Annotated in this window: 212 protein-coding genes, 2 tRNA genes, 2 other RNA genes and 1 riboswitch (2 of these 217 cut by a window edge); of the genes, 102 read left to right on the top strand and 114 right to left on the bottom strand. The window is 67.8% G+C overall.

What is annotated here, in order from left to right; genetic code table 11:
* The 5 genes from sucC to lpdA form a co-directional block, all read left to right on the top strand.
* Positions 1 to 277 carry the 3' portion of an ADP-forming succinate--CoA ligase subunit beta gene (sucC, locus tag Y958_RS10825; protein WP_004274387.1) on the top strand. Its footprint begins 920 nt before the window's first position, so only the last 277 of its 1197 coding nucleotides appear in the window; its start codon lies off the left edge, out of view; the stop codon is at positions 275 to 277.
* A gap of 2 nt (positions 278 to 279) precedes the next feature.
* The gene (gene sucD, locus Y958_RS10820) at positions 280 to 1155 is read left to right on the top strand and encodes a succinate--CoA ligase subunit alpha (protein ID WP_004274388.1); all 876 of its coding nucleotides are present in this window, start codon (positions 280 to 282) and stop codon (positions 1153 to 1155) included.
* A 467-nt stretch (positions 1156 to 1622) separates the two neighbouring features.
* Positions 1623 to 4562 (top strand): 2-oxoglutarate dehydrogenase E1 component, encoded by a 2940-nt coding sequence (locus Y958_RS10815; protein WP_088871984.1) that lies wholly within the window; start codon positions 1623 to 1625, stop codon positions 4560 to 4562.
* A gap of 86 nt (positions 4563 to 4648) precedes the next feature.
* A complete protein-coding gene (gene odhB / locus Y958_RS10810; protein ID WP_088871983.1) occupies positions 4649 to 5884 on the top strand; it encodes a 2-oxoglutarate dehydrogenase complex dihydrolipoyllysine-residue succinyltransferase in 1236 nt (411 codons plus the stop codon).
* Positions 5885 to 6121: 237 nt separating this feature from the next.
* Positions 6122 to 7534, top strand: a complete 1413-nt coding sequence (gene lpdA, locus Y958_RS10805) for a dihydrolipoyl dehydrogenase (protein ID WP_088871982.1) — start codon at positions 6122 to 6124, stop codon at positions 7532 to 7534.
* A gap of 73 nt (positions 7535 to 7607) precedes the next feature.
* Here lpdA and Y958_RS10800 read toward each other — a convergent pair whose 3' ends face one another.
* From Y958_RS10800 to fsa, 4 genes are all read right to left on the bottom strand, one after another.
* Positions 7608 to 8501, bottom strand: coding sequence for a DUF2167 domain-containing protein (locus Y958_RS10800; protein ID WP_088871981.1), 894 nt, complete (start codon positions 8499 to 8501; stop codon positions 7608 to 7610).
* A gap of 11 nt (positions 8502 to 8512) precedes the next feature.
* The gene (locus tag Y958_RS10795; protein WP_088871980.1) at positions 8513 to 9475 is read right to left on the bottom strand and encodes a tyrosine recombinase XerC; all 963 of its coding nucleotides are present in this window, start codon (positions 9473 to 9475) and stop codon (positions 8513 to 8515) included.
* 124 nt (positions 9476 to 9599) lie between these two features.
* Complete coding sequence (locus tag Y958_RS10790) at positions 9600 to 10310, bottom strand: DUF484 family protein (RefSeq protein ID WP_088871979.1); 711 nt, start codon at positions 10308 to 10310, stop codon at positions 9600 to 9602.
* 114 nt (positions 10311 to 10424) lie between these two features.
* Entirely contained in the window at positions 10425 to 11105 is a 681-nt protein-coding gene (gene fsa / locus Y958_RS10785) for a fructose-6-phosphate aldolase (protein WP_088871978.1), read from the bottom strand.
* 203 nt (positions 11106 to 11308) lie between these two features.
* Between fsa and Y958_RS10780 the strand changes: the two genes are divergently transcribed.
* A complete protein-coding gene (locus tag Y958_RS10780) occupies positions 11309 to 13549 on the top strand; it encodes a primosomal protein N' (RefSeq protein WP_088871977.1) in 2241 nt (746 codons plus the stop codon).
* Positions 13550 to 13719: 170 nt separating this feature from the next.
* Entirely contained in the window at positions 13720 to 14445 is a 726-nt protein-coding gene (locus Y958_RS32780; RefSeq protein WP_088871976.1) for an RT0821/Lpp0805 family surface protein, read from the top strand.
* 67 nt (positions 14446 to 14512) lie between these two features.
* Here the strand turns inward: Y958_RS32780 and Y958_RS10770 are convergent, their stop codons facing one another.
* Entirely contained in the window at positions 14513 to 15520 is a 1008-nt protein-coding gene (locus Y958_RS10770; RefSeq protein ID WP_088871975.1) for an alpha/beta hydrolase, read from the bottom strand.
* 79 nt (positions 15521 to 15599) lie between these two features.
* Entirely contained in the window at positions 15600 to 16952 is a 1353-nt protein-coding gene (locus tag Y958_RS10765; RefSeq protein WP_088871974.1) for a TldD/PmbA family protein, read from the bottom strand.
* 528 nt (positions 16953 to 17480) lie between these two features.
* On the opposite strand from Y958_RS10765, the gene Y958_RS10760 reads away from it, so the two are divergent.
* The 5 genes from Y958_RS10760 to Y958_RS10740 all read left to right on the top strand — a co-directional run bounded on the left by Y958_RS10760 (position 17481) and on the right by Y958_RS10740 (position 21492).
* On the top strand, positions 17481 to 18188 hold the full coding sequence (locus Y958_RS10760; protein WP_088871973.1) for an amino acid ABC transporter permease: 708 nt from the start codon (positions 17481 to 17483) through the stop codon (positions 18186 to 18188).
* Positions 18188 to 18859, top strand: coding sequence for an amino acid ABC transporter permease (locus tag Y958_RS10755; protein WP_088871972.1), 672 nt, complete (start codon positions 18188 to 18190; stop codon positions 18857 to 18859). Before Y958_RS10760 ends, Y958_RS10755 begins: the two co-directional genes overlap by 1 nt.
* Before the next feature lie 18 nt (positions 18860 to 18877).
* A complete protein-coding gene (locus Y958_RS10750; RefSeq protein ID WP_088871971.1) occupies positions 18878 to 19651 on the top strand; it encodes an amino acid ABC transporter ATP-binding protein in 774 nt (257 codons plus the stop codon).
* The gene (locus Y958_RS10745) at positions 19648 to 20565 is read left to right on the top strand and encodes a glycosylasparaginase (RefSeq protein WP_088871970.1); all 918 of its coding nucleotides are present in this window, start codon (positions 19648 to 19650) and stop codon (positions 20563 to 20565) included. The genes Y958_RS10750 and Y958_RS10745 overlap by 4 nt, the downstream gene beginning before the upstream one ends.
* Before the next feature lie 147 nt (positions 20566 to 20712).
* Positions 20713 to 21492 (top strand): transporter substrate-binding domain-containing protein, encoded by a 780-nt coding sequence (locus Y958_RS10740; protein ID WP_186291157.1) that lies wholly within the window; start codon positions 20713 to 20715, stop codon positions 21490 to 21492.
* On the opposite strand, the gene Y958_RS10735 is transcribed toward Y958_RS10740, so the two are convergent.
* Positions 21481 to 22491: a LacI family DNA-binding transcriptional regulator gene (locus Y958_RS10735; protein ID WP_088871969.1), complete on the bottom strand. Its 1011-nt coding sequence runs from the start codon at positions 22489 to 22491 to the stop codon at positions 21481 to 21483. The genes Y958_RS10740 and Y958_RS10735 overlap by 12 nt on opposite strands.
* Before the next feature lie 89 nt (positions 22492 to 22580).
* Here Y958_RS10735 and Y958_RS10730 point away from each other — a divergent pair, with 89 nt between their 5' ends.
* Entirely contained in the window at positions 22581 to 23501 is a 921-nt protein-coding gene (locus Y958_RS10730) for an ROK family protein (protein WP_088871968.1), read from the top strand.
* A gap of 29 nt (positions 23502 to 23530) precedes the next feature.
* Positions 23531 to 24289 (top strand): copper homeostasis protein CutC, encoded by a 759-nt coding sequence (locus Y958_RS10725; RefSeq protein WP_088871967.1) that lies wholly within the window; start codon positions 23531 to 23533, stop codon positions 24287 to 24289.
* A gap of 13 nt (positions 24290 to 24302) precedes the next feature.
* Here the strand turns inward: Y958_RS10725 and Y958_RS10720 are convergent, their stop codons facing one another.
* From Y958_RS10720 to ubiA, 3 genes are read right to left on the bottom strand one after another with little or no spacing between them, the layout of a single operon-like run.
* On the bottom strand, positions 24303 to 25832 hold the full coding sequence (locus Y958_RS10720) for a UbiD family decarboxylase (protein WP_088871966.1): 1530 nt from the start codon (positions 25830 to 25832) through the stop codon (positions 24303 to 24305).
* A 57-nt stretch (positions 25833 to 25889) separates the two neighbouring features.
* Entirely contained in the window at positions 25890 to 26543 is a 654-nt protein-coding gene (locus Y958_RS10715; protein ID WP_088871965.1) for a class I SAM-dependent methyltransferase, read from the bottom strand.
* Positions 26540 to 27472, bottom strand: coding sequence for a 4-hydroxybenzoate octaprenyltransferase (ubiA, locus tag Y958_RS10710; RefSeq protein WP_088871964.1), 933 nt, complete (start codon positions 27470 to 27472; stop codon positions 26540 to 26542). Before ubiA ends, Y958_RS10715 begins: the two co-directional genes overlap by 4 nt.
* Positions 27473 to 27669: 197 nt before the next feature.
* On the opposite strand from ubiA, the gene Y958_RS10705 reads away from it, so the two are divergent.
* Positions 27670 to 28461: a 16S rRNA (uracil(1498)-N(3))-methyltransferase gene (locus Y958_RS10705; protein ID WP_088871963.1), complete on the top strand. Its 792-nt coding sequence runs from the start codon at positions 27670 to 27672 to the stop codon at positions 28459 to 28461.
* A gap of 93 nt (positions 28462 to 28554) precedes the next feature.
* Positions 28555 to 29922, top strand: a complete 1368-nt coding sequence (locus Y958_RS10700) for a glutamate--cysteine ligase (protein WP_088871962.1) — start codon at positions 28555 to 28557, stop codon at positions 29920 to 29922.
* A 156-nt stretch (positions 29923 to 30078) separates the two neighbouring features.
* Here the strand turns inward: Y958_RS10700 and Y958_RS10695 are convergent, their stop codons facing one another.
* From Y958_RS10695 to tldD, 3 genes are all read right to left on the bottom strand, one after another.
* A complete protein-coding gene (locus Y958_RS10695) occupies positions 30079 to 30270 on the bottom strand; it encodes a hypothetical protein (protein ID WP_040849078.1) in 192 nt (63 codons plus the stop codon).
* Positions 30271 to 30636: 366 nt separating this feature from the next.
* A complete protein-coding gene (locus tag Y958_RS10690; RefSeq protein ID WP_088871961.1) occupies positions 30637 to 31221 on the bottom strand; it encodes a DUF5655 domain-containing protein in 585 nt (194 codons plus the stop codon).
* Between the two features lie 37 nt (positions 31222 to 31258).
* Positions 31259 to 32692 (bottom strand): metalloprotease TldD, encoded by a 1434-nt coding sequence (gene tldD, locus Y958_RS10685; RefSeq protein ID WP_088871960.1) that lies wholly within the window; start codon positions 32690 to 32692, stop codon positions 31259 to 31261.
* A 584-nt stretch (positions 32693 to 33276) separates the two neighbouring features.
* Between tldD and coxB the strand changes: the two genes are divergently transcribed.
* The 9 genes from coxB to Y958_RS31345 all read left to right on the top strand — a co-directional run bounded on the left by coxB (position 33277) and on the right by Y958_RS31345 (position 40538).
* Complete coding sequence (gene coxB, locus Y958_RS10680) at positions 33277 to 34182, top strand: cytochrome c oxidase subunit II (protein WP_004272471.1); 906 nt, start codon at positions 33277 to 33279, stop codon at positions 34180 to 34182.
* Between the two features lie 56 nt (positions 34183 to 34238).
* Positions 34239 to 35852, top strand: a complete 1614-nt coding sequence (gene ctaD, locus Y958_RS10675) for a cytochrome c oxidase subunit I (RefSeq protein WP_004272470.1) — start codon at positions 34239 to 34241, stop codon at positions 35850 to 35852.
* A 134-nt stretch (positions 35853 to 35986) separates the two neighbouring features.
* Entirely contained in the window at positions 35987 to 36898 is a 912-nt protein-coding gene (gene cyoE, locus Y958_RS10670; RefSeq protein ID WP_088871959.1) for a heme o synthase, read from the top strand.
* A gap of 44 nt (positions 36899 to 36942) precedes the next feature.
* Entirely contained in the window at positions 36943 to 37137 is a 195-nt protein-coding gene (locus tag Y958_RS10665; protein ID WP_088871958.1) for a hypothetical protein, read from the top strand.
* 99 nt (positions 37138 to 37236) lie between these two features.
* Positions 37237 to 37866, top strand: a complete 630-nt coding sequence (locus Y958_RS10660) for a cytochrome c oxidase assembly protein (protein WP_281288826.1) — start codon at positions 37237 to 37239, stop codon at positions 37864 to 37866.
* Positions 37867 to 38052: 186 nt separating this feature from the next.
* Positions 38053 to 38922 carry a cytochrome c oxidase subunit 3 gene (locus tag Y958_RS10655; protein ID WP_040845183.1) on the top strand — a complete coding sequence of 290 codons (870 nt, stop codon included), beginning with the start codon at positions 38053 to 38055 and terminating at the stop codon, positions 38920 to 38922.
* A gap of 122 nt (positions 38923 to 39044) precedes the next feature.
* A complete protein-coding gene (locus Y958_RS10650; protein WP_338038977.1) occupies positions 39045 to 39395 on the top strand; it encodes a DUF983 domain-containing protein in 351 nt (116 codons plus the stop codon).
* Positions 39392 to 40171, top strand: coding sequence for an SURF1 family protein (locus tag Y958_RS10645; protein ID WP_088871957.1), 780 nt, complete (start codon positions 39392 to 39394; stop codon positions 40169 to 40171). Before Y958_RS10650 ends, Y958_RS10645 begins: the two co-directional genes overlap by 4 nt.
* Positions 40172 to 40223: 52 nt before the next feature.
* Complete coding sequence (locus Y958_RS31345; RefSeq protein ID WP_145727903.1) at positions 40224 to 40538, top strand: hypothetical protein; 315 nt, start codon at positions 40224 to 40226, stop codon at positions 40536 to 40538.
* A gap of 4 nt (positions 40539 to 40542) precedes the next feature.
* Here Y958_RS31345 and Y958_RS10640 read toward each other — a convergent pair whose 3' ends face one another.
* Both Y958_RS10640 and Y958_RS10635 read right to left on the bottom strand, forming a co-directional pair.
* On the bottom strand, positions 40543 to 41118 hold the full coding sequence (locus Y958_RS10640) for a hypothetical protein (RefSeq protein WP_088871956.1): 576 nt from the start codon (positions 41116 to 41118) through the stop codon (positions 40543 to 40545).
* A complete protein-coding gene (locus Y958_RS10635; RefSeq protein WP_145727902.1) occupies positions 41115 to 41678 on the bottom strand; it encodes a hypothetical protein in 564 nt (187 codons plus the stop codon). The genes Y958_RS10640 and Y958_RS10635 overlap by 4 nt, the downstream gene beginning before the upstream one ends.
* A gap of 333 nt (positions 41679 to 42011) precedes the next feature.
* Here Y958_RS10635 and thrC point away from each other — a divergent pair, with 333 nt between their 5' ends.
* From thrC to Y958_RS10620, 3 genes are all read left to right on the top strand, one after another.
* The gene (gene thrC / locus Y958_RS10630) at positions 42012 to 43433 is read left to right on the top strand and encodes a threonine synthase (protein ID WP_088871954.1); all 1422 of its coding nucleotides are present in this window, start codon (positions 42012 to 42014) and stop codon (positions 43431 to 43433) included.
* The gene (locus Y958_RS10625; RefSeq protein WP_040845151.1) at positions 43430 to 44701 is read left to right on the top strand and encodes a M16 family metallopeptidase; all 1272 of its coding nucleotides are present in this window, start codon (positions 43430 to 43432) and stop codon (positions 44699 to 44701) included. Before thrC ends, Y958_RS10625 begins: the two co-directional genes overlap by 4 nt.
* A gap of 66 nt (positions 44702 to 44767) precedes the next feature.
* Positions 44768 to 45358, top strand: a complete 591-nt coding sequence (locus Y958_RS10620; RefSeq protein ID WP_004272455.1) for a GNAT family N-acetyltransferase — start codon at positions 44768 to 44770, stop codon at positions 45356 to 45358.
* A gap of 10 nt (positions 45359 to 45368) precedes the next feature.
* On the opposite strand, the gene Y958_RS10615 is transcribed toward Y958_RS10620, so the two are convergent.
* The 5 genes from Y958_RS10615 to Y958_RS10590 all read right to left on the bottom strand — a co-directional run bounded on the left by Y958_RS10615 (position 45369) and on the right by Y958_RS10590 (position 54843).
* Positions 45369 to 45869 (bottom strand): DUF2199 domain-containing protein, encoded by a 501-nt coding sequence (locus Y958_RS10615; RefSeq protein WP_088871953.1) that lies wholly within the window; start codon positions 45867 to 45869, stop codon positions 45369 to 45371.
* A gap of 92 nt (positions 45870 to 45961) precedes the next feature.
* A complete protein-coding gene (locus Y958_RS10610; RefSeq protein ID WP_145727901.1) occupies positions 45962 to 52135 on the bottom strand; it encodes an autotransporter domain-containing protein in 6174 nt (2057 codons plus the stop codon).
* 415 nt (positions 52136 to 52550) lie between these two features.
* Positions 52551 to 53063, bottom strand: coding sequence for an NUDIX hydrolase (locus Y958_RS10600; RefSeq protein WP_244909260.1), 513 nt, complete (start codon positions 53061 to 53063; stop codon positions 52551 to 52553).
* Between the two features lie 291 nt (positions 53064 to 53354).
* Positions 53355 to 54212 (bottom strand): DUF3108 domain-containing protein, encoded by an 858-nt coding sequence (locus tag Y958_RS10595; RefSeq protein WP_186291156.1) that lies wholly within the window; start codon positions 54210 to 54212, stop codon positions 53355 to 53357.
* 58 nt (positions 54213 to 54270) lie between these two features.
* Positions 54271 to 54843: a YqgE/AlgH family protein gene (locus Y958_RS10590; protein ID WP_088871949.1), complete on the bottom strand. Its 573-nt coding sequence runs from the start codon at positions 54841 to 54843 to the stop codon at positions 54271 to 54273.
* A gap of 313 nt (positions 54844 to 55156) precedes the next feature.
* Between Y958_RS10590 and Y958_RS10585 the strand changes: the two genes are divergently transcribed.
* Positions 55157 to 55639 carry a peroxiredoxin gene (locus Y958_RS10585; RefSeq protein ID WP_088871948.1) on the top strand — a complete coding sequence of 161 codons (483 nt, stop codon included), beginning with the start codon at positions 55157 to 55159 and terminating at the stop codon, positions 55637 to 55639.
* A 116-nt stretch (positions 55640 to 55755) separates the two neighbouring features.
* On the opposite strand, the gene rnhA is transcribed toward Y958_RS10585, so the two are convergent.
* Positions 55756 to 56229 carry a ribonuclease HI gene (gene rnhA / locus Y958_RS10580; RefSeq protein ID WP_211098484.1) on the bottom strand — a complete coding sequence of 158 codons (474 nt, stop codon included), beginning with the start codon at positions 56227 to 56229 and terminating at the stop codon, positions 55756 to 55758.
* Complete coding sequence (locus tag Y958_RS10575; RefSeq protein WP_088871947.1) at positions 56226 to 57218, bottom strand: homoserine kinase; 993 nt, start codon at positions 57216 to 57218, stop codon at positions 56226 to 56228. Before Y958_RS10575 ends, rnhA begins: the two co-directional genes overlap by 4 nt.
* A gap of 298 nt (positions 57219 to 57516) precedes the next feature.
* Between Y958_RS10575 and Y958_RS31940 the strand changes: the two genes are divergently transcribed.
* The 3 genes from Y958_RS31940 to Y958_RS10565 all read left to right on the top strand — a co-directional run bounded on the left by Y958_RS31940 (position 57517) and on the right by Y958_RS10565 (position 58800).
* Entirely contained in the window at positions 57517 to 57663 is a 147-nt protein-coding gene (locus Y958_RS31940; protein WP_186291155.1) for a hypothetical protein, read from the top strand.
* 72 nt (positions 57664 to 57735) lie between these two features.
* A complete protein-coding gene (locus tag Y958_RS10570; RefSeq protein WP_088871946.1) occupies positions 57736 to 58413 on the top strand; it encodes a PspA/IM30 family protein in 678 nt (225 codons plus the stop codon).
* Positions 58414 to 58527: 114 nt separating this feature from the next.
* Positions 58528 to 58800, top strand: a complete 273-nt coding sequence (locus tag Y958_RS10565) for a PspC domain-containing protein (RefSeq protein WP_186291154.1) — start codon at positions 58528 to 58530, stop codon at positions 58798 to 58800.
* A 127-nt stretch (positions 58801 to 58927) separates the two neighbouring features.
* On the opposite strand, the gene Y958_RS32340 is transcribed toward Y958_RS10565, so the two are convergent.
* Together Y958_RS32340 and ispH are read right to left on the bottom strand one after the other, a co-directional pair.
* Positions 58928 to 59530 (bottom strand): methylated-DNA--[protein]-cysteine S-methyltransferase, encoded by a 603-nt coding sequence (locus tag Y958_RS32340; protein WP_088871944.1) that lies wholly within the window; start codon positions 59528 to 59530, stop codon positions 58928 to 58930.
* A 130-nt stretch (positions 59531 to 59660) separates the two neighbouring features.
* Entirely contained in the window at positions 59661 to 60608 is a 948-nt protein-coding gene (ispH, locus tag Y958_RS10555) for a 4-hydroxy-3-methylbut-2-enyl diphosphate reductase (protein WP_004272219.1), read from the bottom strand.
* 312 nt (positions 60609 to 60920) lie between these two features.
* Here ispH and Y958_RS10550 point away from each other — a divergent pair, with 312 nt between their 5' ends.
* The 7 genes from Y958_RS10550 to Y958_RS10520 all read left to right on the top strand — a co-directional run bounded on the left by Y958_RS10550 (position 60921) and on the right by Y958_RS10520 (position 68329).
* Positions 60921 to 61418 (top strand): hypothetical protein, encoded by a 498-nt coding sequence (locus Y958_RS10550; protein ID WP_088871943.1) that lies wholly within the window; start codon positions 60921 to 60923, stop codon positions 61416 to 61418.
* A gap of 143 nt (positions 61419 to 61561) precedes the next feature.
* Positions 61562 to 61668: riboswitch (glycine riboswitch) on the top strand.
* A gap of 224 nt (positions 61669 to 61892) precedes the next feature.
* A complete protein-coding gene (gene gcvT, locus Y958_RS10545) occupies positions 61893 to 63008 on the top strand; it encodes a glycine cleavage system aminomethyltransferase GcvT (protein WP_088871942.1) in 1116 nt (371 codons plus the stop codon).
* 71 nt (positions 63009 to 63079) lie between these two features.
* Positions 63080 to 63454, top strand: coding sequence for a glycine cleavage system protein GcvH (gene gcvH / locus Y958_RS10540; RefSeq protein ID WP_040843429.1), 375 nt, complete (start codon positions 63080 to 63082; stop codon positions 63452 to 63454).
* Entirely contained in the window at positions 63454 to 64797 is a 1344-nt protein-coding gene (gene gcvPA / locus Y958_RS10535; RefSeq protein ID WP_088871941.1) for an aminomethyl-transferring glycine dehydrogenase subunit GcvPA, read from the top strand. The genes gcvH and gcvPA overlap by 1 nt, the downstream gene beginning before the upstream one ends.
* Positions 64797 to 66350, top strand: a complete 1554-nt coding sequence (gene gcvPB / locus Y958_RS10530; RefSeq protein ID WP_088871940.1) for an aminomethyl-transferring glycine dehydrogenase subunit GcvPB — start codon at positions 64797 to 64799, stop codon at positions 66348 to 66350. The genes gcvPA and gcvPB overlap by 1 nt, the downstream gene beginning before the upstream one ends.
* A 257-nt stretch (positions 66351 to 66607) precedes the next feature.
* Positions 66608 to 66979, top strand: coding sequence for a hypothetical protein (locus Y958_RS10525; protein WP_088871939.1), 372 nt, complete (start codon positions 66608 to 66610; stop codon positions 66977 to 66979).
* 180 nt (positions 66980 to 67159) lie between these two features.
* On the top strand, positions 67160 to 68329 hold the full coding sequence (locus Y958_RS10520; protein ID WP_088871938.1) for an aminotransferase: 1170 nt from the start codon (positions 67160 to 67162) through the stop codon (positions 68327 to 68329).
* Positions 68330 to 68338: 9 nt separating this feature from the next.
* Here the strand turns inward: Y958_RS10520 and Y958_RS10515 are convergent, their stop codons facing one another.
* The 5 genes from Y958_RS10515 to trxB form a co-directional block, all read right to left on the bottom strand.
* On the bottom strand, positions 68339 to 68581 hold the full coding sequence (locus Y958_RS10515) for a YlcI/YnfO family protein (RefSeq protein WP_088871937.1): 243 nt from the start codon (positions 68579 to 68581) through the stop codon (positions 68339 to 68341).
* Positions 68578 to 68997: a putative toxin-antitoxin system toxin component, PIN family gene (locus Y958_RS10510; protein ID WP_088871936.1), complete on the bottom strand. Its 420-nt coding sequence runs from the start codon at positions 68995 to 68997 to the stop codon at positions 68578 to 68580. The genes Y958_RS10515 and Y958_RS10510 overlap by 4 nt, the downstream gene beginning before the upstream one ends.
* Before the next feature lie 141 nt (positions 68998 to 69138).
* Positions 69139 to 69573 (bottom strand): PAS domain-containing protein, encoded by a 435-nt coding sequence (locus Y958_RS10505; protein WP_088871935.1) that lies wholly within the window; start codon positions 69571 to 69573, stop codon positions 69139 to 69141.
* Positions 69574 to 70054: 481 nt separating this feature from the next.
* Positions 70055 to 70969 carry a LysR family transcriptional regulator gene (locus tag Y958_RS10500; protein WP_088871934.1) on the bottom strand — a complete coding sequence of 305 codons (915 nt, stop codon included), beginning with the start codon at positions 70967 to 70969 and terminating at the stop codon, positions 70055 to 70057.
* Positions 70970 to 71272: 303 nt separating this feature from the next.
* Complete coding sequence (gene trxB / locus Y958_RS10495; protein WP_088871933.1) at positions 71273 to 72241, bottom strand: thioredoxin-disulfide reductase; 969 nt, start codon at positions 72239 to 72241, stop codon at positions 71273 to 71275.
* Between the two features lie 311 nt (positions 72242 to 72552).
* On the opposite strand from trxB, the gene Y958_RS10490 reads away from it, so the two are divergent.
* Positions 72553 to 74664, top strand: a complete 2112-nt coding sequence (locus Y958_RS10490) for a protein-disulfide reductase DsbD family protein (protein ID WP_211098483.1) — start codon at positions 72553 to 72555, stop codon at positions 74662 to 74664.
* Positions 74665 to 74737: 73 nt separating this feature from the next.
* Here Y958_RS10490 and Y958_RS10485 read toward each other — a convergent pair whose 3' ends face one another.
* The 5 genes from Y958_RS10485 to Y958_RS10465 all read right to left on the bottom strand — a co-directional run bounded on the left by Y958_RS10485 (position 74738) and on the right by Y958_RS10465 (position 79235).
* Complete coding sequence (locus Y958_RS10485; RefSeq protein ID WP_088871931.1) at positions 74738 to 75028, bottom strand: type II toxin-antitoxin system RelE/ParE family toxin; 291 nt, start codon at positions 75026 to 75028, stop codon at positions 74738 to 74740.
* Positions 75028 to 75237 carry an addiction module protein gene (locus tag Y958_RS10480; protein WP_088871930.1) on the bottom strand — a complete coding sequence of 70 codons (210 nt, stop codon included), beginning with the start codon at positions 75235 to 75237 and terminating at the stop codon, positions 75028 to 75030. Before Y958_RS10480 ends, Y958_RS10485 begins: the two co-directional genes overlap by 1 nt.
* Before the next feature lie 107 nt (positions 75238 to 75344).
* Positions 75345 to 77288 carry a hypothetical protein gene (locus Y958_RS10475; RefSeq protein WP_088871929.1) on the bottom strand — a complete coding sequence of 648 codons (1944 nt, stop codon included), beginning with the start codon at positions 77286 to 77288 and terminating at the stop codon, positions 75345 to 75347.
* A gap of 96 nt (positions 77289 to 77384) precedes the next feature.
* Entirely contained in the window at positions 77385 to 78098 is a 714-nt protein-coding gene (locus Y958_RS10470) for a 2OG-Fe(II) oxygenase family protein (RefSeq protein WP_088871928.1), read from the bottom strand.
* A 210-nt stretch (positions 78099 to 78308) separates the two neighbouring features.
* A complete protein-coding gene (locus Y958_RS10465) occupies positions 78309 to 79235 on the bottom strand; it encodes a mitochondrial fission ELM1 family protein (protein WP_088871927.1) in 927 nt (308 codons plus the stop codon).
* Positions 79236 to 79466: 231 nt separating this feature from the next.
* Between Y958_RS10465 and Y958_RS10460 the strand changes: the two genes are divergently transcribed.
* Positions 79467 to 79982 (top strand): Lrp/AsnC family transcriptional regulator, encoded by a 516-nt coding sequence (locus Y958_RS10460; RefSeq protein ID WP_040849174.1) that lies wholly within the window; start codon positions 79467 to 79469, stop codon positions 79980 to 79982.
* A 97-nt stretch (positions 79983 to 80079) separates the two neighbouring features.
* Here Y958_RS10460 and greA read toward each other — a convergent pair whose 3' ends face one another.
* From greA to carA, 5 genes are all read right to left on the bottom strand, one after another.
* Entirely contained in the window at positions 80080 to 80553 is a 474-nt protein-coding gene (gene greA, locus Y958_RS10455) for a transcription elongation factor GreA (RefSeq protein WP_040849173.1), read from the bottom strand.
* A gap of 158 nt (positions 80554 to 80711) precedes the next feature.
* Entirely contained in the window at positions 80712 to 84005 is a 3294-nt protein-coding gene (gene carB, locus Y958_RS10450) for a carbamoyl-phosphate synthase large subunit (RefSeq protein WP_088871926.1), read from the bottom strand.
* Positions 84006 to 84251: 246 nt separating this feature from the next.
* Complete coding sequence (locus tag Y958_RS10445; protein ID WP_145727898.1) at positions 84252 to 84872, bottom strand: hypothetical protein; 621 nt, start codon at positions 84870 to 84872, stop codon at positions 84252 to 84254.
* A gap of 117 nt (positions 84873 to 84989) precedes the next feature.
* Entirely contained in the window at positions 84990 to 85322 is a 333-nt protein-coding gene (locus Y958_RS10440; RefSeq protein ID WP_040849171.1) for a hypothetical protein, read from the bottom strand.
* Between the two features lie 151 nt (positions 85323 to 85473).
* Positions 85474 to 86643 (bottom strand): glutamine-hydrolyzing carbamoyl-phosphate synthase small subunit, encoded by a 1170-nt coding sequence (gene carA, locus Y958_RS10435; RefSeq protein WP_040849170.1) that lies wholly within the window; start codon positions 86641 to 86643, stop codon positions 85474 to 85476.
* 396 nt (positions 86644 to 87039) lie between these two features.
* On the opposite strand from carA, the gene Y958_RS10430 reads away from it, so the two are divergent.
* From Y958_RS10430 to rpoD, 3 genes are all read left to right on the top strand, one after another.
* On the top strand, positions 87040 to 87498 hold the full coding sequence (locus Y958_RS10430) for a GatB/YqeY domain-containing protein (protein ID WP_088871924.1): 459 nt from the start codon (positions 87040 to 87042) through the stop codon (positions 87496 to 87498).
* A gap of 77 nt (positions 87499 to 87575) precedes the next feature.
* Complete coding sequence (dnaG, locus tag Y958_RS10425; protein WP_088871923.1) at positions 87576 to 89453, top strand: DNA primase; 1878 nt, start codon at positions 87576 to 87578, stop codon at positions 89451 to 89453.
* A gap of 481 nt (positions 89454 to 89934) precedes the next feature.
* A complete protein-coding gene (rpoD, locus tag Y958_RS10420; protein WP_004271646.1) occupies positions 89935 to 91926 on the top strand; it encodes an RNA polymerase sigma factor RpoD in 1992 nt (663 codons plus the stop codon).
* Positions 91927 to 92444: 518 nt separating this feature from the next.
* Here rpoD and Y958_RS10415 read toward each other — a convergent pair.
* The 3 genes from Y958_RS10415 to ssrA all read right to left on the bottom strand — a co-directional run bounded on the left by Y958_RS10415 (position 92445) and on the right by ssrA (position 93851).
* Positions 92445 to 92864, bottom strand: coding sequence for a TfoX/Sxy family protein (locus tag Y958_RS10415; RefSeq protein WP_088871922.1), 420 nt, complete (start codon positions 92862 to 92864; stop codon positions 92445 to 92447).
* A gap of 27 nt (positions 92865 to 92891) precedes the next feature.
* Positions 92892 to 93377, bottom strand: coding sequence for an SspB family protein (locus Y958_RS10410; protein WP_088871921.1), 486 nt, complete (start codon positions 93375 to 93377; stop codon positions 92892 to 92894).
* Between the two features lie 150 nt (positions 93378 to 93527).
* Positions 93528 to 93851, bottom strand: a transfer-messenger RNA (tmRNA) gene (gene ssrA, locus Y958_RS10405).
* A gap of 181 nt (positions 93852 to 94032) precedes the next feature.
* Here ssrA and thyA point away from each other — a divergent pair.
* The 3 genes from thyA (at position 94033) to Y958_RS10390 (ending at position 96936) form a co-directional block, all read left to right on the top strand.
* Positions 94033 to 94923 carry a thymidylate synthase gene (gene thyA, locus Y958_RS10400; protein ID WP_088871920.1) on the top strand — a complete coding sequence of 297 codons (891 nt, stop codon included), beginning with the start codon at positions 94033 to 94035 and terminating at the stop codon, positions 94921 to 94923.
* Between the two features lie 107 nt (positions 94924 to 95030).
* On the top strand, positions 95031 to 96545 hold the full coding sequence (locus Y958_RS10395) for a serine hydrolase domain-containing protein (RefSeq protein ID WP_244909259.1): 1515 nt from the start codon (positions 95031 to 95033) through the stop codon (positions 96543 to 96545).
* A 67-nt stretch (positions 96546 to 96612) separates the two neighbouring features.
* A complete protein-coding gene (locus tag Y958_RS10390) occupies positions 96613 to 96936 on the top strand; it encodes a nucleotidyltransferase family protein (protein WP_088871919.1) in 324 nt (107 codons plus the stop codon).
* On the opposite strand, the gene Y958_RS31340 is transcribed toward Y958_RS10390, so the two are convergent.
* Positions 96924 to 97382: a PIN domain-containing protein gene (locus Y958_RS31340; protein ID WP_145727897.1), complete on the bottom strand. Its 459-nt coding sequence runs from the start codon at positions 97380 to 97382 to the stop codon at positions 96924 to 96926. The two genes, Y958_RS10390 and Y958_RS31340, sit on opposite strands and share 13 nt — an antisense overlap.
* On the bottom strand, positions 97383 to 97712 hold the full coding sequence (locus Y958_RS31335; protein ID WP_145727896.1) for a hypothetical protein: 330 nt from the start codon (positions 97710 to 97712) through the stop codon (positions 97383 to 97385).
* A gap of 174 nt (positions 97713 to 97886) precedes the next feature.
* Here Y958_RS31335 and Y958_RS10385 point away from each other — a divergent pair, with 174 nt between their 5' ends.
* The 5 genes from Y958_RS10385 (at position 97887) to Y958_RS10365 (ending at position 102217) form a co-directional block, all read left to right on the top strand.
* Complete coding sequence (locus Y958_RS10385) at positions 97887 to 98420, top strand: dihydrofolate reductase (protein WP_088871918.1); 534 nt, start codon at positions 97887 to 97889, stop codon at positions 98418 to 98420.
* Complete coding sequence (locus Y958_RS10380; protein ID WP_088871917.1) at positions 98417 to 99064, top strand: elongation factor P hydroxylase; 648 nt, start codon at positions 98417 to 98419, stop codon at positions 99062 to 99064. Before Y958_RS10385 ends, Y958_RS10380 begins: the two co-directional genes overlap by 4 nt.
* Positions 99065 to 99210: 146 nt before the next feature.
* Positions 99211 to 100644, top strand: coding sequence for a pyridoxal-phosphate dependent enzyme (locus Y958_RS10375; protein WP_244909258.1), 1434 nt, complete (start codon positions 99211 to 99213; stop codon positions 100642 to 100644).
* 47 nt (positions 100645 to 100691) lie between these two features.
* On the top strand, positions 100692 to 101885 hold the full coding sequence (locus Y958_RS10370) for a cystathionine gamma-synthase (RefSeq protein WP_088871916.1): 1194 nt from the start codon (positions 100692 to 100694) through the stop codon (positions 101883 to 101885).
* Positions 101886 to 102010: 125 nt separating this feature from the next.
* A complete protein-coding gene (locus Y958_RS10365) occupies positions 102011 to 102217 on the top strand; it encodes a hypothetical protein (protein ID WP_145727895.1) in 207 nt (68 codons plus the stop codon).
* A 151-nt stretch (positions 102218 to 102368) separates the two neighbouring features.
* Here the strand turns inward: Y958_RS10365 and Y958_RS10360 are convergent, their stop codons facing one another.
* Both Y958_RS10360 and Y958_RS10355 read right to left on the bottom strand, forming a co-directional pair.
* The gene (locus Y958_RS10360; protein WP_088871914.1) at positions 102369 to 103055 is read right to left on the bottom strand and encodes an MT-A70 family methyltransferase; all 687 of its coding nucleotides are present in this window, start codon (positions 103053 to 103055) and stop codon (positions 102369 to 102371) included.
* Positions 103056 to 103177: 122 nt separating this feature from the next.
* Positions 103178 to 104080, bottom strand: coding sequence for a uracil-DNA glycosylase (locus tag Y958_RS10355; RefSeq protein ID WP_088871913.1), 903 nt, complete (start codon positions 104078 to 104080; stop codon positions 103178 to 103180).
* A gap of 155 nt (positions 104081 to 104235) precedes the next feature.
* On the opposite strand from Y958_RS10355, the gene Y958_RS10350 reads away from it, so the two are divergent.
* The 3 genes from Y958_RS10350 (at position 104236) to Y958_RS10340 (ending at position 108714) form a co-directional block, all read left to right on the top strand.
* Complete coding sequence (locus tag Y958_RS10350) at positions 104236 to 105897, top strand: electron transfer flavoprotein-ubiquinone oxidoreductase (RefSeq protein WP_040845795.1); 1662 nt, start codon at positions 104236 to 104238, stop codon at positions 105895 to 105897.
* Between the two features lie 177 nt (positions 105898 to 106074).
* Positions 106075 to 107772 carry a tetratricopeptide repeat protein gene (locus tag Y958_RS31330; protein ID WP_145727894.1) on the top strand — a complete coding sequence of 566 codons (1698 nt, stop codon included), beginning with the start codon at positions 106075 to 106077 and terminating at the stop codon, positions 107770 to 107772.
* Positions 107773 to 107808: 36 nt separating this feature from the next.
* Positions 107809 to 108714 (top strand): 4-(cytidine 5'-diphospho)-2-C-methyl-D-erythritol kinase, encoded by a 906-nt coding sequence (locus tag Y958_RS10340; RefSeq protein ID WP_088871912.1) that lies wholly within the window; start codon positions 107809 to 107811, stop codon positions 108712 to 108714.
* A 3-nt stretch (positions 108715 to 108717) separates the two neighbouring features.
* On the opposite strand, the gene Y958_RS10335 is transcribed toward Y958_RS10340, so the two are convergent.
* The gene (locus Y958_RS10335; RefSeq protein WP_088871911.1) at positions 108718 to 109686 is read right to left on the bottom strand and encodes an SEL1-like repeat protein; all 969 of its coding nucleotides are present in this window, start codon (positions 109684 to 109686) and stop codon (positions 108718 to 108720) included.
* Between the two features lie 120 nt (positions 109687 to 109806).
* Between Y958_RS10335 and Y958_RS10330 the strand changes: the two genes are divergently transcribed.
* From Y958_RS10330 to Y958_RS10320, 3 genes are all read left to right on the top strand, one after another.
* Positions 109807 to 109881, top strand: a tRNA-Gln gene (locus Y958_RS10330).
* A gap of 467 nt (positions 109882 to 110348) precedes the next feature.
* The gene (locus Y958_RS10325; protein WP_040844628.1) at positions 110349 to 111629 is read left to right on the top strand and encodes a hypothetical protein; all 1281 of its coding nucleotides are present in this window, start codon (positions 110349 to 110351) and stop codon (positions 111627 to 111629) included.
* 214 nt (positions 111630 to 111843) lie between these two features.
* The gene (locus Y958_RS10320) at positions 111844 to 112875 is read left to right on the top strand and encodes a hypothetical protein (protein WP_088871910.1); all 1032 of its coding nucleotides are present in this window, start codon (positions 111844 to 111846) and stop codon (positions 112873 to 112875) included.
* A 73-nt stretch (positions 112876 to 112948) separates the two neighbouring features.
* Here the strand turns inward: Y958_RS10320 and Y958_RS10315 are convergent, their stop codons facing one another.
* From Y958_RS10315 to Y958_RS10300, 4 genes are read right to left on the bottom strand one after another with little or no spacing between them, the layout of a single operon-like run.
* Complete coding sequence (locus Y958_RS10315; protein ID WP_186291153.1) at positions 112949 to 115069, bottom strand: hypothetical protein; 2121 nt, start codon at positions 115067 to 115069, stop codon at positions 112949 to 112951.
* A complete protein-coding gene (locus tag Y958_RS10310; RefSeq protein WP_088871909.1) occupies positions 115066 to 117837 on the bottom strand; it encodes a DUF4159 domain-containing protein in 2772 nt (923 codons plus the stop codon). Before Y958_RS10310 ends, Y958_RS10315 begins: the two co-directional genes overlap by 4 nt.
* Positions 117837 to 118835 (bottom strand): DUF58 domain-containing protein, encoded by a 999-nt coding sequence (locus Y958_RS10305; protein WP_088872586.1) that lies wholly within the window; start codon positions 118833 to 118835, stop codon positions 117837 to 117839. The genes Y958_RS10310 and Y958_RS10305 overlap by 1 nt, the downstream gene beginning before the upstream one ends.
* Complete coding sequence (locus Y958_RS10300) at positions 118835 to 119752, bottom strand: AAA family ATPase (protein ID WP_088872585.1); 918 nt, start codon at positions 119750 to 119752, stop codon at positions 118835 to 118837. The genes Y958_RS10305 and Y958_RS10300 overlap by 1 nt, the downstream gene beginning before the upstream one ends.
* Positions 119753 to 120027: 275 nt before the next feature.
* Between Y958_RS10300 and Y958_RS10295 the strand changes: the two genes are divergently transcribed.
* The 3 genes from Y958_RS10295 (at position 120028) to Y958_RS10285 (ending at position 122679) form a co-directional block, all read left to right on the top strand.
* Positions 120028 to 120678: a DUF1285 domain-containing protein gene (locus tag Y958_RS10295; RefSeq protein ID WP_088871908.1), complete on the top strand. Its 651-nt coding sequence runs from the start codon at positions 120028 to 120030 to the stop codon at positions 120676 to 120678.
* Positions 120675 to 121328 (top strand): CoA pyrophosphatase, encoded by a 654-nt coding sequence (locus tag Y958_RS10290; protein WP_088871907.1) that lies wholly within the window; start codon positions 120675 to 120677, stop codon positions 121326 to 121328. Before Y958_RS10295 ends, Y958_RS10290 begins: the two co-directional genes overlap by 4 nt.
* A 91-nt stretch (positions 121329 to 121419) precedes the next feature.
* Positions 121420 to 122679 (top strand): CCA tRNA nucleotidyltransferase, encoded by a 1260-nt coding sequence (locus tag Y958_RS10285; protein WP_088871906.1) that lies wholly within the window; start codon positions 121420 to 121422, stop codon positions 122677 to 122679.
* A gap of 59 nt (positions 122680 to 122738) precedes the next feature.
* Here the strand turns inward: Y958_RS10285 and Y958_RS10280 are convergent, their stop codons facing one another.
* Positions 122739 to 123179: a c-type cytochrome gene (locus tag Y958_RS10280; protein WP_088871905.1), complete on the bottom strand. Its 441-nt coding sequence runs from the start codon at positions 123177 to 123179 to the stop codon at positions 122739 to 122741.
* 25 nt (positions 123180 to 123204) lie between these two features.
* Positions 123205 to 124776 (bottom strand): NAD(P)/FAD-dependent oxidoreductase, encoded by a 1572-nt coding sequence (locus Y958_RS10275; RefSeq protein ID WP_088871904.1) that lies wholly within the window; start codon positions 124774 to 124776, stop codon positions 123205 to 123207.
* 414 nt (positions 124777 to 125190) lie between these two features.
* Here Y958_RS10275 and Y958_RS10270 point away from each other — a divergent pair, with 414 nt between their 5' ends.
* On the top strand, positions 125191 to 126303 hold the full coding sequence (locus tag Y958_RS10270) for an ISAs1 family transposase (RefSeq protein WP_088870575.1): 1113 nt from the start codon (positions 125191 to 125193) through the stop codon (positions 126301 to 126303).
* 57 nt (positions 126304 to 126360) lie between these two features.
* Here the strand turns inward: Y958_RS10270 and Y958_RS10265 are convergent, their stop codons facing one another.
* Entirely contained in the window at positions 126361 to 127344 is a 984-nt protein-coding gene (locus tag Y958_RS10265; protein ID WP_088871903.1) for a hypothetical protein, read from the bottom strand.
* 257 nt (positions 127345 to 127601) lie between these two features.
* On the opposite strand from Y958_RS10265, the gene Y958_RS10260 reads away from it, so the two are divergent.
* Positions 127602 to 128135: an EF-hand domain-containing protein gene (locus Y958_RS10260; RefSeq protein WP_145727973.1), complete on the top strand. Its 534-nt coding sequence runs from the start codon at positions 127602 to 127604 to the stop codon at positions 128133 to 128135.
* Positions 128136 to 128351: 216 nt separating this feature from the next.
* Here Y958_RS10260 and Y958_RS10255 read toward each other — a convergent pair whose 3' ends face one another.
* The 3 genes from Y958_RS10255 to Y958_RS10245 are packed head-to-tail and all read right to left on the bottom strand — an operon-like array spanning position 128352 to position 130264.
* A complete protein-coding gene (locus tag Y958_RS10255) occupies positions 128352 to 128756 on the bottom strand; it encodes a hypothetical protein (RefSeq protein WP_145727972.1) in 405 nt (134 codons plus the stop codon).
* 25 nt (positions 128757 to 128781) lie between these two features.
* Positions 128782 to 129723: an oxygen-dependent coproporphyrinogen oxidase gene (gene hemF, locus Y958_RS10250; protein WP_211098480.1), complete on the bottom strand. Its 942-nt coding sequence runs from the start codon at positions 129721 to 129723 to the stop codon at positions 128782 to 128784.
* Between the two features lie 31 nt (positions 129724 to 129754).
* The gene (locus Y958_RS10245; protein WP_088871901.1) at positions 129755 to 130264 is read right to left on the bottom strand and encodes a tRNA (cytidine(34)-2'-O)-methyltransferase; all 510 of its coding nucleotides are present in this window, start codon (positions 130262 to 130264) and stop codon (positions 129755 to 129757) included.
* Between the two features lie 288 nt (positions 130265 to 130552).
* Between Y958_RS10245 and petA the strand changes: the two genes are divergently transcribed.
* From petA to Y958_RS10230, 3 genes are read left to right on the top strand one after another with little or no spacing between them, the layout of a single operon-like run.
* Positions 130553 to 131125, top strand: coding sequence for a ubiquinol-cytochrome c reductase iron-sulfur subunit (petA, locus tag Y958_RS10240; protein ID WP_040843154.1), 573 nt, complete (start codon positions 130553 to 130555; stop codon positions 131123 to 131125).
* A 23-nt stretch (positions 131126 to 131148) separates the two neighbouring features.
* Positions 131149 to 132480, top strand: coding sequence for a cytochrome b (locus Y958_RS10235; RefSeq protein WP_004271672.1), 1332 nt, complete (start codon positions 131149 to 131151; stop codon positions 132478 to 132480).
* Positions 132480 to 133262 (top strand): cytochrome c1, encoded by a 783-nt coding sequence (locus Y958_RS10230; RefSeq protein WP_186291152.1) that lies wholly within the window; start codon positions 132480 to 132482, stop codon positions 133260 to 133262. The genes Y958_RS10235 and Y958_RS10230 overlap by 1 nt, the downstream gene beginning before the upstream one ends.
* A gap of 77 nt (positions 133263 to 133339) precedes the next feature.
* Here the strand turns inward: Y958_RS10230 and Y958_RS10225 are convergent, their stop codons facing one another.
* Together Y958_RS10225 and Y958_RS10220 are read right to left on the bottom strand one after the other, a co-directional pair.
* Positions 133340 to 134407, bottom strand: a complete 1068-nt coding sequence (locus Y958_RS10225; RefSeq protein WP_088871900.1) for a M48 family metallopeptidase — start codon at positions 134405 to 134407, stop codon at positions 133340 to 133342.
* Positions 134404 to 135489, bottom strand: a complete 1086-nt coding sequence (locus Y958_RS10220) for a YjgN family protein (RefSeq protein ID WP_088871899.1) — start codon at positions 135487 to 135489, stop codon at positions 134404 to 134406. The genes Y958_RS10225 and Y958_RS10220 overlap by 4 nt, the downstream gene beginning before the upstream one ends.
* 130 nt (positions 135490 to 135619) lie before the next feature.
* Between Y958_RS10220 and Y958_RS10215 the strand changes: the two genes are divergently transcribed.
* The 3 genes from Y958_RS10215 (at position 135620) to Y958_RS10205 (ending at position 138005) form a co-directional block, all read left to right on the top strand.
* Complete coding sequence (locus Y958_RS10215) at positions 135620 to 136171, top strand: DUF924 family protein (RefSeq protein ID WP_088872583.1); 552 nt, start codon at positions 135620 to 135622, stop codon at positions 136169 to 136171.
* A gap of 140 nt (positions 136172 to 136311) precedes the next feature.
* On the top strand, positions 136312 to 137025 hold the full coding sequence (locus Y958_RS10210; RefSeq protein ID WP_145727971.1) for a tetratricopeptide repeat protein: 714 nt from the start codon (positions 136312 to 136314) through the stop codon (positions 137023 to 137025).
* Between the two features lie 134 nt (positions 137026 to 137159).
* Positions 137160 to 138005: a tetratricopeptide repeat protein gene (locus Y958_RS10205; RefSeq protein ID WP_186291151.1), complete on the top strand. Its 846-nt coding sequence runs from the start codon at positions 137160 to 137162 to the stop codon at positions 138003 to 138005.
* A gap of 25 nt (positions 138006 to 138030) precedes the next feature.
* Here the strand turns inward: Y958_RS10205 and Y958_RS10200 are convergent, their stop codons facing one another.
* Complete coding sequence (locus Y958_RS10200) at positions 138031 to 138426, bottom strand: VOC family protein (RefSeq protein WP_088872582.1); 396 nt, start codon at positions 138424 to 138426, stop codon at positions 138031 to 138033.
* A gap of 106 nt (positions 138427 to 138532) precedes the next feature.
* On the opposite strand from Y958_RS10200, the gene Y958_RS10195 reads away from it, so the two are divergent.
* Positions 138533 to 139294 (top strand): AraC family transcriptional regulator, encoded by a 762-nt coding sequence (locus Y958_RS10195; protein ID WP_088871896.1) that lies wholly within the window; start codon positions 138533 to 138535, stop codon positions 139292 to 139294.
* On the opposite strand, the gene Y958_RS10190 is transcribed toward Y958_RS10195, so the two are convergent.
* Entirely contained in the window at positions 139267 to 140178 is a 912-nt protein-coding gene (locus Y958_RS10190) for a LysR family transcriptional regulator (protein ID WP_088871895.1), read from the bottom strand. The two genes, Y958_RS10195 and Y958_RS10190, sit on opposite strands and share 28 nt — an antisense overlap.
* A gap of 136 nt (positions 140179 to 140314) precedes the next feature.
* Here Y958_RS10190 and Y958_RS10185 point away from each other — a divergent pair, with 136 nt between their 5' ends.
* Complete coding sequence (locus Y958_RS10185) at positions 140315 to 141325, top strand: aldo/keto reductase (RefSeq protein ID WP_088871894.1); 1011 nt, start codon at positions 140315 to 140317, stop codon at positions 141323 to 141325.
* 154 nt (positions 141326 to 141479) lie between these two features.
* Here Y958_RS10185 and ychF read toward each other — a convergent pair whose 3' ends face one another.
* The 4 genes from ychF to gloB all read right to left on the bottom strand — a co-directional run bounded on the left by ychF (position 141480) and on the right by gloB (position 144572).
* A complete protein-coding gene (ychF, locus tag Y958_RS10180) occupies positions 141480 to 142577 on the bottom strand; it encodes a redox-regulated ATPase YchF (protein ID WP_088871893.1) in 1098 nt (365 codons plus the stop codon).
* 103 nt (positions 142578 to 142680) lie between these two features.
* On the bottom strand, positions 142681 to 143118 hold the full coding sequence (locus Y958_RS10175; RefSeq protein ID WP_088871892.1) for a cupin domain-containing protein: 438 nt from the start codon (positions 143116 to 143118) through the stop codon (positions 142681 to 142683).
* 3 nt (positions 143119 to 143121) lie between these two features.
* A complete protein-coding gene (locus tag Y958_RS10170; protein WP_088871891.1) occupies positions 143122 to 143727 on the bottom strand; it encodes a glutathione S-transferase N-terminal domain-containing protein in 606 nt (201 codons plus the stop codon).
* 44 nt (positions 143728 to 143771) lie between these two features.
* Positions 143772 to 144572 carry a hydroxyacylglutathione hydrolase gene (gene gloB / locus Y958_RS10165; protein WP_186291150.1) on the bottom strand — a complete coding sequence of 267 codons (801 nt, stop codon included), beginning with the start codon at positions 144570 to 144572 and terminating at the stop codon, positions 143772 to 143774.
* Between the two features lie 132 nt (positions 144573 to 144704).
* Between gloB and Y958_RS10160 the strand changes: the two genes are divergently transcribed.
* The 6 genes from Y958_RS10160 to Y958_RS10135 all read left to right on the top strand — a co-directional run bounded on the left by Y958_RS10160 (position 144705) and on the right by Y958_RS10135 (position 150078).
* Positions 144705 to 145340 carry a hypothetical protein gene (locus tag Y958_RS10160; protein WP_088871890.1) on the top strand — a complete coding sequence of 212 codons (636 nt, stop codon included), beginning with the start codon at positions 144705 to 144707 and terminating at the stop codon, positions 145338 to 145340.
* Positions 145341 to 145345: 5 nt separating this feature from the next.
* Positions 145346 to 145882 carry a hypothetical protein gene (locus Y958_RS10155; protein ID WP_088871889.1) on the top strand — a complete coding sequence of 179 codons (537 nt, stop codon included), beginning with the start codon at positions 145346 to 145348 and terminating at the stop codon, positions 145880 to 145882.
* Positions 145883 to 146117: 235 nt separating this feature from the next.
* Positions 146118 to 146639: a hypothetical protein gene (locus Y958_RS10150; RefSeq protein ID WP_088871888.1), complete on the top strand. Its 522-nt coding sequence runs from the start codon at positions 146118 to 146120 to the stop codon at positions 146637 to 146639.
* Between the two features lie 198 nt (positions 146640 to 146837).
* A complete protein-coding gene (locus tag Y958_RS10145) occupies positions 146838 to 147212 on the top strand; it encodes a c-type cytochrome (protein ID WP_088871887.1) in 375 nt (124 codons plus the stop codon).
* A gap of 207 nt (positions 147213 to 147419) precedes the next feature.
* Positions 147420 to 149279 carry an autotransporter domain-containing protein gene (locus Y958_RS10140; RefSeq protein ID WP_088871886.1) on the top strand — a complete coding sequence of 620 codons (1860 nt, stop codon included), beginning with the start codon at positions 147420 to 147422 and terminating at the stop codon, positions 149277 to 149279.
* A 274-nt stretch (positions 149280 to 149553) separates the two neighbouring features.
* Positions 149554 to 150078: a hypothetical protein gene (locus Y958_RS10135; RefSeq protein ID WP_088871885.1), complete on the top strand. Its 525-nt coding sequence runs from the start codon at positions 149554 to 149556 to the stop codon at positions 150076 to 150078.
* Between the two features lie 15 nt (positions 150079 to 150093).
* Here the strand turns inward: Y958_RS10135 and Y958_RS10130 are convergent, their stop codons facing one another.
* The 13 genes from Y958_RS10130 to Y958_RS10070 form a co-directional block, all read right to left on the bottom strand.
* Complete coding sequence (locus Y958_RS10130) at positions 150094 to 150591, bottom strand: GNAT family N-acetyltransferase (RefSeq protein ID WP_088871884.1); 498 nt, start codon at positions 150589 to 150591, stop codon at positions 150094 to 150096.
* Positions 150588 to 150878 (bottom strand): type II toxin-antitoxin system TacA family antitoxin, encoded by a 291-nt coding sequence (locus tag Y958_RS10125; RefSeq protein WP_088871883.1) that lies wholly within the window; start codon positions 150876 to 150878, stop codon positions 150588 to 150590. The genes Y958_RS10130 and Y958_RS10125 overlap by 4 nt, the downstream gene beginning before the upstream one ends.
* 74 nt (positions 150879 to 150952) lie before the next feature.
* Positions 150953 to 153331, bottom strand: coding sequence for an efflux RND transporter permease subunit (locus tag Y958_RS10120; protein ID WP_088871882.1), 2379 nt, complete (start codon positions 153329 to 153331; stop codon positions 150953 to 150955).
* Between the two features lie 58 nt (positions 153332 to 153389).
* Positions 153390 to 154442, bottom strand: a complete 1053-nt coding sequence (locus tag Y958_RS10115; RefSeq protein ID WP_088871881.1) for a WD40/YVTN/BNR-like repeat-containing protein — start codon at positions 154440 to 154442, stop codon at positions 153390 to 153392.
* Positions 154443 to 154555: 113 nt separating this feature from the next.
* Positions 154556 to 156781 (bottom strand): DUF1302 domain-containing protein, encoded by a 2226-nt coding sequence (locus tag Y958_RS10110; protein ID WP_088871880.1) that lies wholly within the window; start codon positions 156779 to 156781, stop codon positions 154556 to 154558.
* A 238-nt stretch (positions 156782 to 157019) separates the two neighbouring features.
* Positions 157020 to 160013: an EAL domain-containing protein gene (locus Y958_RS10105; protein ID WP_088871879.1), complete on the bottom strand. Its 2994-nt coding sequence runs from the start codon at positions 160011 to 160013 to the stop codon at positions 157020 to 157022.
* Positions 160014 to 160133: 120 nt separating this feature from the next.
* Positions 160134 to 160535, bottom strand: coding sequence for a hypothetical protein (locus tag Y958_RS10100; protein ID WP_088871878.1), 402 nt, complete (start codon positions 160533 to 160535; stop codon positions 160134 to 160136).
* A 69-nt stretch (positions 160536 to 160604) separates the two neighbouring features.
* A complete protein-coding gene (locus Y958_RS10095; protein WP_088871877.1) occupies positions 160605 to 161024 on the bottom strand; it encodes a VOC family protein in 420 nt (139 codons plus the stop codon).
* A gap of 83 nt (positions 161025 to 161107) precedes the next feature.
* Positions 161108 to 161341, bottom strand: coding sequence for a type II toxin-antitoxin system RelE/ParE family toxin (locus Y958_RS33005; RefSeq protein ID WP_425600675.1), 234 nt, complete (start codon positions 161339 to 161341; stop codon positions 161108 to 161110).
* A gap of 326 nt (positions 161342 to 161667) precedes the next feature.
* Positions 161668 to 162480 carry a GIN domain-containing protein gene (locus Y958_RS10085; protein ID WP_088871875.1) on the bottom strand — a complete coding sequence of 271 codons (813 nt, stop codon included), beginning with the start codon at positions 162478 to 162480 and terminating at the stop codon, positions 161668 to 161670.
* A 225-nt stretch (positions 162481 to 162705) separates the two neighbouring features.
* Positions 162706 to 164979, bottom strand: a complete 2274-nt coding sequence (gene ligA, locus Y958_RS10080; RefSeq protein WP_088871874.1) for an NAD-dependent DNA ligase LigA — start codon at positions 164977 to 164979, stop codon at positions 162706 to 162708.
* A 41-nt stretch (positions 164980 to 165020) separates the two neighbouring features.
* On the bottom strand, positions 165021 to 166706 hold the full coding sequence (recN, locus tag Y958_RS10075) for a DNA repair protein RecN (protein ID WP_088871873.1): 1686 nt from the start codon (positions 166704 to 166706) through the stop codon (positions 165021 to 165023).
* Between the two features lie 129 nt (positions 166707 to 166835).
* Positions 166836 to 167873, bottom strand: a complete 1038-nt coding sequence (locus Y958_RS10070) for an outer membrane protein assembly factor BamD (RefSeq protein WP_338038956.1) — start codon at positions 167871 to 167873, stop codon at positions 166836 to 166838.
* Positions 167874 to 168163: 290 nt separating this feature from the next.
* Between Y958_RS10070 and Y958_RS10065 the strand changes: the two genes are divergently transcribed.
* From Y958_RS10065 to Y958_RS31930, 3 genes are all read left to right on the top strand, one after another.
* Positions 168164 to 169087 carry a hypothetical protein gene (locus Y958_RS10065; RefSeq protein WP_040846606.1) on the top strand — a complete coding sequence of 308 codons (924 nt, stop codon included), beginning with the start codon at positions 168164 to 168166 and terminating at the stop codon, positions 169085 to 169087.
* Between the two features lie 253 nt (positions 169088 to 169340).
* Positions 169341 to 169478: a hypothetical protein gene (locus Y958_RS31935; RefSeq protein ID WP_157999494.1), complete on the top strand. Its 138-nt coding sequence runs from the start codon at positions 169341 to 169343 to the stop codon at positions 169476 to 169478.
* Between the two features lie 33 nt (positions 169479 to 169511).
* Positions 169512 to 169670, top strand: coding sequence for a hypothetical protein (locus Y958_RS31930; protein WP_157999495.1), 159 nt, complete (start codon positions 169512 to 169514; stop codon positions 169668 to 169670).
* On the opposite strand, the gene Y958_RS31320 is transcribed toward Y958_RS31930, so the two are convergent.
* Positions 169654 to 169950, bottom strand: coding sequence for a hypothetical protein (locus Y958_RS31320; protein WP_145727968.1), 297 nt, complete (start codon positions 169948 to 169950; stop codon positions 169654 to 169656). The two genes, Y958_RS31930 and Y958_RS31320, sit on opposite strands and share 17 nt — an antisense overlap.
* A gap of 73 nt (positions 169951 to 170023) precedes the next feature.
* On the opposite strand from Y958_RS31320, the gene Y958_RS31925 reads away from it, so the two are divergent.
* From Y958_RS31925 to Y958_RS31910, 4 genes are all read left to right on the top strand, one after another.
* Entirely contained in the window at positions 170024 to 170161 is a 138-nt protein-coding gene (locus Y958_RS31925) for a hypothetical protein (protein WP_186291148.1), read from the top strand.
* A 64-nt stretch (positions 170162 to 170225) separates the two neighbouring features.
* Positions 170226 to 170369, top strand: a complete 144-nt coding sequence (locus tag Y958_RS31920; protein WP_186291147.1) for a hypothetical protein — start codon at positions 170226 to 170228, stop codon at positions 170367 to 170369.
* Positions 170370 to 171463: 1094 nt separating this feature from the next.
* Positions 171464 to 171601 (top strand): hypothetical protein, encoded by a 138-nt coding sequence (locus Y958_RS31915; protein ID WP_186291146.1) that lies wholly within the window; start codon positions 171464 to 171466, stop codon positions 171599 to 171601.
* Between the two features lie 79 nt (positions 171602 to 171680).
* Entirely contained in the window at positions 171681 to 171818 is a 138-nt protein-coding gene (locus Y958_RS31910; protein WP_186291145.1) for a hypothetical protein, read from the top strand.
* A 109-nt stretch (positions 171819 to 171927) separates the two neighbouring features.
* Here Y958_RS31910 and Y958_RS10055 read toward each other — a convergent pair whose 3' ends face one another.
* Positions 171928 to 172386, bottom strand: a complete 459-nt coding sequence (locus tag Y958_RS10055) for a DUF4265 domain-containing protein (RefSeq protein ID WP_088871871.1) — start codon at positions 172384 to 172386, stop codon at positions 171928 to 171930.
* 305 nt (positions 172387 to 172691) lie between these two features.
* On the opposite strand from Y958_RS10055, the gene Y958_RS31905 reads away from it, so the two are divergent.
* On the top strand, positions 172692 to 172829 hold the full coding sequence (locus Y958_RS31905) for a hypothetical protein (RefSeq protein WP_186291144.1): 138 nt from the start codon (positions 172692 to 172694) through the stop codon (positions 172827 to 172829).
* 77 nt (positions 172830 to 172906) lie between these two features.
* Entirely contained in the window at positions 172907 to 173038 is a 132-nt protein-coding gene (locus Y958_RS32775; RefSeq protein WP_276328575.1) for a hypothetical protein, read from the top strand.
* Between the two features lie 192 nt (positions 173039 to 173230).
* Here Y958_RS32775 and lpxC read toward each other — a convergent pair whose 3' ends face one another.
* The 18 genes from lpxC to rnpB all read right to left on the bottom strand — a co-directional run bounded on the left by lpxC (position 173231) and on the right by rnpB (position 195324).
* Entirely contained in the window at positions 173231 to 174184 is a 954-nt protein-coding gene (gene lpxC / locus Y958_RS10050; RefSeq protein WP_088871870.1) for a UDP-3-O-acyl-N-acetylglucosamine deacetylase, read from the bottom strand.
* A gap of 496 nt (positions 174185 to 174680) precedes the next feature.
* Entirely contained in the window at positions 174681 to 176444 is a 1764-nt protein-coding gene (gene ftsZ / locus Y958_RS10045) for a cell division protein FtsZ (RefSeq protein WP_088871869.1), read from the bottom strand.
* Positions 176445 to 176574: 130 nt separating this feature from the next.
* On the bottom strand, positions 176575 to 177852 hold the full coding sequence (gene ftsA, locus Y958_RS10040; protein WP_088871868.1) for a cell division protein FtsA: 1278 nt from the start codon (positions 177850 to 177852) through the stop codon (positions 176575 to 176577).
* A gap of 13 nt (positions 177853 to 177865) precedes the next feature.
* Positions 177866 to 178816, bottom strand: a complete 951-nt coding sequence (locus Y958_RS10035; RefSeq protein WP_088871867.1) for a cell division protein FtsQ/DivIB — start codon at positions 178814 to 178816, stop codon at positions 177866 to 177868.
* Entirely contained in the window at positions 178804 to 179736 is a 933-nt protein-coding gene (locus tag Y958_RS10030; RefSeq protein ID WP_088871866.1) for a D-alanine--D-alanine ligase, read from the bottom strand. Before Y958_RS10030 ends, Y958_RS10035 begins: the two co-directional genes overlap by 13 nt.
* 270 nt (positions 179737 to 180006) lie before the next feature.
* Positions 180007 to 180957: a UDP-N-acetylmuramate dehydrogenase gene (gene murB, locus Y958_RS10025; protein ID WP_244909257.1), complete on the bottom strand. Its 951-nt coding sequence runs from the start codon at positions 180955 to 180957 to the stop codon at positions 180007 to 180009.
* Position 180958: 1 nt separating this feature from the next.
* The gene (gene murC / locus Y958_RS10020; protein ID WP_088871864.1) at positions 180959 to 182389 is read right to left on the bottom strand and encodes a UDP-N-acetylmuramate--L-alanine ligase; all 1431 of its coding nucleotides are present in this window, start codon (positions 182387 to 182389) and stop codon (positions 180959 to 180961) included.
* 106 nt (positions 182390 to 182495) lie between these two features.
* Positions 182496 to 183587 carry an undecaprenyldiphospho-muramoylpentapeptide beta-N-acetylglucosaminyltransferase gene (murG, locus tag Y958_RS10015; protein ID WP_088871863.1) on the bottom strand — a complete coding sequence of 364 codons (1092 nt, stop codon included), beginning with the start codon at positions 183585 to 183587 and terminating at the stop codon, positions 182496 to 182498.
* A gap of 11 nt (positions 183588 to 183598) precedes the next feature.
* Positions 183599 to 184723, bottom strand: coding sequence for an FtsW/RodA/SpoVE family cell cycle protein (locus Y958_RS10010; protein WP_040847427.1), 1125 nt, complete (start codon positions 184721 to 184723; stop codon positions 183599 to 183601).
* Complete coding sequence (murD, locus tag Y958_RS10005) at positions 184720 to 186159, bottom strand: UDP-N-acetylmuramoyl-L-alanine--D-glutamate ligase (RefSeq protein WP_088871862.1); 1440 nt, start codon at positions 186157 to 186159, stop codon at positions 184720 to 184722. The genes Y958_RS10010 and murD overlap by 4 nt, the downstream gene beginning before the upstream one ends.
* A 9-nt stretch (positions 186160 to 186168) precedes the next feature.
* Complete coding sequence (gene mraY / locus Y958_RS10000) at positions 186169 to 187251, bottom strand: phospho-N-acetylmuramoyl-pentapeptide-transferase (RefSeq protein WP_411861186.1); 1083 nt, start codon at positions 187249 to 187251, stop codon at positions 186169 to 186171.
* A 13-nt stretch (positions 187252 to 187264) separates the two neighbouring features.
* The gene (locus Y958_RS09995) at positions 187265 to 188725 is read right to left on the bottom strand and encodes a UDP-N-acetylmuramoylalanyl-D-glutamyl-2,6-diaminopimelate--D-alanyl-D-alanine ligase (RefSeq protein WP_088871861.1); all 1461 of its coding nucleotides are present in this window, start codon (positions 188723 to 188725) and stop codon (positions 187265 to 187267) included.
* Positions 188722 to 190203 (bottom strand): UDP-N-acetylmuramoyl-L-alanyl-D-glutamate--2,6-diaminopimelate ligase, encoded by a 1482-nt coding sequence (locus Y958_RS09990; RefSeq protein ID WP_244909256.1) that lies wholly within the window; start codon positions 190201 to 190203, stop codon positions 188722 to 188724. Before Y958_RS09990 ends, Y958_RS09995 begins: the two co-directional genes overlap by 4 nt.
* A gap of 106 nt (positions 190204 to 190309) precedes the next feature.
* The gene (locus Y958_RS09985; RefSeq protein ID WP_088871860.1) at positions 190310 to 192061 is read right to left on the bottom strand and encodes a peptidoglycan D,D-transpeptidase FtsI family protein; all 1752 of its coding nucleotides are present in this window, start codon (positions 192059 to 192061) and stop codon (positions 190310 to 190312) included.
* Positions 192058 to 192750 carry a cell division protein FtsL gene (gene ftsL, locus Y958_RS09980; protein WP_088871859.1) on the bottom strand — a complete coding sequence of 231 codons (693 nt, stop codon included), beginning with the start codon at positions 192748 to 192750 and terminating at the stop codon, positions 192058 to 192060. Before ftsL ends, Y958_RS09985 begins: the two co-directional genes overlap by 4 nt.
* Positions 192747 to 193730, bottom strand: a complete 984-nt coding sequence (gene rsmH, locus Y958_RS09975; RefSeq protein WP_088871858.1) for a 16S rRNA (cytosine(1402)-N(4))-methyltransferase RsmH — start codon at positions 193728 to 193730, stop codon at positions 192747 to 192749. Before rsmH ends, ftsL begins: the two co-directional genes overlap by 4 nt.
* On the bottom strand, positions 193727 to 194221 hold the full coding sequence (locus Y958_RS09970; protein ID WP_088871857.1) for a division/cell wall cluster transcriptional repressor MraZ: 495 nt from the start codon (positions 194219 to 194221) through the stop codon (positions 193727 to 193729). Before Y958_RS09970 ends, rsmH begins: the two co-directional genes overlap by 4 nt.
* A gap of 673 nt (positions 194222 to 194894) precedes the next feature.
* Positions 194895 to 195324, bottom strand: an RNA gene (gene rnpB / locus Y958_RS09965) — RNase P RNA component class A.
* Positions 195325 to 195475: 151 nt separating this feature from the next.
* Between rnpB and Y958_RS09960 the strand changes: the two genes are divergently transcribed.
* On the top strand, positions 195476 to 196588 hold the full coding sequence (locus Y958_RS09960) for an ISAs1 family transposase (RefSeq protein WP_088870575.1): 1113 nt from the start codon (positions 195476 to 195478) through the stop codon (positions 196586 to 196588).
* Positions 196589 to 196619: 31 nt separating this feature from the next.
* Here the strand turns inward: Y958_RS09960 and Y958_RS09955 are convergent, their stop codons facing one another.
* From Y958_RS09955 to Y958_RS09930, 6 genes are read right to left on the bottom strand one after another with little or no spacing between them, the layout of a single operon-like run.
* Positions 196620 to 197315: an N-acetylmuramoyl-L-alanine amidase gene (locus Y958_RS09955; RefSeq protein ID WP_244909255.1), complete on the bottom strand. Its 696-nt coding sequence runs from the start codon at positions 197313 to 197315 to the stop codon at positions 196620 to 196622.
* A 5-nt stretch (positions 197316 to 197320) separates the two neighbouring features.
* On the bottom strand, positions 197321 to 198193 hold the full coding sequence (locus tag Y958_RS09950) for a DMT family transporter (RefSeq protein ID WP_088871855.1): 873 nt from the start codon (positions 198191 to 198193) through the stop codon (positions 197321 to 197323).
* The gene (locus Y958_RS09945; RefSeq protein WP_088871854.1) at positions 198190 to 198720 is read right to left on the bottom strand and encodes a GNAT family N-acetyltransferase; all 531 of its coding nucleotides are present in this window, start codon (positions 198718 to 198720) and stop codon (positions 198190 to 198192) included. The genes Y958_RS09950 and Y958_RS09945 overlap by 4 nt, the downstream gene beginning before the upstream one ends.
* Before the next feature lie 8 nt (positions 198721 to 198728).
* Positions 198729 to 199073, bottom strand: coding sequence for a type II toxin-antitoxin system TacA family antitoxin (locus Y958_RS09940; protein ID WP_211098319.1), 345 nt, complete (start codon positions 199071 to 199073; stop codon positions 198729 to 198731).
* Positions 199074 to 199086: 13 nt separating this feature from the next.
* Positions 199087 to 200904, bottom strand: a complete 1818-nt coding sequence (locus Y958_RS09935) for an ABC-F family ATP-binding cassette domain-containing protein (RefSeq protein WP_088871853.1) — start codon at positions 200902 to 200904, stop codon at positions 199087 to 199089.
* Between the two features lie 42 nt (positions 200905 to 200946).
* Positions 200947 to 201834: a TerB family tellurite resistance protein gene (locus Y958_RS09930; RefSeq protein WP_338038951.1), complete on the bottom strand. Its 888-nt coding sequence runs from the start codon at positions 201832 to 201834 to the stop codon at positions 200947 to 200949.
* 249 nt (positions 201835 to 202083) lie between these two features.
* Between Y958_RS09930 and Y958_RS09925 the strand changes: the two genes are divergently transcribed.
* The 5 genes from Y958_RS09925 to Y958_RS09905 all read left to right on the top strand — a co-directional run bounded on the left by Y958_RS09925 (position 202084) and on the right by Y958_RS09905 (position 205599).
* Entirely contained in the window at positions 202084 to 203124 is a 1041-nt protein-coding gene (locus Y958_RS09925) for an AIM24 family protein (protein ID WP_088871851.1), read from the top strand.
* 62 nt (positions 203125 to 203186) lie between these two features.
* A complete protein-coding gene (gene fumC / locus Y958_RS09920; protein WP_088871850.1) occupies positions 203187 to 204593 on the top strand; it encodes a class II fumarate hydratase in 1407 nt (468 codons plus the stop codon).
* A 111-nt stretch (positions 204594 to 204704) separates the two neighbouring features.
* Complete coding sequence (locus Y958_RS09915; RefSeq protein WP_040847285.1) at positions 204705 to 204935, top strand: hypothetical protein; 231 nt, start codon at positions 204705 to 204707, stop codon at positions 204933 to 204935.
* 55 nt (positions 204936 to 204990) lie between these two features.
* Entirely contained in the window at positions 204991 to 205170 is a 180-nt protein-coding gene (locus Y958_RS09910; RefSeq protein ID WP_088871849.1) for a type II toxin-antitoxin system HicA family toxin, read from the top strand.
* A 21-nt stretch (positions 205171 to 205191) separates the two neighbouring features.
* The gene (locus Y958_RS09905; protein WP_088871848.1) at positions 205192 to 205599 is read left to right on the top strand and encodes a type II toxin-antitoxin system HicB family antitoxin; all 408 of its coding nucleotides are present in this window, start codon (positions 205192 to 205194) and stop codon (positions 205597 to 205599) included.
* Between the two features lie 2 nt (positions 205600 to 205601).
* Here Y958_RS09905 and bioD read toward each other — a convergent pair whose 3' ends face one another.
* Together bioD and Y958_RS09895 are read right to left on the bottom strand one after the other, a co-directional pair.
* Positions 205602 to 206300 (bottom strand): dethiobiotin synthase, encoded by a 699-nt coding sequence (bioD, locus tag Y958_RS09900; RefSeq protein ID WP_088871847.1) that lies wholly within the window; start codon positions 206298 to 206300, stop codon positions 205602 to 205604.
* Positions 206297 to 207478, bottom strand: coding sequence for an aminotransferase class I/II-fold pyridoxal phosphate-dependent enzyme (locus Y958_RS09895; RefSeq protein ID WP_088871846.1), 1182 nt, complete (start codon positions 207476 to 207478; stop codon positions 206297 to 206299). The genes bioD and Y958_RS09895 overlap by 4 nt, the downstream gene beginning before the upstream one ends.
* Positions 207479 to 207726: 248 nt before the next feature.
* Here Y958_RS09895 and bioB point away from each other — a divergent pair, with 248 nt between their 5' ends.
* From bioB to Y958_RS09880, 3 genes are read left to right on the top strand one after another with little or no spacing between them, the layout of a single operon-like run.
* Positions 207727 to 208803 (top strand): biotin synthase BioB, encoded by a 1077-nt coding sequence (gene bioB, locus Y958_RS09890; RefSeq protein WP_425600661.1) that lies wholly within the window; start codon positions 207727 to 207729, stop codon positions 208801 to 208803.
* A 2-nt stretch (positions 208804 to 208805) separates the two neighbouring features.
* Positions 208806 to 210104, top strand: a complete 1299-nt coding sequence (locus tag Y958_RS09885) for an adenosylmethionine--8-amino-7-oxononanoate transaminase (protein WP_088871845.1) — start codon at positions 208806 to 208808, stop codon at positions 210102 to 210104.
* Positions 210101 to 210316 (top strand): ribbon-helix-helix domain-containing protein, encoded by a 216-nt coding sequence (locus tag Y958_RS09880; protein WP_088871844.1) that lies wholly within the window; start codon positions 210101 to 210103, stop codon positions 210314 to 210316. The genes Y958_RS09885 and Y958_RS09880 overlap by 4 nt, the downstream gene beginning before the upstream one ends.
* Here Y958_RS09880 and Y958_RS09875 read toward each other — a convergent pair whose 3' ends face one another.
* Entirely contained in the window at positions 210317 to 211144 is an 828-nt protein-coding gene (locus Y958_RS09875; protein WP_088871843.1) for a helix-turn-helix transcriptional regulator, read from the bottom strand. It abuts the gene before it with no gap.
* 137 nt (positions 211145 to 211281) lie between these two features.
* Here Y958_RS09875 and Y958_RS09870 point away from each other — a divergent pair, with 137 nt between their 5' ends.
* Complete coding sequence (locus tag Y958_RS09870; protein ID WP_088871842.1) at positions 211282 to 212076, top strand: class I SAM-dependent methyltransferase; 795 nt, start codon at positions 211282 to 211284, stop codon at positions 212074 to 212076.
* A gap of 142 nt (positions 212077 to 212218) precedes the next feature.
* Here the strand turns inward: Y958_RS09870 and Y958_RS09865 are convergent, their stop codons facing one another.
* Positions 212219 to 212404, bottom strand: a complete 186-nt coding sequence (locus Y958_RS09865; RefSeq protein ID WP_040847295.1) for a DUF1192 domain-containing protein — start codon at positions 212402 to 212404, stop codon at positions 212219 to 212221.
* Between the two features lie 140 nt (positions 212405 to 212544).
* On the opposite strand from Y958_RS09865, the gene Y958_RS09860 reads away from it, so the two are divergent.
* Positions 212545 to 213522 (top strand): NAD(P)H-quinone oxidoreductase, encoded by a 978-nt coding sequence (locus Y958_RS09860; protein ID WP_088871841.1) that lies wholly within the window; start codon positions 212545 to 212547, stop codon positions 213520 to 213522.
* A gap of 216 nt (positions 213523 to 213738) precedes the next feature.
* Positions 213739 to 214374 (top strand): DUF1013 domain-containing protein, encoded by a 636-nt coding sequence (locus Y958_RS09855; RefSeq protein WP_088871840.1) that lies wholly within the window; start codon positions 213739 to 213741, stop codon positions 214372 to 214374.
* Positions 214375 to 214591: 217 nt separating this feature from the next.
* Here Y958_RS09855 and Y958_RS09850 read toward each other — a convergent pair whose 3' ends face one another.
* Positions 214592 to 215680 carry an alkene reductase gene (locus tag Y958_RS09850; protein ID WP_088871839.1) on the bottom strand — a complete coding sequence of 363 codons (1089 nt, stop codon included), beginning with the start codon at positions 215678 to 215680 and terminating at the stop codon, positions 214592 to 214594.
* Positions 215681 to 215894: 214 nt separating this feature from the next.
* On the opposite strand from Y958_RS09850, the gene Y958_RS09845 reads away from it, so the two are divergent.
* Both Y958_RS09845 and Y958_RS09840 read left to right on the top strand, forming a co-directional pair.
* On the top strand, positions 215895 to 216491 hold the full coding sequence (locus tag Y958_RS09845) for a UbiX family flavin prenyltransferase (protein WP_088872578.1): 597 nt from the start codon (positions 215895 to 215897) through the stop codon (positions 216489 to 216491).
* 105 nt (positions 216492 to 216596) lie between these two features.
* The gene (locus tag Y958_RS09840; protein ID WP_088871838.1) at positions 216597 to 218054 is read left to right on the top strand and encodes an IS1182 family transposase; all 1458 of its coding nucleotides are present in this window, start codon (positions 216597 to 216599) and stop codon (positions 218052 to 218054) included.
* A gap of 87 nt (positions 218055 to 218141) precedes the next feature.
* Here Y958_RS09840 and Y958_RS09835 read toward each other — a convergent pair whose 3' ends face one another.
* On the bottom strand, positions 218142 to 219137 hold the full coding sequence (locus Y958_RS09835; RefSeq protein ID WP_088871837.1) for a glucokinase: 996 nt from the start codon (positions 219135 to 219137) through the stop codon (positions 218142 to 218144).
* A gap of 823 nt (positions 219138 to 219960) precedes the next feature.
* Between Y958_RS09835 and Y958_RS09830 the strand changes: the two genes are divergently transcribed.
* A tRNA-Val gene (locus tag Y958_RS09830) sits at positions 219961 to 220035 on the top strand.
* Between the two features lie 173 nt (positions 220036 to 220208).
* On the opposite strand, the gene Y958_RS09825 is transcribed toward Y958_RS09830, so the two are convergent.
* Positions 220209 to 220958 (bottom strand): enoyl-CoA hydratase-related protein, encoded by a 750-nt coding sequence (locus Y958_RS09825; protein ID WP_088871836.1) that lies wholly within the window; start codon positions 220956 to 220958, stop codon positions 220209 to 220211.
* Between the two features lie 368 nt (positions 220959 to 221326).
* Here Y958_RS09825 and Y958_RS09820 point away from each other — a divergent pair, with 368 nt between their 5' ends.
* Positions 221327 to 222292 (top strand): RNA polymerase factor sigma-32, encoded by a 966-nt coding sequence (locus tag Y958_RS09820; protein WP_004272212.1) that lies wholly within the window; start codon positions 221327 to 221329, stop codon positions 222290 to 222292.
* 134 nt (positions 222293 to 222426) lie between these two features.
* On the opposite strand, the gene ggt is transcribed toward Y958_RS09820, so the two are convergent.
* The 3 genes from ggt to Y958_RS09805 form a co-directional block, all read right to left on the bottom strand.
* Entirely contained in the window at positions 222427 to 224259 is a 1833-nt protein-coding gene (gene ggt, locus Y958_RS09815) for a gamma-glutamyltransferase (RefSeq protein ID WP_244909254.1), read from the bottom strand.
* 307 nt (positions 224260 to 224566) lie between these two features.
* Positions 224567 to 225151, bottom strand: a complete 585-nt coding sequence (locus Y958_RS09810) for a cold-shock protein (RefSeq protein WP_088871835.1) — start codon at positions 225149 to 225151, stop codon at positions 224567 to 224569.
* Between the two features lie 293 nt (positions 225152 to 225444).
* A protein-coding gene (locus tag Y958_RS09805; RefSeq protein WP_088871834.1) for a sigma-54-dependent transcriptional regulator crosses the window boundary here: on the bottom strand, positions 225445 to 226189 show its 3' portion. 701 nt of this gene lie beyond the right edge of the window; only the last 745 of its 1446 coding nucleotides appear in the window; the start codon falls outside the window, past its right edge; its stop codon occupies positions 225445 to 225447.

Genomic DNA, 226189 nt, shown 5'->3' with positions numbered 1-226189 from the left:
GACCACCGCGTTCAAGCTCATCCTGTCCGATCCGAATGTCGAAGGCATTCTGGTCAACATCTTCGGCGGCATCATGCGCTGCGACGTCATCGCCGAGGGCGTGGTGGCGGCGGCCCGTGAGGTCAGCCTGCACGTTCCGCTGGTCGTCCGCCTGGAAGGCACCAACGTCGAGCTGGGCAAGAAGATCCTGGCCGAGTCCGGCCTGCCGATCCTGTCCGCCGACAACCTGGCCGACGCCGCTGAAAAGATCGTCAAGGCCGTGAAGGAGGCCGCGTAATCATGGCCGTGTTGGTTGACAAGAACACCAAGGTGATCTGCCAGGGCTTCACCGGCGCGCAGGGCACCTTCCACTCCGAACAGGCCATCGCCTACGGCACCAAGATGGTCGGCGGCGTGACCCCCGGCAAGGGCGGCACCACCCACCTCGACCTGCCGGTGTTCGACACCGTGGCCGAGGCCGTGCACACCACCGGCGCCAACGCCTCGGTGATCTACGTGCCGCCGCCCTTCGCCGCGGACGCCATCCTGGAAGCCATCGACGCCCAGATCCCGCTGGTGGTCTGCATCACCGAAGGCATCCCGGTGCTGGACATGGTGACGGTGAAGCGCGCCCTGGCCGGGTCCAAGACCCGCCTGATCGGCCCGAACTGCCCCGGCGTCATCACTCCGGACGAGTGCAAGATCGGCATCATGCCGGGCCACATCCACAAGCGTGGCAAGATCGGCATCGTCAGCCGCTCCGGCACCCTGACCTATGAGGCCGTGGCGCAGACCACCGCGGCCGGCCTGGGCCAGACCACCTGCATCGGCATCGGCGGCGACCCGGTCAACGGCACCAACTTCGTGGACAGCCTGCAGCTGTTCCTCGACGATCCGGAGACCGAGGGCATCATCATGATCGGTGAGATCGGCGGTTCGGCGGAAGTCGACGGTGCCGAGTTCATCCGCGACAGCAAGACGAAGAAGCCGGTCGTCGGTTTCATCGCCGGCCGCACGGCCCCCCCGGGCCGCCGCATGGGCCACGCGGGCGCCGTGATCTCCGGCGGCAACGACACGGCCGACTTCAAGGTCGAGGCCCTGCGCGCCGCCGGCATCCATGTCGCCGACAGCCCCGCCAGCCTGGGTTCCACCATGCTGAAGGCGCTGAAGGGCTGATACCGGCCTTTCGGTTGAAATGACGGGTCGGCCCGGATCACCGGGCCGGCCCGAGGAGGAACGGCGGCACCCGCCCCAGCACATGTCTGGTACCCGGGGCCGCCGTTTTTCCATGGCTGGCATGAGGCATCGCCTCCCCTGCGTCGCTTGACCCGGTGGGATGCTGGTGCCACCTCATTGTTAGCGTGCACATTTACAATTTTGATGGGCACGCGCCGACGCCGTGATGATCACCTCGTCCAGCTTGCGCAACAAAGAGGTCGGGTTCCTTTCGGTCTTGATGATTTTGTTGCGGAAACTGGGCGTTTCTCATGCGTGGTAGGCGTTTTCGTGGCAACGGCCCCACCGCCGTCGCATATTGAAGGCGCAGGTATCATGGCGTAAAAGAACGCGAATTTCGGTCCCATCGGGACGCCTGCCACGTAGACGCGGGCGCCCTATCCCTCCCAGATCAAGCGCAGAGCGCCATGGTAACCGATCAAAGCTCCCTGTTTTTCGCCGGCAACGCGACCTTCGTCGCCGAGCTTTACGCCCGCTACCTGCAGGATCCGGCCTCCGTCGATCCTTCGTGGAGCAGCTTCTTCGCCGGGCTGGATGACGATGCCCGCGTCGTGCTGGGCGAAATCAAGGGGGCGAGCTGGGCGCCCAACAAGGCCGCCGTCATCGGCGTGCCCGATCCCGATGCCAAGCCGGCCGCTCCCGCCAAGGGTGCGAAGGGTGCCAATGGCGCCGCTGCCCCGGCCGCCAATGGCTCCGTGGTGGGTGGCATCACGCCCGAGCAGCTGCGCCAGGCGCAGCTGGACAGCATCCGTGCCCTGATGCTCATCCGCGCCTACCGCGTCCGTGGCCACCTGATGGCCAAGCTGGACCCGCTGGGTCTGGAAAAGCGCAGCGAGCATCCGGAGCTGGACCCCAAGACCTACGGCTTCACCGACGCCGACCTGGACCGCCCGATCTTCATCAACAACGTGCTGGGGATGGAGACCGCCACCCTGCGCCAGATCGTGGACGCGGTGCAGCGCACCTATTGCGGCCACATCGGCGTGGAGTTCATGCACATCCAGGATCCCGAGCAGAAGGCCTGGATCCAGGAGCGTATCGAGGGCATCCGCAATCAGACCGACTTCACGGTCCAGGGCAAGAAGGCCATCCTGCAGCGCCTGACGGCCGCCGAGGGCTTCGAGCGCTTCCTGCAGCTGAAGTACACCGGCACCAAGCGCTTCGGCCTGGAGGGCGGCGAGGTCTGGGTCCCGGCCATCGAGCAGATCCTGAAGCGCGGCGGTCAGCTGGGCCTGAAGGAACTGGTCATCGGCATGGCGCACCGCGGCCGCCTGAACGTGCTGGCCAACGTGATGAACAAGCCGTACAAGGCCATCTTCTCCGAGTTCCAGGGCAACGCCGCCAATCCCGAGGACGTGCAGGGCTCGGGCGACGTGAAGTATCACCTGGGCACCTCGGCCGACCGCGAGTTCGACGGCAACTCCATCCATCTGTCGCTGACGGCCAACCCGTCGCACCTGGAAGTGGTGAACCCGGTCGTGTGCGGCAAGGTTCGCGCCAAGCAGGTGCAGCGCTCCACCATGCCGCCGACGGATGAGGCGCGCGCCGAGGTCATCGGCCTGCTGCTGCACGGCGACGCCGCCTTTGCCGGCCAGGGCCTGGTGCCCGAGACGCTGCTGCTGTCCGAGCTGAAGGGCTACCGCACCGGCGGCATCATCCACATCATCACCAACAACCAGATCGGCTTCACCACCGCGCCGCAGTACGCCCGTTCCGGCCCGTACCCGACGGAAGTGGCCAAGGCCATCCAGGCGCCGATCTTCCACGTCAACGGCGACGATCCCGAGGCCGTGATCCACGTGACGCGCATCGCCGTGGAGTTCCGTCAGAAGTTCCTGAAGGACGTGGTGCTGGACATCGTCTGCTATCGCCGCCAGGGCCACAACGAAGGCGACGAGCCGGCGTTCACCCAGCCGCTGATGTACAAGGCGATCCGCAACCACCCGACCACGCGCGAGCTGTACGCCAAGCAGCTGATCGCCGAGGGCGTGATCACCGCCGAGGAAGCCGACGGCTTCGTCAAGGACTTCCATAAGGCCATGGAAGCGGAGTTCGAGGCGTCGACCACCTACAAGCCGAACAAGGCCGACTGGCTGGAAGGCAAGTGGCAGGGCCTGAGCGCCGCCAAGAACGACGACCGCAAGGGCAAGACCGCCGCCCCCATGGATCTGCTGCAGGAAGTGGGCAAGGCCATCTCCGCCGTGCCGGAAGGCGTGGACGTGAACGCCAAGGTGGTGCGTCAGCTCAAGGCCAAGCAGGAGATGTTCGCCACCGGCAAGGACCTGGACTGGGCCACGGCCGAGGCGCTGGCCTTCGGCACCCTGCTGGTGGAAGGCGTGCCCGTGCGCCTGTCCGGCCAGGACGTGGGCCGCGGCACCTTCTCGCACCGCCATTGCGTGCTGGTCGACCAGACCACCGAGGCCAAGTACGTGCCGCTGGACCACATCCGTGCCCCGGACCACAAAGAGGGCCAGGCCCGGTTCGAGGTGCACGACAGCCCGCTGTCCGAAGCGGCCGTGCTGGGCTTCGAATACGGTTTCACCCTGGCCGAGCCGCATGCCCTGGTCCTGTGGGAAGCCCAGTTCGGTGATTTCGCCAACGGCGCCCAGTCCATCATCGACCAGTTCATCAGCTCGGGCGAGAGCAAGTGGCTGCGCATGTCCGGCCTGACCATGCTGCTGCCGCACGGCTATGAGGGCCAGGGGCCGGAGCACAGCTCCGCCCGTCTGGAGCGCTTCCTGCAGCTGTCCGGCGAGGACAACTGGCAAATCGTGAACTGCACCACCCCGGCCAATTACTTCCACGTGTTGCGCCGCCAGGTGAACCGCGAGTTCCGCAAGCCGCTGGTGGTCTTCAGCCCCAAGTCGCTGCTGCGCCACAAGCTGTGCGTCAGCGAGCTGTCCATGTTCACCGGCAACGAGTCGTTCCACCGCGTCCTGTATGAAACCGGCGTGGACCTGGTCGAGCCGGCGAAGATCCGCCGCGTCGTCCTCTGCTCGGGCAAGGTCTACTATGACCTGTTCCAGGAGCGTGAGAACCGGGGTGTGAAGGACGTGGCCTTCCTGCGCCTTGAGCAGCTGTACCCCTTCCCGGGCGATGCCCTGAAGGTAGAGCTGGCCAAGTATCCCAACGCCGACGTGGTGTGGTGCCAGGAAGAGCCGGCCAACATGGGCGCCTGGAGCTTCGTCGACCGCCGCATCGAGGGCGTGCTCAAGGAACTGAACCACAAGGCGGGCCGTCCGTCCTACGTTGGCCGCGCCGAGGCCGCCTCGCCGGCCGCCGGCCAGCTGAAGCGCCACAACCAGGAACTGGCCAAGTTCCTGGACGAGGCGCTGACCATCGCTTGATCCGATGACGTTCCGGGGCCCGTTGCGGCCCCGGAATGATTTTATTCTGAAACCCTTTGTTAGAAACGAACCAAGGTCCCAAAAACATGGCGACGGAAATCCTGGTGCCCACCCTCGGCGAGTCCGTGTCGGAAGCGACGGTCGCGCGGTGGCTGAAGAAGGTTGGCGACAGCGTCAAGGCGGATGAAACGCTGGTGGAGCTGGAGACCGACAAGGTCACCTTGGAAGTCAACGCCCCGGCTGCCGGCACGCTGGGCGAAATCCGCGCCGCCGAGGGCGCCAACGTGGGCGTGAGCGCCGTCCTGGGCGTGATCACCGAGGGTGGCGCCGCCGCTGCGGCCGCCCCCGCTGCCGCTGCTCCGGCCCCGGCCAAGACCGCCGCGCCGGCGCCGGCCCCCGCCGCCGCCCCGGCCGCCAACGGTTCCGCCGGCGTGATGCCCGCCGCCGCCAAGATCGCCGCCGACGCCGGCGTCAACCCGGCCGCCATCGCCGGCACCGGCAAGGACGGCCGCGTCACCAAGGGCGACGTGATCGACCACCTGGCCGCGCCGAAGGCCGCCCCGGCCCCCGTCGCCGCTCCGGCCCCGGTGGCGAAGGCCCCGGCCGGCCCGCGTGCCCGCGCCGACCTGGAAGAGCGGGTGCGCATGACCCGCCTGCGGCAGACCGTCGCCGCCCGCCTGAAGGACGCCCAGAACACCGCGGCCATGCTGACCACCTACAATGAGGTGGACATGACCAATGTGATGAAGCTGCGCAACGAACTGAAGGACCAGTTCGAGAAGAAGCACGGCGTGAAGCTGGGCTTCATGTCCTTCTTCGTGAAGGCCTGCCTGGTCGCCCTGAAGGAAATCCCGGCCGTCAACGCCGAGATCGAGGGCACCGACATCATCTACAAGAACTACTACGACATCGGCGTCGCCGTTGGCACGCCCACGGGTCTGGTGGTTCCGGTGGTGCGCGACGCCGACCAGATGGGCTTCGCCAAGATCGAGCAGAGCATCAATGAGCTGGGCAAGAAGGCCCGCGACGGCAAGCTGTCCATCGCCGACATGACCGGCGGCACCTTCACCATCTCCAACGGTGGCGTGTACGGCTCGCTGATGAGCTCGCCCATCCTGAACGCCCCGCAGTCGGGCATCCTGGGCATGCACAAGATCCAGGAGCGTCCGATGGTCGTCGGTGGCCAGATCGTCATCCGCCCGATGATGTACCTGGCCCTGTCCTATGACCATCGCATCATCGACGGCCGCGAGGCCGTGACCTTCCTGGTGCGGGTCAAGGAATGCCTGGAGAACCCGGAACGCATCCTGCTGGATGTCTGATCCGACGGACGGGGGGCCCCACGGCCCCCCGTTTGCTGACTGCCTGATCGCTTAATCCAACAATGAGCGCCGACGCCTCAAGCGCCCATATATTCCGGAGCGCAGCGACTAGGCCGCGACCGCGGCCGCCGCAGCGAGCACCGGAAGGGCGCAGCGAGGATAAGCCAAGGGCCGGATAGCCCGCCGGCGTTTGAGGCCAACCAAGACCTCCGCCCGGCGCTTGAGGGAACAGAAGACATGACCACCGAAACCCAATTCGACCTCGTCGTCATCGGCAGCGGCCCCGGCGGCTATGTCGCGGCCATCCGCGCGGCCCAGCTGGGCATGAAGGTCGCCTGCGTCGAGATGCGCAAGACCCTGGGCGGCACCTGCCTGAACGTGGGCTGCATCCCCTCCAAGGCCCTGCTGGTGGCCAGCGAGAAGTTCGAGGAAGCGTCCCACTCCCTGGGCAACTTCGGCGTGAAGGTCTCGGGCGTCGAGCTCGACCTGCCCACGATGATGAAGCACAAGGAAAAGACGGTCGAATCCAACGTCACCGGCGTGGAATTCCTGTTCAAGAAGAACAAGATCACCCGCTTTACCGGCAAGGGCAGCATCGCCGCCCCGGGCCAGGTGACGGTGACCAAGGAGGACGGCTCCACCGAGACCGTCACCGCCAAGAACATCCTGATCGCCACCGGCTCCGACGTCATGCCCCTGCCGGGCGTGACCATCGACGAGAAGCGCATCGTCTCCTCCACCGGCGCCCTGGACCTGACCGAAGTGCCGAAGCGCCTGGTGGTCATCGGCGGTGGCGTCATCGGGCTGGAGCTGGGCTCCGTCTGGCAGCGCCTGGGCGCGCAGGTCACGGTTGTGGAGTTCCTGGACCGCATCCTGCCCGGCATGGATGGTGAGGTCTCCAAGCAGTCCCAGCGCATCCTGGGCAAGCAGGGCCTGACCTTCAAGCTGTCGACCAAGGTCACCTCGGCCGTGGCCGCCGACACCGGCGTCACCCTGACGGTGGAGCCCGCCGCCGGCGGCACGGCCGAGACCATCGAGGCCGACGTGGTGCTGGTGGCCATCGGCCGCCGCCCCTACACCGAGGGCCTGGGCCTGGACAAGGTCGGCGTCGAGCTGGATGAGCGCAAGCGCGTCAAAACCGACCACCACTTCCGCACCAACGTGCCCGGCATCTGGGCCATCGGCGACGTGATCGCCGGCGCCATGCTGGCCCACAAGGCCGAGGAAGAGGGTGTGGTCTGCGCCGAGGTGATGGCGGGCCAGTCCGGCCACATCAACTACGACGCCATCCCGGGCGTGGTCTACACCTGGCCGGAAATCGCCGCCGTCGGCAAGACGGAGGAGCAGCTGAAGGCCGAGGGCGTTGCTTACAAGGTCGGCAAGTTCCCCTTCACCGCCAACGGCCGCGCCCGCTCCATGCAGGCCACCGAGGGCTTCGTGAAGCTGCTGGCCGACGCCCACTCCGACAAGCTGCTGGGCGCCCACATCATCGGCGCCTCGGCCGGTGAGATGATCGAGGAGCTGGCCCTGGCCCTGGAATTCGGCGCCTCGTCCGAAGACATCGCCCGCACCAGCCACGCCCACCCCACGCTGACCGAGGCCATCAAGGAAGCGGCCCTGGGCGTGCTGGGCCGCACCATCCACATGTAAGCCTTCCCGTCCGGGAATGCGGAAACGGCGCCGGGTCACCCTGGCGCCGTTTTGCATTCTGGGCCCTCTTTGTTCACGACCAGGGCCCCTTGGGGCCGGCATGATCCTCGCGCTTGGGCGGTGGGGGCGGGACGGGCGGCTCCTGATCCCGCGTCGGCGGCGGCTTCGGCCCCCAATAGCGGCGCAGGCGCGGTGCCCCCAGCATCATGATCAGCACGGCAACCAGATAGATGAAGTTCTGGCTGCGGATGCCATTCCACAGATGGTCCAGCAGGCCGCCCTTCACCAGGGCGTCGCCGGCGACCAGGCCGCTGAGGCCCAGGGTGACGGATTGGTCGGCCACGGGCACATAGTCGCGATAGCCGTTGCCGGGGGTGAAGCGCACCATGGACAGCAGCGCCGGCATCTGGCCCTCGATGGCCGGCAGGTCGCTCATGCGGGCGGCGATGTCCAGGCCCAGCACGCCGCGCCGGCCCAGCAGGCGGGCGTGGTAATCGAGTCCATCGACGGCCCCGCCGTCGGCTTGGCGCCGCGTGGCCCAGATCAGCGTGTGGCTGGCGCTGTCGTAGACGGGGGGCTGGGCCCAGCCCGTCAGGCGCGGTCCGCCACTGTCGGCGGATTTCAACGCCGACAGCAGGGCGTCGGCGTCCAGCCGGCCGGCATCCAGGTCGCTGACGTGGCCGCTGCCGTCATAGCTCAGGGCCACCAGCCAGGCGGGGTCGGGGGCTGAGCCCACCGGCACCAGCAGGCCCAGCCCGGCACCGCCGGCCAGGGGGCGTCCCTGCCAGTGCCGGCTGAGGAAATCCTGGGTGTCGGCACCGGCCACGTATTGGAAGGCGGGGCTGGGGGTTAGGGTGATGGCCTTGTCCGCCAGCGAGATCGGGGTCTCATCCGTGGCGGCGGCCGGCGGGGCGACGCTCAAAAGAGCGGCGCACAGCAGCGGGGCCAGCAATCTCATCAGCCGCATGGGGCCAGTCCTCAAGAGCGGTTGCCGCGTCGGGCCCGGGGGTGCGCCGTCTCATAGACCGACAGCAGCTGCTCGGCGTCCACGTCGGTGTAGCGCTGGGTGGTGGATAGGCTGGCATGGCCCAGCAGATCCTGGATGGCGCGCAAATCGGCGCCGCCGCCCAGCAGATGGGTGGCGAAGCTGTGGCGCAGGGCGTGCGGGGTGGCGGTGTCGGGCAGGCCCAACAGCTGCCGCAGGGTCTGCATGGCCAGGCGCGCCACCCGGTCGTTCAGCCGGTCGCCGCGCACGCCCACGAACAGCGGCCCGCTGGCGGGCAGGGGATGGGGGCAGGCCTCGATATAGGCGGCCAACGCTTGGCGCACGGCCGGGAGGACGGGCACGTCGCGCTGTTTCGATCCCTTGCCGGTGACCCGCAGGGTGTCGCTGTCCAGCGGCGCCTCCCCCCGCGTCAGGCGCAAGGCCTCGTCCATGCGCAGACCGCAGCCGTACAGCAGGGTGAACAGGGCGCGGTCGCGCAGGCCGACCCAAGGTGCCAGGGGGATGTCGGACGATTCCTCCAGCAGGATGCCGGCGTCGTCCACCGTCAGGGGGCGTGGGATGGGGCGCCTCACCTTGGGCGCGTTCAACAGGCCGATGGCGGGGTTGTGCAGCCGGCCCGACCGGTCCAGCCAGCGGAACAGGTTGCGCACGCCGGAAACGGCGCGGGCCCGGCTGGCGGCGATGGCGCCCTCACCCGCGCGGGCGGCCAGCCAGGCGCGGAAGTCGCCCAGCTTCGCCCCGCCCAGGTCGTTCAGGCTGGGCGCCCGGCCCAGATGCTCCGTCAGGAAGGACAGGAAGGCGGCGACATCACCCTGATAAGCGCGCAGCGTATGGGGCGAGGCCGTCTTCTCCGACGTCAGCCAGCGCCGCCAATCCTCCAGCGCCGCGGCCACATCCGGTGCGCAGGAATATCCCAGGGCGGGGGGCTTGGTCATGATGATCTCTAGCGCACCTTATATAGGCCCCGACTGGGGCCGCCGGAGCTTTCCGGGGAGCGTCAGCGCACTGGAAAGCGAGGAAAAGCAAAGGGGCGGATGCCCCGCCGGCGCTTGAGGCAACTCAAAGAGCCAACCAACCCTTGATACACCGCTCCACCACCCGAGCCAGGAAGCTCAGCAGTTCGGTACCCTGGCCGGGGTGGAACAGGTCGGCGTCGCGCGAGGCGAAGGCCAGCAGGCCCGCGGGCGCGTCGGGGGCGATCTGCAGGCGCACCAGCGCTTCCGATCGCACGATGGGGGCGGCGGGGCCGTAGATTTCGGCCATGCCCTGGATGTTGCCGCGCAGGATGATGTCGCGCTTGCTCATCCATTGGCTGATGGCGCCGGTCTCGGCCAGCTGCAGGCCGTTGCGCTCGGCATGCAGGACCAGGCGGTTGTCCTCCGGCTGTTCCATGACCAGGCAGGCCAGGTCCAGGTCCAGAAGGACCGCCAGGTCGGTGGTGATGGTCTGGATCAGGTGCTCGAAGCTCTGCGCGTCCATCAGGTAGAGGGCCGCGGCGTGCACCCGGTTTTGATTGTTGATGTTGGCGCGGGCGGTGGCGATCAGCTCTTCCTGCTGGGCCGTCAGCTCGGCCACCTCGCGCCGCAGCTTCAGCAGCATGAAGTGCTGCAGGTCGGCGACCCCGTTGCCCCGGTTCTCGGGCGGTGGGATCAGGTGGTGAACCACGTCGGGGTGCTGCTGCAGGAAATCCGGGGTCTCGCGCAGGTATGTCGCCACATCCTCCGCGGTCAGGGCATCGCCCAAGGCGCTGTGCGGTGTCTTGCCGCCCATATGCTGGTTCTTCCCTTCAGGCCGGCTCGCCCGGCGGTCCCATAGGTTCAAACGCAAACCGGCCCGCCCATCGCTGGGCGGACCGGTCAGGCATCCGCTGGAACGCGACAGGGATCAGCGGGTCGGCAGCGGCTGATCCAGGATAGTCTGCCCGGTCTTGGCCCAGTCCGCAACGAACTGCGCCAGGCCCTTGTCGGTCAGCACATGGTTGAACAGCTGACGGATGACCGAGGGCGGCATGGTGGCCACGTGGGCGCCCATCTTGGCCGATTGGGTGACGTGGATGGGGTTGCGGATGGAGGCGACCAGGACCTCGGTGGTGAAGTCCGGATAGTTGTCATAGATGGTGACGATCTCTTCGATCAGGCTCAGGCCGTCCTGGCCCATGTCGTCCAGGCGGCCGACGAAGGGCGACACGAAGGTGGCGCCGGCCTTGGCGGCCAGGATGGCCTGTGCTGCGGAGAAGCACAGGGTCACGTTGACCATGGTGCCTTCCTGCGACAGGTGGTGGCAGACCTTCAGGCCGGCCGGGGTCAGGGGCACCTTCACCGCCACGTTGGGGGCGATCTTGGCCAGGTGCTTGCCTTCCTTCAGCATGGTCTCGAAATCGGTCGAGGCGACTTCGGCGCTGACGGGGCCCTTCACCACGTCGCAGATCTCGGCGATCAGGTCGATGAAGCTGCTGTGACCGGACTTGGCGACCAGCGACGGGTTGGTGGTGACGCCGTCCAGCAAGCCGGTGGAGGCCAGCTCGCGAATGTCGTTGATGTCGGCGGTATCGACGAAGAACTTCATGGGGGAATGCCCTCAAGATCTGGATCAAGGACCGGGGCCCGCCCCCGGGTTGGCCGGCACTCTAGCGGAGGCCGCACCGGGGTGCACGGGCTGAAATGGTGGGCCAGGGGATGGGGGGCATGCGCGCTTGGAGGCGCGTTCGCTATATAAGACCATATAGGGAACGGTGGCGCCCCAGGGCCACCTGGTGGTAACAGCAGGCCATGGATTTGTTGACGGCAAGCGGGATGGAGACGGCGGCCCCACCGGTGCGGCGGGTGCGCGTCCTGCTGCCCCTGCCCCTGGCCAGCCCCTATGACTATCGCGTCCCCGACGACATGGAGCTGGAGGCCGGCGCCTATGTCGAGGTGCCGCTGGGCCCGCGCCATGTCTTCGGCGTTGTCTGGGCCGTGGGCGGTCCAGGGGACAATTGGGAGGCGGGCGTGGCGGCCAGCCGCCTGAAGCCCGTCATCCGCCGCTTCGACCTGCCGCCCATGCCCGAGGTGTCGCGGCGCTTCGTCGATTGGGTGGCGGCCTACACCCTGTCGGCACCCGGATCGGTACTGCGCATGGCGGTCAGCGTGTCGGCGGCGCTGGAGGATCCCAAGCAGCTGCTGGCTTATCTGCCGTCGGGCGAATCGCCACCGCCGGGCTTCAAGATGACGGATGCGCGCCGCCGGGTGCTGGCGCTGATGGAGGAGGACGGGCCGCCCCGGACCCCGGCCGACCTGGCGCGCGACGCCGCCTGCGGTATCGGCGTGATCCGGGGCCTGGCCGAATCGGGCCTGCTGACACCCGTTGCCCTGCGTGCCCAGCCGCGCCCGCCCATCCCCGACGCCAATAGGGCGGGGCCGGAGCTGTCACCCGACCAGGCGGCGGCGGCCGGCGCGCTGCGCGCCGCCGTGGATGCCCGCGCCTATTCCGCCACCCTGGTGGACGGGGTCACCGGCTCCGGCAAGACCGAGGTGTATTTCGAGGCCATCGCCGCCTGCCTGCGCCAGGGACGCCAGGCCCTGGTGCTGCTGCCGGAAATCGCCCTGTCCAGCCAGTGGCTGGACCGCTTCGCCCGGCGATTCGGGGTGCGGCCGGTGGAATGGCATTCGGATCTGGCCGGCGCCCATCGCCGCGCTGCCTGGCGCTCCATCGCCAACGGCGAGGCGCCGGTGGTGGTGGGCGCCCGCTCCGCCCTGTTCCTGCCCTATCCCGACCTGGGCCTGATCGTGGTGGATGAGGAGCATGAGGCCGCCTTCAAGCAGGAGGATGGCGTCATCTATCATGCCCGCGACATGGCGGTGGCGCGCGCCTTCCTCGGCGGCATCCCGGTGGCCCTGGTTTCCGCCACGCCGTCCCTGGAAACGCTGACCAACGCGGAGACGGGGCGCTACGGCCGCATCGACCTGCCGGCCCGCCACGGCGGCGCCAGCCTGCCCGAGGTCACGCTGATTGACCTGCGCCGGCCCGACAGCCGGCCGCCGGCACGCCATTGGCTGTCCCCCATCCTGACGCAGGCGATGGCCGAGACGCTGGCGGCGGGGGAGCAGGCGATGTTGTTCCTGAACCGCCGGGGTTACGCGCCGCTGACCCTGTGCCGCAGCTGTGGCTTCCGCCTGCAATGTCCCAACTGCACCGCCTGGCTGGTGGAACATCGTCTCAGCCGCCGGCTGCAATGCCACCACTGCGGCTACACCGACCGCCTGCCCGAAACCTGCCCGTCGTGCGAGGCGGAGCATTCCTTCGTCGCCTGCGGCCCGGGGGTGGAGCGGGTGGCGGAGGAGGTGGCGCAGCTGTTCCCGGATGCGCGGGTGGCGCTGATGACCAGCGACACGCTGATCGGCCCCCAGGCCATCCAGACGGTGATCGAGGAAGTGCGGGCCCACAAGGTCGACATCCTGATCGGCACCCAGGTCATGGCCAAGGGCCACCATTTCCCCATGCTGACCCTGGTGGGGGTGGTGGACGGCGACCTGGGCCTGGGCGGCGGCGACCTGCGCGCGGCGGAGCGCACCTTCCAGATGCTGCACCAGGTCGCGGGCCGCGCGGGCCGCGAGAGCCGGCCGGGCCGTGTATTCCTGCAAACCCACATGCCGGAACATCCGGTGATGCAGGCGCTGGCCGCCCATGACCGCGACGCCTTCCTGGCGGCGGAGGCGGACCAGCGCCGGGCCATGGATCTGCCGCCCTACGGCCGGCTGGCGGCCCTGATCATCTCCGGCGAGGATGAGCGCCAGGTGGACAAGCTGGCCCGCGACCTGGCCCGCGCGGCGCCGCAGGGCGACGACCTGCAGGTGCTGGGTCCGGCACCCGCCCCCTTGGCCCTGCTGCGCGGCCGCCACCGCCGGCGCCTGCTGCTCAAGACGGCGCGCGGGGTGGCGGTGCAGCCGCTGCTGCAGTCCTGGCTGGGGTCCGTGCCCATCCCCGCGGCCGTGCGGGTGCAGGTGGATGTCGACCCGTATAGCTTCATGTAAGGCGCGGCGTCTCGGGCGGCTTACCTGGCTTTTCCGCGTAATCCGGAAAGCCAGATGGCGGGGCGGTCGTCGGTGCCCCATGGTCGCCACGATCGGCGTCATAATGTCGCTGGTACGACCACTATCGGTGACTTGCCGTCACCCAAGCATCGGAAGAAACGAAGGCCATCATGAAGCGCTCTTCCCGTCTCATCGCCGCCGCCGCGACCGCCGTCGTGGCCCTGGGCGCTACCCTGCCGGCCTGGGCCGACCCGCCGCCCTGGGCCGAGGCGTCCGGCTATCGCTACCGGGACCGGGATTGGCATGACGACCACCGTGGGGATGACCACCGTGGCGACGACCGGCGGGATGACGACCGCTGGCGGGACGATCACCGCGGCGATGATCATTGGCGCGATGACCGCCGGGGCCCGCCGCCCCGCTATGTCGACCACCGCTCCCCCCACTACCGGGAGTTCTACGCCGCCGACGTGGGCATCGATGAAGGCCGCTGCGATCGTGGCGCCGTTGGCCTGAACGTGGGCACGGTGGTGGGCGCGCTGCTGGGCGGCCTGGCCGGTTCGCAGTTCGGCCACGGCGGCGGGAAGGCCGCCATGACCGGTGCCGGCGTGCTGCTGGGCGCCCTGGCCGGCAACGCCGCCTTCAACAGCATGGACCAGAGTGACGAGGGCTGCTTCGCCCAGGCCATGGAAAAGGCGCCGGACGGCCAGCAGATCGTCTGGAACAACCCCGACAATGGCGCGCGCTACCAGATGACCCCGGTCAAGACCTGGCAGGAATCGGCTGACAACTACTGCCGCGAATACCAGAGCGTGGCCACCGTGGGCGGCCGCAAGCAGACAGTCACCGGCACCGCCTGCCGCCAGCCCGATGGCCAGTGGAAGATTGTGAATTAAACACCATCAGCGTAACCGGCCAGCGTAACCGGCGGCAGGACTTCTCCTGCCGCCGTGGCCGCGAACCTCACACAAACCCATGCCGGCTCAACCAACGGCGGTACAGATCCGGCCAGGGTTCGGCGGGACGGCCCGGCGTGTCGCGGATGGCGAAGCCGTGGCCGCCGGATTCGAAGATGTGCATTTCCGTCGCCACGTTCTGGCGGCGCAGGGCCTGGAACATGGCCAGGCTGTTGCCCACCGGGACGGCGTCGTCATCGGCGGCGTGGAACAGGAAGGTGGGGCAGGCGCCCGTCCGCACGATCTGGTCCGGCGAATAGGCCCTCACCTGCTCGGCCGACGGGCTGTTGCCCAGCAGATGCTGGCGCGAGCCGGGATGAGTCAGCGACTCGTCCATCGAGATGACGGGGTAGGCCAGGCAGGCCAGCTGGGGGCCGGCCGGCAGCTTGTCGGCCTCGTCCACCGCCGTGTACACGGCGGCGTCATGGCGGGTGAGCAGGCTGGCGGCCAGGTGACCGCCGGCGGAGAAGCCGATGATGCCGATGCGGCCGCCATCCACCGCCCAGGCCTTGGCCTTGGCGCGCAGCAGGCGCATGGCGCGCTGCGCATCCTGCAGCGGCACGTCCGCCCCGTTCTTCCAGCCTTCCGCCGGCAGGCGGTAGGTCAGGACGGCGGCGTGCAAACCGGTGGTGTTCAGCCAGCGGGCGATCTCATCGCCCTCCTTGTCGAACCACACGCTGGAATAGCCGCCGCCCGGGATGACCAGGATGGTGGCGCGGGGGCCGGGGCTGGCGCTGCGGAAAAAGGCCAGGGTGGGGGTGGACACGCCATCCGCCGAGCGGTCGGGCGGGCCGCCCACGGGGCCATGGTCGGTGACGACGTCCTTGACGGCCACGCCCTCGCCGCCCGGTGGGGTGCCGGGCCACAGCGGCAGCACCCCGTCCGGGTCGCGGCGCTGACGCGAAAGCTGCACCAGGTCGGTGGCGGGTGAGCCATCGGCTTTCGCGGACCGCGCCAGGACGGTGCCGGCCACGGCGGCCAGGGCCAGGCCGCGGCGGTTCAGGGTGAAGGTCATGGGGGCTGCCTCCCTCAAGGCTGTTCCGTTTCTGTTACCGGTAACTTAGCCGAGAGCGTGACGGAAATGCCAGCCCGCGTCAGGTGCCGGCCACGGTCATGCCTTCCAGCCGCAGGGTGGGGCTGTCCACGCCATGGCGGAATTCCAGGTCGTTGGCCGGCCGCAGGGTCAGGTACATGTCCTTCAGGTTGCCGGCGATGGTGACCTCGGCCACCGGGAAGGCGATCTTGCCGTCCTCGATCCAGAAGCCCGAGGCGCCCCGGCTGTAGTCGCCGGTAATGCCGTTGACGCCGCTGCCCATCAGCGAGGTGACGTAGAAGCCCTGTCTGATGTCGGCCAGCAGCTGCTCCGGCGTTTCCTCGCCCGGCGCCAGATAGACGTTGGTGGCGCTGGGGCCGGGCGGGCCGCCGGTGCCGCGCGATGCGTGGCCGGTGGAGGCCAGGCCCAGCTGGCGGGCGGAGCGGCAATCCAGCAGCCAGGTGGTCAGCACGCCGCCGTCGATCAGGTTGCGACGGCTGTTGGCCTGCCCCTCGGCGTCGAAGGGTTTGGAGCGCAGGCCACGGCGGATGTGCGGGTCGTCCACGATGGTGATGCCGGGCGCGAACACCGCCTGGCCCATCTTGTCCTTCAGGAAGCTGGTGCCGCGCGCGATGGCGGCGCCGGAGATGGCGCCCGTCAGATGACTGACCAAGCCGCCGGCCACACGCGGGTCGAACACCACGGGTACGGCCTGGGTCGCCACCTTGCGCGGGTTCAGGCGGGCCACCACCCGCTCACCGGCGCGGCGGCCGATGGTGACGGGCGACTCCAGATCACCGGCATAAATGGCCGAATGATAGTCGTAGTCCCGTTCCATGCCTGTGCCGCTGCCCGCCAGGACAGAGACGGACAGGCTGCGGCGGCTGACGCTGTAGCCGCCGGAAAAGCCGTTGCTGGCCGCCAGCGTGACGGTGGAGCGCGACCAGCCGGCGTCGGCCCCTTCGGAATTGCTGACACCGGGCACGGCCAGCGCCGTCTCCTCCAGCTCCGCGATCTGGGCCAGCAGGTCCTCGGCCACCGGCTCGGATGGGTCGCACAGGTCCAGGTCCGGCCAATCGCGGGCCAAGCTGTCGGGATCGGCCAGGCCGCAGAAATCATCCTCCGGCACCAGGCGGGCCATGGCCACCGCCCGCTCCGCCAATTCCTTCAGCAGCGCCGGGCTACGGTCGGTGGAGGAAACGATGGCCTGCCGCTTGCCGACGAACACCCGCAAGCCCAGGTCGCCCGATTCGGCGCGCTGCACCTCCTCCGGCTTGCCCAGGCGCTGGCTCATGGACATGGCGGCGCTATCCACCAGCAAGGCGTCGGCGGCATCCGCGCCGGCCTTGCGCGCCAGGGTCAGCAGGTCGTCCAGGATGCCGGCGGCGGTGGCGTCGGGGGGCAGGGGGGGCATGGGTGCGCAAGCTCCAGGCTTAGATCACGGTCCCCCAGGGCGAACCGAAGGGGCAAGGCCACATGTGGGCATTCGGCGCCAGCTTGCCAGGTAGCGGGGCCCCGGGGGAAGCCTGACCTTGGGTGAAGGCGTTGGCGCGATAAGGAAAGGGCACCGGTTGCCGGAAATGTTTCTGAAGGGTAACTGAAAGCACAATTGCAACGATTTGTTTCTTAGCCTATCAACAAGTGACATCCGTTTGTTACCGACTGGGGCTAGGTTCCCCTGGCCAATGCGCGAAGGCTGCCCCGCCTGACGCATTCGGTCGGTCGAATGGACCACTACGGGGATCTGCCGCCCCGGTTCGTTCGGTCAACCTTTCGGGTTTCTTCCCGGAAGTAGTCCATCAACCTTACAGGGCCCGGGCGCCAACCCCGCGGCCCTGTTTTCTTTTCTGGCATCGGCGACGTGGATTCCCCATGGTGCTGAGGACGGTGCGGGTGATACGCTCCCGAAATTGAAACCGATTTCACCAAACAGGGATCGCCCTTGCCCTTCGACCTCACGGTGCTGACGCCCCATCTGGACACGCTGTTGGCGGGTGCCCTGCTGACGGCGGAGGTGTGCGCGCTGGGCATCGTCGGCGCGTTCACGCTGGCCACGGCGCTGGGGCTGCTGGCGGTTGGCAGGGGCTGGGCGGGCCGACTGGCGCGGCTGTATGTCGACGTCTTCCGCAATGTGCCCTTCGTGGTGCAGGTCTTCTTCCTGTTCTACGGCCTGCCCGAGGTGGGCGTGTATATCGACGCCTTCTGGACCGGCGTGCTGGCGCTCGGCCTGGTGGGTGGCGCCTATGGCAGCGATGTGGTGCGCAGCGGCATCCTGGCGATCGAGCCCGGCGTGGTCGAGGCCGCGAAGGTCAGCGGCCTGTCCCGGCTCGCCATCATCCGCCGCGTCGTCCTGCCCATCGCCCTGCGCACCGCCATCCGGCCCCTGGGTTCCGTTTTCGTGAACCTGGTGCTCAGCTCCTCCATCCTGTCCATGATCACGCTGGACGAGGTGACGGGGACGGCCCGGGGCGTGGCGTCGGAAACCTACCGCCCGTTCGAGGTCTACGCCTTCCTGCTGGCCGCCTACGCCGGCCTGACCTATGCCGTGTCACTGGGAATCGACGCCCTGCACCGGCGCCTGAACCGGCACATGGCGGAGAACGGGGCGGCCCCTGGGGCAACTCATGGGGTGATGGGGAGGACGGCCTGATGCGGCACGCCGGCTTCACATGGCATGACGGCGCTTTGCTGGCCCAGGGCTTGGCCGTCAGCCTGGGCCTGTTCGCCGGCACCTTCCTCATCGGGCTGGTCCTGGGATCGGGCGCGGCCGTGGTGCGCCACTTCCGTGTGCCGGCACTGGGCACCCTGCTGCACACCGGCCTGGAACTGCTGCGCAATTCCCCCGTGCTGGTGCAGCTGTTCCTGGTCTTCTTCGGGGTGCCGGCCTTGATCCACCAGCCGCTGACGCCCGTCTTCGCCGCGGGCCTGACCCTGTCGGCCAACACGGCGGCCTTCGTCTATTTCATCGCCGTTGCCGGCCTGGACGCGGTGGGGCGGGACCAGGTGGAGGCGGCGCGCGCCTTCGGCCTCAGCCGGGTCCAGCTGGTGCGCCACATTCTGGGGCCCCAGGCGCTCGCCTTCGCGGTGGCGCCGCTGGTGGGCCTGGCGGTCAACCAGTTGCAGGTGACCTCCCTGGTCTCCGTCATCGGGGTGGTGGACCTGACCAAGGCCGGTGACATCCTGAACCTGCGCACCCTGCGTCCCTTCGCCGTGTGGGCCATGGTGGGCGTGCTGTATTTCGCGGCGGCCAAGACGTTGACGCTGCTGGGCAATCGATGGGAGCGGCGGCTGCGCGCCCATGCCGCTCCGCTGGGGCTTTAGGGGGCTGGAGATGACGGCATGATGGCGGTGGAGGGCGTGGTCAAGCGCTTTGGCGCCCACACGGTGCTGGACGGGGTCAGCCTGACGGTGGCGCCGGGGGAGGTGGTGACCATCCTGGGGTCCAGCGGCTCGGGCAAAAGCACGCTGATCCGTTGCATCAACGGGCTGGAGGCGCTGGACGGCGGCCGCATCACCGTGGATGGGCTGGACGTGTCCGACCCGCGCCAGCTGGCCCGGGCGCGCCGCCTGTCGGCCACCGTGTTCCAGATGTTCAACCTCTACCCCCACATGACGGTGCTGCGAAACATCACCCTGGCGCCGGAACTGGTGCTGAGGCGCCCCAGGGATGAGGTGGAGGCGCAGGCCCACGCCCTGCTGGCCAGCGTGGGGCTGGCGGGCAAGGCCGACTCCTATCCCGGCCAGCTGTCGGGCGGGCAGCGCCAGCGCGTGGGCATCTGCCGGGCACTGGCCATGAATCCGCGCTACCTGCTGCTGGATGAGGTGACCAGCGCGCTGGATCCCGAGATGACGGCGGAGGTGTTGGCCATCCTGGGTAAACTGGCGGCCCGTCAATCCGGAGGGGGCGGCACCACCATGCTGTTCGTGACGCATGAGGTGGAATTCGCCCGGCGCATCTCCACCCGCATCGTCTTCCTGGACCAGGGGCGCCTGATCGTCGACCTGCCCACGGACCAGTTCTTCGCCGCGGATGGTGGTTTGGCCCATCCGCGCATTCGTCAATTCCTGTCCAAGATGGCGCCCGCCGCCCCCCTTGCCGAGATCCCCGCATGATTTTGATCGCAAATTCCGAGGCTTGGCCCGGGTTCCAGACCACCATTGATCGCCTGAGGGCGGGGGAGCGGGGACCCGACCCCCTGGTGGCCGGCATCGCGCGGGTGGAGCGTGAGGCGACGGTGCGCAGCGTCGGCTACGGCGGCTGGCCCAACATGCTGGGGGAGATGGAGTTCGACGCCGGCGTCATGGACGGCGGCACCCGCCAGGTGGGGGCGGTCGGGGCGTTGCGCGACGTCATCCCGGCCAGTGCGGTGGCCCTGCAGGTCATGCGCCGCCTGCCGCACACCCTGCTGACCGGTGACGGGGCCCGCCGCTTCGCCTTGGAGTGCGGGTTCGACGTGGAACCGACGCTGCTGGAGGATTCGCGCCGGGTGTGGTGGGAGCGGCTGCAGAAGGAGCTGCCGCCCGCTGACCTTGCCGCCTTCCCCAACATCCCGCTGGCGCCGCTCAGCCGCGCCATCACCGATCCCGAGCGGGTGCGCGACACCACGGTGTTCCTGGGACAGGACGCCGGAGGCGACCTGCACGCGGCCACCAGCACCTCCGGCTGGGCGTGGAAGTACCCCGGTCGTCTGGGCGACTCGCCCATCGCCGGCGCCGGCTTCTACGCCGACAGCCGTTTCGGTGCCGCCGCCTGCACCCATACGGGGGAGATGACGGTGCGCTGCGGCACCGCCCGCGCCATCGTCCTGGCCTTGCAGCTGGGCAAATCCCTGCGCGAGGCGGTGGACCTGGCGGTGGCGGACCTGGCGGAGTTGCGCGAGGGCTTCCTGGCCGGCGTGGTCATCCACGCGCTGGACGCCCACGGCAACCATGAGGTGGTCAGCTTCCGCTGTGGCCCTGCCATTCGCTATTGGTATTGGGATCCGTTGCTGTCCGCCCCTGAGGAACGCATCGCCCGTACGGTTTAGCCCAGCGGCATGAGACGCGGCTCATGCCGCTGTCGGACACGACTGTGTCCGCCGGAGGTTTTCGGGGAACGCAGTGGACTGGAAACTGAGAAAGCCAAGCCGCCGGATGGCGGTGTCCGGCGTCTGAGGGTCGCATAAGGAATTCCCATGCTGCGCAAGCTGTTGCCCATGCTCGCCGCCCTCCTGCTCGTGACGCCCGCCTGGGCCGGCAAGCTGGAGGATATCCGCCAGCGCGGCGTGCTGCGCGTGGGGGTGTCGCTGGGTGGGGAACCGGTGGGCTTCCGCGACGACCGCAACGCGCCCGCCGGCTATGACGTCGACGTGGCCAAGCGTCTGGCGGACAAGCTGGGGGTGCGGGTGGAATACACCGACGTCTCCGGCGACGCCCGGGTCAGCATGCTGGTGTCGGGCCAGATCGACGTGGCGGTGGCCAACCTGACGGCCACGGCGGAACGCGCCAAGACCATCGCCTTCACCATCCCCTACAACCGCGCGGGCCTGCGCGTCATCGTCCAGAAAAGCGCCGGTATCGACCAGCTGTCGGATCTGGCGGGCAAGAGGGTGGTGGTGGGCCGCAGCACGACGGGGGAGGCCTTCCTGCGCCAGGCGGTGCCGGGGGCGAAGCTGGTCCACACCGATACCTTCGCGCCCGATGGCGTGCTGCTGCTGGTGCAGCGGCGGGTGGATGCCGGCATCGAGGATTCATCCATGATGGACTATCTGGCCAGCGTCTATCCCACCCTGAAGATCCTGCCCGACCTTTATTCCAATGCACCCATCGCCATCGGCCTGGCCCAGGGCGATCCGGAATTCCTGCACTGGCTGAACGGCTTCGTCGCTGACTACATCAAGTCCGGGGCGTATGAGGCGAACTACCGCAAATGGTGGGGCCGGGACGCGGCCGTTCCGGCGCTGTCAGCCGGTTAGCCGGGGATGGAAGCGCGTGGGCAGGGTCAGGGGCCAGGGGCCGGTGGCCGCACCGGTCAGCACGGCGATGACCGCCGCCACATAGGCCTGCTTGTCATAGCCGATGGAGGAAATGGGATAGGCGTCGAAATCCGTCAGCGACAGGTTGTCGAAGCCGTACAGGCGCGTGGTGGTGGCGCGGCCCTGGGGGAAGTCCGCCCGCAGGCGGTCGAGCACGCCCATGGCCATGGCGTCGGAGGTGCAGAAGATGGCGTCCGGCCGGGGCGTGAGCGCCAGCTCCTCTCCCGCCTTGTGGCCGCTGGCGTAGGAATAGTCGCCCTGCAGGCTGGCCGTCAGCCGGATGCCCTGGGCTGCCAGGGCATCCTGGTACAAACGAATGCGCGCCTGCTCCAGGACGGACGTGAGGCGGCCTGTGACCAGGGCGGCGCTTTTCACCCCCTGGCGCGCCGCGTGGGTCACGGCCTCGGTGATGCCCACCCGCTCATCCGGGATGACGGCGGGGGAGTCGTCATCGTGCCGGCCATTCAGCATCAGCACCTGGTCGCTGCGGAACAGCGTGCGGGCGGTGGCGGCGTCGGCGAAATCGGAAAAGACGATGGCGGCGTCGACGTGATAGGCGACGCCGGTGCGCAGGAAGGACTCCACCCGGTCGCTGGAGCCCACCCGGATGAAAATCACCTGCTTGCCCATGTTCTGCACGGCGGCCAGCAGGGGATCGAACAGATCCAGGTCGCTCAGGTCATGGATGTGGTTGACGACGACGGCCACCAAGTTGACGCTTTTGGTGGTCAGGCTGCGGGCCAGCAGGTTGGGGCGGAATCCCAGCTCCTGCGCCGCCTGCAGCACGCGCGCCTTTTTCTCCGCCGAGACGGGCCGCTGTTCGTCGGACAGCGCCCGGGACGCCACCGCCCGCGACACGCCGGCCCGTTCGGCCACGTCGCTTATGGTGGGGTTGGCCGGAAGGGGTGCGCACAGCTTGTCGGTTCCGTTCCCGTCCATCCCAGCCATTCCCTATTCTTTCCCAACGCCGATAAGGTGCCGGCGGTTTCCTATAAAACCGGGCACATTAACGAAAGAAGATTTCAATCTTGATATACTGTTTCGATATCGGCGGGTCATACATTTCCCTGGGGACAGCCAGTACAGATGTCGCGGTGACAGGGGCGCTGACCCGTGTCGGGCGGGTGCCGACGCCGGCCCGCGACCGCGCCGCCTTCGTCCAGGCGCTGGCCGGTCTGATCGATCAGGCGCCAGGGCCCGAGGACGCGCCGGTGGCCCTGGCGCTGGCCGGCGACATCGATCCCGCGACGGGGCTGGCCAGCTGCGCCAACATCCCCTGCCTGACGGGCACGCCCCTGGTGGCCGACCTGACGGCGGCGCTCGGCCGCCCCGTGGTGGTGGGCAACGACGCCGCCTGCTTCGTCCTGGCGGAGGCGACGGTGGGGGCGGCGCGCGGCCAGGACACGGTTTTCGGCATCATCCTGGGCACGGGCGTGGGCGGCGGCCTGGTGGTGGACGGCCGCCTGGTGCCGGGGGCCGGGGAATGGGGCCACGGGCCGGTGGTGAAGCAGGTGGCGGGCGATCCCAGCGTCACCCTGGCCCGCCTGCCTTGCGGCTGCGGCCAGGCGGGCTGCGTCGACACCATTGGTGGCGCCCGGGGGCTGGAGCGCCTGCATCACGCCCTGTACGGCGTGCGGCTGGACAGCCAGGCGCTGACGGCAGCGTGGCATGCCGGCGACCGCGACGCCGCCCGCACGATGGACATCTATGTCGACCTCGTGGCCGATCCCCTGGCGGTGGTGGTGAACGCCGTGGGTGCCGGCCTGGTGCCGGTGGGGGGCGGCCTGTCATCCGACGCCGCCCTCGTTTCGGCATTGGACCAGGCGGTGCGGACCCGTATCCTGCGCCGAACCCGGGGGGCGCTGCTGGTGCCCACGGCGCTGGGCGGGGCGGCCGGCATGCTGGGGGCTGCCATCCTGGGCGCCCGGTGGCTGGAACGGAACCGGTAACGGAACAAGGCTTGAGGGGGAGTGCGGGCATGACCCGGGCGGAAACGAATCGCGTGCGGCTTGAGGTGTGCGTGGACAGCCCGGCGGGGGTGGCCGCCGCCATCAAGGGGGGGGCCGACCGGCTGGAGCTGTGCGCCGCCCTGGTGGTGGGCGGCCTGACGCCGTCGCGCGGCCTGATGGCGCTGGCGGCGGCCAGCGGACGGCCCGCCTACGCCATGATCCGCCCTCGCCCGGGCGACTTCGTCTATGGCCCCGCCGACCTGGACGTCATGGGCGACGATATCGACACGGTGCGGGCCTTGGGCCTGCCCGGCGTGGTGCTGGGCGCCAGCCTGCCCAGCGGCGAACTGGACGCGGCCGCCCTGTCCATCCTGGTGGACCGTGCCGGCGGCCTGGGCCTGACCCTGCACCGGGCCATCGACCTGACCCCCGACCCCATCGAGGCGCTGGACATCGCCATCGAGCTGGGCTTCGAACGCGTGTTGACCTCCGGCTGCGCCCGCACGGCGGTCGAGGGGGCGGAGACCATCGCCGAGCTGGTGGACCATGCCCAGGGCCGCATCAGCATCATGGCCGGCAGCGGCGTCACCCCCGACAACGCCGTCGACCTCATCCGCCAGACCGGCGTGACCGAGGTCCACGCCTCCTGCGGCATGGCCCCGGCGGTGGTGGACCAGCACCTGCTGCACTTCGGCTTCGTCCAGCCCGGCGCCCGGGAGACGGACGCGGCGACGGTCATGTGGCTGGCGGCAGCGATCCGGGACATCGAGGCCGATCAGTGGCCCTGAGCTTGGCGGAGCCTCATTTCCGCCAGATCGGCTTGCCACTGCCCGGCAGGCCGTAGCTGGCCCATTTGCGGCTGACCTCGTCCACCACGCCCTGGTCCATGGCGATCTTCTCGCCCCATTCGCGGTGGGTTTCGGGGGGCAGCTTGTTGGTGGCGTCCAGGCCGACCTTGCCGCCCAGGCCCGATTCGGGGCTGGCGAAGTCCAGGTAATCGATGGGCGTGCCCTCGATGACGGTGATGTCGCGCGCGGGGTCCATGCGGGTCGACACCGCCCACATCACGTCCTTCCAGTCCCGGGCGTTGATGTCGTCGTCCACGACGATGACCCACTTGGTGTACATGAACTGCCGCAGGAAGGACCAGACGCCCATCATCACCCGCTTGGCGTGGCCCGGGTAGGCCTTGCGCATCGAGACGACGGCGATGCGGTAGGAACAGCCCTCCGGCGGCAGCCAGAAATCGATAATCTCCGGAAACTGCTGGCGCAGCAGGGGAATGAAGACCTCGTTCAGGGATTCGCCCAGGACCGAGGGTTCGTCCGGCGGCCGGCCGGTGAAGGTGGAGAGGTAGATGGGGTCGCGGCGCATGGTGATGGCGGTGACCTGGAAGACGGGGAACTTCTCCACCGAATTGTAATAGCCGGTGTGGTCGCCATAGGGGCCCTCGTCCGCGTACTCGTCCAGCGAGACGTAGCCTTCCAGGACGATCTCCGCCTGGGCCGGCACCTTCAGCGGCACGGTCTTGCAGTCGACCAGGTCCACCTTCTTGCCGCGCAGCATGCCGGCGAACTGGTATTCCGACAGCGTCTCGGGTACCGGGGTCACGGCGGCCAGGATGGTGCCGGGATCGGCGCCCAGCACCACGGCGGCGGGCAGGGGCTCGCGCTTGCCCGCGGCTTTCCAGCGATGATGGTGCTGGGCCCCGCCGCGGTGCTTCAGCCAGCGCATGATGGTGCGGTCGCGCCCCAGCACCTGCATGCGGTAGATACCCAGGTTGAAGCGGTCCTCCGCCATGCCATCCCTGTCGTTGGCCGTGGGACCTTGCGTCACCACCAGGGGCCAGGTGATCAGGGGCGCTGGCTCACCCGGCCAGCAGCTCTGGATGGGCAGGCGGCCAAGGTCGATCTGGTCGCCGGTCAGCACCACCTCCTGGCACGGGGCGCTGCCCACCGTGCGTGGGCGCATCGCCATGACGGTCTTCACCAGGGGCAGCATCTCCCATGCGTCGCGCAGGCCGCGCGGCGGCTCCGGCTGCTTCAGGAAGGCCAGCGTCTCCCCCACGTCGCGCAGCTCATGCGGCTCCCGGTCCATGCCCCAGGCCACCCGTTCCACCGTGCCGAACAGGTTGATCAGTACCGGCATTTCCGACCGGGTGCCGTCGGCCTTGATGACGTTCTCGAAAATGACGGCGGGGCCGCCCTCGGCCAGCAGGCGGGTCTGGATCTCGGTCATCTCCAGCACAGTGGACACCGGGGTCTTGACCCGCACCAGGCGGCCCGACTGTTCCAGCCGGTCGATGAACTCACGCAAGGAGGCGTAGGGCATGGGAAATATCCAGGGTAGGGAATCAGGCGGTAAAGGAGCGGATGGGGCCCCGCCAGGTCAAGCCTCCACCCGCCAGACGACGCTGTCGCGGTGAGTGCGGTCCTCCAGCTCCAGCGTCGTCGGCACGCGGTAGGTGGCCAGGGGAACCAGCCCGTCCTTTGGCAGGTATGTACGGCCGGGATCCCCCATCAGGATCACCAGTCCGTCACCGGCCAGGGCGCGCAGCCAGGCCATGACCCGCTCCGCCATCGGCTTCTCGTAGCAGACGTCGCCCACCAGCACGACGTCGATGTCCGTCAGGGGCTGGCCCACCACGTCGCGCTCCACCGCCGTCACGGCCACGCCGTTCAGCCGGGCGTTGAGGCCTATGGCGGCGATGGCGTAGGCGTCGATCTCCACCGCCATGACGGCGGCCGCGCCCGCCTTGGCGGCGGCGATGGCGATCAGGCCGCTTCCAGCGGCGAAGTCCAGCACGCGGGCGCCCCGCACCAGCTCCGGATGGTCCAGCACGTGGCGGGCGACAGCCTGGCCGCCGGCCCAGGGGAAGGCCCAGAAGGGGGGTGGCAGATCCTTGGCCGCCAGCGTCGCCTCCGTCGCCTGCCACAGGGGCGTGATCTCGCTGGCGGTCAGCAGCGTCAGTTCCGGCACCAGGGCCGGCGCCTCGGGGGCGGTGTTGGCGCGGATGAAGGCGGCGCGATCGATGTCGCTCAAGACGCGGCCGCCATGCCCAGGATGATGCTGGCCAGGAACACCCAGCCGGCGACGCGGGCGGCGCGGAAGGCGGCCAGGCTGTCGGCCGGATCCTCGGGGCGCCACTGCCAGGCCTGGCGCAGCAGCATGCCGCCGGTCAGGGCCACGCCCAGGTAGGCCAGCGGGTGGATACCGGCGGCCATCAGAGCCAGCGTCCACAGCGCCGTGGCGCCGGCGTAGAAGCCGAGGATCCAACGCTTGGAGGCGGCGCCCAAGCGCAGGGCGGTGGACTTCACGCCCACCTTCACGTCGTCCTCGCGATCCTGGTGGGCATAGATGGTGTCGTAGCCCAGGGTCCACAGGATGCCGCCGGCGTAGAGCAGCACCGGCGGCCAGGCAAGGTCGCCCCGCACCGCCACCCAGCCCAGCAGGGCGCCCCAATTGAACGTCAGGCCCAGGAAGGCCTGGGGCCACCAGGTGATGCGCTTCATCAAGGGATATGCGGCCACCAGCACCAGGCTGGTGGCGCCCATGACGATGGTGGGCCGGTTCATCTGCACCAGCACGGCCAGGCCCACCAGGCACTGGGCGATCAGAAAGGCGATGGCCTGGGGCACGCTGACGGCGCCACTGGGGATGGGGCGCACGCGGGTGCGTTCCACCAGGGCGTCGAACTTGCGGTCGATGATGTCGTTGATGGTGCAGCCGGCGCCCCGCATGACGACCGAGCCCACGGCGAACAGCAACATGAGCCACAGCCTGGGCAGGTGGCCGGGTTCCGCGGCCAGGGCGATGGACCAAAGCCCCGGCAGCAACAGCAGCCAGGTGCCGATGGGTCGGTCCAGCCGCGCCAGCCGGGCGTAGGGGCGGGCGCGGGGCGGCACATGCCGGTCGATCCAGTCGCCCTGGCGGATGTCGGTATGGCCGGCGCCTATGGTCTCGCTGGGCATGCTGGGAAGCCTTGTTCGGGTGTTTGCGGGGACCTTAGCGGGAACCTGGCCGCCAAGAAAGGGCGGCCGGTCACCCTTCGGACGGACGGGCTGACCCTTGAAAAATGCTCGAGTGTTCAATGGTAGAATGGACAAAGGAATGATTGTTCCGCATCTAGACCTCTCCCGTTCCGTCTCTTTTCTCCACGACTGATCCCATGGCCGACCGCCCCCGCACCCGCCTGCATGTCGACACGCCCCTGGCCGCTGGCCAGTCGGCGCCGCTGTCGGGCGACCAGGCGCACTATTTGCGCGGCGTGCTGCGCCAGGCGCCCGGCGACCGGCTGCTGGCCTTCAACGAGGCCGGCGGCGAATGGCTGGGGGAGATATCGGCGCTGAGCAAGTCGGGCGGCACCATCACCCTGCTGGAACAGACCCGGCCGCCGGTGGCGGTGCCGGACGCCTGGCTGCTGTTCGCGCCGCTGAAGGGGGGCCGCACCGAGTACGTGGTGGAAAAGGCGACGGAGCTGGGCGTGGCCCGCCTCTGCCCCGTGCTGACCCGCCGGGGCGACGTGCCGCGGGTGAACCTGGACCGCCTGCGCGCCAACGCGGTGGAGGCGGCGGAACAGTGCGAGCGGCTGTCGGTGCCCGTGGTCGACCCTCTGACCGACCTCTCGTCCCTGTTGGCCGGCTGGCCCGCGAACCCCCTGACCCGGGATCGCACCTTGTTCGTGGCGGCGGAGACGGGCGCGGCCCAACCCCTGGCCACGGCTGTGACGGCGGCTACTGCGTCGGGGCGTCCAGCGGCGTTCCTTGTGGGACCGGAGGGGGGCCTCCATCCCGGTGAGCTTGACCAGCTTGCCAAAACACCCTTTGTTGTCCCGGTAGGACTGGGTCCACGCATTCTGCGGGCGGACACGGCCGCTTTCGCTGTGCTTGCCCTGTGGCAGGCGCTGGCGGGCGACTGGACCGCCGCCCCAGGGCAGGACGCGCGCCCGCCGTTCCGTTGAGTCTGCCGTTTCCTGTTCCCTGTTCCTGGCCCCCAGCCGCGCTTTGATACCCAAGCCTTGTGAAGCCAAGCTTTGTAAAGAAGGACCGACCTGATGTCTGCGCCGCCGAAGAGCCCGGGTGCCCCCATCACCGACCGCCGTGAGCTGGTCGAATATCTGGAACAGGGCAACAAGCCGGCGGATGCCTGGCGCATCGGCACGGAACACGAGAAGTTCGCCTTCCGCCTGGGCGACAACCGCCCGCTGCCCTATGAGGGCGAGCAGGGCATCGGCCGCATCCTGTCCGAGATGGCGACCCGCTACGACTGGGCCCCGGTGAAGGAGGGCGAGAACATCATCGCCCTGACCAAGGGCCAGGCCAGCATCACGCTGGAACCGGGTGGACAGTTCGAACTGTCGGGCGCGCCGCTCAGCACCATCCACCAGACATGCGGCGAGGTGTCGGAGCATCTGGCCCAGGTGCGCGCCATCGGCGCCGACCTCGGCATCGGCATGATCGGCCTGGGCTTCAATCCCAAGTGGAAGCGGGAAGATATTCCCTGGATGCCCAAGGGCCGCTACCGCATCATGCGCGACTACATGCCCAAGAAGGGCACCATGGGCCTGGACATGATGACCCGCACCTCCACGGTGCAGGTCAACCTGGACTTCAGCTCTGAAGCCGACATGGTGAAGAAGTTCCGGGTCAGCCTGGCGCTGCAACCCATCGCCACGGCCCTGTTCGCCAACAGCCCCTTCAAGGAAGGCAAGCCCAACGGCTTCCAGAGCCTGCGCAGCCATGTGTGGACGGACACCGATCCCGACCGCTGCGGCGACCTGCCCTTCGTGTTCGAGGACGGCTTCGGCTTCGAACGCTACGCCGACCACGCGCTGGGTGTGCCCATGTACTTCGTCTATCGCGACGGCCAGTACATCGACGCCTCGGGCCAGGACTTCCGCGCCTTCCTCAGGGGGGAACTGCCCGCCCTGCCGGGTGAGCGGCCGCTGATCACCGATTGGGTGGACCACCTGACCACCCTGTTCCCGGAGGTGCGGCTGAAGCGCTTCCTGGAGATGCGCGGCGCCGACGGCGGCCCGTGGGCCCGCCTGTGCGCTCTGCCGGCCCTGTGGGTGGGCCTGCTGTACGACACCACGGCGCTGGACGCCGCATGGGACATGATCAAGGACTGGACGGAGGAGGAGCGGGCGCAGCTGCGCAACAACGTGCCCCGCCTGGGCCTCGACACGCCCTTCCGCAAGGGCACCGTCCTGGACCTTGCACGCCAGACGGTGGCCATTTCGCGCAACGGCCTGGACAACCGCGCGCGCCTGGCCGGCATGGGCGACAACGAAAGCCACTTCCTGGACGCGCTGCAGGCCATCGTGGACAGCGGCGTTTCGCCGGCCACGGAACTGCTGAACAAGTTCAATGGGGAATGGGGCGGCGATATTGATCGCGTCTACGCGGAATACGCGTACTGAGGCCGGCCGTTCAACGGACCTTTGGTGCCTCACCTGCCTTATTTGCCCCGGCTATGGCCGGGGATTCCTCCCTATCGACGCCATCGGGCTTCCCCCCCCCGGAGGCCGGTGGCGTCATTTCTCCCGGTTGGTCGGGTCTATCGGCTGGTCCGAGTCTTACGACCCAGGGACCCTGGTGCCCGATGGGCGGTTCAGCAGATCCTTGGGGTCGGCGTGGCCGACGTCGTTGCAATTGCCGGCCAGGCGGCTGCCCGTGTTCACGCACCGCTGCTGGGCGGCGGCCTTGGGTGCGGCCGCACTGGCCGTCTGGGCGTTGTCCGTCTGGGTCTGGCAACCGGCTGTGAGCAAGGCAAGACCAAAAGTTGCTGCCAATAACTGATAGTGACGCATAAAAACTCCTTTTGATGTCAATGACGCAACGAATTGATTTATGCGTACTGCGGCGATGTGGGCAACCGGTCTTTTGACCGGAAGCGTTGCGAAATTGATACCGGTTTCCATCCAGCCCCGCGTCTGACGCATCCGGGCCGCAGGAATAACCAAAAACACGCAAAGATCCCCTAGCCCGGCGGCGTTCCGGGCGGGGTTGATACGGTTCTCCAGAGTCGGGGGCCGGCCGGGACAGTCGCTGCCCAGCCGGCCGCCGGTGGTCGCGCGCCGCTTCCCGGCCGGCTTCGGCGATGGCGGGGACGCCTGGGGCGACGCGGCGGAAATTCAGTCGCGTGTCGTGACACGGGCATGGGCGCGCGCCAGCCAGGCGGCGACCTCCTCGGTGATCGCGTCCATCGAGGCCAATGGGATTCGGTAGGTGATGCGGTCGCTGGCGTCGGCGGTCTTGACCGGCGTCAGGGGAACGGCGCTTGGGGGTAGGGGCTCGCGGCCCAAGGCCAGTCCCAGGTCGATTCGGCCCTTACCTGCCGGCTTGGCTTCCGCGAACTTCAATCCCGCGCTGAAGGAGACCATGGTGGACAGCACGGTGCTGGTGACATCGGCGCCCAGGCCCCGGGCCAGGGCGGTCAGCCGGTCGCCAATGGGGCGCAGGTCCTCCCGCCCCTCATACAGCTTGTCCAGCCGTTGTTCCGGTGTCAGGTCATGGATGCCGCCCAGGGCGTGGGCCGCCAGGACCTGTGCCGTGGCGCCGCCCAGGCCGTGGGCCTGCTTCAGCCAGCGGGCGCAGGCCTTGGGCTCGGCCGGCCCCTCCGCCTTGATCAGGGCCGCCCATCCCCCCGCGTCCCGGCCGGTCTTGGCCGGCAGGTTGCGCAGGATGGCGGCCATCATCTCGTCCGGGCTCTTGCCCATGGCCGCCCTCCCTCTCGTCCGGTTCAGGCCGTCCCGGTCAGGCCGCGGTGCCGCCGACGGTCAGGCCGTCGATGCGCAGCGTGGGCTGGCCAACGCCCACCGGCACGCTCTGCCCCTGCTTGCCGCAGACGCCGATGCCCTCGTCCAGGCAGCTGTCATTGCCGATCATGGTGACCTTGGTCAGGGCGTCCGGGCCGTTGCCGATCAGTGTGGCGCCCTTCACCGACGGGCCGATCTTGCCGTCCTCGATCAGGTACGCTTCCGAGGCGGAGAAGACGAACTTGCCGGACACGATGTCCACTTGGCCGCCGCCGAAGTTCACGGCGTACAGCCCGCGCTTCACCGAGGCCAGGATCTCTTCCTTGGTGCGGTCGCCAGAGCGCATCATGGTGTTGGTCATGCGCGGCATGGGCACGCTGCTGAAACCCTGACGGCGGCCGTTGCCGGTGGGCTTCACCCCCATCAGGCGGGCGTTCATGCGGTCCTGCATATAGCCGACCAGGACGCCGTCTTCGATCAGGGTGTTGCACTGGCTGGGCGTGCCCTCGTCATCCACGGTGATGGAACCGCGGCGCCCTTCCAGCGTGCCGTCGTCCACCACGGTGACGCCGGGGGCGGCCACCCGCTGTCCGATGAGAGAGGAGAAGGCGGAGGTGGCCTTGCGGTTGAAGTCGCCCTCCAGCCCGTGGCCGATGGCCTCGTGCAGCAGCACGCCGCACCAGCCCGGCCCCAGGACCACCGGCATCTCGCCCGCCGGCGCCGGGACAGCGGCCAGGTTGACCAGGGCCTGGCGCAGGGCCTCGTCGACATGGTGGCGCCAGGTTTCCGGCTGCATGTAGCGCTCATAGGCCAGGCGGCCGCCGGCGCCGAAGCTGCCGGCCTCCATGCGGTCGCCCTCGCCGACGACGACGGAGACGTTCAGGCGCACCAGGGGGCGGATGTCGGCCACGCGGTGGCCGTCGGCGCGGATGATCTGCACGGCCTGCCACTCGCCGGTCAGGCTGGCGCTGACCTGGCGCACGCGCGGGTCGCGGCCCCGGGCGTAGGCGTCGATGTCGGCCAGCAGCTTCACCTTGGCTTCGAACGGCACGATGGCCAAGGGGTTGTCGGCGGCGTAGAGGGCGCGGTTGGTGCCCACCGGCGGCTCGGCATAGGTGCCGCCATGGCCGGCCTGTACGGTGCGCACGGTGGCGGCCGCGCGCTTCAGCGCCTCCTCCGTCAGGGTGGAGGCATGGGCGAAGCCCGTGGTCTCCCCAGCGACGGAGCGCAGGCCGAAGCCCTGGGTGGTGTCGAAGGACGCGCTCTTCAGCTTGCCGTCATCCCAGAACACGCCTTCGGACTGGGCGTACTCCAGGAACAGCTCGCCATCGTCGCCGCCCTTCAGCGCGTCGGCGACGATCGATTCGGTGCGCGCGCGGTCCAGTCCGGCCCGGGTGAAAAACAGATCGTCGGTCTGGGCGAGCAGGCTCATGGTCGCGAAACTCCAAGGAACGGGCCGAAAAGCCGGGGCGGCGGCAGGGCCGGCCACCCGGGTGGGGCGTGACCTTCATAACATGGCGTGTCGGTGCCGCCATCGCCAGGGGAAAGGCCGCCCTTCGAAGGCGGAGATGGACGGGACCGGGAATCCTCAAGCACGCCAAGGCTGTAGCGTCGGCCCGCTTTTGCGCCACCCTGGCGGGTCCGGCGGGCGGGGCAGTGCGCCCAACGGTATGCGCTGGGACGCGTTGTCCGCTTTACGTCAAGGATCGGGAACGTTATGGTCTGCCACGATGCAGGTGTCCCTTAACCATCGGGGGCGCTTGCGATGCTGGGTCTAAACTCCCGGACAGGTGCCCCGATAGCCGACGCCGTCGCCGCTTCGTCCCGCCGCAACGGGAGGTGGGGGTGGGGGCAGGTCGATCAAGGACGGGCCCCCATAATAAACGGGAGGATGGGACGGCATCCCGCGTTTGGTGCGGCGCCTGAACAGGGGGCGTGCGGGGCCGGCGTGGGTCACCAGGACAATCTTCGGGTGGGACGTGTCGCGCGTCCCCGGCAACGAGAGAGTGGTAAGGGATGTCCGTACGCAAGAACGCCGCCGCCTTCGCGGCCCTTTTGACGGCCCTGGCGGGGCGCGCTTCGGTGGCGCTGGCCGACCCGGTGGTGAGCATGCCCGAGGCGGGCAAGCTGGGCATGCAGCATGCCTACTCGCCCGTGGCGGTGCAGCTGGAGAACTTCCACACCCTGCTGCTCTACATCATCATCGGCATCGTCGCCTTCGTATCGCTGCTGCTGCTGACGGTCATGGTGCGCTTCAACAGGCGCGCGAACCCCGTCCCGTCCAAGACCAGCCACCACACCCTGCTGGAGGTGGCGTGGACCGTGGTGCCGGTGCTGATCCTGGTGATCGTGGCCGTGCCGTCCTTCCGCGTCCTCTACTACGGCGACCGCACGCCCAATCCTGAGATGACGGTGAAGATCACCGGCCACCAGTGGTATTGGTCGTACGAATATCCGGATAACAATGACATCTCCTTCGACAGCAACATCGTCTCCGACGGCGACCTGAAGCCGGGCCAGCCCCGCCTGCTGACGGTGGACAACGAGATGGTGGTGCCCGTGGGCACGCCGGTCCGCCTGCTGCTGACCGGCGCCGACGTCATCCATTCCTGGTACGTGCCCTCGCTGGGCGTGCAGCTGCACGCCGTGCCCGGCCGCATCAACGAGACCTGGCTGCAGGCCAGCACCGAAGGCACCTTCTACGGCCAGTGCACCCTAATCTGCGGCACCAACCATGGCTTCATGCCTATCGTCGTCCATGCCGTCAGCAAGGAGGACTACAAGGCCTGGGCCGAGAAGACCAAGACCGCCGGCATCGACGCGGGCCGCGAGTTCCTCGCGTCGCTCGAAGCGGCCCAGGGGATTGCCAAGGCAGGGGCCACCAAGACCGCCCTGGCGACGGACAATGGCGCCGCGCGCTGAGTTGGCCCCGTCTGACATTTAACCCCGCCTGAGATTAAACGAGGGGAACTGGAATTATGGCGCACGCAGCCCACGATACGGCTCACGACGCGCATCACGACCATAAGCCCGGGTTCGTGAAGCGGTGGTTGTTCTCGACCAACCACAAGGACATCGGCACGCTCTACCTCATCTTCTCCGTGATCGCCGGCCTTATCGGCGGCGCCATCTCGGTGATCATGCGCATGGAACTGCAGGAGCCGGGCATCCAGATCCTGAACCACCTGTCGGCCGACATCGGCCAGCAGTGGAACGTGCTGATCACCGCCCATGGCCTGATCATGGTGTTCTTCGTGGTCATGCCCGCCGTCATCGGCGGCTTCGGCAACTGGTTCGTGCCGCTGATGATCGGCGCGCCGGACATGGCCTTCCCGCGCCTGAACAACATCAGCTTCTGGCTGCTGGTCCCGGCCTTCCTGCTGCTGGTCTCGTCCTCGCTGATCGGGCCGGGCGCCGGTACCGGCTGGACCATCTATCCGCCGCTGTCCTCCACCGTGGGCCACAGCGGCCCCTCGGTCGACATGGGCATCTTCGCCCTGCACCTGGCGGGCGCATCCTCCATCCTGGGTGCCGCCAACTTCATCACCACCATCTTCAACATGCGGGCGCCGGGCATGACCCTGCACAAGATGCCGCTGTTCGTGTGGTCGATGCTGGTGACCGCCTTCCTGCTGCTGCTGGCCGTGCCCGTGCTGGGCGGCGCCATCACCATGCTGCTGGCCGACCGCAACTTCGGCACCCACTTCTTCGACCCGGCCGGCGGCGGCGACCCGCTGCTGTTCCAGCACCTGTTCTGGTTCTTTGGCCATCCCGAAGTGTACATCATGATCCTGCCGGCCTTCGGCATCATCAGCCAGATCGTCTCCACCTTCTCGCGCAAGCCGGTGTTCGGCTATCTGGGCATGGCCTACGCCATGGTCGCCATCGGCGTGGTCGGCTTCATCGTCTGGGCGCACCACATGTTCACCGTGGGCCTGGACGTCGACACCCGCGCCTACTTCACCGCGGCGACCATGATCATCGCCGTGCCCACGGGCGTTAAGATCTTCTCCTGGATCGCCACCATGTGGGGCGGCTCCATCGAGTTCAAGCCGCCCATGGTCTGGGCCATCGGCTTCATCTTCCTGTTCACCGTGGGCGGCGTCACCGGCGTGGTGCTGGCCAACGGCGGCCTGGACGTGATGTTGCACGACACCTACTACGTCATCGCGCACTTCCATTACGTGCTGAGCCTGGGCGCCGTGTTCGCCATCTTCGCCGGCTACTACTACTGGATCGGCAAGATGTCGGGCCGGGAACATCCGGAATGGGCGGGCCACCTGCACTTCTGGACCACCTTCATCGGCGTGAACCTGATTTTCTTCCCCCAGCACTTCCTGGGCCTGCAGGGCATGCCGCGCCGCATCCCGGATTACCCGGACGCGTTCCACATGTGGAACCAGATCTCCTCCATCGGGGCCTACATTTCCTTCGGCTCCACCTTGTTCTTCGTCGTGATGGCCCTTTATACCCTGATGTTCGGCCGGCGCGTCGGCGCCGATTACTGGAACACCGGTGAGACGACGCTGGAGTGGACGCTGTCCAGCCCGCCGCCGTTCCACCAGTTCGAGGTTCTGCCCCGCATCAAGTAAGGTGCTGAGGGTGGCACCGGCTGCATAGGCGACGACCGCGCGGGAGGGGTGGCTTCCCGCGCGGTTTTGCCTGATTAAAGACGCCATCGGCTCCCCGCATGGGGCCGACGACGTCGGATGAGATGCGAAGACAGATGACCGATACCGCCTTCGAAAGCCAGACTGTCCCCGCCCAGGCCGCCAGCCTGCCGGGCAGTGTGGCCGACTACATCGCCCTGCTGAAGCCCCGGGTCATGTCGCTCGTGGTGTTCAGCGGCCTGGCCGGCCTGGTGGTGGCGCCCGGCACCCTGCACCCGGTCCTGGCGGTGGTGGCCCTGCTCTGCATCGCCGTGGGCGCCGGCGCCGCCGGCGCCATCAACATGTGGTACGACCGCGACATCGACGCCGTCATGGAGCGCACCCGCGGCCGGCCCATCCCCCAGGGCAAGGTCAACCCGGATGAGGCGCTGGCCTTCGGCGTCGTGCTGTCCGTGGCGTCGGTCCTGTTGATGGGCTTGGCGGTCAACTGGGTGGCCGCCGCCATCCTGGGCGTGGCCAACGCCTTCTACGTTTTCGTCTACACCATGTGGCTGAAGCGCCGCACGCCGCAGAACATTGTCATCGGCGGGGCCGCCGGCGCCTTCCCGCCCATGATCGGCTGGGCGGCGGTGACGGGCGACGTCAGCATCGGCCCGGTGCTGCTGTTCTGCCTCATCTTCTTCTGGACGCCGCCGCATTTCTGGGCGCTGGCCCTGTTCCGCAGCGGCGATTACAGCCGTGCCGGCGTGCCCATGCTGCCCGTGGTGGCGGGCGAGGCCGCCACCAAGCGCCAGATGCTGGTCTACACCCTGCTGCTGCTGCCCATCGCCATCGCCCCCCACTGGTTCGGTGTGGGCGGTATCGCTTATCTGGTGGGCGCCACGGTGCTCAGCCTGCTGTTCATCCTCTGCGCCGTGCGGGTCATGCTGGACAAGACCCATCGCGCCGCCAAGCAGATGTTCGCCTATTCCATCCTCTACCTTTTCCTGCTGCTCGCCATCCTGATCGGTGAGAAGCTGGTGGCCTGACGCCCTCGCCTGAGAGGGCCCCTCCGCATAGGAACCCTGACCGCATGGCCAATACCATCAATCCCACTGGTACCCCTGCTGGCACCTCCTCCGCGCCTGAGCCGGTCCTCGACGCGGCCGAGCGGGCGCGCCGCCAGCGTGGCAAGAACCTAGCGCTATTCTTCTCGCTGCTGGGCTTCGTGGCATTGATCTATGTCGTGGCCATCGTGCGCATGGGGCTGCACGCGCAAGGCCAATAACCCCTTGCCCAATAAGAATTCGGCGGGCGAACCCGCCATCGGCGCGCAAAGACGGCCGCCCACCGGGAAGGCCGTCGTCAAAGCCAGGGAGGCGACAGGTTGGCTGACACCCCAGGTCCCGTTTCCCCGCAGATTCCGCCCGCGCGGCCCGAGCTGGCCCGGCGCAACCGGCGCATGCTGGTGGGGGCGCTGACCATCGTGGCCGGTATGGTGGGGCTCAGCTTCGCCGCCGTGCCGCTCTACCGGGTGTTCTGCAAGGCCACCGGCTTCGGCGGCACGACGCAGGTGGCGGAGAGGGGCGCCGACCGCGTGGTCGACCGCACGGTCACCGTTCGTTTCGATGCCGAAGTGAACCGCGAATTGCCTTGGCAATTCCGTCCCCTTCAGAATGCCGTGCAGGTCAAGCTGGGGGAGGTGCGGGAGATCCGCTACCACGCCAAGAACCTGTCGGACAAGGCGCTGGTGGGCACCGCCACCTTCAACGTCACGCCCGACAAGGCCGGCATTTATTTCAACAAAATCCAGTGCTTCTGCTTCACCCGCCAGCGGCTGGAGCCGGGGCAGGAACTGGACATGCCCGTGACTTTCTTCGTCGATCCTGCGCTGGCCGACGACCCGCACATGAAGGACGTGGCCACCATCACCCTGTCCTACACCTTCTTCCTGGCAGCCGACCAGACGACGGCGGCCGTGCAGGATCAGGCCGCCAAAGCGCGTCCTGGCGGCTGAAGCGTAGCCGGGCAATGGCCTCAAAGCCGCACAACCTCTGGACGGGCGCGGCAGGAACGTTTACCAAGGGAGTGTCCAGTCCCCCCAGCGCGGGGGATCAGGGAGGGCACGAATAAGGACCGGGGCGGCAATGTCCGCCGTTATCTGACGACCACCGCGTTGTTTTGATCCGAGGGAAACAAGAACATGGCTGATGTCCAGGCTAACTCCGCGCCCGGAAATTCTGAGGGCATAAAGCAGCCCTACCACCTGGTGGACCCCAGCCCGTGGCCCTTGGTCGCCTCCGTCGCGGCGGGCCTGCTGACCAGCGGTGCCGTGCTGGGCATGCATGGCCATGGCTGGATCCTGGCCATCGTCGGCTTCCTGGGCGTGCTGGGTGTCATGTTCGCCTGGTGGCGCGACGTCATCGGCGAATCGGTGGTGCGCAAGCTGCACTCCCCCGTCGTGAAGATCGGCCTGCGCTACGGCATGACGCTGTTCATTGCCTCCGAGGTCATGTTCTTCGTCGCCTTCTTCTGGGCCTTCTTCGACACCAGCATCTACTTCAACGAGGCGCAGCAGATCGGCCGCGTCGCCGCCAATGGCGGCGTCTGGCCGCCCAAGGGGATCGAACCGGTCAACCCCTTCGACATGCCCATCCTGATGACCGTCATCCTGCTGCTGTCGGGCACCACGGTCACCTGGGCGCACCATGCGCTGGTGGAGGGCCGCAACAAGGAAGCCGCCCGGGCCCTGGGCTTCACCATCCTGCTGGGCCTGCTGTTCACCTGCTTCCAGGCTTACGAGTACATGCACGCCGAGTTCGGCTTCGCCCAGAACGCTTACACCTCGGCCTTCTTCATGGCGACCGGCTTCCACGGTTTCCATGTCATCGTCGGAACGATCTTCCTGATCGTCTGTTTCTTCCGCACCCGCGCCGGCCACTTCACGCCCAAGAGCCACTTCGGCTTCGAGGCCGCGGCCTGGTACTGGCACTTCGTGGACGTGGTCTGGCTGTTCCTGTTCGTCAGCATCTACTGGTGGGGTTCCACGCCGCGCGGCGTGATTCCGCACTGACGCCAGGACCGTCGTTCTGTTCCTGACGGACATAAACCTTGGAACCTGATGCCTCCTCCGTCGCCCCGATCTTGGCGGGCTTGCGCTGCAAGTGTCCCCGCTGCGGTCGGGGCGATTTGTTCGTGGGCTTCCTCACCGTGGCGGAGCGTTGCCCCGTCTGCGGCCTGGAACTGGCCCGGGGCGACAGCGGCGATGGCCCCGCCGTCTTCCTGATCTTCATCCTGGGCTTCGTCATCGTGCCCGTCGCGTTGATGGTGTCCATGCGGGTGGACTGGCCTCTATGGCTGACCGCCCTGGTCTGGGGCGTGGTCATCCTGGGCGGCACGCTGGGCCTGCTGCGCCCGGCCAAGGGCGTGGTGTTCGCCCTGCAATACCGCTACCGCCGGGCCGAATTCGAGGAGCCCTCCGAAGACACGCCTGGACATGGCGCCGGGCATGGCGATCGTGATAGCGATAGGAATCCTGGTGCATGACTTCTTCGTCCACCGCGTCCCCTACCGGCGCCACCCCCGGCCCCGTCGCGAAGGGGCGCCGGCGCTTCCGCCCGACCTTCTGGGGCGGCTTGGTGGCTGGCGGCGCCATCCTGTTCATGGCGGGCCTGGGCACTTGGCAGGTGCAACGCCTGTTCTGGAAACAGGGCATCCTGGATCACATCCAGCAGCAGATGGCGGCCGCCCCGGCCGAGCTGCCGGCCAAGATCGATGATCCCAAGGCCTGGGATTACCGCCGGGTGCGCATCACCGGCCATTTCCTGAATGATCATGAGCTGTACCTGGGGGCCCGTTCCCTGAAGGGCGCCCCCGGCTACGACGTCGTCACGCCCTTCGTGCGGGCGGACGGCGGCGGCGTGGTGCTGGTCGACCGCGGCTGGGTTCCCACCCAGGGCAAGGACCCGGCGCGCCGGCCCGAGGGCCAGTTGGAAGGCGAGGTGACGGTGGACGGGGTGGCCCGCGTGCCGCCGCCCCGCGGCTGGATGCAGCCGGACAATCTGGTGAACGACAATTTCTGGCTGTGGTACGACCTGCCGGCCATGGCGGCCAAGGCGGGGACCGAGGTGCCGGAGCCGGTGGTGGTGGAGGCCGGCGCCACCCCCAACCCCGGCGGCTTCCCCGTGGGCGGCCAGACCCGCGTCACCATCCCCAACGATCATCTGCAGTACGCCATCACCTGGTACTGCCTGGCCGTTGCCCTGGCGGTCATCGCCTACCTGCGCTTCAGCCGGGTGGAGAGGGAGCGGGGAGCGCCGTGATATCAAGGACCCTGCGGGCGCGGGGGGGCGGGCGCATTCATTGGGGGGCTTTATGAAGAAAATTGTCGGCCTATTAGCCGTGTCTTTCTTATTTTTCCCTGCTGCATCTTATGCGGCGTCGGGTTTTGTCGAGGAAGTACCCACAAAATGGCGGCTGCAAGATTACATACCCCACGTGGTCGTCTGGTTCACGTCCGCTAGTCAATGCCCAAATGGTCAGCTCAACCTGCCCAGCACCGCATCCGCTGATTTGATAGAAAGATTTTGGTCGACCGTTATGACTGCTAAAGTTACAGGGAAGAAGATAGGCGTAACCTATGATTCTTCCAGTTGCACGATAACGGATTACTATTTGAAAGAGGATTGATCGGCTAACTCGCCGCAATGCGAGCCGCCTTCGCCGCCCGCGTTTCCAGCCCGCCGCTGGTGGCGGCCGGCGGGGCGGCGTGGTTGGGGCGCAGCATCAGCTGGCTGACGCGGAAGCCACTGCCATGGGGAAAGCGCCGCTCCAGCCGGGCCCGCGCGCCCTCATCATCGCCGGCCCACAGCAGGAAGCGGCGGCGCTGCCACGGCACGGCGGCGGGCAGGGCGTTGTCGGCGACGGTGCCGCCCACTTCCACCGTGGCGATCCAGGCGGCGTCGGCGGGGTTGCGGCGTTCCTCCAGCACGAAGATGCGGTTTTCCGGGCGGGCGATGCGCTTGATGTCCTGCTCCAGCCGCGCGCATTCGTCCTGCAATGTCTCCATGGTCAGCTGGATGTGGCGGCGTTGCTGCTTCAGGCTGTAGGTGGCGCGCGCCAGGCGGCGGATGCGCTGGCTTTGTTCACGCTGCCGGTTCAGGGCTTGGCGGCGGCGGGCCTTGGCCTCGCTGACGCGGGTCCAGGCGCGTTCCCCGGTCAGGCCTGCCGTGACCGTCACAGCCAGCAGGGTCAGCATCAAGGCGATCATGCCGTGCTCTCCTTTTGCGCGGCCGCGTCGGCCTTGCCGCTGTTGGCCAGCTGGATGCTCAACAGCACATAGCCCAAGGGTGCGGGAAAATAGCGCTGCAGGTCGCGGCGGGCGTCGGCCAGGTTTTCCGACCATACCTCGATCATCTGCGGGCCGGCCCATTCCGGGTCCAGCGCCACGGCGGTCTTGGTGTCGCCTTGGGCCTGCTGCACCAGGCGGTTGACCATCCAGGCGACGAAGCGGTTCAGGCCGGCATCCTCACGCCCCACCACGCGCACGGGGGCCTGGGCGCTGCGGCGCGCGTCCTCCAGGTCCTTGTCCAGGGCGTAGCGGCGGCGGCGCGCCTCGCCCAGGGCGGCTTGCAGGGCCGTCAGCTCGGTGCGCAGCTCCGCCTCGCGCCCCTCCAGCCGATTCTCGATCTGGGCACCCAGGGGCAGGCGGCTGAGGGCACGGCGAAAGTCCGGCTGGCGTTCCACCGCCGCCTCGCCCAACTTGCCCAGAACCAGGATGATCAGGCCCGCCACCACCGCCAGGGTGCCGGCCAGCGTGATCGCGTGCATCAGCCCCATGGTGCCGCGGACCGCCCCATCTCGAAGACCCCACGGCGTTCCGGAACGATGCCTCGTCCGGTCCATCCTGGCGGGGAATGTTGCTATTGAACGGCGGGGGCAAGCCCCGGCCGTCGGTTCTATTGCAGCGCAACCGGAGGCGGTTTCCAAGTGTCATTTCCGGGAAAATTGGATGTCCTGGAACGCCGCGCCGGGGCCTTGACACGCCGCTGGTCTTCCCGTGCGAATCACCCATGTTTCCATGGGGGGCTGGCGGGCTTGCGGGACCTTGGCGCCACTGGCTACTGTAGGGGTTCGAGTTGAGCCAAGGGATGGATGCCTAGGGTGGATTATATCAGCACGCGGGGCCGGGCGCCGGCCTTGGGCTTTGAGGATGCGCTGCTGGCGGGCTTGGCCCGTGACGGCGGCCTGTATGTGCCGGCGGCCTGGCCGGCCTTCGACGCCAGCGCCTTGCGCGCCCTGCGTGGCCTCAGCTATGGCGAGCTGGCCACCCGCGTGATGGCCCCCTTCATGGGCGGCGCCATTTCCGAGGATGAGTTGCGTGCCCTGGTGCATGACGCCTATGGCAGCTTCGCCCACGCCGCCGTCACCCCCCTGACCCAGCTGGGGCAGGAGGAATGGGTGCTGGAGCTGTTCCACGGCCCCACCCTGGCCTTCAAGGATGTGGCGCTGCAACTGCTGGGCCGCCTGTTCGACCATGTGCTGGCCAAGCGCGGCCGTCGTATCACCGTGGTGGGCGCCACCTCGGGCGACACCGGTTCAGCCGCCATCGAGGCCTGCCGGGATCGTGAGCTGGTGGACATCGTCATCCTGCACCCCAAGGGCCGCACGTCCGAGGTGCAGCGCCGGCAGATGACCACCGTGCTGTCGCCCAACGTGCACAACGTGGCGTTGGAAGGGACCTTCGACGACTGCCAGGCCATCGTGAAGGCCCTGTTCAATGACCAGGCCTACCGGGATGAGCTGAACATCTCCGCCGTCAACTCCATCAACTGGGCCCGCATCCTGGCCCAGGTGGTGTACTACGTGGCGGCGGGCGTGGCTCTGGGCGCGCCGGACCGGCCGGTGGCCTTCTCCGTTCCCACCGGCAACTTCGGCAACGTCTACGCCGCTTATGGCGCCCGGGCCATCGGCCTGCCCATCCAGCGCCTGGTGGTGGGCACCAACAGCAACGACATCCTGACCCGCTTCTTCCAGTCCGGCACCATGGCCACCAACGGCGTGGTTCCCACCATCAGCCCCAGCATGGACATCCAGGTGTCCAGCAACTTCGAGCGCCTGCTGTTCGACCTGCTGGGCCGCGACGGTGCCGCCGTGACGAACGTTATGGACGGCTTCGCCGCCAGCGGCCACTTCACGGTGGATGAGCGCCAGTTGGCCGAGGCGCGGGGCCTGTTCGACGGCTTCCGCGCCGATGAGCATGAGACGGCGGAAACCATGCGCCGGGTGTTCCAGACCACAGGCTATCTGCTGGACCCGCACACGGCGGTGGGCGTGCACGCCGCCGCCCAGGCCCGCGCCGCTGGCACCGTGCCCGCCGAGGTGCCGCTGGTGTCGCTGGCCTGCGCCCACCCGGCCAAGTTCCCGGACGCGGTCAAGGCCGCCACCGGTATGCACCCGCCGCTGCCCCGCCATCTGGCCGACCTTTATGAACGGGAGGAGCGGGTGTCCGTGCTGCCCAACGACGTCGAGGCGGTGAAAGCCTTCGTGCGCTCCAAATCTCGCGTTACGGGAGCCGCCCGATGAGCGACGGGGGCGGAATCCAGGTCACCACGCTGGACAACGGCCTGCGCGTCGTCACCGACAGCATGGCCGGGGTGGAGACGGTGTCGCTGGGCGTCTGGGTGGGCGTCGGCACCCGGGACGAGGCGCCCGAGGTCAACGGCGTCGCCCACCTGGTGGAGCACATGCTGTTCAAGGGCACGCCCAAGCGCGACGCCTATCAGATCAGCCAGCAGATCGAGGATGTGGGCGGCCACCTGAACGCCTACACCACGCGGGAGCACACGGCCTATTACGGCAAGGTGCTGAAGGAGGATGCGGGCCTGGCCCTGGACATCGTGGCGGACATGGTGCAGCACGCCAGCCTGGACGCCGACGAGCTGGCCAAGGAGCGCACGGTCGTCCTGCAGGAAATCGGCCAGGCCGAGGATACGCCCGACGACATCATCTTCGACCATTTCCAGGCGACGGCCTTTCCCGGCCAGGCGCTGGGCCGCCCGGTGCTGGGCCTGCCGGAAATCGTGGAGAGGCTCAGCCGCGATGACCTGAACGCCTATGTGCAGGGTCATTATTCCGGCCCGGCCATGGTGGTGGCGGCGTCCGGCCGAATTGAGCATGCCCGCATGGTGGACATGGCGGCCGAGATGTTCGGCGCCCTGCCGGAGCATCGGGACTGGCCGCAGGAAAAGGCCAGCTATCACGGCGGCGATTTCCGTGACGAGCGCGACCTGGAACAGACCCACGTCGTGCTGGGATTCGAGGCGGTGGGCGTCCACCACGAGGACAACTACGCGACGCAGGTGCTGTCCACCCTCCTGGGTGGCGGCATGTCGTCCCGCCTGTTCCAGGAGGTGCGGGAGAAGCGCGGGCTGGTCTACAGCATCTACAGCTTCGCCAGCCATTTCGCCGAGACGGGCCTGTTCGGCATCTATGCCGGCACGGGGCCGGAGCAGGTGGCGGAACTGGTGCCCGTGGTCTGTGGCGAGGTCGCCAACCTGGTGGGCAGCATCCGCGAGGATGAGGTGGCGCGCGCCCGCGCCCAACTGAAGTCCAGCCTGGTCATGGCCTTGGAAAGCAGCATGGCGCGGTGCGAGCAGGTAGGGCAGCAGATGCTGATCCACGGCCGCCCCATCCCGGTGGCGGAGATGCTGGCCCGGGTGAACGCGGTGGATGTGGACGCCGTGGAACGGTGCGCCCGCCGGCTGTTGGAGAGTGTGCCGGTGGTGACGGCCTTGGGGCCGCTGGCCGGCTTGGAATCGTATGACCGCATCCGGGCCCGGCTGGGCCACTGAACCGATAACGATGGGGCCGGTAACGGTGGGGGCGGCGGCGATGGGGGTAGGGAGGGGCTTGAGGCGGTGATACGGCTGTTACATGCCGATATCCTGAGCACACCGGCCATCCGCCTGGACGGGCCGCAGGTGTACCTGCGCCCGGCCCAGGTCAAGGATTGGCGGGAATGGGCCGATCTGCGCGAACGCAGCCGGGACTTCCTGGCCCCGTGGGAACCCACCTGGCCGGCCGACGCCCTGCTGCGCTCTTCCTTTCTGCGCCGGGTGCGCCGGCACACGGCGGAATGGCGCAATGACGAGGCCTACAGCTTCCTGATCTTCGAGCGCTCCAGCGACCGGCTGGTGGGCGGCATCGGCCTGTCCAACGTCCGCCGGGGCGTGGCCCAGATGGCCACCATGGGCTATTGGGTGGGTAAGCCCTACGCCCGGCGCGGCTATACCAGCGAGGCGGCCAAGGCCAGCCTGGGCTTCGCCTTCGGCCAACTGGGCCTGCACCGGGTAGAGGCCGCCTGCCTGCCCACCAACCAGCCCAGCCAGGGCCTGCTGGAAAAGGTGGGCTTCGTGCGCGAGGGCTATGCCCGGGGCTATCTGCGCATCGACGGCCGCTGGGCCGACCATGTGCTGTACGGCATCCTGCGCGACGACTGGCGCGGTTAGCGCTTTCCAGCTAGAGGGCCCCCAGCGCCTTCAGGATCTCATGGTGCCGGTCGGCACCCATGCCTGCTCGCTGTTCCCGCGCCAGCGGCGACATGTCGTCGTTGGTGAGGCGCAGCATGGGCCGCTCGCTGGCGGTGCCGAACTGGATCAGCACCGGCTGTCCCAGTGGCGCGCCGTAGAGGCTGATGACGTTGGCCAGCGTGCCGGGCAGCGGCGGTTCCGTACTACCGTCCGCCTCGTATAAATCCAGATAGCGCAGGAAGGTCGAACGCCCCACCTCCGCCCATACGCCCCAGCCGAAGAAGTCCGCCTGGTGGGTGAAGGGGATGGGCAGGACGCAGCGGATGAAGAAGCGCCCGTCGTAGGCGCAGACGTCCTCGGTGAAATCGGCGGCGCTCTCGCGGTCGCCCTCGGGAATGGCCCAGACCAGATCGGGCAGCTTCCAGGCCCACTGGGTGGGCAAGCCCTCATGGGTCTGACCGCAAACACTGCAGACGAACGCCTCGCTCATGCCCGTTTCCCTCGCCGTTGTGCCCTCAGGATATGGCAACGGCCCGGGTGGATGCCACCCGGGCCGTTGTCACGAGCGCGCCTGTTTCCGCCTTACCAGCTGAGGCGGAAGCCGGCGGTGAAGACGTGGTCGGTCTCGTGCCGGCGGAGCGTGCCGTCATAGTTGGCGTAGAGGTTCAGGTTGTTGCCTTCCTGCAGGGTCAGCCCGCCGCCGATGCCCAGCGCGTTGGCGCCGGTGTCGGGGCCGGTCACGGCGAAGGCGGTGCCCGCCAGCGCGGCCTGGCTGGTCAGCGCCCGGTCGCGGAAGTCGTGCAGCCAGGCTGCCCGCAGGACCGGGGTGATGACCGTGCCGCCGTCCGTCTTCCAGCTGGCCGAGGCGCGGCCGCCCACGCTGCTCTGCAGCGCGGTGGCGTCCAGGTCCTGCAGCACCAGGTTCAGGGCGCCGGCGCCCGTCTCGGTGAAGCCGTCGCGGGCCACCTTCAGCCACTGGATGCCGGCCTGGGGCTCCAAGGTCAGGTTGGACACCCGCACCCGGTAGCCGGCCGTGACACCCGCTGACAGCTCGTCCCCGGTGGTGTGGCCGAAGGCCGTGCGGCTGAGGCCGCCGAAGCCCATGGTCCGCGCCGTGTCGTACTGGTCGTAGGTGTAGCCGGCGTTGCCGGTGACGAACAGGCCATCCCCCAGGTCGACGTTGCCGTAGGCCGACAGGCCATAGCTGCTGGTCTCGTTGGCGCCGCCGGAGGTGCTTTGCAGCAGCGCGCCGGCCAGGCCCACGGTCACGCCCGGCGCCACCGCCCGGTCGCCGCCGAACAGGCCGCCGCCGGTGTTGCTGTGGCCGCCGGCGGCGTTGCCGTCGCTGTCCACCCGGGTGAACGCCCCCAGGCCCTGGGCCCAGAAGTGCCAGCCCTCCTGCGGTGCCGAGCCGGCCGCCGCGCCCCGCTCATCGCCCACCGGGGCGCCATCGCCGCCGCTGGCGACGCTGGTGTAGAGGGTGCGGCCCACCAGCTGGGCCTGCATCGTGCCCTGCATGCCACCGGCCACGCCGTCGCGCACCGCCGCCAGGCGCTGGCCCAGCACCTGCGTCACCGCCAGGCCCCGGTTCAGGCTGTAGGCGACGATGTTGGCCTGGCTGCTGCCGCCGATCTGGGCCAGGGCGTCCAGCGACGCGCCCACCGTGGGCAGGCCGTAGAGGGCCTTCAGCACGGTGCCGAGGTCAGCGTTGCCGGTGCTGCTCAGCCCCGCCACCACGCGGCCCATGGTCTGTTGGTTGGCGTTGGCGCCCAGGCTGGCCAGGGAGCCGTAGGTGGGGGTGACGAACAGGTCGATGGCGTTGCTGCCGTACAGCGCTGTGAACTGCGTGCCAGCCAGCAAGCCGCTGCTGGGCTGGGTGATGCCGGCGAAGGTGCCGGACACGCCGCCGGCGGCCTGCACGATGGTGAAGTCCGTGCCCAGGCCGGGGGTGTAGGTGTTGGAGGCCTTGCCCGTCATGCCGCGCAGGTTGGGCTGAAGCGTGGCGCCGGAGCCGATGACGTAGCTGCCGCCCGTGACCAGGACGCGGGAGTAGTTGCCGTAGCCGGCCCCGGTGCCTGTGCCGTCGATGTCGATGGACAGCACCGACTTCGCGGCCTGGGTCAGGCCATTGGTGAAGGTCAGGGTGCCGGGCGAGTTGCCGGGGCGCAGCACACCGGCCACGGTGGCCGCCCCGGTGATGACGCCGGACCCGCGCAGGGTACCGCCGCTGCCCACGGTGACGGGGCCGGAGGCCGTGCCGTTCAGGGCCACCAGGCCGCCGTTGACGGCCAGGGGCGCCTGCACTGTACCGCCCAGGTTCAGGCTGCCGCCCTGGACCTGCACCGCCGTGGTGCCGGTGATGGTTGACCCGGCGCTTTGTGTCAGGGTGCCGCCACTGATGGTGCCCAGGGTGGCGCTGCCGCCGGCCAGCGCGATGGTGCCGCCCGTGACGGTGCCCAGGCTGGCGGAACCGCTGGTCTGGGTCAGCGTGCCACCGGCGATGGATCCGACCGTGGGCGTGCCGCCGGTGATGGCCAGGGTGCCGCCCGTCATCTGGTCCAGCACGCCGGCGCCGCCGGCGATGGTGGCCGTGCCGCCGGCCGTCAGGCTGCTGGCGCCGATGCTCACGATCAGGTCGGTCTGGCCGCCCACCACCGTGCTGGTGACGGTGGTGGAGTTGTAGCCCGGGGCCAGCGCGGTCACGCTGGTGTAGCTGGAGGCGGCGTCGCCGGCCGCCACGATGGTGTAGCTGGCGCCGCTGGTCAGGCCGTAGGCGTATTGCGAGGTCAGCACCACGGTGGCGCCGCTGATGCTGGCGCCGCCGCTGACCTGCAGGTTGCCCACCGTGCTGCCGGTCCCCACAGCCGTCAGCGTGCCGCCCGTCTGGGCATAGTTGCCGGTGATGGTGGTGGGGGCCGTCAGCACCAGGCTGCCGCCATTCTCCACCAAGGTGTGGCCGGCGATGCTGACACTGTCGTTCAGCACGATGTTGCCGGCCAGGGTCACATTGCTGGCCGTGCTGGACAAGGTACCACGGGCGCCGCCGACGCCCGTCAGGGTGCCGAACGTGGTGCCGCTGCCGCCGGTGATGGCCAGGTCCGTGGCGGCGGTGTGGATGATGTTGCCGGCGATAACGCCGGTGTTGCTGACCGGGCCCAGCGTGCCGCTGTCACGGATGGCCGCCACGGCGCCGGTGATGGTGCCGCTGTTGATCAGGGTGCCGACGGTGCCGGCGTTGATGAGGCCCGTCTGGCTGCCCTGGATCAGGCCGCTGTTGACCAGGGTGCCGATGACGGCGGCGGCGGCGCCATTGTCGATGCCGGCGGCCGCCGTGCCCAGGATGGTGCCAGCGTTGAGCAGCGTGCCGATGGTGCCGCCAATGGGGCCGATGGTGCTGACCACCGAACTGGCCACCGTCTGCGGGCCGCTATAATAGGTGGATGTCACGGTGGACAGGGTGCTTGTCCCCGTCATGCCATTGACAATGCCGCTTTGGCCACCGGTGACCAGCCCAACATTGGTCAGCGTCCCGATGGTGCCGCCTCGGCTGCTCACCGTGCTGATGGTGGTGTAGCCCCAATAGAAGCTGTTGGGCAGATAGTTATAAAGGATGGTGGAGGACGTTACCGAGCCGATGTTGTGGACGCCGTCCCCTGTTCCGCCGGTGATGGTGCCGCTGTTGGCCAGCGCGTCGATCCGGCCCGCCACCTGAACGCCATTCACGCCGCCCCCAAGGACCCCGCTGTTGTTCAGCGTCCCAATGCTGCCGGAATGGGTGGCCGCTGTGCTGGAATAGGTGGACGTTTGGCCCAGGCTGACCGCGGCGGCGCCCCCCCGGATCACGCCCTGGTTGTCAACGGCGCCGATGGTGCCCGAAACCCTCAGGCCGGCCCCCGGCGCGGTGATGGTGCCAGCCGCCAGATTGAGCAGGGTGCCCAGGGTGCCGCCGAGCACGGCGACCGCGGAGGCGAGGGGGGAGGTGCTTTGGTCGGCGATCAGCCCAGCGTTCCGCAGGGTCCCCACCGGCCCGTTAAGCATGACGGCCGCTTGAGAGCCGGTGCCGATAAGCGAGCCACCCGCCAGATTGTCAATCAGGCCGACGGTGCCCACCGCCACGCTGTTGTTCAGCGTCATGGCGGACGTGTAAAGGGCCATCGCCCCAGAAATCAGGCCGCTATTGGAAAGGGTGCCGACGTTGACACTGCTTAAGATGACGGCCGTCCCGGAAGTCGAGGAGGCTTGCGCAGCACCGGTGGCGGTCAGGGTTCCGAGGTTGATGATTTGGCTAATAGAGGGGGTAATGGTGGCGTAGGCATTCAGGTTGCTGGCTACGATGGCCCCCTGCGTGCCCGTGACCAGGCCGCGGTTCACCAAAGTCGCCAGCGTGCCCGACGAGACAAAGACGCCTGCGTAGCCCCCGGCGATGGTGCCCGTGGTCCCGTTGACCAGGGTATCAAGCGCCGGTGTGATGGAACCGGCACCATAATAGTAATACCCAATCTCGACGCCGCCGTTGGTCGATCCTTGGATCAAGCCATCGTTGCTAAGGGTGCCAATGTGGCTGGCGCCTGTCAGCTGGACCCCCGTGGCGCCCGTGATCGTTCCGGAAGCGCTATTGGTCAGGGTATCGATCTGTCCGCTGACATAGGTAACGCTGTAGACGTTCTGCACCGCGCTGTAATTATAATATAAATTGCCGGACACCGTAACGCCGCTGCCTAGAGTGGCGGCGATCAGGCCATCATTGATCAGCGTTCCGATGGTGCCCTGATACAGGATGCCGCCATAGTAACCCTGGATGGTGCCGCCGGCCGCATTGGACAGTGTACCGATGCTGGCCGCCGAATACTCATAGGACGACGTCGCATAGTTGTAAGAGGACTTGGGGCCGCCGGTGATGGCGGCGTTGTTCAGGCTCTCGATGAGACCGCTGTTGCTCAGCGTCCCGACGTCCGTACCGTCCAGGCTCAGACCGCCGAGGGTGGCACCCGTCTCGTTCCTGATGACGCTGGCCTTGGAGTTGCCGATTAAGCTCAGGCCATAGGAGTTGTAGATGTAGGTGCCGATGGAGCCGATCATGCCCGCATTGTCGAACGTTCCCAGCGTGCCGCCGATGTAGACGCCACCGGTGATGCTGGCGTTGGCCTTGTTGATCAGCGTACCGATGGTGGAGTCCACGCTGGAATACGTGCTGCTGTACGTCGTCCCGTTGGAACTGAAGGTGGAAGTGCTGGCCCCGCCGAGGTTCACGCTGCCCTGGATCATGCCGGCGTTGGTAAGGGTGCCGATGGAGGCGCCGGTCGCCGTCAGGCCGCTGCCGCCGGTGATCGTGGCGCCGGCCGCGTTGGTCAGCTGGCCGATGGTGGAGGTCACCGCACCGTAGACATAGCGGTAGCCCGTCCCGGTGCTGGAATAGGTGTAGGGGGTCGCGACGCCCAGGTTGACGCCGCCGCTGATCAGGCCGGCGTTGTTGAACGTGCCGATGGTGGACGCCACGGCGGCCAAGCCCCCCGAGATGGTGCCGCCGGCCTGGTTGTTGATGGTGCCGATGCTGCTGGACACGACGGTCGTGTTGGACCCGTAATTGATGTAGGCGCCGAGATTGGCACCCCCGCCAATGCCGCCGGCGTTGTTGAACGTCCCGATCGTCGAGCCTTCCGCGTACAAGCCCCCGGCGATGGTGCCGCCGGCCTGGTTGTCGATCGTGCCGATAGTGCTGGGCGTTATGGCCGTGGCGGACCCGGTGTAAAAGATGCTCGCCCCCAAGTTGACGAGGGTGTTGTAGAAATAATAGCTGTTGGGATCAGGCGCGATCGTGCCGCTGTTAACGAAGCTGCCGATGCTTCCGCCGGTCAGGCTGACCCCCACCAGACTTCCGCCCGCCTCATTATGAAGGCTGCCGATCGTGGCTTGCGCTCCCGTGATGGAGCCGGTGATCTTGCCGGCATTGTCGAACATTCCTACGGTGCCGCCATTGATCAGCACACTGCCGAGAATAGTTCCGCTGGAAGTGTTAATAACGGTCCCCGCCTGGCCCTGGGAAACTACTGAAGATTGATAGACATAAGTCGATCCATTATAATAATAAGAACCGGAGGTCGTGTTTCCAAGGGTGATCGCCGCGTTATAAAAAGAGCTGCCCGGGTCGATGGTGCCTGAATTAATGAGGGTGCCGATCGTGCTGCCGGCGAAGCTGACGGATGAGATGATAACGCCGGCATTTGTCAGGGTGCCGACGTTTACTGTTTCCAGGGTCGAGTTGCTCGCCATCCGGGCGGTGCCGTCGAGGCCAATCCCCAATAAGAAGTAGGGAGTTGGGAAGGGTCTGATGGTGCCATTGTTCTCAATGGTACCGATGGTGGCCCCCTGGATGCGAAGGCTTGAGGAGCCGCCTTGGATGACAGCGCCTGCGGCGTTGCTCAGCAGTCCAATCGTGGCGGGTTGATAGGTGCCATTGATGGTGGCGCCATGGATGGTCATGCCGACGTCGGAGGCCCCGTAATAAGGACCTGTCAGCTTGATGGTGCCGGTGTTGGAAATTGTTCCTATGGAGCCGGAGGCGTTGACTGCGGGGACGAACGTGCTGCTGCTGATGGTGCCGCTGTTCGCCAGATTGCCCGAAGTGATGGTCACGGCCGCAGACGTGCCCGTAACGTTGATGTCTGCCCGCGCGGGGTACTGCCACGACGTGGCGAGCGCCAGGACGGACGCGCCCAGCAGCAGGGCTTTGGTACGGTTCGGGGCAGAGGCGCGCATGCGGGAAAGCTCCTGGCAATATGGATTTGGCGTAAAGAGAGGGCCCGGGGCCGATGGCGCGCCGGGACGGTCGTGTTTTAAAGGGTGAGGAATAATTTCGGCCCCGTGCGGGGGGCAGCTAGGCGGTAACGTGACAAGGTGCGCGACGCCGCGCGAGATGGCTTTCCCGCTGGGTAGTAGCCGGCATCAACCATGGACTGTCACACCATTCCCTATGCATTTTGATCTAGCTTATCGGGAGGGTGGGTAATTTGTTAATTCATTTTTGTAAATTTCTGACCGCGCCCTTAGCCAAAGGGGTACTCCGGCTGACCAAGGGCACCCCGGCGCTACGTTTGTAGCGAGTGGGGCGCTTGGCGGCCGTCCGTCGCCGCTTAGGCGGGAAACGCAGCCCCGCGCTGGCGGGGACTCGGCGTCAGCCTTCCTCGTCCACCGCCATGCTGGCCAGCGACAGCAGGATGCTGACCAAGCCGCCCTCGGCCACCATGAGGGCCGCTTGCGAGGGGCTGACCCAGCGGCGTTCACGCTGGTGCTTTTCCGGCCAATCCTCCAACTCCCGCTCCACCTCGAACAGATAGGCGTCCACGGCGCAGGGCAGGCGCTTGCCGGAGGGCATGACCTTGAAATAGTGGAAGGTGCCCAGTGGCTTCTTATGGATGGTGCCGATCAGGCCCGCCTCTTCGAATGCCTCGTTCGCCGCGACACCGCGCGCGTTCAGCTTCTTTTCCGGCCAGCCCTTGGGCACCACCCAGCGCCGCGTCTCCCGCGAGGTGATCAGCATCACCTGCAGGTGCCCGTCGCGAATGCGGACGGGAATGGCGGCGTATTGGCGTTCCGTGGCCTCGCAGGATGTGCTCGGCGGTTCCGAAACGAGGATGGGGGCGGCGTGGGGCAGGGGATGACACCTTGTCGAACGGGGTTGATCCAAAGAGATATCGGGCGGCGTTGCCAGGGCATCGCTGGATATAAGATGGCTCCCCATCGTACACCAGCGGCCTTGTTTCATATAATCCCCGAACGGTTGCCAAGCCGTAAACGTTTTCAGTCCCCTACACCGAATAACCTGGTGTGCCGGCCTATATGGCCGATGCGGCGTCGTTCGACCTATCCTGACCAGATGGTCAATCAAAACACTGGAAACCGAGGCGGGTTGCGGCATGGCAGCCCAGGCCGTTTGCGCTGGGCACTGGGGGAAGGCGGCGACTCGAGACTTTGCGGGTCAGGGCTGCTGCGGCACCACCTCAACCTGGGCCAAATGGCCCACGACGTGGGTGAAGAACAGCTCCCCCGCCTCCAGCCGCACGGGCACCACCGGTCCGCCCGGCATCGGCCGTCCGACCCACAGGTCGAAGCCGCGCGGCTTGCCGTCCGGCGCCGCCGTCCAGAAGTTCTGGCTGCCACGGCCGGCCGGCCTGAAGCCCGCCACCGGCACGATGGCGACATGGCAACCGATGGCGTCGCCCTCGAACACCGTATAGTCCGACTTTTCGATATGCCGGCCGGGCCGGCTTTCCATCACCACGTCATAACGTCGGCGGCCGTCATAGACGGGCAGGCGGCTGGCGCAGTCACCCCCCTCCGCATGGCGGCTGATGGCGGCCGCGGCGCTCAGCAGGTCGACGGTGCCGGGGCGCTGGTCCAGGGGCACGGCGCCAGCGTCCTCGGGGGAGGGCGGTGGCGTCTGGGTGAAGCTGACCGCGGTGTCGCGGGCGCCGTAGGGGGCGGTGTAGCTCAGCGTGGCGTCCCAGCTTTTGTCACGTAGCGTGCGCAGGCTGTGGAAGTGGAGGGGCGCCACGCCGTGAACGCCGCCGAACGCGCCCTCCGCCTCGGCGGTGTAGGACCATTTGATCAGGCGGGCCAGCATATCGCCGGCCTCCGCCGCCACGCTGACGCGATAGTCCTCGCCTTTGATGTCCGTCTCCAGGGTCATGCGGCCCAGCTTCAGGCCACCGACATAGACGTCGTAGCCCAGCCGCAGATGCTGGGGGGCCTCCGCCGCGCCGGCGCTGGCCGGCAACGCCAGCAGCAGTGTCAGGAGGGAGGCGTGCAGGCTCAGCGGGTGGGTGGAGGGTTTCATGACGCCCATCCTCTGGTCGGAAGATGGCAGCGGCAAGGCGGCCGACTGGGGTGCCTGATCAGGCGTGCCCCACCTCCGCCGACAGCATGGGCAGGCTGACGCCCAGCTTGGCGATGGCCCGCTCCCACTTGGTGTCCATGTCGTCATCGAACAGCAGGGTGGAATCGGCCGGGACATGCAGCCACCCGTTGGCCTGCATCTCCTGGTCCAGCTGGCCGGCGGCCCACCCGGCGTAGCCCAGGGCCAGCAGGCACTGGCGGGGCCCGCGCCCCTCGGTGATGGCGCGCAGGATGTCCACCGTGGCGGTCAGTGCCACCTCATCCTCCACCTTCAGCGTGCCTTCGCGCTGGTAGTCGGTGCTGTGCAGCACGAAGCCCCGGCCGGGTTCCACCGGCCCACCGAAGTGCACGCGCAGCCGGTCGTCGGGGTCGCCGCCATCGATGCCCAGTTGTTCCAGCAGGCCACCGGCGTCGATGCCGTCGAACAGCCGGTTGATCACCAGGCCCATGGCACCATCGTCGGTATGGGCGCACACATAGATCACGGTTCGGGCGAACCGCTCATCGGGCATGGACGGCATCGCGACCAGCAGTTGCCCGGTCAGGAAACGTCGGATGGTGGTGTCCTTCATGGCCGGCGCCTTCCCTCTTCACATCGGGGCCGGCCCACATGGCCGGCACTGTCCTACAGCCTGTCCCTGTCGTTCAGCCTAACATGGGCATCACGCGCCGTCGCTTCCGCTCGCCAGGGGGAACAGGCTTCATTCTGGTCATATTGCGCGGCGAACCCGGGTGACAAGGGGGGACATCCGTTTCCCTTGCCCGTTCGGCCTTCCGGGACATAGAACCACGGGTGACCAGAACCATTTCCGGCCGGCGGCATGACCTATTCTCCGTGCCCCGCCTAGAACCCAAACGTCCACCACCCAAAAGGGACCCCAGACCATGACCATCAAGGTTGGCGACACCTTCCCCAGCGTCACGATCAAGCACCTGACCGAAGCCGGCATGCAGGAGACCAGCACCGACGCCCTGCTGAAGGGCAAGAAGGTGGTGCTGTTCGCCGTCCCCGGCGCCTTCACCCCCACCTGCTCCGCCAAGCATCTGCCGGGCTTCATCCAGAACGCCGGAGCACTGAAGGCCAAGGGCGTCGACGCCATCATCTGCCTGGCGGTCAACGACCCCTTCGTGATGCAGGCCTGGGCCAAGGCCAACGATGTGGGCGACACGGTGTTCATGCTGCCCGACGGCAACGGCACGCTGACCCGTGAACTCGGCCTCACCATGGACGGCACCGCCTACAACCTGGGTCACCGCAGCCAGCGTTTCGCCCTGGTCATCGACGACGGCGTCGTAACCCGCGTGGATGTGGAAAAGCCCGGCGCCTTTGAGGTGTCCAGCGCCGAAGCGGTGCTGAAGAACCTGTAAAACCAAGGTGATAACGCCAAAAGGCCCGCGTGGGTTCCATCAGCCAGCGCGGGCCTTTTTACGACGCGGCCTCGGTTTTGTCGGGTGACGCCACGCCGGCGTTTGAGGCGAACGACCTAACGCCCGCGCGCTTCCGCCAAGCCTTCCCGCGCCAGTTGGTCGGCGCGTTCGTTCTCGGGGTGGCCGGCGTGGCCGCGCACCCAGTGGAACACCACCTCGTGCCGGTCGGCCTGGGCCGACAGCCGCTGCCACAGATCCACGTTCTTCACCGGCTTCTTGTCGGCGGTGAGCCAGCCCTTGGCCCGCCAGCCGTGGATCCATTTGGTGATGCCATCGCGCAGGTACTGGCTGTCGGTGTGCAGGTCCACCTTCACCGGCCGTTTCAGCGTTTCCAGCGCCTGGATGGCGGCCATCAGTTCCATGCGGTTGTTGGTGGTGTCGGGCTCGCCGCCCTTCAGCTCCCGCTCCGTGCCGTTCCAGCGCAGGATGGCGCCCCAGCCGCCGGGGCCGGGGTTGCCGCTGCAGGCGCCGTCGGTGAAGATCTCCACACGCGGGCTGGGAACCTTCAGGGGGGCGGGAGTGTCGGTCACGTCAATTCCTCTGGCGCCAGGCCGTAATCGGCCAGGCTTCGGGCCTGCTGGTGGAAGCGCAGCTTGTGCAGATATTCCAGCGGGTCCTTGCGTTTCACCAGGGCGCCGGCGGGTGTGTTCACCCAGTCATACAGCCGGGTCAGCAGGAAGCGCAGGGCGCTGCCCCGGGCCAGCAGGGGCAGGGCCGCCACCTCCGCCCCCGTCAGCGGCCGCACCTTGGCGTAATTGGCCAGCAGCAGGCGCGACTTGGTGACGTTGAAGGCGCCATCCGGCTCGAAACACCAGGCGTTCAGGCAGATGGCCAGGTCGTAGGCCAGCATGTCGCTGCAGGCGAAATAGAAATCGATCAGGCCGGATAGGGCGCCGTCGCGGAAGAAGACGTTATCCGGAAACAGGTCGGCGTGGATGATGCCTTGGGGCAGGCCGGGGCGGCCATCCCGCCCGGGCCACAGGGATGCCAGGGCGGCCAGTTCATCCGCCAGGGCCGCCCTCAAGCCGGGCTTCACGCCGTCGGCCCCGTCCGCCGTCGCCGTCACCAGGGCGCGCCAGCCGTCCAGCGACAGGCTGTTGGGGCGCGGGGTGGCGTAGTCGGCCCCGGCCAGGTGCAACTGGGCCAGGGCCTTGCCCAGGGCCGCGCAATGCTCCGGCAGGATGCGGCGGGGCCACATGCCGGTGAGGAAGGTGACGATCACCGCCGGCCGGCCGGCCAGCACGCGCAAGGCCTCGCCATCACGGCCGGGCACCGGCTGGGGACAGACGATGCCGCGCGCCGCCAGATGGCGCATCAAGCCCAGGAAGAAGGGCAGGTCGGCCGGGTTCACCCGCTTTTCATAGAGGGTGAGGATGTAAGGCCCGTCCGTCGTCACCAGCAGGTAGTTGGAGTTCTCCACCCCCTCGGCGATGCCCTTGCACGAGATCACCTCGCCGATCGCGTAATCGGCGATGAACGCGCGCAGTTCCTCATCGGTGACTTCGGTATAGACGGCCATGCCTTGCGAGGTAGCGGGATTCCCGGCCGGGGTCAATGGTCGCGGCGGGGCGGATCACGCCTTTTCCGGCCCGTCGCCGGTGCGCAGGCGACGCTAGTGGCGAGTTCGGCGATTTAGTGGCGAGAATTGTCACGTCGTTGTCGTCTGTTATGGAAGTCAAAAAATTTAATATAACAAAAACAATGAATTACCGCTTTGGTCCGAAACTGGCACGCCGGTTGCTTTTAAGGGGACATGGCCGACACCGCCACCGGCGACCGGCCCCCGAGACAACCGAGCTTCGCTCACGGAGATTGAAATGACCGACCTGACCATGACCGCCGCCACCCGGACCTTCACCGCCCACGCCGGCCACACCCCCCGGGGCCTGGCCGCCGCCATCCGGCACCTGCCGCTGCTGGCCGTGACCGCCCTGCTGTCGGTCGCCATCCTCAGCGCGTTTTAAGGCCAGCCTGTTCTAAGCGCCTGCCGTCACCGCCTCCGTCCGCCACCGCCTCATCTCTCAAGGACGCCTGCCATGGGACTGTTTTCCCGCCTCGGCGACATCATCGATGCCAACCTGAATGCCATGCTGGACCGGGCTGAAGACCCGGAGCGCCTGATCGGCCTGGTCATCCAGGAGATGGAGGACACGCTGGTGGAGGTGCGGGCGGAAGCCGTGCGCTCCATGGCCCGCCGCAAGGAGCTGGAGGCCCGCTACCGCGATGTGGAATTCGAGCTGCTGGAATGGGACCGCAAGGCCGAACTGGCGGTGACCAAGGGCCGCGAGGATCTGGCCCGGGGCGCCCTGGTGGCCAAGGCCCGGCTGGCCGACGCCGCCGACCCCATCCGGCGCGAAATCCAAGCCATCAGCGATAGCCTGGCCAAGGGCGCCGACGACGTGGCGCGGCTGGAGGCCAAGCTGGCCGATGCCCGGGCCCGCCAGGGCGCCCTGCTGGCCCGGCATCGCAGCGCCACCGCCCGCCTGCGCCTGCGCAGCCAGATCCATGACAACCGCCTGGAAGAGGCGTTGTCCCACTACGGCACCCTGCAACGCGACATCGACCTGCTGGAAAGCGAGGCCGAGGTCATGGAGATGGGGCGCCAGCCGCGCGGCCTGGCCGCCGAGATCGACGCCCTGGGCGACGACAAGGTGACCGCCGAGCTTGAGGCGCTGAAGGCCCGCGTGGCCGGCCGCGCCAACCCGCAAGGCTAAGCCGGCCCGCAAGGCCAAGTTCGAGACGACCCGCACACGACCGCAGCGCCCCCGGCGCTTGGCTTTACTGAACACCGGCGCACCTCGCGCCTTATGAACACGGGAGAGGGGATTATGAGGAGCTTTCAGCGTATTTCCGCCACCATGCGCCGTCATCGCCTGGCCAAGGACCCCAGCCGCGCCGTCCTGTTCGGCGTCTGCGCCGGCCTGGCGCGCTACACCGGCCTGCCGGCCACCTTCATCCGCATCCTGACGGTGCTGAGCCTGTTCTGCTTCTTCGGCGCCACCTTGGTGGTCTACGGCGTCCTGGCCCTGGTGCTGGACAGCGAATACGCCGACCGCGAGGACGTCTACGTCAGCCGCAGCTTCTATCGCGCCCACTGGTAAGCGCATCGGCCCGGTAACGCCATCGGACGGTTCGCGGGGGACCGTCCCGACCGGCCCCCGCCGCCCCCGGGAACCCGGCCCGATAGGCTAGGGTTTCCTGGAAGCGCGGCGGGGGCCGGTTCCATTTTCAGCGCCCCGTTTTCAGCGCTTGGGGTTTGATGGCCAGGGGTAATTGGTCGAACAGGCTGGGCGGCTCGTCCTCCGTCCTGGCCTGCTCGATGGCCAGGATGCGGAACTTGGTGTCGATGCCGCCCCGGGCGGAAAAGCCGCCGGTGCCGCCGCCTGCCGCCAGCACGCGGTGGCAGGGGATCAGGATGGGAATGGGGTTGTTGCCCAGCGCCTGGCCCACCGCCCGCGCCGCCTCTTTCGGCGCGCCGATCCGGCCGGCAACCGTGCCGTAGGTCAGTGTCTCCCCGCGCGGAATGGCGCGGGTCACGGCATAAACCTTAAGGGCGAAGGGATCGAGACCGGCAAGGTCGAGGGGAATGTCGGCGATGTCCACCGCCTCCCCCGCCATCAGGGCCCGGATGCGGACCCGGGCCTCGCTGATCACGGGCGGCAGGTCATGCTCCGCCGCCGCCACGGCGCCGGGGAAACGCCGCGCCAGGCGGGCCTCAGCCTGTTCAGGCCCGCCCTCCGGTAATTGGGCGCCCACAATCCCATCCGGCCCCCATACCAGCGCGCAAACGCCGATGGCGGTGTCGAACAGGATGTGGGCGCGTACGGTCATGCCATGAACTCCATCCGCACTACCGCCCCTAGGCTGCGACCGCAGCCACCAGACGTTTTTGGGGAGCGCAGCGGACTGAAAACGGAGGACAAGCCAAGGGCCGGATGGCCAGCCGGCGCCTAAGGAACACTTATTCAGCCGCCAAGCCGCGCGGCAGCTTGAAGGTGATGTTTTCCACCGCGGTCACGACTTCCTCGATTTGGACGTCGTAACGCTCACGGCAGGCCTCGATGACCTCCTGCACCAGGATGTCCGGGGCCGAGGCGCCGGCGGTGATGCCCAGCACCTTGACCTTGTCCATCATGGACCAGTCGATCTGGGTGGCCCGCTGCACCAGCATGGAATTGACGCAACCGTGCTTGGCCGCGACCTCCACCAGTCGCATGGAATTGGAACTGTTGGGCGCGCCCAGCACCAGGATGGCGTCCGCCTTCTCGGCGATGGCCTTCACCGCCGTCTGGCGGTTGGTGGTGGCGTAGCAGATGTCTTCCTTGCGCGGCCCGGCGATGGCGGGGAAGCGGGCCTTCAGCGCGGCCACGATTTGCACCGTGTCGTCCACCGACAGGGTGGTCTGGGTGACGAAGGCCAGGTTCAGCGGGTCGTCCACCTGGACGGTGCGCACGTCCTCCTCCGACTCCACCAGCAGCACCGCGCCCGGCGGCAGCTGCCCCATGGTGCCCACCACCTCGGGGTGGCCGGCATGGCCGATCAGGATGATCTGGCGGCCGTCGGCGAAGTGGCGTTCCGCCTCGCGATGAACCTTGGACACCAGAGGGCAGGTGGCGTCGACATACAGCAGTTGCCGGCTCTCCGCCTCCGCCGGGATGGACTTGGGCACGCCGTGGGCGGAGAACACGACGGGGCGGCCATCCGGCACCTCATCCAATTCCTCCACGAAGATGGCGCCCTTGGCCTCCAGGCCCTGCACGACGAAGCGGTTGTGCACGATTTCATGCCGCACATAGACCGGCGCGCCATACCGCTGCAACGCCACCTCCACGATCTGGATGGCGCGGTCCACACCGGCGCAGAAACCGCGCGGAGAAGCCAGGAGGATGTTGAGCGTCGGCTTGGTCATGGTGATTGGGTCTACTCGGTTCCGGTAAGCCCCGGGTACGGGGCCGATCATGGCGGCGGATCATAAAACGGCGCGTCTGTGGATCGCCAGCGCCGTTACGTTAAATCTCGTCGCCCTTCAATATAGGGACGGCGCAGTCGATGTCTTGTGCCGGTATGGCTGCTTCTCTATTGTCGCGGGGCCCCGACGCCGGCCGGCGTCCAACTCCAGACGAGCCCCGCTTCAATGAACATCCACACGGACACTAATATAGGTTCGCCCACCAGGAAAGGCACCCGCGGCCGCCTGGCCCTGCTTTTGGGGATGCCTCTCATGCTGTCGCTGGCGGCATGCGCCAACAAGAATGTCGGCTACCGCCCCGGTTGCCCGACCGTGGCCATCGTGCGCGACGCTTCGTCGGTGGGCGTGCCCGGCGCCAACGGCCAGTTGAGCTACACCGCGGTGATGCCCAACATCGAGGGCCGCTGCGAGTACGCCGAGAAGGGCGTCACCATGACCGAAGAGCTGCGCGTGGGCGCCAGCACGGGTCCGGCCTACACCGGCGGCCCGCTGCCGCTGACCTATTTCGTCGCCGTCACCGATGCCGACCGCAAGATACTGACCAAGCAGACCTACAACGTCACGCTGGATGTCAGCACCGGCAGCGGCGGTTCGGTGGAGCGGCTGACCCAGTTCATCCCGCTGAGCCCGGAAGTCGACGGCCGTTACTACGAGGTGCTGGTGGGCTTCCAGCTGACGCCGGAGCAGCTGGAGGCCAACATCCGCTTCAATTCCAAGCCGCCGGCGCCGCCGGTTGCGTCCGGGAAGTAAGCGCAGGGAATACGGTGTGAAGGTTCGACCGGCCGGGCAGGGGCGCCAGGCCGGGGAACCACCAGGGGGAAGGCGGGTCGCGGGGCAGCGGCCCGCCTTTACTTTTTGGGGCCCGTTGGATTAGGGTGCGCTCGCGAAGCTGATGACATCTCGCGGGAGAGACCGGCCCCCTGTGGGCTACCCGCTTGGACCGGCGCCGAAGGAGCAACCGCCCCCGGAAACTCTCAGGCAAAAGGACCGCGAGGAAGAAGCGCATCTGGAAAGCGGCCCGGCCTCATAGCAACGCCTGACCACCCCCTTGGGGTGGATTTCCGGTGTTCGAGGCCACAAGCCCACCGACGGAGTAAGCGGGACCTTCCTGGTGACAGGATTTGGGCACCCCGTGAATCTCTCAGGGTCCGGGACAGAGGGGGGCGAGCCCGCACGGAATCCGTCCGCGCGGGAGGAACTCGTCCGCCGGGAGTCCCAGCGCCTATGTCCAGTGAAACCGATTCGCCCCTGCTCGTTACTCCCCTGAACGCCCTGCACCGCGAGCTGGGCGCCAAGATGGTGCCCTTCGCCGGCTATGACATGCCGGTGCAGTACCCCTTGGGCGTGCTGAAGGAGCATCTGCACACCCGGGAGCAGGCGGGCCTGTTCGACGTGTCGCACATGGGCCAGGTCATCCTGCACGGCGACGGCGTCGTCGACGCCCTGGAAAAGCTGGTGCCCGGCGAGCTGAAGGCCCTGAAGGAAGGCCGCATCCGCTACAGCTTCTTCACCAACGACCAGGGCGGCATCCTGGACGACCTGATGATCGCCAACCGCGGCGACCACCTGTTCTTGGTGGTGAACGCCGCCTGCAAGGTGCCGGACATCGCGCACCTGACGGCGGGGCTGCCGGGCATCGAGGTCGAGTACCTGGGCGACGACCGGGGCCTGTTGGCCCTGCAGGGCCCCGTGGCCGCCACCGTGCTGGCGCGCTTCCTGCCCGAGGTTGCCACCATGCCCTTCATGTCCATGGTGAACGCCAGCCTGAAGGGCATTCCGGTGACCATCGCCCGGTCCGGCTACACCGGCGAGGACGGGTACGAGATCGGCATCGATGCCGACCGCACCGAGGATGTGGCCCGCCTGCTGCTGGCGGAACCTGAGGTGGCGGCCATCGGCCTGGGCGCCCGCGACAGCCTGCGCCTGGAAGCCGGCCTCTGCCTCTACGGCCACGACATCGACACCACCACCACGCCCGTGGAAGCCGGCCTGACCTGGGCCATCTCCAAGCGCCGGCGGGAGGAGGGGGGCTATCCCGGCGACGCCGTCGTCCGCCGCCAGCTGGCCGAGGGCGCCGCGCGCTACCGCGTCGGCATCCAGCCTGAGGGCCGGGCGCCCGCGCGTGAGCATACCGAAATTCAGGATGCTAACGGCCAGACGGTGGGCGAGGTCACCTCCGGCGGCTTCGGCCCCAGCGCCAACGCCCCCGTCGCCATGGGCTACGTCACCGCCGGCAACGCCGCCGCCGGTACTCCCCTATCGCTGATCGTGCGCGGCAAGGCCCTGCCGGCCAAGGTGGCCACCCTGCCGTTCGTGCCGCAGCGCTACTACCGCGGCTGATTCCGATCGCGCGGCCCGGGCGTGCCGGGCCCGCCTTGCCATTGAACGCCTTTCCCCCGAGGAGCAGAATCATGACCATCCGTTTCACCGAAGACCATGAGTGGATCAGCCTGGACGGCGATGTCGCCACCGTCGGCATCACCACCTTCGCCCAGAGCCAACTGGGCGACGTGGTGTTCGTCGAGGTGCCCGAGGCCGGCCGCGCCCTGACCAAGGGCAAGGACGCCGCCGTGGTGGAATCGGTGAAGGCCGCCAGCGAGGTGTTCGCGCCGGTGGACGGCACGGTGGTCGAGGGCAACCAGGCCGTGGTCGAAGACCCGTCCCTGGTCAACAGCGACCCGCAGGGCGCCGGCTGGTTCTTCAAGATGACGCTGGCCAACCCGGCCCAGCTGGACGGCCTGATGGACCAGGCCGCCTACGACGCCTTCGTGGAAGGTCAGCACTGATGCGGTATCTGCCCCTGACCGAGGCCGACCGGCAGGAGATGCTGGCGGCCATCGGCGCCCCGTCGGTGGATGCGCTGTTCGGCGATGTCCCGGCGGCGGCCCACCTGACTCAGCCCATCGCCGGTCTGGCCCCGCACCAGGGCGAGCTGCAGGTGGAACGCGCCCTGTCGCGCCTGGCCGCCCGCAACGTGCCCGCCGGCAGCTGCCCCAGTTTCCTGGGCGCCGGCGCCTACCGCCATCATGTCCCGGCCTCGGTGGACCAGCTGCTGACGCGCGGTGAGTTCCTCACCAGCTACACGCCGTATCAGCCCGAGGTGACGCAGGGCACCCTGCAGTACCTGTTCGAGTTCCAGACCCAGGTGGCGCTGATCACCGGCATGGATGTGGCCAACGCCTCCATGTACGACGGCGCCACGGCCTGCGCCGAGGCGGTGCTGATGGCCAACCGCGTCACGCGCCGCAACCGCGCCGTGCTGTCCGGCGGCCTGCACCCGCACTACCGCGACGTGACAGCCACCACCACCGGTGTGCTGGGCGTGGACCTGGTGACCCTGCCGGCCGACCCCAAGGGGATCGAGGACCTGGCGGCGGCCATCGACGACAAGACATCCTGCGTCGTCGTGCAGAACCCCACCCTGTTCGGTCATGTCGCCGACCTGACGCCGCTGGCCGAGGCCTGCCATGCCAAGGGCGCCCTGCTGGTCGTGGTGGTGACCGAGGTGGTGAGCCTGGGCATGATGCCGTCGCCCGGCTCCATGGGGGCCGACATCGTGGTGGCCGAGGGCCAGAGCATCGGCAACGGCCTGAACTTCGGCGGCCCCTACCTGGGCCTGTTCGCCACCCGCGACAAGTTCGTGCGGCAGATGCCCGGCCGCCTGTGCGGCGAGACGGTGGACGCGGACGGCAGGCGCGGCTTCGTGCTGACCCTGTCCACGCGGGAGCAACACATCCGCCGCGAGAAGGCCACCTCCAACATCTGCACCAACTCCGGCCTGTGCGCGCTGGCCTTCACCATGCACCTGTCGTTGCTGGGCGAGCTGGGTTTCACCGGCCTGGCGCGGCTGAACCACGCCAAGGCGGTGCAGTTGGCGGACAAGCTGGCCGCGGCCGGCGTGACCGTGCTGAACCAGGGCTTCTTCAATGAGTTCACCGTCCAGGTGAAGGGCGACGCGGCGGCCCTGGTCGACACGCTGGCGGCGGAACTGATCCTGGCTGGCGTGCCGATCTCGCGCCTGCATCCCGGCCAGGTGGCCCTCGCCGACCTGCTGCTGGTGGCGGTGACGGAGACGACCACCGAAGACGACATGGACGCCCTCGTTCAGGCCCTGGGAGGCAAGCAGTGATGAACACCCAAGGACGCAAGACCACGCCCGACGTCGAGTCGGCGGCGGCCACCGACGTGGGCACCTACACCGGCAACCGTGCCTTGGTGCATGAAGAGCCGTTGATCTTCGAACTGGACAACCCCGGCGTCACCGGCGTGGACCTGGAGGCGGTCCCGGCCGTCGCCAGCCGCCTGGGCGGTCTGAAGGCCCGTGAGGGCGTCGGCCTGCCCGGCCTGTCGGAACCGACGGTGGTGCGCCACTACACCCGCCTCAGCCAGAAGAACCTGGGCATCGACAGTACGATGTACCCGCTGGGTTCGTGCACCATGAAGCACAACCCGCGCCTGAACGAGAAGCTGGCGCGCCTGCCCGGCTTCGGCGACATCCACCCGATGCAGCCGCAGTCCACCGTCCAGGGCGCCTTGGAGCTGATCGACCAGCTGGCCCACTGGCTGAAGACCCTGACCGGCATGCCGGCCGTGGCCATGTCCCCGGCCGCCGGCGCCCATGGCGAGCTGTGCGGCCTCATGGCCATCCGCGCCGCGCTGCAGGCCCGGGGCGAGGCCGGCCGCACCCGCGTGCTGGTGCCGGAGTCGGCGCACGGCACCAACCCGGCCACGGCGGCCTTCTGCGGCTTCACCGTCGACGCCATCCCGGCCGAGGCCAACGGCCGCGTCAGTGTCGAGGCGGTGAAGGCCAAGCTGGGCCCCGACGTCGCCTGCATCATGCTGACCAACCCCAACACCTGCGGCCTGTTCGAGCCCCAGGTGAAGGAGATCGCGGACGCGGTGCATGCCGCCGGCGGCTATTTCTACTGCGACGGCGCCAACTACAACGCCATCGTCGGCCGGGTGCGCCCGGCGGACCTGGGCGTGGACGCCATGCACATCAATCTGCACAAGACCTTCTCCACCCCGCACGGCGGTGGCGGTCCGGGCTCCGGCCCGGTGGTCCTGTCGGACGCGCTGGCCCCCTACGCCCCACTGCCCTACGTGGTGCACGGGGCCGATGGCTTCCGCTTGGTGGAGCATGAGGGCGAGGTGGAGCAGGGCGCCCAGCCCTTCGGCCGCCTGAAGGCCTTCCACGGCCAGATGGGCATGTTCGTCCGCGCCCTGGCCTACATCATGAGCCACGGCGCCGACGGCCTGCGCCAGGCCTCCAGCGACGCCGTGCTGAACGCCAATTACCTGAAGGCGCGGCTGCAGGATCTGATGAGCGTGCCGTTCGACGGCTACTGCATGCATGAGGCCCTGTTCGACGACCGCTTCCTGAAGGACACGGGCGTCACCACCCTCGACTTCGCCAAGGCGATGATCGACGAAGGCTTCCATCCCATGACCATGTATTTCCCCCTGGTCGTGCACGGCGCCTTCCTGATCGAGCCGACCGAGACCGAGTCCAAGGCCACGCTGGACCAGTTCGTCGGCGCCATGCGGCACCTGGCGGGCAAGGCCAAGGCGGGCGATGCCGCCCACTTCCTGGCGGCCCCCCGCTACACCCCCCGCCGCCGTCTGGATGAGACTGCCGCGGCGCGCAAGCCAGTCCTGCGCTGGACGCCGCCGGCGGCGTAAAACGGTTCGGGGCGGTCGTTTCGGCCCTCAGAGCATTATTCGGAAAAGGGCGGAATCCTTGGGTTCTGCCCTTTTTCCTTTTGGTCGCGGCCCATTTTGGGGCCTGCGCCGTTGGCTTACCCAATCGGGTTGCAGCGCACACAAATCGGCATTGCCCCAGGGGGGCCTAGCTTCCATCTCAATTTCGGCCAAATCTCCCGTCATCACTCACCACGCGGCCAATCCGGTGCCGCGACCTTCCGCCGGGACCATCCCCCATGTTGACCGTTGCCAGCTTGCCCAGGGTTGAGATCGCCCGCCTGCGCCGTCCGGCGCTGCAGGCGTCCGGCTGGCTGGTCATGGGCCTGGGCGTGCTGTCGCTGCCCATACCCGGGCCCGTCTCCACGCCGCTGCTGGCGGTGGGCGGCCTGATGGTGCTGCGCAGCTCTGTCTCGGCCCGCCGCCATTACGTGCGCGCCCGCGACCACGCCCCTCGGCTGGTGCGTCCGCTGTTCGGCCGCTTCGACGCCTGGCGCCATCGTCACCGCGCCCCGGTTCGCGTGTCCGCCAAGGTGCTGGCCGCCGCCAACGACGTCGCCGCCAACGACCAGGGCGAGCTGGCCTCGGTGACCGTGGCCGGCAACGCCTGAAAGACCTGAGATCCCGAGTTTGAGGCGAGGGCCGTAGCGTGGATGCCACGCCGCGGCCCTTTGTCTTTTCAACGCCTTGACCATTCCTCATTTGACCCGGACCATGGGCTTCGCGCATGGATCGGGTCCAATGCGGTGCGCGGAGCCGTATGGGGCCTGAAGGGGTTGGGAGGAACGTCGGTGCGATCGGGTAACGCTATCCTATCGGGATACGGGACGACCATCTTCGAGGCCATGTCGCGGCTGGCGGGCGCACACAACGCCATCAACCTGGGCCAGGGCTTCCCCGACGACCGGGGGGCGGAGGATGTGCTGCAGGTGGCCGCCCGCGCGCTGCTGGAGGGCAACAACCAGTATCCGCCCATGATGGGCCTGCCGGCCCTGCGCCAGGCCGTGGCGGCCCACGCGGCGCGCTTTTACGGCCTGGAGGTGGATTGGGAGCGTGAGGTGATGGTGACCTCCGGCGCGACCGAGGCGTTGGCCGCCTGCCTGTTCGGCCTGATCGAACCGGGCGACGAGGTGGTGCTGTTCCAGCCGCTCTACGACAGTTACGTCCCTATCATCCGGCGGGCGGGTGGCATCCCCCGCTTCGTGCGCCTGCAGCCGCCAGGCTGGACCGTGGACCCGGACGAACTGGCCGCTGCCTTCAGCCCGCGCACCAAGCTGGTGGTGTTGAACAACCCCCTGAACCCGGCGGCCAAGGTCTGGTCGGTGGAGGAGTTGCGATTGCTGGCGGACCAGGTCATTGCCCACGATTGCCTGGCCGTGTGCGACGAGGTCTATGAGCACCTGGTGTTCGACGGCCGCCGGCACGTGCCGCTGATGACCCTCCCTGGCATGCGCGAGCGCACGCTGCGCATCGGCTCCGCCGGCAAGACCTTCTCGCTGACGGGATGGAAGGTGGGGTACGTCACGGCGGCCCCGGACCTGTTGCAGCCGGTGGCCAAGGCGCACCAGTACCTGACCTTCAGCACCCCGCCCAACCTGCAGGCGGCGGTGGCCTATGGCCTGGCCAAGGACGACGCCTATTTTGGCCTGCTGGCGGCGGCGCTGGAGGCCAAGCGCGACCGTCTGGCCGCGGGCCTGGTCTCCGCCGGCCTACCCGTCCTGCCCTCGGAAGGGACCTATTTCGTGGTGGCCGACATCACCGGCGCGCGCGGCCTGCGCCCAGGCGAGGATGACGCCGATTTCTGCCGGCGCCTGACGACGGATGCCGGCGTGGCCGCCATTCCGGTCAGCGCCTTCTACGAGGAAGGGGCGCCCACGCACCTCATCCGCTTCTGCTTCAGCAAGCAGGACGCCATCCTGGACAGCGCGGTGATGCGGCTGAAGGAATTCTTTGGGCGATGAGCCGAGGGCTCATGCCACCTCGTCACCATCGCGCGGAAGGGTGTTCCGCACCTTACCCAGGACTTCCAGCAAGGCGCCTGGCTTGGCCCTGCCAGCTCGCAATTCGAAGTAGCGGTCCGCTTCGCCGGTTGAAGCCAACTGGGCCGTTACCGCCCGCACAATGAAGGCGTTGAGGGACTCACCTTCCTGCTTAGCTTTCCTCACGGCGGCTTCATGGGTGCTGTCGGGCAGGCGGAGATTCACGTTGGTCATCTCAATCTCCTCAGCAATTCACCAGGTCTAAGAATAAGTAAGCCAAAGCGCTCTCCCGCTTTCGCCATGTCGCGGTGATTGAACGTCACGACGGCGTCGGCGCGACCGTTCAAGGCTGTCTCGAGCACATGGTCGTCATCTGGATCACCGGCTGCGGGTCGCCATCGAATTTGGATAGAAACCCTATGGCACAGACGAATCATGTCATCCAATGCCGCCTGAATGTCTTCCGCCGTCAGGCCAGTACGTTGCAGGTAGGCCTGCCGCGTTAGGACAGCCTCGTATTCCAGGACAAGACTGGTCGATAGAAGCGGTTGCAGCTCTCCCCGGCCAGCCCGCAGCAGCAACTGATGCGAAGCACCGCTGGCGCTTTCCAGAGCGGCGACCATGACATCGGTATCGAAGACGACGCGCATCTTGATCCCAGGATCCACTCAACCTATGTGATGCGACGGATGGTACCATAGGCAGTACCATTGGAGGCAAAAATTCCATTGGGCCGGTTGGCCGTTTTTAAGGCCGTTAGCGTTACCAGCTGCGGCGCAAAAAAAAGCGATTCAGCCGACGACCTGCAGGCCCCGGCGCTTGCGGTCAAAGGCGCAGCCGACCAGCAGGCGGGCCACTTTGCCGTCCAGCCCGCCCAGGGGCAGCACTACCAACTCGGCGGCGGGAATGGTCATGGAGGGGACGGCCGGCAGGCTGCGGGTCTGGGGCAGGCCGTTATCGGCGGACCGGCGCAACATCTGGGCGAAGGGCACGGTGTTGGGGGAGGGGGGCAGGTCTTCCAGTTGCAGGCCGGTCGAGTCACGGCGCAGCCACAAAACGTAATCGGTGCCGACCCAGTGCAGGGTGAAGGCCATCTGGTTGGGCGCCACGTCCACCAGCATGACTCCCCCGGGCGAGACCGGCAGATCCACCACCTCGATCTCGGAACTGTTGGGAAAAGCGCGGTCGCCGCGCAGGATATCCCAATAGTCATGCAGAAGACGCAAGGTCGAATTCTGGATTTGTAAAGGGAAGCGGGAGACTGAGGTCGCGCTCCAGGTGGCAGGTCCAGTCATTTTCGTCTCCCATCCTTACGTTCTACATGAGCGTCGCAAGTCGATGGGGCTATAACATTTGAGCCCGGACGGGACGCAAAACGGCAATGACCCGTCCTCATCCCGGCGTGGAATGCGCGACGGCTGGAATGGATCAGGCAGATAAAACCAGAGGCCCAGGCCTGCGCGTCGCAGTCATCCTGGGAGTAGCCCCAACGGGGTACTTCGCAACCACCAAGTAAAAAAACTGCCGGTAAGTCGATGACTTACCGGCGAGTTGAACAGGGAGGCTTCACGTCTGGGAGACGTTGGGCCCGAAGGCCCACTCCAGGACGGGCATCCTGGAGGAAACATCGGATGCTGCGTCGCAACATCCGATGGCCAATATTTAATCTTTTGATGCCCCGTTTAAAGGGGTGATTAGCCGTCTCAGCTATGCGGTAGGCGCATGCGTCGCGGGGAATGTTTCGGCAACCTTCTTCACCAGGAAGTCGCGGAACACCGCGATGCGCTTGGAATGGCGCAATTCCTCGGCGTAGACGAAGTAGGCGTCGATGCGCGGGCCCGTCACGTCCGGCAGGATGCGGACCAGATCGGGGTTGCTCTCGGAAATGATGTAGTCGGGGATGGCCGCGATGCCCAGGCCGCTCTCCACCGCCTTGTACAGGGCGTACAGGCTGTTGACGCGGAAGATGGTGTCGCGCTCGCCGCCCGGCGGATCACCCAGGGCCAGCAGCCAGTTGATGTTGGGCACCGGCGCCTTGGCGTCGGACGGATAGGCGATGAGGTCGTGCTTCTGCAGATCCTCCACCGTCTCCGGGGTTCCGCGCTTCTCCAGATAGGTGCGGTGACCGTAAAGGTGCGTGCGCACGGTCATCAGGTGGCGCTGGATCAGGTCGGGCTGGCGCGGCGGCACCATGCGGATGGCGATGTCCGCCTCACGCATGGACAGGTCCAGCTCGTTATCGTCCAGCAGCAGGGTCAGCTGCACGTCGGGGTAGATCGACAGGAATTCCCGGATGCGCGGGGTCAGCCACGTGGAACCGAAGGCGACGGTGGTCGTCACCTTGAGCGGGCCCTTCGGGTGCTCCTTGCTTTCCGAGAGCATCGCCTCTGTCATGGACAGCTTGGCGAACACCTCGCGGGCGGTGCGGTACAGCAACTCGCCTTGTTCGGTGAGGATCAGGCCGCGGGCGTGGCGATGAAACAGCGGCACGTGGAGGCTTTCCTCCAGCGCGCTGATCTGCCGGCTGACGGCCGATTGGCTGAGGTTCAGGGTCTCGCCAGCATGCGTGAAGCTGCCGGCCTCCGCCACCGCGTGGAAAACGCGAAGCTTGTCCCAGTCCATTCCCGGTCCTTATGCGTCAAAGACGTTGCGATCCCGGAGAGCGGGACCGTCGGAAATGACGGCCTCAAGCGGGCCGCCATGCAAAGAATATATACCCAGCTTGTCCAAGACGCTACCGATTGTGGGTGTCCACACGGTTAGGCCATAGACTGATAAGGCATTTTAGCACCGCATCGTGCCGTTTTGGCAACGCCCGGGTAGCAAATTCGCGAATGGATACCGCGAATTAGTACAAAGAAGGGTACCGCCGTACCAAGACGGCGGCGCCCGCTTCGGTGACTCGGGGGGGGCGCTGCGGGCGGCTCAGTGGCCGCCCAGGAAGCGCTCGGCCTCCAGTGCTGCCATGCAGCCCATGCCGGCGGCGGTGACGGCCTGGCGGAAGACCTTGTCCTTCACGTCGCCGGCGGCGAACACGCCGGGCACGTTGGTGCGGGTGCTGTCCGGGGCGGTGATGACGTAGCCCTCGTCGTCCATCTCGACATGGCCCTTGAAGATGGCCGTGGCGGGGTCGTGGCCGATGGCGACGAACACGCCGTCCAGCGGCAGCTCACGCCCCTCGCCGGTGACAGTGTCGCTGAGCGCCAGGCCGGTGACCTGCTTGGGGTTGTTGAGGTCGAAGCCGCCGTCGGCCGCCCCGCCCTTGCCCAGCACCCGGTCCACCTTGTGGTTCCACAGCACCTCGATCTTCGGGTTGGCGAAGACGCGGTCGTGCAGGATCTTCTCGCCCCGGAAGGCGTCGCGGCGGTGGATCAGGGTGACCTTGGACGCGTGGTGCGTCAGGTACAGCGCCTCTTCCAGGGCGGTGTTGCCGCCGCCGATGACCGCCACCTCCTTGCCCCGGAAGAAGAAGCCGTCGCAGGTGGCGCAGGCCGAGACACCGGCGCCCTGGAATTCCTGCTCACCGGCCACGCCCAGCCAGCGCGCCTGGGCGCCGGTGGCGATGATGACGGTGTCGGCCACGAACTCGTCGCCGCTGTCGGCCTTGGCAACGAAGGGGCGCTGGGTGAAGTCGACGGAGGTGATGACGTCGTAGACCAGGGTGGTGCCCACATGCTCCGCCTGCTGGCGCATCTGCTCCATCAGGTCGGGGCCCTGCACCGCCTGGGCGAAGCCCGGGTAGTTCTCCACCTCCGTGGTGATCATCAGCTGGCCGCCCGGCTGCATGCCCTGGACCAGGATGGGCTGGAGGTTGGCGCGGGCGGCATAGATGCCGGCGGTGTAACCGGCGGGACCGCCGCCGATGATCAGGACCTTGGTGCGATGGGTGGTCATGGGAACTGTTCCTGGCAGGAAAGGGGACCCTCTTGATTGGGGGCCGGGCCCTCGCCGCCCTCTAGATATGGTGGGGCAGGCGTGATGTTTCACTCAGACGCGGGACGATACCGGCAAGCGGCCCCGGGCTCAACGCCAGACGTCACAGATAGGATCATCCAGCCCTGCGAAGGTGCGGGGGCTGGGGGGCGTCAAGGGTGCGGCCATTCCCCCATGGCGGCAGCCGCTGTCATGCACTACATGAGGGGGAAGGGTTTGCGGATGAACGATGGAAGACGGCGGCGGTGATGGGCGGTTTCAGGAAATGGGCGGTGTATCTCGTGGCGCTCGCCGGCTTCACGGCCGCGTCCGCGTCGGCCGTCCCGGTACAGACCGAGCACACCGTCAGCCAGCTGGTGGCCGAGGGCCCTGCCGTTCCCGGCCAACCGCTGTGGGTGGCGCTGGACCAGAAGCTGCAGGATGGCTGGCATACCTATTGGATCAATCCCGGCGACTCGGGCCTGCCGACGGAGGTCAACTGGACCCTGCCGGCCGGCTGGAAGGCCGGTCCGCTGAACTTCCCGGCCCCGCACCGTTTCACCACCGGCCCGCTGGTGAACTACGGCTATGAGAAGGCAACCCGCGTCCTGGCCCGCCTGGATGTGCCGGCCGATGCCAAGCCGGGCAGCACCGTCACCCTGACGGCCGCCGCCAACTGGCTGATCTGCGCCGACGTCTGCGTGCCCGAGGACGCTACCCTGACCCTGGACGTGCCGGTCACCGCCGGCGGTACCCCCGACCCGGCCGTGGCGCCGATGTTCGCGGAGGCGCGGGCGGCTCTGCCGGTGCCCAGCCCCTATGCCGCCAGCGTCAGCGCCACCAAGGCCGCCGTCACCGTTCGCCTGGCCGCCCCCGGTCTGACGGCCGACCAGGTCAAGGACGCCTATTTCTTCGCCGAGAACCCCGATTTGGTGGAGGCCGGCGCGCCGCAGCAGCTGGCCGTCACCAGGGACGGCCTGACCCTGACCCTGAAGCCCACCGGCCGCGCCACGCCGGGCCCGGTGAACGGCATCCTGGAGGTGACGGAACTGGTGAACGGCCAGCCCACAACCCAGGCGCTGGCCATCGCCATCCCCGCCGATGGCGTGGGGGCCGCGCCGGCCGGTGGTGGCATGTCGGCGGATACCGGCAACGCACCCGTCCTGCCCCTGTGGCAAGCGGTGCTGTTCGCCTGCCTGGGGGGCATGGTCCTGAATCTGATGCCCTGCGTCTTCCCCGTGCTGTCCATGAAGGCCATGGCCCTGGTGCGCCACCAGGGCGCCCACGCCCGCCTGCACGGCCTGGTCTACACCGCCGGCGTGCTGGCCTGCTTCGCCGCCATCGCCATCGTGCTGATGGCCTTGCGCGCCGGCGGGCAGGAGATCGGCTGGGGCTTCCAGCTGCAGTCGCCCCTGGTGGTGGCCGTGCTGGCTTATGTCATGCTGCTGCTGGGCCTCAGCATGTCGGGCGTCTTCACCGTGGGCGACCAGTTCATGGGCGTGGGGCAGGGGCTGACCCAGGGGGACGGCTATGCCGGCTCCTTCTTCACCGGCGTGCTGGCCTCCGTCGTTGCCACGCCGTGCACGGCGCCCTTTATGGGGGCGGCCGTGGGCTACGCCCTGGTCCAGCCCTGGTATGTGGCGCTGGCTGTCTTCCTGGCCCTGGGCTTCGGCATGGCCTTGCCTTTCCTGGCCCTGGCCTGCAGCCCCTGGCTGCTGCGCCACCTGCCCAAGCCGGGGGCGTGGATGGAGCGGCTGAAGCAGGTGCTGGCCTTCCCCCTGTACGGTTCCGCCGCCTGGCTGGTCTGGGTGTTCGCGGTGCAGGTCGGGGCGCCTGGCATGACCGGAATCCTGGTTGGCCTGGTGCTGGTGGGCTTCGCCGCCTGGCTCTATGGCGTCACTCATTATGCCGAGGGCTGGGGCCGGCGCGGCGGCGCCCTGGCCGCGCTGGCGGCCCTGGCGCTAGCGGTGGCGGCCGTGGTGCCGCAGGCTGTCGGCAACGCCGCCCCGGCCGCCGACGGCAAGGCCGTGGCCATGACCGACGGGTTCGAGGCCTTCTCCCCGGCCACACTGGAAAAGCTGCGTGCCGACGGCCGGCCGGTGCTGGTGGACTTCACCGCCGCCTGGTGCATCACCTGCCTGGTGAACGAGCGCGTGGCCTTGTCCAGCGACACCGTGCACCAGGCGCTGAAGAGCCACAACGTGGCCCTGCTGAAGGGCGATTGGACCAACCGTGATGCCGAGATCACCCGCGTGCTGCAGGCCCACGGCCGCAGCGGCGTGCCCCTCTACCTGTTCTACCGCCCCGGCCAGGCCGAGCCTGACGTGTGGCCGCAGATCCTGACCGAGTCCCAGGTGCTGGAGGCCGTGGGCACCCTGCCCAAGCAGAGCGCCAGCGCGCGGTAAGAAGCGAGCGTCCCAAAGAAAAGGGCCGACGGAGTAGCGACCCGCCGGCCCTTTTGTTGACGTGCTCTTCTCATCACATCCGGCGCTGCCATTGGCGTGGGCGGCGGCTTGTGTGGAAAAAGGCGACCACCTGTATGGTGTCGCCTGCGAGCCGGTAGATGACGAGGTATGGAAAGTCTCGAAGCCGGGCCCGGCGGGTGCCGCCAATCGTGGACGGGAAGCGCAAGGGGCCAGCGGCGATCCGTTTCCGCGTGTCGGCAAAGGCCGCCCGCAGGCGCTTATCGAGACCGGGCGCCTGTTGCCGATACCATTCAATCGCTTCGATATATTCAGCCTGCGCCTGCGGCGTGAGGATCACCCGCATTACGGGAAGCGACGGTCAAGCTCCGCCTCCAGGGCGTCAGCATCCATGCCGTGCCGGATATCGTCATCCAGTGTTTCAAGGCGCCGTCTGATTTCGGCGGCCTGCGCCTCCGTCAGGGGGATCGCGTCGGCTTCGATGCTCTCCCAAATCTCCCCAATGAGGGCGAGCTTTTCGGCGGGCGTCATGTGGCTATAGTCGATCGTGGCCATGTCCAAATGCTCCCAGCGGTGGGCAGAAGCGAAGCGGATGGGGTATTAGACACCCAAGCCGAAGCAGGTCGCAACCGTGCGGCTTGCTCGCATCGGTAGCCCCATCCTCAAAACCCAAACATGTGATCCAGCGCGAAGGCCCCATTCGCGCCGTCGCGGATCAAGCCGTGATAGCCGAACAGGCGGCAGGTGGTGTCGCGGATCAGGACGTAGGCGTCGCGGCCCGCGTCCTTGACCTCGCTGCTCGTGAAGGTCTGGCCCACGCGGAAGTGGAAGCTGCCGGAGCAGGCGATGCTCACCATGCGGCGGGCGACCTCCTCCCCATCCTTGGTCATCAGGACCAGCGCGGTGTTGGAGCGCGCGTTCCACGGCGTGCTGGCCGGGTAGATCAGGTGGCACAGCGTGTCCACGTCGGCCGCCATGCCGGTGCGCAGGAACAGGCGGGTGGACAGGCCCGGCGCCCGGCCGGAATAAGACTGCGGCTCGTTCTTATAAGTCAGCACCGTATTGAACATGTGGGCGCCGAAGCTGGTCTCCGCCGCGTGGCCGCTGACCCCGTCCTCATAGCGGAACAGGGCGTGCAGCCAGCCGTCGGCGTCGTTCTCGCCGGCGGCGAAGTCGTAGATCAGCTCCAGATGGCCATAGCCGGAGGGCAGGCTCTTGCCGTCCAGGATGTCGGCCGCTTCGAACACCGTCTCATGGTCGCGGGGCAGGCGGCCCAGGTCGCGGCGCGCCACCTCGGTGCCGTCGGCGTCATAGACGATGGCGGTCAGCGGCAGGTGCGCTTGCGTGGTGCCCATGGGGGTGGGCAAGGCGATGGTGCGGAAGCGGCCGGCCGGGAAGATGGGGGCGGGCAGGATGAAGCCCTTGCCCATCAGGTTGGTCAGGGTGGCCAGCTTGGGGTCCGGCTTTAGGTCCATGCGCTCCACGTTCGGGTGGGCGATGCGGTGGCGCGCCACACCGGCGGCATCGGTGCGGATGACCTCATAGCGCGGGCGGACGAAATGCTTGCCGGCGCGGATTTCCACCTGCTGCGGCCAGTGGGCGTCGGGCAGCAGGCTGGCCACGTCCAGGGCGTAGGTGGCGTAAGGCCCGATCTCGCGGTCCAGTTCCACCGCCGTTTCGTGGCCCATCAGGTTCAGGGCCACGGCGCCGGCGGGGATGGGGCAGGGATGGCTGTTCTGCACCCACAGGATCACGCGCTCATCCGCGCGTGGGGCGGGCAGGCCGGCGTAGAAGTCCGACGGCCAGGCGTTGGCGTCATGGGTGCAGGACAGGGTGTCGGCGGCGTCGCCATAGGTATCCAGCGCGTACTTCACCACATCGTGGCCGGCGGCCCCCACCACATGGATGAACAGCTGGCCGGTGAATTCCGGCAGGTCGAATTCCTTGCGCACGGCGGCGCTGTCGATGACCACGGTGCCGTCGGCCCCCGGCAGTTCCTGCGTCCAGCGCGCCAGCACCTGGCCGTCCTCATCGAACAGGCAGAGCCACAGATAGGGCTCGGCGGCGCCGTAGCTGGACCAGTAGTTGGCCGTGACCACCCGGGTGTGGTGGCCGGCGCCATCGCGGAAGAAGGCGTAGTTGGTGGCGAAGTTCAGGGGCGCCAGATAGGTGCGGCGGTCGGTCAACAGGTCGGCTGGCAGCTTCAGCGGGTCCAGGGAGTAGACCTTGGCGCCGGCAGGGATCAGGTGCCGGATGTGGGCCACCAGCCGGTCGGCGTCGAAGGCCGCCACGAACACGGCGTCCACGGCTGTGCCCGCCAGGGCCGTCACCGGCTGCGCCGGGTGACCCAGCAGCGTCTGGCCGATCTTGTCCACGTTCTGGGCGTAGACCGCCGCCACGTCCACCGATCCCCCGGGGCCGGTGAGGTGGTGGATCTCGTCGAACGGCTCCAGCATGTTCAGCGGGTCGTAGACGGCGACCCGGCCCGCCGCCCGCAGATCGGCCAGCAGCGCCTTTGCCGGTTCCGCCGCCAGCGGGTGGCCGATAGCCTTGAAGTAGCTGCTGCCGCCGGTGACGTTGCTGAAGGTTTCGATCTTGAGGGGCATGGACGGGTCCAAATGACGAGGGGACCGCCGGCCCTCAAGCAGGCCGGCGGTGACACATCAGGGCGTTATACGGGCAGACGCGCCGTTTTCACAGATTCAGCGGAAGGGGTTCAGGCGCTTCATCTTGGCCGACAGGGCGTGGCGGAATTGTTCCCGCTTCACCACGCCGTCGTCCTGCACCCAGTTCAACTGGATGACGCGGCGCGGGCCGACGAAGCTGGTGTGGCCGTGCCAGGCGGTGGGGCCATTCAGGAAGGCCAGCAGGGTGCCCTCGGCCGGGGGAATCTCGGTCACCGCGTTGTCCAGGCTTTCCGGCCCGCGCAGCAGGCGCAGGCGTCCGTCCGACGTTTCCCAGGACGGGTTCATGTAGAGCAGGACGGTGATGATCTTGCTCTTGCTGTCGACGTGGATCTGGCCGTCCTGGGCCTTGGCCCGGCCGCGCACTGTCACCATCGTGGGATGGTCGGTCAGGTCGATGCCGAACTTCTCCTCGAACGCCGCCGTCATGGCCGGGCCCTGGATTTCCTCCAGCAGCGCCGCGAAGGCCGGGCCGAAGCTCAGTTCCCGCGAGGGGAAGCTGCCGGCCTGCTCGATCTCGGGAAAATCGCGGTGGATGGCCTCGCGCACCTCCGCCCGCACGAAGCCGGGGATGATCAGGTGGGCGAACGGGTCATGGGACAGCGGGGTGGCGCGAAAGGCGTCCAGGTCAATGTTGTGGCCTGGGTCCGTCGCCACAGTCTTACCAGAAGCTTGGGCGCCAGACGCGGGGGAGCCAGACGCGGGGGAGGAGGTGGCGGAGGTGCCGATCATGGTCCTGCTTCTTCTAAGGCTGGCGCCTCATGGGGCGCCGGGGTTAGACCATACTTTAGAATCGTTCTTGATGAGATTGGCTCGCAAATACCTCACCCCAGATGGGGCGGCGGCGCATCGGGGTCAATGCTGGGCCCATGCGATTGGCCCACCCCAGCAACGGATGGGCCCACCATAACACAGGCCGCGTCCCTGCGCCCCGTCGGGGCGTCAGCGCCGGGCGGCCATGCGCCGCAGCACCTCGGCCGCCACGCGCGGTGTGTCGTCCAGGGGCGTGGGTGTCCAGTTTTCCACCGCACCGGTGAAGGGGCGGGTGACGCCGCGCTCCACCATCAGCTGGTGGAATCGGTCGAACTTGGCCGACTTGCCTTCCAGGGCGATGACATAGACGGGTTTGCCGGTGCTGGCCGCCTCCGACACCATGGACACGCTGTCGCCGGTGCACAGCACGGCGTCGGCCAGGCCCAGATAGCCGAAATAGGGGTTGGCGCCGGCACCGTCCCAGACCACGGCCGGCAACCCTTGCAGGTGCCGGCGCAGCACCGCTTCGTTTTCAGCTCCCGTGCGGCGCGAGGGCGTGACCATCAGCCCCATGCCCTGGCGGGCCAACACGGCCAACCGGTCGGCCAACTGCGCGGTCACGGCCGGCGTCAGCTGGTAGACACCGTTGGAGCCACCCACCAGCACGGCCACGCGCGGGCGGGGCAGGTGATCCAGCAGGGGCGCGAACTTGGCCGCCTCGGCCGCAAGGCGGGCCGCCGTCACCCGGTGCAGGGCGCCCAGGCTCTCCATCACGTTGGGCCCGGCCTTGCGGTCATGGGCCGGCATGACCACAAGGTCCAGCCAGCCGAAGGGCACGCCCGGGTTCTGGATGTGGACACAGAAGGTGTGGCCCCCGTTTTGCCGACCGGCGCTTCGCCGGCGAATGGCCAGGGCGGCGCCCACCGCCTGCCGGCCGGAGGTGATTAGCAAATCCGGCCAGGGCGGCGCCAGGGTGTCGGAGTCGGGGGTGAGGCCGTGGTCGAGGCTCAGCGGCAGGTAGGGGCTGAGCTGGCGCCAGGGCGTCTTAAGGCGGATGCGCTTGACCACCGGGGTCGCGCCCACGGCCTCCGCCAGGCCCAGGCACTGGTTTTCCATGCCGGCCTTGCCATCGGATAAAACCCAGCAGGTGGGCGGGGTTGGGGGCTGCGGGGCTGGGGGGATGGCGGAGGCCGCCAGGGGGCTCTGGGCGTTCATGGCGCCAGTGTAGCGCGCATCACCAAAGGATGGGACCGTTTCGCGCGCAACAATCTTTCTTGCCTGGGGGCGGCGGGCAATCTATGTAATATCCTTTCAACCCCACCCCTCCCGGGAGCACAAGACAATACCATGCGGCGGGTCAAACTCGACCGAATTGATCGGCGTATCCTGCGCGACTTGCAGGCGGACGGCCGAATGACCAACGTGGAACTCGCCCGGCGGGCCGGCATCTCTGCGCCCCCCTGTCTGCGGCGCGTCCGCGCGCTGGAAGAGGCGGGCTTCATCCGGGGCTACCATGCGGACATCAACCCCGAGGCCCTGGGCTTCGGCGTCACGGTGTTCGCGCAGGTGGGCCTGTCTTCCCAGGCGGAAGCGGATCTGAAGAAGTTCGAAGGCATGGTCAACAGCTGGCCCGAGGTTCGGGAATGCAGCATGCTGGCCGGCGAAACCGACTTCCTGCTGAAGATCGTGGCCGCGGACTGGGACAGCTACCAGCGCTTCCTGACGACCAAGCTGACCGCGGCCCCCAACGTCAGCCACGTGAAGTCGGCCCTGGCCATCCGCCAGTCCAAGTATACCCCCGGCGTTCCCATCGATGTCGATGTGGGACCCGAGGTGCTGGACGACGATGAGGACGAGGAATAAGTCTCCATCCGCCTTCCCTCACGGATCGCCATAAGAAAAGCCCCCGCCGGATGTCCAGCGGGGGCTTTTCTTATGAGCGCGGGGAGGGGCCACCGCCTCAGCGGAAGGCGATCTCCACGATCTCGTAGCTCTTGGAGCCGCCGGGCGTGGTCACCTCGACATTGTCGCCGACATGCTTGCCGATCAGCGCGCGCGCCAGCGGGCTGGTGATCGACAGGAAGCCGTTCTTGATGTCGCTCTCGTCGGCACCCACGATCTGGTAGGTGGACTCCTCGTCCGTGTCCTCATCCGCCAGACGGATGGTGGCGCCGAACTTCACGGCGTTGCCGGTCAGCTTGCTGACGTCGATCACCTCGGCCCGGCTGATCTTGTCTTCCAGCTCCATGACGCGGCCTTCGATGAAGCTCTGGCGCTCCCGCGCGGCATGGTATTCCGCGTTTTCCGACAGGTCGCCGTGCTCGCGCGCCTCGGCGATGGCCTTGATCACTGCCGGCCGCTCGGTGACCTTCAGATGCTTCAATTCTTCCTGGAGGCGGGTGTAACCCGCAAACGTCATCGGGATTTTTTCCATAGCCTTCGATATTCCGTTACTCAGAACCCAGGGATCTTGCCCTGGGGCGAGCCCCGAGGGGCCGCATCGCGACAACGAGAAACCCTCCCGAGGGTGATCTTGATCCCGGGATGGCGGCCGGTCGGCCGTCATCCCCTGGTCGATCGATCACCCGCAGGTTAGTAAGTCCCGCTCAGATAGGACTGAAGCGGCGCAACCTCAAGGCTGCCGGTGCGCAGCGCCGAGATGGCGTCCACGGCGGCGCGGGCACCCGCGACCGTCGTGTAATAGGGAATGTTATTGACGAGTGCGGTGCGGCGCAAGCTGAAGCTGTCGGAGACGGCTTGTGCGCCCTCCGTGGTGTTGAACACCAGCTGTACCTCACCGTCGATCATGGCGTCGACGATGTGGGGCTGGCCCTCCAGCACCTTGTTGATCTGGCTGACCGGGATGCCGGCCGCCGACAGCACCTTGGCCGTGCCGCAGGTGGCGACGATCTTGAAGCCCATGTCGACCAGACGGCGGGCTACCGGAACCAGGTGAGGCTTGTCTCGTTCCCGAACCGAAATGAACACCGTGCCGGTGGTCGGCAGGGTCACGCCGGCGCCCAGCTGAGCCTTGGCGAAGGCCATGGCGAAGTTCGGGTCCAGGCCCATGACCTCGCCGGTGGACCGCATCTCCGGCCCCAGCAGGATGTCGACGCCGGGGAAGCGGTTGAAGGGGAACACCGCCTCCTTCACCGCCGTGTGCGGCGGGAAGGCGCCGCCCAGCTTGAAGTCGGACAATTTTTCGCCGGCCATGACGCGGGCCGCGATCTTGGCGATGGCGGTGCCGGTGGCCTTGGCGACGAAGGGCACGGTGCGCGAGGCGCGCGGGTTCACTTCCAGGATGTAGATGTCCTGGCCGGCCGGGCCGTTGCCGTCCGGATTCGCCTTGATGGCGAACTGGATGTTCATCAGGCCGACGACGTTCAGGCCGTGGGCCAGGGCCTCCGCCTGGCGGGACAGCTCGTCCACCACCGGCTTGGGCAAGGTGTAGGGGGGCAGGGCGCAGGCGCTGTCGCCGGAATGGATGCCGGCTTCCTCGATATGCTCCATCACGCCCGCGACATAGACCTGGGTGCCGTCGCAGACGGCGTCCACATCCACCTCGATGGCGTCCTGAAGGTAGCTGTCGATCAGCACCGGGTTCTTGCCCGACACCTTCACGGCGTTGCCCATGTAGCGCTTCAGGCCGGCCTGGTCATGGACGATCTCCATGGCGCGGCCGCCCAGCACGTAGGACGGGCGGATGACGACGGGGAATCCGATCTGCTCCGCCACCTTCTCCGCCTCTTCCAGGGAGCGGGCCAGGCCGTTGGCCGGCTGGCGCAGGTTCAGCTTGTGCAGCAACTGCTGGAAACGCTCGCGGTCCTCGGCCAGGTCGATGGCATCCGGGCTGGTGCCCAGGATGGGGATGCCCGCCTCTTCCAGGTCGCGGGCCAGCTTCAGCGGCGTCTGGCCGCCCAGCTGCACGATGACGCCCAGCACCTCGCCGTTGGCCTGCTCCGTCCGCACCAGCTCGATCACGTCCTCGGCCGTCAGCGGCTCGAAGTACAGGCGGTCGGCGGTATCGTAGTCGGTGGAGACGGTCTCGGGATTGCAGTTGACCATGATGGTCTCATAGCCGGCCTCGCGCAGGGCGTAGACGGCATGGACGCAGCAATAGTCGAACTCGATGCCCTGGCCGATGCGGTTGGGACCGCCGCCCAGGATGACAACCTTCTTCTTGTCCGTCGGCTCGGACTCGCACTCGCCGGCCACGCTGCCGTCACCCTCGTACGTGGAGTACATGTAGGGCGTCTTGCTGGCGAATTCGGCGGCGCAGGTGTCGATGCGCTTGAACACCGGGCGGATGTTGAAGCCGCGGCGGGCTGCAGCCACGGCGGCCTCGGTGGCGCCCGTCAGGGTGGCCAAGCGGGCGTCGGAGAAGCCCTGGGCCTTCAGCTTGGCGAAGTCGCGCTGGGTCAGGGCGGCCAGGCCCCCCTTCTGCACGGCGGCCTTCACGCCGGCCTCGGCCTGCACGACCTCTTCGATCTGGCGCAGGAACCAGGGGTCGACGCGGCAGGCGGCGTGGATCTCCTCCACCGTCAGACCGTGGCGGAACGCCTGGGCGATGACCAGGATGCGGTCGTGCGTGGGTTTGGACAGGGCGGCCCGGATCTTCAGCGGGTCGACCACGCCGGTGCCGCCGGTCAGATCCACCTCGTCGAACCCGGTCAGGCCGGTTTCCATGGAGCGCAGGGCCTTCTGCACCGATTCGGCGAAGCTGCGGCCGATGGACATGGCCTCGCCCACCGACTTCATGGACGTGGTCAGCAGGGCGTCGGCGCCGGGGAACTTCTCGAACGCGAAGCGCGGCATCTTGGTGACGACGTAGTCGATCGTCGGTTCGAAGCTGGCCGGCGTGGATCCGGTGATGTCGTTGTCCAGCTCGTCCAGGGTGTAGCCCACGGCCAGCTTGGCGGCGATCTTGGCGATGGGGAAGCCGGTGGCCTTGGACGCCAACGCGGACGAGCGGCTGACGCGCGGGTTCATCTCGATGACGACGACGCGGCCGTTCTCCGGATTCACGGCGAACTGGACGTTGGACCCGCCGGTGTCCACCCCGATCTCGCGCAGCACGGCGATCGAGGCGTTGCGCATCAGCTGGTATTCCTTGTCGGTCAGCGTCAGCGCGGGCGCCACGGTGACGCTGTCACCGGTGTGGATGCCCATGGGGTCGATGTTCTCGATCGAGCAGATGATGATGCAGTTGTCGCGGCAGTCGCGCACAACCTCCATCTCATACTCCTTCCAGCCCAGGACCGATTCCTCGACCAGGACCTCGCCCACCGGGCTGGCGCGCAGGCCGCCGCGGACGATGTCGACGTATTCCGCCTTGTTGTAGGCGATGCCGCCGCCGGTTCCGGCCAGGGTGAAGCTGGGGCGGATAATGGCGGGCAGGCCGACATAGGCCAGGGCGTCGGCGGCCTCGGCCTCCGACTTCACCATGCGCGACTTGGGGCTTTCCAGGCCGATCTTGTCCATGGCGTCACGGAACAGCAGGCGGTCCTCCGCCTTCTCGATGACGTCGGCCTTGGCGCCGATCAGCTTGACCCCCAGCCGATCCAACGTGCCGTCATGGAACAGCTTCAGCGCCGTGTTCAGCGCCGTCTGGCCGCCCATGGTGGGCAGCAGGGCGTCGGGGCGCTCCTTCTCCAGGATCTTGGCGACGACGGCCGGGGTGATGGGCTCGACGTAGGTGGCGTCGGCCAGGCCCGGGTCGGTCATGATGGTGGCGGGGTTGGAGTTGACCAGGATGACCCGGTACCCCTCTTCCTTCAGCGCCTTGCACGCCTGCACACCGGAATAATCGAATTCGCAAGCCTGGCCGATGATGATCGGGCCGGCGCCGATGATGCAGATGGACTTGATGTCTGTGCGTTTAGGCATGAGGGTCAGCCGCCATTTTTTGAATTCTACCGTCCGGTCAGTCCGGCCCAACCCGACGGGGGCTCCAGACTCCGGCCACACAAAACAATCCCCCGCCCTGGAATGGTGGCGCGGGGGATTGTTCGGCTGAGCCGCTTATATAAAGGGCCCCCGCCCCGGGGGGAAGCGCTGCATATGGGGTGGGGGGGTGCGCCTACCGCAACCCGCGGGGTCAAACCAGGGCTTGATCCCAGGGAAACCAGGGGCTTAGGGGGCCTGGGGCGCGGGGGCCGAGACCGGGGTGACGCCGTTGGCGGCAGGATTCGGCACGGCCGGGTCCTTGCCGTAGCCGCCGCCGGGTCCGTAGTACCAGGGCAGCAGCACGTCCTGCCGGGCGGTGTAGACGGTGCAGCGGGCCGTATCCTGCTTGTCGAAGAAATAGACCGTGCCGGCTTCGCGCTTGCGGTCGGGGTCCACCAGGTTGATGGCCCAGGTGCCGTAGGCCACGCCCAGCGGGCTCTCCTTGGGGCCGAAGGCGCGGTACAGCATGTCGACGCGCTGGATGAAGCGGCCGCGCCGGCAGGCGTCCGACAGCTCGCGCGACACCGTCATCATGCGCAACGCCGGGCCGGCGAAGGCATAGACGATGCGCGGCTGGGTATAGCGCGGCGGCAGGGGCAGGGCCACAGCCGGCGGCGGACTGGGATCGTAGGGTCCGGCGCCCACATGGTCCGGCTGGGGCTGCGTCAGCTTCAGCCCGTCATGCGGCGGGGTGGGGCGCACCATCCACTGCGTGGGCGTGGCCGGCGCGGTCTGCGCGCGCAGCGGCACCGCGGCCAGGAGGGCCATCGCCAGGAACGCCGGAAGCAGGACAGAAGAGAGTCGCATCACTTGAGAATATCATCGATCAGCCCCGGCTGGGGAGTCAGCATCGCAAGTGATGAAAAAGCTATTAAGGGGAATTATTTAAAATTTTACTGATATTCGTCCGATCCCGGAGCCTGATCAGCGGGAACGCAGGTAGCGCGTCAGGAAGCCCGCGACCTTCAGGCGCCGCGCCTCGTCCAGGTTGACGAAGTTGATCTTGGCGTCCTTGCCAATAATGGCGGCCACTTGGCCGTCGCAGATGAAGGCGACGTTCTCTTTGCTGTCCTTGAAGGCGACCTTCATCTTGAAGCTCGTCCCCTGGCCCAGGCCGGCGGCCCCCGTGGCGGTAAAGCTGTTGGCCGCCATGTTGTTGATGGGATAGGTCTTCGAATTGATGACCACGCTGGCAGCCAGCGCGGGCACCTTCACCTTTTCCACCACATCTTTTTTCAGGAAATCGAACACGCCCATTATTGGCCTCATGCCGCCCGCGAATGTTTTTTATAGCAGCGGCGCAAGATTTTTTCGAGAGGGTGTCGATACTCAAAAGGTGAGGGCCGGTGAAGCGCTCTCCACCGGCCCTCCGGGCACGTTCATCAATACTTCGGTCAATATTGCCGCGTCAGCGGGCGGCAATGTTCTCGATGAACCGGTCGAACAGGTAATGACTGTCCTCCGGGCCGGGGCTGGCCTCCGGGTGATACTGGACGGAGAACACCGGCTTGTCCTTCAGGCGGATGCCCTCGTTGGTGCCGTCGAACAGGGACACATGGGTCACCTCCACCGTGTCCGGCAGGCTTTCGGGCAGCACGACGAAGCCGTGGTTCTGGCTGGTGATTTCAACCCGGCCGGTGGCCAGATCCTTCACCGGGTGGTTGGCGCCGCGGTGGCCCTTTTCCATCTTGGTGGTCTGGCCGCCCAGGGCCAGGGCCAGCAGCTGATGGCCCAGGCAGATGCCGAACAGGGGCAGGCCGCTGGCCACGATCTGCTGGATCATGGGCACGGCATAGGTGCCGGTGGCCGCCGGGTCGCCGGGGCCGTTGGACAGGAAGACGCCATCGGGCTTGTGCGCCAGGATTTCCTCGGCCGTGGCGGTGGCGGGCACCACCGTCACGCGGCAGCCGGCGTTGGCCAGGCAGCGCAGGATGTTGCGCTTGGCGCCGAAGTCGACGGCCACCACGTGGTGTTTGGGGTCGGTCTGGCGGCCATAGCCGCCGGCGATGGTCCAGGCGCTTTCATCCCAGGTGAAGGTCTGGCCGCAGGTCACGTCCTTGGCCAGATCCATGCCCTCCAGCCCAGGCCAGGCCTTGGCCTGCGCCAGCAGGGCGTCCAGGTCGAATTTGCCGTCGGGGGAATGGGCGATGACACCGTTGGGGGCGCCGCCGTCGCGGATGCGGCGGGTCAGGGCGCGGGTGTCCAGGCCGCCCAGGCCCACCAGGCCGTGGCTTTTCAGCCAGGCGTCCAGGTTGCGCGTGGCGCGCCAGTTCGACGGCTCGGTGATGTCGACGCGCAGGATCAGGCCCCGGGCCGCCGGGGTCACCGTCTCGATGTCCTCGTCGTTGGTGCCGACGTTGCCGATGTGCGGGAAGGTGAAGGTGATGATCTGGCCGGCGTAGGACGGGTCGGTCAGGATTTCCTGGTAGCCGGTCATGGAGGTGTTGAAGCAGACCTCGCCCACCGACTGGCCGGCGGCGCCGATGCCCTTGCCCCAATGGATGCTGCCGTCCGCCAGAACCAGCACGCCGGTGGCGCCCTCAGGCTGCGGGGGGTGGGTGGGGGCGGCTGCGGTCATCGCTTCATTCCATTCGCTGCGGGGCACTCCCCGGACGGCGTTCGCGGCTGCCGGCCTTGAAGGTGCCCTCTCATCTCATCCGGTTCGACCTTGTGGGCGCGCGCTTGAGCACGGGGCGGGAGCCGCCCCCTGGAGCGCGGGCATGCCGCGAGGGCCGCCCCAATGTCGTCGGAAATTCTTCTGTCACATAGAGAACACGGGCGGCCGGGTCAAGCGATGGCCCCCATGCTCGGGGCGCGGGGGCGCCTCTGTCATCTGGGCGCTGGCGCTCAAGGGGTTGGGCGGGTAAGGTTCGTCCTTCCCCATTGATTGGCTACCATCCCGCGTGCGCCCCCAAAACCTGGGGCAGGCGGGTGGCTTGCCGGTTGCCATGAAGCCTCTTGAGGAAGCCGACCCATGCTGCGCGAGCGTTTCACCCAGGCCATGAAGGACGCCATGAAGGCGAAGGACACGCAGACGCTGTCCGCCGTCCGGATGATCATGGCGGAACTGAAGAAGCGAGATATCGATGCGCGCCCCAAGGGCCAGATGGACGGCATCCCCGAGGCCGAGATCGGCAGCATGCTGCAGACCATGGTGAAGCAGCGCCGCGAATCCGTGGCCCTCTACCGCCAGGGCGGCCGTGAGGAGCTGGCCGCCCAGGAAGAGGCGGAGATCGCCGTCATCATGTCCTTCCTGCCCAAGCAGCTGACCGATGATGAGACCAAGGCCGCCATCGCCCAGGCCGTGACCGACACCGGCGCCGCCAGCATCAAGGACATGGGCAAGGTCATGGCCGCGCTGAAGGACAAGTACACCGGCCAGATGGACTTCTCCGCCGTCGGTCCGCTGGTCAAGGCCGCGCTGAACGGCTGAGGTCCACCCTTTCCGGAGCCGGGCAAGCCGCCCGGCCCCATCCTGACAGACCACCCTTTCGGACCCCGCCACCGCCCATGGCCCTGCCGCCCCAATTCCTGGAAGAGCTGCGGAACCGGCTGACCCTGTCGGACGTGGTGATGCGGCGCGTGCGCCTGCAGCGGGCGGGGCGGGAGTTCCGCGCGCCCTGTCCCTTCCATAACGAAAAGACGCCCAGCTTCTACGTCAACGACCAGAAGGGCTTCTTCCACTGCTTCGGCTGCGGCGCGCACGGCGACGTCATCGGCTTCATCATGCGCAACGACAATTTGTCGTTCATGGAGGCGGTGGAGGCGCTGGCGCCCGAGGCCGGCTTGACCGTGCCCAAGGCCAGCCCGCAGGAGCGGGAGCGGTTCGAGCGCGAGAAGTCGCTGTATGACCTGGTGGAGCGCGCCACCCGCTGGTTCGAGGCGCAATTGCGCGCGCCGGTGGGCCGCCATGGCTTGGCCTACCTGCGCGGCCGGGGCCTGGATGACGAGGCCATGGCCCGCTTCCGCCTGGGCTACGCGCCCAGCGACGGCACGGGCCTGCGTGGGGAGCTGGTGACCGCCGGTTACACCGAGGCCGACATGGTGGAGGCCGGGCTGTTCAAGCGGCCGGACGACGGCCGCGCGCCCTTCCCCTTCTTCCGCAACCGGGTGCTGTTCCCCGTCACCGACCGGCGCGGCCGGGTGGTGGCCTTCGGCGGCCGCATCCTGGAGGGGGAGGGGCCGAAGTACATCAATTCGGCCGAGAACCCCCTGTTCCACAAGGGCGACATCCTCTACGGCATGAGCCGCGCGCGCCAGGCGGCGGCGGACGGCAAGCCGGTGATCGTCACCGAAGGCTATATGGACGTCATCGCCAGCGTCATGGCCGGGTTCGAGGGTGCGGTGGCCCCGCTGGGCACGGCGCTGACGGAGACGCAGATCCAAGCCCTGTGGAAGCTGGCGCCCGAGGGGCAGCGCATGCCCATCCTGTGCTTCGACGGTGACAACGCCGGCCGGCGCGCCGCCTTCCGCGCGGTGGAGCGGGTTCTGCCCCTGCTGATGCCCGACCATTCCGTGCGCGTCGCCTTCATGCCGGAGAAGGAGGATCCCGACAGCCTGATCCGCGCCGGCGGTGCTGCCGCCTTCCAGGCGGTGCTGGACCGCGCCCGGCCGCTGACGGACGTGCTGTGGGACATGGAGGCGGCGGACCGCAACCTCACCCAGCCCGATGCCCAGGCCGGCATGCAGGCGGCCTTGGAGGCGCAGCTGGAGCGCATTCCGGACGCCCGGGTGCGCAACGCCTATCACCGCGCCTTCAAGGATCGGCTGTACCAGCTGGGCCGCGCCGCGCGCCCCGCCTTCCAGGGCGGCCAGGGGGGCGGCCAGTGGGGTAGCTTCAACCGGGGCCAGCGGCCGGGCGCCTTGCCCTTTCCGGTGGCGCGGCAGTGGGACAAGCGGTTCCGCGCGGGCGTGGAAACCGGATCGGTGCGCTGGCGCGAACGCCTGCTGCTGGCCGTGGTGCTGAACCACCCCGTGCTGTTCGAGACCCTGGGCGAGACGCTGGCCATGATCAGCTTCGCCACTGAGGGGCTGGAACGGCTGCGCCAGGCGCTGGTCGAACGCCTGTTCCACGATTCGGGACTTGACGCCGAGGGTTTACGACGCCACTTGTCAGCTTGCGGCTTTGCCGAGGAACTGGATGAGACGCTGGGGGCGGACCTGCCCTCTTACGCCCGTCCGGAGGCGACGCCCGAATCCGCCCGTGCGGGCTGGCAGGAGGTTTGGCTCAATTCCCAGGAGCTGGTGTTCCAGACCGAGCTGCGCGAAGCGGAAAGACGCCTGGCCGAGGATCCCAGTGAGGAGACCCTGGCCCGGCTGATGGCCCTTAAACGGGAAGAGTTGATACGCCGGGGCCATGCCCTGGATCCGGAGGGTGAGGGCGTCTGACGCCGCCACCCAGGGTGGCCCCGCACCGGACGGGGACGGACGGTTCGTCCCGGTGATGCGGCCCATGTGGCGCGTTCACGGGCGGCGGCCCGGCCGGAGGAGGTTGGAAGTGATGCTGCGCTGGGGAGCGAGGATTACGCAAAAAGGCGATGCGGGTCCGGCCAGGACAGGCGTTTAGGGATGATGAGGGGTGGCGTGACCGGGGTTTTCATCCGGTGCGGCGCCTTTTTTTCGTCCCGACCCCTGTTTTTGGTGGGAACCGGCGCTTTCTTTGGGTATCGGGTGTCCGCGCGGTATCGGAAGCACCAGTTTGGTCTGGCACCCGGTGTTGACGGGCCCTGCCCCCCGTGTAGACGGATCAGGGCCCCGAGTTGCGTGTCTGTGAGTGAAGGGTATGGGCCGGCGCCCATGAAGGCCGGCCGTCAGGGTTGAACCGGCGTTCAGTTGGTTTGCATTTCAGTTAGTCGGGGACATTGAGCGAATGGCCACGAAAGCAGCGCAGAGTGCGGACGTTTCCGAGGCGCGTGAGGAACAGGTGGACGGCCCGCTGATGGATGGCATGGGCTTGGCCGTCAAGAAGATGATCCAGCGCGGCAAGGAGCGGGGGTTCGTCACCTATGACGAACTGAACGCGGCCCTGCCCCCCGACCAGTCCTCCTCGGAGCAGATCGAGGACACGATGGCCATGCTCAATGAGATGGGCATCAACGTCATCGAATCGGAAGAGCAGGATTCCGAGGCCGGCGGCGAAGGCGGTGGCGACGGCGAGGGCCGCGTCTCCGGCAACCTGGACGATGACGACATCGGCCGCACCGACGACCCGGTGCGCATGTACCTCCGCGAGATGGGCTCGGTGGAGCTGCTGTCGCGCGAGGGCGAAATCGCGATCGCCAAGCGCATCGAGGCCGGCCGCGAGATGATGATTGGCGCGATCTGCGAATCGCCGCTGACCATCCGCGCCATCATCCAGTGGCACGAGGCCCTGAACGAAGGGAAGATGCTGCTGCGCGACATCATCGACCTGGACGCGACCTATGGCGTCGATCCGGAGTCGGGTGAGCTGACCGAGGCCGTGCTGGGCGCCGAAGAGGCCCCGCGCGAGGAAGGTGCGGCCGAGGGTGGCGAGGGCGCCGGCGACGGCGAGGGCGGTGAGCGCCCCGAGGGCGGCGAGGGCGGTGAGCCCGGCGAAGGCGGCGAGGAGGAGGGCGGCATCTCCCTGGCCGCCATGGAGGCCGAGCTGAAGCCCATGGTGCTGGAGACCTTCCAGACCATCGAGGACACCTACGACAAGCTGCACAAGATGCAGGAGCTGCGGCTGGCGGCCATCCAGCGCGGCGAGGATCTGGGCAAGGCCCAGGACAAGAAGTACGACAAGCTGAAGGCTGAGCTGACCGAGCTGGTCAACTCCGTGCGGCTGAACAACACCCGCATCGAGGCCCTGGTCGAGCAGCTGTACGGCATGAACCGCCGCCTCATGGGCTTCGAGGGCAAGCTGCTGCGCCTGGCGACCGACTGCAAGGTCAAGCGCGAGGACTTCCTGCACCACTATTACGGCAGCGAGCTGGACCCCAACTGGCTGGACCGGGTGAAGGGCAACTCCAAGGCCTGGGCCAAGTTCGCCGAGCGGAGCGCCAACGAGATCGTGAAGGTCCGCGAGGGCATCAACGAGATCGCGGAAGGCGTGCGCCTGCCCATCAGCGAATTCCGCCGCATCGTCTCCACGGTGCAGAAGGGCGAGAAGGAAGCCAGCCGCGCCAAGAAGGAAATGGTGGAGGCCAACCTGCGCCTCGTCATCTCCATCGCCAAGAAGTACACCAACCGTGGCCTGCAGTTCCTGGACCTCATCCAGGAAGGCAACATCGGCCTGATGAAGGCCGTTGATAAGTTCGAATACCGCCGCGGCTACAAGTTCTCGACCTACGCCACCTGGTGGATTCGCCAGGCCATCACCCGGTCCATCGCCGACCAGGCCCGCACCATCCGCATTCCCGTGCACATGATCGAGACGATCAACAAGCTGGTGCGCACCTCGCGCCAGATGCTGCACGAGATCGGCCGCGAGCCGACGCCGGAAGAGTTGGCCGAACGGCTGATGATGCCGCTGGAGAAGGTGCGCAAGGTCCTGAAGATCGCCAAGGAGCCGATCAGCCTCGAGACGCCGATCGGCGACGAGGAAGACAGCCACTTGGGCGATTTCATCGAGGACAAGAACGCCGTCCTGCCGCTGGACGCCGCCATCCAGGCGAACCTGCGCGAGACGACCACCCGCGTCCTGGCCTCGCTGACCCCGCGTGAGGAGCGTGTGCTGCGCATGCGCTTCGGCATTGGCATGAACACCGACCACACCCTGGAAGAGGTGGGCCAGCAGTTCAGCGTGACCCGCGAGCGTATCCGCCAGATCGAGGCGAAGGCGCTGCGCAAGCTGAAGCACCCGTCCCGCTCGCGCAAGCTGCGCAGCTTCCTGGACACCTGATCCCGTCAGGGATTGGGCACTGAGTAGCGAGAAGGGCGGTCCCGCTGGGGCCGCCCTTTTTTGCTTGGTGAGGCTACAGGCGGCGAGGGATGTTGGCTGTATCGTAGATCACGGCCTGGATGACGGCCGGTTCGGTAAGTGTGTAGGCAATCCAATATGCGCCAGCGTGTTCCAGGGCAGCCAGGAGATTGCGGGCGGCCGCCAACCGACCCAGCCGCTCATAGTGTGCGATCAGTGCGTCCACCTGTGCTTCGGCTCGAGAACTGAGGCGGACGGTCACGGTCAGGCTTTACGGGGCTGAGCCTGTGATTTGCCCTGCCGCGCTTCCATTCTGGCAATGCTCGCCCTGATCCGGCTGAGTACGGGGGCCAGTGGCACGGTCTCGCCGCGCGCGGTCTCGGCTTCGCTGGCCGCAAGAACCGCCTCGACTTCGGACAGTGTGTGTTTGGTTGGGCTGTTCATACGGTTACAGTGCCATGGCGCCGATGAACTGTCGAGGCGGTCCCAAGGAAGCCTCTCTACTCCAGCAGCATGTCCGCCAGGTTCTTCTTTTTCGCCGCCGCCGGTGCCTTCGCCTTCTTCGGCGCCTTGGCCGGGGCGCGCAGGGCGGCGTCCACGGCCAGGCGGGCCCAGCGCAGCAGTTCGTCGGGGTCGTCCATGGCGCCCTCGGGCGGGGTGTAATAACCCAGGGAGCGGTGCGGCTTGTCGGCCCAGGGGGCGAAGCGGATGCAGCCGGCGGCCTCGAACTGCGGTTGGCTGATGGCGTCGGCCTTCAGGTACAGCGTGTCGTCGCGGGTGATGAGGCCGAAGTTGCGGCCGTGCAGAGTCAGGCCCCGGCCGCCGAACAGGCGCGGTGCTTCAACCGGCCCTCCATATTCGTTTGAAAGGGGGGCCAGCAGATCCAGGATGTAGTCCAGGAAATCGGGGGAGACGGGCATGGTCGCTGCTCCCCCGCGCGGGCTTGGCTATTTCTTACGAAACGCGTCCAGCGCCACGACGGTGCCGCCCTGCTTGGGCGTGTCGTCGTCCTCGCCCTCGGGGGCGGCCTCTTCTTCCTCGGCGGCCTCATCCACCACGTCCTCGCCCTCTTCCTCGTCGGGGGGCTGGAACTGCAGGGCGAAGTTGACCGAGGGGTCGGCGAAGGTGGTGATGGCGGCCATGGGCACCACCAGGCGCTCATGACTGCCGTTGAAGCTCAGCGTCACTTCCACCCGCTCGTCATTCACGTCCAGGCCATAGAACTGGTACTGCAGGACGATGGTGATCTCATCCGGGTACTTGGCGCGCAGGAATTCCGGCATGCGCACGCCCGGATACTGGGTGCGGAAGCTGATGAAGAAATGATGCTCGCCGGGCAGGCCATGCTCCTGCACTTCCTTCAGCGCATCGCGCACGACGCGGCGCAGGGCGGCCTCGACCATACGGTCGTAGCGAAGGAGATCGGTGGACATGGCAGGCAAAACGCTCCGGTAGCGGGGTACAACGTCACCAATAGACCCGCCCGGCGCGCGATTTGCAAGCTTGGGCGCGCGAAAACGCCAGCGGGTGGGCCAAAGGACGGGCCGACCGGCGGGTTGGACATCCGCCAATCGGGGCCGTTCAGTGGGGGGCTTCTGTTGCCGGGTGCCCCCCGAACCCCGTTCTTAGCTTTCCGCTAATACCCCGTTGAGGGTATTAGGCGGCCATGCGAAGAGCAGGCGCCGAATTATCGTTGGCACCTATGAAACGGCCCGATAACGGCGGAACCATGCCGAGCGAAAACCATGCCTTTACCACGCACGTCGATCCTGATTCGCCCCCATGATGGTGGAGGCGCCGGGTACCGCCCCCGGGTCCGCAACGCTTATTCCGCAAGGCGTTTATCGCCATAGTCGGGCAAGCCCGACACTCCTAATATAGGGACGCGGGCACGAAAGTGAAAGTCCTTCGGCGAATGGCAGGCCCGCGACCTTTCCGGGGAACCGGTTGGTCGGCACCGACCGTGGCCTGGGCCCGCCGGTGCGTATCGCTTCTTGAGATATGGGGTTTCGCGGGCCCGGGCGCTACATTATGTAGTGATACCGTTTCCGCGTCGGGCCGCCCGGCGATCGTTTGTTGAGGGCCGCCATGGCGCATCCGGAATACCAGTACCTGTCGCTGCTGCGCCGCCTGATCGACCACGGGGCCGCCCGGGTGGACCGTACGGGCGTGGGCACCAAGGCGCTGTTCGGCGAGCAGATGCGCTTCGACCTGTCGGCCGGATTCCCCCTGCTGACCACCAAGAAGATTTTCCACCGCCAGGCCATCCACGAGATGCTGTGGTTCCTGTCGGGCGACACCAGCATCCGTCCACTGCTGGCCAACAAGGTGCGCATCTGGACGGACTGGCCGCTGGCCAATTACCGCAAGAAATCGGGCGAGGACATCAGCCAGGAGGATTTCGAGGCCCGCGTGCTGGTCGATGACACCTTCGCCGCCCAGTGGGGCGACCTGGGGCCCGTCTATGGCAAGCAGTGGCGGCGCTGGCAGGGGCCGGACGGTAAGGTCATCGACCAGATTCAGGACCTGGTGGACGGCATCCGCACCAATCCCACCAGCCGGCGCCTGCTGTTCACCGGCTGGAACGTGGCCGACCTGCCCGACATGGCGCTGCCGCCCTGCCACATGACCTATCAGTTCTTCGTGGCAGACGGGAAGCTGTCCGGCCTGATCTTCCAGCGCAGCGCCGACACCCTGCTGGGCCTTCCCTGGAACCTGTGCGAGGGCGCGCTGCTGATCCACATGCTGGCCCACCAGTGCGACCTCTCCGTGGGTGACCTGGTGTGGCAGGGCGGGGACGTGCACCTCTACCTCAACCACATCCCCCAGGCGGAAGAGCAACTGACGCGCGAGCCGCGACCCTTCCCCCAGCTGGTGATCAAGCGCAAGCCGGACAGCCTGTTCGACTATCGCTTCGAGGATTTCGAGATCACCGGCTACGACCCGCACCCGCACATCAAGGCCGACGTGGCGGTGTGAGCCAGCGGTGACGCCACCGAGGCTTGGGGCCACCGGAGTGGCCCTCCGCGTTCCGCCGCCCGCTTGCTAGCATGCCCTCCGCTCAGGTGCTGATGCGGGGATGGATCATGCGCGGGATGAGGGGGCTGGCGGCGCTGCTGCTGCTGACGGGGGCGCCGATGGTGGGCCATGCGAGCACGGGCAAGGCGGTGGTGGCCGCCAACCGGGCGCCGCCGGTCGCCGGCGCGGTGGATACGGTGGCGGCCCCGGTGGCGGCACAGGTCGACGCTTTCCTACAGGGCCAGATGCGGGCGCTGGGCATCCCCGGCCTGCAGGTGGCGGTCATCCAGCACGGGCGCCTGGTGCTGTCGCGCAGCTATGGCGTGGCCAACCTGCAGACGCCGGTGCCGGTGACGAATGAGACCATCTTCGCCGTCAATTCCATCACCAAGGCCTTCACCGGCGTGGCCGCGATGCGGCAGGTCCAGGCCGGGCGGCTGGACCTGGACGCGACCGTCGGCCAGTACCTGGATGACCTGCCCGCCGCCTGGCGCCCCATCACCATCCGCCAGCTGCTGACCCACATGTCCGGCCTGCCCGACATCAACCGCGCGCCCGGCGACCGGGATGAGCGGGTGGGGGGTGAGGCCATTTGGGCCTGGGTGCAGGCCCAGCCCATGAAGTTCACGCCCGGCGAGCGCTTCGACTACTGCCAGACCAACTACACCCTGGTGCAGCGGGTGGTGGACACGCTGACCGGCCAGGCGCCGGACACGCCCATCATCGGCTGGGAGATCGAGGCGGCGGGCATGACCCACACCGCCTATGGTGACAGCAGCATGGTGACACCGGGCAAGGCCGCCGGCTACCGCAACAGCTATGCGCCCAATCCTGCTGGGGGGCCGGATGGCGCCCCGGTGGCAACACCCCGCCCGGTCTATGAACTGTTCCGCCCCATGCACCGCGCCTCCTCCGGCCTGGACAGCACGGCGGAGGATATGGCGCGCTGGATGATCGCCGTCAGCCAGGGTCAGTTGCTGGACGCCGACAGCCTGCGCCTGCTGTGGACGCCCGCCGCCTTCAACGATGGCCGCCCGGGCCAGTGGGGCCTGGGCTGGGAAGTTTTGGACCGCGGCGGCCACCGCGCCGTGGGCATGACCGGCGGCGGCCGTTCCGCCTTCTTCCTCTATCCCGAGGACGACGTGGGCGTGGTCATCCTGACCAACCTGTCCGGCGCCTTCCCTGAGGACATGATCGACCAGGTGGCCGCCCTCTATGGCGCCAAGCTGACCGGCCTGGCCGCCCTGCGCGTGGACATCCAGCGCCACGGCTTCGACCAGGTGCCGGCGCTCTACGCCGCGATGAAGGCCCGCGAGCCGGGCGTGACGTTGCAGGAGGCGGAGCTGAACGACTGGGGTTATCGCCTGCTCAGCAACGGCCAGCCCCGGAACGCCCTAGCCATCCTGAAGCTGGCCGCCGACCTCTACCCCGACAGCGGCAACGCCCAGGACAGCCTGGCGGAGGCGCTGGCGGCCACCGGCGACAAGCCCGCCGCCATCCTGGCCTACCAGCGCGCCCTGGAGCTGGACCCGAAGAACCAGAACGCCGAGCGGCGGCTGGTGACGCTGAGGGCGGGTGGGTGAGGGGCGTGGACAGGGCAGGCAGGCGGACTTACCTTTAAGGCGTCCGTTGCCGATACGACCACGCCAAATGAACCGCGCCCACGCCATAGACTTGCTGAGGCAGCACGAACCGGAATTTCGCCGCGCCGGCATCGGCGCGCTGTTCCTGTTCGGCTCCGTCGCGCGGGATGAGGCGACCGAGGCGTCCGACGTCGACGTCTTCTTCGACTTGGACCGGCCCCAGGGCTTCACCCTGTTTAGCTTGGCGACGGTACAGGAGCGCCTGCAGGACATCCTGGGCGCCAAGGTGGACGTCATGACCCGCGACGGCATCCATTCCCGGCGGCGGGGCGGGGACGGATCGAGGCGGACGCCGCGCGGGTGTTTTGAGATAGATCTTTATCGCAGATGATTAAAATTGATTACGTTCAGTTCGTTAATTTCTGCTCGGATAGCCAGGTCAAGATCAACGGTTAAAAGTGTCGAGGTTTTATTATTTTTTAGATAGTCGAGCAAGGACGCATCGGTTAGACCTAATTTTATAAATGATAACTCCCTGCATGCCTTCCGGCTTTCCACGTACTCTTCCTGGCTGAGCTGAATTAAATATGCTAGCTGCTGTCTTATCGCGGATAGTGCTGGTTCTGAGATGTGTCCGATTAAGTTCGACGTCTCGGTCAGTATGTTCGGTGTCACAACCAAGTTTTCATGCTCTTTGATCAAATCAATGAGCATGTTAAATTCATCTTCGGTGAAAACGTCCTTCAGTCTCTTGTGTTTACCAATGTAGCTTGCATGCGTTGAGCCGACGACCAAAAGCAGCAACATATTTGCATCTATGATTATGGATCTGCTCATTTATTGAGCCTCTTCCACCTGCCTATTTTTCATCGATATCACGTCGCCATTGTCGTCAATCGATAATATTTTATATGATCTCTTGGATGAAAGGCCAAGTCCTCTCATGACCTGTCCAGTTGTTCCGGAAGGTAATCGCACGGGCCTCGAAAATCCTATGGTGATTTTCCAAATATTTCTGATGGTGTCGCGCTCAACTTCTTCAAGGCTAATGTCATTGACGTTTTCTTCCCTGAAAATGTCGCTAACATATTCTTTAGCTCGATTTATGGCTTCTTTAATATCCATATTTTCCCCCAGTGGTTGTGGCGGCAAAATATCATGTGCCAATAACATAACCTGTTCTGAAAAGGTTGTCCCTGACCAGCGCAGGGCTACTCCCGCATTTTGGCATTCTCCGGCTTCCCGCGCACCCCCGCCCTTTGATCTTCCGCATTCTCACCATCCCCCGTTTGCCGTAAAACCGCAGGCCTTGAGCGTTCATCAGCCAGGCCCCTTGATCCCATGCCCGATTCCGCGCCCATTCCCTTGGCCCTCATCGCCGCCGTGTCGACCAACAACGTCATCGGCGTGGAGAACCGCCTGCCGTGGCGCTTGAAGGGGGATCTGAAGTATTTCAAGGAGATGACCCTGGGCAAGCCGGTGGTCATGGGCCGGCGGACGTGGGAGAGCATCGGGGCCAAGCCGCTGCCGGGCCGCACCAATGTCGTCGTGACGCACAAGAAGGACTACCGCGCCCACGGCGGCGTGGTCTGCCACAGCCTGGACGCCGCCATCGAGCAGGCGCGCCTGATCGCGGCGGCCGACGGCGCGCCGGAGGTCATGGTCATTGGCGGAGAGCTGCTGTTCGCCACCGCGCTGAAGACCGCGCACCGCCTGTACCTGACCGAGGTGCACGCCAGCCCGGAGGGCGACGCCTTCTTCCCCACCTTCGACCGGGCGGAGTGGCGCGAGGTGTCGCGGCGCGACGTGCCGGCGCTGGAGGTGGAGGTCGATCCTGCCCCGGCGCACAGCTTCGTGGTGCTGGAGCGGGCATGATCCTCACCCCCATCGCCCTGGAGGAGTTGCCGGCCATCCTGGCCGACCTGCGCGGCCGCCTGACCGGTGCCGATCCGCTGGTCGCTGAAGTGTTCGAGCGCATCGCCGGCACCCTGGACCTGGTGCCCCTGGGCGTGGACACGCCCCAGCACCGGGCGGACGGCGTCGCGCTGGCCCATCGTTTTGGTATCGAAACCATCGATGAGCTGCCCATGGCGGCCTACAGCTGGGACGGCCGCGCCATCCGCACCCAGAGCGAGTCCTATGTGCTGATCCATGAGATCGGCCATTGGCTGGTGGCGCCGCCGGAGCGGCGGGGCCTGGTCGATTTCGGCCTGGGCGCCGGGCCGGAGACGGGCCGGGTGAATGAGGCCAACGCCGCCATCTGCGTCGACCAGGAAACCCAGATCGAGGAGGAGGCCCTGTCCTCCCTCATCGGCATCCTGTGGGAGGTGGAACTGGGCCAGCCCGCCATCATGGCCTTCCTGGAGCAGAACTGGCTGGAAGGCTGGGACCGCGCCGCCTGCATCGACAACCTGGCCGACAATCTGGCCAATTTGCATCGGCGTGGATTGATTGATGCGAATTACCGCCCAATTCCGCCAGAACATTTCGAAGTAAAGCGGCGCGTCGCAAGCTTGTAATATTGTGCGTTGCGGCAAAGGCAATAAGACTTTCCGCCGGGCGGCGGCCAACAGGAAGCGTCGCCAGGGTCTATACTGACGGGGGATTGTAAGTGCCCCGCCCATCGGTCACTGTTTTGCTTAACGAACAGACCGAGAGGGTTCCCATGTCGATCGCGCACGCGTCGTCCGCCCCCATTCAGTCCACCGATAACAGCCCATCCGGCGGCCAGGGCCACGATGGTCCCGCCATCCTGTCCCTGATCGGCAACACGCCGCTGGTCCGCGTCACCAAGATCGATACCGGCCCGTGCGAGCTGTACCTGAAGCTGGAAAACCAGAACCCCGGGGGCTCCATCAAGGACCGCATCGGCCTGGCCATGGTCGAGGGGGCGGAGAAGGCCGGCCGCCTGAAGCCTGGCGGCACGGTGGTGGAGGCGACAGCCGGCAACACCGGCCTCGGCCTGGCCCTGGTCTGCGCCGCCAAGGGCTATCGCCTGGTGCTGGTCATTCCCGACAAGATGGCGGCGGAGAAGATCAACCACCTGCGCGCCCTGGGGGCCGACATCCATGTCACGCGCAGCGACGTGGGCAAGGGTCATCCCGACTATTACCAGGACATCGCGGAACGGCTGGCGGCCGAGATCCCCGGTGCGGTCTACATGAACCAGTTCGCCAACCCCGACAACCCGGCGGCGCATGAGCGCTGGACGGGGCCGGAGCTGCTGCGCCAGATGGACGGGCGGCTGGACGCCGTGGTGGTGGGCGTGGGCTCCGGCGGCACGCTGACCGGCCTGGGCCGCTACTTCCGCGCGGCCAGCCCGCGCACCCGCATGGTGCTGGCCGACCCCCAGGGCTCCATCCTGCGCGACCTGGTGAAGACCGGCCGGCATGATGAGCCCGGCAGCTGGGTGGTGGAGGGCATCGGCGAGGATTTCGTGCCGCCCAACTGCGACCTGCAGTATGTGGAGGACGCCTACACCATCCCCGATGCCGAGAGCCTGAACGCGGCGCGCGAGCTGCTGCGCCGGGAGGGTATCCTGGGCGGTTCCTCCAGCGGCACCTTGTTCGCCGCCGCCCTGCGCTATTGCCGGGCGCAGACGACGCCGAAGCGCGTGGTCACGCTGGTCTGCGACACGGGCAACAAGTACCTGTCCAAGATGTTCAACGACGGCTGGATGGCCGACCAGGGCTTCCTGCCCAGCACCCGCACCGGCGATCTGCGCGACCTCATGACCCGGCGGGTGGACAAGGGCCAGGTGGTCACCGTCTCCCCCGACGACACCCTGTTGACGGCGTACAAGCGCATGCGCATCTCCGACGTCTCGCAGCTGCCGGTGATGCAGGGCGGCCGCGTGGTGGGCCTGCTGGACGAGTCCGACCTGCTGCTGCATGTCGAGCCCGACCCGTCACGCTTCCGCGAGGCGGTGCGGGAGGCCATGACGTCACGCCTGGAAACCGTGCCGGTGACGGCGCCCATCAGCGCGCTGGACGCCATCTTCAGCCGCAACATGGTGGCCCTGGTCACGGAGGGTGACGCCTTCCTAGGATTGCTGACCCGCGTCGATTTGCTGAACCATTTGCGCCGGCAGCTGGGCTGACACCCGCCCTCTGTCCCGCGCCCCGTTTTCATCCCCAAGGAATCCCCATGGCCGACCGCAGCCACAACCGTCCCCTGTCCAATCAACGGGCTTTCGCCACCCGCACCGTGCATGCGGGGCAGGAGCCGGACCCCAGCACCGGCGCCATCACCGTGCCCATCTACGCCACCTCCACCTATGTTCAGGAAAGCCCCGGCGTCCATAAGGGCTATGAGTACAGCCGCAGCCAGAACCCCACGCGCATGGCCTATGAGCGCTGCGTGGCCGACCTGGAGGGGGGCGTCCGGGGCTACGCCTTCGCCTCCGGCTTGGCGGCGGAGGCCACCATCCTGGAGCTGCTGGACGCCGGCAGCCACATCATCGCCATGGACGACCTCTACGGCGGCAGCTACCGCCTGCTGGAACGGGTGCGCAAGCGCTCCATGGGCCTCACCTCCCGCTTCGTCGACATGACCGACCCGGCCAAGCTGGAGGCGGCGCTGACCCCCGACACCCGCCTGCTGTGGGTGGAGACGCCGACCAACCCGCTGCTGAAACTGGTGGATCTGGAGGCGGTGGCCGCCTTCGCCCGGCGGCACAACCTCATCTCGGTCTGCGACAACACCTTCGCCACGCCCTATGCCCAGCGGCCGCTGGAGCTGGGCTTCGACGTTGTCGTGCATTCGGCCACCAAGTACCTGAACGGCCATTGCGACATGGTGGGCGGCGTCGCCGTGGTGCGGGAGGAGGGGGAACTGGCCGACCGCCTGGGCTTCCTGCAGAACGCCGTGGGGGCTGTCGCCGGCCCCTTCGACAGCTTCCTGGCCCTGCGCGGCCTGAAGACCCTGTCCCTGCGCATGGAGCGGCACAGCGCCAACGCCGCCGCCATCGCCGAATGGCTGCAGCGTCATCCGGCCGTGGCGGGCGTGCGCTATCCCGGCCTGGCCAGCCATCCTCAGCACGAACTGGCCAAGCGCCAGATGCGCGGCGCCGGCGGCATGGTCTCCGTCAGCCTCAAGGGCGGGCTGGATGCCGCCAAGCGCCTGCTGGAACGGACGGAGCTGTTCTCCCTGGCGGAAAGCCTGGGCGGGGTGGAAAGCCTGATCGAGCATCCGGCCATCATGACCCACGCCTCGATTCCGGCGGAACTGCGGGCCGCGGCCGGCATCGACGACGGCCTGGTGCGCCTGTCGGTGGGCATCGAGGATGTGGACGACCTGATCGCCGACCTGGACGCCGCGCTCAGCGCTACCCTGGTATAGAAGGTTGCGTCGCGCCCGGGAATTAATCGCAGGCTAACCTTTTGCCACCTAGCCCCGGGCGCTGAAACAATGCATGCCATTCCGAAGTTGTATGTGGCAGTGCGGCAAGTTCACGGGTGTCTGGGATGAGGCGTCTGTTGGGTGTGGATGGCAAGCGGGGTGCGGCCCAGCAGCGGTCGGCCATGGATGAACAGGCTCTGCGCCAGCTGTCGGGCATCGACTACCTGCCCCTAGGCCTGACCGCCGACCAGATGGCGGCGCTGGAGGAATCCTTCCTGGAAGCCCAGACCAGCCGCAAGGGCCGCACCTTCTGGGGCCGGCGCGGGCGGTGAAGTCCGTTCCGGGCTTGTAAATAACTTTGCCTGGGTTCGTGTCCATGTCCGTCAGCAATCGTCCGCCCAGAAAGCCGCTCCGATGGGGAAGTCCGGGCGATCTGGGCCAAGCACGGCCTATAAGCAGCCATCACTCAGGAATGAATGTGCCTTACTCCGCCGCCGCGACGCGGCGCTGGGTGGCGGAGTTGTGGGCGTAGGTGTCCCAGGTGGGTTCGTAGCTGTCGTCGGCCTGGTTGCCCCACACCGTCCATTTGGGACGGGCGCCGCGGGCGAACATTTCCAGGTAGGGGCCGGGGCTGCACGCCTCGATCAGCTCATACTGCTCATCCGGCTTGCGCGAATGCTCGCGCTTGCGCGTGCCCAGGTAATTCACCTGGGTGCGGCCGGGGTCCAGGGTGCGGGCGTTCTTGCCGCGCACGCCGAACAGGATCAGCTCGGTGACGTTGCGGAAGTAGAAGCCCACGCCGCGCCCGTCGGAGCCGCCGTCCTTGCGCAGCTTATGCCACACCAGGTTGGTCTTGTACTGGAAGCCCCAGGCCTGCATGACCTGCAGGCCTTCCGGCAGCAGGGCGTTGGGCACCCACAGGTACAGATGCGCCGTGTCGGCCAGCACCTTGGACACCGGCAGGGCGCAAATCTCCTCCACCGACATAGTGCCATAGCGCGACAGGCGGTGATGCTCCGGCGCCATCTTGCCGGTGCGGTTCACGAATCGCCAGGGCGGGTCCGCCAGCACGGTGGCGAAACGCTTCTTGCCGGCCACGGCCAACAGGTCGCGCGCCGGGTCCAGGTCAGGCGTGGCGGGGGAGGGGGCGGAGGTCACAGGGAGGGTCATGCCGGCTTGCCGTCCATCCGTCCGTTCATCACTGGCCGGGAAATAAAGTGAAGAAGACTATGGAACATATGTAGAACACGAGCGCCCGGGCGGCGCAAGGGATGATCATCGTTTATGCGGCCTTACGGCCGGGGCGGCAAGGCCTGAAGACGTTGGCGCAGCGACAGCAGGTCCCGCCAAGTTTCGCGCTTGGCGCCGGGGTTGCGCAGCAGATAGGCGGGGTGCAGCAGGGCCAGGGCGGGCAGGGGGCGGGTCAGGCCGGGGCTGCCGTAATCGAACCAGCGGCCGCGCAGGCGGGTGATGCCCTCCGTCTTGGCCAGCAGGGTCTTGGCCGAGATGCCACCCAGGAAGACCAGGATGTCGGGATCGGCAATCTCCACATGCCGCTGGATGAAGGGCAGGCAGGCGGCGATCTCGCTGTCCGTGGGGTTGCGGTTGCCGGGTGGGCGCCAGGGCAGGATGTTGCTGATGTAGACCGCCTTGTCCGGCTCCTCGGCATGGCGGTCCAGGCCGATGGCGGCCAGCATCTTGTCCAGCAGCGCGCCGGCCGGCCCGACGAAAGGCTTGCCCTGCCTGTCCTCCTGCTCGCCCGGCGCTTCGCCCACCAGCATGACGCGCGCCTTGGGGTTGCCGTCGGCGAAGACGGTGGAACTGGCGGTTTGCTTCAGGGGGCAGCCGTCGAAAGCCAGCAGCGCCTTGTGCAGTTCCTCCAGCGTCGTGGCGGCCGTGGCGGCGCTGCGGGCGCTGGCCCGGGCCTCGTTACCGCCCAGGGGCCCATCAGGAGCGGCCATGGTGAAGGAGGCCGGCGGGCCACCGAAACTTTTTTCCGGCGGTGTGGCGGAACGGCCAGGGGCGGCGGCGGATGGGGCGCCGGCCGGCGGGCGGCCTGGGCCGGCGTCACGCGCAGTAGGCGTCCTGCGGCTGGCCACCTGGGTCCAGTCCGTCGGCTGGTCGTTGATCGCTTCGTCGGCACCGATCTCGACCAGCCAGGCCAGATCCGTGACGGCTTTTGCCGTGTCAATCATGATTTGACCCTACCATCGCCGTTGTGTTTCTTCATCAACCGCATGGGGCGAGCGCGCGCGAAAATGACGCGCTCCCTTTAGGGTTCGTCCGCGAGGGCCCGCACGCAAGCCACGGAACTCCGCACCGGTAACCTGGGAAAAAGAAGGCGAAAGACATGGAACGGGAGTCGATGGAGTATGACGTCGTCGTCGTTGGCGCCGGCCCCTCGGGGTTGTCGGCCGCGATACGGCTGAAGCAGCTGGCCGCCGCCGCGGACAAGGAGATCAGCGTCTGCGTCATCGAAAAGGGATCGGAGGTCGGGGCCCACATCCTGTCGGGCGCCGTCATCGACCCCATCGCCCTGAATGAGCTGATCCCCGACTGGAAAGAGAAGGGCGCGCCGCTCAACACCCCGGTCACCGACGACCGCTTCTACATCCTGACCGAGGTCGGCTCCATGCGCATTCCCAATGCGCTGCTGCCGCCGCTGATGGACAACCACGGCAACTACATCGTCAGCCTGGGCAACGTCTGCCGCTGGCTGGCGCAGCAGGCCGAGGAACTGGGCGTGGAAATCTACCCCGGCTTCGCCGCGGCCGAGGTGCTGTACCACGACGATGGCTCGGTCAAGGGCATCGCCACCGGGGACATGGGCATCGGCAAGGATGGGGAGCCGACCGACCGCTACACCCCCGGCATGGAGCTGCACGGCAAGTATACGCTGTTCGCCGAGGGCGTGCGCGGTAACCTGTCGAAGGAGCTGATGGCCCGCTTCAACCTGCGCGACGGCGTGGACCCGCAGAAGTACGGCATCGGGATCAAGGAGCTGTGGCAGATCGACCCCGCCAAGCATAAGCAGGGCCTGGTGCTGCACAGCCAGGGCTGGCCGCTGGACAGCAAGACCGGCGGCGGGTCCTTCATGTACCACCTGGAGGACAATCAGGTGGCCATCGGCTTCGTCGTCCACCTGAACTACAGCAACCCCTACCTGTCGCCGTTCGAAGAATTCCAGCGCTTCAAGCAGCATCCGCTGATCCGCCCCTATCTGGAGGGCGGCAAGCGCCTGTCCTACGGCGCCCGCGCCATCAACGAGGGCGGGTTGCAGTCCGTGCCGAAGCTGACCTTCCCCGGCGGCGCGCTGATCGGCTGCGCCGCCGGCTTCGTCAACCTGCCCCGCATCAAGGGCAGCCACAACGCTATGAAGACCGGTATGCTGGCGGCCGAAGTGGCGTTCGAGCGCCTGGTGGCGGGCAGCGAGGGGCATGACGCGCTGACGGCGCTGGAGAGCAAGTGGCGCCAGAGCTGGGTCTTCCAGGACCTGTACAAGGTGCGCAACGTGAAGCCCAGCATGAAGCATGGCATGTGGCTGGGCACGGCCCTGGGCGGCCTGCACATGTGGCTGAACGACCTGAAGCTGGGCTTCCTGGTGGGCTGGACGCAGCATCATGGCAAGCCGGATCACGAAAGCCTGGTGCCGGCGGCCAACGCCAAGAAGATCGCCTATCCCAAGGCCGACGGCGTCATCAGCTTCGACCGCCTGTCCTCGGTGTTCATCTCCAACACCAACCATGAGGAAGACCAGCCGTCGCACCTGAAGCTGAAGGACCCCACGGTTCCCATCGCCTTCAACCTGCCCACCTATGATGAGCCGGCGCAGCGCTACTGCCCCGCCGGGGTGTATGAGGTCACGCGCGACGACAACGGCCAGAACCCTCGCTTCGTCATCAACGCGCAGAACTGCGTGCACTGTAAGACCTGCGACATCAAGGACCCGACCCAGAACATCAACTGGACGGTGCCGGAGGGCGGCGGGGGCCCCAATTATCCCAACATGTAAGCCGGTCCAGGCCCGCTTCAGGAAAAGGCGCCCCGCACCGGGCGCCTTTTCTGTTTCCGCCCGGGTCTGACCGGCGCGGTTGTTCCCGCCGCGTTTCCCGATTAGCTTGAGGGCCCAGACTTAAGAATAGACGGCGGCGATCTCGTGCGGTTTTTGCGGCGGACATCAACGGTAGTCATGGCGGGCCTGCTGACGGCGGGCCTGACAGGGGCTTGGGGGCATTCCGCCTGGGCGGCCAAGGCGCCGGAGCAGGCGGGTGGCCCCGACCCGCTGGCGGCCTTCGTCGCCGGCAAGGTGGCGCAGGGGGCGGGCGACTGGACGGCGGCGGCCGATTTCCTGGCCCTCAGCCTCAAGTCCGACCCCGATGACCTGACCCTGCTGCGCCGCGCCGTGCTGATCAATGTCGGCCTGGGCCGCACCAAGGTGGCGCTGCCCCTGGCCAAGCGGCTGGTGGCGGCCAAGGACGGCAACCCCGTGGCGCTGACCCTGCTGGCGGCCGACGCCGTGGCGGCGGGAGACGAGCCGGGCGCGCTGCACGCCATCGACGCCCTGCCCCAGGATGGTCTGGGCACCTTCATGCGGCCGCTGGTGACCGCCTGGGTCAAGGCGCGCAAGGGCGATTGGGCCGCCGCCAAGACGGCGCTGGAACCGCTGGAGGCACAGCCGTCCTTCCGCGCCATGGCGGCCCTGCACGCCGCCCTGATCGAAGATCTGGCAGGTCACGAGGATGCGGCCCGCAGCTGGTACGCCCAAGCCTCGGACGGTGGCCAGGTGCTGCGCGTCGCCATGCTGCGCGCCAATTTCGAAATGCGCATGGGCCACGCCGACCTGGCGCAGGCGGCGGTGGCGGCCATCCTGCAGGCGGACCCCAAGGGCCCCATGGGCGATGCCGCCCGCGCCCTGCTGTCCCGTCCCCACCCGGGCCGTATGGTGGCCAACGCCACCGAAGGCCTGGCGGAGGCGCTGTTCGACGTGGCGGCCGCCATCAACCAGGAAAAGGTGGCGGAGGTGGCTTTGCTCTACACCCGCCTGGCCCTGCACCTGGACCCGTCGCTGGCCCCCGCCCGCATGCTGGCGGGCGAAACCCTGACGGAAATGGACCGGGACCAGGAGGCCGCGGCCGAATACGCCGCCGTCGTCGCCGACCTGGGCATGAAGACGGGGGAGAAGGCGGACGCGGGCCTGTTGTGGGCGGCGCGCCTGCGCCAGGCCGACGCCCTGGCCCGCCTGAACAAGACGCCGGAGGCGGCCGGCATCCTGCGGGCCATGGCGTCCGAGCGGCCGGACCGCAGCGACGCCCTGGTGCGCCTGGGCGATCTGCTGCGCGCCGACCATAAGCTTCCCGAGGCCCTGACCGCCTATAACCAGGCCATCGAACGCCTGGGCGGTCGCCCGAATGGCGGCGACTGGTTCCTCTACTACGCCCGCGCCACGGTGCAGGACCAGATGGGGCATTGGCCGGAGGCCGAGTCCGACCTGTTGCGCGCCCTGCAGCTGCAGCCCAACCAGCCGGGCATCTTGAATTACCTGGGTTACGCCTGGTCGGAAAAGGGCGTGAAACTGGACCAGGCCCGTCAGCTGCTGGAGCAGGCGGTGAAGCTGCGCCCCAACGATGGCGCCATCATCGACAGCCTGGGCTGGGCCAAGTATCGCGCCGGCGACATTCCCGGCGCGGTCGACCTGCTGGAGCGCGCGGCGGAGCTGAAGTCCCGCGACCCGGCCATCAACGACCATCTGGGCGACGCCTACTGGGCTACCGGCCGCCGGCTGGAGGCGCACTACCAGTGGCAGCGCGCCGCGCGCGAGAACCCGGACGACAGCCTGAAGGCCGCGCTGGACGAAAAGCTGAAGCGCGATCCCGCCGCGCCACGATAATTCCGATATCCAAGATTTGTTGAAGGACCGATCCCCGTGACCACGGTAAGCGCCGCCGCCGCCGCCGCCGCCAAGCTGAACCTGTACCTGCACGTGCTGGGCAAGCGGCCCGACGGCTATCATGAGCTGGATAGCCTGGTGGTGTTCGCCACCGCCCACGACCTGATCACCGTGACCGAGGCGCCGGGTTTCAGCCTGGCCATCGATGGCCCCTTCGGCAGCACCCTGGTGGCCGAGGGCACGGGCCGCAACCTGGTGTCTCGCGCCGCCCACGCCCTGGCCGACGCCCTGGGCCGCGACCCGCATGTCGCCATCCGCCTGACCAAGAACCTGCCGGTGGCGTCCGGCATCGGCGGCGGTTCGGCCGATGCCGCCGCCACGCTGAAGGCGCTGGCCGAGCTGTGGGGCGTCGCGCAGGACGATGCCCGCCTGGTGGAGCTGGCCCCCACGCTGGGCGCCGATGTGCCCGTATGCCTGTTCGGCCGTACCGCCTATTTCGGCGGCGCGGGGGAGCAGGTGGTGGCGGGCCCCACCCTTCCGCCGGCCGCCCTGCTGCTGGTGAACCCCGGCGTGCACATGCCGACCAAGGATGTCTTCGCCGCCCGCACCGGGGCCTGGTCCACCGCCGGCAGGCTGGAACGCGATCCCGTGGACGTGGCCGACTTCGCCCAGCTGCTGCGGGCGCGCGGCAATGATTTGGGCGCCGCCGCTGAAAGCCTGTCGCCCGCCATCACCGAGGTGCTGGCCGCCCTGGACGCCACGCCGGGCTGCCTGCTGGCCCGCATGTCGGGCAGCGGCGCCACCTGTATCGGCCTCTATGCCGATGTTGCGGCCGCGGCCTCGGCCGCCGCCCTGATCAACCGCGTGCGCCCGACCTGGTGGGTCAAGGCCACCGCCCTGCTGCCCGAGGTGCCGGCGGCCGAGGTGGTCGCGGACGCCTGAGGCTCAGCGCCGGGCCAGCCGCGCCAGCAGGTCGCGGCTGGGCCAGCCATCCGGTGGTGGGGCCGTCTCGTCCCAAACCGCCGGGTGCGCCGCTTCATAGGCCAGGATGGCGTTGGCCGTGCGGGCGCCTAGGCGGCCATCCACCGGCCCGTGCAGGTATCCCAGGTCGCGCAGGCGCTGCTGGATCAGGCGTAGACCGTCCGCGCCGACGGCGGCCGGTGGCGTGTGCGGCTGGCCGGGGACGGGCTTGGGCGGCGGCTTAACCGTGGCCGGGTCCTGCGACTGCGCCGCCAGGCCGATGCCCACCACCTGTGGTGACGGCCCGCCGCGCTTGAGACGGGCCAAGGCTTGTGCCGCCGCGACATCGCCCTTGGCCGCCGCCTCACCGTACAGGCGGGCGGCGGCAGCCCGGTCCTGAGCGCGTTCGGCCAGCGCCCCCAGCCGCTCCAGCGCCAGCACGAGGCCCCCCTCGGCGGCGCGGCGGTACCAGGCCTTCGCCTGGGCCGCGTCCGCCGGCACGTCCACGCCCTCATCATACAGCAGGCCCAGATTGAACTGCGATTGAGTGTCGCCCAGCTCGGCCGCGCAGCGGTACCAGGGCAGGGCGGCCGTGACGTTTTCCGGCCAGCCCATGCCGCCGGCCTCTAGCATGCCCAGGGCGGCGCAGGCCCGGCGTCGGATGTCGGCATCCGGGGCGGCGGCGGCCAGCCGGTACCAGGCGCTGGCCCGGGCCACGTCGGTGGGGCGGTCTAAGGGGATGTCGCCGTAGACGTCGGCCAGATCCAGCTGCGCCTGGGCATCGCCGGCGCGCGCCTGGGCGTCCAGCGCCAGCAGGCCGGCGTCGGCTCCAACGGGCGGCGGCTCCGGCATGCCGGGGGCGGCCAGGGCGGTCCCGGCCAGTAGCAGGATGGCCAGGGCGGGACTATGCGGCAGGCGGAGCATGGGGCGGCCGTGCGGGGGAGAGTGCCCCATAGTGCCATGCCTGGAGGAAGGCGCCAGCGTTTCGCCGGAAATGGCCCGGGCGATTTGGGGCGTTGCGTCCGCCGGGCTTTCTGATTATGGTGCCGCCCTCCCTGACGGGAGGCCCGGTGATGGGGCGTCGCCAAGCGGTAAGGCAGCGGATTTTGATTCCGCCATGCGGAGGTTCGATCCCTCCCGCCCCAGCCATCACTCCCGGCTATTCTCTCGATTCCAAAGCCAGGCGTGCCACTTCGACGTGTATTACTGTCGCGGTTGCCGATGCCATTGGCGTGGGGGTCGCCTATATTGCGCGATTCGAGGGCGGCGCGGTGTCGCTGAGGCCTGATGTCAGGATTCGTCAAATTTTAGGTATCGTCACCGCCTCTTCCAAAGTATTATTGCCGCAAGGATAGGTTTGCCTGTCGGGGGCGCCATCCTGAGGGATAGCGGGATATTGAATTGGCCAAAGTATCGGCCATGATATCCTGTCAGGGAAGGTTGTGCGCGGATGGCCCGGGGACGCGGCGGCGATACGGCCCCAGCCCATCGGCGCCAGCGGATGACGGGGTTTCGGGTTGCTTGGGGCTCAAGGGCGTGGGCCCGGTCCACTGTGGAAAAGTTGCGCGTCCTAGTTGTTGCCCGGGGCCTTGGAAGCATCCGGTTGCGGAGATGAGATGAATCGTCCGAATGCGCCGAAACGGGATTGGGTCCGGGTAAAGCCGGGCGAGCGTCCGGTGGCGTTGCCTGAAAAGCCGGAATACGACGATCAGAAGCTGTTGACCCTGCTGCAGTCCGCCAAGCGGGAACTGCAGGGCCTGCGTCTCATCCACCTGCATCTGTCCCTGCTGAAGGACAAGAGCAACCTCGACCTCATCTCCATCAAGCGCGCCATGCAGGAAACGGCGGACAATTCGTCGTACCTGCAGGTCTTCAACCTGTCCAACGATGACGTCATCGTTCTGTACAAGGGCATCAAGTTCTCGCTGATCAGCGACGTCTGCTCGAAGATCGAAAAGCTGCTGCTGTCGCGCACGACGATGACGAAGCAGAATCCCTACCGGGAAGACAGCCTCTATTCGATCATGGAGCTGTCACTCAACTTTGTGAGCGTCATCCGCTTCATTGAAGGCTTGCAGAAGGGCGAGAGCGGCGACGCGCCGGTCGAGCAGACCAAGCCCCCCATCACGCTGGAGGAATTGGGCAAGATCGAACGCGCCGTGCAGATGTTCGACCTGTCGCCCTTCATGCTGAACCAGCCGGTGGTGAACATCCAGAATCCCACCGAGAACGAGTACGAGTATTTCGAGCTCTACATCGCCATCAAGGCGCTGGAGGAGCGGCTGTCGCCCGAGTTCGACATCACCGCCAACCGCTGGCTGTTCAGCTACTTCACCTCGCAGTTGGACCTGTCGGTCCTGCGCGCGCTGAACTACGGCGTGGACTTCCTGCGCGGCAAGCGGCTGGGCCTGAACCTGAACCTGGCCACCATCCTGTCGGCCAGCTTCGTGAAGTTCGATGAACGGCTGACGACCGACCTGCGCGGCAACGTCGTCCTGGAAATCAACAAGACCGACCTGATCGAGAACGTCTCGATGTACAAGGAGGTCGTCGATTTCGCCGCCACCCGTGGCTACAAGATCTGCATCGACGGGCTGAACGACTTCTGGGTCACGCACATGGACCTGGAATACATGGCCTGCGACTATGCCAAGATCATCTGGTCCCCCGACATGGAAAGCATGACGGAGGAGGAGGTCGAGGCCCTGCAGGAAAAGGTGCGGCAGCAGGAAAACTGCCGCTACATCCTGGCCCGCTGCGGCACCGTCTCCGGCCTCATCTGGGCGGAAAAGATGGGCATCAGCCTGGTGCAGGGCCGCGTCATCGACAACATCCTGCGCAAGAGCGTCCTGGTGCGGGACGCGCTGAAGACGGCGCAGGTCATGAACGACGACTGACGGGGTAAGCCCGAGCGGCCAATGCCGCCGCCGACTTAACTCCCTGGCCCGACTTAACTACCTGGTAAGATTGCCTCATTAAAATGAGGTTATCGCCGGGCCGGTAAATCTGTGTCACCTTCTGCCACGGGCCATCCGGTTGCGGCCGCGGAGCGCAAGGGCGTTCCCGCGGGCTGATACCAGGACGGCGTGTGGGCGGAACTGACCGGAGACGATGTTGGGACGTGACTATCCGGTGCAGGCAGCCGCAGCCGAGGAAGGCGCTGGTGAGGGTGCCGCTGGCGCGTCGCGTGCCGCCTCGGATGAGGCCGAGGCCAGCTGCAGCACGCATTTCATGTTCGAGAACAAGGTCTTCGCTGTCCCCGGCGCCTTCTTCTCCTTCACCCGCGACACCAATGAGGCCGTCTACAACGTCCAGCTGGGCGACGTGTGGGGCAAGATACCCTTCCGCACCCTGCGCGAGGCCTTTGGCATCGACGACAACAGCGCCGACGCCACCCTGCTGGGCGTGGTCGAGCGTGGCCTGAAATATGTGAAGACCATCCGGCCTGGCGACAGCATCCCGCGCGAACTGCTGGACGGCAGCGCGTCCTGGCGGGTGGAGGACAGCCACCTGCAGATCGCGCGCGGCCGAATCACGGTGCAGCTGGTGTCCTGGATCACGGGCAAGGAAACCTTGGTCACCGACCGCGGTCAGCTGGAACAGGTGGTGGAGGATCCGCAGACCAAGCAGCGCGCCCAGCAGGCCTTCAGCGAACTGGCCCGCCGCTTCGGCCTGCCCGATGAGCGCAAGCAGGAGATCGTGGACAAGGTCGAGTCGATCGCCCGCGAGCTGTCCTACATCGAGGCGCTGCGCGACCGCTACGGCCAGGTGCAGCAGATCATCGCCGGCGTGGCCCAGGCCGGCCGCATCTACAAGACCGACCGCCAGCTGCAGGCCGACATGACGCGCATGATGGCCCTGGTCAAGCAGCCCATTATGGATTTCGAGGACATCTTCGGCCAGCTGGATGCCCAGACCGGCGAGATCATGGCGGTGCTGAAGTCCTTCGACAGCCAGGTGGCCTTCATCCGTCGCATGCGCGATGAGCTGCACACCCGCCTCATGCTGTGGGACGACCTCATCTACGCCTGGGACGGCGAACCGCTGGAGCGTGGCCCCGAGTTGGAGGCGCGCCTGAAGAAAACCTACCACTTCCTGGCCCAGCACTTCCTGGTGACCAAGGTCTGGCAGAGGGGCGCTTGAGGCGGGGCGCTTGAGGCGGGGTGCTTGAGGGCATTTACGTTGATAAATGTCAGTTAAGGCGCTGATAAACCCTTCAGCGGCCCTCGCGGCGCCAGCCCAGGACCAGCAGGGCGGCCACCACCAGCAGGGCCAGCCAGGCGGGCACCAGGGGGACGCGGGCGACGCCGGTGACGGTGTAGTCACCATTGGCGCGCAGGCCCAGCCAGCTGCCGCCGGCGGCATTCTGGCCGGGACTGACCCGGCGAAGGTCGGGCAGGCCGCCAGCACCGGATCCATCCACCAGCCAGAACACGCCGCCGCCGGTGGCCTTGGCCAGCGGGGCCAGGCGGTCGGGGGTGGTGCGCATGTCGGCCAGTTCCGGCGGGTTCAGGGCGCCCACCACCGCCAGGGCGGTTCGGTCGCCATCCTTCACCCGCCACAGGCCGGGCTCGGTCGCCTCCAGGCTGCCGCGCGCGACGCCGTCGGGACTGTCGGCCAGAGGCAGGCTGGTGACGGCGTCGCTGGGGGACCGTACCTCCACTGGGTCGGCGTCCGGCTTCAAGGAGCGGCGTTCCACCACCAAGCGGTCGCCATCGACATGTGCCTTGAGGTCATCCTCCTCCAGCGCCGGCTCCTTCATCAGCCAGTGGGCCAGGCGGCGTAGCAGTTCCGCCGCCGGGCCGCCGCCCTCGAAGCCGCGCGACCACAGCCACATATGGTCGGATGCGATCTGGGCCACGCGCCCCTTGCCCACGCGGTCCAGCACCACCAGCGGCTGGTTGTTGGCGCCGTTCATCACCACCGTGCCCTGGCGCGGCACGATGTCGATCTGGCGGAACCAGCGCCCCCAGGGGGCTTTCTGCTGGTTTCCCTGAGCCGGCGCCGTTTCGCCATAACCGTCCAGGCCGGCCGTGACGGGATGGCGGCGGCCGGCCTCGGTCAGGGTGGGGGTATAGGGTTGCTCGGTCACCGTCCCCGTGGGCTCGCCCGGCAGGATATCACCCAGAGGCGTGCGGTACAGCGACAGCGGCGTGGCGTAGGCGGGGCCGCTGGCCTCCAGGAAGGCGCCGCCGTTGCGCACATATTCCGCGATGTTGGCGAGATAGCCCATGGGCAGGACGTTGCGCTGGCGATAGCGGTCGAAGATGACGAGGTCGAAGTCGTTCAGCTTCACCTCGAACAGCTCGCGGATGGGGAACTGGATCAGCGACAGCTCGCGGATGGGCGTGCTGTCGGACTTCTCCTGCGAGCGCAGGATGGTGAAATGCACCAGGTCCACCGCCGGGTCGGCCTTCAGCAGGTCGCGCCAGGTGCGTTCGCCCGCGTGCGGCTCGCCCGATACCAGCAGCACGCGCAGGCGGTCGCGCACGCCATTAACGATGAAGGCGGTGCGGTTGTTGGCCATGGACAGCTCGGCCGGGCCGGCGTTGACCGACAGTTCCAGCAGGTTGGGCCCGCCATGGCCCACGGTGATGGTCAGGGGAACGTCCTCCCCCACCGGCACCGGCACCTGACGCTCGGGCTGGCCGTCCTGGCGGATGGTCAGCAGGGCGCTGTCCGCACCCTTTCCCGCCGGCAGGTCTTCCACCCGCACGGTGGCCGTGACCGTCTTGCCGACGATGCCATAGCTGGGGCCGCGCACCAGCACCAGGCGGCGGTCGCCCTCGCCATGCTCACCCGTCAGCAGGGTGTGCACAGGGCCCAGGTCGGCCAGGCTTTCCGGCTTTTCCGGCACGTCGTGCACCTGGCCGTCGGTCAGCAGGATGGCGCCGGCCAGACGGCGGCGGGGCACGTCGGCCACAGCCTGGGTCAGGGCGTCGATGGCCCGTGTCTCCTCCCCCTTGCCGCCGGCGGTGGAGGTGCCTGTTTCCACCACCCGCAGATCCAGGTCGGGCATCTGGGACAGCTTGGCCTTCAGGGCGGCCAGGGCCGCGTCCGTGCGCTCCTTGCGGTGGCCCACGTTCTGGCTGGCGGAGGTGTCGACCACCACCACGGCCACGTCCTTCAGCGGGTGGCGGTCCTCCCGCACCAGCGCGGGGTCCAGCAACAATAGGGTCAGCGCCGCCAGGGTCCCCACGCGCCAGGTCAGCCCGCGCGCTCGGCGCCAGGCCATGAGCGCCAGGCCCAGCAGCGACAGCGCGCCCAGCAGGATCAACAGCCAGGCGGGCAGCAAGGGTTCGAAACTGATGCTGAGGCCGGCGAACAGGTTCATCATTGGCCCAGCCGCTCCAGAATGGCCGGCACGTGCACCTGGTCGGCCTTGTAATTGCCGGTCAGGGCGTACATCACCAGGTTGATGCCGAAGCGGTAGGCCATCTCGCGCTGGCGCTCCCCACCCGGCACCACGGCGTTCAGCGGCCGGCCCTGGCCGTCGATGGCCCAGGCGCCGGCCCAGTCGTTACCGCCCACCAGCACGGGTGAGACGCCATCGTTCACACGGCCCTCGGAGGCTTCCGCCCATACCTGGCCCCCCGCCTGGCGGCCGGGGAAGTCCTGCATCAGGAAGAAGGTGCGGCCCAGCACGTGCTCCGGCCCCACCGGGGCCAGGGGCGGGATGTCCAGGCCGTGGGTCAGGTCGCGCAGGCGCGCCTGGATGCCGGCGTCCGGGGCGCCTTGGTCGCGGGTGTCGAACAGGATCATGCCGCCGGCGTGGAGGTACTGGTTCAGCTTGGCCACCGCCGCGTCGGACGGGGCGGCTTGGCCCGGCGTCACCACCCAGTACAGCAGGGGGAACAGGGCCAGGTCGTCCTTTTCCACGTTCACGCTCATGGCGCCCGCCACCTCCACCGCCGTGCGGCGGTTCAGCTGCTCGCCCAGTCCCAGCAGGCCGGCCTTGGTGGTGGCGTCGGCGGCGCGGTCGCCCGTCTCGACATAGGCCAGCCAGTTGGCGGTGGTGGCCTTCACGATCTCATCGTCCGGCGTGGCGGCATGCCCGCGCGGGGCGGCCAGCACCGTTGCCAGCGCCAGTGCCGCCGCGGCGGCGCCCCGGCGCCAGCGCGCTTTGGGCCGCAGCGAGGTGGGCAGCAGGCCCCGTACCAGCAGCGACAGGAGCAGGTCGGCCACCCACAGCGCCGCCGCGAGGCCCAGGAACCAGGGGCGCAGGTCCGTTTCCCGCGTGCCGCCGAAGCCCTGGTAGGCGACGCCGGCCAGCGGCTCCATGGGCACCAGCGGCGCCACGGAGCCAGCCAGGTTCAGGGCGCGGCGCCGGTCGCCCACGCCGTAATAGCCAGGCGGGTGCAGCGGCCCCACCGGGGTGCCGGCGGCCTCATCCTTGCCCTCCGGCTCCAGCGGCTGGGCCACGGCGGAGGGGGCGACCAGCCGGCCCTGGCCGTCCAGCAGCGATAGGGGCGGCAGGGCGCCGCCGGCATTGCCGCCGATGCCGCCGGGCAAGCCGTCGCTGAGGGCCACCAGGCGGCGCAGCATGTCGACGTAGAGCCCCGACAGCGCCAGGTTGGACCAGGCGGGGTCGGCGCTGGTGTGCACCAGCGCCAGCCAGCCCTTGCCCCGCCGCTCGCCCGTCACCAGGGGCGTGCCGTCCTCCAGCCGCGCCCAGACCTTGTCGCCCATGTCGGGCCCGGGTTCCGCCAGCACCTGGCGGCTGACGGTCACGTCGGGCGGCACCGCCAGGCCGGCGAAGGGGCTCTTGTCGTCGAAGGGCGCCAGGTGGGCGGGCGTGGTCCAGGACAGGGCGCCGCCCAGGGAGCGGTCGCCGCCGCGCAGGCGCACGGGCAGCAGGGTCTCCGCGCCGATGGGCTCCGACTCATGGGCCAGGCGGGTGCCGCCGAAACGCACCAGCACGCCGCCCTGGTCTATCCAGCGGGCCAGGCGGGAGGTGTCGCTGTCGCTCAGGGCGCCGCTGTCGGGCAGCACCAGGATGGAGACGCCGCCGTCCAGCAGCGCCGAAATGGTACCGCGCCGCACCTCGGCATAGGGGGCCAGGGCCCGGTCCAGGTAGTAGAGGCTGGACAGCAGGGGCTGGTTGTCGCCGCCGGGGCCGGCTGTGGCCAGGCCCACGGGGCGGCGGCGCCAGCGGTCGTCCAGCAACAGGCTGGCGCCCACGCCCGCGCGGTCCTCCAGGTGCAGGCGGACGGCGGCGTTGCGCAGCTCGCCGGGCAGCGTCAGGGGCAGGGTCAGCTGGCGCTGGCCGGGGGCGAAGATGCCGTCCGCCCGGCCCAGGGCGCGGCCGTCCTCACCCAGCGCCTCCACGGCGATGGGCTGGGCCTGGGCCCCTTCGGCCCGCTCCACCGGCACCATCAGCGTGCCCCCGTCGCTGCCACTGGCGTTGCTGTTGGGCGTCCGCAGCAGCAGGGGGCCATGGTCGGCGCCGGCCGTCATTACCGTGACACGGCCCAGGGCGCGCAGGCGGCCGGCCAGCGTGGCCACGCTGCCGTCGTTCAGACCATCGGCCAGCCAATAGCTGTCGGCGGCGCTCCCGGCCAGGGGGCCGCTTTTCTGTGCGATATCCAGGGCGCCCAGGGCCGCTGCGCGGTCGGTGGGCCAGGGCTGCGGTGCCAGGGCCTGCACCAGCCGGCGCGCGGCCGTGGCGTTCATGGGGCCCTGCACCTGTGGCGCTTCGCCGCCGGCGCCGGCGGCGGTGGCCAGCAGCAGGACGGGGCGGTCCTGGCGTTCCGCCTGGGTCACCAGCCGGTCCAGCGCCTGCTGCCGCTCCGGCCAGTCACGCCCCGCCGCCCAGCCGGTGTCCACCACCAGCAGCAAGGGGGCGGTGCCGGCGGCCGACGTGGCGTCGGGGTGCAGCAGCGGCCGGGCCAGGCCGATGATCAGCAGGGCGCACAGCGCCAGGCGCAGCACCAGCAGCCACCAGGGCGTGCGCGCCGGCGTCTCCTCTTTCGCGGTCAGTCCGAGCAGCAGGCGCAAGGCCGGAAAGGTGACGCGCTTGGGTGCCGGTGGCGTCAGGCGCAACAGCCACCACAGCCCCGGCAGCAGGACTAGGGCCCACAGCACCAGCGGGCTGGCGAAGGCCATCAGATGCCCCCCTCGTTTGTCCAACTGGTGGGCGCGTGGCTGACGCCGGAATGGGCGGCCGCGGTCCTCACGCTTTCCTGCGACAGGGCGCCCCACAGGCCCAGCAGCGCGGCCTGCGGCGGCTTGTCGGTGTGGTGCAGGGAGAAGGACCAGCCGCTGGCGCGCGCGATCTGGGCCAAGCCGGCACGGTGGGCGGCCAGTCGTTCCTGGTACGCGCCGCGCAGGCCGCCCACCCGGGGCACCAGCAGGCGCTGTTCACCTTCGACAGCCCCACGGACGGCACGGAATTCGACGCGTCCTTCATAGGGCAGGGTCTCTTCCGCCGGGTCCAGAATCTGAAGCAGATGCCCGCGCACGCCATGCCCGGCGTGGAAGGCGACAGCGGCCTGGATGTCGTCCAGGGGGGCCAGCAGGTCGCCCATCACCACCAACCGCGCGTGGCGGGCCAAAGGCTGTGCCGGCGGCACCGGCGGGGGCGGCGCGGAGGGGACCCGCGTCAGCGCCAGGGCCAGGGGCTCCAGCGCCGGGCGGCCGGGCAGCGGGCGGGGGCCGCCCATCAGACCCACGCGCTCGCCACCGCGCACCAGCAGGCAGGCAAGGGCCAGGGCCAGCAGGTCGGCACGCTCCCGCTTCAGCGGCAGCTCACGGTCCGACCGCCAGTCCATGGACGGGCCGGCGTCGCGCCACAGCCAGACGGTCTGGGCCGCCTCCCACTCGTTTTCCCGCACATAGACATGATCGCCCTTGGCCGACTGGCGCCAATCGATCTGGTCGGTGTCGTCGCCCTGCTGATAGCGGCGGAACTGCCAGAAGGCCTCACCCGTGCCCACACGGCGGCGGCCGTGCAGGCCGGGCGTCACCGCGGCGGCCACCCGCTCCGCCGCCACCAGCAGCGGCGGCAGGCGCTGGGCCAGGGCGTCGGCGCGGTCGCGCAGGCGGCTGGCCGCCGGCGCGGGATCCGTTGGATTCTGGGGAGCCTTGGGGATGGCGGCGGACATCAGGCCAGCGGCGCGCACAGGCGGTCGATGACGGCGTCCAGCGTGACGCCCTCGGCCCGCGCGCTGAAGTTCAGCGCCATGCGGTGGCGCAGCACCGGCTTGGCCAGGGCCACCACGTCGTCGAGGGAGGGGGTGTAGCGCCCGTCCATCAAGGCGCGGGCACGGCTGGCCAGCATCAGGGCCTGGGCGGCGCGGGGGCCGGGCCCCCAGGCGACGTGGCGGCGCACCTCCGCCACGTCGCTGGTCTCGGGCCGGCCGCTGCGCACCAGGTCCAGGATGCCGTCAACCACGCTGTCGCCCACCGGCACCCGGCGCACTAGCTCCTGCGCCGCCTGCAGTTCCGCCGCCGTCAGCACCGGGCGCACGGCGGCGGCGGTGGCGCCGGTGGTGGCGATCATCATCAGCCGCTCGGCGTCACGCTCGGGATAGGTGACATCCACCTGAAGCAGGAATCGGTCCAGCTGCGCCTCCGGCAGGGGATAGGTACCCTCCTGCTCTAGTGGGTTCTGGGTCGCCAGCACATGGAAGGGGCGGGGCAGGGGATGGTATTGACCGGCCACCGAAACCCGGCCTTCCTGCATGGCCTGCAGCAGGGCCGACTGGGTGCGCGGGCTGGCGCGGTTGATCTCATCCGCCATCAGCAGCTGGGCGAAGACGGGGCCGGGGATGAAGCGGAAGGCGCGGCGACCGTGCTCCCCCTCCTCCAGCACTTCGGAGCCCAGGATGTCGGCGGGCATCAGGTCGGGGGTGCATTGCACCCGGCGTTCGTCCAGGCCCAGCACGATGCCCAGGGTTTCCACCAAGCGGGTCTTGGCCAGGCCCGGCACGCCCACCAGCAGCAAGTGGCCGCCCGCCAGCAGGGTGACGAGGCTGAGGTCGATCACCTCTTCCTGACCGAAGATGGCCTGGCCGATCATGGCGCGCACGCTGGCCAGCTTCAGGCCCGTGTTTTCGATGTCCAAAGCCAGGCTCGCATCCGGGTAAACCTGGTCACGGGGCAGGTCGGTGATGCTCAACGCGGGGTCTCCCAAGAATGCAATTGTTCACCAGCGATGCCAGAACGCCGGCTCCGGGCCTTTATGCCAGCCCCCTTTATGCTAGCTTTGTGGCCGAAATCGGAAAAATTTCCGGTCCCCCCGCATCGGCCGATAGGCTGAGGGGACGGACCTTTGGCTTGATGGTTAATTGCGTCATGACGGAAAGCAAGCCCGATGCCGGTCCTGGAACCGGCCAGGACGCCGCGGACAAACCCGCCACCGCCTCGGAAGGTCCCGCCGATCTGGCCGGCCTGCGGGCGGCGCGCGCGCCCGGCGACGGTACGCCCGACACCCGGCCGGACGAAGGCTACGACATCCGCATCGCCCGCGACGGTACCTGGTTCTATCACGGCAGCCCCATCGGCCGGCTGCCCCTGGTCAAGCTGTTCTCCACCGTCCTGCGGCGGGACGAGGCGGGGGACTATTGGCTGATCACCCCGGCGGAGCGGGGCCGCATCCGCGTCGACGACGCACCCTTCGTGGCGGTGGAGATGCGGCGCGAGGGTGAGGGGCGGGGCCAGGCCCTGTCCTTCCGCACCAACCTGGACCACTGGATCACGGCCGGGGCGGAGCATCCGATTCGGGTGGTGATCGATCCGGCGACGGGGGAGCCCAGCCCCTACATTCACGTGCGCGGCGACATCGGCCGCGGGTTGGAGGCGCGCTTGAACCGCCCGGTGTTCTATGAGCTGGCCGGCATGGCCTTGGCCGAAAGGGGGGCCGAAGAGGGGGCTGAAGAGGGGGCCGGCACCGGCCCGGCCGGGGTATGGAGCCAGGGCGTGTTCTTCCCATTGGAGCCGGCATGACGGCGGCGGCGATCCGCCGCGCCTTCGCCCAAGGCCCCCAAGGGGGCCGGCACGAGGGGGCCTTCGCGTTCGAGGGGCCGGGCATCGGCGCCCGGGGCGACCGCGACGGCAACGAGGTTGATGTGGGCGGCGTGTTCGATCCGCCGCCGACGGTGCGCGACGCGGCCGTGCTGGTGCCCCTGGTTGACCGGCCGGAGGGCATGACCGTGCTGCTGACCCAGCGCAGCGCCCACCTGGCGGCGCATGGCGGCCAGATCAGCTTCCCCGGCGGCCGGGTGGAGCCTGAGGACACCGACGCCATCGCCACCGCGCTGCGCGAGACGGAGGAGGAGGTGGGGCTGGCGCCCACCCAGGTGGAGGTGGTGGGTCGGCTGGACACCTACTACACCCGCACCGGCTTCCGCGTGGTGCCGGTGGTGGGCCTGGTCAACCCGCCCTTTTTTCTGCAGCCCGACCCGTTCGAGGTGCAGGAGGTGTTCGAGGTTCCGCTCAGCTTCATCCTGGATCCCGGCAGCCGCCAGCGGCAGTCCCGCGAGTTCAAGGGCGCCCTTCGGCACTTCTGGGTCTTCCCCTATGACGACCGCTACATCTGGGGGGCCACGGCCGGGATGCTGGTGAACCTGTGTGAGGTGCTGGGATTGCCCGGCTGACGCCGGCGACATGTCGTATGTCCTGGGCGCGGTCGTTGCCTCGGGTGCGGACCCTTGATAAAATTGCGATAAAATACAACTTTAAGGCGTCATGACTTCCGTCCGCTCCCTGGTACCCACAGGCCCGCTGGCTTCCGTGGCCAGCCGCCGTGTCCTGCAATCCCTGATGCGCACGGGGCAGGAGGCGCGATTCGTCGGTGGTTGCGTGCGGGATTGCCTGCTGGAAATCCAGGCGGCCGACATCGATATCGCCACCCCCCTGCCGCCGGAGGAGGTGATGCGGCGGCTGAAGGCCGACGGCATCCGGGTCGTGCCCACCGGCCTGAAGCATGGCACCGTCACCGCCATCATCGGCAACGAGACGTTCGAGATCACCACCCTGCGCCAGGATGTGGAAACCTTCGGGCGCAGCGCGCGGGTGGCCTTCACCGATGACTGGCTGGCCGACGCCGCCCGCCGTGACTTCACCTTCAACGCCATGTCGCTGACCGTGGATGGCGAGCTGTACGACCCCTTCGGCGGCGTGCCCGACCTGACGGCGGGGCGCGTGCGCTTCATCGGCGATGCCGAGACCCGCATCCGCGAGGACGTGCTGCGCCTGCTGCGCTTCTTCCGCTTCTATGCCCGCCTGGGCAAGGGCCCGCCGGACACGGCGGCGCTGGACGCCTGCACCCGCCTGGCCCCCCTGGTCGGCGGCCTGTCGGGGGAGCGCGTGCGGGAAGAGCTGCTGAAGCTGCTGGCCACCGACCGCGCCGCCGAGGTCTGGCGCATCATGGTCGACCAGGGGATCATGGAGCACGTGCTGCCCCAGGCCGTGGCGGTGGACCGCCTGGCGGCGCTGGACCGGCTGGAATGGATGGTGGGGGAGACGGAGCCGCTGGCCCGCCTGGCGGCGCTACTCCCGGCCGGTCCCCTGGCTCACAGCGCGGTGGAGGCGGTGGCCGACCGGCTGCGCTTCTCCAACTTCCAGCGCGACCGGCTGGCGGCCATCGCCGCCCCGGTGGTGGACGTGCACCCCGACCTGCCGTTCAAGTCGCGGCGCATCGCTCTGCACCGCCTGGGGCCGGAGATCTACCGCGCCGTTCTGCTGCTGTCGGCGGCCGCCATGGGCACGCCGGCCTTCGAGCTGTTCGAACCCCTGGCCGAGGCGTCGGCCTGGCGGGAAATCCCCTTCCCCCTGCGCGGCCAGGACATCCTGGACCGGGGCCAGCCCCCGGGGCCGGAGGTCGGCCGCTTGATGGGCGAGCTGGAGCGCTGGTGGATCGCCCACGACTTCCAGCCCGACCGCGACGCCTGCCTGGCGGAGCTGGAGCGGCGGTTGGCCTCCGCCGCCTCCACCGGGGAACAGTAGGGGCCGGGAACAATAGGGAAGGAGGCGGGATCGAACGGCCCGATCCCGGCCCCGTAACCTCATCTGGCCGCCTTCACATCGGCGGCCGTGACCGTGTCGGTGTAGTGGTTGCCGAAGTGGGTGCGGACATAGTTCACCACCGCCGCCACCTGGTCGTCATCCAGGAACTCCCCGATGGGCGGCATGGCCCTTTGTCCGTGCACCACCATGGCGACGGGATAGCCCGCCGCCTCCAGGTTGGCATTGCCGGCCAGGGCGGGGTAGGTGCCGGCCCCGGTGGCGCCCTTGGCGTCCGGCATGTGGCAGCCCTGGCAAATGGCCTGGTACAGGGCGGCGCCGTCCTTCTGGCCGAAATGGCGGGGGCTGGCGAAGGCGGCGGAGCTGGCGTCCGACGCCTGGGCATGGGCGGCGTGGGGCAGGCTGCCCGCCGCAACATAAAGGCCGGTCAGCAGCGCCGTCAGGCCGGCCGCCTTCACCGTGAAAGACTTGAAGATCGTCATGGATTGTCTCTCGGGATAGGGGGCGTCAGGCCGTCACGACCCGCTGGTGCAGGCGACTGATGGCATCGAGGGAGGACAGGACCGCCCCCTCCTGCCAGCCGGTGATGTAGCTGGCGTGCTCGCCCGCCAGGGCGATGCGTCCATCCACCTGGCACAGGTCCTGGTAATGCGCGGCCCGCGTCTCCTCGGTCCATGAGGCGTGGCAGCCCAGGGTCCAGGGCACGCGATGCCAGCCCACGGCCACGCCGGTGTCGAACTCCTTGGTGTATTGCGGATGGATCTGGGCGCCATAGGCCAGGGCGCGCTTGATCCGCTCCTCCGGCGGCATGGCGGTGTATTCCATGGCGTAGGCGCCGAAGACGTAGGTGCCCAGCAGGACGCCCTTGCCCGGGCTGCCATAGCCGCTGTTGGGGTAGCCGATCATGGCGATGGGCAGGTCGGTGAAGCTGATGCCGCCGTAGATGGCCTCATCCTGTTCCCAGAAGCGGCGCTTGAACTGCAGCCCCACCTTGGCGGCGGCCTCATAGGGCACGGCGCTGATGGCGTTGGCCATCTTGGGCCCCACGTTCAGCTTGATCTGGCTCAGCACCGACAGGGGGATGGTGCACAGGCACCAGTCCGCCTTGGCCGTCTGCGGCGCACCGCCCTTCACGGTGTCGGTATAGGTGACGGTGACGCCGTGGTCGTCCTGGTGGATCTCCGTCACCTTGGTGTTGAAGCGGATCAGGTCCTTCACCTGCCGCGCCAGGGCAGCGGGGAACTGGTCCATGCCGCCCACCGGCTGGAAGATGGTGGACTGGAACTCGTCCCTCAGGCCCATGCCCAGGAAACGCCACAGGCCACCCTGCATGACGTCGCTGAGGCTGGCGGGGGTGGAGGGCACCGGCGCGCCGTTCACGCCGCCGCCGGGCGCCTTCTCGTAGCCGCGCACGTTGCTGGAATCCAGGCTGGCGGCATAGGCGTAGTTCTTGTCCAGCCCGCCCCAGGCACGCAGCGATTCCAGCAGCTTTTCCTGGTCTTCCTTGGTGACCGTGCCGTCCAGGGCGTTCTGGTGGGTCAGCTTGGCCAGCAGCTCCGCCACGTGGCCGTGATAGTCGGCCTGGATCTCCCGGAAGCGCTGCGGCTTGCCGCCGTAGGCCTTGGCGGAATGAAGATAGGCGTTGTAGTTGACCTGGTTGAACGGCTCCAGCGCCACGCCGTAGCGGTGGCAGTAATCCAGCACGGCGCGGTGGTGATAGGGGATGCGCCAGGGGCCGGGGTTGATGTAAAGCCCCGTGTCGAAGCCCACCGTCTGTTTGAAGCCGCCCAGCTCGGTGTACGTATCGCCGCCGCGCAGGGACCAGCTGCGGCCACCGGCCTTCTCCCGGTACTCCAGCACCTGGACCTTGTAGCCCGCTTTGCGCAGCTCGATCGCCGCCACCAGGCCGGCCACGCCGGCGCCCAGGATCAGGATGGACGCGCCCTTTGCGTCGCCGTCCAGCTTGATGGGGCCCTTATAGGTGGTCTCCGCCGCCAGGCCCAGGCTGGTGGCCGCCTGATACATCACGGCGCTGCCCGCCACCGTGCCGATCAGGCTCAGCAGGTCGCGCCTTTTCATGTCCCTAAAACCCATGCCCGTTCCGCCTCCATTATTTTTGAAGTGCGGCGAGTCTCCCCGTTTTATCGCTCCGGCGGCCTTGGTGGCGCCGGTTCCCTGTTCTTGCGAAAACCGACCCGAAAGTGATTGAGGCCACCCGTTCCATTGTCCCACGCGCGACGGCGCGGGTCCAATTCGGATTCCCCAGTCAGTTGATTGAAGTTGTTGACGTAACTGCCCGTTGTTTGATGCCCCGCCGGTCCGGTGAAACCGTGATCAACCGAAGGCCAATCAGCGTTGCATGGGCCGGCGGGGCTGTCAATCCGATGGGCGCCATTCCACGGCAATCGCTTGAAGCGGGTCTTGACAAGACGGGGCTTTCGGAGCGGTGGCGATCTGTGATTCGTAGGAGGCTCCATTGATCTGGAGTTCTCGATGGCCGGTTCGCTTCTCGACCATTTTGCGGCGCTCAGCGATCCGCGGCAATCCTGGAAGGTCATTTATCCACTGCCGGAGATTCTGCTTGTGGTGCTCTGCGCAACGATCGCGGGGGCTGAGGATTTCGTCGAGATTCGGCGCTGGGGCACGATGAACCGGGATTTCCTGCGGCGGTTTTTGCCCTATGCGGGCGGGATTCCGAGCCACGATACGCTGAACGACATCCTCAACGCGCTCGACGGCGATCTTTTTGCGCGATGCTTCGGCGACTGGGTCGAGGGGCTGCGCGAGGCCGAGCCCGACATCGTCGCGATCGACGGTAAGACCTCGCGGCGGACGCATGACCGGGCGAAGGATCGCAATCCGCTGCATCTCGTTTCAGCCTGGGCCAGCCGGCAGCGCTTGGTGCTGGGCCAGCAAGCTTGCGAGGCCAAGTCGAATGAGATTACGGCCATTCCGTTGCTGCTCGACCGCTTGGCGTTGACCGGGGCGCTCGTCACCATCGATGCGATGGGCTGCCAGACCAAGATCGCCCAGAAGATTCTCGATAAAGGCGCCGATTACCTGCTGGCCATCAAAGAGAACTGGCCCAACCTGCACAGCGAGGTCATCCGCCACTTCGACGATCTGCCTGCCGCCGACACGTTCGACACGACCGATGGCGAGCACGGCCGCATCGAGGTGCGCCGCCATGTCGTCAGCCACGAAGTTGACTGGCTTACCACAGACCGCCGCTTCCCCGGCGAGCCCCGCTTCCCCGGCCTCAAGGCCATCGCCATGGTCGAAGCCGAGATCGAGCGTGACGGCAAAACCAGCCGGGAACGCCGATACTACCTGTCATCTCAAAAACTCGACACGCGCCTCTTCGCTCATGCCGTCCGAGCCCACTGGCATATCGAAAACCGGCTCCACTGGGTCCTCGATGTCGTCTTCCATGAAGACTTGAGCCGTCTCAGATCCGGCAACGGCCCCCACAACATGGCAACCATCCGACACATGGCCTTGAACCTCCTGCGCGGCGCAAAGGATAAGCACAGCCTCAAAGTCCGAAGAAAATCCGCCGCATGGGATACCCAATACCTTCACGCCGTCATCACACAGTCCGCATAACCCCCTTCAAGCGATTCCCCTGGGCGCCATTCCGTCTGGGCGCCACTCAGCCGTGGGTCAGTCCGCCAGCGTGGCCACGTAGCTTTGCACGCCACCGCTGGCGGGGCGGTAGATGCCGACCAGATTGTTGCGCAGGATGGAGTTGGCGGTGCTGATGCTGGTGCTGGCCGGGTTGGCGGCCGCCAACCAGCGCGCCGGACCGAAACCGCCGTCGGCCAGGCGGTCGACATAGACGAACGCGCCGCCGGCGTCGGTGGTGGCCGCCAGGGCATAACCGCCGGGTACGCCGCTGATGCCCTCGAAATGGGTGACCACGCCGGGCTTCCCCTCATAGCTGAGCGGGGTGAGGCGGCTGAGTTGGCCGGTGACGGGGTCGTAGTCTGCCAGCAGGCCGGTGTTCAGGTCGTGTCCCTGCTTGTAGCCGCCGGCCAGCGTGTAGGGGGCCGGGTCCTTGGGGCCGTTCTGCCAGATGCCGTACAGGGTGGCCAGGGCGCCGATGTCCAGCACCTGGAAGGTGCCGGTCTTCACGTTGTAGATGAAACCGTTGCCGGAACCGGGCTTGTCCGCCAGGTCGTAGTTGCCCACCACCAGGTCGCCCATGGTGCTGTGCGCCAGCGTGTTGGCCACGGTGCCGCCGGCCACGTCGGCGGGCACGTCGATCTGGGTCCAAGTGCCCGACCCGTCCAGCGGCCCCTGGTAGATCATGCCATGGTCGCCCTGGCCGCCTTCATATTGATAGCTGCCAACCGCCCGCACGTTGCCCTGGCCCAGGCTCGGGTCGAACAGGGCGGTGTTGGGGCCGTAGAAGGTCGAGGTGACGATGATCTGCCCGGGGAAGGCGGGCAAGAACGGGAAGATGCCGTTGCCGTCCGTGGGATATAGCGGCCCGCGATACAGCATCGCCTGCGGCTTGCCGCCGCCGGTCGGCTGGTAATTGCCGGACAGCACCACCGGCTGGCCGTCGCCGCCATCCTGGCGGATGCCGGTCACGAAGGAGTTGGGCGGCAGGATGTCGTTGTAGGTGATGGTTGGGCTTGCCATGGATATCTCCTCCAAAGGTTGCTTTTCCGTAGGACATATACACGAGCGCGTTGGATGTAGATTTTCTCTTAAGAATAGCAAGTGATCTTTGCTGGAATGCGCCGCCGCCGCCCGCCTCAAAGGATCGTTTTTCGACTTGCAAATGCGAATGACTATCATTACTGATACTGCAGGCGCCGACGGACGCGGCGTGGGGGCCGGTGTGGGACGCCCCGACACCCGTTACCGACACCCCCTTCTTCCAAGGATTTTCCGCCATGGCCTACACCCGCAGTCCCGCTCGTCTCGCCGCCACCGCCCTGGTCGGCGCTGCCCTCCTGGCCGCTGGTCTGGCCCCCATCGGCGTCGCTCGTGCGGCCTCGCACGACATCGCCAGCTTCATCAAGGAGCATGACCGGAACGGCGACGGCGTGGTCACCGCCCAGGAATACCAGGCCGTGCGCGACCAGCAGTTCAAAGCGCTGGACACCAACGGTGACGGCTGGGTGAGCGAGGCGGAATATACCGCCGAGTTCGAGGCGCGGTTGAACAAGGAGAACGGGACGCCGGAACGCAAGGCCCAGCAGCTGAAGCAGACCCACATCCGCTTCGTCGCCATCGACCTGGATGGGGATCAGAAGATGTCGCGGGAGGAGTTCATGGCGTCCGGCTGGCGCATGTTCGGCTTCCACGACAAGAACGGTGACCAGAAGGTGGACCAGGCCGACGTGGCCCTGGCCGCGTCCTTCAAACCTCTGCTGGACAAGGCCCAGTCCGACAGGACGGCGGAGGCGGCCGGCAAGGCGCCTTGAATTTCGGTGAGTTTGAGAGTTCGGTGCCTGGGGCCTGGGCGATGCGGAGTCCTCGCCCCCGTTCAGACAGGGCACCGTACAGCCGGTCGGCGGCGCGCTAGTCGTGTGGCGCGACGGGCGGAATGGCGGCCTCCTTTCCCCTTCCGTCGACCGGCTCTTTTTATCGGGCCCCGGGGTGATGTCCTCGGGGCCTCAGTTTTTTCCCCGAAGCCAGGCTCAATTGGGGGAAACTGGCCGATTCAAAACGATGGCCCTGGATATGGCCCAAGACAAGCCAATCACGAAAAGCGGCAGGCAGCAGACCGCCATGATCACGGGAAGCGGCGTTCTGCCGACCATGGGCCAGTCCGGGGCGCCGGCAAGCAACCAGATGAGGGCACAGAAGGGCGAGACGGCGAACAATACCGCACTGGTGTCTGCCGTCCGCTTGACGAACGGACCGCCAGTCCAAGCCAGCGTGAAGCCGATTATACCCAACGGCACGCAGGACATCGCCACCAGGAGAGGCAGTGGCATTGTGCCGACCATGGGCCAGTTCGGGGCGCAGACAATCACCCACGCCAAGGCGGCCAGCGGTGAAAACGTAAAGATCGCCGCGACGGCGCCCATCACATTTTTCATGATCCGCTCGCCGTCCGTCACCGCATCAAGGCCACTTCACCTCGGGCGGCAGGCTCATCAGGATGGCCTCGATGTTGCCGCCGGTTTTCAGGCCGAACAGCGTGCCCCGGTCGTGCAGCAGGTTGAACTCCACGTAGCGGCCCCGGCGCACCAGCTGATGGTGGCGCTGCGCGTCCGTCCAGGGCAGCCCCAGGCGCCGGCGCACGATCAGGGGGTAGATGTCCAGGAAGGCCTGGCCGACGGCCTTGGTGAAGGCGAAGTCGGCCTCCCAGTCGCCGGTGTCGTGCCGGTCGTAGAAGATGCCGCCCACGCCGCGCGGCTCGTTGCGGTGGGGCAGGAAGAAGTAGCGGTCGCACCACTCCTTGAAGCGGGCGTAGTAGTCGGCGCCGTGCGCATCGCAGGCAGCCTTCAGCGCCGCGTGAAAGGTGGCGGCGTCCTCCGCCGTCTCGGCACTGTCCAGGAACATGGGCGTCAGGTCGGCGCCGCCGCCGAACCAGGCCTGCTCCGTCACCAGGTGGCGGGTGTTCATGTGCACCGCCGGCACCAGAGGGCTGCGCATGTGCGCCACCAGGCTGATGCCGCTGGCCCAGAAGCGGCCGGTGGCGGCCGCCCCCGGAATCTGGGCGCGAAATTCCTCGGAGAAGGTGCCGTGGACGGTGGAGATGTTGACGCCCACCTTCTCGAACACCCGGCCGCGCATCAGCGACATGATGCCGCCGCCGCCCCTGGTCTCGCCATCGCTATCCGGTCGATCCCAGCTTTTGCGTTCGAACCGGCCCGGCGCGCCTTCGCCATAGGCGGGCAGGGCGGCCGCCTCATCCTCGATGGCTTCGAAGGCGGCGCAGATGCGGTCGCGCAGATCCTGGAACCAGGCGGATGCCCGGGCCTTGCGCTCCTCCGCCAGAGGGGCGTCGCCGGCCAGCGCTTCGGCGGGCAGCAGGCTCGAGGACAGGGGAATGTCGGTCATCGATGGGTTCCAGGTAGGCAGGTTCCAGAGGTCAACGGGGCCAGGCGTCCAACTGGCGGACGGCCTCGCCCACCACCATGGCGGCGGCCATGGCAACGTTGAGCGAGCGCAAGCCTGGGCGCAAGGGTATGGCGAGGCGGGCGTCGGCGGCGGCGTGCACCTCCTCCGGCACACCGGCCGATTCCCGGCCCAGCAGCAGGATGTCGTCCGGCCGGAAGACGAAATCGGTGTAGCACAAGGCTGCGCGGGTGGTCAGCAGCAGCAGGCGGGGCGTGGGCCCACCCCGCCCCGGGGAAGGCTGCCCTGCGTCGCCCTGGGATTGACCGTTCGCCCGCCGACGCGTCTCGAACGCGGTCCAGGAGGTATGGCGTACCAGATCCACACCCTCCAGGTAGTCCATGCCCGACCGGCGCAGGCGTTTATCGTCCAGAACGAATCCGCACGGCTCGATGATGTCGATGCCCACATTCAGGCAGGCGCCAAGGCGCATCAGGGTGCCGGCGTTCTGGGGGATATCGGGTTGGTAAAGGGCGATCCGCACGGGAAAGTAGTCCGATAAGTTATTGGAAAGACTAGCTCTTAAGCCGCCAAACCTTTCGCTTGTGCAGCTAAGAATAGCGTTGAGGGCACATTCATACGCTTCCCAAGGCCTTGGGGGGCATGTATATGGATTTACCGCGACCGGACAAGACGCCGGCCGTCAACCTTATTCGCCGCGGGCCTGCGCAAGGCTGGTCCGCTTGGGTAAGGATATAAGAACATTGGGAAACCCTTGTGAGGCGGGCGCCGGGGCGTTTCAGGTGCCCCTGACTTCGAGGAGAAGCTTGGTATGGCGGACACGACCCAGACGGCCGGGCATGGGCCGGGGAGCGGCTCTCACAGCGGCGGGGATCCCTCGCGCCGCGATTTCATATACTTGGCTGCCGCCGCGACCGGTGTCGTGGGCGCTGCCGTCACCGTGTGGCCCTTCATCGACAGCCTGAACCCCGCGGCCGACACCCTGGCGCTGGCCAGCACCGATGTGGATCTGGCGCCGGTGCAGGTGGGGCAGTCCATCACCGTGACCTGGCGCGGCAAGCCGGTGTTCATCCGCCACCGGACGCCCGAGGAAATCAAGTCCGCCACGGACGTGAACGTCTCTGAATTGCGCGACCCGCAGAAGGATGCGGACCGCGCGAAGAAGCCGGAATGGCTGGTGGTCGTCGGCATCTGCACCCACCTGGGCTGCATCCCGCTGGGGCAGAAGAATTCCGATCCCCGCGGCGAGTACGGCGGCTGGTTCTGCCCCTGCCATGGTTCGGTCTATGACACGTCCGGCCGCATCCGCAAGGGTCCCGCGCCGCGTAACCTGGAAGTGCCCAGCTACGCGTTCAAGACCGACACTTCGATCCGTATCGGCTAAGCCGGACCCCCAGGGAGCGAGAAATGGCTCACGGCCCTTCATCCTCTTTCAAGAATCCGGTGGTCAACTGGCTCGACCAGCGGCTGCCGATCTTCACGATGATCCAGAAGGAATACGGGGTGTTTCCCACCCCGCGTAACTTCAACTACTTCTGGAACTTCGGCGCCATCGCCATGATCATGCTGGTGACGATGATCGTCTCCGGCATCGTGCTGGCGATGCACTACACGCCCAACACCAACCTGGCCTTCAACTCCGTCGAGCGCATCATGCGCGACGTGAACTTCGGCTGGTTGATCCGCTACATCCACATGAACGGCGCGTCGTTCTTCTTCATCGCCGTTTACATCCACATCTTCCGCGGCCTCTACTACGGTTCCTACAAGAAGCCGCGTGAGTTGCTGTGGATCATCGGCGTGGTGATCTTCCTGCTGATGATGGCCACGGCCTTCATGGGCTACGTGCTGCCGTGGGGCCAGATGAGCTTCTGGGGCGCCACCGTCATCACCAACCTGTTCTCGGCCCTGCCGCTGGTGGGCCAGGACATCGTGACCTTGCTGTGGGGCGGCTTCTCCGTCGACAACCCGACGCTGAACCGCTTCTTCGCCCTGCACTACCTGCTGCCCTTCGTCATCGCCGCCGTCGTGTTCCTGCATGTCGCGGCCCTGCACATCACCGGGTCCAACAACCCGCTGGGGGTGGAGCCCAAGGGCCCGCAGGACACGCTGCCCTTCCACCCCTACTACACGGTGAAGGACAGCTTCGGCACGGTGGTGTATCTGGCCATCTTCGCCGCCTTCGTGTTCTACGCCCCCAATTTCTTCGGTGAGCCGGACAACTACATCCAGGCGAACCCGATGGTGACCCCGCCGCACATCGTGCCGGAGTGGTACTTCCTGCCTTACTACGCGATCCTGCGCTCCATCACCTTCGACATCTCCATCCCCTTCACCGGGCTGAAGCTGATCGAGGCCAAGCTGGGCGGCGTCATCGCCATGTTCGGCTCCATCGCCATCCTGTTCATCCTGCCCTGGCTGGACACCTCGCCGGTGCGCAGCGCCCGCTTCCGTCCCATCTTCAAGAAGGGCATCCTGGCCTTCCTGGTCGCCTTCTTCCTGCTGATGTACGTGGGCGCTCAGACGGCCGACGCCGCCTGGCACCTGGGCGGCCTGGAAATCCCGCTGGTCTATGTCGGCCAGTTCGCCACCCTCGTATACTTCGGCTTCTTCCTGTCGCTGCCGTTCGTCGGCCTGATCGAGAAGCCCCTGCCGCTGCCGGCCAGCATCGCCAAGCCCGTTCTGGGCGGTGGGGCCTCGGCCGCCGGTGCTACCGCCAAGCCGATGGAGAAAGCCTGATGCGCCGTCTTCGGTCCCTGATCCTCGCCGGTCTCGTCGCCGTCGCTGCGGCCGCCCCCGCGGTCGCCAGCGAAGAGATGGAGTACCCGAAGAACGAATGGAGCCACGGTGGCGTCACCCGCGGTTTCAGCAACATCTTCGGCACCTTCGACCGCAAGGCGCTGCAGCGCGGCTTCCAGGTCTACAAGGAAGTCTGCTCCGCCTGCCATTCCATGAACCTGCTGTCGTACCGCAACCTCAGCGCGCTGGGGTACAACGAGGCGGAGATCACCGCCATCGCCGCCGGCTACGACATGACCGACGGGCCCAATGACGAGGGTGAGATGTTCACCCGCAAGGGCGTGCCGGCCGACCACTTCAAGGCCCCGTTCCCCAACGAGAAGGCCGCCGCCGCCGCCAACGGCGGCAAGGCCCCGCCCGATCTGTCGCTGATCGTGAAGGCGCGCAAGGGGGGTGAGGATTACATCGTCGCCCTGATGACCGGCTTCGAACCGGCCCCCGCCGGCTTCACCGTCCCGTCGGGTGGCAACTACAACAAGGCCTTCCCCGGCCATGTCATCGCCATGCCGCCGCCCCTGTCGGACGGCGGCGTGACCTTCGCCGACGGCACCAAGGCCACGGTGGAGCAGCAGGCCAAGGATGTGGCGACCTTCCTCGCCTGGGCGGCCGAGCCCAACCTGGAGGCCCGCCACCAGATGGGCCTGAAGGTCATGATCTTCCTGATCGTGCTGGCCGGCATCCTCTATGCCGCCAAGCGCGCCGTGTGGGCGGACCAGCACTAAGCCGGTTTCCCCCATCAGGGCATGAAAGGGGCGCTCCGGGATGACCGGGGCGCCCTTCCTGTTTGGCGTGATATCGATCAGATCTTGGCGGGGCAGGCGGCGTCGAAGGGGCGCAGCCGTTCCTCCGTCATGGGGTGGGTGGCCAGCCAGCTGGGGATGTGGCCGGCGATGGCCGCCGCCTGCTTCACCTCCGGGCTGTTCACGATCTTGCGCAGGGCGCGGGCGAAGGCGCAGGGGCTGCGAGGGGGGCCGTGTGAGCCCGGGTCCCGCGACAGCCAGGCCAGGGCGTCGGCGTCGGCCTCCGCCTCGAATTCCCGAGTAAAGCGCAGGTTCAGCAACAGCACGGGCGCCCCCACCAGGAAATGGCCGGCGGTGCTGGCATCGCCCACGGCCACGGCGGCCAGTACGGACAGGCCGCTGGCGCGCAAGGCCAGGCGCAGGCCGTGGCGGTGGCGCACGTGGCCCACCTCATGCGCCAGCACGGCCGCCACCTCCTCATCGTCCAGGATCTTCAGCAGCTGGTCGGTGACGATGATGTCGCCGCCGGGCAGGGCGAAGGCGTTGGGACCGATCAGGGGGCTGTTCAGGAAATGCAGGCGGTAGGCCTCGCCATCCTGGGCACCCACCATGTCGGCCAGGATGCTGGTCAACCGCTGCTGGCGGACGGGGTCGACGGTCGTCCGCTCCTTCTCATCCCGGAAGATCAGGGCCAGCCCGGCGTCGGTCAGCTTGCGCTCCACCCAGGGCGGTGTGTGCGCCGCCGCCAGGTCGGCGGCCTTAGGCACGCCCCAGTACCAGGTGGCGGCCCCCAGGCCCAGCAGCACGGGCACGCTGGCCAGCGCCAGGTGCCACGACCCCTCCAGCCGGGACAGCAGGCCGGGCTTGTGGCCCAGCGCCGCTGCCAGCGGGCCGCCGCCGATGACCTCCAGCGTGTCGCCATTGGCGAAGTCGAACCGCCAACAGTCGCCGCCGATCGGCGGGACGATGGTCAGGGTATGCCGTGGCACCGTGCGCGCCTCATCCCCGTCCGTGCCGGACAGGACCAGCCCCTGGGGGCCGGCGCGCACGGTGACCGTCTCCGCCCGCGACAGGCCGGCGCGGTACAGCCGGCCCGTCCCGGTGGCGTGTGGGGCGTCGGCCGTCAAAAACCGATCCCGACGTCGATGTCGAAGAAGGCCGCCGCCTGGTCGCCAAACGCGCCGGCGTCGCTCTGCGCACCGGCGACGAAGCTGTCCAGTCCCGTCGGGGCGTGGACCGTCAGATGTTCCAGCACATAGCGGGCAGTGCGGCAGCGGACCCAGGGGTAGGCGAAGCCCAGGGTGAAGAGCAGCAGCAGGCCGTTGCTGACGTACAGCCACAGCACCGGGCCCAGTTGCCAGCCGGCGGACAGGGTGACGTCCGCCAGGGACAGGCGCTGCACCACCGTCTTGGCCAGCCACAGGGCGACCAGAAGGGTCACCAGCAAAAGCCCGGCGTACAGCACCAACATCAGGAAGGGGGCCATCTGCGCGCTGGCCGGCGCCGGCCGGTGATTGGCCACCGCGTCCATCAAGGGATAGAGCATGGCGAACGCCGCGGCGGCGAACGCCAGGAGAGCCGCGGCCAGGATGAGGCCCAGCAGGTAGAAACGGCCCACAGCGGGCGCCATGCGCAGCGGCGTGGCGCCATAGCGACTGTTGTCCACCATCCAGCGGTACTGCTGGTGCAGGACGTAGGGATAGAGCAGGCCCAGGGTTATGCCGCCCAGGATGGGCAGGCCGAGGAAGTTGATGTAAGCCCCGGCCATGACGCCGGCCTCATGCGAGAAGCTGAAGCGCACGCCCCGGTAGGAGGTGACGCGCAGGCGAAAGCGTAGCGCCTTGACGATGATCCAAGGGCCCGCCACCAGCAGGACGGGGACGTACACCAGCGCGTAGGGCGACTGGATCTTGGCCAGGATGGCGTAGGGCACGAACAGGACCAGGACGATGATGCGCCCGATCAGGATGGACAGCGGGCGGGCATGATAACCGAATCGAGCGCCCGCCAGCTCCGTCGCCTCATGGAAATAGCGCTGGCTGCGGACCTTGGCCCAGGGCGAATAGATGCCCAGGGTAACGATGGTCAGCAGCAGGTTCACGATCCAGATCGGAAAATACTCACGGCCCGTGCCGTGGAAACGGAAGGCGTGCGAACCACCATGCGCTGGGCTGTCCGCGGCGTTGGACACATCGACAGAGTCAGGCATTGTTCCCCCATGCGATAGCGCGGCCTGTTCCCCGGTAGGGCCGCGTCATTACTGTAGCTGAAATTTTGGCAAACGATACACGCAACGGATGCGATGTTGCGGATTTGGCAATTCGTCAAGGGTGGGCGGCATGGGCGTGGTGACGGCAGCGGAGGTTCTGGCCTTCTGGTTCGGGGAACTGACGCCGGGCGATTGGTTCAGCGGCGGGGCGGACATCGACGCGCGCATCCGCGACCGGCTGGCCGACAGCTATCACGCCGCGGCCGAAGGGGTGCTGGACGCCTGGGCCGATACCTCGGACGGGGCGCTGGCCCTGCTGATCCTGCTGGACCAGGTGCCGCGCAACCTGTTCCGGGGCGACGCCCTGGCCTTCGCCACCGACGCGCGGGCGCAGGAATTGGCGACGCGGGCGGTGGCCCGCGCGCAGGACCTGGAACAGCCGGTGGACCGGCGCCTGTTCTTCTATCTGCCGTTCGAGCACGCGGAGGAGATCGTGCTGCAGGATTGCTGCGTCGCCCTGGTGGCGGAGCGCATCGGCGCCGGCCAGCACCTGGACTATGCCGAGCGCCACCGCGAGGTCATCCGCCGCTTCGGCCGCTTCCCCCACCGCAACGGCATCCTGGGTCGTACCTGCACAGCTGCGGAGCAAGAGTATCTGGCCCAACCGGGAGCGGGCTTCTAGCGCTCACAACCCAAGACAAGCAAGCGGCGGGATGATGGCGTTGGTTGATGCCATTACAACCCGGAGTGCGCATGGTACAGTCCGCCTCCTGGACTTGGAGGTGCGGCATGGGTGGGCGGTGGTCTTTTCTGGTGATGGCCATGGCATTGGCCCTGCTGCTGACGCCCTGCCCGTCGCGGGCGGCATCCGATGCCGCCATCCCTAGCGCCCGCCAAGTGAAGGCCGCGGTCGATGCGGGCGATTTGCCCAAGGCGGAGCGCCTACTGCGCGAAGTCATTCGGCGTCGTGGCGACAGCGCGCGGGCCCATTACCAACTGGGCCAGGTGTTGGGCCTGGAAGGCCACCATCTGGAGGCGGTCCAGGAACTGACGCTGTCTCGGCAAATCGATCCCGCCCTGCATTTCGCCAAGCCTGCGGCTTTCCAGGAGCGCCTGGACCATGAACTGGCGTTGGTGCCGCCACCACCGGCGCCGAGCCCGCCGCCAGCACCCGTCGTCCAAGAGACGGCCCGCGTTTTGCCTTCTTCCCCAGTCGTCCAGGCAACGGAAAGTCAAATCGATCCGGACCTGATCCAAATCTTCGTCATGGTTACCTTGTTAATCCTGACGTCTATCCTGTTCTTCGTGGTCGCGATGAAAGAGGGCGTTCGAGGCCAGCGCCGCCGCGGCAGCCAGGTCGTCATCGTCGGTCAGTTGTCCATCACCGGCACCACCGATTCCGGTACGTCATCGGGCTTGGCGTTCGACTCTGGCTCTGGTGGCGGTTCGGGCGGCGGAGACTGGGGTGGTAGCAGCGATGGCGCCGCCACGTCGTCGTCGTTCGATGGCGGAAGCGGCGGCAACTCCACCTGGTAGGAAAGAGGCCGAGCGGGGATCACGTAAGTGGAGCTTTCGCGTTCCGGTGGGACGCATTAGCATCCTATTGATTTTCATGCCGGGTGACATGAGACGGGGGGGGCAGTAAAATGTTAATGCGGCTGTGTGGTGCGATGGCGGTTCTCGCCACGCTGACGGTGACGGCGGCCATGGCAGCCCCGTCGCCGGAGCAAGTGAAGAAGGCGGTGGATGCCGGTGACCTGCCCGCCGCCGAGCACATGCTGCGCGAGGTGGTGCGGGAGCATGGCGACAGCGCCCGCGCCCATTACGACCTGGGTGAGGTGCTGGGCCTGGAAGGCCGCCATCAGGACGCGGTGGGCGAGCTGGAGCTGGCGCGCAAGATCGACCCCAGCCTGCACTTTGCCCGTAGCCCCGACACCTTCCAGCAGCATCTGGCGCGCGAGCAGTCCTTCCTGAAGCCCGCCGCCCAGACGGTCCCGGCCCAACCCGCGCCGCCATCCCACGCCGCCGTGCAGGCCGCACCGCCCCCGCGCGCGGAGGGGGACAGCGGCCTGACCGTCATCCTGGTCGTGGGCGGCCTGCTGCTGGCGGCCCTGGCCATCTATCTGGTCTTTCGACGCGCCAATCCGGCTTACGGCGGCGGCTATCGTCCCGCTCCCGCTGGACCGGTACCGCCGCCCTACCCGCCGGCCTATGGGCAGCCCGGCTACGCCCCGGTGGTGGTACAGGAGCCGGGCCTGGGCACCGGCTTCCTCACCGGCGTGCTGGCGGGCGAGCTGATGGCCGGCGGCGGCCATCGCGACACCGTGGTGCACGAGACGGTGATCAACAACGTCACCGAGAACCGGGTGTACGAGAACGACCGCCGCCCCGATCCGGATTACGATTCCGGCAGCAGCTCATCATCCAACGACGGCTGGGGTGGCTCGTCCGACGGCGGGTCATCGTCCAGCAGCTTCGACAGCGGCAGCTCCGGCGGCGACAACAGCAGCTGGTAAGTGCCGCGCGCGGCGTCCGGGCACACTAGAAGAACGCCGCCGCATAGGCCGGGTCGTACTGCATGGCGCCGACCCGGTTGCCTTCCGTATCGTGCAGGTAGATCAGGCGGCCCACCCCGTCGATGGTGTAGGGCTGCATGACGATGGTGCCGCCGTTGGCGGTGACCTTGGCCATGATGGCGTCCAAATCGTCCACGCCCACGGTGCATTCGAAGCCCTTCATGCCCGTGCCGGTCACGGGTTCGTGCCGCTGCTGCAGCGCGCCGCCCACATGTCTCTCGCCCTCAGCCCCGGTCTGGATCAGGTAGAAGCCCGGCGGCCCCCAGGGGGTGATGCGCCAGTCGAATACCGCCTCATAGAATGTCTTGGCGCGCTCCACATCCTCGGCATGGACGGCGAAGAAGCGCAGGTGGTTGGCCATGGGGACCTCCGTGGCAGGGGGCGTGGTGGTGAATGACCGGATGATGCCGTATCGGCCCATGGCCGTCTTGCGCTAGGATGACGACCTTTGTCGCAAAGGCGTCAAGATGGCCGATCCTTTCCTCATCCGCAGCCTGGCGCTGACCTTCAGCGACGGCCATCGGCTGCACAGTCACAAACACGAGTGGGGCCAGCTGCTGTACGCCGCGCGCGGCGTCATGCGGGTGGTGGCCGATGGGGTCGCCTGGCTGGTGCCGCCCGCCCAGGCGGTATGGCTGCCGCCCGGCGCGCCGCACACGGTGGAGATGCGGGGCGGGGTCGCCATGCGCACCCTCTACATCGCGCCGGCGCTGGCCGCTGCAACGGGCACCATGCCCGCCGGCTGCCAGGTGCTGGGCGTGGCGCCGCTGCTACGTGAGCTGATCCTGCATGTCGTGGCGGTGGGCATGCTGCGGGCCGACAAGGTGGACCAGGCGCGGCTGGCCGGCGTGCTGATGGATCGTCTGGCGGCGGCGGAGCGGCTGCCCCTGTCGCTTCTCTGGCCGCGCGACCGCCGCGCCCTGGCCTTGGCGGAGCGGCTGCGCCAGGACCCGGCGGACGAGTCGGACCTGGAGGCGTTGGGCGCCGCCGTGGGCGCCAGCGCCCGCACCCTGCAGCGCCTGTTCAAGGAGGAGACGGGCCTGCGCTTCGGTGAATGGCGCCAGCAACTGCGCCTGCTGCACGCGGCCAGCCTGCTGGGCACCGGCCTGTCGGTGACGCAAGCCGGGCTGGAGGCCGGCTACAGCAGCACCAGCGCGTTCGTCAGCGCGTTCCGCCGCCGCCTGGGCGTGACGCCGGCGCGCTACCGGGCGCCCATCTCCGCCTCATAGTGGGCCCTCATGAAGTCGATGAAGGCGCGCAGCGGCGCCGGCACGTGACGGCGGCTGGGGTAGTAGAGATAGGGGCCGGGGAAGGGGGGCAGCCAGTCCTGCAGCGCCGGAACCAGCCGCCCGGCGGCCAGCGAAGGTGCCAGGAAACCCTCGAAGGTGCAGAACCAGCCCAGACCCGCCTCCGCCGCGCTGATGGCGATATGCACGCCGTTCCCCACCAGGCGGCCGTCGGGCTGGATGCGCACCACCTCATCCCCCCGCTCGAACTCCCAGGGCTGCACGGCGCTGTCGGCGAAGCGGTGGCACAGGCAGGGGCGGCCGATCAGGTCCCGCGGATGGCCGGGCATGCCCTCGCGCGCGATCAGCTCCGGCGAAGCCGCCAGCACGTAACGCTGCGGCGGGCTGATGGGCACGGCCACCACGTCCTGGGCCAGGGCCTCGCCATAGCGGATGCCGGCGTCGAAGCCCTGGGCGAAGACGTCGACGAAGGCGTTGTTCTCGATGATCTCCAGCGTGATGCCGGGGTAGGCCGCCAGGAAGCGCGGCACCAGGGGCGTCAGGATCAGCCAGGACACGACGATGGGAACGTTCAGGCGCAGCAGGCCGGTGGGCGTGTCGCGAAAGCTGTTCACCTCGTCCAGCGATTCCGCCACCTCGCTGAACACCGGCGCCAGCCGTGCCACCAGGCGCTGTCCGGCCTCCGTGGGCGTGACGCTGCGGGTGGTGCGGTTCAGCAGGCGAACGCCCAGATCCTCCTCCAGCCGCTTCAGCGCCAGGCTGAGGGTGCTGGGCGCCACGCCCCGTTCCTTGGCGGCGCGGCGGAAACTGCGGTGGCGGGCCACTGCCAGGAAAAGGTCCAGGTCGGCGAGATTGGGGGCGGGCATGGGGCACCATTGTTCGAAATATCGAACAGCACATTGATGATTGCCCAGATTATCACGCGGTCCCTTCGGCGGCATAGTCCACCTCACCAACGGCCCGACGCCGTTTCCAAGCTTCCCGCCATTTGAGGAAAAAACGATGCTGCAGCGTATGTTAGGCGCCAAAGGCCCCGCCACCTCCGCCCTGGGCCTGGGCTGCATGGGCATGTCCGACATGTACGGCCCCAGCGACCGGGCAGAGAGCATCGCCACCCTGCACGCGGCGGCGGATGCCGGCGTGGTCCTGCTGGATACCGGCGACTTCTACGGCATGGGCCATAACGAAATGCTAATCGGCGACGCGCTGGCCGATGCCGGGTTCACCCGGTCCCACAAGCGGGACGATGTGCAGATCAGCGTGAAGTTCGGGGCCCAGCGCGACCCGGCCGGCAACTGGATCGGCTTTGACGCCCGGCCGTCGGCGGTGAAGACCGCGCTGTCCTACACCCTGCGGCGCCTGCGGGTGGACCATATCGACATCTACCGTCCCGCCCGCCTGGACCCCAATGTGCCCATCGAGGACACGGTGGGCGCCATCGCCGACCTGGTGAAGGCCGGCTATGTCCGCCACATCGGCCTGTCCGAGGTGGGGTCGGACACCCTGCGCCGGGCGGCGGCCGTGCACCCCATCGTCGACCTGCAGATCGAATACTCGCTGATCTCGCGCGGGTTGGAGCGGGACATCCTGCCCACCTGCCGGGAACTGGGCATCGGCATCACCGCCTATGGCGTGCTGTCGCGCGGGCTGATTAGTGGTCACTGGAGCAAAGGGCAGGGCAAGGGTGCCGACTTCCGCGCCCACAGCCCGCGCTTCCAGGGTGAAAACCTGGACCACAACCTGGCGCTGGTGGAGGAGTTGCGCCGGGTGGCGGCGGAAAAGGGCGTCACAGTCGCCCAGATCGCCATCGCCTGGGTGCTGGCCCAGGGCCAGGACATCGTTCCCCTGATCGGCGCCCGCCGCCGCGACCGGCTGGCGGAATCTCTGGGCGCCTTGGACGTGACGCTGACGGCCGACGACCTGGCCGCGATCGAGCGGGCGGTGCCCAAGGACAGCGCCGCCGGTGACCGCTACAACGCGCACGCCATGGCCTCGCTGGACAGCGAGCGCTGATAAAGCAAAAGGCGGCCGGGTCACCCTGGCCGCCTTTTTCATTTAATTCCGCTACCGAAATTATGGCCCGCGACTGCGGGCCCCGGAGCGAGTACCGCAGGGCGCAGCGAGGAAGCCAAGCGGGCGGATGCCCGCGCCCGGCGCCTGAGGGAAATCAAACATTAAACCTAAAATGGAAGATGTCGCCGTCTTGGACGACGTATTCCTTGCCTTCGATGCGCAGCTTGCCGGCATCCTTGGCGCCGGCCTCACCGCCCAGGGCGACGTAGCTGTCGAAGTCCACCGTCTCGGCCTTGATGAAGCCGCGTTCGAAGTCGGTGTGGATGACGCCGGCGGCCTCGGGGGCCTTGGCGCCGCGGCGCACGGTCCAGGCGCGGGCTTCCTTCGGGCCGACGGTGAAGAAGGTCAGCAGGTTCAGCAGGCCATACCCGGCGCGGATCAGGCGGTTCAGGCCCGGCTCCTCCAGCCCTAGGGAGGACAGGTACTCGGTCTTGTCCTCATCGCTCAGCTGGGCCAGTTCCGATTCGATGGCGGCGGAGATGACGACGGACACGGCACCCTGGGCCTTGGCCATCTCGGCCACCTGGGCCGACAGGCTGTTGCCGGTGGCGGCGGAGGCTTCCTCCACGTTGCAGACGTACAGCACCGGCTTGGCGGTCAGCAGCTGCAGCTGGCGCCAGTAGGGGCGGTCCTCATCCGACACCTGGACCACGCGGGCCGGCTTGCCGTCGCGCAGCACGACCAGGGCCTGCTCGATCAGGTCGGCGAAAATCTTGGATTCCTTGTCGCCGCCCTTGGCCTTTTTCTGCAGGGCGGGCAGGCGCTTTTCCAGGCTGTCCATGTCGGCCAGCATCAGCTCGGTCTCCACCGTCTCCGCGTCGCGGGTGGGGTGGATGGAGCCTTCCACGTGGGTGATGTCGCCGTCCTCGAAGCAGCGCAGCACGTGGACGATGGCGTCCACCTCGCGGATGTTGGCCAGGAACTGGTTACCCAGGCCTTCACCCTTGGACGCGCCGCGCACCAGCCCGGCGATGTCCACGAACTCCAGCTGGGTGGGGACGGTCTTCTGCGACTTGGCGATGGCCGCCAGCTTGTCCAGGCGTGGGTCGGGCACGCCGACGCGGCCCACATTGGGCTCGATGGTGCAGAAGGGGTAGTTGGCCGCTTCCGCCGCCGCCGTGCTGGTCAGCGCGTTGAACAGGGTCGATTTGCCGACGTTGGGCAGGCCGACGATGCCGCAATTGAATCCCATGGGAATACTCTAGGTCTAAGGGGCCGCTTTGGCCGCGTTTATCGGGCAAAGACGGCCGGATTGCAAACCGCCGTTATGCAGGTCCGCCATCAGGGGTCCGCCATCAGGCCGGATGACCCGCCCCCGGCGCCCAGGCCGGCGGCGCCATCTCGAAGGCGCGGAACTCGAAGGCCGGGGCCACCGTGCAACCCACCAGGGTCCAGTCACCCAAGGACTCCGCCGCCTGCCACTGGCCGGCCGGCACCACGCCCTGGGGCCGCTGCCCGGCAGCGAGGTCCGCACCCAGGGTCAGATGGGTGGCGGTAACGCCGTCGGCGGAAAGGGACAGCCGCAGGGGCGCGCCAGCATGCCAGTGCCACACCTCGTCCGCGTCGCGGACCCGGTGCCAGTGCGACCGCTCCCCCGCCTTCAGCAGGAAGTAGATGGCGGTGGAATCGCCCCGGCCGCCATCCGCCGGCGTATGGCGGAAGGTTTCCACATAGTGCCCGCCCTCGGGATGGGGCCGCAGGCCCAGCAGGTGGATGATGGCGTCAGCGTCCATCGCTCAGCCCCGCGGCGGCACGGTCAGGCGGAAGCTCTCCCGGTCGCTGGCCTGGGCGAACCAGGTGGCCAGCTTGGGTGCCCGCTGGCGCCAGTGATCGCACTCCCACCGCAGGTCCAGGTAGGCCAGCGCGATCATGACCGAGATCGTCCCGATGGTCAGACCTTGCAGCTGGTCGGCCTCCGCCTCCAGCAGCTCGACGGCGCGGGTCATGGCCTGGCGCTGGCGGTCCGTCCAGTTGGCGGAGCGCAGGTTCTCCGGCCGCAAACCCTCCAGCCGGCGCAGGATGGCGGCGTCGCAGATGCCGTCGGCGATGGCCTGCTGGCGCAGGGCGCGCCAGCGCTCCGCCCCGGCGGCGGGGAACAGGGGCTGGCCCTGGGTGCCCTGGCTGTCCAGGTACTCGGCGATGACCGGGCTGTCGAACAGGGTCATGCCGTCATCGGTCACCAGGGTGGGGATCTTGCCCAGGGGGTTCAGGGTGGGCACCACCGTGTCCGGCGACCAGACATCGGTGGGCGACAGCTCGATCCGGGAAACCAGGCCCCGCTCATGGGCGACCATCAGCGCCTTGCGCACGAAGGGGGAGGTCTGGCTGTAGAATAGCTTCATGGGACGGTCAGGCTTTCGAGAGACGCGGGGGAGCCAAGGATTGTTTATCCCCGGAAATTGTCTTTCCGGCGGCGAATTTCGGTGAAGACGGCCACCGGATCCTGATCGTCCAGGCCCACGGCGGCGGCCAGCGCCGGCAGGTCGGCCCGCAGGAAGGGGTTGGTGGCGCGCTCCACGCCGATGGTGGTGGGCAGGGTGGGGCGGTCCTGGGCGCGCAGGGCCGTGACCTCCGCCATGCGGGCCACGAGGTCGGCGTTGTCCGGTTCCAAGGTCAGGGCGAAACGGCCGTTGCCGGCGGTGTATTCGTGGCCGCAATAGACGGCGGTATCATCCGGCAGGGCGCGCAGGCGGTTCAGGGAATGCCACATCTGGTCCGGCGTGCCTTCGAACAGGCGGCCGCAGCCCATGGAGAACAGGGTGTCGCCGGAGAACAGCACGGCGTCCTCAGCCCCATGGAAGGCGATGTGGCCGCGCGTGTGGCCGGGCACGTCGATGCCGGTGAGGGGGCAGGCGCCCAGGGTGAAGCTTTCCCCATCCGCGACGGCGCGGTCGATGCCGGGGATGCGGTCGCGGTCGGCGGCGGGGCCGACGATGGCGGCGCCGTAACGGGCCTTCAGTTCCAGATTGCCGCCGACATGGTCGCCATGGTGGTGGGTGTTGATGATCAGGTCCAGCCTCCAGCCCCGCTGCTCCAGCGCGGCCACCACCGGGGCGGCCTCGGCCGGGTCCACAACGGCGACCTTGGCCGTGGCGGCGCAGCGCAGCAGGTGGATGTAGTTGTCGCTGAGCGCCGGGACCAGGGTCACGTCGAGGCGCCGGGGGGCGGTGGGGGCGGGCGGGGTCATGGCGGCAAACCTATCGCAGCGGCGGGGGTAATGCTAATGGTTGGATCCACCATCGCTTGACAGCGCCCCGATCTCCGGGATTGCCTTGCGGGTGGGGGAGTTCACCAACCATATCCGGTTAAAAACGGGCTTATGAGCGATCTGCTGACGGCGGTGGCGATCTTTATGATGGTGGCGGGGCTGTCCTACCTCGCCGCCCTGGCCATTTCGCATCTGGTTGAGCGGCATCTGCACATGAGCGAAGGCGTGGACCGGGTGGATGAGCGCTTCCAGGAGGCCAACATCCTGTTCCGCAAGTTTGAGGACCGGGGCGGCAAGATCATGCCGCGTGTGGCCCGCCTGGACAATGCGCTGAAATCCGCCCGGCGGCAGAACTATATGTCCACCCGCCGCGTGGCCGACCTGGAGGCCAAGCGCGACCAGTTGATCCGCGTGCTGGGGGAGGAGGACGCCTTTACCCGCCCCGGCCGGCCCGCGCGCCATTTCGTGGCGGCCGTGATCAACCGCCATGTGCAGCGCGCGGTGATGGAGCAGAAGGACGTGATGGGCCTGTCGCGCAGCTGGGCGCGCACCCAGAACGTCCATGCCTGGGCGCCCAATGTCGGTGACGCCAAGACCCTGGTGGAGAGCTACTACCCCCACTCCATGGGTTTCCACATCATCGAGATTCGCGAGCCCTCGCAAGACGGCCCGGGGGGCGATGGCCCGGGCATGGATGACGGCGATATCCATCTGGCGGAGGCCGACACCTCCGCCCCACGGGGCTGAGCGCCATGGCCATCAGCTTTTCCCTGCTGTTCGGCATCGCTGCCGGCCTCACCGCCGCGGGGCAGGTCGCCAGCTCCACCGCCCGGCGTATCCGCCGCATGCGCCGCGATACCCGCGCCCGCCGCCGCCAGGTGGATGAGCTGTTCCAGGCGGTGCGGGACAAGGCCAAGCTGACCCTGGATTTGAAGCGCGAGGAGCGCAAGATGACGGCGGAGCTGGAGGAGCTGCGCAGCAGCGTCACCGAGCATGATCGCCTGGCCGAGGCGCGCCGCGCGGACGAGGCGCTGCTGTACGTCTATGACGAGCGCCGCATGCCCAACGACAGCGCCTTCACCGTCACCATCACCCATTCCAGTTTCCAGACGGTGTCGCGCGGCGCGCCGGAGCCGGTGGTGTCGTCGTGGCGCATGGGCCGGCGCTATCTGGTGTGGGCCTCCAGCACCAAGCTGGCCGTGTCCAAGACCCTGCAACGCTTTCCCCCTGAACGTGGCTACGTGGTCAAGGGCGGCGACCCCTACCCCTCCGATCCCGAGGAGTTGTGAGCCGCGATGGCCGCCTCCATGGGCGGCCTGGGCGCCTGTTCAAGAGGCTGCCGCCGCATGGTGACACGTGGCATTTGGCGGCAATCGCCCCGTCATGGTCCCAGCGTTGCCCGGCTTCCGCCGTAATCCCGGTGTTGAATAGCACCATCGCCGGACGCCTTTCCCCCGATGGCAGCTGCCAATCGGGGTAGGGGGCACCGGACGGATGTTCCTCCCTCGGGATCAGCGTGTCGCCATGTTGCTCAAGACTGTCCTTCTCCCCCTGACGGCCGCCGGCTTCGGTGCCGCCGCCGGCTTGTGGGACCTGACCTCCGCCAGTCTGGACGGCACCCTGGTGATGCTGGCCATCGCCGGTTTCCTGCTGTCGGTCGCCGCCCCCCGCCAGTGGGGTGTCTGGGTTCTGGTCATCGGCGTGGGCGTGCTGCTGGCCCACGTGGTCACCCCCGCCCGGCCTGGCATGCTGTTCGACCTGACCGTGGTTTCCGGGCTGGTAGCCGCCGCCGTCTCGCTGCTGCCGGCGGCGGTGGGCGCGGTTGCGGCCCTGGCGGTGCTATGGGTCCTGCGGCCCAACCGCCCGGTGCGGGTCTATGCGGCGCCCCTGGCCCAGCCCGCCAAGACCACCCTGGTGCAGCGGGGCGCCCAGGCGGCTCAGCGCGCCGCCGACCACATGGGCCGCCTCAACGGGGGTCGCCTCAATGGTGGGCGCTTCAACGGCGGCGCCTTGCCCGGCCAGCCCACCCTGGATGTGGGCGACTGAAGCCTGGGGTGGAGGACGGCGCGCCGCCGTCCTCCCCTGGCTGTGTTATCCCCCTAATTTGGCCCGCCTTTTTACGAATCGGGACAGTCCGTCCGATTGACAGCGTCATCGGCCGCCCCCTACCGTCGCGCCACTTCAGCCCGGGTCCCGCATGGCTTCGGGAAATGTGGTCACACGAAGAACAACAGGGGTCGTTCCATGAAGATTGCCGCCGCCATCACCGTCCTGGCCATCGCCGTCGCTGGCACCGCCGCCGCCCAGACGGCCGGTGACCCTGTGAAGGGGGAAAAGGTGTTCCAGCGCTGCAAGGCCTGCCACAGCGCCGAGAAGGAGGGCGCCGACAAGCTGGGCCCCAACCTGTGGGGTGTGGTCGGCCGCAAGTCGGCCAGCGAGGACGGCTTCAATTATTCCCCGGCCATGAAGGCCGCCAACAAGACCTGGGACGCCGCCACGCTGGACGTCTACCTGACCAAGCCGGCGGCCCTGGTGCCCGGCACCCGCATGGCCTTCCCCGGCATCCCCTCCGCCCAGGACCGGGCCGATGTCATCGCCTACCTGTCCGGCTTGAAGTAAGCGCTTTAGGATCCGGCCTCGCCCCCAAGTGTGGGGCCGGATCGTTGCAATCCCCCACCTGCTGCCGTCACGACACAACCGGTGACATTCGCCGTCTTGTGACTTTTGGGCCCTTGACGGCGGGGGATGCTTTCGTGGGACTCTGCCCTCGCGTCAAGAACGAGCGGGCCGCCTGAACGGTCCGCCGTGAAGGGATAGAGGGAGCCCATGACCAGCCGGATGTTACGCACGACCACCGCCATGGCGGTGGCGCTGATGGCGTCTTTCGTCGGTTTCACCGCGCACGCGCAGCAATATTCCGCCGGTATCGTCTTCGGTGACAGCCTCAGCGACCCGGGCAATCTGGTGCCCCTGGGCCTGGCGCCGCCGCCGCCCTATTACAACGGCCGCTTCTCCAACGGCCCGTTGTGGGATGAGAAGGTGGGCGCGCTGATCGGTGGCGTACCGTTCAAGAGCTACGCCTATGGCGGCGCCCGCTCCACGGCGGAACGGCCCATCGACTTCCTGAACCAGATCAACGCGTTCCTGGCGGCCAAGCCCACCATCACCAGCAGCCAGCTGTATTCCTTGTGGATCGGCGCCAACGACTACTTCCAGTACGCCACCAGCGGTTCATCGGTGGACGCGGCGACGGAGGCGGCCACCGTCGTGGGCAACATCGGCACTGGCGCCAACAAGCTGATCGCTGCCGGCGCCCGCAATTTCCTGGTCTTCAACCTGCCCAACCTGGGCAACACCCCGTCCATCTCGGCGGAAGGGGCGGATGCCTCGTTGCAGGCCAACCAGCTGACCGCCATCCACAACGCCGACGTGCTGGCCCTGACCAAAAGCCTGAACGGCACCAGTGGCGCCCGGGTCATCCTGGTGGACGTGAACACCATCTTCAGCATGATCCAGGCCAACCCGTCGGCCTACGGCATCACCGACGCCACCCATTCCTGCCTGCTGGGCGGCAAGGCCACGGGCTACTGCACCCCCGCCAACATCAACACCATGCTGTTCTGGGACGACGTGCATCCCACCACCACCGGCCACACCCTGGTGGCGGAATATGTGGCGGGCACCCTCACCACCGTGCTGCAGGCGCCGCAGGCGGCGGTCGCGGCCACGCAGCTGAACTTCATCGCTGATGACGGCATGACGGGTTCCGTCCGCGCCCGCCTGAACGGCATCCGCTCCGGCACCGCTGTCGCCGGCGTGGGCGGCGGCATGGGGACCGGCACCTCGACGGGCCGCGACGGCCGCGTCGGCATCTTCCTCTATGGCAACTACGGCACCGGCGACCGCGACGCCATTGCCGGCCAGATGGGCTACACTTACGACAGCTATACCGGCGCCCTGGGTGTGGACTATCGGGTATCCGACTATGTCACCACCGGTGTCGCCCTGGGCTATGGCGACAACCGCATGCGCTTCCAGGGTGGCTTCGGCAAGGACGAACTGCACGCCTACAACCTGATGGCCTATGCTACGGCCAACATGGGCGCCTTCTATGCTGACGGTATGATCAGCTACGGCTATGACGAGTTCACCCAGATGCAGCGCCAGACCGGCTTCGCGCCGCAGCCCTGGGGCAACGCCACGCCCAACGGCAGCACCTATGGCGCCAGCCTGTCCGGCGGCTACAATGTGACGCTGGGCAATGTGGCATTGGGCCCTACGGCGGGCCTGCGCTACACCCGCGCCAGCATCCACAGCTATACGGAAAAGGATGCGGGCGCCCTGGCGCTGAGCGTGCCGGACTTTGACGCCGAAAGCTTCCGCGCCCAGGCGGGCGGCCAGCTAGCCATCCCCTTCGTCATGGGCGACGTGGTGGTGGCGCCGCAGATCCAGGCCGGCGTGCAGCATGAGTTCCTGAACTCCGGCCGCGTCTTCCAGGCCACCCTGCCGGGCGGCCAGGTGGCGGAGACGGACGCGGGGGCCGGCAAGCGCACCTCCTACTATGGCGGTGGCGGCATCGCCATCCAGGCCAACGGCTTCAACGTTGCCGTCTCCTACCAGGGGACGTTCGACAACGGCGACCGCACCGACCACGCCGTCATGGGCCACATCCGCGTCGGCTTTTAATACCAGCGGCACGAGATAGTGACTCGTGCCGCTGTAGCCCGCGACTGCGGGTGCCGGAGATTTCTGGAGAGCCGAAGGCGAACTGGAAACCGAGGAGAAGCCAGCGGATGCTGGCGCCCGGCGCCTGAGGGGCATTTGAGAGGTCACGATCAAATGCCGCACGTATAAGGCCATAAACAACAGTGCAAGGTTGACTGGGGGCGCGGGATATTCCCGCGCCCCTTTTGTTGCTATCCTGGTGGCCAAGAATAACGACGCGAGGGAGGATAAGATCATGTCCCGTTTGCGTTTCCCCTCGGGCTTGGCCGCCTGCGTCCTGGCGGCACCCTTGCTGATGGGCGCCGGCCCGCTGCCCAGCCCCGGCAACCCCGCCGCTGTTAACCCCGCCGCGACCAACCCCGCTCAGGCCATCCTGGACACTGATCGCGCCTTCGCCGCAAAGGCCCAGGAGGTGGGCGTGGGGGCCGCCTTCCAGGCCTTTGCCGCCGATGAGGTCACCCTGCTGAACCGTCCGCAGGCCAAGGTGGACCGGGCGGCGCTCGCCACCCTGTTCCCAGCGGGGCTGGAGCTGGAATGGGCGCCGGAGGATGCCTCGGTCTCGGCCGACGGCACGCTGGGCTACAGCTGGGGCAAGGCCCGCTCCCGCCTCAAAAAGCCCGACGGCACCGTGGTGGAGCGTCCACCCGTCCGCTACGTCACCATCTGGCGCCGCGCCACCAAGGACGCCCCCTGGCGCTTCATCTTCGATGGCGGCACCGTGGACCCGGAATGGGAAGCGGCGCAGCCCAAGGGGCCGTGACAGCGCCTTGTAGTGTCAGGCGACCGTCTGTCGCACGTCCTTCAGTAGGATGTGTAGGTGATAGATATCGCTGGGTGACGGGGCGAAGCCATAACGCTCATAAAAGCCACGGGCCTCGTCATCCTTGGCATGGACCACCAGAGCGCGTATGCCTGCCAGGTCCGCCGCTTGCAGTGTCCGCACCATCGCGTCCTTCAGCAGCCCGGCACCAAGCTTCTGGCCTTGGCAGTCCACGGCGATGGCGAGCCGTGCCAGCAGCATGACGGGCACCGGATGGCGTGCCATGCCCTTGGTCAGACGTTCGCCGGCGTCCGCATGGGCGATTTCGCCGACGGCAAGGCTGTAGAAGCCGACGACACGATCGCCCTTCAAGGCGAGGTAGGTGTTGGACGCGCCGGATTGCTGGCTCTGCAAGGCGTGGCGGACCAGGAAGCGGTTGAGTGCTTCCTTGCCGCAGTCGAACCCCTCGACAGCGTGGGTACGGCCGAGCTTCTCGATGCGCGGTGCGCTCATTTGGCTCGGGATTGCTCGAACACGCTGGGCTCGGCCAGAAGCGCCTTGAGTTCCATGATGGGCTTTGCCGGCGCATCCAGGGCGTCCTGGAAGGCCTGCCATTGCTCGGTATCGAGATCGAACCGTGTCCTATCCGGCAGTGTTTCCGCCGCGCGCGCCAGCGCGCTCTCGATCACGAATTCGCTGACGGACCGTGAGGTGGCGACGGCCGCCAGTTGCAGGGTGTGCTTGGCGCTGGGCGTCAGCCTCAGATCAAGCTTCTGAGTACGCGGGGCGGTTTTGGCCATCGGGCATCTCCTTGACGTCCAAGTATGGCAAAACCGCCCGACATTGTCATGACGAAAGGCCGCCGCAGCCCCGGTCAATGCGCGGCAAACGTCCGCTTCTGCGCCCGCTTGACCTCGCTCTCGAACAGTCGGGGGAACAGGCGGTAGAGCGTGGCGGCGATGGCGGGCAGCAGGATGATGGCGCCCAACATGTTGGCGATGAAGACGAAGGTCAGCAGCTCGCCCATGTTGGCCTGGAACTTCAGGGCGGAGAAGGACCAGGTGGCGACGCCCACCGCCAGGGTCAGCGCGGTGAACAGGATGGAGCTGCCGGTTTCCTGCAGGGTCTTGTAGTAGGCTTCGGCGAAGCCCAGGCCATGCTTCAGATAGGATTGCAGACGATTGAAGATGTAGAGGCCGTAGTCCACGCCGATGCCCACGCCCAGGGCGGTGACCGGTAGGGTGCTGGTTTTCAGGCCGATCTTCAGCTCGGCCATCAGCGCGTCGCACAGCACCGAGACGACGACCAGGGGCAGCACGGTGGCGATGGTGCCGACGACGGAACGGAAGGTGAGGGCGCAGAACACCAGCACGGTGCCGTAGACCCACAGCAGCATGGGCGTCTCGGCCGCCGTCACCGCCTGGTTGGTGGCGGCCATGACGCCGACATTGCCGGTGGCCAGGCGAAAGCGGATGGCGCCCTTATCTTTGGCGCCGGTGCCATGGGCCTTGTTGTAGGTCTCCACCGCCTTGACCACGCGGTCGATGGTCTCCGCCCTATGGTCCTTGGTGAAGATCATGATGGGCATGACGGAGCAGTCGGCGTTCAATAGGCCGGTTGAGGTCTCGACGGGTGAGACGGCGCGCACCAGCACCTGGCTGTTGCGGGGCAGGACCCGCCAGTTCAGGTTGCCCTCGTTCCAGCCCATGTTGACGGTCTTCATCACCTGGGGTAGCGACAGCGTGGACTGCACGCCGTCCACATTGCGCATCTGCCAGGCGAAGTCGTCCACCTGGGAGGCGACATTGTAATCGATGCAGCCATTGGCCGGCGCCTCGGCGATGACCTGGATGATGTCCACGCCGATGGCGAAATGGGCGGCGATGAAATCCGCATCCTTGTTATAGCGGCTGTCCGGCCACAGTTCGGGCACGCCGGCCTCGGCATCGCCGATGACGCGGCGGCCGGACTCATGGTGCGCCCAGGCGAAGACGGCCAGGCCGATCATCAGGGCCGGGATGGCGCCCTTGGGCCGGGCGAAGACGGTGAAGACCTTCCACACGGCGTCGAAACGGTCCACCTGGCCGGAAACGCGGCGGCGGTAGCTGTCACCCAAGGTTAGGAAGGACAGGGCCACCGGCAGGATCATCAGGTGGGTGATGACAATGATGACCATGCCGACCGAGGCAGACAGCGCCAGTTCCTGGATCATCTGGATCTTGACGATGCGGATGGTCAGGAAGGCGATGGCATCGGCCACCAGGGCGCTGGCGCCGGGCACCAGCAGGCGCTGGAAACTGATGCGGGCGGCGGAGAAGGCGTCGGCCCCCTTGCCGATCTCCTGCGTGATGGTGCCTACGTTCTGCACGCCATGGCTGATGGCGATGGCGAACACCAGGAAGGGCACCAGGATGGACATGGGGTCCATGGCCAGGCCCATCAGCACCAGCAGGCCTAACTGCCAGATGACGGTGACGACCGACAGGGCCAGCAGCACGGCGGTCATGCGGAACGACCGCCCGTAGACATAGACCAGGATGGCGGTGATGACGAAGGCGACGCCGAAGAAGCCGATGACGCCCACCGTGCCGTCGGCCACGTCGCCCATGGCCTTGGCGAAGCCGATGATGTGGATGTCCACCGCGTCATCGCCGTACTTGCCCCGGATGGCCTCCAGCTTCTTGGCCACGTCCATGTAGTTCAGCTTGGCGCCGGTGCTGGGGTCGCGGTCCAGCAGCTGGATGCTGACCAAGGCCGCGGTGAAGTCCTCCGCCACCAGGCGGCCCACCTGACCGGACTTCAGCACGTTGCCGCGCACCACGTTCAGCCAGTCCGGCGTGGCCTTGAACTCCGCCGGGATGACGTTGCCGCCGCTGAACCCATCTTCAACGATCTCGATGAAGCGGACATTGGGGGTGAACAGGGAGGTAACGCTGGCCCGGTCCACGCCGGGGATGAAAAATACCTCATCCGTCACCTGCTTCAGCTTGGTGAAGAATTCCGGCGTGTAGATGTCGCCCTTCTTGACGCTCAGCGCCACCACGACCCGGTTGGCCCCGCCGAATTCCTTCTGATACTGCAGGAAGGTCTTCATATAGGGATGTTCTTGCGGCAGCTGCTTCTCATAGGCCGTGTCCACCGCCAGGTGGCTGGCCTGCCAGGCGAAGAAGGCCGTGGCCAGCGCGAACAGCACCAGCACCACCTGCCGGTGGCGGAAGATCAGGGCGTCGAGGAAGCGGGGCAGGGACGTCATCGGGCACTCGGGGGAAACGGGGGAACCGGGAAAAGGCGGTCAGGGGCGGCGCTGGCGGTCAGGGCAGCGCGCCCATCAGCTTGGGGCCCTCATCGCCCAACAGGATCAAGGTGCCATCGGCGCCGCGGACCGCATCGGCCAGGGCCAGGCGGTCGGGGCGGTAGGTCAGCTTGAAGCTGGCGCCGCCGTCGCTGCTGCTCAGCACGGTGCCCAACGCGCCCACCAGGACGACATGGCCATCGGGGGTGGCGACGCCGCCCATCAGGCCGGCCTTGGTGCCGGTGTCTATGGTCTGCCAATTCTGGCCGCCATCGGTGGAGCGGAAGGCGTGGCCCTGAAGGCCGAAGACCACCACGGTCCCGTCGCCCACCGTCACGCCGCTGAACAGCGAGCCCTCATAGGGCAGGGGGCGCTTGGTCCAGGTGCGGCCCCTGTCGGCGCTGGTGTAGACGCCGCCGGCCTCGCCCACCACCATGCGGGTGTCGCCGCCGGTGGCGAAGATGGCGTTCAGGTGCAGGTCGTCATCGGTGATGCGGCGCTTGGTCCAGGTCTTGCCACCGTCGGCCGTCTCCAGGAACAGGCCGTAGGCGCCCACCGCAATGCCGTGGTCGGCGTCGTCGAACAGCACATCCATCAGGGGCTGTTCCCAGTCGGGCGCGAAATTCTGCAGGGTCCAGCTTTCGCCACCATCGGTGGTGTGCAGGATGGTGGCGTCATGGCCCACGGCCCAGCCCTGCTTGGCGTCGATGAAGCGCACGCCGGTCAGGGTGGCGTTGGCTGGGGCGGGCACTTGGCGCCAGCTGTGGCCATTGTCGTCGGACAGCAGGATATGCCCGCGTTCCCCCACCGCCACCAGCCGCGTGCCCGCCAGCGTGCCGGCCAGGATCAGCGAGCGCGGGGCGAGAGGGGCCAGCAGCGCCGGGATGGGAGCGTTGGTGGCCGGGGTCTTCCCGGCGATGGGCGCGGTGACCTTGATGTCGGATGATGAGGGGGTGTCGCCGGCCGCCATCTCCCTCGCTCTTAGGTTGTCTCCGGGGGCGAGGCTGGAGGCCAGGGCCAGGGACAGGGCGCCGGCGGCGAGCCGGGCGGCGAGGGGGCGGCATTTCATCATTCAAGTCGCGGACCGCCTCTCGGTGGCCGGCGCCCATAAAACCGGGAAAGGGATGCTGACCCTGTCACGGGCCGCTGGGGGAAAGTCAGCGGTCCCGTGACGGGGAGGCAGGATTAGAAGGAGTACTTCACGCTGAAACTGATGAAGTCACGATCGTTGATGAGGTTGAAGTCACCACCGCCGAAGAAGTTGGTGTAGTTCACGTCGGCCGACCATTTGTCCAGGAAGGTGGCGGTCAGGCCCACCGACACGGCCTTGCGGCCATCGATGAAGGTGCCGACGGGCAGCGGCGTGGTGCCGTGCACGTCATGTTCCCAGACGACGCGGGGCATCAGGTTGATGCCGCCGATGGCGTTCAGGTAGTCGAAGCGGGCGACCAGGCGGTAGCCCCATGAGAACTCGGTGCCGAAACCGCTGGTGGCCACGCTCTCCATACCGCCCAGGCCCAGGAAGTTGGCGTTGCCGCCCACGTTGGTGCCCGTGCCGCTGAAGTGTACGCCGTCCGGCATGTTGTGCACGATATCGGCACCGACTTCGCCCACCAGGATGACCTGATTGGCACCCATCATAGGCGGCAGGTCCTTGGTGAAGGTCATCTGGACTTGGCTGATGTCGTAGCGGCCATAGCCCTGGATGGTGGTGCCGAACAGGCGGGACGCGCTCTGCTCGATCTGCGCCGTGGTGGTGCCCTGGATGCCGCCCAGGCGCTGGATCAGCGCATTGGTGTTGAAGATATGGGCGGCGGCCGTGGCGGCCTGTTGCGCGCCGGCGGTGGCGCCGGCGGTGCGGCCGGCGGCGGCCCCTTGGGTGGCACCGGCGGCCTGGGCCGCGGCCAGCGAAGCGGGACCGCCGGCGGCGGCGATGGCGGCCTGGACGGCGGCCTGGACCGGGGCCGGCAGCGCGGTGAAGCTGGTGCCGACCAGTGCCGGGGCAGCGACGGACAGGACGCGGTTCACGGCCGTCTGATAGGCGGTGGTAGCTGCGGCAGTGCCCTGGGCGGCCCCCTGGGCGGCCCCCAAGGCTGCGCCCTGCTGCGTCCCGGTCTGGATGAAGCCGAAGACCGAGGGTGCGGCCAGCATGGCCTGCAGGACGTCCACGGCGTCGTACTGCAGGGGCTGGCCCTGACGATATGAATACTCACCCTGAATGGCGACGCCTTCAACACTGGTGCTGAAGCTGACGCCATACATCTTGATGTCGTTGACGTAATCGGCGAAGTAGCCGCTGTGGTTGCTGAACGTCTCCGGGTTGGATGCGAAGTCGCCGAAGCTACCCACCTTGACCGACAGGTCCGGCACCCGGTTGTTGTACTTCAGGAAGAAGATGCCGAAGTCGGTGTCGTCCAGTTCCGGCACGGAATAATGGACGCCGAAGCCGAACTGGCCGTCGTCGCGGCCGTTGTGATCGTTCAGGCGCGGCACGTTGGTGCCGAAGGGCGCGATGGGCGTGACTTGGCCCAGGATGGGGTTCTTGACTGTGCCGTTGGCCTCGATGGCGCCCTGGAAAGGGCTGTCCTTGGCCAGCGGGTTGCCGAAGGGCAGGGACAGGTAGCGGGCGCCCGGCGACAGCGCGTCGTCGCTGCTGAAATAGGTGCCGGCCGGATCCAGCAGCGTCTTCTCCCACTTGAACTGGTAGAAGGCTTCCACGCTGAGGTTGTTGGTCAGGCCCAGGTTGGCGCTGATCATCGGCACCGGCAGGAAGACTTCCTTCAGTTCCGTGCCCGGCTGGTGCAGGGCGGAGACGTCCACCGGGTTGATGGCGTTGATGCCGTTGGGGATGAAGGTGCTTTCACCCCAGCTCAGCACCTGGTTGCCCACGCGCATGCTGAGCGACGTGCCGCCACCCAGGTCGAAGTTGCCGTAGGCGTAGGCATCCAGCAGCCGAGCGTAGGCCGCCGACTGGTCGCGGGCGGTGGAGCTCAGCGTGAAGGCGCCGGTGCGGGCGGCCGAGGTGCTGTTGGCGTCGTTGTTGATCGGGTCGTAGAAGAAGGTCGCGCGGCCGAAGAAGCCGATGTTGTCGTAGTCCAGCTTCAGTTCGTTGGTCATGCGGCCGGTCGCCGACACCAGGCCGGTGCCATAGTTCAGGTCGCCGTTGTCCTGGTTGATGGAGGAGGCGTTGCCGCCGTTGGCCTTGCCCACCAGGTTCTTGTCACGCTCCTGAACGCGGATCAGGCCGCCGAAGGTCAAGGTGGTGTTGAAGCTGCCTTGAAGATCGCCACTGTTGAAGTCCAGGGCGCGCGCCGGCGCTGAAGTGAACAGCGATGTGCCCAGCGCCGCGACGCTGACACCCGCCAGAATACGAGATTTCAGGCACGACTTCCCAAAGACGTTCGCCACCATGCGTCTTTCCTCCCTGTACGTTTTTTTTAAGACACGACCGTTCCTGGCATTCCTGCCTGGGACTCGCGTCCAGCCTCTGTCGCCAAGCCTCGGTTTTCCGGGCGTTGCCGTCAAGCATTGATGAACAGGATCAAGGGATTCCGCGGCCGATAGGGCAAATCTGCAACGCCGTTCAACTCGGATTCGGGGGCGTTCCGAGGGGGTGTTTGCCGGGTTGCCAGTAGGCGTCAAGCCGGGTTCAGGAGGCCACCGCGTGCATCTTTGTCGGCTTCAAAAAAGTTTTGCAGAAGTCGTCCGCCGGGCGGGGTTTTGAGAAGAAGAAGCCCTGAAGCTGGTCGCACTGGTGCCGGCGCAGGAAGTCCAGTTGCTCCTCGGTCTCGATTCCCTCCGCCACCACGGTCAGGCCCAGTTGCCGGCCCATGGCGATGATGGTGGCGGCGATGGCGGCCGTGTCGGTGTTGGAGGTCGCCTCCGACACGAAGGAGCGATCGATCTTCAGCGTGGTGATGGGCAGGCGCCGCAGGTAGGACAGCGAGGAATAGCCCGTGCCGAAGTCGTCGATGGCGATGGAGATGCCCTGGGAGCGCAGTTCCGCCAGCGTGTCGGCGATGTAGGCCAGGTTGGACATCATCGCCGTCTCGGTGATCTCCAGCTCCAGGAATTCCGGACCCACGCCGTATTCCTGCAACAGCTGACGCACCCGTTCCGCGAACTGGCCGGAGGAGACCTGGCGGACGGAGACGTTGACGGCCACGGGCAGCGGCTGCAGCCCCTGTTCCTGCCAGGCGCGGATCTGGGTCAGGGCGGTGCGCATCACCCATTCGCCGATGGGGACGATCAGGCCGTTCTCCTCCGCCATGGGGATGAAGCGGGCGGGGGAGACGGAGCCCATCTCTGGATGGTGCCAGCGGATCAGCGCCTCAGTCCCCACCGGCTGTAGCGTCTCCAGGTCGATCTTGGGCTGGTAGTGCAGCGTGAACTGGTTGAGGTCCAGGGCCTCGCGCAGCGCGTGCTCCATGGACAGCCGCGCCACGGCCTCCTCGTTCATGCGGGGGGTGAAGAACTGGTAGCTGTTGCCGCCCGCCGCCTTGGCGTTGTCCATGGCGGTGGCGGCGTCACGCAGCAGGGCGTCGGTGTCCGACGCGTCGCCGGGGAACAGGCTGATGCCGATGGAGGTGGTGATGAACAGCTGCTGGCCGTCGATGGCGAAGGGCCGGGTCAGCCCCACCAGGATGGCCTCGGCGATGCGGGCGGCCACCTGCGGCTCCGGCAGATCCTCGGCGATCACCATGAACTCGTCGGCGCCCATGCGGCCCACGGTGTCGGCGGCGCGCACGCAGGACACCAGGCGCTGCCCCAGGGCGCGCAGCAGCTTGTCGCCCACCTGGCTGCCCAGGCTGTCGTTCACCAGCTTGAACCGGTCCAAATCCATGACCAGCACGGCGACGGAGGTGCCCTTCCGGGCGCCATGGGCGATGGCGTGCTGCAGACGGTCCTGCAGCAGGGTGCGGTTGGCCAAGCCGGTCAGCGGGTCGTGGGTGCTGACATACAGCAGCTGCTCCTCGAAGCGCTTGCGGTCGGTCACGTCGGTCATGGTGCCGGTGAAGCGCAGGGGGCGGCCCCGTTCATCCCGGATGGCCAAGCCGCGCGCTTCGATCCACAGCCAGCTGCCGTCGTTCTTGCGCAGGCGGAAGACGCTCAGGTAGTCGCCGCTCTCGCCCGACAGGTAACGCTCGATGGTACTCATGGTGGCGGGCGCGTCGTCGGGGTGCAGCAGGGCCTCCAGCGGCTTGTCATGCCAGGGGCTGGCGCCGCCGGGGTAGCCCAGCATCTCCAGGAACTCGGGGCTCCACCACGTCAGGCCGGTGGCGAAGTCGGCGTCGAACACGCCGGACCGGGTGGCGCTGACGGCCTGCTTCAGCCGCTCCTCGCTTTCGCGCACGGCGCGTTCCGACCGCTTGCGCTGGGTGATGTCCTGGATGACGCAGATGGCGGTGCGGCGGGCGCCCAGGCGCATCTGGCTGACGCTGAAGGCCATGGCGAAGACGGTGCCGTCGCGTCGGCGGCCCTGCACCTCCGACCGCTGCTCCCCACTGTGGCTGCCGCCCTGGCGCCGCAGGCTGGTCATCAGCTCCATTGATACCCGCGGCCAGTCCTCGTCGGCGATGAAGCTGACGAAGGGCTGTCCCCCGGCCTGGCCGGGCTCATATCCGAACAGCTGGTGGGCGGCGCGGTTCATGGTGGCGACGCGCAGATCCTCGTCCAGGGTGATGATGCCATCGGCCACGTTGTCCATGATGCCGGACAGGTGTGTCTCGCGCTCGCGCAGGCGGGCCTCCACCCGCTCGCGCTCCACCAGGGCGCGGTCGAATTCCAGCAGCAACTCGTTGGTGGTGCTGGCCAGCAGGCCCAGCTCGTCGTCCGCATGCTGCGGCGGCACGGTCAGCAGCAGGTCGGCCGGGCGGCGGGCGTCCACGGCGGCGATGCCGCGCGTCAGTCGCAGGAAGGGCTTGGACAGCGAGATGTAGAAGACCACGACCAGGATCAGGGCCAGCGCCACCGTCCACACCAGGCCCACGCCCAGCACGATGGCCGAGCGGCGGAAGAAGTCCAGCGCGATCAGGTAGCGGTCGACGCTGACCTTCAGCACGCCCACGTTCTGGTGGTGGCGCTCGATGACCAGCTGGATGGAGAAGGTCTTTTCCTGGGGCAGCAGGATTTCCGCCAGCCACTTCAGGCCGCCTTCCGTCTCAGGTCGGTCCTTGGCGGCCAGCTGGTTGCCGAAATCCTCATAGATCACGGCATGGTACAGGGGGCGGTACTCGAACAGGCCGGTCAGCACCCGTTCCGCCAGCGCCTGGTCGAAGGCGTAGGCCGCCTCCGCCGCCGGCTGGCGCGCCGTGCTCAGCACCTGCTGCACCAGCTGGTCGGTCTGCTGCTCGACATTGAACAGGTCGTAGGTGATCTGGGCGGTGTTCAGGATGATGCCCAGCGCCAGGGTCAGCAGGGCGGTGTTGCGCGCCTGCTTGTAGGACAGGCGCTTGCGCAGCGGCAGCCGCACCTTCTTACGTGCGGCCGCCTTGCCATCCTCCGGCCCCATGCCCGGCGCCTGGGCGCCGCCTCCTTGGCCGTTCCCGTCGCGGGGCGTTCCACCAGTGATGGACGATGCGTTCCCGAACTGTGCCAGGGTACGGGACGACGACGATGCCTCGGAGGACGGTGGGGGCGTCATGCCAACCTTTAGGTCGCGGGGCGTTCAAAACAGCGGGCGGTACAACCGCCTCATCATGACCTTAAGACGTATGGGGTCCCAGAGTCTCGCACTTCCGTACGGGCCGCGCTGTGGGATAGGTCAACGCTCCTCGACGATGTTGCGGAAAATCTTCAGCCATTCGTCGGCGGTGGCGCGCTTGCGGAAACTGACGACCAGGGGCTGCGGGAAGCGGCGCGTCTTCAGCGTCATTTCGAAATGCTGGTCCTTGGCCTGGTAGCGCCAGGCCGTCAGGTCTCTGGCGGCCAGCAGCACGGGCGGGCGCTTGTCCAGGCCCTTGCCGATCACGGCCACGCGGCCGCGTGCCTCGTCGGCGGCGATGCCGGTGCCCTCATGGGCGTGGCGTTCGGTGATGGTGAAGCCTTCCAGCGCGTCGAAGCGGCGGAAGATTTCGGCTTCGGACGGGCCGCGCGTGGCCAGCCAGGCGACCAGCGCCAGGGCCAGGCCCACCCCCATCACAGCCAGGACGATCAGCAGCAGCATGGGGTAGGGATAGAATGAACGGGCCGGCCCCGCAACCGTGCGCTGCGGGGCGGGCCGCGGTGACGTGATTTACCAGGTGCCGGTGTTGGACATGGAGACCCAAGGCTCCTGCGGGGGCAGGGCGTCGCCGGCCTGCAGCAGCTCGATGGAGATCTGGTCGGGGGAGCGGACGAAGGCCATGTGACCGTCACGCGGGGGGCGATTGATGGTGACGCCCGCGTCCATCAGCCGTTGGCAGGTGGCGTAGATGTCGTCCACGGCGAAGGCCATGTGGCCGAAGTTGCGGCCGCCGGTATAAACCTCCGGATCCCAATTCCAGGTCAACTCCACCTCCGACTCCGGCGAGCCCGGGGCCGCCAGGTAGACCAGGGTGAAACGGCCCTTCTCGTAGTCGCGGCGGCGCACCAGTTCCAGCCCCAGCTTGTTGACGTAGAAGTCCAGCGAGGCGTCCAGGTCGGTGACGCGGACCATGGTGTGCAGGTATTTCATCGGCGCAGTCCCGGGTGATGTCGTGTGGGACCTGGACCTTAGGCCTTTGTCGCAAAAGACGAAAGCCTGCCACTTCCTCCGCCTCACAGACGTCTGGGAATGTTAGCTGTTTCGTAGAAGACGGCGGCGATGATGAGATGAGGGCTGGTGCGATAAGCGATCCAGTAGGGGCCAGCCTTTACCCATGCTTGCCCTGGTCTGGCTAAGTGGGGATAGGGACGTGGCGACGGCAGGCCGGCCTCCGGATTCCGCGCAATCTTTTCCGAGGCCTCTGCCAAGGCTTCAGCGAGCCGCCAGGCCGCTTCATAGCGGTTCAATCGCTCGTAATGCGTGATCAGCCGAGTGACTTGCAGATCGGCTCTTGGAGAGAACGGAATCAACGGGTGAGGGCGGACCTGGGCGATACCGTTGGCTGCTGGCCTGATCGCATGCGGTCCAAGGCAGCTTCAAGCTTGGCCCGGACCTCTTCGCCTGGCACGGAAAGGCCCACCTCGATTTCCGCGTCAGCGGCATCAAGGTCGGCGATCCAGTCTTCCAAGATCAATGTGGTCGGGTCACGCTCAGTCATCATAGGGATAAGATGGCATCGGACTGTGCCGCTGTCGAGGGGGCGGCCCGCTCGGCCACCCCACCGACGCGGCGATTAGTGCCCGGCGTTGCGGATGCGTACCTGGCCGGAGCCGTGCTGGCTGATGGACTGGTTGGTGGCGACGCCGTCCATGGTGAAGTCGCCCGAGCCGGCGATATCCACCGACAGCGGGTCGGCCTTGCCGGCATGGATGGTGACGTTGCCGCTGCCGTGGATTTCGGCCGACACCGCGCCGTTGACCGAGGCCATGTCGACATTGCCGGAGCCGCTGATCTCCAGCGACACCTCGCCATTGGTCTTGCCGGTGCGCACCTTGCCGGAGCCCTTGATCTCCACCGAGACAGCCTTGGCGACGTCGCCCACGGTGATGTTGCCGCTGCCGGTCACGTCCAGGGCGGCCGACTGCACCCGTCCGACCGTGACGGAACCGGAATGCAGATCCTCGATCGCCAGGTCGGCGTTCAGGTCGCCCGCGGTCAGGTCACCGACGAAATCGTCGATCGCCAGGCTGGTGCCGGCGGGCATGGTGACGCTGACCTTCATGAAGTCGCGGTCGCTGTAATGCTCGTGGTGGCGATGCTCCTGCTCCACCTTGGCCTTGTCGCCCTCGCTGTGGAAGGACAGGCGGTTGACCTGATCGTCGTCGCCGGTGGCGGTGACGGTGATCTCCTTGGCGGAGGACGACACCGTGATCTCGACATTGGCCACCAGGCCTTCCAGCTCCAGCGTGCGGCCGTGCAGGGTCTGCGGGCCGATGGTGCCGGCGTAGGCCGGGGCCGCGGTGAAGGCGATGAGTGCGGCGGCCAAGGGGGCGGCGGCCAGCGGCGCCAGGGACAGGGTGGCCAGGCGGTGGGGCATGCGGAACATAAGCGGGGTCTCCCTGACGATTAAGGCGGGAAGCGTCAGCCCCCACTGGTGTCAGGACGGCGCTTCCGGATCGGTCCGGCCCAACGTGCCGGGCCGGTTACGGCCTCTTTCGCAAGAGGTGTGCCAAATGCCGGCGCGGCGCAAACCCTAGGGGGAGATGTTGTTCGCCCAACGCGAACGGCAATTTAATCGTCGTTTGCGCCAGGTGGGTGGCGAATTTTGCCATTATTCCGGGGCGCCGGCCTTGCCGCTGATCAGGTCCACCCACTCCTGTTCGGTCAGGATGGTCAGGCCCAGCTCGCGGGCCTTGGTGGCTTTGGACCCGGCGTCGGCGCCGACGACGACATAGTCGGTCTTGGCGCTGACGGAACCCGCGACCTTGGCGCCGAGGCTCTCGGCCTTGGCCTTGGCCTCGCTGCGGCCCATGGTCTCCAGCGTGCCGGTGAAGACCACGGTCTTGCCCACCACGGGCGACCCGGCGGTGGTGGGCCGCTGGTAGGTTTCCACGGTGATCTGGGCCAGCAAGCGGTCCAGCAGGGCGCGGTTATGCTCCTCCCGGAAGAAGGCCATCATGTCGTCGGCCACGCCCACGCCGATCTGCTCGATGGCGCACAGCTCGGCATAGGCCTCACCCACCAGCTCCGGCTTGCGCTCGGTCGGCTGGACGGCCCTCTCCTCCGCCGCCTTGATCATGGCATCCCGCCAGTGGTCCACCGTCAGGTAATGGCGGGCCAGCAGCTTGGCCGTGGCCTCGCCCACCTGGCGGATGCCCAGGGCGTAGATCAGGCGGTCCAGGCCTATGGTGCGGCGGGCCTCGATGGCGGCGAACAGCTTCTCCACCGACTTCTTGCCGAAGCCGGTCATGGTGACGATGCGGTCCAGCCGTTCACTTTCCCGCTTTTCCAGGGTGAAGATGTCGGCCGGCTCGCGGATGCGCTCCTGGCTGTGGAACAGGCGCATGCGCTCGATGCCCAGGCCCTCGATGTCGAAGGCCAGGCGGCTGGTGAAGTGGATCAGGCGTTCCACCGCCTGGGCCGGGCAGATCAGGCCGCCGGTGCAGCGTCGCACCACGCCGTCCGGCTCAGCCACCGTTTCCTCGGGGGCGGGCGCTTCCGCACCCTCCACGGCGGTGCCGTCATCCGGGGTGCCGCTTTCCACCGCCACCACTTCTGCCGCCGCGTCCGCCTTCTCGGCGGTGGAGCGCACGGCCAGGCTGCCGCAGGCGGGGCAGTGGGTGGGGAATTCGAAAGGATGGCTGTCGGCGGGGCGCAGGGCGGGGACGATGCCCACGATCTGGGGGATCACGTCGCCGGCGCGCTGGACGATGACGGTGTCGCCCACCCGCACGTCCTTGCGGCGGATCTCATCCTCATTATGCAGGGTGGCGCGCGAGACGACCACGCCGCCCACGGTGATGGGTTCCAGCTCCGCCACCGGGGTCAAGGCGCCGGTGCGTCCCACCTGGATGCTGATGGCCTTCAGCAGGGTCTGCGCCTTCTCCGCCGGGTATTTGTGGGCGGTGGCCCAGCGCGGTGTGCGGGTGCGGAAGCCCAGGCGTTCCTGCAGATCCAGCCGGTCCACCTTGTAGACCACGCCGTCGATGTCGAAGGGCAGGGTGGCGCGCTGGCCGCCGATCCAGCGGTAATAGTCCAGCAGCTCGTCGGCCGTGCGGCACAGGCGCGACGGCTCGCTGATGGTGAAGCCCAGCTCGGCCAGGCGCTGGCGGCTTTCCGACTGGGTGGCGCCCAGCGGTTCCGACAGCTCCCCCCAGGTATAGGCGAAGAAGCGCAGGGGCCGGTCCGCCGTGATGCTGGCGTCCAGCTGGCGAAGGCTGCCGGCGGCGGCGTTGCGCGGGTTGGCGAAGACCTTCTCGCCCTTCTCCGCCTGCGCCTTGTTCAGCGCCAGGAAATCCTCGCGCCGCATATAGACCTCGCCCCGCACTTCCAGGATCGCCGGGGCCCTTTTTCCGGAAACTGAGCCCGTCAGCGTGTTGGGGATGTCGTCGATGGTGCGCACGTTGGCGGTGACGTCCTCGCCCTCCGCCCCGTCGCCGCGCGTGGCGGCTTGCACCAGCTGGCCGTCCTCATAGCGGATGGACAGGGACAGGCCGTCGATCTTGGGCTCGGCCACGAAATCCAGGGGTGCTTCCTCGTCCAGTACCAGGAAGCGGCGGATGCTGGCCACGAAGTCGGTGACGTCCTCATCCTCGAAGGCGTTGCCCAGCGACAGCATGGGCACCTTGTGCCTCACCTTGCCGAAGCCGGCGGCGGGGGCGGCCCCCACCGTGGCCGTGGGACTGTGGGCGCCGGCCAGTTCGGGGAAGCGCTGCTCGATGGCTGCCAGCCGCCGCTCCAGGGCGTCGTAGTCGGCGTCGGAAATTTCCGGCGCGTCCTTTTGGTAATAGAGGGTGCGGTGGTGGCCGATCTCCGCCACCAGCTGGGCGTGTTCCGCCCGGGCATCCTCTAGGGTCAGGGCGTCGATGGCTTGCTTGGCGGCCATGGCAGTACTCGGGATGAAAGGCGGAAGGGGACGGCGCCGGCTCAGCCGGCGGCCATCAGTTCGGACGCGGCGGCGCGGGCGGCGGCGGTGATCTCGGCGCCCGACAGCATGCGGGCGATCTCTTCCCGCCGCTCCTCCGGCGACAGGATGACCACGTCGGTGGTGGTTTTGCCGGCGGCAACGCGCTTGCGCACGTTCAGGTGCTGCTGGCCGCGTGCCGCCACCTGCGGGCTGTGCGTCACCACCAGAACCTGCAGGCCGGCGCCCAAACGGGCCAGGCGTTCACCCACGGCATTGGCCACGGCACCGCCGATGCCGGTGTCGACCTCGTCGAACACCAGGGTGGGCACGGTGCCCACCTGGGCCAGGATCACCTTCAGCGCCAACATGAAGCGGGCGAGTTCGCCGCCGGACGCGATCTTGGCCAGCGGGCCCGGCGGGGCGCCGGGATTGGTGGCGACGGTGAAGGCCACACGGTCGCTGCCCCCGGGGCCCCACTCGGCCTCTCCCACCGGCTCCACCGCGGTGACGAAGCGCGCCTTCTCCAGCTTCAGGGGGGCCAGCTCTGCCATCACGGCCCGGTCCAGCTTGCCGGCCACCCGGCGCCGCTCCTCCGTCAGGGACGACGCGGCGGTGGCGTAGGCCTGCTTCGCCTCGGCGGCGTCCTTGGCCAGGCGGGTCAGCAGATCGCCCTGGTCCTCGATCAGCGACAGGCGGCGGGCGAAGTCGGCGCGCAGGGTGGCAAGGCCGCTCACGCCGATGCCGTGCTTGCGGGCGCAGGCGCGCAGGGCGAACAGCCGCTCTTCCAGCTTTTCCAGGCTGGCGCCGTCATGGTCCATGTCGCCGGCCATGACCTGCAGGGTGCGCGCGGCCTCCCCGATCTCGGCGGCGGCCTGGTCCAGGACGGCGATCAGCGGGTCCAACTGGCCGGCGGCCTTGTCGGCCACGCGGGTCAGGTGGCGCAGGGCGTTGGCGATGGCGCGCTCGGCCCCGCGCTCGCCGGAGATTTCGCCGGCCGCCCCCGTCAGTGCCTCAACCAGCTTTTCCCGGTGCATCATGACGGCGCGCTTTTCCGCCAGCGCCTCTTCCTCGTTGTCCTTGGGATCCAGCGCGTCCAGTTCGGACAGCGCATGGCGGACGTATTCCTCTTCCTCGCGCGCGCGGGCGGCCTCGCGGTCCGCATCGGCGCGGGCCGCCTCCGCCGCCTGCCAGGCGCGGTAAAGGCCGGACAAGTGCGCGCGCTTGGGCGCCAGACCGGCGTAGTCGTCCAGCAGGTCGCGGTGGGTCAGGGGGTTCAGCAGGCCGTGGGTGTCGAATTGGCCGTGCACTTCCACCAGTGTCTCACCCACGCGGCGCAGCAGGGCCACGCCCACCGGCTGGTCGTTGATGAAGGCGCGGGAGCGGCCATCGGCGGTGACGGTGCGGCGCAGGACCAGGGTGGTGTCGGCATCCAGGTCCTGCTCGCGCAGCAGGGCCAGGGCGGGGTGGTCCAATCCCCCACTGGCCCCGCGCGCGGCCAGATCGAACTCGGCCACCACCGTCGCCTGGTCGGCGCCGTGGCGCACCAGGCCGCTGTCGCCCCGGCCACCCAGGGCCAAGCCCAGCGCGTCCAGCAGGATGGACTTGCCGGCGCCGGTCTCACCGGTGAGCACGCACAAGCCTTGGCCGAACGACAGGTTCAGCCGTTCGATCAGGACCACGTCACGGATCGAGAGGGACGCCAGCATGGCAACTCACCCGGTTTTGCGAGCCTTGGGGACGATACTCTTCAGACGGCGCTCTTTAGACGACAAGGGCCCCGGACTGGTCTGTCGCCGATCCGGAGCCCCGCTGTCGGGATATGATTTTTCTAGGACTTAATCGCCGAAAAGCCAACCCAAGAAGCCACGGTCCTTGCTTTCCTGGCGGGGCTTCTCGCCCTTGTCGTCGGCCTTCTGGTCCGTCGTCTTCTGGTCCGGCGCCTTCAGGTCGGCCGGCTTGTCCCCAGCCGGTGCCGTCTGGCCCTCGGGGGCCGCGACCGGCGCGCCGGCGCGGGGGCCGGCCGCCGGGGTGGCCGTCGGCGTGTCGGCGGGCTGAGCCGTCAGGTTGACAGGGATGACGCGCGGTTTGGGCAGGTCCTTCACCAGGTCGTAGGTGTTCTGGTACCAGTCGCTGCCCGGGTAGTTGTAGCCCAGCACGGCGGCGGCCTTGCGCGCCTCATCCAGCATGCCCAGCGACAGGTAGACCTCCACCAGGCGGTGCAGGGCCTCCGGCACGTGGCTGGTGCTCTGGTACTGATCCACCACCTGGCGGAAACGCTTCATGGCGGCCAGGTTCAGGCCCACGCTCTGGTAATAGCGCCCGATGTCCATCTCCTTACCCGCCAGATGGTCGCGGGTCAGGTCGATCTTCAGCTTGGCGTCGCGGGCGTAGGGGCTGGTGGGGAAGCGGCGGATCACCTCTTCCAGGGCCTTCAGCGACTGCACGGTCGGGGTCTGGTCGCGCCGCACGTCGGAGATCTGCTCATAATAGCAGAGGCCCTTCAGGTAATAGGCGTAGGCGACGTTGGGGTTGCCGGGGTGCAGGCTGATGAAGCGGTCCAGCGAGCCGATGGCCTCTTCATACTTGTTGGCCTGGTAATAGGCGTAGGCGGCCATCAGCTCGGCGCGCATGGCCCAGGTGGAATAGGGGTGCTGCTGTTCCACGGCGCCGAACAGCAGGGCCGCCTTCTGGTATTCGCCGCGATCGATGGCGTTGCCGGCTTCGGAGTAGATCTGCTCCACCGGGCGTTCGATGTAGGGCGCCTCCTTCTCATCGCTGGAGCAAGCCGCGACCGCGAACAGCGCCAGGGGGGCGGCGAGCGGGACCAGGCGGCGGAGGCGACGGGGCGACAAGGCAATGCGAGGGAAGGACAAGGGCATCTTCTCGGAGCGGAATAGGCGGCGGGATGCGCGACGGCGTGTTATAGCACGGGTCAACCGCCCGTCGCCAAGCGGCACATTGTCGGCCTGACAGCGAAATTTCTCTAAAACCGGCCCCGCCGGGAACCTCGGCCCCCAGCGCGCCTATCCTACACGGGTGTATAGGATGGGGGCTGGCGGGGCATTTTTGCATCGACACCCGACCGCGTTCGGGGTGGATGTACGGCAGGGCAACCGCTAGATACTTTATTAAGTCGCCTTTCCAGGACACTCTATACACCGCCATGCTCGACAAGACGGCCAAGCTCAGCATCACGGAATTCAACTTCGCGCATCCGGCGTTGTGCTTGCCCAATTCCTTTTTCACGCTCAGCCATGGCGAGCCGGTGCTGCAGATCGACCTGGGCGATGCCCGGGGCGCCATTCCCCTGCGGCAGGTGGCGCAGATGTTCACCATCTCTCCGGAAAGCGGTGACGGCCAACTGCTGGGCATGATCGCGCAGAGCCTGCGCTTCGTGCGCATCATCCGTAATGGGGATCGCATCCCGTCGGAAATCGTGGACGGAACGGCCTCCTGGACCATCGAGTCCCGCCACCGCGACCTGGCCTTCATCAAGATCGGCGGCTCGCTGCTGAAGGCCATCGCCGGCGCCCGCGCCGACGCGACCGCCGCCCTGGATGAGAGCGAGGAGGCCAAGCGCCGCATGCGCGAGCAGGCGGCCGAGATTGCCGCCCTGGTCGGCGTCGCCGCCGAGCGCAAGCAGGAAGTGGTGGACAGGGTGGAGGTGCTGGCCAACGAGTTGGCCTTCCTGGAGGCGCTGCGGGAGTATTTCAAGCCGGTGTTCGACATCGGCCGCAAGCTGCGCGAGATGCAGAAGCTGGCGCGCGGCGATCGCGAGCTGGACCACCAGTTGCGCCGCATCCAGTCGCTGCTGAAGGTGCCGGTGGAAAAGTACCGCGCCTGGTTCGATGAGGTTGAGGCCGGCACCGGCGAGGCCGTGGCGGCGCTGAAGCAGTTCGAGGGCACGGTCGCCATGCTGCGCCGGCATCGGGACAACCTGCATTTCGAAACCCTGGCCTGGGAGGATCTTCCCCAGCGCTGGAAGACCCTGGACCCGGCCAAGGATGAGGCGATGCTGGAGATTGGCCGCCTCTATCGTTTCCTGGCGTCGCGCTATCTTGACACCAAGGTATGGTTCGGCGGCTGACGGCTGTCGCCGCGGCCCGCTGTCCGGCGATGAACGGTTCCGCCTGTCCGCAAACGGACAGTGGGCGATTCCGGACGCTGAAATGGTAGTCATATTCGCCAAATGTGGCGAATGCGGCCAATTAGTGGCGCCGCCTGGTCAACGACCTATAAACCCTTAACCAAGAACGACCGAATTCCGCGGCTTTCGGCGGTTGGCACACCCCTTGCTGATAAGGCAGGCATCAGCCAACCACCCTCCGATGGAGATCAAGATGTCGTCCTTCAATGCCGCGCCCCGCACCGCTTCCTTCCGCTTCTTCAAGTATCTGCCCAGCACCGAGATGGTTGAAACCGTTGCCATGCTGGCCGTGGCGCTGGTGATCAGCGTCAGCGTCAACACGATGCTTTGAACCGACCATATCGCACGAAGGGATACGAAAATCATGACCACCCGGACCGTCACCGCCGCCCGCAGCACTGAGACCGCCAGCCTGGCCGACCGCCTCGCCGCCATCCTGCCCCGTGCCGCCGCCGTGGTCGAAACCGCCGGTATGCTGGCCGTCGCCGCCGTCATCGCGCTGTGCATCAACGCCATGCTGTAAAGCCTGGCAGGACTACGCGCGCCGCCCCGTGCGTCACAAAGGGGGCGGCGCTGGCCGGATCGCCGGCACAACCGAAAAGGCCTTCTTCCCGCGCGGGGAAGAGGGCCTTTCGCTTTTGGGGTCGCTGGTGCGGATCGTAATGAGTGTCCGTAAATGAACAGTGTTCGGTGGCGAACAAAGTGGTGTCGCGTATTTTGGCAATAAATTGCAAATGCCGCCATTTAATGGCGATGACGCCGTCATTGGCCAATGAGTTCCAGCATAAGTCATTGAAATCCATAGATTCATATGTATTGGCACGCCCCTTGCTCTTATGGGGACATCGCCAAACACCGATCCTGATGGAGATGACAATGACCGCCTACGCCACCGCCAGCCGCACCGCTTCTTTCCGCTTCTTCAAGGGCTTGCCCAGCATTGACGCCATCGAGACCGTCGCCATGACGGCTGTGGCCCTGCTGATCGCCGCCAGCATCAATGCCATGCTCTAAGCCGGCACCATTCAATCGCTGCCGTCTGACCAGCGGCCGTCCATAAGAGAAGGGGATAGCAATCATGACCACCGTTACCGCCAGCCGGCCCGCCACCCGCCGCACCGCCACCGCCGGCCTGATGGCCCGCCTGACCAGCCTGGTCGAGGCTGCCGGCATGCTGGCCGTCGCCGGTGCCATGGCCCTGTGCATCAACGCCATGCTGTGACATCGCTGATTGGAACGCGCGCCCCGCTGTGATGGGCGCGCCGGCCGGGGTTCCGGCGCAATCGAAAAGGCCTTCTTTCCAGACGGGAAGAGGGCCTTTCGCTTTGTGCGCCAGGCATGGCGCGAGGTGCGTAAGCACCGAGAGCCGGGTTGGTAACCGGCTTGTGACTTGGAGGTTGAAGTCCTCTACGGGCCCTGGTGATGGGAACCGTTAGCCGAACAGCAAGGGCGTCACCGCGAGGTGGTGTCTGGAGGAAGCTGTAAGCAAAGTGCCGGCCTGACGAACAGGAACCGCATATGAGGCGTCCGCATCCGGGCGAGGGTGCAAAGGCCCCCGAAGCCCGATATCACCCGGAGGGTGCGGGCGTAGATGCGGCGGGTATATGGCATGGAGGTCACGCGTCTTACCCTGGGAGGTCTGCCGTCCTGCCTCTGGCGACAGGTGTGCTACCGGCGTCGCGAGGCGCCGGGATGGGGTGGCAGAAGTCAGCAGAAGCCGTAGTAGCCGGCGTACCGGGTCGGTGAAGGGCTGAACCTGTCATGCGAAGCAGAGCCGCTTTTCTGCTCGCCCTGAGCAGATGCCCCGCAAGGGGGCCTGAAGCTGGAAGTAGCGGACGGAATCCGCGAGGTAAGGCTGGGCGCTTATAGGGCGGCAGGCACTGGGGACCACAACGCAGAGGATGACAGGAACCGCCGTATACGGAACCGTACGTACGGTGGTGTGGGAGGGGGAGGCCGTGAGGCCTCTCCCTACCCGATTCTTGGCGTTCCGTGTTGTTGGGCTATACATGTCGCCTGTTCTTTTCCTCGCCCGCCCGCCTGTTGGTAGGGCGGCCGGCTTCCAATTGGCCAGGGGCGTGGGTGTCCGGGAGTGGACGGTTGCGGGTGTCCGGAAATGGACAGTGTCCGCCAACGCACAAGATGGAATCACCTATTTAAACACTAAATCGTCATTACGGCCAAATTCTGGTGGTGTGATGGCGCGGCGGTGGTGCGTGAAGGCCCGCACCCCAGGATTTCCGCCATTTTGATGAGTTGGCACGGCCCTTGCTCTTATAGGGACATCACCGACCAACGATCCTGATGGAGAAAGAAATGACCGCCTTCGCCGCTTCCAGCCGCACCGCTTCCTTCCGCTTTTTCAAGGTGTTGCCCGACACCGCCGCCGTCGAGGGCGTGGCCATGATGGCCGTGGCCCTGCTGATCGCCGCCAGCATCAACGCCATGCTGTAAGCCGAACCCAAACCTCACGCGCTTCCCATCAACGACCATCGCCCGACCAGCGATCATCATACCCAAGGGGATTAAGATCATGACCACCGTCACCGCCAACCAGACCGCCGCTACCGTCACCACCGGTTTTGCCGCTCGCCTGTCCGCCTTCGTCGAGGCTGCCGGCATGCTGTCCGTCGCCGCCGTCATGGCCCTGTGCATCAACGCCATGCTGTGATGCCTGAGATCATCTGCGCGCCCTGCCGTGATGGGGCGCGCCGGCCGGGTTCCGGCATAAACGAAAAGGCCTTCTTCCCGTGGGAAGAGGGCCTTTCGCTTTTGGGACATTACGTATCCGGGCCGCCGTAGTGAGCTTCTTCAAAAATCCAGATGCCCCGGTCCTCGCCCTCCATCATCAGGGCGTAGGCGGCATGCGCATCTGTGGCTGGGGGAATATCGACGATGTATCCCCGCCCACCGACCTCGCCTTCAAAGGTGCAGCCCAGCGCCTGGATGGCTTGCCAATGACGCAGGAAGTCCTGAATCGTCGTCTTCTGGGCCAGGCGAATGCGATAGGTGGAATGGCCCTGGCGGGCATGGACGCGCCGGAATAGCAGCAGGCCATCCTCCGGCTGAGCGACGACGATGTCCTGATAGCTCAGGCCATAGGCGCTGCCCGGGGAGTTCTCCAGGACGTAGAGATCGCCACCCAAAGGCGTGGCCCAGACATGCTCCATGGCGACGCCGTGCCCGTCGGTCGGGTCGGTGGGAATGGTGAGCTTGATCATGGAGCGCTTGGTATTCATCACGGCGGTTCCCGCGCGGCCTTTGGGATCAAGCAGCTTACCCGTGACAGCGCTCGGCGCCCCGCCTTAAACCGTACGTCAGCGGACAGGTGGGTGATGTACGCAAACGGACAGTGTCGCTGTCGCGCAGTATAAAATCGCCTATTTTAATACTAAATCGCCATTGCGGCCGAATTCTGGCGGCGTGATGGCGCGGCGGCGGTGCGTGAAGGCCTAGGTTCCAGGATTTCCGCCATTTTGATGAGTTGGCACGGCCCTTGCTCTTATAGGGACATCACCGACCAACGATCCTGATGGAGAGAGAAATGACCGCCTTCGCCGCTGCCAGCCGCACCGCTTCCTTCCGCTTTTTCAAGGTGTTGCCCGACACCGCCGTTGTCGAGGGCGTGGCCATGATGGCCGTGGCCCTGCTGATCGCCGCCAGCATCAACGCCATGCTGTAAGCCGACCCGGACCTCACGCGCTTCCATCAACGACCATCGCCCGACCAGCGATCATCATTCAGAAGGGGATTAAGATCATGACCACCGTTACCGCCACCGAAACCGCCGTCACCACCGGTTTTGCCGCGCGCCTGTCCGCTTTCGTCGAGGCCGCCGGCATGCTGTCCGTCGCCGCCGTCATGGCTCTGTGCATCAACGCCATGCTGTGAGGCGCCGATACTGTCCAGACCAGACCTGACGGCCGGGTTTCCCGGCCGGAAACGGAAAAGGCCTTCTTCCCGGATGGGGAAGAAGGCCTTTTCGTTTGAGGCTCAGTGATTGGTGTTGTGTTTGGTTTTTGGTGCTTGTTGGCCGGACGGACGGCGGCGTGGTTCGTCTATTCAGTGTCGGGTATTCGAGTATCAGGCGGTGGCCAGCAGCGGCTGCTCCCAGGCCGGGACGAAGGCGGCGTCCATCTCCTCGACGATCTCATAGGCGGAGGCGTCGGCGAACAGGGCGTGCAGCAGCTTGTTGTTCAGCGCGTGGCCGGAGCGGATGCCGGAGTAGTGGCCGACGATGGCGTAGCCCGCCATGTACAGGTCGCCCACGGCGTCCAGGATCTTGTGGCGCACGAACTCGTCATCGAAGCGCAGGCCGCCCTCGTTCAGGACGCGGTCGCCATCGATGACGATGGCGTTGTCCATGGAGCCGCCCCGGGCCAGGCCGGCACGGCGCAGCATGTCCACTTCCTGCAGGAAGCCGAAGGTGCGGGCCTCGGCCACCTCATCCTTGAAGCTGTCGGCTTCCAGGCGGACGAACCCTTCCTGGCGGCGGACGGCGGCGCTGGCGAAGTCGATCTCGAACGCGAAGCTGGAGCCGGAGGCCGGGGTCAGGGTGGCGACCTTCTCGCCCTCCACCACCGACACGGGGCGCAGCACGCGGATGACGCGGCGCGCGGCTTCCTGCTGGGTGATGCCGGCGCACTCGATCAGGAAAACGAAGGGGGCGGCGCTGCCGTCCATGATGGGAACCTCGGCCCCGTCCAGGTCGATGAACAGGTTGTCGATGCCACAGCCGCGCAGGGCGGACATGACATGCTCAACCGTGCCCACCGTGGCGCCGGTGGCGTTGGCGATCACCGTGCACAGGCGGGTATCAACCACCGCATCCCAACGGGCCGGCACGGCCGCCTGGGCTTCAGTGGCGCCACCGCGCAACAGATCCACGCGGCGGAAGACGATACCGGTGTTCACCGGCGCCGGGCGCATCGTCATGGCAACGGGCAGGCCGGAATGCAGGCCGACGCCGGTGCAATTGATGGGGGCCTTCAGCGTCTGCTGGCGGGCGGTGGTGATGGGTTCACGATCGGCGTACACGGTTCCAACTTCCTTATTCGGCCGTGATACGGTCGGGCCGGGGCCTTTCCTGCATCACGTACGCCCCAGGGTTATATCCACTGGGGACTTTGCGTTCGGACGGGGGGAGGCGGGCGGGGCGGTCCAACCGTGACCACCTCAATCGCGATGTGCGAGCCTACCATCCACGTCCGGCGACCGGTCCGGCTTGCGGTCGAATGAACGACCCTGCCGCCTTGCCGCCTTGGGCTGTAACGCTGGCCCCGGTGTTTAACCGCGTGTTGCGGTGCATCCAAAGCCGAACGTCACGCTGCCTAAGTAACAACGTAGGCGCCAGGCTTCAAATCACTCTTTGTTACCGAATGTTACGTGAAGCCATGCGTATCTACTTGAGCACAAATGCAAATTCGCCTTTTTTCCGCCGCAAATGAAAAGGGCCGCTTTCCGGTGGGAAGCGGCCCTTCACATGATGCAATGCAGTGACGTCAGTCACACGCGTGCCGGCAATTCGACACCGTCAGTTCGCCTGGCGGCGCAGGAACGCCGGGATGTCCAACGAGCTGTCCTCACCCGGGGCGCGGCCCAGGCCGGGCTCCTGATGCACGGCCGGCTGCTGGCGGGGGGCCGCCTGCGGGGCCGGGGCATGCTGCTGCGCCGGCTGCGGATGCTGAACCTGCGGCGCATGCTGCTGCGGGGCGTAATGCGCGGCGGGGGCGGGCTGGCGCGGCGCCGGCTGCGGGTGCTGGACCTGCGGGGCCGGGGCCGGCTCATCGCCGCCGAAACCGAACATGCGCTGGAAGATACCCTTCTTGCGCGGCTCCGCCTGCGGCGGGCTGTAGCGCTCGGGGTTGGGCGCGCCCAGGCGCGGACCGGCATCGGCGGGACGCGGCGGGATGAAGCCGGCGCCGCTGCGCTCACCCCGCAGGGCGCCGGGGGCGGGGGCGCGCATCGGCACCTCCGTCCGCGGGGCCGGCTGCTCGGCCACCGGCTCCGGCGCCATCTCGGCGGCCGGGGCCATCACCGGGGCAGGGGCCGGCTCGGCTGCCGGGGTGAAGGGCGCCGGGGCGGGAACGGCCATCTGCGGCGCGGCCTGCGCCATCTGCGCCGCCGCCATGGGGGCCGGGACCGCCGGGGCGGCAGCCGTCGGCGCCACCGGCGCGGGGGTCAGGGCGGCGTGGTAGCTGGCGCCGGCCGGGCGCACGGGGGTGCTCACCGAGGGCGTGGCCGCCGGGGCGGGCGCACGGCGCACGGCGCTGGTGCTGACCACCGACAGCTGCGGGGCGGCCGGCTGCTGGCGCGGCTGCTGGCCGGCCAGGGTCTCGATGCCCGTCGCCACCACGGAGACGCGCATCTTACCGTCCAGCTGGGCGTCGAAGGTGGAGCCGAAGATGATGTTGGCGTCGGGATCGACTTCGTCGCGGATGCGATTGGCCGCCTCGTCCACCTCGAACAGGGTCATGTCGTAGCCGCCGGTGATGTTGATCAGGACGCCGCGGGCGCCCTTCATCGACACGTCGTCCAGCAGCGGGTTGCTGATGGCGGCCTCGGCGGCCTCCACGGCCCGGCGCTCGCCGGTGGCCTCGCCCGTGCCCATCATGGCCTTGCCCATCTCCGTCATCACGGTGCGGATGTCGGCGAAGTCCAGGTTGATCAGGCCGGGCATGACCATCAGGTCGGTCACGCCGCGCACGCCGGAGTGCAGCACGTCGTCGGCCATCTTGAAGGCGTCGGCGAACGTGGTCTTCTCATTCGCCACCCGGAACAGGTTCTGGTTGGGAATGATGATCAGCGTGTCGACATAGCCGGCCAGCTCATTGATGCCGGCCTCGGCGATGCGCATGCGGTGCGCGCCCTCGAAGTGGAAGGGCTTGGTCACCACGCCCACGGTCAGGATGCCCTGTTCCCGCGCGGCGCGCGCGATCACCGGGGCGGCACCCGTGCCCGTGCCACCGCCCATGCCGGCGGTGATGAAGCACATGTTGGTGCCTTCCAGGTAGGAGAGGATCTCCTCCAGCTGCTCCTCGGCGGCGGCGCGGCCCACGTCGGGGCGCGAGCCGGCGCCCAGGCCGCGGGTGATGGTGCTGCCCAGCTGCAGGCGCTTGGTCGCCTCGCTGCCGGTCAACGCCTGCGCGTCGGTGTTGGCGACCACGAACTCCACCCCTTCCAGGTTGGAGCGGATCATGTTGTTGACGGCGTTGCCGCCGGCGCCGCCGACACCGAACACGGTGATGCGCGGGCGGGTCAGCACTTCCACCGGCGGAATGGTGACTTTGATGGTCATGGCGTTGTCCCCTCTGCGGAGCGTCCGGAATACGGTGCGGTTAGGTCTTGGGTCGGGTTCGTCGGTCTTCGGCCGGGACATCGCGTTCGCGATGGCGGGGGCCTGAATCTCTTGAGGGCGGTTGCCGGGGTCATAAATTGTCCCTCAGCCAGTTGCCCATGCGGCCCAGCCAGCCGCTGCCGCTGGCCTCCATCAGGGGGGCCAGGGCCGGGGCCTCGGCATGTTGCTGAACGGCGTAGGCCAGCAGGCCCGCGGCGGCGGAGAAGGCGGGGCCGCCCACGGACTCCGCCAGACCGCCGATACGCAAGGGGCGGCCCAGCCGCACCTGCTTGTCCAGCACCTGCTGCGCCAGCTCGCGCATGCCGGGGAGCTGGCTGGCGCCGCCGGTCAGCACCACGCGGCGGCCGGCCAGCTTGGCGAAGCCCGAGGCGTCCAGGCGGCCGCGCACGAACTCGAACACTTCCTCCAGCCGGGGCTGGATGATGCCGACCAGCAGGGACTTCGGCACGTGGTGTGCCTGGGCCCGGTCCTCTTCCCCGATCTGCGGCACGTCGATGATCTCGCGCTCGTCCGACGGGGCGGGCAGGGCGCTGCCGTACAGGGTCTTCAACCGCTCGGCATGGGCCAGCGGCGTGGTCAGGCCGCGGGCGATGTCGCTGGTGACGTGGCTGCCGCCGATCGGCACGCTGTCCGTCCACACCATCTTGCCGTCGAAGAAGACGGAGATGCTGGTGGTGCCGCCGCCCATGTCGATCAGGGTGACGCCCAGGTCCATCTCATCCTCCACCAGGCAGGACAGGCCCGCGGCGAAGGGGGACATGACGAAGCCTTCCACGCCCAGGTGGCAGCGGCCGACGCAGGAATTCAGATTGCGCACCGGGCCGGCGGCGGCCGTGACCACGTGCAGGCGCACGCCCAGCCGCTCCCCCACCATGCCGCGCGGGTCGCGGATGCCGCTGGACCCATCCACCGTGTAGCCCACGGGGATGGAATGGATCAGCTCCGCATCCGCCGAGACGTTCAGGTTGCGGGCATGGGCCAAGGCGCGGCGCAGGTCGTGGTCGGTGATCTCGGAACCGGAGATGCCCGTTTCCACCGTCAGGGTCTGGCTTTCCGGCTGGCCGCCCGACAGGCCCACCAGCACCTCGCGGATCTGCTCGCCCGCCATGGTCTCGGCCGCATGCACCGCCGTGCCGATGGCGGTCTCTGCCGCCTCCATGTCCACGATGGCGCCGGCGCGCACGCCGCGTGACACTTGGTGGCCGATGCCGACCACACGGATGGAGCCGGGTTCCTCCACCCGGGCGATGAAGCACACGACCTTGCTGCTGCCTACGTCCAGGGCCGCGATGGTTCCGCCGCGCGCCACGCGCTTGGGCTTGGACCGGCCGGTTACGGTGAATGCCATGGTCTGGTCCGCCTCAGTTCTTTTTCGCCGCCGCCTGGCGCTTCTTGTCCGCGGCCTTCGCCGCCGCCTTGGCCGCCAGGGCGGCGGGCGAGGATTGGACAACAAGCCGGTCGGGCACGCGCAGGTCGATGGCGACCACGTCGCGCTCTAAAATCTTATCCGATGCCTCAAGCGCGGCCAGCTGGTGCACGGCCGCCTCGAAATTCATTTCCGGCAGACGCACTTCCAGGCCGCCCTTCAGGTGCAGATCCCAGCGGCGGGCGCCCACCAGCACGGCGGCGTCGACGCGGGACTGGATGGTGGGCTCGGACGCCAGCGCCGCCAGCAGGGCGCGGCCCTGCTTGGGCGCGCCATCGCCCACCAGGATGGGCAGGTTGGGGAAGTGGTCCAGGTTATGGTCGGTCAACACCGTGCCCTCGGCATCCACCAGGGCCAGCTTCTGCTCGTGCTGCCAGATGGCCATGGGCTGGCGTTCCGTCAGCACGACGAACAGGGTGTCGGGCAGGCGCCGCTCGATGCGGGCGCTGGCGATCCAGGGGATCTGCTCCAGCTGCTTGCGCGCCGCGTGCGGGTCGAAGCCCAGGATGGGCGACCCGCGCTCCACCCCCAGGGCCGCCAGCACCTGGGCGCCATCGGTTTCCTTGCGGCCCTTGACCAGCACCTCCTGTACCTGCAGGCCGCCGCGTGCGGTCACGTCCAGGAAGGCGGCGTCCACCGCGTTGCCGGCCGCGGCCAGCTTGCCGCTGGCCCATCCCCAAAGCACAAGGCCGCCGACCAGGGCCAGCGGCACGATGACGGTGGCCCGGCGGCCCAGGAACTGCTGCCAGCGCGGCACGGCGCGGCGGCGGTTGGCGGCCTGGGCGGCCTTCTGCGTCGTCCGCCGCGTCTCGTATGCGATGCGGCTGCGCGGGCTGTCGCCCTCGGGGAACAACCCGGGGCTGGAGGGATGGGTCACCCGTGGCATGCCGCGTGCTCCACAATCCAGCCGCACAGGTCGGCGTAGCTGAGGCCAACGTAGGCCGCCTGTTCCGGCAGCAGCGACAGGGGCGTGAAGCCCGGCTGGGTGTTGGTCTCCAGGAAGCAGAGGCCGGTGACGCCGGGCTTGCCGTCGTCCCAGCGGAAGTCACTGCGGCTGACGCCGCTGCAGCCCAGGGTCTGGTGGGCCAGCAGGGCCAGGCGCTTGGCTTCCTCCGCCACCTCTGCCGGGATCTGGGCCGGGCAGACGTGGACGGCGTGGCCCTCGGTGTATTTGGCCGTGTAGTCGAAGAACTCGGTGCTGGCCACGATCTCGGTCACGGTCAAGGCGCGATCGCCTACCACGCCCACGGTCAGCTCGCGGCCGGGGATGAACTTCTCCACCATGACGGTGTCGCCATAGACCCAGTGCTCTGCCTCGATGGCGGGGCCGTTGTGGCCGGCGCGCACGATGCGCACGCCGACGCTGGAGCCCTCGTCCACCGGCTTGATGACGTAGGGCGGTTCCATGACATGGCCGGCCAGCACTGCCTCGCGGGTGGCGATGACGTCCTGGGCGATGGGCATGCCCACCGTGCCCAGCACGCGCTTGGTCATGGCCTTGTCCATGGCGACGGCGGAGGCCATGACGCCGGAATGGGTGTAAGGCACACCCAGATATTCCAGCACGCCCTGGATCATGCCGTCCTCGCCGCCCCGGCCGTGCAGGGCGTTGAAAATCACGTCGGGCTTGGGCGTCAGCGCCGCCAGCAGGCCGGCCAGGTCGCGCTGCACATCCACGGCGCGCACGACATAACCCTTGGATTCCAAGGCGGTGACGATGGACGCGCCGCTGACAAGCGACACCTCGCGCTCGGCAGACCACCCGCCCATCAGGACGGTGACATGCTTAGGCTGGTGACCACTCATCAAACGGCTCCCTATCGGCTGAGGCGGTTCAGCCAGGCGACACAATCCCTAGAGGATAGCCCACCTTTGCAGAACCGCTGGGAAACGCAACATTTTGTGAGTTTCTTGGCGCCTCTTTTTGAAAACCGCTAGCTATAGCGTTGAAATGTCCAGGCCGGTGCAACCGGGGTATAACTACCCGTAGTCCTTCCCTATGTCCTCCGGACGGGTCGAAAATCGACTCGGCCTTTAGCGATTGCCGCACCCGCTCAGGACTGATTCGCGGGCGGCTCAACCCTTGTCCAAAGGCACCCCGATGCGGCGTATTTCCCAGCGCAGGGTGATGCCCGAAGTCTCCAGAACGCGGCGCCGCACTTCCTCGCCTAGGGCCTCGATATCAGCCGCGGTGGCGTCGCCCAGGTTCAGCATGAAATTGGCGTGCTTTTCCGACATCTGGGCGCCGCCGACCACCAGGCCGCGGCAGCCGGCCCTATCCACCAGGGCCCAGGCCTTCTCGCCAGCTGGGTTGGCGAAGGTGGAGCCGCCGGTGCGGGCGCGCACCGGCTGGCTGGCGGCCCGGGCGGCCGCAATCTCGTCCATGCGGGCCTGGATGGCGGCCTTGTCGCCGGCCGTCCCGCGCAGGGCGGCGGTGGTGAAGATCACGTCCTCGGGCACGCCGCAGTGGCGGTAGGTCAGGTGCAGGTCGTCGCGGCTGTAGACACGGCGGCGGCCCTGGCGGTCGATGCCCACCGCCGTCTCGATCACGTCCACCGTCTCCCCGCCATAGGCGCCGCCGTTCATACGGATGGCGCCGCCGATGGTGCCCGGGATGCCGGACAGGAACTCCAGCCCCGACAGGCCGGCGGCTTGCGCCGTCTGCGCCACGGTCAGGTCCAGGGCGCCGGCGCCGGCGTGGACCAGTTTATCCTCGACGGAGACCTGGGCGAAGCTGCCGCCCAGGCGGATGACCACGCCGCGCACGCCGCCGTCGCGGACCAGCAGGTTGCTGGCGACACCGATGACGGTGACCGGCACGTCGGCCGGGCAGCTGGCCAGGAATTGGGCCAGGTCGTCCTCGTCCGCCGGGCGGAACAGCACATCGGCCGGGCCGCCCACGCGGAACCAGGTCAGGGGGCCCAGCGGGGCGTCGGGCGTCAGGCGGCCGCGCACGGCCGGCAGGCGGCGCAGCAGGGCAGTGCCCCGGCTGTCCATCCCGTCCGTCGTGCGTAGCTCCGCCATCATGTCAGCCCTGGCTCCCCGGAATGGAGGTGCCGAACAGCCGGTCCAACTCCGCCGGCAGGGCGTTGGCCCAGGTGGTGATGCTGCCGGCGCCCAGGCAGACCACCAGGTCGCCGGGCCGCGCCATGTCGCGGATCATGGACGGCAGCGCCTCGGGCGAGGGCAGGGGCAGGGCGTGGCGGTGGCCGTGGGTGCGCAGGCCGTCGACCAGCGCCTCCTTGGCGACGCCGGGGATGGGCGTCTCACCGGCGGCATAGACGTCGGCGACGATAACGGCGTCGGCGTCGTTGAAGCAGGTGCAGAATTCCTCGAACAGGCTCTGCAGCCGGGTGTAGCGGTGGGGCTGGACCACGGCGATGGTGCGGCCGTTGCCGGCGGTGCGCGCCGCACTCAGCACGGCCGCGATCTCCACGGGGTGATGGCCGTAATCGTCAATGACGGTGATGCCGTTGCTCTCGCCCGTCTTGGTGAAGCGGCGCTTCACACCACTGAACTTGGCCAAGCTCTGGCGGATGCTGTCGTCGTTGATGCCCATGTTCAGGGCGACGGCGATGGCGGCCAGCGAGTTCTGGACGTTATGCAGGCCGTACATGGGCAGGTGCAGGCCGGTGATGGTCCGCTCCTCCCCCGCCACGCGGTCGGAGACGACGACGTCGTAGAAGGCGCCCTGCACCGTGGTCTGCAGGTTGGTGGCGCGCAGGTCGGCCTGAGGGTTGAAGCCATAGGTGACGATGCGACGGTCCACCCGGCTGATCAGGGCCTGCACCTCGGGATGGTCGATGCACAGCGCCGCGAAGCCGTAGAACGGGATGTTCTGTACGAACTGGTCGAAGGCCTCACGGGCCTTGTCGAAGGTGCCGTAGAAATCCAGGTGCTCGGGATCGATGTTGGTGACGACGGCGATGGTGGACGGCAGCTTGGTGAAGGTGCCGTCGCTCTCATCCGCCTCGACCACCATCCAGTCGCCGGAGCCCAGCTTGGCGTTGGTGCCGAGCGCATTGATGATGCCGCCGTTGATGATGGTGGGGTCGAAGCCGGCGCCGTCCAGCAGGGCCGACACCAGCGAGGTGGTGGTGGTTTTCCCATGCGTGCCGGCGATAGCCACCGACCACTTCAGGCGCATCAGTTCCGCCAGCATCTCGGCGCGCCGCACCACGGGGATCAGCGCCGCGCGGGCGGCCATGACCTCGGGGTTGTCGCGCTTCACGGCGGAGGAGATGCAGACGACGGCGGCGTCGCCCAAATTCTCCGCCCGCTGGCCGATGGACACGGGAATGCCCAGGTCGCGCAGGCGCTTGACGTTGTAATTGTCGGCCAGGTCGCTGCCCTGGACGGAATAGCCCAGGTTATGCAGCACCTCGGCGATGCCGGACATGCCGATGCCGCCGATGCCCACGAAATGAATGGTGCCGATGGACAGGGGCATCGCCCTCATTGGCCGTCTCCGCTGCGATAGGGGGAATGCGCGCGGGTCCAGCCCGCGGCGGCGGGACCATAGGCGAAGGGCGGCACCCTGGGGAAGCCTGTCTTACGAGGGGTGCTCATGCGGCGGCCCTCCCGCCCCGGGCGACGTCCAGCACCGCGTCGGCCAGACGCTCGGCCGCATCCGGAATGGCGAAGGAGCGGGAACCGGCGGCCGCCAGGACCAGCGGCGCCGGGTCGTCCAGGAAGGCGGCCAGGCGGTGGGCCAGGGCCTCGGCCGTGAATTGGGCATGCGGCATCAGCCAGGCGCCGCCGGCCTCGACCAGGGCCTTGGCGTTGGCGGTCTGGTGGTCGTCCATGGCCTGGGGGTAGGGCACCAGGATGGCGGGACGGCCGGCAACGGCCAATTCCGCCACCGTTCCGGCACCGGAACGACAAATGGCCAGGTGGCAGGCGTCCAGGCGGCCGGCCATATCGCGGAAGAAGGGGGCCAGTTCCACGTCAACGCCCAGGCCGGCGTACCCCTCCCGCGCCTGCTCCATGGTCTCCGGCCGGGCCTGCTGCCTGATGCTCAGGCGCAGGCGATGCTCCGGCGACAGGCGGGCGACGGCGGCGGGCAGGATGGTGCTGAAGACGGAGGCGCCCTGGCTGCCCCCCGTCACCAGGACGGACAGGGTGCTGGTGGGGGCCGTGTAGGGCCGGCTGGCCAGGTCCAGGATGGCCGGGCGCACGGGGTTGCCGGTGCGCACGCTGGCGACGTGGCGGGGCAGGCCGCTGACCTGGGGGAAGGAGGTGGCGATCAGCCGCGCGCCGCCGGCCAGCATCTTATTGGCCCGGCCCATCACGGCGTTCTGCTCATGCAGCACCACGGGGATGCCCAGGCGCTGGGCCGCGAACACGGTGGGGACGGAGGGGTAGCCGCCGAAGCCCACCACGACGGTTGGCTTCAAATCCTTCAGAATACAGCGGGCCTGCAGGGCGCCGGCCAACAGGGACAAGGCCGTGCGCGCCTTGGACACCAGTCCCCGGCCGGGCGTGCCGGCGCTGACCCGGTGCACCGGGATGTCGGACAGCCCCTCGCCGAAGGCATGGCCGCGCGTGTCGGTCACCAGCACGACGGGCAGGCCCCGGGCGCGCAGGGTGCGGGCCAGCGCCTCCGCCGGGAACAGGTGGCCGCCGGTGCCGCCGGCCGCCAGGACGATCGGGCCCATGGGGGAAGCGGTCACGGCAGGTCCCCCTGGCCGAAGCGCTTGCGGGTGAGGGCCAGCAGCATGCCGACGCCGATGCCCAGCGCGATCAGGGAGGAACCGCCATAGCTGATGAAGGGCAGGGTCATGCCCTTGGTCGGCATCATGTGCAGGCTGGAGGCCATGTTGATGCAGGCCTGCAGGCCGAACTGCATGGCCAGGCCCGCCGAGCCCAACATGACGAACAGGCTCTGCTCGCCATACGCCCGGGCGAAGCTGCGCATCACCACCACGCCGAACAGCAGCACGATGAACAGGCACCACAGCATGCCCAGTTCCTCCCCCGCCACGGCGAAGATGAAGTCGGCATGGGCGTCGGGGATGGTCATCTTGACGGTGCCCTGCCCGGGGCCGGTGCCCCACAGGCCGCCGTGCTGGAAGGCGTCCAGCGCGCGCTGGACCTGATAGTTGTCGCCGGCGGCGGGATCCAGGAAGCGGTTCACACGGCTCTGCACATGCGGGAACAGGAAGTAGGCGCCCACCAGGCCGGACAGGCCACAGACCACCAACACCGCCACCAGCAGGATGGGCAGGCCGGCGATGAAGAACTGGCCGAACCACACGGCGCTGACCACGAAGGTCATGCCCAGGTCGGGCTGCATCAGCAGCAAGGCCACGATCATCAGGTAGAAGACGATGCAGACGCCGAAATAGACCACGTTGTTGGTGTGCCGGGCCTGGGCGAACAGCCAGGCGGCGACCACGGCGAAGGCGGGCTTGATGAATTCCGAGGGCTGGACCGACAGGCCGGGCAGGTGGATCCAGCGCGTGGCGCCCTTGATCTGCACGCCCGACACCAGGGTCAGGGCCACACCCACCAGCGACAGCAGGAACATGATCAGGGCCATGCGCCGCACACCCTTGGGCGACAGCAGCGACACGCCCACCATGATGATCAGGGTGGGGATCAGCATCATCACGTGATGCTGGATGAAGTGGAAGTTATCCAGGCCGATGCGCTCCGCCACCGGCGGGCTGGCGGCCTGGATCAGTACCACGCCGATGGTGGCGATGAGGAAGACGGTGGCCAGGGTCCAGCGATCGACGGTCCACCACCAGCGGCCGATGACGGATTGGTCGGTACGCGACAGCGTGATCATGACGCCCCGTCCTTTCCGGTTTCCAACTGGTCTGCCAACTGGCGCACGATGCGGACGAAGGCGTCGCCCCGCACCTCGAAATTGGGATACTGGTCGAAGCTGGCGCAGGCGGGGGACAGCAGCACCGTGCCGCCGGTCCCATTCGCTTTCATGGCTTCCCTGGCCATGGCGTAGGCGGCGGGCACCGCCTGGTCCAGCGTGCCGTAGCGGCCATAGCTGACCTTGCCCTCCAGCCAGGGGGCGAATTCCTCTGTCGCCTCGCCGATCAGGAAGGCGTGGCGCACCCGGCCCATGAAGGGTTCCAGGCCGCTGAGCCCGCCCTCCTTGGCCTTGCCGCCGACGATCCAGTACATGTCCTCGTAGCAGCCCAAGGCCTTGGACGCCGCGTCGGCGTTGGTGGCCTTGCTGTCGTTGACGAAGCGGATGCCGTCGAGGGTGGCGATTGTCTGCTGGCGATGCACCAGGCCGGGGAAGGTTCGCATCGCCTCGGCGATCACCTCGGGCGCCACGCCCACGGCGCGGGTGGCGGCATAGGCGGCGCAGGCGTTCTGCCAGTTGTGGCGGCCGGGCAGGGCCGGGCACTGGCGCAGGTCGACCACGGTCCGGGCCTGGCCGTCGGTATCGTCCACCAGCACACCGTCCGCCGCGTGCACGCCGCCGGGAACCACGCGTTCCGATGAGATGCGTACAATCCTGCGGCCGCCTTCCATCTCCAGGCTGTCGGCCATGGCGGCGGTGTTGGGCTCATCCACGCCCAGGATGGCGACGGGCGGGGCCTTGGACCGGTCGCGGGCGCCCGCCTGGAAGATCAGGCGCTTGGCGGTGATGTAGCCATCCATGCCGCCGTGACGGTCCAGATGGTCGGGCGTGATGTTCAGCAGCAGCGCGGCGTCGAAGCCCAGGGAGGGCGTCAGTTCCAGCTGATAGCTGGACATCTCCAGCACATAGACGTCGCCCGCACCGAGCGCGGGGAAGGTCAGGACGGGGATGCCCAGGTTGCCGCCGACGGCCAGGGTGCGGCCGGCATGGGCCAGGATGTGGCCGGTCAGGGCGGTGGTGGTGGACTTGCCGTTGGTGCCGGTGATGCCGACGTAGGCGGCATCCGGCTGGGCCAGGCGCAGCAGCTCCACATCGCCGATGATGGGCACGCCGGCGGCCTTGGCGCGGGCCGCCACCGGGTGCGGTGCCGGGAAGGTGTGGGGGATGCCGGGCGACAGCACCAGGGCGGCGACACCCGAAAGGTCCGCTTCATGCAGGTTGGTCAGCGGGATGCCGGCGGCCTCCGCCGCCTTTTGGCCCCCGGCACCATCGTCCCAGGCCAGCACCTCGGCCCCGCTGGCGGCCAGCACGCGTGCCGCCGCCAGGCCGGAACGCGCCAAGCCCATCACCGCCACGCGGCGGCCTTTGAATTGGGGGAGGAGGATGGGCTGGGACATGGGCGGGGCTTAACGCAGCTTCAGGGTGGACAGGCCGGCCAGGGCCAGGATGACGGCGATGATCCAGAAGCGGATGACGACGGTCGGCTCGGACCAGCCCTTTTTCTCGAAGTGGTGGTGCAGCGGCGCCATGCGGAACACCCGCTTGCCCGTCATCTTGAAGCTGGCGACCTGCACGATGACCGACACGGTTTCCAGCACGAACAGGCCGCCGATGATGGCCAGCACCAGCTCATGCTTGGTGATGACGGCGACGGTACCGAGTGCGCCGCCCATGGCCAGCGAGCCGGTGTCGCCCATGAACACCATGGCCGGCGGCGCGTTGAACCACAGGAAGCCCAGGCCGGCACCCACCAGGGCGCCGCAGAACACCGCCAGTTCACCCGTGCCGGGAACGTGATGGATCTGCAGGTAGTTGGCGAAGACGGCGTTGCCCGAAAGATAGGCGATCAGGCCGAAGCTGGCGGCGGCGATCATGATGGGCACGATCGCCAGGCCGTCCAGGCCGTCCGTCAGGTTCACCGAATGGCTGGATCCGACGATGACGAATACCGCCCAGGGACCGAACAGGAAGCCCAGGGGGATCAGCACGTCCTTGAGGAAGGGCACGGCCAGGCTGGTGTCCAGCGGGCTCTGCGCCACATGCAGGTACCAGGCGGTGGCGACACCGGAGACCGCGATCATGGCCACCATCTTGCCCCGGCCGGACAGGCCCTTGGTGTTGCGCTTGGTCAGCTTCAGGAAGTCGTCGCCGAAGCCGACCAGGCCGAAGCCCACCGTCACCAGCAGCACGATCCAGGTGTAGGCGTTGGTCACATCCACCCACAGAACGGTGGAGATCAGGACCGAGATCATGATCATCAGGCCGCCCATGGTGGGCGTGCCCTTCTTCTTCAGGTGCGTCTCCGGCCCGTCGGTGCGGATGGGCTGCCCCGAGCCCTGCATGGACTTCAGCCAGCGGATGACGCCCGGGCCGATGACGAAGCTGATGATCAGTGCCGTCAGCATGGCCCCGCCCGTCCGGAACGTGATGTACCGGAACAGGTTGAAAAGCTGGAAGTCGTCGGCCAGCGGGAACAGCAGATTGAACAACATGGGGCGGGTCTTAGCTCCCGGAGACGGCGGATGAGGAAGAGGAGGGCGGCGGATTGTCGAGAGCCTTCAGGGCATCGACCACCAGCGCCATGCGGCTGCCGGCGGAACCCTTGACCATGACGATGTCGTTGGCGCGGACCGCCGCGCCCACCAGCGGCGCCAGCTCGGCGCTGGTGTCGGCGTGGGCGCCCCGGCGTTCGGGCGGCAGGCGGTCGAACAGGTGGCGCATGTTGGGGCCGCAGGTGAAGACCAGATGGACGTCGGCGGCCACCAGCGCGTCGGCCAGGCCGGCATGCAGCTTGGGGGAGTCCGGGCCCAGTTCCAGCATGTCGCCCAGCACCGCCACGCGGCGGCCGCCGGGGTCCGGCTGTGTATGGCCCAGCACGTCGGCGGAGGCCGCCACCGACACGGGACTGGCGTTGTAGCTTTCGTCGACCAGGGTCAGGCTGCCGCCCCCCGGCAGGGGAATGGCTTGGCGCACGCCCCGGCCCTTGACGGGCGCCAGCGTGGCCAGGGCCTGGCCGGCGACGGCCAGGTCGCCGCCGGCCGCCGACACGGCCAGCAGCACGGCCAGGCTGTTCAGCGCCTGATGGTGGCCGGGGACGGCCAGGGTGTAGCGGATGACCTGGCCCTGGATCTCGGCCGTCACGTCGCTGCCGGTCGGGCCCAGATCCAGGTCGATCAGGCGAGCGTCCGCCCCGGCGGTGGCGCCGAAGCTCAGCACGTGACCGACTCCCTGGGTGCGGGCGGCGGCCAGCAGGCGGGCATATTGCGGGTTGTCACGGTTCAGGATGGCCGTGCCCTGGCGGGACATGCCCTCGAAAATCTCGGCCTTGGCGTCGGCGATGCTCTCGACGGAGGCGAAGAACTCCAGGTGCACCGCCTCCACCGTGGTGATGATGGCGATGTCCGGCCGCGCCATGCGCGACAGGGGGCCGATCTCACCCGCGTGGTTCATGCCCAGCTCGAACACGCCGAAGCGCACGTCGGCCGGCAGGCTGGCCAGCGACAGGGGCAGGCCCAGGTGGTTGTTCAGGTTGCCTTCGGTGGCGAAGGTGGGCCCCAGGGCGCCCAGCGCCGTGCGCAGGAATTCCTTGGTGCTGGTCTTGCCGACAGACCCGGTGACGGCGATGACCTTGGCGGTGGTGTTCAGCCGGGCCACCCGGGCCAAGTCCTCCAGCGCCGCCAGCGTGTCGTCGACCACCAGCAGGGGCGCGTCGGCGGCGAGGCCATCCGGTACCTGGCTCACCAGGCAGGCGGCGGCTCCGCGCTCCAGCGCCGTTCCGACGAAGGCGTGGCCGTCGAAATTGGGGCCCTTCAGCGCCACGAACAGGTCGCCGGGGTTCAGGGTGCGGGTGTTGATGGAAACACCGGTGGCGGCCCAGTCGGCGCCTTGAGCGCGCCCGTTCGCGGCGGCGGCGGCATCGGCCGCCGTCCACAGCACGGTCTTGGTCGGCGTGGCAGCGGTCATGCCGTACCCCCAGGTAGGCCCAGAACACCGCGGGCGACGGCGGCGTCGTCGAAGGGGCGCACTTCCTTGCCCACGATTTGGCCCTGCTCATGGCCCTTGCCGGCGATGACCAGCACGTCACCGGCCTTCAGCTCGCCGATGGCCAGTGCGATGGCGGCGGCGCGGTCGTCCACCTCGGTGGCGCCGGGGCAGCCGGCCAGCACCTCGGCCCGGATGGCGCCGGGGATCTCGGTGCGCGGGTTGTCGTCGGTGACGATGACGCGGTCGGCCAGGCGGGCGGCGATGGTGCCCATCATGGGGCGCTTGCCCCGGTCGCGGTCGCCGCCGCAGCCGAAGACGACGGACAGGCGACCCTGGGCATGGGGGCGCACGCTGTTCAACACCGTCTCCAGCCCGTCGGGCGTGTGGGCGTAGTCGACATAGACGGCGGCGCCATTGTCCAGCGTCGCCACCAGTTCCAGCCGGCCGCGCACGCCGTCCAGCTGCGACAGCAGACCGGCGGCCGCCTGCGGCTCGGCACCGCTGCCGATGACCATGCCCAGCGCGCACAGGGCGTTCCACACCTGGAAGCGGCCCACCAGCGGCAGGACGATGTCGTGGCGGGTGCCCATGACCTCCAGGGTCAGGGACTGACCTTGGGGCAGGGGCCGCAGGGCCTTGACCGCCAGCTCACGGCCCTGCTCGCCGAAGCCGATCAAGGTCTGCTTGCGCGCGCGCGCCAGGTCGGCCAGGGCCTGGAACTCGGGGATGTCGGCGTTGATCACGGCGGTAGCACCACGCGGCATCACCCGGTCGAACAGCATGGCCTTGGCCTTGAAGTAGGCCTCCATGGTGCCGTGGTAATCCAAATGGTCGCGGGTCAGGTTGGTGAAGCCGCCCACCGTGACCAGCACGCCGTCCAGGCGGAACTGGTCCAGGCCGTGGCTGCTGGCCTCCATGGCCAGGTGGGTGATGCCGCCCTCGGCCAGGCGCGACAGCGTGCTGTGCAGGGCCACCGGGTCGGGCGTGGTCAGGCTGTCCTCACGCGGGAAGCCGGGGGCGATCAGGCCCAGGGTGCCCATGGCGGCGGCCTGGTGCCCCTGCAGGGACCACAGCTGGCGGGTGAACTGCGCGGTGGAGGTCTTGCCGTTGGTGCCGGTGACGGCGGCGATGGTGGCGGGCTGGCGCTTGTAGAAGGCGGCCGCCAGCAGGGCGAAGCGCCGCCGGGGATTGGCATCCTCGATCAGGCTGACGGGATGGGGCAGGTCTTCGGGCAGCTTAGTGCCCTTGGGCGCCAGCACGGCCACGGCGCCGGCGGCCACCGCCTGGGGAATGAAGTCCCGCCCGTCGCGGGCGCTGCCCGGCATGGCAGCAAAGAGCATGCCCGGCTTGACCGCACGGCTGTCGGCGGTCAGGCCGGTGATCTCGGGGTCCCGTTCCAGGGCCAGCGCCGATACGGCGATTTCGGTGCGCGATGCCATCAGATCGGTCAGACGCAAGGGTCCCTCTCACACGTGATGCCGGGGCGGGTTGATAGCGCGCTGCCCGGCATCGGTCGACCCCCACCTTGCGGTGCCCTGTCGTGTGGGTTTCAGGGGGGGCTGGTTAGTTGATGGTCATGGCCTGCAAAATCTCGGGATCGTTGCGGACCACCGGCTTCACCCCCAGCAGGGGTGCCGCCTGCCAGACGATGCGCTGCACCGCGGGGGCGGCGACCCAGCCGGCGGTGGCGAAGCCGAAGCTCTTCTTGGTGCCGTGCGGCTCATCCACCATGACGAACACCACATAGCGCGGGTCGGTCATGGGGAAGGCGCCGGCGAAGGAGGTGCGCAGCGACTTGTGGGCGTAGCCCTTGCCGCTGACCTTCTCGGCGGTGCCGGTCTTGCCGCCCACCAGATAGTCCAGCGTGTCCGCCGCCTTCAGCTCACCGGTGCCGAAGGCGGTCTTGCCTGTGCCCTCGGTTACCACCAGGCGCATGAGCTTGCGCAGGATGGCAGAGGTCTGGGGCGAGATCACCCGCGTCTCGGGAATCTCGGCGTTGGGGTCGCGCTTCAGCAGGGTGGCCGGGCGCATGATGCCGCCGTCGACCACGGCGGCCACGGCCGAGGACATCTGGATGGGGCTGACGGATATGCCATGGCCGAAGGCGACGGTCAGCAGGGTGGTGGGGCGCCAGGGGTTGGGGACCAGCGGGCCGCCCACCTCCGGGATCTCCAGCGACGGAGCCTTCAGCATGCCGAAGCGGCCCATGTACTCCCGCTGCACGTCGATGCCGAACTTCTCCGCCATCTTGGCGGAGCCGATGTTGGATGATTTGCGGAAGATGTCGACCACATCCATCCAGTAGTTGACCGGCTCGTCGTCGTGAATGGTGAAGCGGCCGATCTTCAGCGGGTGGCTGGTGTCGAAGGTCTCATGCAGCTTCACCGTGCCGGTTTCCAGGGCGATGGCGGTGTTCAGGATCTTGAACACCGAGCCCATCTCATAGACGCCCAGGGTGGCGCGGTTGAACTTCGACTCGTCATGCATCTCCCCCGGATTCTGGGGGTCAAAGTCCGGCAGGCTGACCATGGACAGGATTTCGCCGGTCTTGATGTCCATGATCAGGCCGGCACCGCCGATGGCGTTGAAGTCCTGCATGGCCTGGGTGATTTCCTTGCGCACGATGTGCTGCAGGCGCACATCGACGGACAGGCGCAGGGGTTCCGACTGCTCACGCAGGCGCTTGTCGAACGACTGCTCGATGCCCATCAGGCCGTTGTTGTCGATGCCGGTCAGGCCGATCAGATGCGCGGTCAGGCTGCCCTGCGGATAGATGCGGTGCTCCTCCTGCTGGAAGAACACGCCGGGGATGCCCAGCTTGTTGACCTCGAATTCCTGGCGGGGCGTCAGGTTGCGCTTGATCCAGACGAAGCGCTTGTCGCCCTTCAGGTCCTTCAGCACCTGGCGGTAGTCGAGGTCCGGCAGGGTGGCCACCAGCTTGCGGGCGGCCTCCTCCGCGTCGATCACCAGCTTGGGATCGGCGTAGGCGGACGCGGTGGCCAGCGAGGTCGCCAGCAGCACGCCGTTGCGGTCGGTGATCTCCGCCCGGGTGACGGGCAGGGGTCGGGCGGTGGTGTTCTCCGCCACCGGCGGCTCCGCCTCGCGGCTGAACACCATGGTGTCGGCCAGGCGCACGCCGATGGCGCCCAGAACCAACGCGAACAGGGCGGCCGTCACCAGAAGGCGCGACCGGCCCTGCTCCAAGGCATGGCTGGTGGGGTTGTTCAGGCGGACCCTGCCTTCCGACCTCGGGGCCTGGATGCGCTCCATGCCCGCGATGTCGAAACCGGTCAGGGAAAAGGGCGCGTCACTCATCGGGCAGCCCCCAGCTTGGCGCTCAGGGTCTGCTCCGCCATCAGGATGGGCTTGGTCTTGGACTTCGCGGCGCTGCCGGAGGCGGAGGCGAGGGTGACCTTGCCGCCGGCCTTGTCGGCGGCGTCCAGGCTGGCCATCAGGGCGCCGATGCTGTCCACCCGCTCAGGCTGCTTCGCCGCCTTTACGGTGGGGGCCGGCTTGCCGGCGGCGGCCTTCACCGGGGCGGACGCCTGCACGTCCGGCGCCTTCAGCGCCACGACCTGGGCTTTGGGCATGGGCGCCGGGGCGGCCTGGGCGACGGCGACCTGCACGGCGGGGGCGGCCGGCGCCGCGCTGGCGACGTAGGTGGACTCCGGCGCCGGGACAGGCTTCGCCTGATCCGCCGGCACGCCGGGAACCGGGGTGGGCGTCTCCGGCTTCACCGGCACGGCGGCCAGGGCCACCATCTGCTCCGCCTTGGTGGGGCGCAGGGTGGAATGCTCGGTCGCCAGGCGCTCCAGCCGGGTGGGATCGTTCAGGTAGGCCCATTCGGCGCGCAGCACCTGGATGGACTGCTGCTCCTGCGCGATCTGCCGGTTGAGGGAGGCCAGGTGCTCCTGCTCCTCCTGCACGCGGTAGCTGGTGTGATAGAGGATGCCGCTGGCGACGGTGGCGAGGCACAGCCAGACGAGCGTGGACTTGCCTATCATGCTGCTTCTCCCATGGGCCAGGCGGGGGCGTCGGTGCGTTCGGCGGCGCGCAACCGAGCGGATCGGGCGCGCGGATTGTGGCGAAGTTCAGGTTCGCTCGGGGTAACCCCGCTGCGCCCCAGAAGACGGAAGGTGGGGGCGGGGCCGCTGTGGGCGGCCGGCATGTGGCGCGACGGCGCGCCCTCCGACCCGCTGCGCTGGCGCAGGAAGTCCTTGACCCGCCGGTCTTCCAGGGAATGGAAGGAGACGACCGCCAGGTGGCCGCCGGGCGCCAGCACCCGTTCGGCCCCGGCCAGGCCACGGTCCAGCTCGCCCAGCTCGTCATTCACGTGCAGGCGCAGGGCCTGGAAACTGCGGGTGGCCGGGTCGATGCCGTCCTTCTTGGAGCGGGGAACGACACTGCGGATGATGTCCGCCAACTGCGCCGTGGTCTCGATTCGCGCGGTGGCGCGGGCGGCCACGACGGCGCGGGCCACACGGCGGGACAGGCGCTCCTCGCCCAGGCGCCACAGGATGTTGGCGATGTCGGCTTCGGCGTAGTCGTTGACCACGTCGGCGGCGGTGGGCCCGCTCAGGCTCATGCGCATGTCCAGCGGGCCGTCGAAGCGGAAGGAGAAGCCGCGCGCCGGGTCGTCGATCTGGGGGGAGGAGACGCCGATGTCCAGCGCCACGCCGTCCACCGGGCCGATGCCGTGGGCGGCCAGCAGCTCGGCCATGTCGCCGAACCGGCCCTCGATGATGCGCAGGCGGCCGGGGAAGCGGGCCAGCAGGGGCTCCGCCCGCTGGATGGCGGCCGGGTCGCGGTCGATGCCGATGACCTGGCAGTCCGCCGCCTCCAGGATGGCGCGGGTGTAGCCGCCGGCGCCGAAGGTCCCATCGACATAAACGCCGCCGTCGCGCACGGCCAGGGCCGCCAGCACCTCGGCCAGCAGGACGGAGATGTGGATCTGGGGCTCAGCGGAGGTGGTCGTCTCGCTCACTGCGCACCCCCGCCATTGGATCCGGCCGCCAGGACCGAGTTGGTGCGGGCCAGGATGGTCGACAGCGAGATGTTCTGGGCGCGGCTGCGGTCGCGGCTGGCGGCCTCATGGGCGGACAGGGCGTCGGGATCCCAGATCTGGAAGGTGTGGCGGCGGCCGACGAAGGCGGCACCTTCGGTGATGCCGGCGAAGGCCAGGAAGTTTTCCGGCAGCACGATGCGGCCCTCAGGGTCCAGGGCCAGGCGGACGGACCCGCCGAACACCGTGGTCTCGATCAGGTCGCGCATGTCGTCGGGCATGTTGGGGTTATCCAGCGCCTCGGACAGGCGATCCATATAGTCGACGCTGCAGGCATCGATGGCGTTGGCCTGCAGGGACCGGAAGACGATCAGCTCCGTCTGCCCACCAAGGACGCCGCGGAAGGAAGACGGGACTGAAACCCGACCCTTCTTGTCGACCTTGTTCACATATGTGGACAGGAACAAGCCCATCGATCCCCGCGTCTCCAGCGCCTCCGCGCCCCACCCGATCCGGCACCAGCCCCAGTTTCAGAATGCGCCGCCCGTCCGGGTAAGACCGGATAGGCCTGCGCGCCCTGTTTTTGGGTCCATATGGGGTAGCATGGGAACTTATGGGCGTCAATGGGAGGACTCGGCTCAATGCTTGTCCACACGGCGTTTTTCCACAGTTGTGGAAAACGTTCTTCTTGCCAGCGCCTCTAAATCGAACGGGTAGGTCCTTCCCCCATATATTCGTGGGTTTCCGCCGAATCTAATAGCCTTCGGATAGGGGATACCTATCCTGTGGATAAGGGGGTCGGCCACGCAACCGTTAGTGAAACGGCCCCCAAATCTTTTGGATAAGCCACCTTGGTTATTCGGGGGCTGGTTTTAGGTCCAAGTACTCGTCGGTTTAGGGCCTGGCACCAAATATGGTAAGGGAAAGGTCATAGGCCGCGATATGTAGGCACAGGAGGCCGTTTTACGGTCCTTTCCCATGAATTCCCATGCGGCGCCCAAACGACACCGAAAATCCCATGCCATCCCATGGGCGGGTGGAGTCACGGGAGTTGAGGCGCGTTTTCCCATGCGATCCCACGCCCGGACCATCCGTGGCGGGCGGCGATGGGTGGGGATGGGAAACCCCCCATTTGCTGGATTCAAATCTGCCAGACGGCCTGTAAGCCGGGTTCTGTCCTCCGGCCCGTCCCCCCGTGAAGGGGCGGCGGCCGTGGGATGGCCATTCATCTGGGACGCCTGTCGCCAGGCGCCTCGCGCGACCTACCCGGGCGGCGGCTCGGAAGATGCTTTGGCCGGTTGCCCGGCCGTGCCGCCCCTATTCGATCTTGCTCCCGGTGGGGTTTACCGTGCCGCCCCTGTTGCCAGGGGCGCGGTGCGCTCTTACCGCACCCTTTCACCCTTGCCGGCCCCCCGATCCCTCGAAAGGGCGGGCGGCGGGCGGTTTGCTTTCTGTGGCACTTTCCCTAGGGTCGCCCCCGCCAGGCGTTACCTGGCACCGTTCTTCCGTGGAGCCCGGACTTTCCTCCCCCCGACGGCTTTCACCATTGCCGGAAGGCGGCCATCCGGCCGTCTGGCAGGCGGCGACCCTAGGCGCATCGACCGGGGGATGCAAGCGCCGATGGCGGGGGTCACGGCAATCGCTTGAAGCGGGTCTTGACAAGACGGGGCTTTCGGAGCGGTGGCGATCTGTGATTCGTAGGAGGCTCCATTGATCTGGAGTTCTCGATGGCCGGTTCGCTTCTCGACCATTTTGCGGCGCTCAGCGATCCGCGGCAATCCTGGAAGGTCATTTATCCACTGCCGGAGATTCTGCTTGTGGTGCTCTGCGCAACGATCGCGGGGGCTGAGGATTTCGTCGAGATTCGGCGCTGGGGCACGATGAACCGGGATTTCCTGCGGCGGTTTTTGCCCTATGCGGGCGGGATTCCGAGCCACGATACGCTGAACGACATCCTCAACGCGCTCGACGGCGATCTTTTTGCGCGATGCTTCGGCGACTGGGTCGAGGGGCTGCGCGAGGCCGAGCCCGACATCGTCGCGATCGACGGTAAGACCTCGCGGCGGACGCATGACCGGGCGAAGGATCGCAATCCGCTGCATCTCGTTTCAGCCTGGGCCAGCCGGCAGCGCTTGGTGCTGGGCCAGCAAGCTTGCGAGGCCAAGTCGAATGAGATTACGGCCATTCCGTTGCTGCTCGACCGCTTGGCGTTGACCGGGGCGCTCGTCACCATCGATGCGATGGGCTGCCAGACCAAGATCGCCCAGAAGATTCTCGATAAAGGCGCCGATTACCTGCTGGCCATCAAAGAGAACTGGCCCAACCTGCACAGCGAGGTCATCCGCCACTTCGACGATCTGCCTGCCGCCGACACGTTCGACACGACCGATGGCGAGCACGGCCGCATCGAGGTGCGCCGCCATGTCGTCAGCCACGAAGTTGACTGGCTTACCACAGACCGCCGCTTCCCCGGCGAGCCCCGCTTCCCCGGCCTCAAGGCCATCGCCATGGTCGAAGCCGAGATCGAGCGTGACGGCAAAACCAGCCGGGAACGCCGATACTACCTGTCATCTCAAAAACTCGACACGCGCCTCTTCGCTCATGCCGTCCGAGCCCACTGGCATATCGAAAACCGGCTCCACTGGGTCCTCGATGTCGTCTTCCATGAAGACTTGAGCCGTCTCAGATCCGGCAACGGCCCCCACAACATGGCAACCATCCGACACATGGCCTTGAACCTCCTGCGCGGCGCAAAGGATAAGCACAGCCTCAAAGTCCGAAGAAAATCCGCCGCATGGGATACCCAATACCTTCACGCCGTCATCACACAGTCCGCATAACCCCCTTCAAGCGATTCCCCTGTGGCGGGGGTCAGCGCGCGGATTGAGCCAGCAGGCTATGCAGCCGCCGCACGGTTTCCGCACCGGCCGGCTGACCCAGGGCTTCCGGATGCCAATGGCGCTGGAAGGCGGTCAGCGTCTCGGTGAAGGTCGCGATGGCCAGGTCATAGCCCAGGCGCGCAAGCAGCGTGGCCACCTGGTCGTCGCTTCCGTCCCATATAGTCCCATGGGCGTCCGCCTCGGGCCATAGCCCGATGCCGGCGTCGGCCAGGGCTGGCCAGTCGAACAGTTCACCCGGGTCCTGCTTGCGGGCGGGCGCCATGTCAGAATGGGCGATGACGTTGCCGGCTGGGATGGGGTGGCGGGCCAGGATGCCCCGGCACAGCTCAATGACCGCCTGCATCTGGGCTTGTGGGAAGGGGCGGTAGCCGTACTCGTGGCCCGGGTTAACGATTTCCACCCCGATGGAGCGATTGTTGACGTCCTGGGCACCGCCCCAGGCGCCCCGGCCGGCGTGCCAGGCGCGGCGGCCTTCATCCACCAAGCGCCAGACCGTGCCGTCCTCCTCCACCACATAATGGGCGCTGACCTCCGCCGCCGGATCGCACAGCCGGTCCAGGGCGGCCTCGGCCGACACCATGCCGGTATAGTGCAGTACCAGCATGTCGACGCTGGTGCCATCCGGCCGGGGGCCGTGGTTGGGCGAGGGGCGGTCACGAAAGCGCATGCGCATCAACTTGCCGTTCGGGCCGTTACCAGGCGGGGACGGCGCAGCAGCACCACGCCCACGCCGGCGATGGTCACCAGCGTGCCCGCCGCCAGGTGCCAGGACAAGGGCTCACCCAGCAGGATGACGCCACCGGCCACGCCGAACACCGGAACCAGCAACATGAAGGGCATGGTCTGGTTGACGGCGTAGCGCTGCACCAGCGGGAACCACAGCACATAGGCCAGAATGGTGGAGACCAGCGCCATGAACAGGATGGAGCCCCAGGCCGCCGGTGGCGCCGTCTGGATCGCCGCCCACTGGCCGTCCTCCAGCACGGCGGACATCAGCACCAGCTGCGGCACGGCGAACAGGGCCATGTAGCCGTTCAGCGTGAACGGGTCCATGGGCGGCATCCATTTCAGCTGGATGCTGGAAAAGGCGAAGGCCGCCGCCGCCAGCACCACCAGGCCCAGATGGGCGGGGTCGTCGGCCCCGCCAGGATGATAGGCGATGATGCCAACGCCGGCGATGGCCGCCGCCATGCCCACCGCCCGGCGCCAGCCCAGCCTGTCCTTGAAGAACACCGCCGCCATCAGCGACGCGAAGGGCACCTGCAGCTGGATGGCGACGGAGGCCGCGGCGGCGCTGCACCCCATTAGGCCGCTGAACACCAGGGGGAAATGCAGGCCCCCCAGCACGAAGGAATAGGCCAGCACCGGCCGCACATGGGCCCAGGGCAGCCGCCGCCAGGGCACCAGCACCAGGGCCACCAGCGCGAAGCGGATGGCCATGGCGGTGATGGGATGAAATTGGCGCAGCGCGAACTTGGAAACGGAGAAATTGATGCCCCAGATGGCTGCGACGACCAGGGCGCGCAAGACGTCCAGCGGCCTCACGCGCCGCTCTCCTCGAACAGCCGCGCGATGTCGGCCAAAGGCCGGAACAATTTTCGGGGCGTATCGGGCAGGGCAAGAAAACTCATGGCTTCATAAAAGCGGCGGGCGTTGTCGTCATAGGCGTCCACGATCACGGCAAACGACGCGATTTTACTGCGCAGACAACGGCGCAGCGCATCCGCCAGCAGATATCCTCCATATCCATGGCCATGGTAGCGCTTGTCTACCGCCAATCGACCCAGCAGCGTGGCTGGCACCAAAGGATAGCGCGGCAGCTTGCGCGCTGTCTCCGCAGGCAGGTCCGCCAAGTGCAGGGCGGTGGCGGATAAGGTGTAGTAACCGGCGACTGTCCCATCTGGCAGGACCAGAACAAATGGCGCGGCAATGTTCTTGCGGGCGTCCTGCCCTATGTGCGTTTGGAAATACCGGTCCAGCACTTCCACACCGCTGGCAAAATGGGATCGGTCATGCTGCGGGCCCAGTACCTCGACCCGCAGGGAACGCAGTCCAGGATCGGTCGCCGTCATGCCGACCGTCAGGCGCCGGTAGCGTCGCGATACCGGCGAATTGTGTCGCGCAGCCGGTCATTCACGGGCTGCGGCTTGCTCAGCGCCTCGACGAAAGCCTGGCTGTCCCGGATCGACAGTTCCAGGCGCTGGTGTTCATCAATGGCGCGTCGCGCCGCGTCCTGCACGCTGGTCAGGACGAAGTCAGTGATCGACCGACCCTGCAGTGCCGCCGCGCGCTCAATCAGATCTTTCTGCTCGGCGGTGATACGCGCTTCCAGCCGTTCGCTGCGGGCACGGCGCTGAGGGGTATCTGTCGCGGGGTGAGCCATCATATCCTCCGTTGCTGCATTGTACGGCCAATGGCCGGACATGCAAGGAAGAACCTCACGCCCCGCTCTCCAGCTCCTCCTTCAGCGCCTCCAGTTCCAGCCAGCGCTCCTCGGCCGTGGCCAGGTCCTGGTGGGCCTTGTCCAGGTCGGACGAGGTCTTTTGGAAGGCGGCGGGGTCGCGGGCGTAGAGATTGGCGTCGGCCAGCTTGGCCTCCAGCTTCTTCACCTGGTCGCCCAGCTTGTCCATCAGGGCCGGCAGCTGGTCCAGCTCGCGCTGTTCCTTGTAGCCCAGCTTGCGCTTGGCCTTCGGGGCCTCCGCCGCCTTGGGGGCGTCCGCTGTCTTGGCCGCGGCGCCGGCGGTCGGGGTGCGGGCCGGGCGCTGGACCAGATAGTCGCTGTAGCCGCCGGCGTATTCCGCCACCACGCCATCACCCTCCACCGCGATGGTGGAGGTGACCAGCCGGTCCAGGAAGTCACGGTCGTGGCTGACCAGCAGCAGGGTGCCGGGATAGTCGCTCAAGACCTCTTCCAGCAGGTCCAGCGTGTCCATGTCCAGGTCGTTGGTCGGTTCGTCCAGCACCATCAGGTTGCTGGGCTGGGCGAACAGCTTGGCCAGCAGCAGGCGGTTGCGCTCCCCACCCGACAGCGCCCGGGTCGGCTGTTCCAGCATGCCCGCGTCAAACAGGAAGTCCCGCATGTAGGAGGCGACATGGCGCGGCGTGCCGCCCACCACCACGCTGTCGCCGCCGAAGGGCAGCAGCACCTGGCGTATGGTCTGGTTGGGGTCCAGCTGCGCCCGGCGCTGGTCGAACACCACCGTCTCCAGGTTTGTGCCGAGGCGGATGGTGCCGCTGTCCGGCGCCAGCTCCCCCATCAGCATCTTCAGGATGGTGGTCTTGCCCGCACCGTTGGGGCCGATCAGGCCCACCCGGTCGCCGCGCAGGATGCGGGTGGAGAAGTCGCGGGCGATGATTCGGGCATTGCCCTCCGCATCCTGGAAGCTCTTGGCGACATGGGTCGCCTCGATCACCAGCCGGCCGGAATTCTCGGCATCCGACACCGCCAGCTTCACCTGGCCCTGCCGGTTGCGGTCCGCCCGCTCCTTGCGCAGGCCGTGCAAGGCGCGGACGCGGCCCATGTTGCGGGTGCGCCGGGCGCTGATGCCCTCGCGCAGCCACTTCATCTCCACCGCGATTTTGCGGTCCAGCTTGGCGTAGGCCAGATCCTCGGCGGCAAACACCTCGTCCCGCCAGGCTTCAAACTCGGCGAAGGGCCGTTCCGTCTCGCGCATGGTGCCCCGGTCCAGCCACATCGTCTTGCGCGCCAGATTGTTCAGGAAGGCGCGGTCGTGGCTGATCAGCAGCAGCCCGCCGCGGAAGGCTTGCAGCGCCTTTTCCAGATATTCGATGGTGGGCAGGTCCAGGTGGTTGGTCGGCTCGTCCATCAGCAGGACGTCGGGGTCGCTGACCAGGGCCTGGGCGATGGCGGCGCGGCGTGCTTCACCACCCGACAGGGTGGCGGCCGCGCGGACGCCGGGCAGGTTCAGCTCATCCAGCACGGCCTGCACGCGATAGGGCGCATCCTCCACCAGGCCGGCGCTGACGAAGTCCGCCACCGTGGCGTGGCCGCTGAAGTCCGGTTCCTGATGCAGGTAGCCGATGCGGGCACCCGGCTGGATGTAGCGTTCGCCCTTGTCCAGGTCGACGACGCCGGCCAGGGCCTTCAGCAGGGTGGACTTGCCGCTGCCGTTGCGGCCGACCAGGGCGATCTTGTCCCCGCGACCGATGGCGACGTCCACGCCCTCGAACAGAATGGTGGCGCCCAGGGTGATGTGGGCGTTCTTCAGGGCGACGATGGGCGGGGTGGGGGCCATGGAAGCGATAAGCTCTAGGGTACGGGTTACTGGAGGGGTGGGTTACTGGTGCGGGCCGGCGGGCGCACTGGCCCGTTGGCTCTGGATCTTGTCATAGGCGGCGTTCAGCGCGGCCGTCTTGCTCGTGGCGACGTCCACGAACTCCGCCGGCAGGCCCTGGGCCATGACGGTGTCTGGGTGGTTGTCGCGCAAGGCCTGGCGCCAGGCCAGCTTGATTTCTGCATCGCTGGCGGTACGGGCGACGCCCAGCACGGCATAGGGATCGTCCAACGGATCCTCATACCCGCAGGCGGCGCCGCCGTGGATGCGGCGGATGCCCTCGAACGTCGCTTCGGAAATGCCGAAGATGCGGGCGACGTCGGCCAGGAAGGCCAGCTCCGCTGGGTGCAGGCGGGCGTCGGCGGAGGCGATGTGGAACAGGCAGCCCAGCAGATCCTCCAGCACTGTCGGCCGGTCCCGGAACATGCCGGCCAGCTGCCGGGCATAGGGCTCGAAGCCCGCACTGTCGCGCTTGGCCAGGTCGAAGATGCGGCCGACGTTCCGCGCCTCCTCCGCTGGGATTTGGAACACCCGTTTGAAGGCGTCGATTTCCGCGCGGTCAACCACGCCATCGGCCTTGGCCATCTTGGCGCCCAGCACGATGACGCCGATGGTGAAGGCCATGCTGCGGGTCTGGTCCGGCTGGCCGTCTGGACCCGGGGGGGCTGGCGGCTGCGACGCCCAGGCATCGGCGGCATGGCCGGCGGCCACGCCCAGCAACGCGCCCAGCGGGCCGCCAATGGCAAAGCCCGCGACACCCCCCACCACCTTGCCCCAGATGCTCATCGCTTTCAGCCTCGGCCACAGCCGGCCCCACCGGAAGCGGGGGGCCGGGCCGCACCATAGCTGCCCCATCCATTCCCGCCAATGCCCCGAACCGACCGTGATCATGATGTGCGCGTCCTTCAGCAGGGAAGGACCGGCGCGGGGCCGGCCCTATTGGAAAGACGCCCAGGCCGGTGGAATATTCCCAAAGGCGCCGTCACGCCGCGAACCTGCGGCAAAGGGGGCCAGATGGCCGGGCGGGAATGGGGCCAGCGCTGGTGAGGGTGGCACCATCTTGGTAAAAGGGGGCGATACCAAGGGCCAGTCCGCGGGGGACACGAACGGCCCGGTTGAATAGAGAAGGGGTGCGTTGCCATGACGGAATGGTTCTTCCACAACGGTCAGCAACAGGCGGGTCCCCTGGATGACGCGGCGGCGCGCAACTTCGCCCGCGCCAATCCGGGCGCCCATTGCTGGCGGGAGGGCTTCACCGACTGGCTGCCCGTGGGCCAGGTGGCGGAGCTGTATGGCGGCACCGCCTCATCCCCGCCGCCCCCGCCTCCGCCGGGCGGTGGCGGCATCTGGGGCGCCTTCGCCGGCGGTGGCAATCCCTTCACCCCGCCGCCGCCCGGCCCGGCCAGCGCCCTGGACTACACCATCCACGGCCATGAGATGCAGTATGTGTCGGTGAGCCTGGCACCCGGCGACAGCGCCATCGCCGAGGCGGGCGCCCTGCTGTACAAGGACGCCAGCGTGGACATGAACACCATCTTCGGTGACGGTTCCAGCCGCGACGGCGGCAGCGTGCTGGACCAGCTGTGGGGCGCGGGCAAGCGGGTGCTCTCCGGCTCCACCCTCTTCACCACCGTCTTTACCCAGCGTGGCAGCGGTCCGGGCACGGTGGCTTTTTCCGCGCCCTATCCCGGCACCATTTCCGCCCTGAAGCTGGCCGACTATGGTGGCCGCCTGATCTGCCACAAGGACAGCTTCCTGGCGGCGGCGCGCGGTGTCGCCATCGGCATCTACTTCCAGCGCCGCATCCTGACCGGCCTGTTCGGCGGCGACGGTTTCATCATGCAGAAGCTGGAAGGCGACGGCATCGTCTTCATCCACATGGGCGGCACGCTGGTGGAACGCACGTTGCAGCCGGGGGAGGTCATCCATGTGGACACGGGCTGCCTGGCCGCCATGACCGCCGACATCGACTTCGATGTCGAGCAGGTGGGCGGCATCAAGTCCATGCTGTTCGGCGGCGAGGGCCTATTCTTCGCCCGGCTGCGCGGCCCCGGCAAGGTGTGGCTGCAAAGCCTGCCCTTCTCCCGCCTGGCCGGCCGCATGCTGGCCTCCTCCCTGGTGGGAACCCGGGAAGAGGGGGGTGTGTTTGGCGCCATAGGCAACATCCTCGACAAGCGCTGACATGGCGGGGTCCGAGGGGATCCGGGTAAACTCCGCCCCTCACCAGCCTGGAGAGCATCGAAATGACCCTTGAAGCCAAACAGGGCACCCGCACCGAGACCGACAGCTTCGGCCCGTTGGCGGTGCCGTCCGACCGCTACTGGGGCGCCCAGACCCAGCGGTCCCTGGGCAACTTCAAGATCGGGGGGGAACGCATGCCGCCGGCCCTGGTCCACGCCCTGGGCATCCAGAAGCAGGCGGCGGCCCAGGCCAATGTGAAGCTGGGCGAACTGGATGAGGCGCTGGGCCGCGCCATCATCCAGGCGGCGGCGGAGGTGGCCGCCGGCAAGCTGGACGACCACTTTCCCCTGGTGGTGTGGCAGACCGGTTCCGGCACCCAGACCAACATGAATGCCAACGAGGTCATCTCCAACCGCGCCATCGAGTTGCTGGGCGGGGAGATGGGGTCCAAGAAGCCGGTGCACCCCAACGACCATGTGAACCGGGGCCAGTCGTCCAACGACAGCTTTCCGACCGCCATGCACATCGCGGCGGCGGTGGAACTGCACCGCACCCTGGTGCCGGCGCTGGAGCATCTGCGGGATGCCCTGGCCGCCAAGGCCGACGCGTTCAAGGGCATCGTCAAGATCGGCCGCACCCATCTGCAGGACGCCACACCCTTGACCCTGGGCCAGGAATTCTCCGGCTACGCCCAGCAGCTGGCCTATGGGGTGGAACGGGTGAAGGCGGCGCTGCCGGCGCTGCTGCGCTTAGCCCAGGGTGGCACGGCGGTGGGCACGGGCCTGAACGCCAAGAAGGGCTTTGATGCCGCCTTCGCGGCCGAGGTGGCGGACCTGACCGGCCTGCCCTTCGTCACCGCCCCCAACAAGTTCGAGGCGCTGGCGACGCACGACAGCCTGGTGGAGGTGTCGGGCGTGCTCAACACCCTGGCGGCTTCGCTCATGAAGGTGGCGAATGACATCCGCCTGCTGGGCTCCGGCCCCCGCTGCGGCATCGGGGAGCTGAGCCTGCCGGAGAACGAGCCCGGCAGTTCCATCATGCCCGGCAAGGTCAACCCGACGCAGTCGGAGGCCATGACCATGGTGTGCGCCCAGGTGATGGGCAACCACACCACCGTCACTATCGCGGGCGCCACCGGGCATTTCGAGCTGAACGTCTTCAAGCCCGTCATCATCTACAACGTGGCCCAGTCCATCCGCCTGCTGGCCGACGCCGCGCGCAGCTTCACCGACAATTGCGTGGTCGGCATCACGGCGAACGAGGACCGCATCGCCAAGTCGCTGCACGAAAGCCTGATGCTGGTGACGGCACTCAACCCGCACATCGGTTACGACAAGGCCGCCAAGATCGCCAAGAAGGCCCACGCCGAGGGCACCACCCTGAAGGCCGCCGGCCTGGCCCTGGGCTTCCTGACCGAGGCGGAGTTCGACGCCTGGGTGAAGCCTGAGGATATGATTCATCCCAGTTGATCCAGAGATGCGGGCAAAGGGGGAATGCAAAATTTCCCTTGCCTGTATTCCTGTTATGTGCCTTGATTGTTCCTAGTTTGTTCTTTCGCAGTGTCAGCGATGGAGGACGATATGGCCGGCGCATTTCAGTGGGGGCATCTGGACCAGGGGAATATCGTGGCCGACATGGCCACCGCCGTGGCGGTCTACGCCAACCCCCGCGACGAGATCGTCATCCGCCGTCAGGGCGGTTTCGATGCCGAGGATGATGTGGTGGTCGTGCCGCTCAAGGTGGCCGAAGCCCTGCTGCGCCGCATGGAAAACCTGATCCGTGAGATCCGGGCGGAGACGGCGCTGAGTTGAGGCTGGCTCTCAGCCCGCGCCTTGCTTCCCCCATGCTCCAGTGTGTATCATACACATGGAAAGTGTCGACCTTATCCGGGAACTTCAGGCGGTAGGTTGGGTGTTGAATCGTGTGCGCGGTTCGCACCATGTCTTCAAGCACCCGCATCGCCCTGGGACCCTGGTGGTCCCCCATCCCAAGAAGGATTTGGGCATGGGCTTGGTCGCCGCCATCCGCAAGCAGGCGGGGTTATGACGGCGCGCGGTGGAGGATGGAATGCGGTATCCCGTGGTGATCGAGCCGGGTGATGAGGCCACCGCCTATGGCGTGGCTGTTCCCGATCTGCCGGGCTGCTTTTCGGCCGGCGATACGCTGGATGAGGCGCTGAAGGCAGCGGAGGAAGCGGCCGCCGCCTGGCTGGACGCCACGCTGGATGAGGGTGGGGCTGTTCCATCTGCCTCTCCCCTGGAGGCGCTGCGGGCCAACCCCCACTATGTCGGCTGGATCTTCGCCATGATCGAGGTCGATCCCGCCGTGCTGGACGACAAGGTGGAACGTGTGAACATCACCCTGCCGCGGCGCGTTCTGCGCCGCCTGGACGTTCTGGCCAAAGCTGCGGGTGAAACCCGCTCCGGCTATATCTCTTCCCTGACCCTGCGGGAGGCTGGGCGCAAGCGCGCCTGATCTTACAGTCCCAGCGCCGCCAGCAGCGCGTCGAACGCCGCGTCCGCCTCGTCCAGCCGTTCCACCCTGGGCACCGCCGTCAGCGGGATGCCGGGGGCGAAGCGGGCCAGGGTGGTGAGGGTTTCGGCCATGGGCACGGTGGCGCCGGGGGTTGCGCTGACGGCGATGGCGGCGACCCGCAATCCCCGGCGGGCCAGGACGTCCAGGGCGGTCAGGGTGTGGCTGAGGGTGCCGAGGTAGCTACCGGTGACCAGCAGCAGGGGCAAGTCCAGCGCCACCATCCAGTCCAGCACCGTGCGGCTGTCGTCCAGCGGCACCATAGCGCCGCCCACGCCCTCCACGAACAGCGGAGCGGCGGCGAAGGCCGCCTTTTCCCGGCACCATTCGATCATGCCGTCCACGTCCAGCGGTCGGCCCTCGCGCGCGGCCGCCATGTCGGGCGAGAGCGGTGCGGCGTAACGGTGCGGGCTGATGCGCGCCACCTCGGCCGGCGTCACCGGCCGGCCCATGGCGGTCAGCAGCTGCGCGGGGTCGCTGGCCGCCAGGCTGGCGGCATCCTCCAGATCGATCCCGCTGACCACGGGTTTCAGGGCGGTGGCGGCGATGCCCTTGGCCCGCAGGCGGCGCACCAGGCCGGATGTCACGAAGGTCTTGCCGATGTCGGTGCCGGTGGCGGTGACGAAAAAGGCGGGGACGGTCATTCGGGCCTCTCGACACCGTTGAGCGGCAGCACGCGATCACGGATCAGGTCGGCCAGGCGCTCGATCTCCGCATTCGGCGTGCGGGCGGTGAAAGTGACGCGCAGGCGTGCGGTGCCGGCCGGCACGGTGGGCGGGCGGATGGCGGTAACCAACAGGCCCTCGTCCTCCAGCAGGCGCTGGGCCTGCAAGGTGACTTCGGCGCCGCCCAGCACGATGGGTACGATAGGGCTTTCGGCGGCGGGCAGGTTCAACAGGGCGGTGAATCGCCGGGCCTTGGCCACGGGCAGGGCGCACAGGTCGGGATCACCCTGGATGATGTCCAACGAAGCGATGGCGCCAGCCACCGTGGCGGGCGGCAGGCCGGTGGAATAGATCAGGGTGCGCGCCCGGGTCTTCACCAGATCGATGACCGCCTGGGACGCGCAGAGATAGCCGCCATAGCCCCCCACCGCCTTGCTCAAGGTGCCCATCTGCAGCGGTACCAGCGGCTTGTCGCCGAAGGCGAAGCTGGAGCCCCGGCCCTGGGCCAGCACGCCGATGCCGTGGGCGTCGTCGGTCATCAGCCAGGTGTCATGCTGTTCGCACAGGCTGGCCAGGGCGGGCAGGGGGGCGAGATCCCCATCCATGGAAAAGACGCCGTCCGTCACCAACAGGGCACGGCCATGGCGCGGCCGGTAGGTGGCCAGTACCTGGGCGGCATGGTCCACATCGTTATGGCGGAAGATGCGCAGGGTGGCGCCCGACAGCTTGGCGCCGGCCCAGATGCAGGCGTGCGCCAGCTCATCGACCACAACCAGATCCTTAGGCCCCACGAAGGTGGGGATGATGCCGGCATTGGCCAGATAGCCGGAGCCGAAGACGCACGCTGCTTCCGTCCCCTTCAAGGCGGCCAGCTTTTGCTCCAGCGCTGTGTAGAGCGGGTGGTTTCCGGTCACCAGGCGCGAGGCGGCGGCCCCCACGCCGTACCGCTCCGTCGCCGCCACGGCCGCCGCCTTCACCCGGGGGTCGTGGGCCAGGTTCAGGTAGTCATTGCAGGAGAAGGACAGCAGGCGCCGGCCCCCGCGGGTGATCCACAGACCGCCCTCGCCGTCGCGATCACTGTCCACCACCCGGCGGCGCAGCGAGGCGTCGTCCATCTCGGCCAGCTTGGCTTCGGCGAATTCGGTCAGGGACTGCATGAGGGCGCCATCGGTTCGGATCAGATCGGGCGGAGATTACCGGCAAGTGCCGGCGTTGCGCGTGCGAAAGTGCGCCGTCTGGGTTGCGGTCCGGTTTTTCTTGACCGGTCCCCGCCGCTGCCGTTAGGTGCGGCAGGTGCCGGCCCAGGAGGCGCGGCACCTTGGCCACCCGGATCGCGCTTGTTCGCGGGGGTGGCGGACGTGACGGCGCCGGCCAGCGGCGCCAGTGATCTCAAGGAAACGCACCCGTGACCGCCATCGACATCAGCCGCCCCGCCGCTTTTTCCGCCCCGGCCCTGGAGAGCGACGACGTGCGCACCGACTGGACGCGCGCCGAGATCCAGGCGCTGTTCGACCTGCCCTTCACCGAGCTGGTGTTCCGGGCTGCCGCCGTGCATCGCCGCCGCTTCGACCCCACCCAGGTCCAAATCTCCACCCTGCTGTCCATCAAGACCGGCGGCTGCCCGGAGGACTGCGGCTACTGCTCGCAGAGCGCGCACCATGAGACGGGCCTGAAGGCGTCCAAGCTCATGGAGGTGCAGAAGGTGCTGGCCGAGGCCAAGGCCGCCAAGGATGCCGGCGCCAGCCGCTTCTGCATGGGGGCCGCCTGGCGCAGCCCCAAGGACCAGGATCTGGAATCGGTCTGCGCCATGGTCGAGGGTGTGAAGGCGCTGGGCATGGAATCCTGCGTCACGCTGGGCATGCTGAATGCCGGCCAGGCCCTGCGCCTGAAGGAGGCGGGCCTGGACTATTACAACCACAACATCGACACCTCGCCCGAGTACTACGGCAACGTCATCACCACCCGCACCTACCAGGATCGGCTGGATACCCTGGCCAATGTGCGTGAGGCCGGCATCAACGTCTGCTGCGGTGGCATCGTGGGCATGGGCGAGGATCTGACGGACCGCGTGGGCATGATCCACACCCTGGCCACCCTGCCGCAGCATCCCGAAAGCGTGCCGATCAACATGCTGATGAAGGTGGACGGCACGCCCTTGGGCGGCAAGGACGCGCTGGACGCCCTTGATTTCGTGCGCACCATCGCCGTGGCCCGCATCACCATGCCGGCCTCCATGGTGCGTTTGTCGGCCGGCCGCGAGGGCATGAGCGACGAGACCCAGGCCCTGTGCTTCCTGGCTGGCGCCAACTCCATCTTCTACGGGCCGAAGTTGCTGACCACTGCCAACCCGGTGGCCGACCACGACAAGCGGCTGCTGGCCCGCCTGGGCATGACCACCATGGACGTGGTGGAAGAGGGCGGCACCGACGAGGACCACGCCCACCACGCCGCGGATGCCTGCTCCGGGGCGTGTGGCCACTGATCATGGGCACACATGGATCGTTTCCTGACCGGAACGATTGGTTCGAGCGGGGCGGCCAGCACGTCTGGCTGCCCTACACCCAGATGAAGACGGCCTTGCCGCCCCTGCCCGTGGTGGCGACGGAGGGGGTGCGCCTGACCCTGGCCGATGGACGGCGGCTGGTGGATGGGGTGGCCAGCTGGTGGACGGCCTGCCACGGCTACAACCACCCCCACATCCGCGAGAAGGTGGCCGAACAGATGGCGCGCATGCCGCACGTCATGTTCGGCGGCCTGGCGCATGAGCCGGCCTATACCTTGGCCAGCCGCCTGGCCGCCATGCTGCCGGGCGACCTCAACCGCGTCTTCTTCTGCGATAGCGGCTCCGTCTCCGTTGAGATCGCCATGAAGATGGCGACGCAGTATTGGCTGAACCGGGGCGTGCCCGGCCGCACCAAGCTGGCGGCCTTCCGCGGCGGCTATCACGGCGACACCATCGCCACCATGGCGGTGTGCGACCCGGAGGAAGGCATGCACAGCCTGTTCGCCGGCTTGCTGCCCGAACATCTCATCCTGGACCTGCCGGTGGACGAGGAGTCGACGGCGCGGTTCGAGCGTGATCTGGCCGCCCACGCCCACACCCTGTCCGCCATCCTGGTGGAGCCCCTGGTGCAGGGGGCGGGCGGCATGCTGTTCCATGACGCCCGGGTGCTGCGCACCCTGCGCGCCGCCGCCGACCGCCATGGCCTGCTGCTGATCTTCGATGAGATTTTCACCGGCTTCGGCCGCACCGGCACTATGTTCGCGTGCGAGGCCGCCGGCGTGGTGCCCGACATCATCACCCTGTCCAAGGCCCTGACCGGCGGCACCATGGCCCTGGCCGCCACCGTGGCCAGCGACCGGGTGTTTCAGGCCTTCTGGTCGGACAACGCACAGGCGGCCCTGATGCATGGCCCCACCTACATGGCCAACCCGCTCGCCTGTGCCGCCGCCAACGCCTCCCTTGACCTGTTCGAGAGCGAGCCCAGGCTGGCCCAGGTGGCCGCTCTCTCCCGGGGCCTGGCGGTGGGCCTGGAGCCCTGCCGCGATCTGCCCGGCGTGATGGACGTGCGCACCCTGGGCGCCATCGGCGTGGTGGAGCTGGAGCGCATCGCCGACATGAACGGGCTGAAGCGGCGCCTGATCGACCGGGGCGTCTGGGTGCGGCCCTTCGGCCGCATTGTCTACCTTACCCCGTCCTACACCATGGACGCCGACGACCTGGCCTTCCTCACCCATGCCGTGGTCGACGCCGTGACCGAGCATCAGCGAGCCACCGCATGACCCTGCGCAAGCGTTCCGTCCTGATCGCCGGCCACCCCACCAGTGTCACGCTGGAGGAGCCGTTCTGGGAAACGCTGAAGGACATGGCCGTGGCGCGCAGCCTGTCGATCAACGCCCTGGTGGAGGAGATCGACGGCAACCGCGACGGCAACCTATCCAGCGCCCTGCGCGTCGCGGCGCTGCTGTGGGTGAAGGGGAAGGTCCCGGCCTGATCAACCGGCCGCCACCCCAATGGGCGGCCCGGTGGGCACCCCAATGGGCACCAACGTCACCAGCTTCACATCCGTCTGCCCTGCCAGGGCGAAGGTCAGCTGCTCATAGCGCAGGGGGCCGTCGGTCGGGTGTTCGAAGGCGCGCTCGCCACCGGCGCGGGCGGTGACGGTATGGGCGTGCCAGAGGTCGGCGAACAGGGGGCTGCGCTGGCTGAGGTCCGTCACCAGGGCCCGCATGCCGGGATCGTTCAGGTGATGGCTGTAGTCCACGCGGAACTCCGCCACCACCCGCCGCGCCCGTTCCGCCCAGTCGGGGATCAGGGCCTGGGCGGCGGGGGCCAGGAACAGGTAGCGCAGTTGATTGCGATCCTCGCCGTGATCCAGCCAGCCGATGAACAGGCGGGCCGCCGCCGCGTTCCAGGCCAGGGCGTTCCATTGCCGGTCCAGCAGATAGGCCGGGTATGGGACGCCCCGGACCAGGGCGTCCAGCGCCGCCGGCACCGGCGCGTCTTCCCCGGCGGCGGCCCCGTCCGGGTCGCGCTTGCCCGCCAGGTCGAACAGATAGGCCCGCTCCGCCGCCGACAGGCGCAGGGCCACCGCCAGGCGGCCAAGGGCGGCGGGAGAGATGGAGACGTCGCGGCCCTGCTCGATCCAGGTGTACCAGGTGACGCTGACGCCGCTCAGCTGCGCCAGTTCCTCCCGCCGCAGGCCGGGCGTGCGGCGGCGGGGCCCGGGCGCCAGGCCCAGGGCCGCCGGTGACAGCCGTTCCCGCTGCGCCCGCACGAACTCCCCCAGCTCGCGCCGTTTCGAGGTGTCCAGGATGTCCATGGGCGCGGGCCTTTAAGGTAAGGTGGTAGCGATTGATACCAGTATAAACCTGGATCTGGTACCAGTTTAAGGTTCTGTCACCCTGGCGCTCCACCCCGCCGAACCGGGGCAGCTTTGACTAAGAAATGGAGTAGGGAATGACCACCCAGCACGCGTCTCAAACGGTTGGGAGCCGCGACCAGGAATCGCTGGTGGCTGGCCAGTTCGGGCCACAGGCCGCCGCTTATGTCGCCAGCGCCGTCCACGCCCAGGGCGAGGATTTGCGCCAGCTGGCCGACCTGGTGGCGGGCAAGGGCTATAAGACGGCGCTGGACCTGGGATGTGGCGGCGGCCATGTCGCCTTCACCGTGGCGCCGCACGTGGGCCAGGTGGCTGCCTGCGACCTTTCGCCCGACATGCTGGACGCCGTGGCGGCGGAGGCCGGACGGCGGGGCCTGGCCAATATCGAGACCCGGGTGGGCCGGGCCGATGCCGTGCCAGCGCCAGAGGCGCATTTTTGCGCGGTGTTCAGCCGATACAGCGCCCACCACTGGCCGGACCTGGGGGCGGGCCTGAGGGAGGCGCGGCGGGTGGTGAAGCCGCGCGGCATCGCCGTCTTCATGGATGTGGTGACGCCGGGTCAGCCGCTGCTGGACACCTTCCTGCAGTCGATCGAACTGCTGCGCGACCCGTCGCACGTGCGCAATTATTCGGTGGCGGAATGGCGGGCTGCACTGGCTGACGCGCGGTTCGAGGTGGGCCGCGTGACGCAGCGGCGCCTGCGCCTGGAGTTCGCCAGCTGGATCGCCCGCATGAGTCCGCCAGACAGCCACGTGGCGGCCATCCGGTCCCTGCAAGACCGCATGGCGGACATGGTGCGCAGCCATTTCGCCATCGAGGCCGACGGCACCTTCACCCTGGATACAGCGACGTTCGAGGCCGTCCCGGTTTGATTATTGGAAAGTCCTCAGTCGCCGGGCGCCCGCATCCGCGGGCTTGGCTTCCTCGCTTTCCAGTCCGCCTTCGGCTTCCCGGAAAGCTCCGGCGGATGCGGTCGCATCCTACGGCGGCATGAGGCGAAAGCTCATGCCGCCGCTAGCTTTTGAAAAACGCGGCGGCGGCGTTCAGCGAGGCCTGCTTGGCCTTGATGGCGTCGTCCACCCGCGCGATCTCCGCCTCCAGGCTGTTGCGGTATTCGCGCAGTTCGCCCACCGACAGGCGGGCGATGTCCAGGAAGCTGCTGGGGCGGCTCGGCGGCGGGGCGATGTCGTCGGTGTCCATGGGGCGGCTGCCTTTCCTGTGGAGGGTCGGCCCTCCGGCGTGTCGGTTGTCACTGTGCCGCCGGGGGCCTACATGGTGCAAGACCCCAAGCGGCGAGGGGGCCATCCCCCGCCGGACGTAGTCGTGGAGATCCTGCAACCATGCGTGCCATCGCCATCACCCAACCCGGCGGTCCCGAGGTTCTGAAGCCTATCGAGCGGCCGACGCCGCAGCCGGGCCCGGGCCAAATCCTGATCCGGGTGGCCGCCGCCGGCGTCAACCGGCCGGATTGCCTGCAGCGCGCCGGCAGCTATCCGCCACCCCCTGGTGCATCCGACCTGCCGGGGTTGGAGGTGGCGGGCACCGTCGCCGCGCTGGGCGAGGGGGTGACGGGCTGGACCGTGGGCGACGCGGTCTGCGCCTTGGTCAACGGTGGCGGCTATGCCGACCATGCCGTGGCGCCGGCCGGCCAGTGCCTGCCCGTGCCGGAAGGCTTCAGCATGGTGGAGGCGGCCGCCCTGCCGGAAACCTTCTTCACCGTCTGGACCAATGTCTTCGACCGTGGCCGGCTGGCGGCGGGGGAAAGCTTCCTGGTCCATGGTGGCACCAGCGGCATCGGCACCACGGCCATCCAGCTGGCCAAGGCCTTCGGCGCCCGCGTCTTCGCCACCGCCGGCGGGCCGGACAAGGCCAAGGCCTGTGAGGACATCGGCGCCGAGCGCGGCATCGACTATAAGGCGGAGGATTTCGTCGCCGTGGTGAAGGAGGCGACGGGGGGCCGGGGTGTGGACGTCATCCTGGACATGGTGGGCGGCGACTATGTGCCGCGCAACATCGACGCCCTGGCCGACCAGGGCCGCCACGTGACCATCGCCTTCCTGCGCGGGGCCAAGGTGGCGCTGAACATGGCGCCGGTGATGACCAAGCGCCTGATCCTGACCGGATCGACGCTGCGCCCGCGTTCGGCGGAGGAAAAGGCGGCCATCGCCGCCAGCTTGGCGGAAAAGGTGTGGCCGCTGCTGGCGCGAGGAGAGGTTCGCCCGGTCATCTTCAAGACCTTCCCCTTGGAAGAGGCGGCCTCGGCGCACGCGCTGATGGAAAGCAGCGGCCATGTCGGGAAGATCGTTTTGACAGTTTAAGGTCGGGAAAAGGCCGCGACAAGTGAGGCCCAGCCCATAAAAAGGCGTGGCCTCGCCCGTCGCGTGCCTCTATATAGCTCATGTACGCGTCACAGTTTTCCGTCCGGCTGCGTGGGGCCTTCAGCCCGCGCGACGGGCGGATATTGCTTTTCGCGACCTTGTTCACGGGTTTTGATGCGTGTTGGCGGGGATTTCCGCCACGGGTTAGGAGGAAGCATGGCACTGCCCTTGATGCCGAAGGCGACCGCGGTCTGGCTGGTTGAGAACACCGCGCTGTCCTTTGAGCAGATCGCCGAATTCTGCGGCATGCACTCGCTGGAAGTGCAGGCCATCGCCGATGGCGAGGTGGCGATCGGCATGGTCGGGCGCGATCCGGTGGGCAACGGCGAGTTGACCAAGGATGAGATCGAGCGCTGCGAGAAGAACCCGGACCTGAAGCTGCAGATTCGCATCCACGACCTGCCGCAGCCGATCGCGCGTGCCAAGGGCCCGCGCTACACCCCGGTGACCAAGCGCGGCGACAAGCCCGATGGCATCGCCTGGCTGCTGAAGAATCATCCGGAACTGTCGGATGCCGCCATTTCCCGCCTGATCGGCACCACCAAGCCGACCATCGCCGCGGTGCGCGACAAGACCCACTGGAACACCAGCAACATCAAGCCGCGCAGCCCCGTGCTGCTGGGCCTGTGCAGCCAGCGTGAGCTGGAGGCGGCCCTGTCCCGCGCCCGCCGTGGCCTGCCCGAGCCGGAGCTGGAGACCACCACCCTGCTGGAAACCGCCGAGGATCGTGCCCTGGCTGAACAGCAGGCGGCGTATGACGAAGAGCACGAGGGCGAAGAGACCGAGGACTGATCCCAGGTCTCACCCAGCGCTGAATAAAAAAGGGCGGCCCCGCGAGAGGTCGCCCTTTTTCTTTTCCAAACGTTTCGCGCTCGCCCCACCGGCATGAGCGCTTCATGCCGGTGGTGGCCTGCGACCGCAGGCGCCGGACCTTTCCGGGGAGCGTCAGCGGACCGGAAAGGGAGGACAAGCAAAGGCCGGATGGCCTGCCGGCGTCTGAGGAAAACGATTAAGCAGCACTCGGCCAGTCCGTGTAACCCTTGGCGCCGCCGCCGTAGAAGGCTTCCTGCGGGGCCTGCGCCAGGGGCGCGCCGGTCTTCAGGCGGTGCACCAGGTCGGGGTTGGCGATGAAGGGGCGGCCGAAAGCCACCATGTCGGCGCGGCCCTCGGCGATGGTGCGGGCCGCCAGGTCGCGGTCATAGCCGTTGTTGGCGATATAGCCGCCGCCGAACTTCCGGCGCAGGGCCTGGAAGTCGAAGTTCTGGGCGCCGTTGGGACCGCGCGTCTGGCCTTCCACGCAGTGCAGGTAAGCCAGGTTCAGCTCACCCAGCCGCTCGGCCAGGAAGCCGTAGGTGCCGTTGGGGTCGCTGTCCAGCGGGGTGTTCCCCGCCGCCTGGGTGATGGGCGACAGGCGCACGCCCACACGGTCCGATCCCCAGATCTCGGCCACGGCCTGGGCCACCTCCACCGTCAGGCGGGTGCGGTTCTCCACGCTGCCGCCATAGCGGTCGGTGCGGTGGTTGGTGCTGTCGCGGATGAACTGCTCCAGCAGGTAATTGTTGGCGGAGTGCACCTCCACCCCGTCGAAACCGGCGGCCTTGGCGTTGCGGGCGGCGTTGCGATAGTCGTCGATGATGCCGGCGATCTCCGCCGTCTCCAGGGCTCGGGGCGGTGAGGGCTGGGCGAAGCCGCCCTCGACATAGGTCTCGCCGCCCGCCTGCAAGGCGCTGGGCGCCACCGGCGCGGCCCCGCCCTCCTGCAGGCTGGTGTGGGAGATGCGGCCCACGTGCCACAGCTGCAGCACGATGTGGCCGCCGGCCTGGTGTACGGCGTCCGTCACCGCCTTCCACGCCGTCACATGCTCCGGCGTGTAGATGCCGGGCGTATAGGCGTAGCCGCGCCCCTGGCGCGAAATGTTGGTGGCCTCGGTGATGATCAGGCCTGCGGTGGCGCGCTGGCGGTAATAGTCTACGGCCAGGGGTGTGTGTACCCCGTCCATGCCGGCGCGGGCGCGCGTCAGGGGCGCCATGGCGATACGGTTGGCGACGGGGATGGCGCCGATATGGGCGGGCGCGAAAAGATCGGGAGTGGTGGTCATGGTCGAACCCGTTCCTTCTGGGGATGGCTTGAGAGGCCATGGTTAACGGCACGCCCATGAACATAGGTCCGCGACGGTGCCGCTTTTAGCCCGCTGTTGTGACATGACCCTTCGCGATCGGGAAATAATGGTGGGTTCGTACCGGGCGGCGTCGTTTCATCCAAAAACAATTCCGGTGGACGGCGGCGCCGGCGCGGCGCTACATCCCAGCATCATGACCAACGCCCCCTCCCGCCTCATCGTCGGCATCAGCGGCGCCTCCGGCGTGCGATACGGCGTGCGCCTGCTGGAAACGCTGCGCCCCCTGCCCATCGAGACCCACCTGGTGATGAGCCGGTCGGCGGAGATGACGCTGGCGCATGAGACGGATATGAAGCCCGCAGACGTGCGGGCCCTGGCGGACGTCAACCACGCCGTTGCCGACGTGGGCGCCGCCATCTCCAGTGGCAGCTTCCGCACCCTGGGCATGGTCATCGCGCCCTGTTCCATCCGCACCATGAGCGAGATCGCCACCGGCGTGACCTCCAGCCTGCTGACGCGGGCGGCGGACGTGGTGCTGAAGGAACGGCGGCGCCTGGTGCTGATGGTGCGCGAGACGCCCCTGCACCTGGGCCATCTGCGCACCCTGACGGCCCTGGCCGAGATGGGGGCCATCATCGCCCCGCCGGTGCCGGCCATGTACATCCGGCCGGCCAGCGTGGACGAGCTGGTGGACCATACCGTCGGCCGCATCCTGGACCTGTTCGACATCGACGGCGGCCGCCTGCGCCGCTGGGGCGAAGCGCCGCCCGAGGATACCGAGATCGGGTGAGAGGACTCCCGGAGCTCAAAAGAAAAGAGCGCCGCGGGGCCCGCGGCGCTCCAGACTGCTGACAAAGCCCTCGCCTATGGCGGGGGCTTTTGATTCAATGTCTTTATGCTGAAGCCGCCGACGCCCTCACAGACGGAACTGGAGATGGTGACGATCACGTCGCTGGTTCCGTCGGACCACCTGCTGCGGAAGATCGACGCAGCGCTGGACTTCACCTTCATCCGGGATCGGGTGGCGCCCCTTTATTGCCCAGACAACGGGCGTCCAGCACTGGACCCGGTGGTTTTGTTCAAGACGCTGTTCATCGGCTATCTGTTCGGCATCCGCTCGGAGCGTCAGCTGATGCGGGAAGTTGAAGTGAACGTTGCGTACCGCTGGTTCCTGGGGCTTCGGCTGACGGACAAGGTGGCGGACGCCTCGACCTTGAGCCAGAACCGGCGTCGTCGGTTCCGGGACAGCACGGTCTATCAGGACATCTTCGATGAGATCGTGCTTCAGGCGGTGCGGGCTGGGCTGGTTGACGGGATGGTGCTGTACACGGACAGCACGCACCTGAAGGCCAACGCCAACAAGAACAAGTACGACCTGGCGATGGCGGCGAAGTCGCGGGCAGACTATCTGGACGCGCTGGACCAGGCGATCGACGCGGATCGGGCGGCGCACGGCAAGGGGCCGCTGAAGGCGAAGGAGCGGGAGCCGGAGGTCAAGGAGACCAAGATCAGCCGTACCGATCCGGATGCCGGCTACATGGTGCGGGACGGCAAACCCAAGGGCTTCTTCTACCTGGACCATCGGACGGTGGACAGCCGCCACGCCATCATCACCGACAGCTTCGTGACGCCTGGCAACGTGCATGACAGCATTCCCTACCTGGCCCGGTTGGACCGGCAGCGGCAACGCTTCGATCTGGATGTGCGGTACGTCGGGCTGGACGCGGGTTACTCCACCGCCGGCATCGCCAAGGGCCTGGAGGACAGGGGCATCGAGGGCGTGATCGGCTACAGCCGGCCCACCCATCGCCAAGGGTATCTACGCAAGCGGGACTTCAAGTACGACCGGGAGGTTGATGTCTACCGCTGCCCTGAAGGCCAGGAGTTGCGCTACGCCACCACCAACCGGGAAGGCTACCGCGAGTACAAGAGCGACCCGGCCCTCTGCCGCACATGCCCTTTGCTGGCCTCCTGCACCAGCAGCGCCAACCATACCAAGGTCGTCACCCGCCATGTCTGGCAGGACGCCAAGGACCACATCCACGAGAACCGCCAGACACCCTGGGGCAAGAAGGTCTATGCCAGGCGCAAGGAGACGGTCGAGCGCAGCTTTGCCGACGCCAAGCAGCTTCATGGCCACCGCTACGCCCGCCTGCGTGGCCTCGCCAAGGTCACCGAACAGTGCCTGCTTGCCGCCGCTGCCCAGAACATCAAGAAGATTGCAACCATCCTGGCCCGCTGGCGTGGGACAGACGGCCTCGGACCTAACCGCAAGCGCTTCATCCACGCGCTCAACTGCTTAATCAGCGAACTCCTGGCCGCCTTCCGCCTCTTCCACCCTGCTGCCATCTGAAAACCGCACAAAACCAAACCCCGCCGAAAATCGACGGGGTTTGTCAGCAGTCTGGAGCGCCGCGGGGCCCGCGGCGCTCTTTTCTCTTTAGCCGTCCAGCTTGGCCGTCAGGCCCAGGAAGGCGGGCAGCGGATGGGTCACCACGTAGGTGGGGATGGGGCCCAGATAGTCGCGCATGCGGCCCTTTTCCACGAAACGCTTGCGGAAGCGGCTATGGGTGAAGAAGGACAGGATGCGCGGCGCAATGCCGCCGGCGATGTAAACGCCGCCGCGTGCGCCGATGGACAGGGCCAGGTTGCCGGCCACGGTGCCCAGCATGCCGCAGAAGGTCTCCAGCGCCTCGATACAGGCCGGATCGCCGGCGTGGGTGGTGGCGGCCGCCGTGACCTGGGCGGCGGTCAGGCGCGCCGGCTCCTTGCCATCGGCCAGGCACACGGCCTCATACAGGTTCACCAGGCCGGGGCCGGACAGCACGCGCTCCGCCGACACATGGTCGAACTGCTTGCGCAGCACTGCCAGGATGGCCGACTCCCGGTCATTCACCGGGGCCATGGTGACGTGGCCGCCTTCCGTTGCCAGCGCGGTCCAGCCGGGCTGGCCGTTGCTGCGCTTGCGCGGGATCAGGGATGAGACGCCCAGGCCGCTGCCCGGGCCCAGGACGGCGATGGGCGCGTCCGCCACGGGCGCACCGTCCCCCACCTGCGCCCGGTCGTCGGGGCCCAGGGCGGGAATGGACAGGGCGACGGCGGTGAAGTCGTTGACCACCTCCAGCCGGTCCAGCGACAGCGAGCGGCGCACGCCGTCGATCGAGAATTCCCACGGCAGGTTGGTCATGCGGATGCGGTCGCCGGTCACGGGGCCCGCCAGGGCGATGGCGGCCTGCTTGGGCCGGGCGCCCGGCGCTTCCAGCGCCAGATAGGCCTCCGCCGCTGCTTCCAGTGAGGGATAGTCGGCGCAGGGCAGGATGCGCACGCCCGAGATGCTGGCGGCGTGGGCGTCGTGCGGCGCCGTTTCCGAGGACTCGGAGAGGGCAAACCGGGCGTTGGTGCCGCCGATGTCCGCCAAAAGCGAGAGGCCCTGCATGGGTGACGCCTTCCTTTTCCGTTTCCTTCCCGTTCCAACGACCCGGCGGCCTTATGCCCGGCCGCCGGGGTGCGTACCCCATTATACAGATAGGGTGTGCGCCCGGGGGGAAACCCCGCCCACGCGCGTTTTCGCATCCGACTTAGAGCGTGGCGGAGACAGCGCTGTCAATATCATTGGTGTAAGAAAATTGGGGCACCGAGCCCTCCTGCGATGTAACGCAATTACACGATTTTCTCTTGAATCAATGTGTTGCGTCGCACAACGGTCGGGGTAAGCCGATTTTCAGCGGCCAGAGGCAATAGCCTGAATAATCAAGATTCTTCGGCCAAGATGCATTTTCCGCTTGATCAAGCGGGTCCTGATCGGCATATTGTGCAGTGCGACATGGCCGCGATTGTGGTTCTGTCGTAACGCACTTCTTGGGCGTTTCCTCCCTAAACTCAAGGCCGCGCCTATTGGCGCGGCCTTCTTTATTTCCGGGTCTCGGGCCCTCCCGCCGACGTCCGCTGGGTGGAGGCCCAACTACCCGACTACCCTGCGCCCCAAGCGACGCGGACTGTTTTCGGGCCCCGGCCCTCATGCGGCCGGTGAGCCGCCCCGGTCGCCGGTATCGCCCCCGCCGCCGGCGAAGGTGAACCCCACCGCTCCACTGGAACGCTTCATTCCCCCGCGCCGTCGCGCCCATCAGCGGCAGGGGGAAGAAAATTTTCGATTTGATGAAACAGAAGGGTTGCCAGCCGGTTCGGGCGATGCTACACAGCCGCCCACGCCGATGACCCCGGTAACGGGGCCCCGCAAAAATCGGTGGATTTCGAAGGATGGGCGCGTAGCTCAGCGGGAGAGCACTACCTTGACATGGTAGGGGTCACAGGTTCAATCCCTGTCGCGCCCACCATCCTTCCCCAGAAAAATCAGTATGTTAAAGCCGCGACGGGCGACCGGACGCGGCTTTTGTGTTTCTGGTCTGAACAGGATCGACGTTGCCCGCCGGGCTGTGCCCCGAGGCGTGGCCCGCCCGCATCCCCGACGCTCAGGGACACGGGCGGAACCGCCCATCAGCGTCTCCGATCAGCGGCCCTTGGACAAGAAGGCCTGGAAGGCGGCCTTGGCCTCCGGGCTGGTCAGCGCCTGGGCGAAGAGGGTGGCCTCACGCGCCATGGCCTCCAGCACCTGGGGCGTGTCATGGCGCATCAGGGCCTTGGTGTTGGCCATGGCCGCGCGCGGCTTGGCCGCCAGCGCCGCCGCCTTGGCCGCCGCGTGCTCATACAGTGTTTCAGACGGGATGACGGCGTTGATCAGGCCCGCCGCCTCCGCTGCGTCGGCCGTCAGCGCCTCACCCGCCATCAGCATGGCGGCGGCGCGGGGGTGGCCCAGCAGGCGGGCGGCCAGCACGCTGGATCCCGCCTCCGGCACCAGGCCCAGGCTGACGAACGGCATGGCGAAGTGGGCGGTGGGGGCGGCGTAGACCAGGTCGCAGTGCATCAGCAGGGTGGTGCCCACGCCCACCGCGTGGCCTTCCACCGCCGCCACCACGGGCTTGGGGAATGTCGCCAGCGCGTGCAGGAAGCGCATCACCGGGGTGTCGGCCGACAGCGTGGGGCTGGCCAGGAAGTCCGCCAGGTCGTTGCCGGCGGTGAAGCTGCCGCCCGATCCCTGGATCAGCACCGCGCCCACGGCGTCATCCGTGGCGGCGCCGGTCAGCGCCTCGGCCAGGGCCGAATACATGGCGCCGGTCAGGGCATTGCGCTTTTCCGGGCGGTTCAGCACCAGGGTGCGGACGCCGTTCCCGTCCTCCACCAGGACCGCGGCTTGACTCATCTTCTCATCTCCCAAGGTGCCCCCGGCGGCGACGCCTCAGGCGCCCGGCTCCGGGGTTAGTGATTGCTTATCCCGGGATGCTGCCGCAGCCGGGCACGGCGGGCAAGGCTTGCATGATGACATTCACTGGGATGATCCGCCCCGCGGACGTCAAGCGCGCCGGAACCATCCGGCCGCGGCGGCGGTTGGAAAGGGCGTTGGGTACGCCGCGTGCTTGTTCAAGGCTGTTAACCCAATCTTTAGATGTCCCGGCAAAAGATGACAGCGTGGTGAACGGGGCGCGTCGGATTTGTTGCCTCCCACCACCTTACTCTGGGCCAAGTCCGGCGCCGATATGTGGCCAGGACGGTACTGAAAGGGGACGGGCGATGGGTTCATTCTCTTCTGAGTCGGTCGACCTGCTGCGGGCCTACACGGCCCAGGCCAACCGCTACCCCATGCTGTCGCCCGAGCGAGAGCTTGAGCTTGCCAACCGCTGGACCCTCAACCAGGACCAGCGCGCCGCCGACGAACTGGTGCACAGCCATATGCGCCTGGCGATCAAGATCGCCTCCCGTTATGCCCGGTCCGGCCTGCCCGTGGGCGACCTGGTGTCGGAGGCCAACATCGGCCTGGTGAAGGCGGTGCAGCGATTCGACCCGTCGCGCGGCTTCCGCCTCGCCACCTATGCGCTGTGGTGGATCCGGGCGGAGGTACAGTCCTACGTCCTGCACAATTGGTCCATGCTGAAGGGGGGCAACACCGCCGCCCTGAAGCGCCTGTTCTTCAACCTGCGCCAGGCCCAACGCCGGCTGGGCGTCCACGACCGCATGATGACGGACGAGGAGGCGGGGCGCATCGCGGTGGAGATGGACGCCACGGTGGAGGAAGTGCGGGAAATGGAGCATCGCTTCGCGACGCCCGTCGCCTCCCTGAATGTCTCCATGGGCGAGGATAATGACCAGGAGGCCATGGACCTGCTGGCGGACGACACCGAATCGGTGGAAAGCCGTCTGGCCGAAGGCAGTGAGCTGCGCCAGCGCAAGGGCCTGATGCTGGACGCCCTGAAGTCGCTGGGCGACCGTGAGCGCCACATCTTCATTTCCCGCAACCTGGCGGACGAGCCGGTGACGCTGGAGCGGCTGGCCCAGCATTACGGCGTCAGCAAGGAACGCATCCGCCAGATCGAGACCGGCGCCTACAGCAAGGTGGCCCGCAGCGTGCGCCGCGCGGCCGAGGGCGGCACCATCACCGCCCCCATCCTGCCCATGGCGGCCAAGCGCGCGAAGTCCGGCATGGGCCGTGTGCCCACCGCCAACGACATCATGGCCCAGGCCGCCCGCTCGGCGGCGTGAGATTTAATACAGGTTCCCTCAGGCGGCGGGCGCTGGCATGCGCCCGCTTGCCTAAATCCTCGCTGCGCCCTTCGGTGCTCGCTCCGGCGGCCGCAGTCATGGCCTAGTCAAAAAATGAAAATGGCGGCGGCGCTTCAGTCTCCCGCCGCCAGCCCCTCGCGGCGGGGGTCGACGCCGCCTTCCAGGCCGGTGGCGGTGCGCTTGATGACGTGCAGGCCGCTGGGCATGGCCTTCAGCTCCACCGTCTGGCCCAGCGCTTCCAGCCCGGCCTTCAGGGATGGGGCCCAGGGGCCGCTTTCCAGGGCGGTGGTGCCGTTGCGGTTGACGATACGCGGCAGGCTGACGGCTTCCTGCGCGTCCAGGCCCCAATCCAGCGCCGCCACGATGGTTTCCGCGACATAGCCGATGATGGCCGGCCCGCCGGGCGAGCCAACCAGCAGCATGGGCTTGCCGGCCTGGTCGAAGACGATAGTGGGCGCCATGGAGGATCGCGGACGCTTGCCCGCCGCCACGGCGTTGGCCACGGGCAGGCCTGTGCCCGGGCTGGTGGGGATGAAGGAGAAGTCGGTCAGCTGGTTGTTCAGCACATAGCCGTCCACCGCCATGCCCGAGCCGAAGGCGAACTCCACCGACGTGGTGAAGGACACGGCCATGCCGCTGTCGTCCATCAAGGACATGTGCGAGGTTGACGGGATGTCCGCCTGCCAGCCGGGGCCGTACAGCGCCCCCTGCTTCTGCGGTGGCACGCCGGCGGCCACGGGGCCCTTGGCCGCGTGCGCCGGGTCGATCAGCTTGGCGCGCTCGGCCAGGTAGCTCTTGTCCAGCAGCCCCTTGGGCACGGAGACGAAGGCGGGGTCGCCGACATAGAGGTCGCGGTCGGCATAGGCCAGGCGGCTGGCTTCCACCATCAGGTGCCAGGCGGTGGGGGAGTCCTTGCCCAGGCCCTTCATGTCGAAATGTTCCAGCAGGCCCAGCATCTCCACGATGGCGATGCCGCCGGAACTGCTGGGGCCCATGCTGCACACCTTCCACTGGCGGTAGGGCGTGCACAGGGGATCGCGTTCCTCGACCTTGTAGGCTGCCAGATCCTGGATGGTGACCAAGGCCGGAGCCCCCCCGGGTGTGTTGGCCGGAAGGGCACTGTCGGCCAGATGCTTGGCCAGATCCTGGCCCAGGACGCCGTGGTAGTAGGCGTCGGGGCCCTGCGCGGCCAACACCTCCAGCGTGTGGGCCATGGCGGGGTTGCGGAAAGTCTCCCCGGCCTGCAGCGGCGTCAGGCTGCCGTCGGGCCCGGTATGGAAGAACAGGGCCAGCATGTCGGGCCGGTCCTTCAGCTGCGGCGTCAGGCCCTTCAGCAACAGGGCCAGGCGCGGGCTGACGACGAAGCCGTCGCGGGCCAGCTGGATGGCCGGCTGGAACAAGGTGGCCCAGGGCAGCTTGCCATACCGTTTGTGCGCCTCGGCCAGCAGGGCGGGGATGCCCGGCGTACCCACGGCGCGACCGCCGTCGAAGGCACGCATCAGAGGCATGGGGCGGCCGTCAGGGCCGACGAAGCGATCGGCGGTGGACCCCGCGGGCGCCGTCTCCCGTCCATCCAGGGACACCAGCTTCCTGGCCTTGGGATCCCAGATCAGCATATAGCCGCCCCCGCCCAGACCGGAGGACTGCGGCTCCACCAGGCCCAGCACCAACTGCACGGCGATGGCGGCGTCCACGGCGCTGCCGCCCTGCCGCAGCATGGCGTGCCCGGCCTCCGCCGCCAGCGGGTTGGCCGCCACCACCATGTCTGACTTGGTGCGCACCACCGGCCGTGGTGTGAAGGGTGAGGCCAGTTCCGGATCGCCGCCCTGGGCATGGGCCGGGCCGGCCGCCACCAGCGGTGCCAGGACCAGTGCGCCGGCCAGGAGGGCGGCGGTGAACGGGCGGCGGGTGGGGGCGGGGGCGGGCTGCCGGGGCTTTTTATGCATGCCGCAACAATGGCATGCCGCCGCCGGCCAGGGAACAGGGGAGAGGTGGCCCGGGGGAGGAGGGGCACGCCGCTCGCGCCCTGTTACCGCTACCATGCGGGCAAAACAAAACGCGCCGTCCGGCTGGACGGCGCGTTCCGTGTCTCCGGCCCGCGAATTAAGCTCCCCAACGCCAACGCCCGGCCGACCCCGAAAGGGATGCTGCCGGATGCCAGCGGGTCGAGGACGAACCCATCTGTCAGGAAACAGGAAATCCGGCGCCGGGGTTTCCCGGCGCCGTCAATCCCGTTCTACCAGATCGGATGGATCAGAGGACTTCCACGCGATTGGCCTGCGGACCCTTCTGACCCATGCTGGTCGTCAGGCGCACCCGCTGCTCCGGCGTCAGGGCGCGGACGCCCGAACGCTCCAGCGCGGTGATGTGGACGAACACGTCCTTCCCGCCGCCATCGGGGGTCACGAAACCGAAGCCCTTGTCGGCGCTGTAGAACTTCACAGTGCCTTCAACGGTCTCGGTCGGGCCGCTGGATTCCCAGCCACCGGCGGCACGGCGCGGGGCGCCACCACCGAAGCTGTCGCGGCGACCGCCGCCCATGCCACCGCCCATGCCGCCGCCGCCGCCACCGGGGGTGGCGGTGGACTCGTCCACGCTGTGGATGGCGGCAACCTGCGGGCCCTTCTGGCCCTGGGACAGGTCGCAATTGATGGTGGTGCCGTCCGCCAGGCTGTCATGGCCGAAGGCCTGCACGACGGAAGCGTGCAAGAAGGCGTCCGGCGACCCGTCGGACAGGGTCACGAAACCAAAACCTTTCGTGGGGTTGTACCACTTGACGGTGGCGTTGACGCCCCGGCGGGTGATCTGCGGGCTCTGCGGAGAACGGCGCTCATACATGTGATTTGAACTCGAATGTAGTCGATAAAGTGCTTGGCCGGGGGCACCGGTCGCAAGGAAAGGCCCTAACACGCGCCCCTCCCAAGCCGGATCTGGCTGCGCAGGATTCTCTCCTGTGTGGGAGCTTATACCGAAAAAAACGGGACTGCACCAGCCATGCGATGCCGGATGCCCAAGTCATTTCGGAGGTAGCTGGGCCCCGCCGGGCGCACTTGCGCCATCAACCTGAATAGGCCGCAATAACGGGTAGCAATGCTGGCGCCCGGGCCCCAGATATAGGGGCCCTCCTTTGGTCAGCCGGTGATCTTAATTTTCCACTGTTGAAGCTTGCGATAAATGGTCGATGGGCTGATTTCCAGCAGCGCCGCGGCCCGGGGCACATCGTCGCCCGTCAGTGCAAGCGCACGTTGAATCGCCTGCTTTTCCAGCTGCCACAGGGGCACGATCTCGGTTGAGGAGGCCAGCGGATCCGCGGCGGCCTGCGCGGCCGGCGTCCGCTCCGGGGACGGTGCGGCGCCAGACTCGGGCGGGTTCCGGCGCGCGGCGGTATCCACCGTGGCGCTGCGCAACGGTTCCGGCAACATGGCGCGGGTGACGGCGGCCCCGTCGTTCAGGACGACCACGTTGCGCAGGATGTTCTGCAACTGGCGGACGTTGCCGGGGAAGTCATAGGCCATCAGCGCCGATTCGGCGTCGCCGTCCAGGCGCTGGAAGGCCTTGCCCTCCTCCTTCGCCATGTCCGCCAGGAAGTGGCGGGCGATCAGGCAGACGTCGCCCTCCCGCTCGCGCAGGGGCGGCAGGTGGATGGGAACCACGTGCAGGCGATAGTACAAATCTTCGCGGAACCGGCCGGCCGCCACCTCGGCCAGCGGATCGCGGTTGGTGGCGGAGATGAAGCGGACGTCCACCTTCTCCATCTGCGTGCCGCCCACTGGCTGGAATGTGCCGGTCTGGACGAAGCGCAGGATCTTGGCCTGCAGCTCCATCGGCATCTCGCACACCTCGTCCAGGAACAGGGTGCCGCCGTCGGCTTGGCGC

The organism is Nitrospirillum viridazoti CBAmc (assembly GCF_000730165.1).
GTDB lineage: Bacteria > Pseudomonadota > Alphaproteobacteria > Azospirillales > Azospirillaceae > Nitrospirillum > Nitrospirillum viridazoti.
The sequence above is the reverse complement of the archived record's forward strand: the minus strand, read 5'-3'. Positions and strand labels throughout refer to the sequence as shown.

Coding starts and splice junctions, on each gene's coding strand:
- Y958_RS09955 (WP_244909255.1), bottom strand. CDS start 197,315: ATGCGCTTTCGTGACCGCCCCTCGCCCAACCACGGCCCCCGGCCGGAT.
- Y958_RS10210 (WP_145727971.1), top strand. CDS start 136,312: ATGGCATTGGCCCTGCTGCTGACGCCCTGCCCGTCGCGGGCGGCATCC.
- Y958_RS10195 (WP_088871896.1), top strand. CDS start 138,533: ATGGCCGATCCTTTCCTCATCCGCAGCCTGGCGCTGACCTTCAGCGAC.
- Y958_RS31340 (WP_145727897.1), bottom strand. CDS start 97,382: ATGAGCAGATCCATAATCATAGATGCAAATATGTTGCTGCTTTTGGTC.
- Y958_RS10795 (WP_088871980.1), bottom strand. CDS start 9,475: ATGACCAAGCCCCCCGCCCTGGGATATTCCTGCGCACCGGATGTGGCC.
- Y958_RS10170 (WP_088871891.1), bottom strand. CDS start 143,727: ATGAAGCTATTCTACAGCCAGACCTCCCCCTTCGTGCGCAAGGCGCTG.
- petA (WP_040843154.1), top strand. CDS start 130,553: ATGGCGGACACGACCCAGACGGCCGGGCATGGGCCGGGGAGCGGCTCT.
- Y958_RS10445 (WP_145727898.1), bottom strand. CDS start 84,872: ATGCGACTCTCTTCTGTCCTGCTTCCGGCGTTCCTGGCGATGGCCCTC.
- Y958_RS10215 (WP_088872583.1), top strand. CDS start 135,620: ATGGGCGTGGTGACGGCAGCGGAGGTTCTGGCCTTCTGGTTCGGGGAA.
- Y958_RS09925 (WP_088871851.1), top strand. CDS start 202,084: ATGACGGAATGGTTCTTCCACAACGGTCAGCAACAGGCGGGTCCCCTG.
- ggt (WP_244909254.1), bottom strand. CDS start 224,259: ATGCATAAAAAGCCCCGGCAGCCCGCCCCCGCCCCCACCCGCCGCCCG.
- thyA (WP_088871920.1), top strand. CDS start 94,033: ATGGCGCATCCGGAATACCAGTACCTGTCGCTGCTGCGCCGCCTGATC.
- Y958_RS10585 (WP_088871948.1), top strand. CDS start 55,157: ATGACCATCAAGGTTGGCGACACCTTCCCCAGCGTCACGATCAAGCAC.
- Y958_RS10200 (WP_088872582.1), bottom strand. CDS start 138,426: ATGGCCAACCACCTGCGCTTCTTCGCCGTCCATGCCGAGGATGTGGAG.
- Y958_RS10270 (WP_088870575.1), top strand. CDS start 125,191: ATGGCCGGTTCGCTTCTCGACCATTTTGCGGCGCTCAGCGATCCGCGG.
- Y958_RS10190 (WP_088871895.1), bottom strand. CDS start 140,178: ATGCCCGCCCCCAATCTCGCCGACCTGGACCTTTTCCTGGCAGTGGCC.
- Y958_RS10150 (WP_088871888.1), top strand. CDS start 146,118: ATGTTGCTCAAGACTGTCCTTCTCCCCCTGACGGCCGCCGGCTTCGGT.
- Y958_RS10295 (WP_088871908.1), top strand. CDS start 120,028: ATGACGGAAAGCAAGCCCGATGCCGGTCCTGGAACCGGCCAGGACGCC.
- Y958_RS10395 (WP_244909259.1), top strand. CDS start 95,031: ATGCGCGGGATGAGGGGGCTGGCGGCGCTGCTGCTGCTGACGGGGGCG.
- Y958_RS10100 (WP_088871878.1), bottom strand. CDS start 160,535: ATGCTGCTGCTGATCGTCCTGGCTGTGATGGGGGTGGGCCTGGCCCTG.
- Y958_RS10640 (WP_088871956.1), bottom strand. CDS start 41,118: ATGATCGCCTTGATGCTGACCCTGCTGGCTGTGACGGTCACGGCAGGC.
- Y958_RS10135 (WP_088871885.1), top strand. CDS start 149,554: ATGTCCCGTTTGCGTTTCCCCTCGGGCTTGGCCGCCTGCGTCCTGGCG.
- Y958_RS31930 (WP_157999495.1), top strand. CDS start 169,512: ATGACCACCCGGACCGTCACCGCCGCCCGCAGCACTGAGACCGCCAGC.
- carB (WP_088871926.1), bottom strand. CDS start 84,005: ATGCCTAAACGCACAGACATCAAGTCCATCTGCATCATCGGCGCCGGC.
- Y958_RS09845 (WP_088872578.1), top strand. CDS start 215,895: ATGACCAACGCCCCCTCCCGCCTCATCGTCGGCATCAGCGGCGCCTCC.
- Y958_RS10430 (WP_088871924.1), top strand. CDS start 87,040: ATGCTGCGCGAGCGTTTCACCCAGGCCATGAAGGACGCCATGAAGGCG.
- Y958_RS10110 (WP_088871880.1), bottom strand. CDS start 156,781: ATGGTGGCGAACGTCTTTGGGAAGTCGTGCCTGAAATCTCGTATTCTG.
- Y958_RS09930 (WP_338038951.1), bottom strand. CDS start 201,834: ATGATCACGGTCGGTTCGGGGCATTGGCGGGAATGGATGGGGCAGCTA.
- Y958_RS09860 (WP_088871841.1), top strand. CDS start 212,545: ATGCGTGCCATCGCCATCACCCAACCCGGCGGTCCCGAGGTTCTGAAG.
- Y958_RS31915 (WP_186291146.1), top strand. CDS start 171,464: ATGACCGCCTTCGCCGCTTCCAGCCGCACCGCTTCCTTCCGCTTTTTC.
- Y958_RS10260 (WP_145727973.1), top strand. CDS start 127,602: ATGGCCTACACCCGCAGTCCCGCTCGTCTCGCCGCCACCGCCCTGGTC.
- Y958_RS10030 (WP_088871866.1), bottom strand. CDS start 179,736: ATGAGTGGTCACCAGCCTAAGCATGTCACCGTCCTGATGGGCGGGTGG.
- Y958_RS10265 (WP_088871903.1), bottom strand. CDS start 127,344: ATGGCAAGCCCAACCATCACCTACAACGACATCCTGCCGCCCAACTCC.
- Y958_RS10750 (WP_088871971.1), top strand. CDS start 18,878: ATGATGGCGGTGGAGGGCGTGGTCAAGCGCTTTGGCGCCCACACGGTG.
- Y958_RS32340 (WP_088871944.1), bottom strand. CDS start 59,530: ATGACCGTACGCGCCCACATCCTGTTCGACACCGCCATCGGCGTTTGC.
- Y958_RS10355 (WP_088871913.1), bottom strand. CDS start 104,080: ATGATTGACACGGCAAAAGCCGTCACGGATCTGGCCTGGCTGGTCGAG.
- hemF (WP_211098480.1), bottom strand. CDS start 129,723: ATGACCGACATTCCCCTGTCCTCGAGCCTGCTGCCCGCCGAAGCGCTG.
- Y958_RS10665 (WP_088871958.1), top strand. CDS start 36,943: ATGGCCAATACCATCAATCCCACTGGTACCCCTGCTGGCACCTCCTCC.
- Y958_RS32775 (WP_276328575.1), top strand. CDS start 172,907: ATGACCACCGTTACCGCCACCGAAACCGCCGTCACCACCGGTTTTGCC.
- ftsA (WP_088871868.1), bottom strand. CDS start 177,852: ATGGCATTCACCGTAACCGGCCGGTCCAAGCCCAAGCGCGTGGCGCGC.
- Y958_RS10290 (WP_088871907.1), top strand. CDS start 120,675: ATGACGGCGGCGGCGATCCGCCGCGCCTTCGCCCAAGGCCCCCAAGGG.
- Y958_RS10285 (WP_088871906.1), top strand. CDS start 121,420: ATGACTTCCGTCCGCTCCCTGGTACCCACAGGCCCGCTGGCTTCCGTG.
- Y958_RS09875 (WP_088871843.1), bottom strand. CDS start 211,144: ATGGACATCCTGGACACCTCGAAACGGCGCGAGCTGGGGGAGTTCGTG.
- ligA (WP_088871874.1), bottom strand. CDS start 164,979: ATGGCCGCCAAGCAAGCCATCGACGCCCTGACCCTAGAGGATGCCCGG.
- Y958_RS10595 (WP_186291156.1), bottom strand. CDS start 54,212: ATGAAACCCTCCACCCACCCGCTGAGCCTGCACGCCTCCCTCCTGACA.
- cyoE (WP_088871959.1), top strand. CDS start 35,987: ATGACCGATACCGCCTTCGAAAGCCAGACTGTCCCCGCCCAGGCCGCC.
- Y958_RS10590 (WP_088871949.1), bottom strand. CDS start 54,843: ATGAAGGACACCACCATCCGACGTTTCCTGACCGGGCAACTGCTGGTC.
- Y958_RS10720 (WP_088871966.1), bottom strand. CDS start 25,832: ATGCCCTACGCCTCCTTGCGTGAGTTCATCGACCGGCTGGAACAGTCG.
- Y958_RS10140 (WP_088871886.1), top strand. CDS start 147,420: ATGACCAGCCGGATGTTACGCACGACCACCGCCATGGCGGTGGCGCTG.
- murD (WP_088871862.1), bottom strand. CDS start 186,159: ATGTCCCAGCCCATCCTCCTCCCCCAATTCAAAGGCCGCCGCGTGGCG.
- Y958_RS09880 (WP_088871844.1), top strand. CDS start 210,101: ATGACCCTGCGCAAGCGTTCCGTCCTGATCGCCGGCCACCCCACCAGT.
- Y958_RS10480 (WP_088871930.1), bottom strand. CDS start 75,237: ATGGCCACGATCGACTATAGCCACATGACGCCCGCCGAAAAGCTCGCC.
- Y958_RS10325 (WP_040844628.1), top strand. CDS start 110,349: ATGAATCGTCCGAATGCGCCGAAACGGGATTGGGTCCGGGTAAAGCCG.
- Y958_RS10525 (WP_088871939.1), top strand. CDS start 66,608: ATGTTGACCGTTGCCAGCTTGCCCAGGGTTGAGATCGCCCGCCTGCGC.
- Y958_RS10725 (WP_088871967.1), top strand. CDS start 23,531: ATGACCCGGGCGGAAACGAATCGCGTGCGGCTTGAGGTGTGCGTGGAC.
- Y958_RS10755 (WP_088871972.1), top strand. CDS start 18,188: ATGCGGCACGCCGGCTTCACATGGCATGACGGCGCTTTGCTGGCCCAG.
- recN (WP_088871873.1), bottom strand. CDS start 166,706: ATGCTGGCGTCCCTCTCGATCCGTGACGTGGTCCTGATCGAACGGCTG.
- odhB (WP_088871983.1), top strand. CDS start 4,649: ATGGCGACGGAAATCCTGGTGCCCACCCTCGGCGAGTCCGTGTCGGAA.
- Y958_RS10470 (WP_088871928.1), bottom strand. CDS start 78,098: ATGATCGGCACCTCCGCCACCTCCTCCCCCGCGTCTGGCTCCCCCGCG.
- Y958_RS31940 (WP_186291155.1), top strand. CDS start 57,517: ATGACCGACCTGACCATGACCGCCGCCACCCGGACCTTCACCGCCCAC.
- Y958_RS10360 (WP_088871914.1), bottom strand. CDS start 103,055: ATGACCCTCCCTGTGACCTCCGCCCCCTCCCCCGCCACGCCTGACCTG.
- Y958_RS10735 (WP_088871969.1), bottom strand. CDS start 22,491: ATGGACGGGAACGGAACCGACAAGCTGTGCGCACCCCTTCCGGCCAAC.
- Y958_RS10160 (WP_088871890.1), top strand. CDS start 144,705: ATGAGCGATCTGCTGACGGCGGTGGCGATCTTTATGATGGTGGCGGGG.
- Y958_RS09895 (WP_088871846.1), bottom strand. CDS start 207,478: ATGCAGTCCCTGACCGAATTCGCCGAAGCCAAGCTGGCCGAGATGGAC.
- Y958_RS10740 (WP_186291157.1), top strand. CDS start 20,713: ATGCTGCGCAAGCTGTTGCCCATGCTCGCCGCCCTCCTGCTCGTGACG.
- Y958_RS10280 (WP_088871905.1), bottom strand. CDS start 123,179: ATGACGATCTTCAAGTCTTTCACGGTGAAGGCGGCCGGCCTGACGGCG.
- Y958_RS09820 (WP_004272212.1), top strand. CDS start 221,327: ATGGGTTCATTCTCTTCTGAGTCGGTCGACCTGCTGCGGGCCTACACG.
- Y958_RS10475 (WP_088871929.1), bottom strand. CDS start 77,288: ATGCCCCTCAAGATCGAAACCTTCAGCAACGTCACCGGCGGCAGCAGC.
- lpdA (WP_088871982.1), top strand. CDS start 6,122: ATGACCACCGAAACCCAATTCGACCTCGTCGTCATCGGCAGCGGCCCC.
- Y958_RS09940 (WP_211098319.1), bottom strand. CDS start 199,073: ATGTCCGGCCATTGGCCGTACAATGCAGCAACGGAGGATATGATGGCT.
- Y958_RS10365 (WP_145727895.1), top strand. CDS start 102,011: ATGAGGCGTCTGTTGGGTGTGGATGGCAAGCGGGGTGCGGCCCAGCAG.
- ispH (WP_004272219.1), bottom strand. CDS start 60,608: ATGACCAAGCCGACGCTCAACATCCTCCTGGCTTCTCCGCGCGGTTTC.
- greA (WP_040849173.1), bottom strand. CDS start 80,553: ATGGAAAAAATCCCGATGACGTTTGCGGGTTACACCCGCCTCCAGGAA.
- murG (WP_088871863.1), bottom strand. CDS start 183,587: ATGGGCCCGATCGTCCTGGCGGCCGGCGGCACCGGCGGCCACCTGTTC.
- gcvH (WP_040843429.1), top strand. CDS start 63,080: ATGACCATCCGTTTCACCGAAGACCATGAGTGGATCAGCCTGGACGGC.
- gloB (WP_186291150.1), bottom strand. CDS start 144,572: ATGACCCCGCCCGCCCCCACCGCCCCCCGGCGCCTCGACGTGACCCTG.
- Y958_RS31320 (WP_145727968.1), bottom strand. CDS start 169,950: ATGGATTTCAATGACTTATGCTGGAACTCATTGGCCAATGACGGCGTC.
- dnaG (WP_088871923.1), top strand. CDS start 87,576: ATGGCCCTGCCGCCCCAATTCCTGGAAGAGCTGCGGAACCGGCTGACC.
- gcvPB (WP_088871940.1), top strand. CDS start 64,797: ATGAACACCCAAGGACGCAAGACCACGCCCGACGTCGAGTCGGCGGCG.
- Y958_RS10385 (WP_088871918.1), top strand. CDS start 97,887: ATGCCCGATTCCGCGCCCATTCCCTTGGCCCTCATCGCCGCCGTGTCG.
- Y958_RS10465 (WP_088871927.1), bottom strand. CDS start 79,235: ATGGAAAACCAGTGCCTGGGCCTGGCGGAGGCCGTGGGCGCGACCCCG.
- Y958_RS10305 (WP_088872586.1), bottom strand. CDS start 118,835: ATGTCCGCCGCCATCCCCAAGGCTCCCCAGAATCCAACGGATCCCGCG.
- Y958_RS09850 (WP_088871839.1), bottom strand. CDS start 215,680: ATGACCACCACTCCCGATCTTTTCGCGCCCGCCCATATCGGCGCCATC.
- Y958_RS10800 (WP_088871981.1), bottom strand. CDS start 8,501: ATGCGGCTGATGAGATTGCTGGCCCCGCTGCTGTGCGCCGCTCTTTTG.
- Y958_RS10105 (WP_088871879.1), bottom strand. CDS start 160,013: ATGACGCCCCCACCGTCCTCCGAGGCATCGTCGTCGTCCCGTACCCTG.
- Y958_RS10690 (WP_088871961.1), bottom strand. CDS start 31,221: ATGGGCAAGAGCCCGGACGAGATGATGGCCGCCATCCTGCGCAACCTG.
- Y958_RS10615 (WP_088871953.1), bottom strand. CDS start 45,869: ATGAGCGAGGCGTTCGTCTGCAGTGTTTGCGGTCAGACCCATGAGGGC.
- rpoD (WP_004271646.1), top strand. CDS start 89,935: ATGGCCACGAAAGCAGCGCAGAGTGCGGACGTTTCCGAGGCGCGTGAG.
- Y958_RS10350 (WP_040845795.1), top strand. CDS start 104,236: ATGGAACGGGAGTCGATGGAGTATGACGTCGTCGTCGTTGGCGCCGGC.
- ubiA (WP_088871964.1), bottom strand. CDS start 27,472: ATGCCCAGCGAGACCATAGGCGCCGGCCATACCGACATCCGCCAGGGC.
- Y958_RS31345 (WP_145727903.1), top strand. CDS start 40,224: ATGAAGAAAATTGTCGGCCTATTAGCCGTGTCTTTCTTATTTTTCCCT.
- ftsL (WP_088871859.1), bottom strand. CDS start 192,750: ATGATAGGCAAGTCCACGCTCGTCTGGCTGTGCCTCGCCACCGTCGCC.
- Y958_RS10145 (WP_088871887.1), top strand. CDS start 146,838: ATGAAGATTGCCGCCGCCATCACCGTCCTGGCCATCGCCGTCGCTGGC.
- Y958_RS10230 (WP_186291152.1), top strand. CDS start 132,480: ATGCGCCGTCTTCGGTCCCTGATCCTCGCCGGTCTCGTCGCCGTCGCT.
- Y958_RS10220 (WP_088871899.1), bottom strand. CDS start 135,489: ATGCCTGACTCTGTCGATGTGTCCAACGCCGCGGACAGCCCAGCGCAT.
- Y958_RS09945 (WP_088871854.1), bottom strand. CDS start 198,720: ATGACGGCGACCGATCCTGGACTGCGTTCCCTGCGGGTCGAGGTACTG.
- Y958_RS31920 (WP_186291147.1), top strand. CDS start 170,226: ATGACCACCGTTACCGCCAGCCGGCCCGCCACCCGCCGCACCGCCACC.
- Y958_RS09810 (WP_088871835.1), bottom strand. CDS start 225,151: ATGTATGAGCGCCGTTCTCCGCAGAGCCCGCAGATCACCCGCCGGGGC.
- Y958_RS10655 (WP_040845183.1), top strand. CDS start 38,053: ATGGCTGATGTCCAGGCTAACTCCGCGCCCGGAAATTCTGAGGGCATA.
- Y958_RS31330 (WP_145727894.1), top strand. CDS start 106,075: ATGGCGGGCCTGCTGACGGCGGGCCTGACAGGGGCTTGGGGGCATTCC.
- Y958_RS10120 (WP_088871882.1), bottom strand. CDS start 153,331: ATGACGTCCCTGCCCCGCTTCCTCGACGCCCTGATCTTCCGCCACCGG.
- Y958_RS32780 (WP_088871976.1), top strand. CDS start 13,720: ATGAAGCGCTCTTCCCGTCTCATCGCCGCCGCCGCGACCGCCGTCGTG.
- Y958_RS09905 (WP_088871848.1), top strand. CDS start 205,192: ATGCGGTATCCCGTGGTGATCGAGCCGGGTGATGAGGCCACCGCCTAT.
- Y958_RS09825 (WP_088871836.1), bottom strand. CDS start 220,958: ATGAGTCAAGCCGCGGTCCTGGTGGAGGACGGGAACGGCGTCCGCACC.
- Y958_RS10300 (WP_088872585.1), bottom strand. CDS start 119,752: ATGATCGGCCAGGCCATCTTCGGTCAGGAAGAGGTGATCGACCTCAGC.
- Y958_RS09935 (WP_088871853.1), bottom strand. CDS start 200,904: ATGGCCCCCACCCCGCCCATCGTCGCCCTGAAGAACGCCCACATCACC.
- Y958_RS10410 (WP_088871921.1), bottom strand. CDS start 93,377: ATGTCCACCGATCTCCTTCGCTACGACCGTATGGTCGAGGCCGCCCTG.
- Y958_RS09910 (WP_088871849.1), top strand. CDS start 204,991: ATGGAAAGTGTCGACCTTATCCGGGAACTTCAGGCGGTAGGTTGGGTG.
- Y958_RS10380 (WP_088871917.1), top strand. CDS start 98,417: ATGATCCTCACCCCCATCGCCCTGGAGGAGTTGCCGGCCATCCTGGCC.
- Y958_RS09985 (WP_088871860.1), bottom strand. CDS start 192,061: ATGAGTGACGCGCCCTTTTCCCTGACCGGTTTCGACATCGCGGGCATG.
- Y958_RS10205 (WP_186291151.1), top strand. CDS start 137,160: ATGGCGGTTCTCGCCACGCTGACGGTGACGGCGGCCATGGCAGCCCCG.
- Y958_RS10515 (WP_088871937.1), bottom strand. CDS start 68,581: ATGACCAACGTGAATCTCCGCCTGCCCGACAGCACCCATGAAGCCGCC.
- bioD (WP_088871847.1), bottom strand. CDS start 206,300: ATGACCGTCCCCGCCTTTTTCGTCACCGCCACCGGCACCGACATCGGC.
- Y958_RS10705 (WP_088871963.1), top strand. CDS start 27,670: ATGGCCGACCGCCCCCGCACCCGCCTGCATGTCGACACGCCCCTGGCC.
- Y958_RS10415 (WP_088871922.1), bottom strand. CDS start 92,864: ATGCCCGTCTCCCCCGATTTCCTGGACTACATCCTGGATCTGCTGGCC.
- Y958_RS09885 (WP_088871845.1), top strand. CDS start 208,806: ATGGGCACACATGGATCGTTTCCTGACCGGAACGATTGGTTCGAGCGG.
- Y958_RS10770 (WP_088871975.1), bottom strand. CDS start 15,520: ATGACCTTCACCCTGAACCGCCGCGGCCTGGCCCTGGCCGCCGTGGCC.
- Y958_RS10055 (WP_088871871.1), bottom strand. CDS start 172,386: ATGAATACCAAGCGCTCCATGATCAAGCTCACCATTCCCACCGACCCG.
- Y958_RS09855 (WP_088871840.1), top strand. CDS start 213,739: ATGGCACTGCCCTTGATGCCGAAGGCGACCGCGGTCTGGCTGGTTGAG.
- Y958_RS10790 (WP_088871979.1), bottom strand. CDS start 10,310: ATGGGCGGCAAGACACCGCACAGCGCCTTGGGCGATGCCCTGACCGCG.
- Y958_RS09970 (WP_088871857.1), bottom strand. CDS start 194,221: ATGGGCTTGTTCCTGTCCACATATGTGAACAAGGTCGACAAGAAGGGT.
- Y958_RS10745 (WP_088871970.1), top strand. CDS start 19,648: ATGATTTTGATCGCAAATTCCGAGGCTTGGCCCGGGTTCCAGACCACC.
- gcvT (WP_088871942.1), top strand. CDS start 61,893: ATGTCCAGTGAAACCGATTCGCCCCTGCTCGTTACTCCCCTGAACGCC.
- Y958_RS31910 (WP_186291145.1), top strand. CDS start 171,681: ATGACCACCGTCACCGCCAACCAGACCGCCGCTACCGTCACCACCGGT.
- Y958_RS10550 (WP_088871943.1), top strand. CDS start 60,921: ATGCTGTCGCTGGCGGCATGCGCCAACAAGAATGTCGGCTACCGCCCC.
- Y958_RS10460 (WP_040849174.1), top strand. CDS start 79,467: ATGCGGCGGGTCAAACTCGACCGAATTGATCGGCGTATCCTGCGCGAC.
- Y958_RS10315 (WP_186291153.1), bottom strand. CDS start 115,069: ATGATGAACCTGTTCGCCGGCCTCAGCATCAGTTTCGAACCCTTGCTG.
- Y958_RS10175 (WP_088871892.1), bottom strand. CDS start 143,118: ATGGACGCTGACGCCATCATCCACCTGCTGGGCCTGCGGCCCCATCCC.
- Y958_RS10645 (WP_088871957.1), top strand. CDS start 39,392: ATGACTTCTTCGTCCACCGCGTCCCCTACCGGCGCCACCCCCGGCCCC.
- Y958_RS10010 (WP_040847427.1), bottom strand. CDS start 184,723: ATGATCACGCTGTCGCGTACCGACCAATCCGTCATCGGCCGCTGGTGG.
- Y958_RS31935 (WP_157999494.1), top strand. CDS start 169,341: ATGTCGTCCTTCAATGCCGCGCCCCGCACCGCTTCCTTCCGCTTCTTC.
- Y958_RS10700 (WP_088871962.1), top strand. CDS start 28,555: ATGTCTGCGCCGCCGAAGAGCCCGGGTGCCCCCATCACCGACCGCCGT.
- Y958_RS10125 (WP_088871883.1), bottom strand. CDS start 150,878: ATGGCCAAAACCGCCCCGCGTACTCAGAAGCTTGATCTGAGGCTGACG.
- Y958_RS09915 (WP_040847285.1), top strand. CDS start 204,705: ATGGCCGGCGCATTTCAGTGGGGGCATCTGGACCAGGGGAATATCGTG.
- Y958_RS10635 (WP_145727902.1), bottom strand. CDS start 41,678: ATGCACGCGATCACGCTGGCCGGCACCCTGGCGGTGGTGGCGGGCCTG.
- Y958_RS10625 (WP_040845151.1), top strand. CDS start 43,430: ATGAGCGACGGGGGCGGAATCCAGGTCACCACGCTGGACAACGGCCTG.
- Y958_RS10570 (WP_088871946.1), top strand. CDS start 57,736: ATGGGACTGTTTTCCCGCCTCGGCGACATCATCGATGCCAACCTGAAT.
- tldD (WP_088871960.1), bottom strand. CDS start 32,692: ATGAGCCTGCTCGCCCAGACCGACGATCTGTTTTTCACCCGGGCCGGA.
- Y958_RS10035 (WP_088871867.1), bottom strand. CDS start 178,816: ATGCCACGGGTGACCCATCCCTCCAGCCCCGGGTTGTTCCCCGAGGGC.
- Y958_RS31925 (WP_186291148.1), top strand. CDS start 170,024: ATGACCGCCTACGCCACCGCCAGCCGCACCGCTTCTTTCCGCTTCTTC.
- Y958_RS09995 (WP_088871861.1), bottom strand. CDS start 188,725: ATGACCGCTGCCACGCCGACCAAGACCGTGCTGTGGACGGCGGCCGAT.
- Y958_RS10815 (WP_088871984.1), top strand. CDS start 1,623: ATGGTAACCGATCAAAGCTCCCTGTTTTTCGCCGGCAACGCGACCTTC.
- Y958_RS10500 (WP_088871934.1), bottom strand. CDS start 70,969: ATGGACTGGGACAAGCTTCGCGTTTTCCACGCGGTGGCGGAGGCCGGC.
- Y958_RS10485 (WP_088871931.1), bottom strand. CDS start 75,028: ATGCGGGTGATCCTCACGCCGCAGGCGCAGGCTGAATATATCGAAGCG.
- Y958_RS10370 (WP_088871916.1), top strand. CDS start 100,692: ATGGCCGACCGCAGCCACAACCGTCCCCTGTCCAATCAACGGGCTTTC.
- ftsZ (WP_088871869.1), bottom strand. CDS start 176,444: ATGACCATCAAAGTCACCATTCCGCCGGTGGAAGTGCTGACCCGCCCG.
- Y958_RS10390 (WP_088871919.1), top strand. CDS start 96,613: ATGAACCGCGCCCACGCCATAGACTTGCTGAGGCAGCACGAACCGGAA.
- Y958_RS10510 (WP_088871936.1), bottom strand. CDS start 68,997: ATGCGCGTCGTCTTCGATACCGATGTCATGGTCGCCGCTCTGGAAAGC.
- Y958_RS10235 (WP_004271672.1), top strand. CDS start 131,149: ATGGCTCACGGCCCTTCATCCTCTTTCAAGAATCCGGTGGTCAACTGG.
- fumC (WP_088871850.1), top strand. CDS start 203,187: ATGACCCTTGAAGCCAAACAGGGCACCCGCACCGAGACCGACAGCTTC.
- Y958_RS09865 (WP_040847295.1), bottom strand. CDS start 212,404: ATGGACACCGACGACATCGCCCCGCCGCCGAGCCGCCCCAGCAGCTTC.
- Y958_RS10155 (WP_088871889.1), top strand. CDS start 145,346: ATGGCCATCAGCTTTTCCCTGCTGTTCGGCATCGCTGCCGGCCTCACC.
- fsa (WP_088871978.1), bottom strand. CDS start 11,105: ATGAAGTTCTTCGTCGATACCGCCGACATCAACGACATTCGCGAGCTG.
- carA (WP_040849170.1), bottom strand. CDS start 86,643: ATGACCGCAGCCGCCCCCACCCACCCCCCGCAGCCTGAGGGCGCCACC.
- Y958_RS31905 (WP_186291144.1), top strand. CDS start 172,692: ATGACCGCCTTCGCCGCTGCCAGCCGCACCGCTTCCTTCCGCTTTTTC.
- coxB (WP_004272471.1), top strand. CDS start 33,277: ATGTCCGTACGCAAGAACGCCGCCGCCTTCGCGGCCCTTTTGACGGCC.
- Y958_RS10310 (WP_088871909.1), bottom strand. CDS start 117,837: ATGGCCTTCGCCAGCCCGCTGGTGCTGTGGGCCCTAGTCCTGCTGCCG.
- Y958_RS10765 (WP_088871974.1), bottom strand. CDS start 16,952: ATGCCCCCCCTGCCCCCCGACGCCACCGCCGCCGGCATCCTGGACGAC.
- Y958_RS09960 (WP_088870575.1), top strand. CDS start 195,476: ATGGCCGGTTCGCTTCTCGACCATTTTGCGGCGCTCAGCGATCCGCGG.
- Y958_RS10320 (WP_088871910.1), top strand. CDS start 111,844: ATGTTGGGACGTGACTATCCGGTGCAGGCAGCCGCAGCCGAGGAAGGC.
- Y958_RS10085 (WP_088871875.1), bottom strand. CDS start 162,480: ATGTTCCGCATGCCCCACCGCCTGGCCACCCTGTCCCTGGCGCCGCTG.
- Y958_RS10275 (WP_088871904.1), bottom strand. CDS start 124,776: ATGAAAAGGCGCGACCTGCTGAGCCTGATCGGCACGGTGGCGGGCAGC.
- sucD (WP_004274388.1), top strand. CDS start 280: ATGGCCGTGTTGGTTGACAAGAACACCAAGGTGATCTGCCAGGGCTTC.
- Y958_RS10375 (WP_244909258.1), top strand. CDS start 99,211: ATGTCGATCGCGCACGCGTCGTCCGCCCCCATTCAGTCCACCGATAAC.
- Y958_RS10255 (WP_145727972.1), bottom strand. CDS start 128,756: ATGAAAAATGTGATGGGCGCCGTCGCGGCGATCTTTACGTTTTCACCG.
- Y958_RS10335 (WP_088871911.1), bottom strand. CDS start 109,686: ATGGGGCACTCTCCCCCGCACGGCCGCCCCATGCTCCGCCTGCCGCAT.
- trxB (WP_088871933.1), bottom strand. CDS start 72,241: ATGACCACCCATCGCACCAAGGTCCTGATCATCGGCGGCGGTCCCGCC.
- Y958_RS10565 (WP_186291154.1), top strand. CDS start 58,528: ATGAGGAGCTTTCAGCGTATTTCCGCCACCATGCGCCGTCATCGCCTG.
- Y958_RS10065 (WP_040846606.1), top strand. CDS start 168,164: ATGCTCGACAAGACGGCCAAGCTCAGCATCACGGAATTCAACTTCGCG.
- Y958_RS09835 (WP_088871837.1), bottom strand. CDS start 219,137: ATGCAGGGCCTCTCGCTTTTGGCGGACATCGGCGGCACCAACGCCCGG.
- murB (WP_244909257.1), bottom strand. CDS start 180,957: ATGATGGCGGAGCTACGCACGACGGACGGGATGGACAGCCGGGGCACT.
- Y958_RS10780 (WP_088871977.1), top strand. CDS start 11,309: ATGGATTTGTTGACGGCAAGCGGGATGGAGACGGCGGCCCCACCGGTG.
- Y958_RS10115 (WP_088871881.1), bottom strand. CDS start 154,442: ATGATGAAATGCCGCCCCCTCGCCGCCCGGCTCGCCGCCGGCGCCCTG.
- Y958_RS10095 (WP_088871877.1), bottom strand. CDS start 161,024: ATGAAATACCTGCACACCATGGTCCGCGTCACCGACCTGGACGCCTCG.
- murC (WP_088871864.1), bottom strand. CDS start 182,389: ATGAGGGCGATGCCCCTGTCCATCGGCACCATTCATTTCGTGGGCATC.
- Y958_RS09870 (WP_088871842.1), top strand. CDS start 211,282: ATGACCACCCAGCACGCGTCTCAAACGGTTGGGAGCCGCGACCAGGAA.
- ctaD (WP_004272470.1), top strand. CDS start 34,239: ATGGCGCACGCAGCCCACGATACGGCTCACGACGCGCATCACGACCAT.
- Y958_RS10130 (WP_088871884.1), bottom strand. CDS start 150,591: ATGAGCGCACCGCGCATCGAGAAGCTCGGCCGTACCCACGCTGTCGAG.
- Y958_RS10610 (WP_145727901.1), bottom strand. CDS start 52,135: ATGCGCGCCTCTGCCCCGAACCGTACCAAAGCCCTGCTGCTGGGCGCG.
- Y958_RS10185 (WP_088871894.1), top strand. CDS start 140,315: ATGCTGCAGCGTATGTTAGGCGCCAAAGGCCCCGCCACCTCCGCCCTG.
- Y958_RS09840 (WP_088871838.1), top strand. CDS start 216,597: ATGCTGAAGCCGCCGACGCCCTCACAGACGGAACTGGAGATGGTGACG.
- ychF (WP_088871893.1), bottom strand. CDS start 142,577: ATGGGATTCAATTGCGGCATCGTCGGCCTGCCCAACGTCGGCAAATCG.
- gcvPA (WP_088871941.1), top strand. CDS start 63,454: ATGCGGTATCTGCCCCTGACCGAGGCCGACCGGCAGGAGATGCTGGCG.
- Y958_RS10440 (WP_040849171.1), bottom strand. CDS start 85,322: ATGGGCGTGTTCGATTTCCTGAAAAAAGATGTGGTGGAAAAGGTGAAG.
- Y958_RS10575 (WP_088871947.1), bottom strand. CDS start 57,218: ATGGCCGTCTATACCGAAGTCACCGATGAGGAACTGCGCGCGTTCATC.